Source organism: Paenibacillus caseinilyticus, from assembly GCF_027533645.1.
GTDB lineage: Bacteria > Bacillota > Bacilli > Paenibacillales > NBRC-103111 > Paenibacillus_G > Paenibacillus_G caseinilyticus.
The window spans coordinates 1-167,685 of record NZ_JAQAGY010000017.1; the positions used below are offsets into that span (position 1 = coordinate 1).

The 167,685-nt window shown below is 58.3% G+C and carries 139 protein-coding genes, 10 tRNA genes, 1 rRNA gene, 1 other RNA gene and 1 pseudogene; 110 read left to right on the top strand and 42 right to left on the bottom strand.

The annotated features are described in order from the left end of the window. The 10 genes from O9H32_RS22110 to O9H32_RS22155 form a co-directional block, all read left to right on the top strand. Positions 1 to 223 (top strand): 23S ribosomal RNA (locus tag O9H32_RS22110); the annotation flags it as partial. Between the two features lie 108 nt (positions 224 to 331). After that, positions 332 to 419: transfer RNA gene (locus tag O9H32_RS22115), tRNA-Ser, on the top strand. Between the two features lie 28 nt (positions 420 to 447). Then, a tRNA-Met gene (locus O9H32_RS22120) sits at positions 448 to 524 on the top strand. Positions 525 to 572: 48 nt separating this feature from the next. Beyond that, positions 573 to 648, top strand: a tRNA-Val gene (locus O9H32_RS22125). A gap of 14 nt (positions 649 to 662) precedes the next feature. Then, a tRNA-Met gene (locus tag O9H32_RS22130) sits at positions 663 to 739 on the top strand. Between the two features lie 13 nt (positions 740 to 752). Then, positions 753 to 829, top strand: a tRNA-Asp gene (locus O9H32_RS22135). 50 nt (positions 830 to 879) lie between these two features. Then, positions 880 to 955: transfer RNA gene (locus tag O9H32_RS22140), tRNA-Phe, on the top strand. A 4-nt stretch (positions 956 to 959) separates the two neighbouring features. Next, a tRNA-Thr gene (locus tag O9H32_RS22145) sits at positions 960 to 1,035 on the top strand. A gap of 12 nt (positions 1,036 to 1,047) precedes the next feature. Next, positions 1,048 to 1,132 (top strand) — tRNA-Tyr (locus tag O9H32_RS22150). Positions 1,133 to 1,146: 14 nt separating this feature from the next. After that, positions 1,147 to 1,222 (top strand) — tRNA-Lys (locus O9H32_RS22155). Between the two features lie 149 nt (positions 1,223 to 1,371). On the opposite strand, the gene larA is transcribed toward O9H32_RS22155, so the two are convergent. After that, complete coding sequence (gene larA, locus O9H32_RS22160) at positions 1,372 to 2,676, bottom strand: nickel-dependent lactate racemase (protein WP_269868304.1); 1,305 nt, start codon at positions 2,674 to 2,676, stop codon at positions 1,372 to 1,374. A 203-nt stretch (positions 2,677 to 2,879) separates the two neighbouring features. On the opposite strand from larA, the gene O9H32_RS22165 reads away from it, so the two are divergent. The 24 genes from O9H32_RS22165 (at position 2,880) to O9H32_RS22280 (ending at position 32,313) form a co-directional block, all read left to right on the top strand. Beyond that, on the top strand, positions 2,880 to 3,983 hold the full coding sequence (locus tag O9H32_RS22165) for a PucR family transcriptional regulator (protein ID WP_269868305.1): 1,104 nt from the start codon (positions 2,880 to 2,882) through the stop codon (positions 3,981 to 3,983). A gap of 90 nt (positions 3,984 to 4,073) precedes the next feature. After that, entirely contained in the window at positions 4,074 to 5,198 is a 1,125-nt protein-coding gene (locus O9H32_RS22170; RefSeq protein WP_269868306.1) for an ABC transporter ATP-binding protein, read from the top strand. A gap of 125 nt (positions 5,199 to 5,323) precedes the next feature. Continuing rightward, entirely contained in the window at positions 5,324 to 6,265 is a 942-nt protein-coding gene (gene hprK, locus O9H32_RS22175) for an HPr(Ser) kinase/phosphatase (protein WP_269868307.1), read from the top strand. An 83-nt stretch (positions 6,266 to 6,348) separates the two neighbouring features. Beyond that, positions 6,349 to 7,368, top strand: coding sequence for a prolipoprotein diacylglyceryl transferase (gene lgt, locus O9H32_RS22180; protein ID WP_269868308.1), 1,020 nt, complete (start codon positions 6,349 to 6,351; stop codon positions 7,366 to 7,368). Beyond that, positions 7,346 to 7,999 (top strand): pyrophosphatase PpaX, encoded by a 654-nt coding sequence (ppaX, locus tag O9H32_RS22185; protein WP_269868309.1) that lies wholly within the window; start codon positions 7,346 to 7,348, stop codon positions 7,997 to 7,999. Before lgt ends, ppaX begins: the two co-directional genes overlap by 23 nt. Next, positions 7,996 to 8,493 (top strand): acyltransferase, encoded by a 498-nt coding sequence (locus tag O9H32_RS22190; RefSeq protein ID WP_269868310.1) that lies wholly within the window; start codon positions 7,996 to 7,998, stop codon positions 8,491 to 8,493. The genes ppaX and O9H32_RS22190 overlap by 4 nt, the downstream gene beginning before the upstream one ends. 288 nt (positions 8,494 to 8,781) lie before the next feature. Beyond that, positions 8,782 to 9,960 (top strand): ATP phosphoribosyltransferase regulatory subunit, encoded by a 1,179-nt coding sequence (locus tag O9H32_RS22195; protein ID WP_269868311.1) that lies wholly within the window; start codon positions 8,782 to 8,784, stop codon positions 9,958 to 9,960. 15 nt (positions 9,961 to 9,975) lie between these two features. After that, positions 9,976 to 10,623, top strand: coding sequence for an ATP phosphoribosyltransferase (gene hisG, locus O9H32_RS22200; RefSeq protein ID WP_269868312.1), 648 nt, complete (start codon positions 9,976 to 9,978; stop codon positions 10,621 to 10,623). Between the two features lie 97 nt (positions 10,624 to 10,720). Beyond that, positions 10,721 to 12,013 carry a histidinol dehydrogenase gene (gene hisD, locus O9H32_RS22205; protein WP_269868313.1) on the top strand — a complete coding sequence of 431 codons (1,293 nt, stop codon included), beginning with the start codon at positions 10,721 to 10,723 and terminating at the stop codon, positions 12,011 to 12,013. Continuing rightward, positions 12,003 to 12,614, top strand: a complete 612-nt coding sequence (hisB, locus tag O9H32_RS22210) for an imidazoleglycerol-phosphate dehydratase HisB (RefSeq protein WP_269868314.1) — start codon at positions 12,003 to 12,005, stop codon at positions 12,612 to 12,614. The genes hisD and hisB overlap by 11 nt, the downstream gene beginning before the upstream one ends. Positions 12,615 to 12,617: 3 nt before the next feature. Further along, positions 12,618 to 13,235 carry an imidazole glycerol phosphate synthase subunit HisH gene (hisH, locus tag O9H32_RS22215; RefSeq protein WP_269868315.1) on the top strand — a complete coding sequence of 206 codons (618 nt, stop codon included), beginning with the start codon at positions 12,618 to 12,620 and terminating at the stop codon, positions 13,233 to 13,235. 175 nt (positions 13,236 to 13,410) lie between these two features. Then, on the top strand, positions 13,411 to 14,169 hold the full coding sequence (hisF, locus tag O9H32_RS22220) for an imidazole glycerol phosphate synthase subunit HisF (protein ID WP_269868437.1): 759 nt from the start codon (positions 13,411 to 13,413) through the stop codon (positions 14,167 to 14,169). Further along, positions 14,166 to 14,888 carry a bifunctional phosphoribosyl-AMP cyclohydrolase/phosphoribosyl-ATP diphosphatase HisIE gene (hisIE, locus tag O9H32_RS22225; RefSeq protein WP_269868316.1) on the top strand — a complete coding sequence of 241 codons (723 nt, stop codon included), beginning with the start codon at positions 14,166 to 14,168 and terminating at the stop codon, positions 14,886 to 14,888. Before hisF ends, hisIE begins: the two co-directional genes overlap by 4 nt. Positions 14,889 to 14,900: 12 nt before the next feature. Then, entirely contained in the window at positions 14,901 to 15,716 is an 816-nt protein-coding gene (hisJ, locus tag O9H32_RS22230; RefSeq protein ID WP_269868317.1) for a histidinol-phosphatase HisJ, read from the top strand. Positions 15,717 to 15,836: 120 nt separating this feature from the next. Next, a complete protein-coding gene (locus tag O9H32_RS22235; RefSeq protein ID WP_269868318.1) occupies positions 15,837 to 16,787 on the top strand; it encodes a ribose-phosphate diphosphokinase in 951 nt (316 codons plus the stop codon). A 172-nt stretch (positions 16,788 to 16,959) separates the two neighbouring features. Further along, the gene (locus O9H32_RS22240) at positions 16,960 to 18,714 is read left to right on the top strand and encodes a tetratricopeptide repeat protein (protein WP_269868319.1); all 1,755 of its coding nucleotides are present in this window, start codon (positions 16,960 to 16,962) and stop codon (positions 18,712 to 18,714) included. A 77-nt stretch (positions 18,715 to 18,791) separates the two neighbouring features. Beyond that, entirely contained in the window at positions 18,792 to 19,745 is a 954-nt protein-coding gene (trxB, locus tag O9H32_RS22245; RefSeq protein ID WP_269868320.1) for a thioredoxin-disulfide reductase, read from the top strand. 238 nt (positions 19,746 to 19,983) lie between these two features. Next, positions 19,984 to 25,182: an S-layer homology domain-containing protein gene (locus tag O9H32_RS22250; RefSeq protein WP_269868321.1), complete on the top strand. Its 5,199-nt coding sequence runs from the start codon at positions 19,984 to 19,986 to the stop codon at positions 25,180 to 25,182. A 398-nt stretch (positions 25,183 to 25,580) separates the two neighbouring features. Further along, positions 25,581 to 26,534, top strand: coding sequence for an ROK family glucokinase (locus O9H32_RS22255; protein ID WP_269868322.1), 954 nt, complete (start codon positions 25,581 to 25,583; stop codon positions 26,532 to 26,534). A gap of 250 nt (positions 26,535 to 26,784) precedes the next feature. After that, positions 26,785 to 27,684, top strand: a complete 900-nt coding sequence (gene rapZ / locus O9H32_RS22260) for an RNase adapter RapZ (RefSeq protein ID WP_269868323.1) — start codon at positions 26,785 to 26,787, stop codon at positions 27,682 to 27,684. Then, positions 27,681 to 28,670: a gluconeogenesis factor YvcK family protein gene (locus tag O9H32_RS22265; protein WP_269868324.1), complete on the top strand. Its 990-nt coding sequence runs from the start codon at positions 27,681 to 27,683 to the stop codon at positions 28,668 to 28,670. The genes rapZ and O9H32_RS22265 overlap by 4 nt, the downstream gene beginning before the upstream one ends. 6 nt (positions 28,671 to 28,676) lie before the next feature. Beyond that, on the top strand, positions 28,677 to 29,615 hold the full coding sequence (gene whiA, locus O9H32_RS22270) for a DNA-binding protein WhiA (RefSeq protein ID WP_269868325.1): 939 nt from the start codon (positions 28,677 to 28,679) through the stop codon (positions 29,613 to 29,615). Positions 29,616 to 30,045: 430 nt separating this feature from the next. Next, the gene (locus O9H32_RS22275; protein ID WP_010500412.1) at positions 30,046 to 30,315 is read left to right on the top strand and encodes an HPr family phosphocarrier protein; all 270 of its coding nucleotides are present in this window, start codon (positions 30,046 to 30,048) and stop codon (positions 30,313 to 30,315) included. A 207-nt stretch (positions 30,316 to 30,522) separates the two neighbouring features. Further along, a complete protein-coding gene (locus tag O9H32_RS22280) occupies positions 30,523 to 32,313 on the top strand; it encodes a stalk domain-containing protein (protein WP_269868326.1) in 1,791 nt (596 codons plus the stop codon). 483 nt (positions 32,314 to 32,796) lie between these two features. On the opposite strand, the gene clpP is transcribed toward O9H32_RS22280, so the two are convergent. Continuing rightward, positions 32,797 to 33,378, bottom strand: coding sequence for an ATP-dependent Clp endopeptidase proteolytic subunit ClpP (gene clpP, locus O9H32_RS22285; protein ID WP_269868327.1), 582 nt, complete (start codon positions 33,376 to 33,378; stop codon positions 32,797 to 32,799). A 126-nt stretch (positions 33,379 to 33,504) separates the two neighbouring features. Beyond that, positions 33,505 to 33,579, bottom strand: a tRNA-Arg gene (locus O9H32_RS22290). Between the two features lie 262 nt (positions 33,580 to 33,841). Between O9H32_RS22290 and O9H32_RS22295 the strand changes: the two genes are divergently transcribed. From O9H32_RS22295 to O9H32_RS22380, 18 genes are all read left to right on the top strand, one after another. Continuing rightward, on the top strand, positions 33,842 to 34,873 hold the full coding sequence (locus O9H32_RS22295) for a sugar-binding transcriptional regulator (RefSeq protein WP_269868328.1): 1,032 nt from the start codon (positions 33,842 to 33,844) through the stop codon (positions 34,871 to 34,873). 85 nt (positions 34,874 to 34,958) lie between these two features. Continuing rightward, positions 34,959 to 35,963, top strand: a complete 1,005-nt coding sequence (gene gap, locus O9H32_RS22300) for a type I glyceraldehyde-3-phosphate dehydrogenase (protein WP_269868329.1) — start codon at positions 34,959 to 34,961, stop codon at positions 35,961 to 35,963. Positions 35,964 to 36,356: 393 nt separating this feature from the next. Next, the gene (locus tag O9H32_RS22305) at positions 36,357 to 37,538 is read left to right on the top strand and encodes a phosphoglycerate kinase (RefSeq protein ID WP_269868330.1); all 1,182 of its coding nucleotides are present in this window, start codon (positions 36,357 to 36,359) and stop codon (positions 37,536 to 37,538) included. A 13-nt stretch (positions 37,539 to 37,551) separates the two neighbouring features. Then, positions 37,552 to 38,304, top strand: coding sequence for a triose-phosphate isomerase (gene tpiA, locus O9H32_RS22310; RefSeq protein WP_269868331.1), 753 nt, complete (start codon positions 37,552 to 37,554; stop codon positions 38,302 to 38,304). A gap of 1 nt (position 38,305) precedes the next feature. After that, entirely contained in the window at positions 38,306 to 39,850 is a 1,545-nt protein-coding gene (gene gpmI / locus O9H32_RS22315) for a 2,3-bisphosphoglycerate-independent phosphoglycerate mutase (RefSeq protein ID WP_269868332.1), read from the top strand. 52 nt (positions 39,851 to 39,902) lie between these two features. Then, positions 39,903 to 41,195, top strand: coding sequence for a phosphopyruvate hydratase (gene eno / locus O9H32_RS22320; protein WP_269868333.1), 1,293 nt, complete (start codon positions 39,903 to 39,905; stop codon positions 41,193 to 41,195). 270 nt (positions 41,196 to 41,465) lie between these two features. Continuing rightward, positions 41,466 to 42,176: a M50 family metallopeptidase gene (locus O9H32_RS22325; protein ID WP_269868334.1), complete on the top strand. Its 711-nt coding sequence runs from the start codon at positions 41,466 to 41,468 to the stop codon at positions 42,174 to 42,176. Between the two features lie 170 nt (positions 42,177 to 42,346). Next, entirely contained in the window at positions 42,347 to 42,586 is a 240-nt protein-coding gene (secG, locus tag O9H32_RS22330) for a preprotein translocase subunit SecG (RefSeq protein ID WP_269868335.1), read from the top strand. A 96-nt stretch (positions 42,587 to 42,682) separates the two neighbouring features. Next, entirely contained in the window at positions 42,683 to 43,489 is an 807-nt protein-coding gene (locus tag O9H32_RS22335; protein ID WP_269868336.1) for an alpha/beta hydrolase, read from the top strand. Between the two features lie 29 nt (positions 43,490 to 43,518). Further along, positions 43,519 to 46,152, top strand: a complete 2,634-nt coding sequence (gene rnr / locus O9H32_RS22340; RefSeq protein WP_269868337.1) for a ribonuclease R — start codon at positions 43,519 to 43,521, stop codon at positions 46,150 to 46,152. A gap of 148 nt (positions 46,153 to 46,300) precedes the next feature. Then, positions 46,301 to 46,786 (top strand): SsrA-binding protein SmpB, encoded by a 486-nt coding sequence (gene smpB / locus O9H32_RS22345; protein WP_269868338.1) that lies wholly within the window; start codon positions 46,301 to 46,303, stop codon positions 46,784 to 46,786. A 183-nt stretch (positions 46,787 to 46,969) separates the two neighbouring features. Beyond that, positions 46,970 to 47,333: a transfer-messenger RNA gene (gene ssrA / locus O9H32_RS22350) on the top strand. A 118-nt stretch (positions 47,334 to 47,451) separates the two neighbouring features. Then, positions 47,452 to 48,246 (top strand): hypothetical protein, encoded by a 795-nt coding sequence (locus O9H32_RS22355; protein ID WP_269868339.1) that lies wholly within the window; start codon positions 47,452 to 47,454, stop codon positions 48,244 to 48,246. Next, complete coding sequence (locus O9H32_RS22360) at positions 48,222 to 49,697, top strand: hypothetical protein (protein WP_269868340.1); 1,476 nt, start codon at positions 48,222 to 48,224, stop codon at positions 49,695 to 49,697. Before O9H32_RS22355 ends, O9H32_RS22360 begins: the two co-directional genes overlap by 25 nt. Positions 49,698 to 50,032: 335 nt before the next feature. After that, positions 50,033 to 51,907 (top strand): PAS domain-containing hybrid sensor histidine kinase/response regulator, encoded by a 1,875-nt coding sequence (locus O9H32_RS22365; protein ID WP_269868438.1) that lies wholly within the window; start codon positions 50,033 to 50,035, stop codon positions 51,905 to 51,907. A 350-nt stretch (positions 51,908 to 52,257) separates the two neighbouring features. Beyond that, entirely contained in the window at positions 52,258 to 52,887 is a 630-nt protein-coding gene (locus tag O9H32_RS22370; RefSeq protein ID WP_269868341.1) for a hypothetical protein, read from the top strand. Beyond that, positions 52,884 to 54,587 carry a GMC family oxidoreductase N-terminal domain-containing protein gene (locus O9H32_RS22375; protein ID WP_269868342.1) on the top strand — a complete coding sequence of 568 codons (1,704 nt, stop codon included), beginning with the start codon at positions 52,884 to 52,886 and terminating at the stop codon, positions 54,585 to 54,587. The genes O9H32_RS22370 and O9H32_RS22375 overlap by 4 nt, the downstream gene beginning before the upstream one ends. Before the next feature lie 70 nt (positions 54,588 to 54,657). Continuing rightward, positions 54,658 to 55,194: a DUF3231 family protein gene (locus O9H32_RS22380; RefSeq protein ID WP_269868343.1), complete on the top strand. Its 537-nt coding sequence runs from the start codon at positions 54,658 to 54,660 to the stop codon at positions 55,192 to 55,194. 235 nt (positions 55,195 to 55,429) lie between these two features. Here the strand turns inward: O9H32_RS22380 and O9H32_RS22385 are convergent, their stop codons facing one another. Continuing rightward, entirely contained in the window at positions 55,430 to 56,233 is an 804-nt protein-coding gene (locus tag O9H32_RS22385; protein ID WP_269868344.1) for a helix-turn-helix domain-containing protein, read from the bottom strand. 127 nt (positions 56,234 to 56,360) lie between these two features. On the opposite strand from O9H32_RS22385, the gene O9H32_RS22390 reads away from it, so the two are divergent. The 3 genes from O9H32_RS22390 (at position 56,361) to O9H32_RS22400 (ending at position 58,584) form a co-directional block, all read left to right on the top strand. Next, entirely contained in the window at positions 56,361 to 56,819 is a 459-nt protein-coding gene (locus tag O9H32_RS22390; RefSeq protein WP_269868345.1) for an SRPBCC domain-containing protein, read from the top strand. Positions 56,820 to 57,041: 222 nt separating this feature from the next. Next, complete coding sequence (locus O9H32_RS22395) at positions 57,042 to 57,239, top strand: hypothetical protein (RefSeq protein ID WP_269868346.1); 198 nt, start codon at positions 57,042 to 57,044, stop codon at positions 57,237 to 57,239. Between the two features lie 256 nt (positions 57,240 to 57,495). Beyond that, positions 57,496 to 58,584 (top strand): inorganic phosphate transporter, encoded by a 1,089-nt coding sequence (locus tag O9H32_RS22400; RefSeq protein WP_269868347.1) that lies wholly within the window; start codon positions 57,496 to 57,498, stop codon positions 58,582 to 58,584. 84 nt (positions 58,585 to 58,668) lie between these two features. On the opposite strand, the gene O9H32_RS22405 is transcribed toward O9H32_RS22400, so the two are convergent. Further along, the gene (locus O9H32_RS22405) at positions 58,669 to 59,961 is read right to left on the bottom strand and encodes an amino acid permease (protein ID WP_269868348.1); all 1,293 of its coding nucleotides are present in this window, start codon (positions 59,959 to 59,961) and stop codon (positions 58,669 to 58,671) included. Between the two features lie 118 nt (positions 59,962 to 60,079). Between O9H32_RS22405 and O9H32_RS22410 the strand changes: the two genes are divergently transcribed. The 4 genes from O9H32_RS22410 to O9H32_RS22425 all read left to right on the top strand — a co-directional run bounded on the left by O9H32_RS22410 (position 60,080) and on the right by O9H32_RS22425 (position 65,143). Next, positions 60,080 to 60,985, top strand: coding sequence for a LysR family transcriptional regulator (locus O9H32_RS22410; RefSeq protein WP_269868349.1), 906 nt, complete (start codon positions 60,080 to 60,082; stop codon positions 60,983 to 60,985). Positions 60,986 to 61,172: 187 nt separating this feature from the next. After that, on the top strand, positions 61,173 to 62,051 hold the full coding sequence (gene efeO / locus O9H32_RS22415) for an iron uptake system protein EfeO (RefSeq protein WP_269868439.1): 879 nt from the start codon (positions 61,173 to 61,175) through the stop codon (positions 62,049 to 62,051). Between the two features lies 1 nt (position 62,052). Next, positions 62,053 to 63,330, top strand: coding sequence for an iron uptake transporter deferrochelatase/peroxidase subunit (gene efeB / locus O9H32_RS22420; RefSeq protein ID WP_269868350.1), 1,278 nt, complete (start codon positions 62,053 to 62,055; stop codon positions 63,328 to 63,330). A 19-nt stretch (positions 63,331 to 63,349) separates the two neighbouring features. Beyond that, a complete protein-coding gene (locus O9H32_RS22425) occupies positions 63,350 to 65,143 on the top strand; it encodes an FTR1 family iron permease (protein ID WP_269868351.1) in 1,794 nt (597 codons plus the stop codon). 375 nt (positions 65,144 to 65,518) lie between these two features. On the opposite strand, the gene O9H32_RS22430 is transcribed toward O9H32_RS22425, so the two are convergent. Then, positions 65,519 to 68,770 carry a S8 family serine peptidase gene (locus tag O9H32_RS22430; RefSeq protein WP_269868352.1) on the bottom strand — a complete coding sequence of 1,084 codons (3,252 nt, stop codon included), beginning with the start codon at positions 68,768 to 68,770 and terminating at the stop codon, positions 65,519 to 65,521. A gap of 904 nt (positions 68,771 to 69,674) precedes the next feature. Between O9H32_RS22430 and O9H32_RS22435 the strand changes: the two genes are divergently transcribed. The 6 genes from O9H32_RS22435 (at position 69,675) to ptsP (ending at position 78,046) form a co-directional block, all read left to right on the top strand. Next, positions 69,675 to 71,429, top strand: a complete 1,755-nt coding sequence (locus O9H32_RS22435) for a fibronectin type III domain-containing protein (protein WP_269868353.1) — start codon at positions 69,675 to 69,677, stop codon at positions 71,427 to 71,429. 248 nt (positions 71,430 to 71,677) lie between these two features. Continuing rightward, positions 71,678 to 72,283 carry a pentapeptide repeat-containing protein gene (locus O9H32_RS22440; protein ID WP_269868354.1) on the top strand — a complete coding sequence of 202 codons (606 nt, stop codon included), beginning with the start codon at positions 71,678 to 71,680 and terminating at the stop codon, positions 72,281 to 72,283. A 363-nt stretch (positions 72,284 to 72,646) separates the two neighbouring features. Next, positions 72,647 to 73,492, top strand: coding sequence for a glucose PTS transporter transcription antiterminator GlcT (gene glcT / locus O9H32_RS22445; protein ID WP_269868355.1), 846 nt, complete (start codon positions 72,647 to 72,649; stop codon positions 73,490 to 73,492). Between the two features lie 298 nt (positions 73,493 to 73,790). Beyond that, positions 73,791 to 75,848, top strand: a complete 2,058-nt coding sequence (ptsG, locus tag O9H32_RS22450; RefSeq protein ID WP_269868356.1) for a glucose-specific PTS transporter subunit IIBC — start codon at positions 73,791 to 73,793, stop codon at positions 75,846 to 75,848. Between the two features lie 205 nt (positions 75,849 to 76,053). Beyond that, on the top strand, positions 76,054 to 76,326 hold the full coding sequence (locus O9H32_RS22455; protein ID WP_269868357.1) for an HPr family phosphocarrier protein: 273 nt from the start codon (positions 76,054 to 76,056) through the stop codon (positions 76,324 to 76,326). Then, positions 76,319 to 78,046 carry a phosphoenolpyruvate--protein phosphotransferase gene (gene ptsP / locus O9H32_RS22460; RefSeq protein ID WP_269868358.1) on the top strand — a complete coding sequence of 576 codons (1,728 nt, stop codon included), beginning with the start codon at positions 76,319 to 76,321 and terminating at the stop codon, positions 78,044 to 78,046. The genes O9H32_RS22455 and ptsP overlap by 8 nt, the downstream gene beginning before the upstream one ends. A gap of 484 nt (positions 78,047 to 78,530) precedes the next feature. On the opposite strand, the gene O9H32_RS22465 is transcribed toward ptsP, so the two are convergent. Next, a complete protein-coding gene (locus tag O9H32_RS22465) occupies positions 78,531 to 79,031 on the bottom strand; it encodes a WGxxGxxG family protein (protein ID WP_269868359.1) in 501 nt (166 codons plus the stop codon). An 85-nt stretch (positions 79,032 to 79,116) separates the two neighbouring features. Next, positions 79,117 to 79,308: pseudogene (locus O9H32_RS22470) on the bottom strand (KGG domain-containing protein); the annotation flags it as partial. 443 nt (positions 79,309 to 79,751) lie between these two features. Here O9H32_RS22470 and thrC point away from each other — a divergent pair. Continuing rightward, positions 79,752 to 81,146 carry a threonine synthase gene (gene thrC / locus O9H32_RS22475; RefSeq protein ID WP_269868360.1) on the top strand — a complete coding sequence of 465 codons (1,395 nt, stop codon included), beginning with the start codon at positions 79,752 to 79,754 and terminating at the stop codon, positions 81,144 to 81,146. A 176-nt stretch (positions 81,147 to 81,322) separates the two neighbouring features. Here thrC and O9H32_RS22480 read toward each other — a convergent pair whose 3' ends face one another. Continuing rightward, positions 81,323 to 81,649: a hypothetical protein gene (locus O9H32_RS22480; RefSeq protein WP_269868361.1), complete on the bottom strand. Its 327-nt coding sequence runs from the start codon at positions 81,647 to 81,649 to the stop codon at positions 81,323 to 81,325. A gap of 223 nt (positions 81,650 to 81,872) precedes the next feature. Here O9H32_RS22480 and O9H32_RS22485 point away from each other — a divergent pair, with 223 nt between their 5' ends. Beyond that, positions 81,873 to 82,295, top strand: coding sequence for an ANTAR domain-containing protein (locus tag O9H32_RS22485; protein ID WP_269868362.1), 423 nt, complete (start codon positions 81,873 to 81,875; stop codon positions 82,293 to 82,295). 42 nt (positions 82,296 to 82,337) lie between these two features. Further along, complete coding sequence (locus O9H32_RS22490; RefSeq protein ID WP_269868363.1) at positions 82,338 to 83,372, top strand: GGDEF domain-containing protein; 1,035 nt, start codon at positions 82,338 to 82,340, stop codon at positions 83,370 to 83,372. A gap of 151 nt (positions 83,373 to 83,523) precedes the next feature. On the opposite strand, the gene O9H32_RS22495 is transcribed toward O9H32_RS22490, so the two are convergent. Further along, positions 83,524 to 83,838 (bottom strand): SPW repeat protein, encoded by a 315-nt coding sequence (locus O9H32_RS22495; RefSeq protein WP_269868364.1) that lies wholly within the window; start codon positions 83,836 to 83,838, stop codon positions 83,524 to 83,526. A 228-nt stretch (positions 83,839 to 84,066) separates the two neighbouring features. Between O9H32_RS22495 and hprK (O9H32_RS22500) the strand changes: the two genes are divergently transcribed. The 3 genes from hprK (O9H32_RS22500) to O9H32_RS22510 all read left to right on the top strand — a co-directional run bounded on the left by hprK (O9H32_RS22500) (position 84,067) and on the right by O9H32_RS22510 (position 86,639). Next, positions 84,067 to 84,978, top strand: coding sequence for an HPr(Ser) kinase/phosphatase (gene hprK / locus O9H32_RS22500; RefSeq protein ID WP_269868365.1), 912 nt, complete (start codon positions 84,067 to 84,069; stop codon positions 84,976 to 84,978). Between the two features lie 208 nt (positions 84,979 to 85,186). Next, on the top strand, positions 85,187 to 85,996 hold the full coding sequence (locus O9H32_RS22505) for an NAD-dependent epimerase/dehydratase family protein (protein WP_269868366.1): 810 nt from the start codon (positions 85,187 to 85,189) through the stop codon (positions 85,994 to 85,996). 277 nt (positions 85,997 to 86,273) lie between these two features. Further along, on the top strand, positions 86,274 to 86,639 hold the full coding sequence (locus O9H32_RS22510) for a DUF2512 family protein (protein WP_269868367.1): 366 nt from the start codon (positions 86,274 to 86,276) through the stop codon (positions 86,637 to 86,639). Between the two features lie 199 nt (positions 86,640 to 86,838). Here the strand turns inward: O9H32_RS22510 and O9H32_RS22515 are convergent, their stop codons facing one another. Continuing rightward, on the bottom strand, positions 86,839 to 88,128 hold the full coding sequence (locus O9H32_RS22515; RefSeq protein ID WP_269868368.1) for a glycoside hydrolase family 18 protein: 1,290 nt from the start codon (positions 88,126 to 88,128) through the stop codon (positions 86,839 to 86,841). 284 nt (positions 88,129 to 88,412) lie between these two features. After that, positions 88,413 to 89,102, bottom strand: coding sequence for a DUF2306 domain-containing protein (locus O9H32_RS22520; RefSeq protein ID WP_269868369.1), 690 nt, complete (start codon positions 89,100 to 89,102; stop codon positions 88,413 to 88,415). Positions 89,103 to 89,427: 325 nt separating this feature from the next. On the opposite strand from O9H32_RS22520, the gene O9H32_RS22525 reads away from it, so the two are divergent. Further along, positions 89,428 to 89,922 (top strand): DinB family protein, encoded by a 495-nt coding sequence (locus O9H32_RS22525; RefSeq protein WP_269868370.1) that lies wholly within the window; start codon positions 89,428 to 89,430, stop codon positions 89,920 to 89,922. A 140-nt stretch (positions 89,923 to 90,062) separates the two neighbouring features. After that, a complete protein-coding gene (gene infC / locus O9H32_RS22530; protein ID WP_269868371.1) occupies positions 90,063 to 90,557 on the top strand; it encodes a translation initiation factor IF-3 in 495 nt (164 codons plus the stop codon). A gap of 307 nt (positions 90,558 to 90,864) precedes the next feature. On the opposite strand, the gene O9H32_RS22535 is transcribed toward infC, so the two are convergent. Both O9H32_RS22535 and O9H32_RS22540 read right to left on the bottom strand, forming a co-directional pair. Next, positions 90,865 to 91,374, bottom strand: coding sequence for a hypothetical protein (locus O9H32_RS22535; protein ID WP_269868372.1), 510 nt, complete (start codon positions 91,372 to 91,374; stop codon positions 90,865 to 90,867). Between the two features lie 354 nt (positions 91,375 to 91,728). Further along, complete coding sequence (locus O9H32_RS22540; protein ID WP_269868373.1) at positions 91,729 to 92,136, bottom strand: MarR family winged helix-turn-helix transcriptional regulator; 408 nt, start codon at positions 92,134 to 92,136, stop codon at positions 91,729 to 91,731. A gap of 148 nt (positions 92,137 to 92,284) precedes the next feature. Between O9H32_RS22540 and O9H32_RS22545 the strand changes: the two genes are divergently transcribed. From O9H32_RS22545 to O9H32_RS22555, 3 genes are all read left to right on the top strand, one after another. Further along, positions 92,285 to 92,488 carry a hypothetical protein gene (locus O9H32_RS22545; protein ID WP_269868374.1) on the top strand — a complete coding sequence of 68 codons (204 nt, stop codon included), beginning with the start codon at positions 92,285 to 92,287 and terminating at the stop codon, positions 92,486 to 92,488. Positions 92,489 to 92,624: 136 nt separating this feature from the next. Next, on the top strand, positions 92,625 to 93,302 hold the full coding sequence (locus O9H32_RS22550; RefSeq protein WP_269868375.1) for a transposase: 678 nt from the start codon (positions 92,625 to 92,627) through the stop codon (positions 93,300 to 93,302). A gap of 27 nt (positions 93,303 to 93,329) precedes the next feature. Further along, the gene (locus tag O9H32_RS22555; RefSeq protein WP_269868376.1) at positions 93,330 to 94,181 is read left to right on the top strand and encodes an IS3 family transposase; all 852 of its coding nucleotides are present in this window, start codon (positions 93,330 to 93,332) and stop codon (positions 94,179 to 94,181) included. A 99-nt stretch (positions 94,182 to 94,280) separates the two neighbouring features. On the opposite strand, the gene O9H32_RS22560 is transcribed toward O9H32_RS22555, so the two are convergent. From O9H32_RS22560 to O9H32_RS22570, 3 genes are all read right to left on the bottom strand, one after another. Further along, positions 94,281 to 94,565 (bottom strand): hypothetical protein, encoded by a 285-nt coding sequence (locus O9H32_RS22560; RefSeq protein WP_269868377.1) that lies wholly within the window; start codon positions 94,563 to 94,565, stop codon positions 94,281 to 94,283. An 18-nt stretch (positions 94,566 to 94,583) separates the two neighbouring features. After that, the gene (locus tag O9H32_RS22565; RefSeq protein ID WP_269868378.1) at positions 94,584 to 94,976 is read right to left on the bottom strand and encodes a DUF5071 domain-containing protein; all 393 of its coding nucleotides are present in this window, start codon (positions 94,974 to 94,976) and stop codon (positions 94,584 to 94,586) included. A 465-nt stretch (positions 94,977 to 95,441) separates the two neighbouring features. Next, positions 95,442 to 96,158: a TetR/AcrR family transcriptional regulator gene (locus tag O9H32_RS22570; RefSeq protein ID WP_269868379.1), complete on the bottom strand. Its 717-nt coding sequence runs from the start codon at positions 96,156 to 96,158 to the stop codon at positions 95,442 to 95,444. A 128-nt stretch (positions 96,159 to 96,286) separates the two neighbouring features. Between O9H32_RS22570 and O9H32_RS22575 the strand changes: the two genes are divergently transcribed. Continuing rightward, the gene (locus O9H32_RS22575) at positions 96,287 to 97,783 is read left to right on the top strand and encodes a serine hydrolase domain-containing protein (RefSeq protein WP_269868380.1); all 1,497 of its coding nucleotides are present in this window, start codon (positions 96,287 to 96,289) and stop codon (positions 97,781 to 97,783) included. Positions 97,784 to 98,082: 299 nt separating this feature from the next. On the opposite strand, the gene O9H32_RS22580 is transcribed toward O9H32_RS22575, so the two are convergent. Together O9H32_RS22580 and O9H32_RS22585 are read right to left on the bottom strand one after the other, a co-directional pair. Further along, positions 98,083 to 98,436: a cyclase family protein gene (locus tag O9H32_RS22580; protein WP_269868381.1), complete on the bottom strand. Its 354-nt coding sequence runs from the start codon at positions 98,434 to 98,436 to the stop codon at positions 98,083 to 98,085. 130 nt (positions 98,437 to 98,566) lie between these two features. Further along, the gene (locus O9H32_RS22585; protein WP_269868382.1) at positions 98,567 to 98,995 is read right to left on the bottom strand and encodes a VOC family protein; all 429 of its coding nucleotides are present in this window, start codon (positions 98,993 to 98,995) and stop codon (positions 98,567 to 98,569) included. A 269-nt stretch (positions 98,996 to 99,264) separates the two neighbouring features. On the opposite strand from O9H32_RS22585, the gene O9H32_RS22590 reads away from it, so the two are divergent. Together O9H32_RS22590 and O9H32_RS22595 are read left to right on the top strand one after the other, a co-directional pair. Next, positions 99,265 to 100,386: a GIY-YIG nuclease family protein gene (locus O9H32_RS22590; RefSeq protein ID WP_269868383.1), complete on the top strand. Its 1,122-nt coding sequence runs from the start codon at positions 99,265 to 99,267 to the stop codon at positions 100,384 to 100,386. Positions 100,387 to 100,662: 276 nt separating this feature from the next. Continuing rightward, positions 100,663 to 101,271 carry a fumarylacetoacetate hydrolase family protein gene (locus O9H32_RS22595; protein WP_269868384.1) on the top strand — a complete coding sequence of 203 codons (609 nt, stop codon included), beginning with the start codon at positions 100,663 to 100,665 and terminating at the stop codon, positions 101,269 to 101,271. Positions 101,272 to 101,327: 56 nt separating this feature from the next. Here O9H32_RS22595 and uvsE read toward each other — a convergent pair whose 3' ends face one another. Continuing rightward, a complete protein-coding gene (gene uvsE / locus O9H32_RS22600) occupies positions 101,328 to 102,275 on the bottom strand; it encodes a UV DNA damage repair endonuclease UvsE (RefSeq protein WP_269868385.1) in 948 nt (315 codons plus the stop codon). A 380-nt stretch (positions 102,276 to 102,655) separates the two neighbouring features. On the opposite strand from uvsE, the gene O9H32_RS22605 reads away from it, so the two are divergent. Further along, on the top strand, positions 102,656 to 103,093 hold the full coding sequence (locus tag O9H32_RS22605; protein ID WP_269868386.1) for a YkvA family protein: 438 nt from the start codon (positions 102,656 to 102,658) through the stop codon (positions 103,091 to 103,093). A 286-nt stretch (positions 103,094 to 103,379) separates the two neighbouring features. Here the strand turns inward: O9H32_RS22605 and O9H32_RS22610 are convergent, their stop codons facing one another. Together O9H32_RS22610 and O9H32_RS22615 are read right to left on the bottom strand one after the other, a co-directional pair. Beyond that, positions 103,380 to 103,586: a cold-shock protein gene (locus O9H32_RS22610; RefSeq protein ID WP_269868387.1), complete on the bottom strand. Its 207-nt coding sequence runs from the start codon at positions 103,584 to 103,586 to the stop codon at positions 103,380 to 103,382. An 89-nt stretch (positions 103,587 to 103,675) separates the two neighbouring features. Further along, entirely contained in the window at positions 103,676 to 103,876 is a 201-nt protein-coding gene (locus tag O9H32_RS22615; protein WP_269868388.1) for a cold-shock protein, read from the bottom strand. Between the two features lie 237 nt (positions 103,877 to 104,113). On the opposite strand from O9H32_RS22615, the gene O9H32_RS22620 reads away from it, so the two are divergent. The 13 genes from O9H32_RS22620 to O9H32_RS22680 all read left to right on the top strand — a co-directional run bounded on the left by O9H32_RS22620 (position 104,114) and on the right by O9H32_RS22680 (position 123,264). Next, a complete protein-coding gene (locus tag O9H32_RS22620; protein ID WP_269868389.1) occupies positions 104,114 to 105,025 on the top strand; it encodes an acyl-ACP desaturase in 912 nt (303 codons plus the stop codon). A 117-nt stretch (positions 105,026 to 105,142) separates the two neighbouring features. After that, on the top strand, positions 105,143 to 105,910 hold the full coding sequence (locus O9H32_RS22625; protein WP_269868390.1) for a GNAT family N-acetyltransferase: 768 nt from the start codon (positions 105,143 to 105,145) through the stop codon (positions 105,908 to 105,910). Positions 105,911 to 106,078: 168 nt separating this feature from the next. Then, positions 106,079 to 106,606, top strand: a complete 528-nt coding sequence (locus tag O9H32_RS22630; RefSeq protein WP_269868391.1) for a hypothetical protein — start codon at positions 106,079 to 106,081, stop codon at positions 106,604 to 106,606. A gap of 6 nt (positions 106,607 to 106,612) precedes the next feature. Further along, on the top strand, positions 106,613 to 106,846 hold the full coding sequence (locus O9H32_RS22635; protein ID WP_269868392.1) for an ATP-binding protein: 234 nt from the start codon (positions 106,613 to 106,615) through the stop codon (positions 106,844 to 106,846). Positions 106,847 to 106,862: 16 nt separating this feature from the next. Then, positions 106,863 to 107,381, top strand: coding sequence for a hypothetical protein (locus O9H32_RS22640; protein ID WP_269868393.1), 519 nt, complete (start codon positions 106,863 to 106,865; stop codon positions 107,379 to 107,381). 40 nt (positions 107,382 to 107,421) lie between these two features. After that, complete coding sequence (locus tag O9H32_RS22645; RefSeq protein ID WP_269868394.1) at positions 107,422 to 107,595, top strand: hypothetical protein; 174 nt, start codon at positions 107,422 to 107,424, stop codon at positions 107,593 to 107,595. Between the two features lie 238 nt (positions 107,596 to 107,833). Continuing rightward, a complete protein-coding gene (locus tag O9H32_RS22650) occupies positions 107,834 to 109,606 on the top strand; it encodes a cache domain-containing sensor histidine kinase (RefSeq protein ID WP_269868395.1) in 1,773 nt (590 codons plus the stop codon). Positions 109,607 to 109,653: 47 nt separating this feature from the next. Beyond that, positions 109,654 to 111,189 carry a response regulator transcription factor gene (locus tag O9H32_RS22655; protein ID WP_269868396.1) on the top strand — a complete coding sequence of 512 codons (1,536 nt, stop codon included), beginning with the start codon at positions 109,654 to 109,656 and terminating at the stop codon, positions 111,187 to 111,189. A gap of 334 nt (positions 111,190 to 111,523) precedes the next feature. Beyond that, positions 111,524 to 115,075, top strand: a complete 3,552-nt coding sequence (locus O9H32_RS22660) for a sugar-binding protein (RefSeq protein WP_269868397.1) — start codon at positions 111,524 to 111,526, stop codon at positions 115,073 to 115,075. 264 nt (positions 115,076 to 115,339) lie between these two features. Then, on the top strand, positions 115,340 to 116,311 hold the full coding sequence (locus O9H32_RS22665; RefSeq protein ID WP_269868398.1) for an ABC transporter permease: 972 nt from the start codon (positions 115,340 to 115,342) through the stop codon (positions 116,309 to 116,311). A 16-nt stretch (positions 116,312 to 116,327) separates the two neighbouring features. Then, entirely contained in the window at positions 116,328 to 117,203 is an 876-nt protein-coding gene (locus O9H32_RS22670; RefSeq protein WP_269868399.1) for a carbohydrate ABC transporter permease, read from the top strand. Between the two features lie 39 nt (positions 117,204 to 117,242). Further along, complete coding sequence (locus O9H32_RS22675; protein ID WP_269868400.1) at positions 117,243 to 118,892, top strand: extracellular solute-binding protein; 1,650 nt, start codon at positions 117,243 to 117,245, stop codon at positions 118,890 to 118,892. 262 nt (positions 118,893 to 119,154) lie between these two features. After that, a complete protein-coding gene (locus O9H32_RS22680; protein ID WP_406627366.1) occupies positions 119,155 to 123,264 on the top strand; it encodes a CBM96 family carbohydrate-binding protein in 4,110 nt (1,369 codons plus the stop codon). Between the two features lie 328 nt (positions 123,265 to 123,592). Here the strand turns inward: O9H32_RS22680 and O9H32_RS22685 are convergent, their stop codons facing one another. From O9H32_RS22685 to O9H32_RS22710, 6 genes are all read right to left on the bottom strand, one after another. Continuing rightward, the gene (locus O9H32_RS22685) at positions 123,593 to 124,525 is read right to left on the bottom strand and encodes an ArsR/SmtB family transcription factor (protein ID WP_269868401.1); all 933 of its coding nucleotides are present in this window, start codon (positions 124,523 to 124,525) and stop codon (positions 123,593 to 123,595) included. A gap of 146 nt (positions 124,526 to 124,671) precedes the next feature. Further along, positions 124,672 to 125,679: an ABC transporter ATP-binding protein gene (locus O9H32_RS22690; RefSeq protein WP_269868402.1), complete on the bottom strand. Its 1,008-nt coding sequence runs from the start codon at positions 125,677 to 125,679 to the stop codon at positions 124,672 to 124,674. Further along, positions 125,676 to 126,707, bottom strand: a complete 1,032-nt coding sequence (locus O9H32_RS22695) for an ABC transporter ATP-binding protein (RefSeq protein WP_269868403.1) — start codon at positions 126,705 to 126,707, stop codon at positions 125,676 to 125,678. Before O9H32_RS22695 ends, O9H32_RS22690 begins: the two co-directional genes overlap by 4 nt. An 8-nt stretch (positions 126,708 to 126,715) precedes the next feature. After that, positions 126,716 to 127,660, bottom strand: coding sequence for an oligopeptide ABC transporter permease (gene opp4C / locus O9H32_RS22700; protein ID WP_269868404.1), 945 nt, complete (start codon positions 127,658 to 127,660; stop codon positions 126,716 to 126,718). An 18-nt stretch (positions 127,661 to 127,678) separates the two neighbouring features. Continuing rightward, positions 127,679 to 128,635, bottom strand: coding sequence for an ABC transporter permease (locus O9H32_RS22705; RefSeq protein ID WP_269868405.1), 957 nt, complete (start codon positions 128,633 to 128,635; stop codon positions 127,679 to 127,681). 27 nt (positions 128,636 to 128,662) lie between these two features. Then, entirely contained in the window at positions 128,663 to 130,408 is a 1,746-nt protein-coding gene (locus O9H32_RS22710; protein ID WP_455072799.1) for an ABC transporter substrate-binding protein, read from the bottom strand. A gap of 243 nt (positions 130,409 to 130,651) precedes the next feature. On the opposite strand from O9H32_RS22710, the gene O9H32_RS22715 reads away from it, so the two are divergent. The 4 genes from O9H32_RS22715 to O9H32_RS22730 all read left to right on the top strand — a co-directional run bounded on the left by O9H32_RS22715 (position 130,652) and on the right by O9H32_RS22730 (position 136,873). Further along, entirely contained in the window at positions 130,652 to 131,620 is a 969-nt protein-coding gene (locus tag O9H32_RS22715; protein WP_269868406.1) for a TRM11 family SAM-dependent methyltransferase, read from the top strand. A gap of 83 nt (positions 131,621 to 131,703) precedes the next feature. Continuing rightward, entirely contained in the window at positions 131,704 to 132,162 is a 459-nt protein-coding gene (locus O9H32_RS22720) for a DUF2243 domain-containing protein (RefSeq protein ID WP_269868407.1), read from the top strand. Between the two features lie 498 nt (positions 132,163 to 132,660). After that, positions 132,661 to 135,765: a PAS domain S-box protein gene (locus tag O9H32_RS22725; protein WP_269868408.1), complete on the top strand. Its 3,105-nt coding sequence runs from the start codon at positions 132,661 to 132,663 to the stop codon at positions 135,763 to 135,765. Positions 135,766 to 136,012: 247 nt separating this feature from the next. After that, positions 136,013 to 136,873: a serine/threonine protein kinase gene (locus O9H32_RS22730; RefSeq protein WP_269868409.1), complete on the top strand. Its 861-nt coding sequence runs from the start codon at positions 136,013 to 136,015 to the stop codon at positions 136,871 to 136,873. Positions 136,874 to 136,896: 23 nt separating this feature from the next. Here O9H32_RS22730 and O9H32_RS22735 read toward each other — a convergent pair whose 3' ends face one another. From O9H32_RS22735 to O9H32_RS22760, 6 genes are all read right to left on the bottom strand, one after another. After that, positions 136,897 to 137,082, bottom strand: coding sequence for a hypothetical protein (locus O9H32_RS22735; RefSeq protein ID WP_269868410.1), 186 nt, complete (start codon positions 137,080 to 137,082; stop codon positions 136,897 to 136,899). A 113-nt stretch (positions 137,083 to 137,195) separates the two neighbouring features. Further along, the gene (locus O9H32_RS22740) at positions 137,196 to 137,381 is read right to left on the bottom strand and encodes a DUF4177 domain-containing protein (RefSeq protein ID WP_269868411.1); all 186 of its coding nucleotides are present in this window, start codon (positions 137,379 to 137,381) and stop codon (positions 137,196 to 137,198) included. Positions 137,382 to 137,521: 140 nt separating this feature from the next. Continuing rightward, the gene (locus tag O9H32_RS22745) at positions 137,522 to 139,951 is read right to left on the bottom strand and encodes an S-layer homology domain-containing protein (RefSeq protein ID WP_269868412.1); all 2,430 of its coding nucleotides are present in this window, start codon (positions 139,949 to 139,951) and stop codon (positions 137,522 to 137,524) included. Positions 139,952 to 140,207: 256 nt separating this feature from the next. After that, positions 140,208 to 140,828 carry an SdpI family protein gene (locus tag O9H32_RS22750; RefSeq protein ID WP_269868413.1) on the bottom strand — a complete coding sequence of 207 codons (621 nt, stop codon included), beginning with the start codon at positions 140,826 to 140,828 and terminating at the stop codon, positions 140,208 to 140,210. Between the two features lie 6 nt (positions 140,829 to 140,834). Further along, positions 140,835 to 141,137, bottom strand: a complete 303-nt coding sequence (locus tag O9H32_RS22755; protein WP_269868414.1) for an autorepressor SdpR family transcription factor — start codon at positions 141,135 to 141,137, stop codon at positions 140,835 to 140,837. Positions 141,138 to 141,381: 244 nt separating this feature from the next. Continuing rightward, on the bottom strand, positions 141,382 to 142,227 hold the full coding sequence (locus O9H32_RS22760; protein ID WP_269868415.1) for an AraC family transcriptional regulator: 846 nt from the start codon (positions 142,225 to 142,227) through the stop codon (positions 141,382 to 141,384). Positions 142,228 to 142,442: 215 nt separating this feature from the next. Here O9H32_RS22760 and mgrA point away from each other — a divergent pair, with 215 nt between their 5' ends. From mgrA to O9H32_RS22775, 3 genes are all read left to right on the top strand, one after another. Continuing rightward, on the top strand, positions 142,443 to 143,435 hold the full coding sequence (mgrA, locus tag O9H32_RS22765; protein WP_269868416.1) for an L-glyceraldehyde 3-phosphate reductase: 993 nt from the start codon (positions 142,443 to 142,445) through the stop codon (positions 143,433 to 143,435). Between the two features lie 218 nt (positions 143,436 to 143,653). Further along, positions 143,654 to 144,355 (top strand): MBL fold metallo-hydrolase, encoded by a 702-nt coding sequence (locus O9H32_RS22770; protein WP_269868417.1) that lies wholly within the window; start codon positions 143,654 to 143,656, stop codon positions 144,353 to 144,355. Between the two features lie 5 nt (positions 144,356 to 144,360). Next, the gene (locus O9H32_RS22775) at positions 144,361 to 144,936 is read left to right on the top strand and encodes a TetR/AcrR family transcriptional regulator (protein ID WP_269868418.1); all 576 of its coding nucleotides are present in this window, start codon (positions 144,361 to 144,363) and stop codon (positions 144,934 to 144,936) included. A gap of 224 nt (positions 144,937 to 145,160) precedes the next feature. Here O9H32_RS22775 and O9H32_RS22780 read toward each other — a convergent pair whose 3' ends face one another. Next, positions 145,161 to 145,487, bottom strand: coding sequence for a hypothetical protein (locus tag O9H32_RS22780; RefSeq protein ID WP_269868419.1), 327 nt, complete (start codon positions 145,485 to 145,487; stop codon positions 145,161 to 145,163). Between O9H32_RS22780 and O9H32_RS22785 the strand changes: the two genes are divergently transcribed. The 7 genes from O9H32_RS22785 to O9H32_RS22815 all read left to right on the top strand — a co-directional run bounded on the left by O9H32_RS22785 (position 145,477) and on the right by O9H32_RS22815 (position 155,549). Next, positions 145,477 to 147,309: an LTA synthase family protein gene (locus tag O9H32_RS22785; RefSeq protein WP_269868420.1), complete on the top strand. Its 1,833-nt coding sequence runs from the start codon at positions 145,477 to 145,479 to the stop codon at positions 147,307 to 147,309. The genes O9H32_RS22780 and O9H32_RS22785 overlap by 11 nt on opposite strands. A gap of 280 nt (positions 147,310 to 147,589) precedes the next feature. After that, positions 147,590 to 149,041: a PTS mannitol transporter subunit IICB gene (locus O9H32_RS22790; protein ID WP_269868421.1), complete on the top strand. Its 1,452-nt coding sequence runs from the start codon at positions 147,590 to 147,592 to the stop codon at positions 149,039 to 149,041. A gap of 84 nt (positions 149,042 to 149,125) precedes the next feature. Further along, positions 149,126 to 151,189: a BglG family transcription antiterminator gene (locus tag O9H32_RS22795; RefSeq protein ID WP_269868422.1), complete on the top strand. Its 2,064-nt coding sequence runs from the start codon at positions 149,126 to 149,128 to the stop codon at positions 151,187 to 151,189. Further along, positions 151,186 to 151,623: a PTS sugar transporter subunit IIA gene (locus O9H32_RS22800; protein ID WP_269868423.1), complete on the top strand. Its 438-nt coding sequence runs from the start codon at positions 151,186 to 151,188 to the stop codon at positions 151,621 to 151,623. Before O9H32_RS22795 ends, O9H32_RS22800 begins: the two co-directional genes overlap by 4 nt. Further along, a complete protein-coding gene (locus O9H32_RS22805) occupies positions 151,620 to 152,774 on the top strand; it encodes a mannitol-1-phosphate 5-dehydrogenase (protein ID WP_269868424.1) in 1,155 nt (384 codons plus the stop codon). Before O9H32_RS22800 ends, O9H32_RS22805 begins: the two co-directional genes overlap by 4 nt. 389 nt (positions 152,775 to 153,163) lie before the next feature. Beyond that, on the top strand, positions 153,164 to 154,480 hold the full coding sequence (locus O9H32_RS22810) for a deoxyguanosinetriphosphate triphosphohydrolase family protein (protein WP_269868425.1): 1,317 nt from the start codon (positions 153,164 to 153,166) through the stop codon (positions 154,478 to 154,480). Between the two features lie 235 nt (positions 154,481 to 154,715). Next, positions 154,716 to 155,549 carry a protein-glutamine gamma-glutamyltransferase gene (locus tag O9H32_RS22815; protein WP_269868426.1) on the top strand — a complete coding sequence of 278 codons (834 nt, stop codon included), beginning with the start codon at positions 154,716 to 154,718 and terminating at the stop codon, positions 155,547 to 155,549. 175 nt (positions 155,550 to 155,724) lie between these two features. Here O9H32_RS22815 and O9H32_RS22820 read toward each other — a convergent pair whose 3' ends face one another. The 3 genes from O9H32_RS22820 to O9H32_RS22830 form a co-directional block, all read right to left on the bottom strand. Then, a complete protein-coding gene (locus tag O9H32_RS22820) occupies positions 155,725 to 156,471 on the bottom strand; it encodes a metallophosphoesterase (protein ID WP_269868427.1) in 747 nt (248 codons plus the stop codon). Positions 156,472 to 156,568: 97 nt separating this feature from the next. Beyond that, a complete protein-coding gene (locus tag O9H32_RS22825; RefSeq protein WP_269868428.1) occupies positions 156,569 to 157,057 on the bottom strand; it encodes a hypothetical protein in 489 nt (162 codons plus the stop codon). A 210-nt stretch (positions 157,058 to 157,267) separates the two neighbouring features. Then, entirely contained in the window at positions 157,268 to 157,756 is a 489-nt protein-coding gene (locus O9H32_RS22830; protein ID WP_269868429.1) for a GyrI-like domain-containing protein, read from the bottom strand. A gap of 822 nt (positions 157,757 to 158,578) precedes the next feature. Between O9H32_RS22830 and O9H32_RS22835 the strand changes: the two genes are divergently transcribed. Continuing rightward, a complete protein-coding gene (locus O9H32_RS22835) occupies positions 158,579 to 158,704 on the top strand; it encodes a hypothetical protein (RefSeq protein ID WP_269868430.1) in 126 nt (41 codons plus the stop codon). Positions 158,705 to 158,806: 102 nt separating this feature from the next. On the opposite strand, the gene O9H32_RS22840 is transcribed toward O9H32_RS22835, so the two are convergent. After that, entirely contained in the window at positions 158,807 to 159,391 is a 585-nt protein-coding gene (locus tag O9H32_RS22840) for a histidine phosphatase family protein (RefSeq protein ID WP_269868431.1), read from the bottom strand. 159 nt (positions 159,392 to 159,550) lie between these two features. Beyond that, a complete protein-coding gene (locus tag O9H32_RS22845; protein ID WP_269868432.1) occupies positions 159,551 to 160,453 on the bottom strand; it encodes an alpha/beta fold hydrolase in 903 nt (300 codons plus the stop codon). A gap of 219 nt (positions 160,454 to 160,672) precedes the next feature. On the opposite strand from O9H32_RS22845, the gene nagZ reads away from it, so the two are divergent. Further along, positions 160,673 to 161,959: a beta-N-acetylhexosaminidase gene (gene nagZ / locus O9H32_RS22850; protein ID WP_269868433.1), complete on the top strand. Its 1,287-nt coding sequence runs from the start codon at positions 160,673 to 160,675 to the stop codon at positions 161,957 to 161,959. 129 nt (positions 161,960 to 162,088) lie between these two features. Here nagZ and O9H32_RS22855 read toward each other — a convergent pair whose 3' ends face one another. Then, the gene (locus tag O9H32_RS22855; protein ID WP_269868434.1) at positions 162,089 to 165,622 is read right to left on the bottom strand and encodes a PAS domain S-box protein; all 3,534 of its coding nucleotides are present in this window, start codon (positions 165,620 to 165,622) and stop codon (positions 162,089 to 162,091) included. 377 nt (positions 165,623 to 165,999) lie between these two features. On the opposite strand from O9H32_RS22855, the gene O9H32_RS22860 reads away from it, so the two are divergent. Next, positions 166,000 to 167,205 carry an MGDG synthase family glycosyltransferase gene (locus O9H32_RS22860; protein WP_269868435.1) on the top strand — a complete coding sequence of 402 codons (1,206 nt, stop codon included), beginning with the start codon at positions 166,000 to 166,002 and terminating at the stop codon, positions 167,203 to 167,205. A gap of 220 nt (positions 167,206 to 167,425) precedes the next feature. On the opposite strand, the gene yhfH is transcribed toward O9H32_RS22860, so the two are convergent. Further along, the gene (yhfH, locus tag O9H32_RS22865) at positions 167,426 to 167,611 is read right to left on the bottom strand and encodes a protein YhfH (protein ID WP_269868436.1); all 186 of its coding nucleotides are present in this window, start codon (positions 167,609 to 167,611) and stop codon (positions 167,426 to 167,428) included. Positions 167,612 to 167,685: the final 74 nt, after the last annotated feature.

Here is a 167,685-nt window from a genome sequence, read left to right on the forward strand (position 1 = left end):
GATGGACGTACCGCTGGTGTACCAGTTGTCTCGCCAGAGGCACGGCTGGATAGCTAAGTACGGAAGGGATAAGCGCTGAAAGCATCTAAGCGTGAAGCCCCCCTCAAGATGAGATTTCCCAGTTTAGTAAGACCCCTTGTAGACGACGAGGTAGATAGGTTCGGGGTGGAAGCGCGGCAACGTGTGGAGCTGACGAATACTAATCGGTCGAGGGCTTATCCAAGCAAGCTTTCCGCAAGGGAGCAGCAGCAGCTATATAGAGTTAGAGCTTCAGCGAGCTCATTTCGCATCCAGTTTTCAAGGCGCAAGCCTTGATTATGGAATGATGCATGGAGAGATACCCAAGTGGCTCAAGGGGACCCTCTGCTAAGGGGTTAGACTGCGTAAGTGGTGCGAGGGTTCGAATCCCTCTCTCTCCGTAGATTTTAATTGCATCGATTCACCTATGGCGGCATAGCTCAGCTGGCTAGAGCGTACGGTTCATACCCGTAAGGTCGGGGGTTCGATCCCCTCTGCCGCTACCACTTCTACTTCACTAGTACATCATTATTTAACTAGTACTTAGAATCCCAGGAGGCTTAGCTCAGCTGGGAGAGCATCTGCCTTACAAGCAGAGGGTCGGCGGTTCGATCCCGTCAGCCTCCACCATAATATTTTACTGACGCGGGGTGGAGCAGCCCGGTAGCTCGTCGGGCTCATAACCCGAAGGCCGCAGGTTCAAATCCTGCCCCCGCAACCAATTTTCTTAGTGTGGAGCCGTGGTGTAGAGGCCTAACATGCCTGCCTGTCACGCAGGAGACCGCGGGTTCGAATCCCGTCGGCTCCGCCATTTTATCCTTATAATTTAAGGATAATGCAATAATTAAATACATATACTAAGGCTCGGTAGCTCAGTCGGTAGAGCAGAGGACTGAAAATCCTCGTGTCGGCGGTTCGATTCCGTCCCGAGCCACCATTTTGCCGCTGTAGCTCAATTGGTAGAGCAACTGACTTGTAATCAGTAGGTTGGGGGTTCAAGTCCTCTCGGCGGCACCATGTTTTTTATGTGGAGGCTTAGTGAAGTGGCTAAACACGGCAGACTGTAAATCTGCTCTCATCGAGTTCGGTGGTTCGAATCCATCAGCCTCCACCACTTCATTTCATTCCGAGCCATTAGCTCAGTTGGTAGAGCACCTGACTTTTAATCAGGGTGTCGTAGGTTCGAGTCCTACATGGCTCACCACTTTTTAAGTGTGAATTCACCTCATCTGAGGTTTTTTTATTTTATTGCCATATGATCCATTGCTATATTACCATCATGGCCGCCCGGTACTTGGGCGGCTTTTTATATTCCTTTCTATGCTGTGAGTTTCTTGAGCTAGAGGGAGTCATTCACTTAGGTTTACCTTGTTCAGGCATTGGGAAAGTTAGAGCACCGTAAGGCATGATAGCAATGCGAGTTGTTTTTGTTTGCGTAAGGCTGGCAATCTGCTCGTTAAGACGGTCTACCAAAGTAAACCCCAACATGTCTGCCCAGTGAGACGGCAGGGAGGAATACAAGTAGACCTGAACCCGATTCACAATCTCTTCGATATGTAGAAGTTTATGAGCACCAAGCACGAAATGTTCCTTCAATGCGGACGTACTACGCTCCAGATCGGTCATCGTCTCAAGCCATGACTGAAGAGCACCGCTGCCAAGCATTTCACGGCATTCCGCAAGAAGCAGTACTTGGCCTCCCGGCCGGGTGAAGGCAGCTGCATTGCGAAGGGACTTCAAGGCCTGATATAGCTGCAAATCCTTAGGATCTCCTCCCGGGGATACGATCAAGAGATCGTAAAGGTCTCGCACGGGAAGTAAAAAATGCTCTGCGGCCCTCTCTGACCCGAGCCGATGAGTCTCGGATAAGTCTCCCGCAAAAGCGTCCAGTACTTCATTATTATGATTGAGTACTACATTGAGCAGGAAGTGAAGAGGGACAAAAGCCTGGGCCTCTACCATATCTGCATAAATAGGGTTATCCGTTTCTCCGGCCTGGGTTTGGTACTTTAGCGACAGCCCATGATTGTATTCTATGGTTCGGCGGGATGCGGCACCGGGGACCAGTGCCTTGACTCCGCCTGACATGCCTGCAAGTGCATGGGGCTGAATGCTGCCTGTAGCAATCCGGAATGTTGCATCGGCAACAAGCCGGTTGATCTCTACAGGTGTTCCGCGGGAGGTGGTGCCCATAAACCGGCAGTCTTCGGAATCAGACGAGTGGTTATGGACCTTGACCCGGGAAGCGACCGTTTCACCAACGAGTTGGAGCAGCTCCTTGGGCGTATGACGGCGGTGAGCACCCAGGGCAACGACGATGTCGATTTGTTCATCGGGCACACCCCCCGCATTTAATTCTTCCAATAGGAGGGGAAGCAGGAGAGGACTCGGACAAGCACGTGTTCCATCGCTGATTAGGATGACAACATGGTGATGACTTTGGACCTGCTCTCGAAGGGGGCGGGCGTGGGCCGGGTGCTGAAGGGCATGGCGCATGCGTTGTATGGATAGAGCGTGGCTTGTGCCAAGGTCCATGCCGGGATAGGACAGCAAGTCCCATGAGCAGGAATCCGGAAGTTCCACACTCACTATACCGCGGCCGTAGCGTAATTCAGGCAAAGTCGGATGTCTCCTTTCAAAGTGGAGTGCTTTTCCCATTATTGCCGGGGAATGCGTCCTGTATCCTCATACGCTGAGGCCTAGCCGGTCGGCATCGAAGCATCCATACTTGAACTACCCGTTGGAAGTGAGTTCCTCATATTGATCCGTTTAGTTGCAAGGCGGACAGAGGGTTATGATACAATATGGAGAGCAGGAACCTAGATGATACTACACCTTATAGATAAAGGTTGGGAGCCGGGATGGACTGGGACTCAGTAAGGGAGCAGCTGGAGAGCATTTGGAGTATCAATGTGGACATGGTACGGTGGCCGCTGAAGGACTGGGAAAGTGGGCCTGCAGAGGATCCGGTCGGACAGGACGGCAGCCGGATAAAAAATGGCCGTTTGTATTGGCTTGTACATAGGGAAGAAGCAGAGGTGCTGTTGTTTGCTGTGGATGAACAAGCCGTGACGATCTCGGAGCGCCGATTGGTTGATATGATGTTGGCCGCAAAGAAGGAGCCCGTAGGGAAACCGACGGGCACGCTGACCGAAGAGGAACGAAAAGCAGGGTTGGTACGGGAATGGCTTCAACAGCAGCATGAGCGCGGCTTTACCCATGCGGAGATGCCGGATGCCATCGTCTCCCAGCTATCCTTATACTCCACCAAAGTACCCATTCTGCTGTACGGGGATTATACAACTTCCAGGCGGGTCTACTACCCCGAATTGAAGAAGCTGTTGGATTCTTTTTTTGATGCGGAGATTACATTGATTCCTCTGACGGAAAAAGAGTGGCTCATCCTCGGCTCGGAGAAAATCCTGTCGATGGATGGTCCAGATGACCGCTCTTCCGATGATGAAACGCAGGAGGACAAGCTCGCCGCGATCGGATACGGTCTTCACGAAATGCTAGAGAACGAGTGGGTAGGGGATGCGCATCTGGCCATCCACTATCCGATGACGCCCGCTAAATCGCTATATAACGCAGTGCTTCAATTGAGAGAGACCATCATGCTCGGGCGTACTTACCACGTTGGCAGCAGCATGCATCTGCCGTGGGAGCTGCAGCTGGAGAAGCTCGTCCACCTTGTGCCGGAAGCCGAAAAGGCGAGTTTCCTGGAACGGGTATTGAAGCGTCTGGATATCGCTTTTGATCCGGAGACGATGACGACGCTTGAACAATTCTTCCTCCTGGATTGTAACGTGAGCGAGACGGCGAAGAAATTGTATATTCACCGCAATACGCTGCTGTACCGTCTGGACAAGTTCAAACAAGAGACAGGACTCGACGTGAGGACATTCAATAACGCGGTTCTTGTGAAGATTGCTATGCTATTGTACAAAGTAACGAAAAGAAAGTGATTTTTTTGTAGGGATTGTGCATAGTCATGCAGGATTATGTAAGGTATGATTAACTCATATCAAGATACTATCTCGTAGGGGGAATTAATCATGGCAGGCGTTCGTTTGAACCACATTGTGAAAAGATATCCTGGAGCGGCAGAAGCAACGGTAAAAGACTTCCATCTGGATATCAAAGATAAGGAGTTCCTCGTTCTTGTAGGCGCTTCCGGCTGTGGTAAATCCACGACGCTTCGTATGATCGCGGGTCTGGAGGAAATCACGGAAGGCGAACTGTACATCGGCGATCGCCTCGTGAACGATGTAGCTCCAAAAGACCGTGACATCGCGATGGTATTCCAATCCTACGCGCTGTATCCTCACATGAACGTGTACCAGAACATGGCGTTTGGTCTCAAACTCCGTAAGTTCAAGAAAGCCGACATCGACGCGCGTGTTCGCGAAGCTGCGAAAATTCTCGACATCGAGCACCTGCTGGACCGTAAGCCGAAAGCACTCTCCGGTGGTCAGCGCCAGCGTGTTGCCCTCGGCCGTGCGATTGTCCGTGAACCGCAAGTGTTCCTGATGGACGAACCGCTCTCCAACTTGGATGCGAAACTGCGTGTACAGATGCGTGCCGAAATCGGCAAGCTCCACAAGCGTCTGGAAACGACAATCATCTACGTAACGCATGACCAGACGGAAGCCATGACCATGGGCGACCGGATCGTCGTTATGGATAAAGGGATCATCCAGCAGGCTGCTACGCCGGAAGAGATCTACAACTTCCCAAGAAACATGTTCGTTGCGGGCTTCATCGGCTCCCCATCCATGAACTTTGTAAATGGTACGTTCGCAGAGCAAAACGGCGGTGTCTACTTCAAGGCACAAGGCCTGAACGTAGAAGTGCCTGAAGGCAAAGCGAAGGTGCTGCGCGAAAAAGGCTATATCGGCAAAGAAGTTGTGATGGGTATCCGTCCTGAAGATTTCCACGAAGAAGCGATCTTCATGGAGGCTTCCCCGAATACGATCGTGAACGTCAACATCGAGTTGTCCGAAAACCTCGGTCATGAAATGTACCTGTACCTGAACGGGATCGGTACGCAAACCATGATCGCCCGTGTGGACGGCCGCGCATCCTTCAAAGAAGGCGCAACGGTAAAACTCGCCCTGGATATGAACAAAGCGCACTTCTTCGATAAAGAAACTACGCAGTCTATCCTGGTGAACGCTTAATTTCATCGCAACGTTCCATTGAGGGTCAGCCCATCGGCTGGCCCTCTTTTGCCATAGGGTTGGTTGATTTATAAGAACGATTCCATTAGGATGAGAATATTGGAATACAAAGGAGACCGATCGCGATGGCCAAAAAAGTGAAAGTATCGGATTTGGTGAGAGAGTTCCATTTGGAGGTCATCTGCGGAGAAGAGGGACTGAAGCGTCCGATCGCCACCGCGGATTTGTACCGGCCGGGTCTGGAGCTCGCCGGTTATTACGAATTCCACCCGCATGACCGGGTGCAGATTCTGGGGAAGACGGAGCTGACGTTCTTCGACGGCCTGTCTTCGGAAGACCGGACGGACCGGATGGAGCGGCTCTGCTCGCCGCGGGACATTCCCTGCGTCATTCTGTCGCGCGGACTCGAAGCCCCGATCGAGCTGCTCGCTTCGGCTAACGAGCATAAGATTGCGGTGCTGCGTACCGGAATGGCGACGACCATTCTGGCGAGCCGGTTGACCAACTTCCTCGAGAACCGGCTCGCTCCGACAACGACCATCCATGGCGTTCTCGTGGATGTGTACGGAATCGGGATGCTGATCTCGGGCTCCAGCGGCATCGGGAAGAGCGAAACGGCATTGGAACTGGTAAAGCGCGGCCACCGGCTCATTGCCGACGATGCCGTTGAGATTCGTCAGACGGCAGACCATCAGCTCATCGGTAACGCACCGGAGCTGATCCGGCATTTGCTCGAAATCCGAGGAATCGGGATTATCAATGTCATGACCCTGTTCGGTGCGGGTGCCGTGCGGACAGAGAAGAAGATAGCCGTGGTCTGCAAGCTGGAGACATGGCAGCAGGACAAGCAATATGACCGCCTGGGACTGGACGAGGAGACTACACGGATTATCGATACAGATGTGCCGCTGGTTACAATCCCGGTGCGGCCGGGCCGGAACCTTGCCGTCATCATCGAAGTGGCTGCGATGAACTACCGTCTGAAGCGGATGGGCTACAACGCGGCGCTGCAGTTCACGAACAAGCTGACGGAATCGCTCGCGGAAGATATGGACGATCTCGAATAGAAGACCTTGCTGGCATCGCCAAGCTGGTTAGCCACCGTCATCCGAGGAATCGGGTACGGCTGCTCAAGGAAGGAGTTTCACTTATGGTACTCGCAATGAATACCGTAGCATTCTCGATCGGTCCGATCAGTGTGCACTGGTACGGTATTATACTGGGTTTGGCCGCTTTAACGGGGCTGATGCTGGCCGTCCAGGAAGGGAAGCGGTTCGGTATCCCTTCCGATTTTTTCATGGACATGCTCTTAGTCGGGGTCCCTTCCGCTATTATAGGGGCACGGATCTACTATGTAGCCTTCCAGTGGGACGATTACAAAGATAATCCGATCACAGCCCTCTACATATGGGAAGGCGGTATCGCCATCTATGGTGCGCTGATCGGTGCCATCATCGGAGCGGGCCTCTACTTCCGGCGCAAAGGATATTCGTTCTGGCGGATTGCCGATATTTGTGCGCCGGGTCTGATCATCGGGCAGGCAATCGGCCGCTGGGGCAACTTCATCAACAAAGAAGCGCACGGCGGGCCGGTGGACGAGGCTTTCTTGACTGGCAATCTCCATCTCCCCGGCTGGATTGTAAGTCAAATGCAGATCAACGGGACGTACTATCATCCGACGTTTCTATATGAGTCCTTATGGAACTTAGCCGGCTTGCTGCTGCTGTTCGTGCTTCGCAGGCAGTCGTTCCTGAGGGCAGGCGAGCTGTTCCTGAGCTACTTCGTGTGGTACGGCATCGGGCGGTTCTTCATTGAAGGCATTCGAACCGATAGTCTCGCATTCACGGGGCCGGAATGGCTGGCAGGTCTGATGCATGGGCTGTGGGCACCGATGACCCTGCTTGGCTTCACGGCCGGGGATATGAGTATGAATGGAGGCAATGTCCGGGTATCCCAAATGCTATCCATCCTGATCATTCTGGGTGCGATTCTCCTTATGATCGTCCGCAGGGCAGTAGGCGCTTCTTCAGAACGGTATTCGGATCCGATCCTGCCCCGCGGAGAAGCTCTGCCGGAGGGTGCAGCTTCAGAGCAGGGAGCGGGCAAGCAGGCTTATGACACAGAACGCACGACAAAGGAGCAGGACCATGATCCAAACCGTACTGTTTGACCTTGACGGAACGATCCTCGATACGAACGAACTTATCATTCAATCGTTCCTTCATACCTTCGAAGGCATCACAGCCGAGCCGCTGACACGTCATCACATCATCCCTAATATGGGCCGCCCCCTTGTGGAGCAGATGGTCTTCTTCTCGGGAAGAGAGCAGGTAGACGATCTGGTGGCGAAATACCGGCTCTATAACCTCAATCGGCATGATGAGTTGGTTCAGGAATTCCCGAAGGTTCGCGAGACGCTGGCCAAGCTGCACGCGGCCGGTATCCAAATGGGCGTCGTCACGAGCAAAATCCGCAAAACGACGGAGATGGGGCTCAAGCTGACGGGGATGTACGATTACTTCGGATCCATCGTAACCGTGGAGGATGTAGAGAAGGCGAAGCCGGATCCGGAAGGCATCCAAAGAGCGCTTCAGGAACTTGGTGCCGATCCGGCAACGGCTTTGATGGTAGGGGACAGCCACTACGATATCGAGGCGGCGCATAACGCAGGGCTGCCCTCGGTAGGTGTGGCGTGGTCGATGAAAGGCGTGGATTATTTGCTGCAGTATGCGCCTACGCATATCATCCATGACATCGAGGACTTGCTTGGGATTGTCGGTATGGAGGAGAAGAAAGCTTGAGACGGACGGACCGCTACCCGGTAGACGGGCCGAATTCGCTCTGGCAGGTGTATCGTACCATCCCCCGGTGGAAAGCGGTCCGCAATTTCATTTTTATCCAAATCTCGAGGTACGCTCCGTCCCTTCCCTTGAAGCTGTGGATCTACCGGAACGTGCTCGGCATGAAAGTAGGCCGGCATACGTCCTTCGCGCTGATGGTGATGGTCGATGTGTTCTTCCCGGAGCGCATCGAAGTGGGCGAGAATACGATCATCGGATACAACTCGACGATTCTGACACATGAATATCTCATCAAAGAATACAGGCTGGGGAACGTAAGCATCGGCTCGAATGTGATGATCGGGGCCAATACCACCGTCCTGCCGGGCGTGTCGATCGGCGACGGAGCTATCGTAGGCGCAGGCTCGGTGGTACACAAGGATGTGGCGCCGTACAGCTTCGTTGCCGGCAATCCGCTGCAGGTCATCCGGGCCGATGTGCGGGAAGCGGAATGAAAGCTTGCTGCCGATCAAGGCGAGACAGGCAGGGCAGAACGGAGAAGGGGGTTCGTGGGCATGGCTCGAGCAGAGAAGCAGGCATATACCAAGACAGATGAGGCAGGACCTACGGGCCCGTCTCTTTTTTGTATCGGCGTATGGCGGTTCCCTTCGATTGACGAAGCTGGGCTTCCGTGGTAAACTTACGAATACATTCTTCATCTTGGTAGCACGTTAACATATTAGCGAACTAAAGTGTTTGAGCTTGGTTCGAGGACTAAACGATATAGAGATAGGGTGAATCCAGTGTCCAAACCGAAGGTGTTCGAGAAGCCGACAGGCGTGAAGGACTATCTCCCCGAGGCGGCTGCGAAGCTGCGCAGCATCGAACTGAATGTAATGCAATGTATGGAGCGATGGGGGTACCGCGAGATCATCACACCCACGCTGGAATATTACGATACAGTAGGCGTAGCGAGTTCGACGGAGGATAAGAAGCTGTTCAAGCTGCTGGACCGCAACGGAACAACGCTGGTGCTGCGCTCAGACATGACGGCACCGATCGCACGGGTGGTCTCTTCCTTGCTGCAGAATGAGGAGTTTCCGATACGACTCTCTTATCAGGCGAATGTCTTCCGGGCGTTCGAAGCGGAAGCGGGCCGCGATGCGGAATTCTTTCAGACCGGCGTCGAGCTGGTGGGAGATGCCTCCTCCGAGTCGGATGCGGAGGTCATTGCGCTGGCGGTGGCCTGCCTGCAGGCTGCGGGCGTGAAGGAATTCAAGATCGCCGTGGGCCATGTCGGGTTCTTGAATGGGCTCCTTCAGGAAACATTGAAGGATCGTACGGAGGCCCAATTGCTGCTGAAAGGATGCCTCTTAAGCCGTGATTATGTAGGGTACCGTGAAGCCCTGCGGGAATTGGAACTGTCCGAGACGGTAAAGGGAGAGCTCGAGGGTATTCTTCGCTTGCGCGGCGGCCAGGAAATCTGCCGACAGGCCCGGGAGCTTACGGACGATCCGGTGGCCCAGCATGCGATCGCTCACTTATGTGAGGTGTGGGATGTGCTGCAGGCGTACGGGGTCAGCGAGCATGTGCTGATCGATTTGACGATGATCGGTGACTTCTCATATTATACCGGGATGACGTTCGAAGGCTATGCGGCGGACCTTGGGTTCCCCGTGTGCAGCGGAGGAAGATACGATAACCTGCTGACGCAGTTCGGCCGACCCGCGCCGGCAACCGGGTTCGCGCTGAAGACGAACCGGATTCTTGAAGTGGTCGGACGGGACACCGCTGCCCGGCCGCTGCGGAAAACGCTGGTGCTCTACACGGCGGGACGCCGGGCGGAGGCCCTGGCCCGTGCGGCGGAGCTGAGGGCGGAAGCAGGGCGGACGGTCGAGACGCGGCTGATGCTTGACGGTTTTTTTGTGGCGGTGCAGGGACTGCCGTATGACGATGTGCTTGAATTCGTAGGCGAAGGATAGGAGGGAATCCAAGCGATGCAGGAATTATTGAAGGTAGCGATGCCCAAAGGCAGAATCTATAAACAGGCTTCAAAGCTGTTCCGGGAGGCGGGACTTGCGATTCCGGACGATACGGACGATTCGCGGAAGCTGATCATCCAGGTGCCTGAAGCGGGAATGGAGTTCATCATGGCGAAGCCAGTGGATGTACCCACCTATGTGGAGTACGGCGTCGCGGATATTGGCGTCGTCGGCAAGGATGTTCTCATGGAAGAAAACCGTGACGTCTACGAACTCCTGGACCTCGGCATCGCCCGCTGCCGCATGTCGGTCATTGCGCTGCCGGACTGGCAGCCGGTGATCAACCCGCGGGTGGCTACAAAATATCCGAATGTCGCCTCGCAGTACTTCCGCGAGCAGGGGCAGCAGGTGGAGGTCATCAAGCTCAACGGTTCGATCGAACTGGCGCCGATGATCGGTCTCGCGGACCGGATCGTCGATATGGTGGAGACAGGGAGTACGATCCGCGAGAACGGATTGAAGGAATACGAGCAGATCTTCTCGATCACCTCCCGCCTGATCGCCAACCGGGTAAGCTACCGGATGAAGAACAACGCGATTCAGGCGCTGTGCGACCGGCTGCAGCCGATTATCTCGGCTGCGATGGCAGAGGCTGGGAAGTAGAAGCGTAGAGGCTCTCGGAGAAGACCGCTGGAGGCGGGGCCCATTCGGAGAAGCGAATGGCTTATATATAAAGGAATATGGGGGAGGAGGCTCTACCGTGAAAGTGATGCCGGCATCGGAGTTTAGTCTGAAGCGGGAGGTCGAATACGGATCTCCCGAGCAAAATGAAGCCGTACGGCGCATTATCGAAGAAGTGCGCCAAGACGGGGATACGGCGCTTCGAAAGTTCGCGGAGCAGTTCGATGGGGTGCGCGTAGATGAACTGCGTGTCAGCGCTGAGGAAATCCAGGAAGCGTATAACCACGTGGATGAAGGGTTCCTCGCCGCGATCCGCGAGGCGGCGGCGAACGTGCGCCGGTTCCACGAGAAGCAGATGCGCACGTCATGGATGGATCTGCAGGCCGACGGAAGCATCCTCGGCCAGGTGCTCCGTCCGTTGCGGCGGGTCGGTCTGTATGTACCGGGCGGCAAGGCGGCCTATCCGTCGTCCGTGCTCATGAACGCCATCCCGGCCCAAGTGGCTGGTGTGCCGGAGATCGTGATGGTGACCCCGCCGGCGACAGCGGGCGTGGCAGGGATCGATCCGCATATCCTGGTCGCGGCAGCGGAGGCCGGGGTGAAGGAAATTTACCGCGTCGGCGGCGCGCAGGCTGTAGCGGCACTCGCTTACGGCACGACATCGATTCCGCCGGCCGACAAGATCGTCGGGCCGGGCAATATCTATGTCGCGCTGGCCAAGCGCTATGTGTTCGGCGCGGTAGACATCGACTCCATCGCCGGTCCTAGCGAGATCGTCGTGCTGGCTGACGGCAGCGCGGACCCGGCTTATGTGGCAGCCGACCTGCTCTCTCAGGCGGAGCATGACGAGATGGCTTCGGCGATTCTCATCACGCCATCGGAAGAGCTGGCGAATGCGGTTCGTGCCGAAGTGGAGCTCCAGCTCCAGGCGCTTCCGCGTCGGGACATCGCCGCGCAGTCCATTCGCGACTACGGCGCGATTCTGACGGTCGACTCGCTTGAGGAGGGGGTGGATGCGGTGAACCGGCTCGCGCCGGAGCATCTCGAGATTCTGGTGGCCGATCCGTTCCAATACCTCAGCCGTATCGAGAATGCGGGGGCGGTCTTCCTCGGCCCGTACAGCTCGGAGCCGGTGGGCGATTATTTTGCGGGACCGAACCACGTGCTGCCGACTAACGGTACGGCGCGGTTCTCGTCGCCGCTGAATGTAGATGATTTTCTTAAAAAATCGAGCGTGATCTACTACAGCAAGGAAGCCCTGCTGCGCGACGGGGAGAAGATCATGACCCTGGCTCGCCACGAAGGGCTGGAAGCTCACGCGCGTGCGATTGAAATCCGGTTGGAGAAGGAAGGGAACCGTCATGGCAAGTGAAGAGAAGCTGCAGGCAGGACGCCGTTCGGAAGTGGAGCGGAAGACCAATGAGACGGATATTCGTCTCGCATTCGGAGTAGACGGAACCGGTGTGTCGGAGATCGAAACGGACGTGCCGTTCCTCAATCATATGCTCGACCTGTTCACCAAGCACGGGCAGTTCGACCTGCGTGTGGACGCCAAGGGCGATGTGGATATCGACGATCATCATACGGTCGAGGATATCGGTATCTGTCTCGGACAGACGCTCCGCGAAGCATTGGGCGACAAACGCGGTATCAAGCGCTATGCGAGCGTGTTCGTACCTATGGACGAAGCGCTGGCACAGGTCGTGATCGACGTGAGCAACCGGCCGCACTTCGAATACCGGGCGCAGTATCCGTCGCAGACGGTGGGCAGCTTCCAGGTCGAGCTCGTGCACGAATTCCTGTGGAAGCTGGCGCTGGAGGCACGCATCACGCTCCACGTGATCGTCCACTACGGCCAGAACACGCACCATATGATCGAAGCGGTGTTCAAGGCGCTCGGCCGGGCCTTGGACGAAGCGACCAGCATTGATCCCCGCGTCCAAGGCGTGCCGTCGACGAAAGGGGTTCTGTAAGCCATGATCGCGATCATCGACTACGGCGTAGGCAACCTGCACAGCGTCCGTTCGGCGGTGGAGCGTCTGGGTTATGAGGCGCTGGTTACTTCGGACGAAGCGGAGATCCTGGGGGCTGCCGGAGCGATTCTGCCCGGCGTAGGCGCCTTCGGGGACGCGATGGCGCATCTGCGCGAAGCGAAGCTGGCGGATACCGTGCGGAAGACTGCTGACAGCGGGAAGCCGCTGCTAGGCATCTGTCTCGGCATGCAGCTGTTGTTCTCGCGCAGCGAAGAGCACGGCGAGCATGAGGGCCTCGGTCTGCTGCCGGGCGAGGTGGTCCGCTTCCGCGGCGACTATAAGGTGCCGCATATGGGCTGGAACAAGCTCGACTATAAGCAGGAGAGCCCGCTGCTGCAGGGGCTGCCGGAGGGGCACGTTTACTTCGTGCACTCCTATCACGTGAAGCCGTCGGAGCCGTCGGATCTGCTGGCGACAACGGACTATTATCAGGATGTGACGGCCATCGTCGCCCGCGGCAATGTGTACGGCATGCAGTTTCATCCCGAGAAAAGCGGCAGCGTAGGCATGGGGCTGCTTGGTAACTTCCTTGCGCTGTGCGAAGGACGTAAGGGAGCCTAGCTGGCCTGGAGCGGGCTGCAGCAGCTGGCGAGGGCCCCCGTGTACGGCGGCACCGCTGAGGACTTCGATGCCGAATTCGCGCTTGGACGCGTTGTTCGCAGGGGTGCCGGAACAAGAGGCTTACTTCACGGTGGCTCAGCCCAAATCGGGCAGTAAACGGAAAGGGGCGCAGGGTATGCTGGCCAAACGGATTATTCCCTGCCTGGACGTGAAGGACGGGCGGGTCGTCAAGGGAGTCAACTTCGTCAATCTGCGGGATGCCGGGGATCCGGTGGAGCTCGCAGCGATCTACGATAAGGAAGGGGCCGACGAGCTCGTCTTCCTCGATATCTCGGCCTCGCACGAAGGACGCGCCACCATGGCCGAGGTCGTGCAGCAGACGGCGGAGCAGGTTACGATTCCCTTCACCGTAGGCGGCGGCATTGGCTCCGTCGACGACATGAAGCGAATGCTTCGTGCGGGTGCGGACAAGATCGGCATCAATACCGCGGCACTGCGGAATCCGCAGCTGATCTCCGACGGTGCGCGGCGGTTCGGATCACAGTGCATTGTCGTGGCTGTGGACGCCCGCTTCAACCCCGAGTGGGGCGAGTGGGAAGTGTTCACGCACGGCGGCCGTAATGCGACGGGCATCCGTGCGCTGGAATGGGTGAAACGGGCCGAGACGCTCGGCGCGGGCGAGCTTCTGCTGACGAGCATGGATGCGGACGGCACGAAGGACGGATTCGACATCAAGCTGACGCGTGCGGTGTCTGAGCTCGTCAGCATTCCCGTGATCGCCTCCGGCGGGGCAGGGCGCAAGGAGCATTTTGCCGACGTCTTCGAGCAGGGCAAAGCAGATGCGGGACTAGCCGCGACGATTTTTCACTATAAAGAAATGACGATCGAAGAGGTCAAAGACGACCTCCGCAGCAAAGGAGTCGAAGTCCGGTGAGTGAAGTGCAGAGTGCGGTAGAGAGCATGGAGGCGCTGCAGGCAGCGGTAAAGTGGGATGCGCACGGCCTGGTGCCGGCCATCGTGCAGGATGCGCTGAGCAAGGAAGTGCTGATGATGGCCTATATGAACGAGGAGTCACTGAAGCTGACTCTGGAATCGGGCGAAACCTGGTTCTGGAGCCGCTCGCGTCAGGAGCTGTGGCACAAGGGAGCAACATCGGGGCATACCCAGCAGGTAAAATCGCTGCGGTACGACTGCGACGGGGACACGCTGCTTGTGCTGGTGGAGCAGAAGGGTCCTGCCTGCCACACGGGCAAGTACAGCTGTTTCTTCCATGAAGTGAAGCTGGGGACGCTGGCGGGAACGGAATCTGACGCTTCGGCGGGGAGCGCTTCGGAAGGCGAAGACCGCTTCGCCATGCTTGCGAAAGTCGAGGCGGTCATTGCCCAGCGGGATGCGGAGCGTCCGGAAGGCGCATATACGACGTACTTGTTCGAGAAGGGGATCGATAAGATCCTGAAAAAGATCGGCGAGGAAGCCGGGGAAGTCATCATCGCGGCAAAGAACCAGGACAACGAGGAGCTCCGGTATGAAGCGACCGACCTGCTCTTCCACCTGATGGTGCTGCTGCGTGAACGCAAGCTGCCGCTCGACGACCTCATGTTCGAACTCGGTCGGCGGTACAATAAGCCAAAATCCGAATATACGCTGGAATAGGGGAGAAGCTAAATGCGCATTGATTACCACACGCACCATGTGCGCTGCGGGCATGCGTCGGGCGAACTCGAGGAATACGTAGTGAAGGGCATCGAGATCGGACTGACCCAGCTGGGCTTGTCCGATCACATGCCCTTGCTTCACGTAGATCCCAAGACCTATCTGCCCGGCATGGCCATGCCGATGGAGGAACTGCCGCAATACGTGGAGGAGGCGTTCCGTCTCCGGGAGAAGTACAAGGATCAGATCGATATCCGCGTCGGCCTGGAGGGCGATTACATAGAGGGCTGGGAGAAGCAGATTGAAGAGATCATCCGTGCCTATCCATGGGATTACGTCATCGGGTCAGTCCATTTTCTCGGGGAATGGGATATCACCGATCACCGCCAGACGGACGGGTGGCAGGACCGGGATGCATACGCTGTATACGAGCAGTACTACGATGCCGTCATCAAGGCCTGCCGGACAGGCTTGTACGACTACATAGGGCATATCGACGTCATCAAGCGATTCGGCTTCAAGCCGGACCGCAGTACCGAGCATCTGGAGCGCATGGCGCTGGACGCCGTGAAGGAAGCCGATATGGCGATCGAGCTTAATGCCTCGGGGCTGCGGATGCCGGCTCAAGAGATGTTCCCGAGTCGCCGTATGCTGGAATATGCTCTGCAGCTTGGTATTCCGGTCACACTAGGCTCCGATGCGCACCAGCCGGAGCGGCTTGGCCAGTATTTGGAAGAGGCTTCAGCCCTGTTGATTGACGTGGGTTTTACCGATTTAGCCACATTTAAAGTCAGGAACCGACAAAAGGTGCCTATTGGATTCGCGTGATTTCATGTATAATGAGGGAGCAACGAATTCCTTGATATGATTCTCAGGTCGACCGATACAGGCGCTAAGGCGCCGGAAGTCAGATGATCCACGGAACACAAGCAGAATGCGGAGGTAACCATGTACAGCGACAAAATGAAGATTTTCTCGGGTTCGTCCAACCCGAAATTGGCAGAGCAGATCTGTAAAGAGTTGGAAGTACCGCTCGGCCAGATCAAGCTTTCCCGTTTCAAAAGCGGGGAAATTTATTGTCTCTACGAAGAAAGCATCCGGAACTGCGACGTGTTCTTGGTGCAAACGTTCTCCCACTCCATCAACGAGAATTTCATGGAATTGCTCGTGATGATGGACGCCGCCAAACGGGCTTCGGCGAGAACGATCAACCTTGTCGTTCCATACTATGGTTATTCCCGCCAAGAGCGCAAAGCCGCGCCCCGGGAGCCGATCTCGGCAAAACTGGTGGCTGACCTGCTGACTACGGCAGGTGCGGACCGCGTCATTACGATCGATCTGCATGCACCGGCGATTCAAGGCTTTTTCGATATCCCTGTGGACCATCTGACCGCGCTGGATCTCATCAGCGATTATATGAAGAAACTCAATGTGCCTAATCCGATCATCGTCTCTCCGGATGCCGGACGGGCCACGACGGCCGAGAAGATGGCCAATATTCTCGATGCGCCTTTCGCTATGATGATCAAGAAGCGCCCTGCACATAACGAGGCCGTGATCACTCACGTCATCGGGGATGTGGCCGGCATGACGCCGATCATTATCGAAGACCTCATCGATACGGGAACGACGATCGTCAATGTAGTCGAGGGTCTCAAAGAGCGCGGTGCGCATGACGCTTATGTCTGTGCGACACACCCGGTCTTCTCCGGCCCGGCTCTGCAGCGTCTCGATCACCCGAACATCAAAGAGGTCGTCATTACGGACTCTATCGCGATTCCGGACGACCATTCGGCCCGGTTCCGGGTGCTCTCGGTTTCCCATCTGCTTGCCGATGCGATCAACATCATCATGTCCGGCGGCTCGCTCAGCTCCCTGTTCAAATACGGCGGAGTGTAGCCTTTCATAAGATTTCCACACGACTCCGGCCCTCAGAACCTTATGGTTTTGGGCCGGTTTGTGTTATGATGGGAGGAACTACGAATATCCGGACATGTAGAGACCACCCATCTGCCGCATCGCAGCCGATGATCTCTCGACCATACCGGACGGACACGGAGGTGCCTTACTTATGGAGAAGAAAAAACGTGCGATGCCCCAAACCCACACCAAGGTCGTACCGATGAAAATGGACGCCACGTTCTTTTTCGAAAAAGCCGTTCAGTCGATGGACCGTTATCATTATGATAAGGCATTGAAATACTTTCGTCGTGCCGCCGAGTACGAGCCCGAGAACGCGGTAAATCACTGCAATCTGGCAGGATTGCTCTCCGAAATGGGGAACTACGAGGAGTCGAACCGCATTCTGCAGCATGTGCTCGACCAGATCGACCCGGCTATGACGGAATGCTACTTCTACATGGCGAACAACTTTGCGAATATGGAGAACTACGAATCTGCAGAGAAGGCGATTGTCCACTATCTCGAGAATGATCCGACGGGACAGTTCCTGGAGGAATCGGAAGAGATGATGGAACTGCTCAATTTTGAACTGGAGCGGCCGGCGAAGCTGTCGACGATCAAGAGCCGCGAGGGCATGTTCGAGCATGACCGCGCCCGCGCGCTGCTCGAAGAAGGCAAATTCTCGGAAGCCGTGCGTATTCTGGAGAATATCGTCCAGAACCATTCGGACTTTATGGCGGCGCGCAACAACCTGGCGCTGGCTTACTATTATATGGGTCACTTCGACAAATCGGTCGATATGATCAAACAGGTGCTGGAGCTCGAGCCCGGCAATCTGCATGCCCTCTGCAATCTGGCGATTTTCTATCAGCACTTTGGCGACAAAGTATCGCTCGGCGAGCTGCTCGAGGTGCTGCGGAAGACGTACCCGTTCCATCAGGACCATGTGTTCAAGCTGGCGACGACCATGGGTATTCTGAGCGAGCACGACAAGGCTTACAAGCTGTTCAAGCGTCTGCTCAAAACCGGCGAGGCGGGACTAGATCCCTGCCTGTTCCATTATACGGCAGTGGCGGCGTACAACACGGGCCGCTACGAGGAAGCGGAGCGGCAGTGGCGCCAGGCCGAGAAATTCGATTCCTCCTCCGAGATCCCGAAGTTTTACCTGAATCTGCTCAAGCAGCATAAGCAGGAGAAGGTGAAGCCGAACGTCAGCTATCATTATCACCTGCCGTTCGAGGAGCAGTTCCGGGGCATTGAACGCGGAGAGAATGGCATGCCCGACCATCTCAAGCGCGACCCGCTCGTCCGTTCGTCCTTTTTCTGGGCGCTGCGGCACGGGGACGGCGATACCAAGCTGCAGGTTATTCAGGCCTTTGCCCTGATCGGCGACGATGAGGTGAGGGACGCGCTGACGCAGTTTATCTTGGAGCCGGGCGAAGACGACTACCTCAAGAAGGTTGCGATCTTCGTTCTGCGCAGCATGGGGGTAAGGGATCCGCTGAGCGCTGTACTGGAAGGCCGGGAGACGATCGTCGCCCCCTCTCCCTTTGCCCCGAATCTGCCGGTCTGGGAACACAAATGGCAGGGCATTATGGAGCTTGCGATGCGTCAGATGGCACGCCGGTATGATACAGTTCAGCAGTACGATTTGCAGACACTCTGGGTAGAATACTTAACAAGGGTATTCCCGCATGTGCCGAAGATGGCGAAGCCTGAGGGCTGGGCCGCGGCGCTTGAATATTTGACGGCCAAGATGCACCGCCGCCCCATCACCTATGGGGATGCCGCCGCCAGATACGGGGTATCCATTGCGACGGTCAGCAAGAATGCGAAGCTCATCGACGAGGCCTGCGGCCTTCGGGAGAAGATGGCCGCGATCTTCAGCAAGTTCGCCGAACTGGATTCCAGCCATGAATCATAGGTAGCAAGCTTCGTAGCAAGCTTCGAGCAAGCTCTAATGAAGGGAAGCCCAGTAAAGCAAAGACGGGAGGAACCTATATGTACAAATCCATCGTAATCGGAACCGGTCCTGCAGGCTTGACAGCGGCGATCTACCTCGCACGCGCCAACCTGAATCCGCTGGTCATCGAAGGCCCGGAACCGGGCGGCCAACTCACCACAACGACGGAAGTGGAGAATTTCCCCGGGTTCCCTGAAGGCATCATGGGCCCTGAACTGATGGCCAACATGCGCAAGCAGGCCGAGCGCTTCGGTGCCGAGTTCAAAACCGGCTGGGTCAACAACGTCGACATGTCGAAGCGTCCCTTCAAGCTCAACGTGGAAGGCCTCGGTGACATAGAGGCGGAATCCCTGATCATCTCGACCGGCGCTTCGGCGAAGCTCCTCGGTATCACCAACGAGAAGGAGAGCATCGGCCGCGGGGTATCCACCTGTGCGACATGCGACGGCTTCTTCTTCCGCGGGAAGAAGATTATCGTAGTCGGCGGCGGCGATTCCGCGATGGAGGAGGCGAACTTCCTGACCCGCTTCGCGACGGAAGTACGTCTGGTTCACCGGCGGGAGGAGCTTCGCGCCTCCAAGATCATGCAGGACCGCGCACGCGAGAACGGCAAGATCGCCTGGAGCCTGAACCGCACGCCGCTGGAAGTGGTCTCTGGCGACAAAGGCGTAACCGGCCTCAAGGTGAAGAACAATGAAACCGGTGAAGAGGAAATCATCGAGACCGATGGGATCTTCGTGGCCATCGGCCACAAGCCGAATACGGACTTCCTTAAGGGACAGATCGTCACGGATGAAGTCGGCTATATTCAAGTGAAGCCAGGCTCGTCCCTGACGAACATCGAAGGCGTATTCGCCTGCGGTGACGTACAGGACAGCAAGTACCGCCAGGCGATTACAGCGGCGGGCAGCGGCTGTATGGCAGCCCTGGATTGCGAGAAGTTCCTTGAAGGGCACATGGTGCACGACTGGAGCCAGACGCTGAACAAATAAGAATAGAACCTGAAAGCGAGAGCCACGCAGACGTGTGGTTTCTCGCTTTTTTGCGTTAAGGTTTGGCAGGATGACCCGTAGGTGAGAGAGACGAGAGCAAGGGGAGATGGGCGGAGAGACAAACTGTATTAATTTTCATTTAAATACGTTCCCAAAATGTAGAAGTTATGGTAGCATGATCGGAGTGATACATAATGTATCGAATTTTGTTAGTATAGGGAAGGAGAAGTCGGCCTCATTGAAAAAGCTGTCGAAACGAATCATCCCCGCTTTCCTGTCTACTGCTCTGCTGGTAGGGGGGAGTCTCCCGGCGGCAGCAGCCCCGGTAGAAATCCAAAATCAAAATCTGGCTATCGAGCCGTCGAACCTACTTCTCGCTCCGTCGCTCCAGCTCCAAGGGCTGTCGCTTTCTTCGGTACAGCTGCTGCAGCAGAAGGGATTCACGGTTACGGAAAACAAAGAGACGGGAGCTCCGCGGTTTCTGATGGGGTCCTTGTCGGCCCGCTTGAACTCGGATGACGCGGTTCTTCAATATGTAAGCTTGAACCAACAGGTCTTCGGTTTGAAGAACGCAGCGTCCGAACTGGGTCTGGTTAAGAAAAGCACGGATGGCATCGGCCAGACGCATTATCTGTATCAGCAGCAGTACCGCGGTGTTCCGGTCTACGGCAAGTACATCAATCTGCACTTGGACGAGTCCAAGAAAACGTATGCGATCCAAAACCAGCTTCAAGGGGCGGTAAGCGGGCTGTCGGTCGATGTGACTCCTTCGCTGAGCGGACAAGAAGCGATCGGGAAGCTCCAGACGGACCTGGAAGCCAAGATCGGACAGGCTATCACGCTGGGCGGGAAACTCGGCGAGGAAGTGGAAGTGCCGCTTCCGGCAGCGAAGCTCGTCGTGTATCCGTTCGGAGGGCAGACGCATTTGGCTTATGAAGTCAACTTCTCTTATATTCAGCCAGAATTCGGAAGCTGGGTCGGATTCGTAGATGCCCATACGGGAGCAATCTTACATACGTACAATAATTTGCACCGGGAAGATGGCCCAGTAACCTCGGATAATGTGGGCCACCGGGGCGACACGAAGAAGTTGAATGCGCTCCGGATCAGTGACCGCTATTATTTGGCCGATATCACCAAACGGATGGCGCAGGAACATCCCGGACACGATAACCCCGGATACTTGATGACGTATGACTATAGGGACCTTACTCCGCAAGGCACGCTGGAGTCTCCCATCTCCAGCGCCTCGCCGGTGTTTAACAGCAAGGCCGGGACCATGGAATCCCATGGGGTAGATGCGCATTATTACGCTGGCCAAGTGTATGATTTTTATCTCAACGAATTCGGCCGCAACAGCCTCGACGGCAAGGGAATGAACATTCTCTCGATTGTCCACGTACCCGGTTCTACGAATGAGAGCGAGGGCTTGGACAATGCCTTCTGGATGGGAGGCGGAATCAATGCGATCTACTACGGCGACGGCAAGGCGTTGGATTGTCTTGCATGCGCAGGGGACGTGGTGGCTCACGAGCTCACCCACGGGGTAACCGAATTCTCCGCAGGACTTGTGTATGAGAATCAATCCGGTGCCCTCAATGAGGCTTACTCGGATATTCTTGCTTCTGTATTCGACAGCAATGACTGGCTGCTCGGCGAAGATACGGGAGCAGTGGTCCGCAGCTTGGAGAACCCTTCGGACTACGGACAGCCGGAGCACATGGATCAATATCAGGAACTGTATGATGATGCGGTATGGGGAGATAACGGCGGCGTACATATCAACAGCGGGATCCCGAATCATGCGGCCTATCTCATAGCGAAGAAGATCGATGCCCTGAACATTGCCGGCTGGAGCGGACATAAGGTGCTCGGGCAGCTCGCCTACAACTCCCTGACGAAGTACTTAACCCCGGTGTCCGAATTCGTGGATGCGCGTGATGGTTTCGTCGCTTCGGTAACCGATTGGCAGAAGGCGAACGGGATCCCTTCGGAGCAGGCACAGAAGGTCAAGGAAGCGGTCATAGCGGCGTGGACGGAAGTTGGGATTGGGTATGAGAACGGCTCAGGAGCTAATCAGAACGGCAATATCACAGGCTTCCGTATTCCTTCTTTGAAGAATGAGGCCTCGCCCGAAGCACAGGCCGTAATTGACCTGGCGAATTCGCAAGTAGTCTATTATGTTCCTAAGGGCACGGATGTCAGCAATCTTACCCCGGAGATCCTGGTTTCTTCCGGCGCCACGGTGAGTCCTGCTTCCGGCACACCTCAGGATTTCAGCAAAGGCGGGGTAGCTTATACCGTTACTTCCCCGAATGGCGCAACAAAGGTATGGAATGTGTTCGTCGTTGCGAAAGAAGACAACACGGTGGGAACAGCCTACCAGAAGTCAGCGTTCAGCTTGGACAACAAGACCTTGACTGTTGAATTCAATGAACCGATGCTTGAATTCCGTTACTATACCGGGGCAGCGGAGAAGACGATCAAAGACAAAATTCAAGTGAATATCGGCGGAGTCTGGAGACCGCTGGATGCAGGGGATACGGCAAAGGTTCAAGACGGAAAGCTGATCATTACCTGGGAAAAACAGACCCTTCCTCAAGAGGTGAAAATCCTGGCGAAAGCATTGGTCGACTTGGCCGGGAATATTCAGGATAAAGATCTTTCTGTGTCCGTTGATCCATCTCCTTACCCGGCAGTGAGCGGAACATCGCTCATTGCAGCCGGTGCACCAGGTGCGTTAATCGAACTGTATGATGCGGCAAGCGGAAAGAAAGTATCGGAAGTTCAACTCGGTGCTGCCGAAAACAAAGCGTATTTCTTCTTCCTGCCGGAGGGCACATACCTGGTGCGCCAGATCTCTAAGGGGTCCGTCAGCCCAGCTTCGGCCCCGATCACCATCGCGAGACTCCAATCGCCAGCCAACCTGAGAGCTACGGAAGTGACTCCGCAAGCAGTTCGTTTGAACTGGGAGCCGGTAGTGACCGGTGGTCCAGTAAGCTATGCGGTATACGGCTACGGCGAGGGCGGGAAGGTAGTTGCCTCCGCGGTGGGTGTCACGGATACCGTCTATTCGATATCCGGGCTGGAGCCGGGCAGCTATACGTTCTCGGTTCAGGCGCTGGATGCGGCCGCGAACCGTATCTCGACGCCGGCTGTGACCTATGTGAATCACGCCGCTAGTGTGACGGCAGATACGTATGCGCCATTTTGGTCCACATACGCCGCATTGGGAGATTCGCTGGCGGCAGGTGTTACGCCAGAGGGCAAACTGGATCTTGGGTACACGGATTACATTGCGGCTGAACTGATAAAGCAGGGGCAGCCCGTGTATTTTGACAAGCGATATGCAGCGCCAGGGTATACGTCCGGTGACGTCCTCTCCGATCTCAAACGCAGCGTAACCCGCGCCGTCTATGGACTTCCTGGGCAAGGAAGCATAGCAGACACGGTTCGTACGGCGAATCTAATTACGCTGAATGCCGGGGCGAACGATCTCTTGTTTGCTGACCAGGTAACTGGAGGAAATCTTACCGAAGCGCAGCTCGGTCAGCTGCTGGCATCGATCGGCAGCAATATCGGCAGTACGCTGGATATCATCAAGGAATTGAACCCGGATGCTTCCGTATTCGTCATGGGTTACTACAATCCGTATCCGCATGCACCCGAGGCGCGGAAGCAGCAGGCGCAGTTCATGATTGGGGCTTTGAACAGAGTGCTGAAGGAAGTGGCCGAGAAGCGGGGGGCGAAGTTCGTCGATACGATGAGTACCATTGCTGCTGACGAATCCGGCAACCTTCCGAACCCACAGAACATTCACCCGAGCCTCAAAGGCTATGAAGCGATCGCGGCAGAATTCCTGAAGGTCATCCCGGCAGGAGCGGCGAAGAGCAAGCTGACGGCAAGCGGTCAGACCTCGACTGGGCTGAAGCTCACATGGGAGCCTGCCGTAGATCTGGCTGGCGTCACGCAATATCGGATCTACCGCGATGATACGGTGATCGGTACCGTATATGGAGAAGCTGTATCCTACGACGTAACAGGCCTAAAGTCGAACTCAACCTACAAGTTTAAGGTCGAGGCGGGCGATGCGGCAGGCAACTGGTCCAGCAGCGGTCCGAACGTCTCTGCATCGACGACAACGGATCCAGCGACTTCGGGCGGTTATATTGGTGGCGGAGGCGGAGGAGCTGCATTCGTTGATGCGTTCGCGGTTACGGGCAGCGGTGTGACACTGAAGGCCGGCTCTTATTCTTCCGTCCAAAAGACGGAGAACGGCCAATTCATCACCGAAATCACGCTGGATGGCGCAAAACTAGCCGAAGCATTCCAGAAGCTGAAGACGCTGGGCGGCGGCGCACACACCATCACGCTGGAAGTAGACACGAAGCAGGGCGTAACCGTCATCGCTCCGGGCGGGGCGCTGCTCGAGGGACTGAAGGCTGTACCGGATGCCGCGCTGTGGATTAAAACAGGAACGGCGGGGTATAACGTGCCGCTGAACGTGGTGCCGGCCGATATCGCCGAGCAGCTTAAGAGCATGGCCGGGGAAGTGCTGGTCCGCTTCGGCATCCGGGTAACCCCGGGTTCGTCCGTCAGCGCGATCAAGCTCCAAGGCGACCTCTACGGGTTCGATGTCACCGCTGCAGGGAAGGGCGGGACATCGAGAAAGCTTACGATCCCGGCTAACCGTCCAGGCACGATTACCCTTACGCTGGAAGGGGATATTAACGAGGCTCAGACCTCCCTGGTAGGTTCCGATGGTTCGCAGGGCCCGTTCCGGCCTGCTCCTGCTCTCTTCAAGGAGGAGGGGGGCAAGACCGTCGTGACGGTGGCCCGGAATGTCTCGCCGGCTTACGGCGCCGTCGTTACCGTCCCCTCATTCAGTGACCTGGTCGGGCACTGGTCGAAGGAGGATGTGGAGCGGCTGGCAGGCAAGCGTGTCATTGAAGGGACTACCGATATGACGTTCGAGCCGGAGAGTCCAATGACCCGCGCCCAGTTCGCCACGCTGCTTGTACGTGCGATCGGCGTGGAGCCTGGCGCAGAGACCGGAGGCAAGTTTACGGATGTAACGAAGGGCGCTTGGTATAGTGCGAGCGTGTCCTCGGCGGTCTACGCCGGACTGATCGAAGGCTTCGAAGACGGCACATTCCAACCCGATGCTTCGATCACAAGAGCCCAAATGGCCACGATGCTGTCGAGAGCGTTGAAGTTCACGGACAAGAAGCCGGCCGCTTCGAAGTCGCTCCTGGATTCCTTTGCCGACAAAGGAGATATTGGCGAGTGGGCGGAGGAAGCCGTAGCGGAAGCGGTGCAAGCCGGTATTATTCAAGGCATGACCGAGACGACGTTCGCTCCTACAGATAAGGCAACCCGGGCCCAGGCCGCGGTGATGCTGAAACGGATGCTGACTTATATTCAGTATCTGAATTAAGCGCAGTTCAACTCAGAGGGAAGCACCTTGATCCTTAAGGAACAGGTGCTTTCCTTTTGTCCATGCAAACCCCCTGCGCTACTGCAGGGGGGCCGTGTGGAACACCCGGAAAAGTGGACTTGCAGCGAATCATATTCAAGCGGCGCTCAATGAGGTATAATAGGAGAGTATCGGGAATCCGGAGGAGGATTCCCAGGTGGGAAGCTGTCCGCTTGTATGCCGTACGGGTGGCAGTACGTTCGTTGGCAGCGCTCCAAAACGGTCTTGGCAAGGTGCCGCTGGAGCCCTGTTTTGGCGGGGAAGCGGCATCCTGGTTATTCTTGACCTGCAAGTAGGGTTGCCTTATAGTTGGAACAGGAGTTACCACGTAATCATGTCGTATGAGGTGAATAGCAGGTATGGGAGATCAAGTGTTTGTAGGAGTCGATTTGGGAGGAACCGCGATTAAAGTGGGATTGTGCGACGTGCAGGGCAAGCTGCTGCAGACGTACGAAGGCCCGACCGGTACCGAATACGGCGCGGATGTCGTGCTGGAGAATATCGCACAATATGTGCGCAAGCTGGTAGCGGAGTCTCCATACGAGTGGGAGCAGGTTGCCGGAGTCGGTGCGGGGATCGCCGGGTTTATGGATATTCCGGAAGGCTTCATGAAGCTGTCTCCCAACCTGGGCTGGCGCAATGTTCCGGTGAAGAAGATCCTGGAAGAGAAGCTCGGGGTTTCCGTTAAGATCGACAATGACGCCAACGTAGCGGCACTCGGTGAAGCCTGGAGCGGAGCGGGTGCAGGGATTCCGAATGTCGTCTGCTATACGCTGGGAACCGGCGTGGGCGGAGGCATTATCATTCACAGCCGGATTTATCAGGGATTCAACGGGATGGCCGGCGAGCTCGGCCATATGGCTGTCGTACCGGATCTGGAAGCCATAGAGTGCGGCTGCGGCAAGAAGGGCTGCCTGGAAACCGTCTCTTCGGCAACGGGCATTATTCGCATGGCCAAAGAAGCCGTAGCGCGCGGGGAACATACATCCTTGGCTCTGGTGGAGAACATCATGGCAAAGGATATATTCGATGCGGCCCGGACAGGCGACGAAACGGCACTGCGTATCATTAACAGGGCAGCGCTGTACCTCGGTAAATCGATGGCTGCCGTATCCGTGGTCCTGAATCCGAAGCGCTTCATCGTAGGCGGAGGCGTATCCAAGGCCGGCGATATTCTATTCGACGCCATCCGCAAGTACTATCACGAGTTCGCTCAGGAGACGGCTCAAGAGGGCGTAGATATTGTGCCCGCCGTTCTCGGCAACGATGCAGGCATCGTCGGCGCCGCGGGCTTGAACCTTCATAGTCTCTAAGACCGGAGTACCGGCGGTCGGCTGTGGCCGCGAGCTTGTACTTCAACGTAACAACAGCGGCACCCTGGCCCCGTAGGATGGATCAAGGGGCTTGATGGCAAGGGAAGTCCGGCAAAGGATACTTGGCAGTATGATTCGCTCCATTGCTAGAAGGGGCGGGCGGCCGGTGCTCTCACTGCGAGACTTTACTGCACGTAAGTCCCGCTCCCTCCTGGGGCAGGGTTATGTCCGCGCGAAAGGAGTTGGACCCATGGAAGAACATCATTCCCTCGGAAAGCTGGTCATCATTACAGGCATGTCCGGTGCCGGCAAGACAATCGCGGTGCAGAGCCTAGAAGACTTGGGCTTCTTCTGCGTGGATAACCTTCCCCCGGTTCTGATTCCGAAGTTCGCGGAGCTCATCGAGCAGTCGAAGGGCCGCATCGGCAAAGTAGCGCTGGTGATCGACCTTCGCGGACGCGAGTTCTTCACGTCCCTGTCTGAGTCGCTCCGTTATCTTAACGAAAATTACACGCTGACCTACGAGATCCTGTTCCTGGATGCTACGGATTCCGTACTGGTCCAGAGATACAAGGAAAGCCGGCGCAAACACCCGCTCGCGCCGACCGGGGCCCCTCTCGAAGGAATTCAGGCGGAGCGGAAGCTGCTGGAGGAACTCAAGGGTCTGGCTACTCAGGTGATCGATACGACCAGCCTGAAGCCAGCGGCGCTCAAGGAAAAGATTGCCTCCCGGTTCACCAATGCGGAGGAGAGCAGCATTTCGGTCAACGTCATCTCCTTCGGGTTCAAGTATGGTGTTCCGATTGATGCCGATTTGATCTTTGACGTACGCTTCCTTCCTAATCCGCATTATATCGATAATCTGCGTCCGAATACGGGGCAGGATCCGGATGTCTATGATTACGTCATGAAGTGGAACGAGACGCAGGAATTCCTCGCGAAGCTGCTCGACATGCTGCAGTTCCTTGTGCCGCAGTATAAGAAGGAAGGCAAGAGCCAAGTCGTGGTCGGAATCGGATGTACGGGCGGGAAGCACCGTTCGGTCGCGATCGCCGAATATCTCGGCAAAATGATGGGCACCAGCGAAACGGAAACCGTGAGAGTCAGCCACCGCGATTCGGAGCGGGACCGGGTTGAGGTGAAGAAATGACCGATGTCCTCGAGAGGGAGACTTATATCCCCCGTATCGTCGTAATCGGCGGAGGCACGGGGCTGTCGGTCATGCTCCGCGGCTTGAAACACAAGCCGGTGGACATTACCGCGGTCGTCACGGTTGCCGACGACGGGGGCAGCTCGGGCATACTGCGTTCCGAGCTCGAGATCATCCCACCGGGCGATATCCGCAATGTCCTCACCGCTCTGGCGGATGTGGAGCCTCTGCTGGGCAAACTGCTCGAGTACCGTTTTGACAAAGGGAACGGATTGGCCGGACACAGTCTGGGCAACCTAATGCTCGCGGCGATGCGCGATATTACCGGCGACTTCGTTACTGGTGTTCGCGAGCTCAGCCGTGTTCTCGCCGTAAGAGGACGCGTCCTCCCCGCCTCGCACCAGGCGATTGTGCTGCGTGCGGAGATGACTGACGGAACGATCGTCGAAGGAGAGTCGAAGATCCCGAAGGCTGGCGGCGTCATCAGGCGCGTAATGATTGAGCCCCATGATGTGAAGGCGCTGCCGGATGCCGTGGAAGCACTCAAGAATGCCGATGCCATCCTGGTCGGTCCGGGGAGCCTGTATACCAGCATTATGCCGAACCTGCTCGTTCCCGAAATTGCGCAGACCATTCTAGAATCCAAAGCGCTCAAGATGTTCATCTGCAATGTGATGACACAGCCGGGCGAGACGGATGATTACAAGGTCAGCGACCATCTGAAAGCCATCCGCGACCACGTGGGTCATGCGCTGTTCGATTACGTGATCGTCAATAACGGAGCCATCCCGGATCCTGTCAAACGCAAATATGCCGACAAGGGAGCCGAAGTCGTGCCCCTGGATCTGGAAACCGTCACGCAGGAAGGCTATAAGGTGATCGCAGACAAGCTGATCCTGTTCCGCACCTACCTGCGCCATGACGCAGTCAAATTAAGTCAACACATCTATCAACTGGTGGAGAGCTGGATGTTCAAGAAGAGGTGATGTACCATGTCCTTCGCCGCCCAAACGAAGAAAGAGCTAACCCTGATGGAGTCGGACACGTGCTGCGAGAGAGCGGAGCTGTCTGCCCTGATCCGGATGAATGGAGCGGTGTCGCTGACGAGCCAGAAGATTACGCTGGACATCTCGACGGAGAACGCCGCGATTGCCAGGCGCATTTATTCCCTGCTCAAGAAATCGTATAAGGTGCATATCGAGCTGCTGGTTCGGAAGAAGATGCGGCTCAAGAAAAATAATGTATATATCGTGCGGGTTCCTTCGCAGGTTCAGAGCATTCTGTCCGATCTGCAAATTGTTTCCGAGGGGTTTTTGTTCGCTTCGGAGATTGAACCTTCACTAATCAAAAAAACCTGCTGCAAACGGGCTTATCTCCGGGGTGCTTTCCTCGCGGGCGGGTCCGTGAATAACCCGGAAGGGACTTCTTATCATCTCGAGATCTATTCGATGTACGAGGAGCACTGCCAGTCCCTGTGCAAGCTGGCCTGCGAGTTCGGATTGAACGCCAGATGCATTGAGCGGAAGAAGGGCTTTGTCCTATACATCAAAGAGGGCGAGAAGATTATTGATTTCCTTTCCCTGATCGGTGCCCATCAAGCGCTGCTGCGGTTCGAGGATGTCCGGATCATGAAGGATATGCGCAATTCCGTCAACCGGCTCGTGAACTGTGAGACGGCCAATCTCAACAAGACCATCGGTGCGGCTGTAAGACAGATCGACAACATCAGGCTCCTCCAGAAGGAACTGGGGCTGGATAATCTGCCGGAGAAGCTTCGGGAGGTAGCGGAGATCCGTCTGCAGCACCCCGATATGAACCTGAAGGAAGTCGGCGATCTCCTGAAGGGGAAAGTCAGCAAATCCGGTGTGAACCACCGGCTTCGCAAGATTGATGAGCTTGCGGAGAAGGTCCGCAAATCGCAAGCGCTCTAAAGCAAAAATAGAACTTTTGTGTAATTTTGCAAAATTTCTAGTGCAAACTGCCGAAAAATGATATAATAGCTGAAAAATTGCTTTTTTACTAAGGACGCAAGGGAAGATATCATCCAGGGTTGAAATCATTGCTTCCGTCTTGCTCCTAGAAGTACGCCTGATGCCAAGACCAGGATAGCGCAAAGCGGCTGGTTGTCGTAGGATGGTTTTATGATTTTCGCTGATTGGAACCATTGAGTCCAATCGATTGATCTATACGCCAGTATTCGGGATACCGGGTATTGGGCAGCGGTACGGTGTGCCGCTGGTATGGATTCAGGGCAAGGATGTGCAGGACGAAGGCATCCGTTGCAGCTTCAGGCCATGAAGATGGAAGAAGGCGCACGCCTTCATTATTCGGAATTTACAGATTGTAGGGGGTATTGGTTGCATGTCGAGACGCCCAGTAGTCGTCAAGTTGAAAACAGGCCTTCATGCCAGACCGGCGGCACTTTTCGTTCAAGAAGCGAATAAGTTTTCTTCGGAAATTTTTGTAGAGAAGGACGAGAAGAAGGTTAATGCCAAGAGCATTATGGGGATCATGAGCCTTGCGATCAGCACAGGTACGGAAGTTCACATAAGTGCTGAAGGTTCGGATGCCGAGCAGGCTGTAAACGCTTTAGTCACACTGGTCAGCAAAGAGGAATTGGAGAACCAATAACGACCGCCACGGGCTTCCGATAAGGAAGCTTTTTTTCTGTGGATTTGGAGGTCAGGGATTTTCTCATGCATAGTGCCAATTGGAAAAGCGCAACCTTTTTTCGTGCCTTGCGTCTATATTGACGTGTCTGACGGCCGGAGAAGGTTTTTTGGATTGGGCTGCAGGGTGCAGAGAAGAGCTGCAGGAAGAGGAGTAGGAGAAGAGAATATGAAATGGATGAAGAAAGAACTGGCCCTCTTGTTGGTAGTCAGCCTGCTGATGTCATTCGGATGGGTAGCGCCGGCTGCGGCGGACAAACAAGAGAAGAACCCGCTGGCATCCGCCAGTACGACGTATGTGCTGCTCTATATCGATAAAGCGGAAGCTTTCCTGAATGGCACCCAGGTGACCCTGGATGCACCGGCTACGATCATTAAGGATAAAATGTTTGTGCCGGCAAAGTTCTTGGGGGATGCCCTTGGCATGAAGGTGGAGTGGAACGATGCCACCCGTATGATTGAAATGGAGACCCCAGGCTACGAAATCATGCTCGATATTGATAACAAGTCGGTATGGATTAACGGTTATTGGATGGCATTCGATGAGGTAGCCGCGATCGTCAACGGACGTCTGATGATCAAGCTAACCTGGCTGGCCGATTACATGGGAGCCAAATATACGTATAACAATGAACTGCGCCGGGTGGAAGTGCTTCACGTGAATGCACCGCAGGGTCTGTTCGATCCGAACACGAGTAACTCCAAACCGGTAGCCAAGTTCACCTTCACCAAGTCCAGCTACAAGATCGGCGAGCCGGTGAAGTATGTGGACCTGAGCTATGACCCGGATGCAGAAGGAATTCCTAAATTCGAGTGGACCGGGAAAGAAGATGCTTATTTCAAAGCGGGCACTTATCCGATCACGCTGACTGTCTGGGACAGTAACGGCAACAAGAGCGAGCCGTACACGCGCAACCTGGTTATCGAGAAGGAAACCTTCCTCGATGCCATAGAGTATCCGATCTACATGAAGCCGGTCGGTTCGTTCATCAAGACGAACTGGAGCACGCTGTGGAGCCATTTCTGGGAACTGCCGGAGCTGCCGAAGACGGCGACCGACGTTCCTGGGCGCACCCTCCTGGTCAGTGACAGTCCGGAAGAATTCTACGAACAGGGCATTCTGTACCAGGATGAAGTGGAAGGCAAGGCCAGACTGTATGCAGACCACATCAACGGCACGAAAGAAAAGGTAAGCTTCGCTATTCTGGCGAAGAACCTGACCGATAAGCCGGTGACCATCAAAACGACGAACAAAGGGGAAGTGTGGCCTTCGGTCTACGCTAACCTGATCGGCAGCGAAGCCACGGTCGATTTCTTGCTCGGGGATCCTCTGAACGAAAGCATGACGATTCCTGCCGGCCAGACGTTCACGTATAAGCAGATGCCAGACTTCTACCCGGCACAGGGCGTGAACCTGTTCTATGACCTGGAGACCACGGGGAAGGTACAGTTCTCCTTCATCGCGGCTAAAGATGTGTCCCAGAAGGCGCTGTCGCTGCCTAAGCTCGACTTCAGCGGCCATGTCCGGGGCACCTTCCCGATCTCCGAAGTGAAGTGGAATATCGATGCTTCTTCCTTCACATCGCCATCCCGGATCATCCTGGGCGACGGCAAGGCCGACCCGTTCCAGCCGGGATACGATCCTCAGCGCAAGGCGGAAGTGAAGAACGACGGCAACTACGGTGTTATTTACAAAATTCATGCCGACAAACCGCGCAAGATGGCTATCATGATCTTGGCCAAGGGTGGCGTCTTCAAGGGACCGATCAAGATCAACGGCGATATCCGCCTCATTCCGGAATCCGGGGTCATCACGGCCTTTGACGGGATGCAGATCCTCGCGAAGGCAACAGGCAAGGAGCAATCGCTCGATATCGAATTCAGCCCGCCGGCCGGCTCGGCCTTTCCGGTGGATCTGATCTTCTACCCGCTGGATGACCGGGTGGAGCAGCAGCCATAATCACCATGAGAGAACCCTTTCCTTGATCCGAAGGAGAGGGTTCTTTCTTTTGGCCAGAGTCTCGTCTCCTTGGCCAGGGGATCATTGGACGGTCAGGCAGGCGTCACAATCCGGGAAGTAACCTTGAGCCGATCTCTCACGTCATACTTACTTGAGGAGCAGGCAACCAACGGGAAGGAGAGGAACTCAATAGGAGCTTAGTGGACGGAGCCGAGCCGGATATGGCGGTGGCTGGGATGGAGCAGCATGGTGATCAGAAGTTTGGATTATCCTGTTTTCCCTTGGTACTACGGATTCGAGCAAGGCCGCAGGGGGCGGATCGAAGTAGAGGCCGGCCGGAGGACGCATGTAATTTCTTTTACTAGTGCCTCCCCATAGGGGGGCGCGAGGCTTCGGGGCTTTGATTCTTCGGGAATGAACAGACAAAAGCCCGCCATGTCCGGGTTAACCGGCATAGCGGGCTTAGGAGCTTGCTGTGGGGGATTACACTTTTTCGATAACCTTATCGATCAATCCGTATGCGCTGGCTTCTGCCGCCGACATGAAGTTGTCGCGGTCGGTGTCCTTCTCGATCCGCTCGAAGGATTGTCCGGTACGTTCGGCGAGAATTGTGTTCAGCTTGTCACGCATCTTCAGGATACGCTTCGCGCGGATCTCGATGTCGCTGGCTTGCCCTTCGGCGCCGCCAAGCGGCTGATGGATCATGACTTCGCTGTTCGGCAGCGCAAAACGCTTGCCAGGCGCACCTGCAGCGAGCAGGAAGGCGCCCATCGAAGCGGCCATGCCGACGCAGATCGTCGAGACATCCGGCTTGATGAACTGCATCGTGTCGTAGATCGCCATGCCCGATGTGATCGAGCCTCCCGGGGAGTTAATATAGAGGTGAATGTCTTTGTCCGGGTCATTGGCGGCCAAGAACAGCAGCTGTGCGATGATCGAGTTGGCTACAACGTCGTTGATGCCACTTCCAAGAAAGATGATGCGGTCCTTGAGCAAACGCGAGTAAATATCATAGGCGCGCTCCCCTCTTGCATCCGGTTCGACTACCATTGGGATAAAACTCATGTGCTGCAGCCTCCTTTATAGTTAAACTATAACCATCATAGCCCAAAAACAAACTAAGATCAAGAAAGGTCAAATTAACCGACAAAAAAAGACCAGCTTGTCAGCTGATCTCGTTGTTTGTGTAAGTGGCGCGCCCGTAAGGAATCGAACCTTAATCTCAGGCTCCGGAGGCCTACGTCATATCCATTGGACCACGGGCGCGTATGAAGTGTGTACTGCTTGTTTCTGTCGTTGGTGTGACAGCAAAATTTATTATATATCATGTGTCCGGGGAAAGCAAGCCCTTTTGAAAAATGATTTGCGTTACAAGATTTTTACAAAGCGTACCTTGAAAATGGAATGAAAATCCGGTATATTAGAAATAACTAAGTGAGAGCTTAGTTCTTCTTTTGGAGAATGTGGGACTAAAAATGTATCACCGGGACGAAAAGTGTCCAGTTAGCAGGCAAGCGGGAGTGAAGCCATGAGAGAGATCCTTGATATCCAAAAACAGCTGCTTCCCGACTTGATGGACACCATGAAGAAGCGCTATACCATTCTTCATCATATCCTGGTTTCCGGCATGATCGGCCGGCGCACTTTGGCAGGACTGCTGAATACGACGGAGCGGGTGCTCCGGGCGGAAGTGGACTTTCTGAAGGAGCAGGGGCTGGTCGACGTGGATGCTTCCGGCATACGCATCAGCCTCGCAGGAAGGGAACTACTCGAGCGGATCGAACCGCTGGTGAAGGACCTTTTCGGGCTGACGGAACTGGAAGAGCGCCTGCGCGCACATTTTGGTCTGAAGCACGTGGTGATTGTGCCCGGCGATTCCGACGCTTCACCTCAGGTGAAGAAGGAGCTTGGCCGAGCCGGTGCATCCGTCCTGCGCAAGCTGGTCAGAGAGAACGACGTCGTTGCCGTTACCGGCGGATCGACGATGGCCGAAGTGGCGTACCACCTCACGGCCGCCCCGGCAATGAAAGGCATCTGGTTCGTACCGGCCCGCGGAGGGCTCGGCGAGAGCTTGGAGATGCAGGCCAATACGATCGCCTCTACCATGGCCAAGAAGACGGGAGCGCGTTACCGGCTGCTTCATGTACCCGATCATCTCGGCGAAGAAGCATACCAATCGCTGATCCAGGACACCAACATCTCCGAGATCATCCAGTTCATCCGTCAGGCACGGATGGTCATTCATGGGATGGGGGATGCTATGGTAATGGCCAGAAGGCGCAAGGTGGACCGGGGAACGACCGAGAGCTTGGAGAGGGAAGGGGCGCTTGCGGAAGCGTTCGGCTATTATTTTGACCGCAGCGGGAATATTCTTCACCGTATGCCGACCATCGGCTTGCGCCTGGAGGATATCCAGGGCATGGACACCGTTATCGGTGTTGCCGGCGGGCGCAGCAAAGGCGAAGCCATCGCATCGGTACTGAAATACGGCCATCAGGACGTGCTAGTCACCGACGAGGGCGCAGCGCAAGAGATCATTCGTACGATAAGTTCATCATGACAGGCCCTGCCTGTCTTGAACGTTGCACTGACTCCGGTTACCGGAACGGCGGTGTGACAATATATATTTTGGGAGGCTATCAATCATGGTAAAAGTGGGTATTAACGGATTTGGTCGTATCGGTCGTAACGTATTTCGTGCAGCACTGGGCAACCCTGAAGTAGAAATCGTTGCAATCAACGACCTGACAGACGTAAACACGCTGGCTCACCTGCTCAAATACGACACTACGCACGGCAAGCTGAACGCAACGGTTGAAGCAACGGAAGGCGCGCTGATCGTCAACGGCAAAACCGTAAAAGTATTTGCGGAGCGCAATCCGGAAAACCTGCCTTGGGGCGCAAACGGCGTAGAAATCGTCGTTGAATCCACAGGGATCTTTACTGCGAAAGACAAAGCCGAGCTTCACCTGAAAGGCGGCGCGAAGAAAGTTATCATCTCCGCACCGGCTACTAACGAAGACATCACCGTGGTTATGGGCGTGAACGAAGATAAGTACGATCCGTCCCAGCACACGATCATCTCCAACGCTTCTTGCACAACGAACTGTCTTGCTCCTTTCGCTAAGGTCATCAACGACAAGTTCGGTATCGTAAAAGGCATGATGACGACGGTTCACTCCTACACGAATGACCAGTCCGTACTCGACCTGCCGCACAAAGATCTGCGTCGTGCCCGTGCAGCTGCCGAGAACATCATCCCTTCGACTACAGGCGCTGCCAAAGCGGTATCCCTCGTTCTGCCTGAGCTGAAAGGCAAACTGAACGGTATGGCTATGCGCGTACCTACACCTAACGTATCCGTAACGGACCTGGTTGTGGAACTGAGCCAGAACGTAACGGTAGACGACATCAACAACGCCCTGAAAGAAGCGGCTAACGGCCCTCTGAAAGGCATCCTGAACTATTCCGAAGAGCCGCTTGTATCTTCCGACTACAACGGCGACCCGGCTTCCTCCACGATCGACGCCCTCTCCACGATGGTTGTCGGCGACAACATGGTGAAAGTCGTTTCCTGGTACGACAACGAGTGGGGCTACTCCAACCGTGTCGTTGACCTGGCTAACTTCATCGCCAAAAAAGGTCTGTAAGAACAAAACTGTGGTAATGGTCCGCTAGTACATCAATCTGTACTGCGCTGACGCAAAGGGTATCTATCTACGGGAGCTGTTGAACTTTCATTTCTTTTAACAATTGAGAAAGGTGGAAATGAAAGTTCAAAGGTCCCGCGCTAACGCTCTATGATAGATACCCTTTGCTGACGCGTGCAGGTTGATGGAGAAAGCAAGGCCCATTCCCACATTTTTTGTGTGCGGGTAAGGGTAGGGTAGAGAGAGAACATACAGAGATAACGAAGAGAGAAACCGGTACATACCCTCTGTTATGACATGTTCCGGATTATATATAGAGCACTAAAACAGAAGCTGGGCCAGATAAAGAGCAAGAGCAGCAAGACACATGAACCCACCGGGAGGGCGACAAAGATGAACAAGAAGAGCGTTCGTGACGTGGAAGTAGGCGGCAAACGCGTATTTGTGCGCGTAGATTTCAACGTACCGCTGGAGAACGGCAAGATTACGGATGACACACGGATCCGTGAGACCGTACAGACGATCAAGTACCTGACAGAGCGCGGAGCGAAAGTCATCCTCGCGAGCCACCTGGGCCGTCCGAACGGTGAAGTGGTGGAAGAGCTTCGCTTGACGCCGGTAGCGGCACGCCTCTCCGAGCTGCTGGGCCAGCCGGTAGTGAAGGCTGACGAGGCGGTAGGCGCAGCGGTTCAAGCGAAGGTAGCCGAGCTGAAAGACGGCGACGTGCTTCTGCTTGAGAACGTGCGGTTCTACGCTGGCGAAGAGAAGAATGACGCGGAACTCGCGAAGCAGTTCGCTGAGCTTGCCGACCTGTACGTCAACGACGCGTTCGGTGCTGCACACCGTGCACACGCTTCGACTGAAGGCATCGCGCATCACCTTCCGGCTGTAGGCGGTCTGCTGATGGAGAAGGAACTCGACGTGCTCGGCCGTGCGCTGAACAACCCGGAGCGTCCTTTCACAGCGATCGTGGGCGGAGCGAAGGTAAAGGACAAAATCGCGGTCATCGAGAAGCTGATCGAGATCGCCGACAACATCATCATCGGCGGCGGCCTGTCCTACACCTTCTTCAAATCCAAAGGGCTTGAAATCGGCAAATCCCTCGTGGACAACGACCGTCTCGAGCTCGTAAAGGAATTTGAACGCAAAGCTAAAGAGAAAGGCATCAACTTCCTGCTGCCGGTTGACGTTGTCGTAGGCGACAAGTTCGGCGCAGACGCGAACACGAAAATCGTGAACATCGATGAGATCCCGGCTGAATGGGAAGCGTTCGATATCGGACCGAAGACGCGCGAAATCTACGCGAAGACGATTGCCGAATCGAAGCTGGTCGTATGGAACGGGCCTATGGGCGTATTCGAGCTCGAGCCGTTCAAGAACGGCACCCAGGCGGTAGCGGAAGCTTGCGCAGCAACCGCAGGTTACACGGTCATCGGCGGCGGCGACTCTGCAGCAGCTGTTGAGAAATTCCACCTTGGCGACAAGATGGACCACATCTCTACAGGCGGCGGCGCGTCCCTCGAATTCATGGAAGGCAAGGCGCTTCCTGGCGTTGTTGCGCTTCAAGATAAATAAGGAGGCACATCCCATGCGCAAACCGATTATTGCAGGCAACTGGAAAATGTTCAAAACCATACAGGAGTCCGTTTCCTTCGTAAACGAAGTGAAGGGCAAGGCAGAAGTGGACGGCGTGGAGAGCGTGATCTGCTCCCCGTTCACGAACCTTCCTGCATTGGTTGAAGCGGTGAAAGGCACGTCGATCAAAATCGGTGCCCAGAACCTCCACTTCGAAGACAACGGCGCTTATACGGGCGAGATCAGCGGCGTAATGCTGAAGGATCTCGGCGTAGAGTACGTCATCATCGGTCACTCCGAGCGCCGGGCTTACTTCGGCGAGACGGACGAGATCGTGAACAAGAAAGTCCACGCGGCATTCAAGCATGGCCTGACGCCGATCGTCTGCGTAGGCGAGAAGCTCGAAGAGCGTGAAGCGAACCAGACGAAGGACGTATGCAAAGTGCAGACGGAAGGCGCATTCGCCGGCCTTAGCGCGGAGCAGGCGGCACAGACGGTTATCGCTTACGAGCCGATCTGGGCTATCGGAACAGGCAAGTCTTCGACGGCTGCAGACGCTCAAGACGTTATCGGCTATATCCGTGAAGTCGTAAGCGGCCTGTATGGCGCCGAGACGGCAGCAGCGGTACGCATCCAGTACGGCGGCAGCGTGAAGCCGAACAACATTGCGGAATACATGCAGCAGCCGGATATCGACGGTGCGCTGGTAGGCGGGGCTTCCTTGGAGCCGGCTTCCTACATCGCCCTGATCGAGGGGGCCAAGTAAGATGGCCAGACCGAAACCGGTAGCAGTCATTATCCTGGACGGCTTTGGCCTGCGCGGAGACGTGCAGGGCAATGCCGTAGCCCAGGCGAAGAAACCGAATTACGACCGTTATTGGAACCAGTTCCCTCACACTACGCTGACCGCCTGCGGCGAAGCCGTAGGTCTGCCGGAAGGCCAGATGGGCAACTCCGAAGTAGGGCACCTGAACATCGGCGCAGGCCGTATCGTGTATCAGGACCTGACCCGGATCTCCAAGTCGATCCGCGACGGAGAGTTCTACGAGAACGAAACGATTCTCGGGGCGATCCGCCATGCGAAGGATAATGGCAAGAAGCTTCACCTGTATGGACTCTTGTCCGACGGCGGCGTTCACAGCCATATCGAGCACCTGTTCGCGCTGCTAGACGTGTGCAAGAAGGAGAACTTCGAGGAAGTATACATCCATGCCTTCCTCGACGGCCGTGATGTGGCTCCGGACAGTGCGGCGGGCTACATGGAGCGTCTGCTCAAGAAGATTGCCGATGTTGGCGTTGGCCGCATTGCAACCGTACAGGGACGCTACTATGCGATGGACCGCGATAAGCGCTGGGAGCGCACGGAGAAGTCGTACCGTGCCATGGTATACGGCGACGGCCCGACCTTCGAAGATCCGATGAACGCGATCCAAGAGTCCTATATCCGCTCGGTGTATGACGAATTCGTCATGCCGACGGTCATCGTGAAGCCGGACCATACGCCGGTAGGTCTTGTGGAGAGCGGCGACTCCGTCGTCTTCTTCAACTTCCGTCCCGACCGTGCGATCCAGCTCTCCCAGGTGTTCACGAACAGCGACTTCCGCGGCTTCGACCGGGGAGACAAGGCGCCGACGGATCTGTACTATGTCTGCCTTACGCTCTTCAGCGAAACGGTCGGAGGTTATGTGGCCTACAAGCCGAAGAACCTCGACAACACCCTCGGTGAAGTGCTCGTTCAGAACAACCTGAAGCAGCTGCGCATTGCTGAGACAGAGAAGTACCCGCACGTCACGTTCTTCTTCAGCGGCGGACGCGATACCGAACTGCCCGGCGAGACGCGGATCCTGATCCCTTCGCCGAAGGTGGCTACGTATGATCTGCAGCCGGAGATGAGTGCTTATGAGGTGGCGGCGGCAGCCGTGGCCGAGATCGAAGCGGAACGCCAGGATGTTATCATCCTGAACTTCGCGAACCCGGACATGGTCGGTCACTCGGGACTGCTCGAGCCGACGATCAAGGCGGTAGAAGCGACCGACGAGTGTCTCGGCAAGGTCGTGGACGCCATCCTCGCGAAGGGCGGCGTTGCCCTGATCACGGCGGACCACGGGAATGCCGATCTCGTCACGAACGCGGACGGTACCCGGAATACGGCCCATACGACCAACCCGGTGCCTTTCATTCTGACGGACGGTCGTGTTACACTAAGGAACGATGGCATTCTGGCAGATATTGCCCCGACGGTATTGGATCTGCTCGGCGTATCCAAACCGGTGGAAATGACCGGCACCACGCTTGCTGCCTCCCGCAGCTAGCATTTTCTGGCAGGACCCAATTTAATCCATAATTGAAGGAGTGTATCTAGTAATGACTGTAATCTCGAATGTGTACGCTCGCGAAGTACTTGACTCCCGCGGTAATCCAACAGTAGAAGTAGAAGTTCACCTGGAATCCGGCGCACGCGGCCGCGCTATCGTTCCATCCGGCGCATCCACAGGCGCATACGAAGCGGTGGAGCTTCGTGACGGCGACAAATCCCGCTACCTCGGCAAAGGCGTTCTGAAGGCTGTTGAGAACGTGAACGATTCAATCGCTCCCGAAATCATCGGCATGAATGCTCTGGACCAAGTGGGCATCGACAAGCGCATGATCGAGCTCGACGGCACGCCGAACAAAGGCAAGCTGGGCGCGAACGCGATCCTCGCGGTATCGATGGCAGTTGCCCGTGCTGCTGCTGAAGCACTTGACCTCCCGCTGTACCTGTACCTCGGCGGTTTCAACGCGAAGCAGCTGCCTGTACCGATGATGAACATCATCAACGGCGGCGCGCACGCGGACAACAACGTGGACGTACAAGAGTTCATGGTTCTGCCGGTTGGCGCTCCTTCGTTCAAAGAAGCGCTCCGCACAGGCGCTGAAATCTTCCACAGCCTGAGAACGGTTCTGAAGGAAAAAGGCCTGAACACAGCTGTTGGCGACGAAGGCGGCTTCGCACCGAACCTCGGTTCCAACGAAGAAGCGATCCAAACGATCATCACGGCGATCGAGCGCGCTGGCTACAAGCCGGGCGTAGACGTATTCCTGGGTATGGATGTGGCTTCCACCGAGTTCTTCAAAGACGGCAAATACCACCTCGAAGGCGAAGGCAAGTCCTACACGTCCGCTGAGTGGGTTGACTTCCTGGCTGCTTGGGTGGACAAGTACCCGATCATCACCATCGAAGACGGCTGCTCCGAAGACGACTGGGAAGGCTGGAAGCTGCTGACTGAAAAGCTCGGCGGCAAAGTACAGCTCGTAGGCGACGACCTGTTCGTAACGAACACCGAGCGTCTGTCCCGCGGTATCGACGAGAACATCGGTAACTCGATCCTCGTGAAGGTAAACCAAATCGGTTCCCTGACCGAGACATTCGATGCGATCGAAATGGCGAAGCGTGCGGGCTACACGGCAGTCATCTCCCACCGTTCCGGCGAGAGCGAAGACAGCACGATTGCCGACATCGCCGTAGCAACGAACGCCGGCCAGATCAAAACCGGTGCTCCTTCCCGTACGGACCGCGTAGCGAAGTATAACCAGCTGCTCCGCATCGAAGACCAGCTGACTGGCGTGGCTCAATACGCAGGCAAGAGCGCATTCTACAACCTCAAAAACTTCAAGTAAGTTTCGCATGAAGTGTACGATATGACCCGCACAGGCTCCGGCCTTTGCGGGTTTTTTCATTTGGATTTCACCAAGACGGGGTATAAAGGAGATGAGCACCCCAGCCCATGGAAGACGCTTGATTGAAGCGGCAGGGCACCGGGTAAAATGGGAACAAGGGCCATGGAAGCACCCGTGCGCCTGTTACCTCGTAAAATGAAGATAGAAACGCTTGCATATACTGGCATAAGGATGCCATATCATGAAGCATACGGAGAGGAGGGAACATCCATGAACCGTTGGTTGAAGACGATCGGGTTTCTCGTGCTGTCGGTCTTTTTGTCCCATTTTATCCCGTTCAATGAATTCTTCCGCAACCTGGATACGATGATCCACGAGTTCGGGCACGCGGTAGTGACCCTGCTGCTGCAGGGCAGCGTAATGTATATCGAGCTGTTCGCGAATCACAGCGGGGTGACGTATTCCCAGATTTCGAAGCCGTGGAGCCTGATTCCGATTGCGATGGCAGGTTATATGACCGCTTCGCTGTTCGCCTTGTTCCTGTTTCGGGTCAGAGCGCATGACAAGGAGCGTCTCGGTCTGCAGGTCATTACCCTGATTGCGGTCGCAGCCTTGGTGCTCTTCGTAAGAGGAGAGTTTGGCGTTATGTGGCTCATTGGATTCATTCTGCTCAACATCGTTATGCTCGCTTTCATGCCTGCCTGGGTCCGGGACCTCTATTATCTGCTCGTCGCCTTCTTGACCTTGGAGGAATCGGTCATGGGCCCCTTCTCTCTGGTACTGTATGCGCTGCGGGATCCTGCCAAAGCGGGGGATGCAACGAACCTGGCGCTGGTGACTCCCATTCCGGCTATAGGCTGGGGGGTATTGTTCACTCTATTCGCCCTATGGTGTGCGGTCCGGGCTATCACGCTGTTCCTGAGAGGCAGAAGATCGGAACACCGGCGTTCACCGGCCCTGTATACGAGGTATGAGGAATAGATCGCGGCGATTGTGGGCAGAATAGCTTAGTATGGCAGATCCCTCCCCGGCAAGATTTGTCAAATAGACAAGGGTGTGCTATACTATGCATGCTGTCTGTTTTCTGGGTTTTGTTAGATAAACCTAAGGACGTCGACAAGTTCTCTCGTACACTAGCAGGAGGTAGGATTATGGAAGTTGCACTGAAGATTATACTGGTTATCGCTTCGCTCGGTCTGATCGCGGTAGTATTGCTGCAGCCAGGTAAGAGCGCGGGGTTATCCGGGGCCATCTCCGGCGGTGCAGAGCACTTGTTCGGAAAGCAGAAGGCGCGCGGGCTCGAGTTGTTCCTCAATCGTTTGACGATGGGCCTGGCGGTAGTGTTCTTTGTTCTGTCTTTGATCGTGGCTTACTTTGTAAAGGGCGCGTAAACATAAAACCGTGACAGCAGGGGCAAGATACTCCTGCTGTTTTTTTATTAGGCTAAAACAAGAACGGTGTGCGGAGGGAATGGGGGGCGCAGGCTGTTGACGCGGAGTTATCGAACAACAGAGCCCTTTTATCTGGAAGGAACCGGAGAACGGGCTTCAACCGAACTTCTGCTCATCCACGGGTTCACCGGATCTCCCGCCGAATTCCGCCGGATGGGCTATTACATGAATGATCTGGGCTACTCGGTCCGGGGGATTCTGCTGCCCGGTCACGGGACGACCCCGGAGGACATGATCCGTACCGGGCGGGACGATTGGTCGAGGCATGTGGTGGAGAGCTACGATGCCATCCGGGCCGAGGGGAACGGCCCGGAGAAGCGAATCGTGGCGATAGGCCATTCGATGGGCGGGCTGCTCGCCTTGAAGCTGGCCATGGAGCGTCCGCTGGCGGGGGTGGTCTCCTTGGCCGCGCCGATCTTCCTGGCCTCGCGCAAGACCATCCTCGCCGTACTGCTGCAGTACTTTGTGAAATATGTGGAGCGGCGTCCAACCGTACCTGCGCATATAATCGAGGAAGCTTGCTCTTACAGCCGTACGCCGATTCCCTGTGTAGTCGACCTTCGCAAACTGCTTAAGCACGTCAAATCAAGTTTAAATGAAGTTAAAGCCCCGCTATTCATCGGACAAGGGGGCAAGGACAAGCTGGTAGTGCCGCATAGTGCGGACTATATTTACCGGCATGTCTCCTCGGCCTTCCGGCAAATCTCCTATTATCCCCTAACATCGCATGCCATCTTGCTGGACGAGGACCGGGAGCGGGTATACGCGGATATTCACCGATTTTTGGTGACGCTTGATCATATAGGGACAGGGGAACAAACGGCGGCGGGTTATTCGCCATAAAGTATAGAAAGAAGAAGGCAGGTGACGTCATGATTACTAGAGAAAACTTACTTGATTTTATGCAGGAAGAGGCTTATAAGCCCCTGACCTACCAGGAGCTCGAGCAGCATTTTCAACTCGACAGCGCCCAGGCGTTCAAGGAATTCCTGAAGCTCTTGAATGAGCTGGAAAGCGAAGGGCTGGTCGTGCGCACACGCAACGACCGGTACGGCGTGCCGGAGCGGATGAATCTGCTGCGGGGCCGTCTGCAGGCGCATGCCAAAGGCTTCGGATTCCTGATTCCGGAGGATAAGGAGCATCCGGATGTGTATATCCATGCGAACGATATGAGTACGGCGATGAACGGAGACACGATTCTCGTCCGTATTACTTCGCGCAGTCCGTCCGGCGGCCGGATGGAAGGAGAGGTCGTACGGGTCGTTACGCGCGCGAACACGCGTATCGTCGGCTTGTTCCAACCGCATGAGGAATACGCGTTCGTGATACCGGACGACAAGCGGGTCGTCCGTGATATCTTCATCCCCAAGGATTCCTTCGGCGGGGCGATGGACGGGCACAAAGTCGTCGTCAATATCGTCTCTTATCCGGAAGGACGGGCGGCGGCTCAGGGCGAAGTCATCGAGATTCTGGGGCATAAGAATGACCCCGGCGTCGACATCCTCTCCATCATCCGCAAGCACGGTCTGCCGGAGGCCTTCCCTGATGAGGTAATGGAAGAGGCCTCCGCTGCTCCGGATGTCATCACGGAAGAAGAGATCGTCTCGCAGGGGCGGCGTGATCTGCGCGGCAAGCGGATCGTAACCATTGACGGCGAAGACGCCAAGGATCTGGACGATGCCGTCAATGTCGAGCTCCTCGAGAACGGCAACTACCTGCTCGGCGTGCACATCGCCGATGTAAGCTACTATGTGCGCGAAGACTCGGCGCTGGATCAGGAAGCGTATAACCGCGGCTGTTCCGTCTATCTGGTGGACCGCGTCATTCCGATGCTGCCGCACCGGCTGTCGAACGGGATCTGTTCCCTGAACCCGCAGGTAGACCGCCTTACGATGTCCTGCGAGATGGAATTCGACTCCCAGGCGAACGTAGTCAGACACGATGTCTTCACGAGCGTGATCCGGACCAGCGAGCGGATGACTTATAAGAACGTGCGCAACCTGCTGAAGGGCGAAGCTGAGCCGGAAGTACAGGAGAAGTACGCCTATCTCATGGACGATTTCCGCCGGATGGAAGAGCTCGCGTCCCGGCTGCGCAGCAAGCGGATGCGCCGCGGCGCCATCGATTTTGACTTCCAGGAATCCAAAATTCTCGTCGATGAGAACGGCAAGCCTACAGCTATCGTCAAGCGTGAACGTTCGATCGCGGAGATGATTATCGAGGAATTCATGCTCGCGGCCAATGAAACGGTAGCAGAGCATTTTCACTGGCTGAAGGTGCCGTTCCTGTACCGGATCCATGAAGACCCGGATGCGGAGAAACTGCAGCACTTCATGGAGTTCATCACGAACTTCGGCTATGTCGTGCGCGGCAAGGGCAACACCATTCATCCGAAGGCGCTGCAGAGTCTCCTGGAGGAGATTAAAGGAACGAAGGAAGAGACCGTCATCTCGACGGTAATGCTGCGTTCGATGAAACAGGCGAAGTACGATGCGAACTCCATGGGACACTATGGCCTGGCGGCCGAGTACTACTCCCACTTCACATCGCCGATCCGGCGTTATCCCGATCTCATCATCCACCGGGTGATGCGGGAGGTGCTCGAAAGCGGCGGGACGGGTCTGACTGACAAGAGGCATGAATACCTGACCTCCCGCATGGACGATATTGCGAAGCAGTCGTCGGACCGCGAGCGGGTGGCCGTAGATGCGGAGCGCGAGACCGAAGCGCTGAAGAAGGCCGAGTTCATGCTCGACAAGGTCGGCGAGGAATTCGCAGGCATCATCTCCAGCGTCACGAGCTTCGGGATGTTCATCGAGCTCGACAACACGGTGGAAGGCCTCATCCGTCTGTCGGATCTTACGGACGACTACTATCACTACCACGACACCCAGCATGCCCTCATCGGCGAACGGACGTCGAAGATCTTCCGTCTCGGCGACGAGGTCAAGGTACGTGTGTCGCGGGTGAACATGGATGAGAAGACGATCGACTTCGAGATGGTTGACATGAAGCCGAGGCAGCAAAAAATGAGCCTGGTCGACGCGCTCAACGGCGTGCGCCGGGGCGGTGAAGGCAAGCGAGGCGGCGGAGCACGTGGCGGGCGCGGTGGCGGCGAAGGCCGGCCGGCGGCATCCGGCGGCGGTGGCGGACGCGGCGGCCGGGGCAAGCGCGGTGCGGCAGCCGCAGGCGGCGGGCCGGGTGCGCGCGGCAGCTTCGGCGGCAGCGGACGCGGCAAAGCGGGCAGCCGCGGAGCCAGCGCAGCAGCGGGCACAGGCGGACGCGGCGGAGCGGGTGCCGCGGCAGGCACGGCCGGAGGCGGGCGCAGCGGAGCGAGTGCAGCGGCAGGCACGGCCGGAGGCGGACGCGGCGGAGCGGGTGCCATGGGCGCCGGCAAGGGCCCAGGTGCCGCGAAAGCGCGGGCGCTGGACGCGGTCGGGCGCAGCAGCGAGAGCGGCGGTACCGGCTTCGTGCGCAAGAAGCGCAAGAAGACCGTGAAGCGGTAGGCTGCGCACGGGTGCAGGGGCGCTGTCCGGATTGGCGGCGCCTCTGCCCGGCGAAGCGGGTCTCTTGATTTCGGGGGATAGGGTCTGGTACAATGGACTCTATCCCTGTTGTTTGGGGAATTGTGGTGAAGCAGGAGGTCATGCGAAGATGGCACAGAAGAATCCGAATGAAGGCAAGCTGCTGGCTCAGAATAAGAAGGCATCCCACGATTATTTTATCGAGGATACCTACGAATGCGGGCTGGTGCTGACAGGGACGGAGATTAAGTCGCTTCGGCTCGGCAAAGCCAACATCGGGGACGCGTTCGCAACCATCCGTAACGGCGAAGCTTTCATTCACAACATGCATATCTCTCCCTTCGCTCAGGGAAACCGGTTCAACCCGGAAGATCCGACTAGAGCGCGTAAGCTGCTTCTGCGCAAAGAGCAGATCAGCAAGCTGCTCGGCCAAGCGAAGCAGGAAGGGTATACGATTGTGCCGCTGAAGGTCTATGTGCGCAACGGATACGCCAAGCTCTTGATCGGCCTCGGACGAGGAAAGAAGCAGTTCGACAAACGCGAATCCGCAGCGAAGAAAGATGCCCAGCGTGAGATTGCACGGGCACTGCGCGAGAAGCAGAAGGTAGCCAGATAAGCCGCTTCAGCGAACTGGGTGATCTTCCAGATAGTCGGGTGTTCCTTTTGCCCGCGAGTATGCTATAATAAACAAGCAGCCGGGGATAAGCGGTAACGAGCTTCCTGAAGCGGCTGAGATTCACGGTAAGAGATTAGCGCAAGACCAGCATCAATTTCAGTAGACCGCACAGTCTACCAATCCGGGGACGTTCTTGGATTCGACGGGGGTAGTACGAGCGCGGGTTGCGGGTAGTGGGGACGCGTCCACTTCATCAACGCTAAAGCCTATTAAATGGCAACCAAAAACAAACCTACGCTTTCGCAGCTTAATAACCTGTGAGCGTGCCTCTACTCTGTATCGCCCATGTACCGGGATAGGGGCTCAACCTTAGTGGGATACACTGTCTCATCTCCGCCTGCGGTGAGCTGAAGAAGACAATCAGGCTGACCCAACGCTGAGCCGGTTACGGGGCGCTGCTCGGGTGACATCAAAACTGTGACTACACCCGTAGATGCCTGTGTGGCGTTGCCTTCGGACAGGGGTTCGACTCCCCTCGTCTCCATAGCTAAAAACAGGGAGCTACCTTAAAAGGTAGTTCCCTGTTTCTTATTCTTGAAGTAAATATCAGTTTTTAATAATATATTATCATACTGTTTGATTGCTAAGATGGGGGAACATTTAAAATGAGTGTAGCTCTGCATCCATTAGGATACTTATTATGCGGTAAACAAGAAGATTCTAATATTGAGATCAATAATGTATTAAGCCGGCTAAATATAACGATCAGCAAGTTTATCAGAAAATTACTTAGTGTAGACCTGTTAAATGAAGATGAAAGGGAATTAGCTCCATTCTATGCAAGGACCATATTTGAGGCGGCGGGGACCGCTTTACTCGCTAGATTAGATCCTTTTCGTGTCTTAATAGTTTATAAAGTACAATCATCAACAAATTATGATGTTACAAAAAGGTCTAATGTAGCATTACAATGGACGGGAGATATTATTGCTTCCGCCAAACCTAAAGGTGATATCTGGAATCCGGAACAAAAAGCAAACGATTACGATAGAGCATTGCTTAGTAATTATTTTGGGGAGTTATTTTGGAAGCCTGGGTTTCTGAATCTCATAGATTTTTTACCTTCTTATAATTTTACTAAATCTAGTGATTGGAAGGATAAGTTGGAGCAAAGAGAGGAAACCCAATTTTTTGAAATGTCCAAAACCGAGGCAAGTAATCTATTTTCTGCTTTTTCAAAAGGTGTGCACTATGAATTTTTAGTGAATACTGAGAGTGTATACGATGCTACGACTGTTCAAGATTTTATTCTAAGAATGATCCAAATAACTTCTGATTTGGGGGTAGTCAGTCACTTTGGCGGACTAATGGCTTTCTCTTTATCCAAGCAAGAAGCGGTGGATTATTATTTGGAAGTTGAGGAGATGGCACGATTATGGCGCAAGAGAATGGACTCGTAAATTTGATATTAGCTTCCGAAGACTTTTCTGCAGAAGAGTTTATTAAGTATCATCATTTTATGAGTTATGAGGAGAATATAATTAAGAAACTTATGGCACATGGGCCAGTCTTGCTTAAAGGTGGAAGAGGAGCTGGTAAGAGTGCTCTATTACGTGAAGCGGATAGAAGGTTAAATGAGAATAGTGCTGGCTCTAATGCTATTGGCATTTATTTAAGTCTTCGACATTTACCCTTATTAAGAACCAGAGGAAAACAGTATGAAGTAGAATTATTGCGGATATTAATTGATAAAATTAGTAAAGAGTCCTTCGGGAAATATGGATTTGTGTTTTCGTCTGAACCAGAAGTGTATGAAGTACACAAAGAGTTAGTAAGGCTTTCAGAATATGTTGGCAAGAGAGTTGTCTTGTTTTTTGATGACGCTGCCCATATTGGTAGGGAGGCCGCGCTAGAAGAATTCTTTGATGTTTTTAGGACACTTTCTAGTAGTAATGTTTCTTGTAAAGCGGCCATTTATCCAGGCGTTACTCGATTTGGAAACCGATTTGACATATACAACGATGCGACGGTGGTCGAAATTTCCAGAAGGGAAGACCAGGAAGACTTTGATGAGTTCTTTTATATGGTCATGCAGTCTCGTTTTTCAGAAGAGCTTCCAAATAGGAACTTTTCAATTAATATTAAAGAAGCAGCATCCTTCTTAGGACAAGCAGTAGTTGGAAATGTACGTTCATACGTTAAAGCATGCTCGATTCTTCTAAATACGGAGAAAACTATTGGGTTCCCCATTCTATCTGAGGTTATGTTGGAATTGAGTCGAGATTATTATTGGCCAATGATTGATGAAATACGATTAAAAATTGGTATATATGAAGCATTAATCGAACCTTCTGAAAACTTAGCGGAAACATTATATCAGCAATGTGGTGCGAAAAACGTAACATCATGTATCATCCACAGAAATATTGTAAATAAGTTAGATAAAGCATTGGAAATTTTGGAATATACCGGATTTATCGCTAGAAGAGAGGTTTCTCGTGGGATGAAGTCAGGTGGGAGAGGAACAAGATTTGTATTAAATTTATGTAATTTACTTGAGGTAATACCAGGAACTAGATTAACCAAAGAGTTATTTGACCAGTGGAGGAAACGCGAAGGCGAAGACATACAGTTCTCACAGAATAGCTCTTTAATTAATATAGAGTGGCCAGAAATACCTGAGGATAAAAACCTATCAATTCTGGAGCTTCCAATAGAGAAATTAAAAAAGTCAGATATGTTTCCTTATGGCATCACTGATAACAAGTTAGAAATTTTAAAAGAGAAGGGATATGACACTGTAGGAAAACTAGCGGAAGCATCTGATGAAGAGATTTTAAGAATTGACGGAATAGGTGAGAAATCATTGGATCGGTTTAAGAGTGTCTTAGGTCAAGCGATCTGGATGTAGACACGCAACGCAGAAGTCAGGGTTCGTCTCCATATCATGACTAGAAAAAGAACTTCATCTGGCACATAGCCAGCCGAAGTTCTTTTTTTTCTTCACCCCCGCGTCACCTCCAGAGTGAGGATAACGACGCGATAATCGAGCTCTTCCGGGTTATCGCGGCTGATGAAATAGATGATTCCTCTTTCATTGGCTGCTTGTTTACGTATATACTATAGATTGGAAAAAGTTGTGGGGTCAGCTGTAGGCGTGCAAAATGGAATCCGGTAAGATGAGGGGCGGGGTGCTCCGTCTTCAGACGATTGGACTAAGAAAAGGTGAGCCGAGTGAGCGACAATATGAACTTTTTGGGTGATATTACCATATTTATCTCACCTGATTACATGATCCGAAATGTTAATAAATCGATTTTTAATTTTTTGCAATATACAGAAGAGCAGCTGATCGGCAAGCCCATAGGGCAGATTCTCCCGGTCTATGATTTGGCGTGGGTGAAGACTCGGGATTACCAGCCGTTCAGGGATACGGAAATCGTCAATCAGAACGGGGATACCCTTCCCGTGGCGGTCTCCGCCAGCACGATTCGCGATAAACACAACAATCTCCTGGGGATTTGGTTGCTTCTAGGGGATGTAGAGGGCGAGAATCATAACCGGATTCCGCTAAGGGACTTGGAACAGCGATACCGGGCCATGACAGATCATGCGCTGGATGCCGTCATTGTCATGAATGCCGAAGGCCGGATTATCGAATGGAACGGACGGGCGGAAGTGGAGTTCGGCTGGGGGGAGCACGAGGCGGTCGGAAGGGATCTGGCTGAGCTGATCATTCCCCTGCCTTATCGGCAAAGGCACAAACAGGGCTTGGCCCGTTTTATAGAGAACGGCGAAAAAAGGATCCTCAACAAACGCCTCGAATTAACGGCGCTTCACCGGGATGGTCATGAATTTCCGATTGAGCTGACTGTAACGCCCATTGAGTGGGGGAAGAGCTATCTTTTTAGTGCCTTTGTAAGGAACATCACCGAGCGGAAGACCGCAGAAAAGGAGCTCATCCTGGCTAAGGAGAGAGCGGAAGCCGGGGCAAGGGCCAAAAGCGAATTCCTTGCCACCATCAGCCATGAGATCCGGACACCGCTGAACGGGATCGTGGGGATGACTACCTTATTAAAAGACACGGTACTCTCGCCGGATCAGGAAGAGTATATCGATTATCTGGTCAAAAGCGAGAATGCCTTACTCTCTGTCATTAATGATGTGCTGGATTATTCCAAAATCGAATCCGGAAATATACAACTCCACACGGAGCCTTTGGAGCTGAGTACGTGCATCCTCGAGATCATCGATCTGCTGTCCGTATCGATACGGGGAAAACCACTGGAGATCAGTTACAGCGTGGATACGCGGATTCCGGCCACTCTTGTCGGTGATCTGGGGCGGCTCAGACAGGTGTTGATCAATCTGGTGGGGAACGCCATCAAATTCACCGATCAGGGACGGATTCATATCGAGGCGGTATTGCTCGGCGAGACGCGGGGTGAGATCAAGTTGCAAATCTCGGTGCAAGATACGGGCATCGGGGTTCCGAAGGAATTGGAGGAGAGGCTGTTCGAGCCGTTCTATCAGCGGGATTCGTCCAATACGAGAAAATATGGTGGAACGGGGCTGGGGCTGGCCATCTCCAAAAAGTTGGTCAGGCTCATGGGCGGGGAGATCTGGCTGGAACCAACGGACGGGGAAGGGGCAGCCTTTTCATTCACCGTTGTGATGGAGCGGAGCGGGCTTCCAACGGATAAACAACCCGAACCAAGCGTAGCGGAAGAACATGTACCGGCGCCTAATCCGGTGCTGAAGCTATTGATCGCAGAAGATCATCGGGTGAATCAAAGGGTACTTCTGAAGATACTCGAAAAATTAGGGTACCAAGCGGATGTCGCAACAACGGGGGGCGAGGTTCTGAAGTACCTGCAGCAGAGAAAGTATGATCTTATCTTTATGGATATTCAGATGCCTGAGATGGATGGCATAGAAGCGACGAAGAAGATTCGCGGGGAGATTCCGCAGGATAGGCAGCCGAAGATTATTGCGATCACCGCGAGTGCCTTTGAAAGTGACAAAGAGGCTTGTTTGGCCGCAGGGGTGGACGGTTATCTCAGCAAACCCATCCGATTGGAACAAATCAGGGAGTCCCTGCGCCTGATAGATAAGGGATAATCGGCAAAGGGAAAGGAGCCCTGCCGTTGCAATGCGGCAGATGGCCTCTATAATTATGTCTAAGTATGGCCACCAGCCAGGGAGGCGCAGCAAGTGGGTCAACAAAGGAGTTCCTTCAGGGGCAATGTCATTTAGATAAGCTCAGCGCTTTAACTTAATGACATTGCCCCCGGGGGGCTCCTTTGTTTTGTATTCGGTCTCGTTCCGCGTGATCCTGCCATCAGCAGCAAAGGTCTTTTTGTCCCATCGGACATACCTGAGGCCATCTGCAAATATATGTATTGTATACAGGATCCCGGTTAGACGAAACGGACGGTGAATGCATGTCGCGACCGAAGGAAAGCGTGGGAATGGATTACGGCACGCGAAGAACTTTTCAAGCACTGGTGGATGCCATCCTGCCGCCTGTATGCGGCTGCGCGGCAGGAGCCGTACCTACAGCCGGGGCGGTCCAGCTTGGCGTGGATCTCTTCGTGATGGAAGAACTGGACCGTTCGCAATTTGTTCCGGCGGACGAGAAGCTGCCCCCCGCTCCTCTCACCGAGTCAACGGCCCGGCTGCTGGATATCGGGGCCGGGGAGTGGATCCGGCGGATGGGGATGCCCCATCCCATAAGTGGCTGGATGTTCCCCGCCGGCGGGATCTATGCCGCTCTACCCCGTGCAGACCGGCTGCAGACACTCGCCCTGCTGGACCGGGTCCAAGTCCCGCTTCACCTGCTGCCCCCTCCTTATCATAACAACCCCGGGATGGTGCAAACGATGGTCGACTCGCTGCACCAACTCACGATGTTCGGTTATTATTCGGAATGGGTCGGGTATGGAACAACCCGGCTGCGGCCTCCGGGCAGCCGCCGTTTGGAGTTCGAGCCGCCGGGCTGGCGTCTGGCCGGCTATCCGGGTCCCTCCTACGGATACCGGGCTCTTCGCGGATGGGCGGGCCCGAGCTCTTGCCGGGGATCGGAGGGAAGTACCGTATGACGGAACCCGATGTGATCGTGATCGGCTCCGGCGGCGGCGGGGCCGTGATGGCTAAGGAGCTCGGGGAGAAGGGGCTGAATGTTCTGGTGTTGGAAGCAGGCCCCTGGTACGGGAATTCGCAGTGGCCCGAACCGAATAAGGCGCCGGGGGCGCTAAGCGGTACGGATCCCGGCGATTTGGATATCGCCCTCCTCAGGGAGCAGTACAACAAGCGGGAAGAGGACATGAATGACCTCATTACAGGCAAGCTTCGCTGGGGTCCCGCCGACCGGAGCCGCGCCCCCTGGTTTCGCAATGTGACGGAACGGGGATTCGTATGGCAAAGTTCCGGTGTCGGGGGGACGACGCAGATCTATCTCGCCAATTCGCCCCGTGCCTTCCCGGCAGCGGTTGACGGGATATGGCCCCTCTCCTACCGCGAGCTCATTCCTTATTACGAGAAGGTGGAGGCGACGCTGCCGGTAGCCTTCGCGCCGATGAGCCCCAAGGAGGAGTTATTCTTCTATGGTGCGAAGCAGGCGGGGTGGAAGCCCATTCCTACCTTAGATGTACGAACACCCGGCTATCGTCCACAGCCGAACGCGATTCTGCCTCCGAATGGGCAGCTGATGAATCCGGATTATTCGACCGAAGCGTTATCTCGGATGGAAGGCTGCACCCTGGCAGGCCATTGTATCAACGGCTGTCCGCATGGGCCTTCGGTGGATCGAGTGGCCAAGCGTTCGGCCAATGTCAGCTATATCCCGCTTGCGCTGCGCACGGGCCGGGTAACGATCAGGCCCAATGCGTTCGTCACCCGAATTGTGACCGAGAAGCACCCGGCGGAGGGGCTTCGTGCCGTCGGCGTACAGATACGGGACACGTGGACAGGGGAAATGGACGAGGTCAGAGCGGCCGTCGTCGTGATGGCAGCCGGAGCGATCGAAAGCCCACGGCTGTGGCTGAACTCAGGTCTCCCTTCCAATCCGTGGGTAGGCAGGGGGCTCGTCAATCACTATATCGATTGGGTCACCGGTATGTTCGATGAATGCGATCTGGTGCCCCTATTGGGAAGTCCTGAGATTAACCCCTTCATGGGTCATACCTCGGGCGCCAGGCTCGATTATCCCGGACTAGGCTCTATTCTGGTGACCGGAATGAGTCCGGGTCTCACCGCCTCGATGAGCTTTGGGGTAAGCCAATCCGGATACAGCCCGGTGCATCCGCCCCATCCCGGCCATGGAGGATACGCACGGGGGCGGGTCGTAGGTCCCCGGATGCAGCACTGGATGGAGAATTACCGGAGAACCTTAAGCCTCGCCATCACCGCGGATGACGGGGTGAATCCCCGCAACGGGGTGACGCTGGATCCGCTTCAAAAGGACGAACATGGCCCGGTGCCAAAGATCAGTTATGTGCCGGGTGTCCAGGGGGTGAGAAACCGTAATGGGCTGATGCAAATTGCCGTTGACATTCTACGGAAAGCAGGGGCCAGGAAAGTGCTCCGGACGGATTGGCCGGCATCCCTGATGATCCATATGGAGAGTACGATGAGGATGGGGGGCGTCGTCGACGGGAATGGCGAGTCCTATCAAGTCAAACGATTATACATAGCCGATAACAGCGTGCACTTTAACGGACTCGGCGGAGCGAATCCTACGCTTACAACCCAAGCTCTTGCGACTCGAACCTCCGAGAAATTGGCGGAGCTCTATTTTTAGAGATGATCGTTCATGCAATAAAATCCAAGCGTGTGGGCAAGCTAAGGAATAAAAAACTGGAGCTGTCCGCATGAATATATTCGAAATATTTAAAGATGCCGTCAAACCCTTCCTTGATGGCGAGAAGCCGCCCCTGAATGTGGGTGAAGTTATGAACCTCTGGTTCTATCTGACGGCTACGGAACAAACCCTGCGCGGTGAACAGGTGTCCTATAATATTGTCGAGGATCAGGAACTGAAGGAAAAGGTGAAGGATGTCATCACCGATGTGCACCGTCCCATTTTGGCCGAGATCATGGAGTTCCTCCAAGCCGAAGGCGTACCGGTGCCGGTTATCCCGCCAGACAAACCGGTCGGTGACTTCCGCCATATCCCGGAGGGCTCCAAAATGTCGGATGAGGAAGTGGCGAACCTGCTCAGTTTCAATGTCGTGCTCGGGATCAATTATGCCTGCCGGGGCATGACCGAGGCGGTCCGCCCGGATGTGGCGGCGATGTTCGTGAAGTTCCAGATGAAAAAGATGACCTATGCCATTACGCTGAGAGAGTTGTTATTGAGAAAAGGATGGATGAAGGCCCCGCCCTATTATCATCCGGCCTCAAGCTAGAGGAGGCGGGGGCCTCTTGGCAGGATAGAAAAGGGATGGACCCGGCCCACGGAAAGGAAGCCTTGCCGCTCTGCTGCGGCAAGGCTTCTTGATCTGTCTGCGGAATACGGGTCAACTTGGATGCGGGCTGCCTTGAGAGGTAGGAGCAGATTGGAGTCTGTTTATCCCCGACTGGGTGTCCCGTGGTTGGGAGAGCCCGGTGATTGCTTGTCGATGAACGGCAGGCCCTGGCTGCTCATCCTGTTTCCTTCGCGTACTGATCCGGCGTCCGTCCGACGACCGACTTGAAGGCTTTGATAAAATGCGCCTGATCGTGATAACCAAGCTCCACCGAGAGCTTCAGCGCATCGCCATGGCGGCCTTGTTCTATAGCTTCCGCCGCATTCTGGAGCCGGTACAGCTGGATGACCCACTTGGGTGTGAGGCCGACATATTGGTGGAAGAGGCGCTGGAGCCTCCGGACGCTGAGTCCGAACGCCCCCGCAATGTGGTCCACACGGGTCATCTCCCGGTCCTGCATGATGCGCTCCACGATGGTCTGAAGGAGGGCGACCTTCCCGTCCTGCGGAGGAAGGTACGGCCGGATGAGCGCTTCCGCGAGTTCGATCATCCGGCGCTCCTCGGACTGCAAGAGAATCGATTCCTCAAGGGCCCTAGGATCGCCACCGAACACGGAGCTGACTTCCAGAGGGCGGCCCGTCCATGAGGAGGCGGGCTGCCGGAAGAACGGATAGAAGCCGCCCGGTTTGAACTTCACGCCGAACACGCAGCCCCGGCCCTGAAGGAGATGGGTGAACTTGTGCCTCGAAGGGCCGAAGATGGCGGACTTGTTTCTCTCCACAACGAGATTGACACAGGGATTCGGAATTACCTCTTGGAGGTGGGTTTCCCCCTCCTCCAGCTCCCAGCGGACGATCCAATAATGCTTTACGAAGAAACTGAGTTCCCCGGAGGGTGTGTGCCTTGTCAGCCGGAATTTGGGGCTGTCCTCCTGCAGGTTCAGTACGCCCATGCCGGGGCGGGGACTATTCGAGTTCATACCGTTCACTCCCGCTTATGAGATGGGAAGGCTTGTCGCGTTTTTACAATACTTGGGGGGTCTGAATCGCTATACTCATAGTACCACACCTCAAGCAGTATAAAATCAGAAGGAGTGAAGGAACGCAATGGAACAGAAAGCACTAAAGTACGAGTTCTATATCGGCGCAGGGGTCGAAGATGTATGGAACGCCTTCATCTCGCCGGAAGGGACACGTCAAACGTTCTACGGTTGTGTACTCCACTCCACCTTCGAGCAGGGGGCGAGGTTCGAGTATATCGGCCCGGGCAAGGAAGGGGAAGAGACCGTTCATGTATACGGCACGATCCTCACGTATGAGCCCTACAAAGAGATCAGCTATCTGGAGCATCCGGGTCCCTCGTATTACGAGCAGCACGCCGAACTCGAATCGCGGGTCACATTCACGCTGGAGACCGTGGGAGCCACCACCAAATTGACGCTCGTCAACGACGGCTGGAGTCCGGAGCATCCCGCCTTTAAGAATACGGAGAATCACTGGTGGATGATCCTCAGCAACATCAAGACCGTAGCCGAGACGGGCAAGGCCCTGGACTTCGGTTGGTAAAAGGCGCCCTTCGGGGCGTTTTTGCTTTCAGAAAAGGGGGACCGGCTGCCAAATGTGCCGGATAAAGAACGATTCGGGAGGATCCTGCCGGATGTTTGGGAATAGGCGAGGTGAGGGCGCCTTAGCCATCCTTAGGGGACTTTACCCGGCCTCAGCCGCGGTCAGCCCGTTTTTCATGAAAATCCGTCTTTGTTATACTAAAGGGGACCGGATTCAACCATCATGAAAAGCAGGGAGCTGGACGAATTGACTTATACGGAATTGCTCGGACGACGGAGTGAAATCTTGAAGCGCCATATTGGCAGCCTGATCAACAAGGATAATCAATACGGGCTGAGCGAACAGGAGAATCACAGGTTCAAGGATATGGTCAAAGAACTGCATCGCAACCGGTACGAATTGAATGCAAGCAGGAAGTAGCGTGTTCCGGGAGGGACACTGCACGGGCTTCCCTTGTCCCCATAAGCCAGGCGGAAGAGCATCCCATTGCGGGATGCTTTTTTGTTGTCGGCACGGGGAAGGAGCAGGGCTCCGGATGCTTTTTTTCATAATGGGGCGCAAGGGGTAATTCCTGTATTGACGGACTACCGCAGGTGGGCTACAATAACCGATAAAACGACTCGACATACTTAGAGTTTGGTGAAAAGATATCCGGCGAAAGAGAGGGGAAGCCTGCATGTGGGTAACGTGGATCGCGATCGGCATTGCCTTGTTCTTCGCGATGAATATCGGTGCGAGCGGGGCGGCCGCGTCGATGGGCGTGGCTTACGGAAGCGGAGCGATTCAGCGGAAAATAACGGCGCTCTGCCTGGTAGCCGTGGGGGTCTTCCTCGGAGCTTATCTGGGCGGCGGCGAAGTGGTGAAGACGCTGGGCTCGGGGATCATTCCCTCCGGGCTGCTGACCGTACCGCTGGTGATCATCATCTTGCTGTCGGCAACGGTAACCTTGTTCGGCGCCAATATGCTCGGGATCCCGCTGTCGACCAGCGAGGTGACCGTAGGTGCCGTGGTAGGGGTAGGCATCGCTTACGAGTCGGTGTATGCGCACAGTCTGCTGCTGATCGTCTCCTTTTGGATTGCGCTGCCTGTGGTTGCGTTCGCGCTCGCTTGGGGCATGGGCCACGGCATCCGGAAGCTGGAGCGGCGCGACGCCAGATGGAAGGGCGAGGGAGACGGCTGGTGGACGAAGGGCCTCATGGGCCTCGTCATCGTTGCCGGATTCACGGAAGCCTTCTCGGCCGGGATGAATAATGTAGCCAATGCGGTCGGCCCCCTCGTAGGGGCGGGGGTAATGGGTACGGACCAAGGGATCCTCTGGGGCGGCTTGTTCGTGGCGGCGGGGGCTCTGCTGCTGGGCGGCCGGGTACTGGAGACCAACGGCAAGAAGATCACCCGGATGTCCTTGCTGCAGGGGACGGCAATATCGGGCACGGGCGGCGTGCTCGTCATCCTCTCTTCGCTGTTCGGCATCCCGGTACCGCTCACGCAGATCACTACGACGGCCATACTCGGGATGGGCTCAGCCGATCACGGATTCCAGCTGTGGCAGAAAGGCATCGTGCTCAAAATCCTGAAGGTCTGGTTGGTCTCCCCGCTGCTGTCCATGGCGGTCTCGTTCACGCTGGTGAAGCTGTTCATCGAGCCTGCCCCTTACCTGATCGTGGTCCTGATCGCGATTATGGTCTCGCTGGTCGGCTTGAAGAGTCTGTATGACACAGAACAGGCGGAGCGGCGTGCGATGAATGAAGAAGGCGCGGGCATTTAGATGTGGTGTCAACCGGCGGCAAAGAGCCCGCTTCCATATTAGGGAGGGGCTCTTTGTCATGCGTCCTTGCGGTGAGAGCGTAGGCTAAGGCAGCGTCTTGGCACCGGCGGCCGGGTGGGCGGCTCTGGCGGAGCGGATCCGCACGACGATCCAGAACACCGTGGTGATCCCGAGGGGGTACAGCATCGCCCAGCCCACGAAGGGGAAGACGGCGAGTGTGCAGAGGAATGACAGCGTGCTGACCCGCACGCCCCACCGGCTGCCCTTCAGCAGCTTCATTCCCGCCGCGCAGCCGCCGAGATACGTCAAGATGAACGTGGCGTTGGGGATCTGGATGAGCCCCGCGAGCGAGACGGATCCGCTGCCATACAAGAGGAGCACGGCGGCTGAGGACAAGGTGAGAAAAGCAAGCCCTCCCGCCGGCGTACCGAACTTGGCGGAGATGCGGCCCATCCACCGCGGAGCCTCGCCTTGGCGGGAGAGCGCACAGGCGAGCCGGGAAGCGGCTCCCGCATAAGCGATGATGCCCGCCGTACAGATGAACACGCCGGTGATGCCGGAGACCCAGGCCCCTGCCGGACCGAGCAGTTTCAGGATGACCCACACCAGGGAGGCATCGGAAGCGGCCCCCCGGTAGCTGCCCGTACCGACGACGGCAAAGGCGGTCAGAAAGTAGAGAATGCCGACGATGAAGGCGGCGAGGGTCACTCCTTGGATGGCGGCCTTCTTCGGTTCGCGGAATTCTTCGGACAGATGGGATACGGCCTCCCATCCGATGAAGCACCAGAACAGGATCGCCGTGGCCTGCCCGACACTGGCCCATCCATGGGGCATGAACGGAGTGAGGTGCACCGGGTCGATATACGGCTGGGCTCCGGCAATGGCAAGAATCAGTACGGCGATAATGGCCAGGACAACGATCAGCTGCAGCTGGCCGGCGACCTTCATCCCGATATAGTTCACGAGCAGCGCCAGAACGAGCATGCCTGCGGCAATCGCCAGCTTGGCGGGGTTCCCCCAGCCCATGGCGGCGGTCATATAGCCTGCACCCGTCAGGGCCGCTACCGGGGCCCCGATCGGCACCGACAGGAGGAAGAACCAGCCGACGAGCGAGCCGGCCCGGCTCCCGTACGCCAAGGTCACGAAGTGGGATACCCCGCCGGCATTCGGATACCGGGCTGACAGCAGGCCCATGGACCAGGCGAGCGGGAAGGTCAGCAGGGCCATCAGTCCCCAGGCGAGCAGGGACGCCGGGCCGGCGATTTCGGCAGCCAGGCCCGGGACGATGAGCACCCCGGAGCCGAGCACGGCCCCGATATAGAGAGCGACGGCCTGCGGCAGGCCTATGGTTCGCTGGAATCCGCCGGATGAATGCATTCGGATCGCTTCCTTTCGTTATTGCGGTTTATTTCATGGTAACCGATAATGAGATCATCGGTAAAACGGAATATGATGATATCATCCATCGGAAATTCCGATGAGAAGGGAGCGAAAGATGGAATCGCGATACCTGTTTACGTTCCTGGTAGTTGTCGAGGCGGGCTCCTTCACCCGGGCTGCAGCCCAGCTGGGTTACGCGCAGTCGAGCGTGACGGCCCAGATCCAGGCGCTGGAGGCCGAACTGGCGGCGCCGCTCTTCGACCGGATCGGCAAGCGCATTCTCATAACGGAGGCGGGGCGGCGTCTGCTGCCCTACGCGCAGGAGATTGCACGGCTGCATACCCTGGCGAAGGACGCGCTCCGTTCGGATGCTGAGCTTGCGGGCACGCTGGCTATAGGGGCGCCAGAATCCCTGGCAGCCTTCCGGCTGCCGGAGATTCTGCGGGAATACCGCGATGCGTATCCCAAAGTAAAAATTACGCTGAAGCCCGGCGGATGCTGGGTGCTGAGGGATCTGACGCGTTCGGGGGAGCTGGACCTCACGTTCCTGCTGCAGCCCGAGACCGACGACAGGGATCTGTTCATCCGCACGCTTGTAGAAGAGAAGATGGCGCTGGTCGCACCGCCCTCGCACCCGCTTGCCGCCTGCGATAAGGTGGAGCCCCGGCAGCTGGCCGGCGAAACGATTCTGCATACGGAGCCGGGCTGCACGTACCGTGCGATGTTCGAGCAGCACCTGCATCATCACGGCGTCTTTCCGGATCCGGATCTCGAGTTCTACAGCATTGAGACGATCAAGAACTGCGTAATGTCGGGGCTCGGATTGTCTTTCCTGCCATGGATTACAGTACAAAACGAAATCCGGGAGGGGAAGCTGGTGAGGCTGGCGTGGGATGACCGTCTGCAGCGGCCGGCCACCCAGGTGGCCCATCATACGAAAAAGTGGCGCTCGCCTGCGCTGCAGGAGTTCATGTCCTTGGTCGAACGGCATGCGGAGCAGTGGCGGATAGAGGAAGCGTAGGAGGAAGAGGAACCGGAGAAGCCGAAGGGCGACTTTTGAAATATTCACGAATAAATCTCTTGTAAAAACGACAACCCCGTCTTACAATGATATCTGTTATCAATTGCGTCAGATAATGATAATCATTATCATATTAGCTAATTAATATAGTAACTATATAATGTTAAGGGGTTGTCTTTTCGTGATTATGCATTCGCGTTCTTCTCTGGTCTCCATTCTTCTGGGCTCTTCCCTCCTTCTCTCGGCTTGCGGCCAATCGGCGGCACCTGCGGCTACGAATACCGGCCAGACCGCTAAAGAAACCGCTGCTTCCAAACCTGCCGAGGCAGCTGCCGGGGCTGATGTGCAAAAAGAAGCCATCGAAAAGTACCGCCAGTACGTGATCGGCCAAAGCGACGAGTTCGTGAAAGCGGCGGAGGCATTCACGAAAGCGGTGAAGGCGGGCGATATGGAAGCGGCCAAGAGCCTCTATGCCCCAAGCCGTATGCATTTCGAGCGCATCGAGCCGATCGCCGAATCGCTCGGTGATTTTGACCCTTGGATTGACGCGCGGGAAGGCGATGTGCCTGATAACGAGTGGAGAGGCTACCACCGCCTGGAGAAGGCGCTGTGGGAGACGAAGTCGGTAGCGGGCCAGGAACAGGTCGCCGACCAGCTCCTCCAGGACGTAAAGCAGCTGCGGGTGAAGGTGGAGAGCGTCGAGATCGATACGCAGATGCTGGTGACCGGTGCGGTGGAGCTTCTGAACGAAGTTTCCTCGAGCAAGGTTACCGGCGAAGAAGAGCGCTACTCCCATACGGATCTGTATGACTTCGCTGCGAACGTGGAAGGCGCCAGCGAGATCTACAACGTGCTGAAGGCGGCCGTAGAGAAGAAGGATGCAGCGCTGGCCGGCGAGATCAAGACCCGCTTCGCGGAACTGGATCAAGCCCTGCAGCCTTACCGCAAGGATAAAGGATTCGTCTCCTATACCGAATTGACGCCGGAACAAACCAAGAAATTGAGCCAGGCGGTCGATGCCTTGGCCGAGCCGTTATCGAAAATGGGTACTGTGATCGGGGGATAGTATGAGCGACTCATCGAAAAAGAACTTGTTTCAAAAGCCGTTCTCCCGCCGGGATGCGCTGAAGCTGGCCGGTGCCGGGGGGATCGGCCTGCTGCTTGGGGCCGGCGGCCTTAAGGCCGGCGCCTTTGGCGAAGGAGTGCTTGGCACGGCTCCCGCTCCTTCGGCGGGACGCGGGACGGTCATTCCTTTTTATGGGGACCATCAGGCGGGGATTGTCACCCCCATGCAGGATTTTATTTGTATGGGTGCGTTTGATTTGAGGGCGAAGGATCTTGGCGAGGTGCGCGAGCTGTTCAAGCGCTGGACAGAGGCAGCCGCCCGGATGTCGCAGGGGCTGAATGTGGGGGAAGAGAACAGCAACCCGCTCGTGCCGCCGGACGACACCGGCGAAGCGGCCGGGCTGCAAGCTTCGCGGACGACGATCACCTTCGGCCTCGGCGCCTCTTTCTTCGATGAGCGCTACGGCCTGTCGGGCCAGCGGCCTCCGGGGCTCGTCGATATGCCGCGCTTCAAGGGCGATGCCCTGCAGAGCGAGTGGTCGGGCGGTGATGTCGCTGTTCAAGTATGCGCCGACGATCCGCAGGTGGCGTTCCATGCGATCCGCAACCTGATCCGCATCGGGCGGGGCAAAGCGGTGCTTCGCTGGCTGCAGGAAGGCTTCCAGCGCACGGGCGCAGCCGATCCGCAGGGAGCGACGCCCCGCAACCTCATGGGCTTCAAGGACGGTACGAACAATCCGGCCGTGCATGATGCGGCAGCAGCGGATGAGATCGTCTGGGCCCGGGGGGGCGACACGCCGGCCTGGATGGCCGGAGGGAGCTATCTCGTCATGCGCCGCATCCGGATGCGCATTGAGGTGTGGGACCGGACGACGCTTGGGGAGCAGGAGGCCACGTTCGGCCGTCACCGCGATACGGGCGCCCCGCTCGGAGGGAAGGACGAATTCGAGAAGCTGGATCTGGCGAAGAAGGACGAAGCCGGGAAGCCTCTGCTTCCGGCCGACTCTCATGTCGCGCTGGCGAACATGGAGGGCAAGGTCAAGATCCACCGCCGGGGATTCTCTTATTCGAACGGAATTGACCTGAAGACCGGACAGCTTGATGCGGGACTGCTGTTCCTGTGCTATAACCGGGATCCGCGGGAGCAATTTATCCCGATGCAGCAGAAGCTGGCGGCAGCGGATAAACTTAACGAATACATCGTGCATGTGGGCAGCGGCTTGTATGCAGCTTTGCCTGGCGTGAAGCAGGGCGGATATATTGGCGATACTTTATTCTAGAAGGCTTGGGGTGTGTCTCATGAAACGTTGTCTGCTGTGGTTGTTCATGGCGGCGATGCTGTTGATGCCCGTCTCGCCGCTGTTCGCAGCAGAGACGGGTGGGTCGGCTGCAGGCCGCAGCCAGCTGATTGCCCTGGCCAGCGACGCGCTGATCGGTGCGGGAGACCGGGATTGGGCCGCGGTCTCCGCCGTTGTGGCGAAGCTGAAGGCACAGTGGGCCGCATCGTCGCCTGCCGCATCCTCCCCGGAAGCAAAGGCTGTGAACGAAGCTTTCGCGAAGGCCGATGAGGAACTGGCGAAGCCGCAGAAGGACGATAAGGCTGCGTACAGCGCGGTCTCTGCGCTTGTCAAAGCGGTGGATGCTTACGCCACCGCAGGCGACAGCGGCGCAGCTGCGGAGAAAGCGCATAAGCAGGTGCGGACGGCACTGATCCCGCTGCTGCAGAAGAGTCTGGAGGCGGCGCAGGCCGGAGATGGGGTACAGGCCAAGGCAGCCTACGCCTCTTTCGTGAGCGGCTGGGGGAAAGCCGAGAGTCTGATCCGCCAGGATAATGCGAAGATCTACGGCAGCATGGAAGTGAAGATCAGCGGGGCACGCATTGCGCTGAACACCGAGCCGATGGACACGGCCAAGGCGGCGGGCAAGCTGCAGGAGCTGATCGGGAGCCTGGAGGCTTATGCTTCCGGCAAGGAGGATGCGTCTTCGGATGCCGCCGGCTCAGACGGCGGTATCGATTCGATCAGCGGGCTGATCGGTCTGCTTGACGCGGCGGCTTCCGACGTAGAGAAGCAGCGGGGTACGGAAGCGGCGGCCAGCATGGACCGCTTCATCTCGGCATGGCCGGCGCTAGAGGGAGCGGTGAGTACGCGCTCCCCGGATGCATACGGCCGCATCGAGATCAAGATGGTCGAGGTGCCGAGCCTGCTGCTGTCCAGCCCGCCCCAGTGGGACCGGGCTGCTCTCGCGATCGGGGAGCTGCGCCGTGAACTGGAGCCTTATGCGGAAGCATCCTCTTATACGGCGTGGGATGCGGGAGTCATTATTTTCCGGGAAGGCCTGGAGGCCATTCTCATCATCTCCGCGCTGGTCGCGTTCCTGAACCGGTCAGGCAACCGTGACAAGCGGGGATGGATCTGGTCGGGTGCCGCCGCAGGGCTGGTATTCTCGGTAGGCATGGCGCTCGTATTGACGCTGATGCTCTCCAAGCTGACGGCAGGCGGTTCACGGGAACTCATCGAAGGCATCACAGGTCTGATCGCCGTCGTGTTCATGGTATCGATCGGAGCATGGCTGCACAGCAAGTCGAACCTGAAGTCATGGAACCGGTTCGTGGAGAACTCGATCGGTTCCTCCCTGGCGAAGGGAACCTTGTGGTCCTTGTTCCTGACCTCCTTCCTCTCCGTTATGCGGGAGGGGGCGGAGACGCTCATCTTCTACATGGGTATGGCACCGAGTATCTCGATGGGGGATATGGCGCTTGGAGTCGGAACGGCGCTCGCGCTGCTGGCCGTGATCGGCTTCGTCATTGTCAAGATGAGTGACCGGGTGCCGGTGCGTCCATTCTTCCTGGCGGCGAGCGTGGTGCTCTATTATCTCGCCTTTAAGTTCGTAGGCGTGTCGCTGCACGCCCTGCAGGTGACCGGCCATGTATCCGCCCATTCGTCGGACTCGCTGGTATATCTGCCTTCACTTGGGCTGTATAACTCCTGGGAGACGACGCTTCCCCAGTTGGCCATGCTGGTGGTTATCGTATGGAATGCGGTTCGCACCGAACGCAAGACGGCCGGGAAGCCGGTCCGCCGAGCGGCGTGAACACCTGCTGCAGAGTAGAAGTAGAAGTAGAAGTAGAAGTAGAAGTAGAAGTAGAAGTAGAAGTCCCTATCGGTATGTACCGGTGTGGGGCTTCTTTTTGCTGTCCGGGGGAGTGGGCAGTGCGGAACAGGGCAGTCCCCTCCGATTCCGGGGATAACATCAGATCAGATTGCGCTGATAGCTCCCGTTGGCGCGACACAAAGAGCTTCATCCTTGGCAGGATGAAGCTCTTTGTAGGCTATTGCCGAAAGTGTCACGGGCAGAGACTGTTCTTGGTGTACTGCACCTTATCTGCGGTCAGGACCGGCAGACTCCGCAGGACGGAATTGGCTTCCGGATACGGGGAGGCATAGACTCCAGCCAGGCCTTCGCATTTTATTGGGCCAATCCGGCGCCAGAGGTTTGTTTCTGCGGCACACTGACCTTGCTGAGAACGACAGGAACCTTCACTGTCGTCTTGATCGAAGGATCTTTGGCGGAAGAGATCGTCACGGTCAGTTCCACATTCACAATGCCGCTGCTCGGCACCAGCTTCAGTACACCGCTGTTGTCGATATAAGCCTTGTTGTTGCTGTTGGTGACTTTATACGTGATGCCCTCTGTTACGGGCAGCTGGAGGACGGGCTGGCCGGCAAGACGGGTATTGACGACCTTGGCTTTGAACGCGTCCTTGGCGCGGGCTACCTGGTCGCTCTCCGAATCGGCAAGTCGCAGGGAGCTGTAAGCCGTATAGACATTGCCGCCGAGCGGATTGCCGAGGGCGTCAACCAGCTGGGCACGCAGCATGAGCTTGTAGGTGCCTGCTTCCAGATGCTTCACGACCAGTTTCCCGTCCGTATCGAGCTCGCCATCCACATACGAGCCGTTAATCCCTTCGAAGCTGTAGACACCCGGCGAGAGCAGACGAGGCTGACCTGCGGTGTTCAGGTTCGAACGGCTGTCGATGATGCCGATCGGTACATCGTCGAGTCCCACGGCCCATAGATCGACTACATTGGTGTCCTTAGCCGTCAGGCGGAAGGACAGATCCGTGGACTGCGGCAGGTCTTGCTCGTTGTTCGGATAGATTACGCTCTCGGTCTGTTCGATCTCCTGGATCCCGAAGTTCGTATTCGGCTTCTCGGAGCCGACGTGAACCACGAACGGCAGATGCAGCGTCGGCAGACCGGCGCTCTCCAATACGACCTCTCCCTCATATACGCCTTGAGCGGCGCCGGACTTCGGCGTGACGGACAGGAAGAAGCGTTTGGCCGTGCCGGGGGCCGGTGAGAGCTTGCCGCTCTGCGGGATGCCCAGCAGCTGGACATTCAGGTTATTGATGTCCGGTGTCGCTGCCGGAGCGGTCGGATCGGAAGTAACCGACGGATGCAGGACCACCTTGGCCGAGTACGTCAACGGCAGTTTCGAAGTATTCTTGATTTCAAGTTCCTTCTGTACCGTGCTGCCCGGCTTCACCACACCGAAGCTGACCGACGACCCGTAGTTCGTTACGGCTTTGGGGTTCCAATATTTATCGAGAATCGTAATCGGTTCGATCGTCTTCATGAGCGCCGGCGTCTGGATGGCATGGGCCACATTCGCGCGTCCTGCGCCCTGCGAGTACACATCGTACAGGGTGCCATTCTCGTCATGGATGCTGTCCGCCGTATTGGCCAGCGCCGCCCGGATATCGGAGGTGGACCATGTCGGATGCTCCTGCTTGAGCAGCAGGGCCAGTCCCGCTACGTGAGGCGTCGCCATGCTGGTGCCGTTGATCCGGTTGTAAGCGCGCTGGTAGGAAGCGCCAGGATCGAACTTGCCGTAAGCCGGCCATGTCGAGAGTACGCTGACGCCGGGAGCGACGACATCGGGCTTGATACTGAGATCCGCGTCCACGTTCGGACCGCGGGAGCTGAAGGAAGCCATCGTGTCGCCTGCCGAAGCGGTCTTCGGATAGTCGGCGCCGAAGGTAAGCTTCAGCGTTCCGCCCGGTGCGGCCAGCGCTTTGCGGGCCAGGGCGCGTCCTTCCGTACCTGCCATATCGAAGGTAGGGATGAAGTCGAAGCCGTCGCCGAGGAAGGCGGCAGAGCCGATATGGCCGTCGCGTCCCTGCACCGATTCGGAGAGGTCGGCTTTGGTGGAATCGCCCGCTGCGGCGTTGCCGTTGAAGATAATCACCGCTTTGGCGCCCCGGGCCTTGGCATTGCTGATCTTGTCGACGAAGGCCAGCGAACCCCGCGAGAGGAGAACGACTTTGCCGTTCACATCTTTGCCCTCATAATCGCCTTCCGCCCCGAGTCCGGCATACACAACGTCCGTCGGCTGCGTACCGAGGATCGCGGCAAAGTCTTCCCGGCCGGTCTCCCAAGCCATCACGTTCAGGTCATGCGTGGCATAAGCGGAGCCGGTTACGGTAGATGCCGCCGCATAAGCGGCCTCGGAGACTGTAGCCGTATAATGGCTCGTCGGGCTGGTCACCGCGCCGACCGAGATCGCGAGCTGGGAGGTGGCAGGCGAGCCCAGCGAGTAATAGTAAGGCCCGTCATCGGCCGCATTGCCGTTGGCGATGACCGCAATGACGCCGCCAAGGACCGCGTTGTTGATGGCGACGACGTCCGGCGAGTTCACGTCCTTCTCGGCATCCGAACCGAGCGACAGGTTGATGACGTTCATGCCGTCTTTCACGGCGCGTTCGATCCCGTCGATAACCTGTGCAGAGGAGCCCGAAGCGCGGCCGGTTTCGGCGTTGCGTCCGAGTACTTTGTATACATACAGATCGGCTTCGTACGCGACGCCCTTCTGCACAACGTCGGAGTTCGGGTTGACGGCGCGGCCCGCGATCGTACCGGAGACGTGGGTGCCGTGCGAGGTGCCTTCGAACCCCGTGCCGTACGGATCTTCGGCCGGGGACAGCGGAGGCTCTTCATACGGGTCGGCGTCCTGTTCGAACGAGTCGTAGCCGCCCTTGTAAGCTCCCTTGAGATCGGGGTGCAGGTAGTCGACGCCCGTATCGATGACGCCGACCTTCAGCCCTTTGCCTGTGAATCCTTTGGCCCATGCGGCGTCCGCACCGATTTGTTTCAGCGGAGCAATATCGTAGTTCGGGTTATCCGCATCAAGCGGGACGGGCTTCGATACCGGAATCGGGTAATAGGTAGCGCTCTCGTGAATGGATTTCACGCCGGGCAGCTTGGCGAGCTCGGGGATTTTATTGGCAGGCACCGAGATCTCGAGTCCGTTCAGTACCGTGTTGTACCGATAGTTGACCTTGAGGTCGATCCCCTTGTTCTTGGCTCCCGCGACGAAGGTATTCTGTTCCTGGGAGATGGTCGATTCGGTCGATTCGGCGGCGAAGGAGGAGATGCCGAGCTGGGCGGCGTACTTGCCGACGGCTACCGGTTGATTGTTGAGCTGCACGATGACGCGCACCGTATTCGTAGAGTTCGTTTGGAGCTTGGGAGAGACATAGGCGGCACTGCCGTTCGGAAGGGCCTGAGGCGTGCCTTGAGGTGAGCCGTTCGCCCCGAGCCGCGGAAGGACGGTCTTGCCCGGTTCGGCAGCGAAAGCTTGGGAGAACGCCGTGGTGCTGAGGACAGCGAAGGCTATTGAAGCGACGGATAATTTCTGGAAAAAGTTGTGATTGTTCAATTCGTATCCTCTTTTCCTATGGGTTTTAAACGCCAACGAAACAGGGTGTTGAACCGAAATCAGTCCCTCCTTGCCTGGGGATTGTCCTTCTGTTATGTAATTGAGTTGATGATGAGGCATATATTACCATAGGAGTGAGGTGAATTCTATCATTTTTTTAGAATATTCCAACGACATAGATTGGTAGTTTCGAAGAGACGGAGAAGGAGGAGAAGAAGGCTCGGCGGCGGTGCGGGCTGACTGGACGTGGGTCAATTCAAAAGCGGCAGGAACCGAGGGAGGCATCATTAGGAGCGTCATCAATTTGAAGGGGAGATCCTGCACAGGGCCTGGGATAATCGAAGGGTGACAAAAAGCTGACACAAAAGATATCCACAGACTTATCCACAAATCGCACAGCCCAAAATAGGCTAATGTGTACAAGTTTTTGAAACGGTATCAACATATCCACAGATACGATATCCACATGTGGGTTCGAATTTGTTCCTGGAAGAGGGCATGCAAAAGGTGATCTGACAGTCCCGGGGGAGTGGACTCGCCTCTTTTTATGGAAGAAACGCTGACATGCCTGCGGCAAGGGAGCAGGAGCCTAAGACTATACTAAAGGTAAGCTTTCATTCCAGGCTGGAGGAGGGATCCGGCGGTGAGTCTTGAACGGATTGTGCTTCTGGTCTGCGGCTGCCGCCGCGGGGTGTTCTTTGCTTTTATCTGGAGGGGAGAGGGCGGGCTTCATGCTAAGATCTTATCCCCCGATGATAACAATTTAGCCCTATAAGTTCCAAAACTTCCATGCTTAAATGAGAGGAGAGCTGGAACCTGATCGGGAGGTGATGCGGTCAGCAGCAGTGAAACGCAGCTCTACGATTTCATTAGATTTCATTTTATTTTGGGAGGGATATCATTAATGTACCAAGCCACACTTGGACGCAGATCCACAGGCCTGAGAATGATCGCATTGCTGCTTATCACCGCTTTGCTCCTCAGCCTGGCCCCTTTGACGGGCTTCGCGGCAGACCGCGGGGCATGGGCACCGGGCGTCTCTTATCAGACGAATGACACGGCTACTTACAGCGGCAAGACGTATGCTGCGATTCAGCCCCATACCTCGCTTAACGGATGGGAACCGCCTAACGTACCGGCCCTGTGGAAGGAAACGGCTGGCGGCGGTGGCGGCAGCGATACCCAGGCACCGGGCGCACCTTCCGGCCTGAAAGTCACCGCAACGACAACCTCAAGCGTAAGCTTGTCCTGGACGGCTGCCACGGACAATGTAGCTGTAACCGGGTATGACGTATACCGCGGTACGACACTGGCCGGCAGCGTATCCGGCAGCACGCTGAGCTTTACGAACACAGGCCTTGCTGCAGGAACGTACAGCTTCACGGTCAAAGCGAAGGACGCGGCCGGCAATGTCTCAGCTGCGAGCGGCGCTGTAAGCGCTACCGTAACTACCGGAGGCGGCAGCGACACCCAGGCACCAAGCGTACCTGCAGGTCTGCAGGTAACGGGAACGACTTCGTCGAGCGTAAGCCTGTCCTGGGCAGCATCCACGGACAACACCGGCGTAACCGGTTATGACGTATACCGCGGCACGACGCTGGCAGCTTCGGTTGCCGGCACGACAGCGACGGTATCCGGCCTCAGCGCAAGCACGGCGTACACGTTCACCGTCAAGGCGAAGGATGCGGCGGGCAACGTATCGGCGGCTTCCGCCGGTGTCAACGCTACCACGCTGCCGAGCGGCGGCAACAACGGCGGTGCGCTGCCGAAGCGCCTGTTGACCGGCTACTGGCAGAACTTCGTCAACGGTGCCGGTAATCTGAAGCTGAGCCAAGTTCCCGCTGCTTACGACATTATTGCGGTAAGCTTCGGCGAGATGGACATGGCGAATCCGGGCGGCGTGACATTCACGGTCGATCCGGCGCTTGCCAAGGCGCTCGGCGGTTACACGGATGAGGATCTCATCAACGATATCAAAGCCAAACAAGCACAGGGCAAAAAGGTGATTCTCTCCCTGGGCGGCGAGAAAGGCAACATCAATCTGGGCAGTGCTTCCCCGAATGTAAACAACTTCGTGAGTTCCGTATCCGGTCTCATCACGAAGTTCGGCTTTGACGGTATCGACATCGACTTGGAGCATGGCTTCAACGTGGCGAACTTGACGAGCGGCGTGCGTCAAATCCAGCAGAAGGTCGGCTCGGGCTTCGTCCTGACGATGGCTCCGCAGACGATCGACATGCAGAACAACAGCACGAGCTACCTGCAGTTCTATGCGAACGTGAAGGACATCACGACGGTGATCAACACCCAGTACTACAACTCCGGTTGCATGCTCGGCCGTGACGGCAAATGCTACTCCCAAGGTACGGTAGACTTCCTTGTTGCCCTCTCCGATGTTGCCCTGCAGTGGGTGTCCGACTCGCAGCTCGGTCTGGGCGTACCAGCCGTACCAGCGGCGGCAGGCGGCGGCTATGTGGCTCCTTCGGTAGTCAACAATGCCCTGAGCTGTCTCGCTGCCGGAACGGGCTGCGGCAGCTACAAGCCTGCCCAGAAGTATCCGAACATCCGCGGCGCGATGACCTGGTCCATCAACTGGGATGCCACGAACGGATACAACTTCGCGAATACCGTGAAGCCTTTCCTGAACAGCATGCCGTAAGGGCAGGCAGCACCAGGCCACACCGCCCCGCGGACTTCAGAAGATTGGTGCTGAAGCCCCGCGGGGTGTTTTTCTTTTGGATGTTTGGGGGAACTTCTCCCCGCAGTAACGGTCCATGATCCGGGTAACGGTGCCCTTATGCGTACCGTATAGCACTGGCGCCCCCATTCGTTTTATAATCAAGAGGAGCAGACGTTCGCTATCGGCGGGGCAGGCTGCATACTGTGAGAGCAAAGCGAGGGGCACATATGTTTCAATATATAGACCAGGAATACACCGAGGTCGATTTCAGCCGCAAGGATCTGCGCGAGGGGGAGCTGAGGGGCTGCACGTTCCACCGCTGCCGGTTCCGGGGGGCCCAGCTCGATGAGATCGATACGACAGGCTGCCAATTTATCGAATGCGATTTTACCGGCGCCACCTTCAATGCGTCCCGGCATGACCGGTCCGCCTTCACCAACTGCAAATTCGGGGAAGCGAACCTGTTCGTCAGCCGGTTCCACGAGTGCAAAATGGTCGGTTCGGACTTCGCCAAGGCACAGCTCGACGGCATTACGATCGAGCAGGGGGACTGGTCGTATACGAACCTGAGGCAGGCGAACCTCGGCAAGCAGGATCTACGGGGACTGCGCCTGATCGAAGCGGACCTGTCGGGGTGCAACCTGGAGAAGGCGAACCTGCGGGAAGCCGATATGACCCGTGCGCAGCTTGGGCAGGCACGGCTGTCGGGTGCGGATCTGCGCGGGGCGAAGATGGATGGGGTGGACTTCCGGAGCCTGGATGTCAAGGGGGCCCGGATGGACCTTACGCAAGCGGTGGCTCTGGCACGTTCTTATGGAGCGAAGATCGATTAAACGTTCCGGCGCATCCGTCCCTCAGGGCTGGGTGCGCTTTTGCTGCAGGATTAGGGCTATGGCGAAGAGGACGAACAGGAGCCACCGGGCTTTCTCGAGGTATGCCATAAGGACGCCTCCTTTCTATGGGGAACTTTTTGATTATCCTAGCATGAGTTTGTGAACAGAAAATGAATTGGAGGGGCCAGGGCGTGGTGAAGAGGGCGGCGTGAGGTAGAGGAAGCTGGAGAGGGATCCGCTGCTTGTCCTGCGGAGGCCTTCGGGCCGCCTGTCGACTAGCCTTTGGGAGAGGGGAACCTTCTTGTACAACCCCCGCTTTTTTGGTATTCTTAGCGAATGAGCAGGAGTTTGAGGGGTGCTGGCGTGGAAAGCCTTCAGGTACGCAAAGTATTGAACAACAACGTCATCATCGCGCTCCATCCGGAGTACGGGGAGACGGTGGTGATTGGTAAAGGCATCGGATTCAGCCGGAAGCAGGGAGATTCCATCGCCCTGGACAGCATCGAGAAGATGTTCATCCTCACCAACGAGAAAGCCAAAGAACAGTATAAGCTGCTCATGCATCAGGTGGATGAGAAGCTGATTGAGGTAATGAATGACGTCATCTTTTACATATCGCAGCATGCCGGAGCCCCATTGAATGAGCAGATCCATATCGCGCTCACCGACCATATCGCCTTCGCGATCAAGCGGTACCGCCAGCATATTCCGATTCATAATCCATTCCAGTACGAAACCAGGGAGCTGTATCCACGCGAGTATCTGCTGGCGGAGCACTCCATCGACGAGATCAACCGGCGGCTCGGGGTGCAGCTGCCTGAGGACGAGGTGGGCTTTGTAGCGCTTCATATTTACAGCGCTATCACGAACCGCCATGTCTTGGAGGTCAAGGAACATTCGCGGCTGGTGAGCGATCTCGTCGATCTCATCGAGCGCCGGCTGGAGATCAAGATTAAGAAGGACAGCCTGGACTATGCCCGTCTGCTGCGGCATCTGATGGTGGCGCTGGAGCGGATCCGGCGCGGCGAGAAGGTGGAGGAGCCGGCGAAGATTGCGGAGATTATCAAGAACGAATACCCGGAGATGTATTCGTTTGCATGGACGCTGATGAAGGTCATCCAACAGCGGATGCAGAAGCCCGTGTATGACGCGGAGGCGGTCTACCTCACGATTCACCTGGAGCGGATGCTCCCGAGCGGGAATGAATAGGCATGAATCACAGCATGAAGCACAGCGTGGAGTACAATCGCGTCGATTTTGTGAAGGGGATTGTGCTCCGTGTGCACCCGTGCTATAATCTGCGTGTAAAGAGCCTTTTGGTTCATCAAACAACGGAATAGTTTCGTGTTACTGATTCGATCAGGCATGAGTGAGCAAGGACTTGTAATGAAATGGCCTATTTGGGTTATCCTACCCTTAGGTTGTTCATTACACCTTGTTTGCGCATGCCTTTTTTCGTTTGCTGAATCCAAGGGTAAATGAAACATAAAAAAGGAGAGAAAGGCTCATGTTCAAGCAATTGTTCGGCGTGCTTCAAAAGGTCGGCAAAGCGCTTATGCTTCCGGTTGCGATCCTGCCGGCTGCGGGGATTCTGCTGGCGCTCGGGAACGTGCTGCACAACGCGTCGCTGCTCGAGCTGGCCCCGGCACTGAATGCAGGCTGGGTGCAGCTCATTGCGACGGTGATGGAGCAGGCGGGGAACATCGTGTTCTCGAACCTGGCGCTCTTGTTCGCCGTAGGCGTAGCCGTCGGTCTCGCCGGCGGGGATGGAGTCGCAGGGATCGCGGCGATCATCGGCTTCTTGATTATGAATGTGACGATGGGGGTCTTCAAAGGCGTGACCCCCGAGATGGTCAAAACCGATATGTCGTACGCGAACGTACTCGGGATCAACACCCTGCAGACCGGGGTTTTCGGCGGGGTCATTATCGGGATCCTGGCTGCGTCGATGTACAACCGGTTCTTCAAAATTCAGCTGCCTTCGTACCTGGGTTTCTTCGCGGGCAAGCGTTTCGTACCGATCATCACGGCGGTGTCGTCGCTGGTCCTCGGGATCGTGATGATCTTCATCTGGCCTCCGATCCAGAGCGGACTGAATCACTTCTCGCATAACATGCTGGATGCGAATCCGACGCTCGCGGCCTTCTTCTTCGGCCTGATCGAACGCTCATTGATTCCATTTGGTCTGCATCACATTTTCTACTCGCCGTTCTGGTTCGAATTCGGACAGTATGTGGATAAGGCGGGCGAGATTGTACGGGGCGACCAGAAGATCTTCTTCGCCCAGCTCAAAGACGGCGTAACGCTCACGGCCGGCACGTTCATGGTCGGTAAATTCCCGTTCATGATGTTCGGCCTTCCGGCGGCGGCCCTCGCGATCTACCACGAGGCCAGACCGGAACAGAAAAAGTATGTGGCCGGTATCATGGGCTCCGCGGCACTGACCTCGTTCCTGACGGGTATTACGGAACCGCTCGAGTTCTCCTTCCTGTTCGTGGCTCCGTTCCTGTTCGCCATCCACGCGGTCTTCGCGGGTCTGTCGTTCATGGTCATGCAGCTGCTGAACGTCAAGATCGGCATGACCTTCTCCGGAGGCGTGATCGACTTCCTGCTCTTCGGTGTCATCCAGAACCGCACGGCTTGGTGGCTTGTGATTCCGGTGGGTCTCGTGCTCGCAGTGATCTACTACTTCGGATTCCGGTTCGCGATCCGCAAGTTCAACCTGAAGACACCGGGCCGCGAAGATGCGGACAGCTCCAGTGCCGGGAAGCAAGCCGGTGCGGCGGAGGAACTGCCGTCGAACGTGCTGGCCGCCCTCGGCGGGCAGAGCAACATCGAGAACCTCGATGCCTGCATTACGCGTCTGCGTGTCCAGGTCAAAGAGTCCAGCCAGGTAGACAAGGACCGCCTGAAGCAGCTTGGCGCGGCGGGCGTCCTCGAAGTGGGGAACAACATCCAAGCGATCTTCGGTACGCACTCGGATATCCTGAAGAGCCAGATTCACGACATCATGCAGGGACGTGCGGTTACCGCGGCACCTGCTCCAGCGGCTCCGGTAGTACCGGCAGCAGTTGAGGGTGCAGCGGCAGGCGGGAACGCCTTGGCCGAGGAGCCGATCGTCTCCCCGCTGGACGGGGAACTGGTCGATATCTCCGAGGTGCCGGACGAAGTGTTCTCGCAGCGGATGACGGGCGACGGCTTCGCCATCCTGCCGAAGAACGGCATCGTGGCTTCGCCGGTCAACGGAACGATCTACAACGTATTCCCGAGTAAGCATGCGATCGGCATCCAGTCCGAAGGCGGCAAAGAACTGCTGGTCCACTTCGGCGTCAATACCGTGAAGCTGAAGGGCAAGGGCTTCACCGCTCTGGTTGCTCAGGGCGACACGGTGAAGGCGGGCCAACCGATCCTCGAAGTCGACATTGACTTCGTGAAAGAGAACGCGCCATCGATTGCGACGCCGGTTATCTTCACGAATCTGCCGGAAGGCGCGTCGGTGAAGCTAAACAAGACGGGGCCGGTTACGCTGGGCGAGAAGGATATTATTACGATCATGCTGCCGTAACCGTTTCAAGGCTTGGCCGGAGGGCCAATAGGGTAGAAGGAGATTGTACAGCCGCGCGATCTTTACAGATCGTGCGGCCTTCTCCCGCTACTACGGCTTAAGTGCTTGCGCAGAAATGTTTGAGATTTTGGTTTTGTCCTTTTACCTGATATCATTGAAGTTAAACCCAATATACCCAAATTCAACCTATATGGAGGTCTCTATCATGCAAAAAACATTCAAAATTACAAGCGAAGACGGTATCCACGCACGCCCTGCGACAGCTCTGGTCAACACGGCTAACAAGTTCAAATCCGAAGTGTTCGCAGAAGCGGCTGGCCGCAAAGTAACGATGAAATCGATCCTCGGCGTGCTCTCGTTCGGTCTGGAACCGGGCGACATCATCACCTTCCTGGCAAGCGGTGAAGACGAAGCCGAAGTGATCGCTGCACTGGAAGAGATCATGGTTAAAGAAGGGCTGGGGGACCTGCATGAATAACATTCAGGGCATCGCAGCCGCTTCCGGAATTGCCATCGCGAAGGCATTCCGTCTGGAAGCGGCGCACCTCGATATCCGGAAGCGGGAAGCACAGGATGCGGAGGCCGAAATCCTGAAGTTCGAGGGCGCCCTGGAGAAGTCCAGAGGCGACCTGGAAGCCCTGAAGGAACGCACCCGCGTACAGCTCGGGGACGAGAAGGCGGAGATCTTCGAATCGCACCTGCTCGTACTGGGCGATCCGGAGCTGATCGATCCCGTGAAGGACAAAATCCGCAGCGAAGGCATCAATGCGGAGTGGGCGCTGCAGGAAGTGGCGGCTGGCTTCATCGCCATGTTCGAGAACATGAAGAGTGCTTATCTGCGCGAACGCGCCGCGGATATGCGGGATGTCACGAAGCGGGTGCAGTCCTACATGCTCGGCGTTAAGTTCGTGAATCTCGCTGGCATCGATGAGGAAGTCGTCCTGATCGCAGAGGACCTTACGCCATCCGATACGGCGCAGCTTAACCGTCAATTCGTCAAAGGCTTCGCGACGAACATCGGCGGCCGGACGTCGCACTCCGCGATCATGGCCCGTTCGCTCGAGATTCCGGCGGTGGTCGGGACGAAGAGCGTGCTGGAAGTCGTGCAGGACGGAGACCTGGTCATTCTCGACGGTCTGTCCGGGACGGTCATCGTCAATCCGGAAGCGGCTGTAGTCGAGGAATACCGCACGAAGCAGGCGCAGTACGAGGCCCAGCGGGCCGAGTGGGCGAAGCTGCGCAGCGAGCCTTCCGTGACGTCCGACGGCCACCAGGTAGAGCTTGCCGCCAACATCGGCACGCCGAACGACGTCGCCGGCGTACTCGAGAACGGCGGCGAAGCGGTAGGTCTTTACCGCACGGAATTCCTCTACATGGGCCGCGATAAGCTGCCTACGGAGAAGGAGCAGTTCAACGCCTACAAGGCGGTGCTCGAGAAGATGGAAGGCAAGCCGGTCGTTGTCCGGACGCTGGACATCGGCGGCGACAAGGAACTGCCGTACCTTGATCTGCCGAAAGAAATGAATCCGTTCCTCGGCTTCCGGGCGGTGCGCCTGTGCCTCGAACAACAGGATTTGTTCCGTACCCAGCTTCGCGCCCTGCTGCGTGCGAGCGTCTACGGCAACCTGCGGATCATGTTCCCGATGATCGCTACCCTCGACGAGTTCCGAGAAGCGAAAGCCGTGCTGCTCGAAGAGAAGGCGAAGCTGGCGGAGGAGCAGATTCCGGTATCGGAGAACATCCAGATCGGGATCATGGTGGAGATTCCATCGACGGCCGTACTCGCGGACCAATTCGCGAAGGAAGTCGACTTCTTCTCGATCGGCACGAACGACCTCATCCAGTACACGATGGCGGCCGACCGGATGAACGAGCGGGTGTCGTACTTGTACCAGCCGTACAACCCGGCGATTCTGCGCTTGATCCAGATGGTCATCGACGCGGCGCACAAGGAAGGCAAGTGGACCGGCATGTGCGGCGAGATGGCCGGTGACGCTACCGCCATTCCTCTGCTGCTGGGTCTGGGTCTGGACGAGTTCAGCATGAGCGCGTCTTCGATCTTGCCGGCGCGTTCGCAGATCGCCAAGCTGTCCTTGGCGGATATGAAGAAGCTGGCGGCTGAAGCGCTGCAGCAGCGTACGGCGGCCGACGTAGTCGAGCTCGTGAAACGCGCTACGGCTGCTGCGGCAAGCGTATAGTCATTTGGCGGCTCGATAGAGTCGCAGCGAGGCACCTCTACTAACCGGAGGTGCCTTTTTGGTATTGTAAAGGGTCCCCAACGGCTCTTCTTGGCGTGCGTTTGTCCGCTCCCGCGGCGGAAGAGGGGAGTGTGCTGGAATGCCTGACGCCGCTGGCCTCGTCGGGCCCGCCCATCCAGCTTCACTGCAGTGCGCGCTATCTAATGGAAGCGCTCCGCTCCATGCATGCCGCTGCAGTCCACATAGGCTTTGCATCGCCTCGTACCCCGCTGCTCCTTCGGCCGGGAGACGGTACCCCGCATCTTTGTTTGGTGACACCGGTTCTATTCCGATGAGGCCGCCCGAACCTTAAGTCTCAAGAAAAATTCCCCTCTCCGGCAGAGAGGCTGGTCCATCTCTTGGAGACGGAGCAGCCAATCTGCAGACAAGGGAATGGGTATGATGTCGCTTAGAGGCAGGGAGCTTAGCGAAAGGTTCCTGCCGATTAGCGCGCTTTTTCTCTGCTGGTTACGGAGCCGTTGGTTGTTGTCGTCGTGGTGTAAGTGTCGTGGTCGCGGTCTCTCTCTCGGCCGCGCAGACCCATCAGTCCGGCAAGACCCAGGAGGCCGAGCCAGCCCCAATCCATGCCATCGTCATCGGCTGCGGAAGTCTGGGAGTAGCCATTCGAGCCTGTCCCGCTTGTGCCGCTCAAGTTGTTCGTACCGCCGCTCGCCGTACCGTCACTGGTCCCGTCGATGCCGCTGTTCGTCGAACCTGTCCCGCTGGTGGTGCTGTCCGAACCGCTCATGCTGTTCGTTCCAGACATGCTGCCGGTTCCGGCGCTATCGGTCGTGCTCGTGCTGTTCAGGGTGCCGGTGCTAGTACTGGTGCTTCCCGTACCGGTGGAGCCTGTCGTCCCCGTTGTTCCATCAGACGCCATTGCCGCCGTTCCGAGAGTTGTGGCCAGTGCTACTGTCAGACAGGTTACGCGTAATGTTTTCAACATGTTCGATCATCTCCTTGGGATGGGAATCGTTCTGCAGTGTATTTCTGTTCAAGAAGCGGTACGGGTTCTAGTTGTTCTGACGCTCGCGGGCGCGGGCTTCTCCGCCTTTTTCCCCGATTTCCTGATAGAATTCTTTGTCGTGGGATTCCGCCGTAGCTTCGCCGCCCTTGCGGCCGATCTCTTGGTAGAACTCTTTGTCATGGTTTTTTGCTGTAGCTTCGCCGCCTTTACGTCCTGCTTCTTCACGGCTCATTTTGTCTTCGTTGTTGTTTGCCATTTGGAATCACTCCTTAACGTTTGTTGTTGGCCTCGCCTGACTCTCCTTACCCCTGCCCATTTTGGATAAAACATCCAAGCGTTTATTGCCTTGAAGGCAAAAGGGCTGCGAGCCCGCATCCCGCAAGAGGTTCTCCCGGCTTCGCTCCCCTGCTGAAAAAGTCATAAATCGTCTCTATCTTCGGAACGGGAAGTATCAAAAAAATGCCTTGGGAAAGCGCGTCTTGGATCGGATGGGGCTCATAGCGAGGCCCGGCGAGTACAAGTTCAAGGCCATCAAGTCTTAAGAGACGAGGCGTCCTGACCGGTCCTCCAGCCATTTCCTGCCTGCATTCTGTCCCGATGTTCCCGATCCATGGAGAATTTTCAAAGTTTTCACGGAAAGAGAGCCAAACGCCTCATCTTTTGGTATAGTAAGGGCAATAAGCGCATGAGGGGATGACTATGAACTTTATCAGTACTAGAGGCAACGTGGCAAGCATCGGGTTTATCGATACGGTGTTGATGGGGCTGGCCGATGACGGCGGGCTGCTCATTCCGGCCCAGATTCCGCAATTGTCCGCAGCGAAGCTGAAGGACATGGGGAACCTTTCCTACCAGGATCTGGCGTTCGAGATTTTCTCGCTCTATACCAATAACGAGATTCCGGCAGAAGACCTGAAGGAGCTCATCGCGCGCAGCTATGCGACGTTCCGTGACCCGGAAGTGACGCCTGTGCGGAAAATAACGGACAACATGTACGTCCAGGAGCTGTTCCACGGGCCTACCTTCGCGTTCAAGGACGTGGCGCTGCAGTTCCTCGGCAATCTCTACGCCTATGTCTCGAAGAAGCAGAACGAGATCATCCATATTCTCGGGGCTACCTCGGGCGATACGGGGGCCTCGGCGATCGAGGGCGTGCGGGGCAAAGAAGGCATCCGGATCTGTATCCTTCATCCGCACCAGCGGGTGAGCAAGGTGCAGGAGCTGCAGATGACGACGGTCGACGACGAGAACGTGCTCAACCTCTCTGTTAACGGGACGTTCGACGATTGCCAGCGCATCATCAAGGATCTGTTCGCGGATGTGCCGTTCAAGAACAAGTACCACCTGCGGGCGATCAACTCGATCAACTTCGTGCGCATCCTGGCGCAGACGGTGTATTACTTCTATGCCTACTTCAAGGTGCAGAAGGAAGCGGCGGGCGCGAAGGTCAACTTCAGCGTGCCGACGGGCAACTTCGGTGATATCTTCGCGGGTTACCTCGCGAAGCGGATGGGTCTGCCGGTGAACAAGCTGATCCTGGCGACCAACGAGAACAATATTCTCGAGCGCTTCGTGCGCGAGGGTGTATACAAGCCGGGCGAGTTCAAGAGCACGCACAGCCCGTCCATGGACATCCAGGTGGCGAGCAACTTCGAGCGGTACCTGTACTACCTGCTCGGCGAGAACCCGCAGGCGGTCACGGAGCGCATGAACGGCTTCAAGGCGGACGGCGAAGTCCGCGTAGACGCCGAGCTGCTGAGCCGCGTGCAGACGGACTTTGCCGCCCACGGCGTGGACGGCGAAGAGTGCCTGCGGACGATCGGCAAGTACCATGCGGAGAACGGGTACCTGCTCGATCCGCATACCGCCTGCGGCGTAGCGGCCTACGAGCGCTGCAGCGGCGCGGATGAGATCTGCGTGACGCTGGCGACGGCGCACCCGGCGAAGTTCAACGAGTCAATCGAGCGGTGCGGGATCGAGCAGACGTATCCGGAGCCGATCCGGGCGCTGTTCGAGAAACCGCAGCATCAGGAAGTGGTCGACTCCTCCGTGGAGGACATCGTACAGCGCTTGGAGCAGTTCTACACGAAGTAGACCGGCTTCACAGCCAGGCTGGATTGCACGTGCTTATCCGGGGCAGCTCGCATGGATCCGGATGCGTTTATAGGTACAGGGTAAACCGAAACCTTGCGCAGCCTATATTGAAAAAGGGGCAGGCCCTGTCATCTCGGTGACGGGGCTGCCCCTTATTTGCGTCTTCTTCGGCTCTCTTAGACAAACTCGTCGTTCTCGGGGTCGTAATAGTCGATCTGGTCCGGGAACGAGGCCCGGCCTGCGAGGGCGGCATTCTGCATGATTTGGAACCAATGGCTGGTCCCCTCGCCGGCTTCATCGGACTCCCCGCCTTCGTTCTGCTGGGCGCCGGCAAAGGCCTCCATCATCCCGCTCTGGCTTTCTTGCCCCGAGCTCTGATCCCCTGGTGCTTCGCTGTTCGCATAGCTTTCATCCGCTGAACCTTGGGCGGCATATCCCGCCTCCGGGTTCATCCCGAATAAGGCGGCGGCCTGCGCTTCCTTCGATTGATTGTCTTCTGTCATCTTGTCCGACTCCTTCCATCCATGGGGCTTTATCCTTACGGTTTCCTATCGACCCAAGAAATATGAATGAGGGAGTCCCGGCGGCGTAACACTATTCTCAAACTCCCCTAATAAGCGTCTAACAACTTCTTGGTAAGATGATCAGGTGATGGAGTACAGGGAATTCGAAGCGACAATGAAGTGACAATGAAGCGACAATGAAGCGATAACCAGGGGGGACTTTATGATACATGCAAGGAAGCCGGTTCAAACGCTGCTGCTGGTGACGGAGGACAGGGCGCTGGCGGCTTATATCGACGGCATCCTGGAGCGGGCACTGGGTATGCGGACGAAGCCGGCAGGCTCCTTCGCGGAAGCGGCGGCCCTGCTGGCGGAAGGAGGCTTCGCGGCGGTGCTGGCGGATGTGCCGCGGGGGACTTCTCCGAAGATGCGGGATTTCACTGCAGCCGCGGCCGTGCCTGTGCTCATCGTGGCGGATGAAGAGGATCGTGCCGCTGCCCGCCGTGCCGTAGAGGACGGAGCGGTGCTGTATATGATCCGCGAGGGCTTGACCCCGGATACGCTGGTAGGGGCGGTGCTGGAGGTGCTGGAGCGATCCGGGCCGCCGCAGGGCCCGATGGGAGGATCCGGCTCTGTCCCGGGGTGACCGGCATCCGGGTACGGGAGGAGACCAGAAGGGGGTGGCGCGTTGGAGAAGTCAGAGCGAGAGAAGGAAACCTTGGTGCGGTGGAACCGCAAACTGCTGAGCACCTACTGGATGTTCGTCATCTCCATGACGGCCGGGGAGACCGCCAACCTCTTTCTGGCGGAGGATCCGGCGCGGGAGTTTATCATAGAGTCCATCCTGCGGCCAACCGCCATCTTTCTGCTCATTATGGGGCTCAGCGAATGGGTGTGCCGGAGGATCGATGCCGTAAGCCCTCTTCCGCTGATCCTCTCGGGTTGTCTGCTGGCCACCGCAGCGGTCTGGGTGCATTCGGGGGTGGACAGCATTCTGCTGATTTACATGCTGCCCCTGCTTGTATCCGTCTTCTATTTTCAGAAAAAATACGTTTATTTGACGAGTGCGCTCAATTTGATTTCGTTTCTGCTGCTGTACATGCTGGACCCGGTGCTGGATGAACGGACGTCAGCCGTCGAAGTGATGACTACGGTCCTGATCCTGGGCTTCGGCGGCCCGTATACGGCGGCTCAGATTATGGACCGGGGTGTGGATCTCGTGCGGAATCTCAAGATCGACGCCCTCACAGGACTGTACAACCACATTTCGTTCCATGATTTTCTGGACCGGGCTATGGAGCGCTTCGGGAGTCAAGGAAGCGGGAGCATGCTCGCGGTAGTGGATATTGATATGTTCAAAAGCGTCAATGATTCGTTCGGGCACCAGGCGGGAGACCTGGTGCTTCGGCGTGTGGCGGCCGTCATCCGCGAGCATACCGGTCCGGGGGATATCGCCGCCCGCTATGGGGGCGAGGAATTCGCGCTGCTGATGCCCGGACGGTCACAGGCCGAAGCCTACGCCCTCTGCGAAAGCATCCGTGAGGCGCTGGCCGCTGCCGTGCATCCGGAGCTGGACGGCAGACGGGTGACCATATCGGTCGGCCTCTGCGGCCTGCAGCCGGGAATGGACAAGGAGGCCTGGTTCCAACGCGCCGACGAGCTGCTCTACCGGGCCAAGCGGGAGGGCCGGAACCGGACGGAGGCAGTGGACTCCGCCCAGTAGGGCTTGTCCTACTAGGCCCGGTAAGTACCAGCGCAGCCCGGAAGCGGGGCCGCCGACTGGAAGCGGTAACCGCAGCGGACAGGGGCAGACAGAAAAAAACACGCCCGGAAACGGTTCCGGGCGGTGTCGGGATACGAACAGGGGAAGCGGACTACCGGCCTTCCATGTTGTAGAAGGTCAAGAGAACGGCAGCGAGGCCGAGCAGGAGATAGAACGCGGCCTGCAGGACCGGGAACCCGAAGGCCATCGCGAAGATAATGAGCCAGACGCCCGAGAGCAGCGACAGCCAGTTGAAGAGCGAGTCCCAGCCGGATTTGCCGAAGCCGAGCACGCTGGACAGGAGCAGGACGCCGCCTCCGATGATCGAAGACCATAGGGCGCTGCTCTCGCCGGCAAAGCCCATAATCCAGGGAGCCAGTACGAACCAGAGGCCGATGAGTGCCGTAAGCGAGCTGCGTTGTGTCATGGATCTGCACCTCCTTGAGGTAGAAGGACGTCAGAGGTCCTCCTGTGATATAGTATATGTAAGCGTTATCAGGAAAGTGACACAGGCTGCGTAAAATAGGGTAATGTCTCTTTTTATGGGGGAAAGGGGCAGCTGCCGCCAGCTGAAAGGAAGGGAAACCTCCTCCGGCGTAGAATAGTGTTTCATAGGAAGATGATGTCTGCCGTAACCCCAAGGAGGAAAGGCCAAGTGAATACCGTAACTGTTCAACAACTCGTAGACCGTTTCTCGCTCGAGGTGCTCGCGGGCAAGGACCAGCTCCACCGCACGATTGACAAAACGAGGGTATACCGGCCCGGGCTGGAGTTTGCCGGCTATTACGATTTTTTCTCCCATGCGCATGTCCAGATTCTGGGCCGTAAGGAGATCAACTATCTGCACAAGCTGACAGAAGAGGAGCGCAACCTGCGGATCGGCAATGTCGTCAAATACCATCCGCCCTGCTTTGTCGTGACCCGGGGCCAGGAAGGGCTGAAGTACCTCAATAAGTACTGCGAGGAAGAAGGGATCCCGCTCCTGCGTACGGATATGGCCACGAGCAAGGTGATGCCGCTGATGGACATCTATCTTGCCAAGGAACTGGCTGAAGAAGTGGCGGTCCACGGCGTGTGTGTCAATGTATCGGGCATCGGCATCCTGCTGCGCGGCAAATCCGGCGTAGGCAAGAGCGAAACTGCCCACACGCTGATCCGCAGAGGACACCGGCTCGTAGCCGACGATATCGTCGTGCTCAAGAAAATCTCGCCGGAGACGATCCTCGGCACCCACAACGGCAAGACGAAGGAGTTCCTCGCCCTGAGGAGCATCGGACTCATCAACGTGTCGCGGTTGTACGGGCGCAAGGCGTTCCAGGATGAGACGCGGATTGTGCTCGACATCGAGCTGACGAAATGGCAGGACCATGCGCTGAATAACGATCTGGAGCTCGAACAGAAATATACGGAATACATGGATGTAAAAATTCCGCATATCGAGATCCAGCTGCAGCCGGGCCGGGATGTGGCGGGACTGGTGGAGGCCGCCGCCAACAACTGGTACTTGCGGCAGCAGGGCTACAGCGCGGCAGAGGATTTCATGAAGCGCCTGCAGAGCGGGGAGTAATCAAGATGAGATAGAGGAAGAGTGCCGTTTAAGTGCGGCGCTCTTTTTGCTGTACCGTCGAGGCGTGAAGCGGGCGCCGGGTGCGCCGTCCCAGGAAGGGGAAGAGTAAAGAGCAGGTATAGAGATAGCCTCCAGGGGTAATAAGGGAAGAAGGCGTTTACAATAAGGAGAGGTTAGGTACTTAACCGAGCGAGAGGAGAGGGAGTCCATGACGGTCAAAAAACTGCTCGTCACCGGGGCCGGCGGCAGAATCGGCGGCTGCTTGGCGGAGGGCCTTAGGGCACATGGGGGATATGAGGTGGTAGCCGCCGACCTGAGGGCGGATGAAGGGGCAGGCATTGTGGAATTGGATGTGACCGACGGTGTGCGGCTGAAGGAGCTGGCGCAGGGCGTGGATACGATCCTGCACTTCGCTTGGGCGAAGGACGACGAAGACTTTCTCGGCAAGGTGCTTCCCGTGAATGTCACGGGCGCGTACCACGTGTACGAAGCGGCCCGGGCGAACGGGGTGAAGCGGGTCGTCTTCGCCTCCTCGAATCACGCGACAGGCTTCTACGATGTCGGGGAGGACGTGATGCCGGGCGAACCCTACCGGCCGGACAGCTTCTACGGGCTGAGCAAATGCTATATCGAGCTGCTCGGCCGCTATTATGCCGACAAGTATGGTGTATCCTCGGTCAATTTGCGCATCGGCAACTTCCCCGGCGACGACCGGCCCCATTCGGAGCGGGCGGCGCATATTTTCATTTCGGAGCGGGATATGGTGCAGCTGGCCGTATGCTGTATTGAGGCGGATCCGGAGATCGACTTCTTGAGCTTGTACGGCACCTCGGCGAACCAGGACAACTACTATGACATCGGCTACCTGGAGGAGCTCATCGGTTACCGCCCGCAGGATGACGGACGGGAGCTGCTGGAAGAGGCGCGCCGGCGGCACCAGCCGGTCAAGGAGGACGACGAGACCCGTTATCAGGGCGGCGGCGCCGTGAATAAGGAGCAGCCGCAGGACCGGCGATGAGGGCTGGCAGCGGGCCAGGGCGGCCGCAGGAATAGAGCGGAGGCATGCCGGCAGGCCAGGGACGGCTCGAGGCCAGGTGAGACCGCGCAAGAAGCTGCGTGGAAGCGAGCCGGCGGAACAGACGGCGGCTGGGAGCAGCCGCCCGTGCACGCCTCCGCCCCCGGCGGGCGGGGGAGCCTTCGTCCGGAGGAAGACAGGTTAACTCCTGCCGGATTGGGTTAATGGACTGTAAGCAAGACGCAACGTTCCCCATCCTTACTGAAGAGAGGTGAGACGCATGGATATGGACAAGCTGCTGATCAAGCTGGCAGGCAACGGCTTCATCGTCGTCCTGTTCCTGATGATGCTGGCGGAAGCCTCGTTCGCGGGAACGCTCGTGGCCGCCCTGCTGCTCTCCGTCGCGGCCTGGTTCCTCGGCGACCGCTTCGTGCTGCCGAAGACCAACAATGTGACGGCTACCGCAGTAGACGCTATTCTGGCCGCCATGGTCCTGTGGGCCGCAGCGAAGCTCGCTCCGTGGACACTGAACGTGGCTGAACTCATCGGTCTGGTCGTCATTCTGGGGGCCTTCGAGTTCCTGTTCCACTTCTTCCTGCAGAGGGATCCTTATTACCGCGGCGAAGCCGGAAGAGCGCAGGCGTAAGAAGGAGCGATTCATGGCAAACGGAAGAACCGCCGGGCGTAAGCGCCTAGGCGGTTCTTTGCACGTGCAGGGACTCGCAATGACTGGACCGTCCGGCGACCGCTTCCTCCATCTGCCCATGCCGCAGATCTTGAACGGATGGCGCAGCAGGTACGCTTCCTTAGGCCACGACCCTTACCACAAGGGAATTACCCTTCGCCTATCCCCGTTTCACGACGGTGAAGTTGTCGTCGATAAGCAGCCAGTTCTGCGGGAAGGGCAGACCGAGCTTCCAATAGCTGACCCCGCGCAGCCCCAGCTCCTTGACCAGGTTGAACTTCGCCTGGATGGAGCGGGCGTCTTCGAACCAGACGACATGCTCCTTGCGGTTGTTGTCCCAGTAGTTGAAGTGGGGGGCCTGCGCGGCATAATCATATTGGATGGCGACCTGCTCCTTATGGGCAAGCTCGATCGCCGCCTGGGGGCTGAGCGCCTTGGCGTATGCGCCGCCCTGGACGAAGGGAAGCGTCCAGTCGTAGCCGTACAAGTTCTGGCCCATCATAATCTTGGAGCCTGGCATTTCCGTCAACGCATACTCAAGCACCCGGCGTACCTCGCGGATCGGGGATACGGGCATGGCCGGACCTCCGCTGTAGCCCCATTCGTACGTCATGATGACGACGAAGTCGGCGATCTCTCCATGCGCTTTGTAATCGTGGGCGGTATACCACTCGCCGGTCTGGGCGGCGCTGGTCTTGGGGGCGAGCGCGGTAGACATGAGATAGCCCTGGGCGTGGATCCGGGCTGCCGCTTTCCGCAGGAAGCGGTTGTACGCTTCCCGGTCCTCGGGACGCAGGTGCTCGATATCGAAGTGGATGTCCCGGAACCCTAGCTCCCGCGCCGTCCGCAGGATGTTATTGAGCAGGTTGTTCTGCACGGCCTCATTGGTTAAGATCACTCTGCCGAGCTCGGCACTGAACTGGTCGTTCTCCAGATTGGTCACGACCATCATCAGCGTCACCCTTTGGGCGCGGGTGATCCCCCTCAGGTTATCGAGCGGAGGGGCGGTCAGCGTCCCGTTCCGGTTGATCCGGAAGGAGAACGGGGCCAGGTAGGTCAGATGCGGCGCCGCTTCCCGGGCCGCCTCGATCAGCCGGGGAGCGACCGTTTCTCCGCGCGGCTCGAGGTAGGCGTTGAATTCGGCCCTCCGTTTTGGAGCGGGCGGAATGTAGAGGCGGATGCCGACGCGCAGTGGCTGCCCCGCATTCAGTCCATTGATCTGGGCCAGCCGGGCCGGCGTCGTACCGAACCGGGCGGCGATGGAATACAGCGTATCCCCGGCCCTCACCCAGTAGTAGCGGCCGGTAATGGGAATCACTAGTGCCTGTCCTACGACCAGCGTCCGGTTCATCGGGATTTCATTGGCTTCGGCGATCGTCTGTACCGGCACATCATACGCCTGTGACAACCGGTACAGCGTCTGTCCGGATTGCACCACGTGAATCTGCATATTGTCCCCTCCTTCGTTGGCCATGACCGGAACGAGCCGCCGTACCCGGTTGCCATGTTCGCTTACCCTATTGATATTCGGGAAGGGGGCGGGGAATGTCAGGCAAAGGGAAGGAAGGAGGAGGAATTTGCGGGAATACAGCAAGCCGGGACCTTACAGGTCAGGGAGCGTGCGGGTGCGGCAGGCCCGGCAGCCCAGGGAGCGAGCGGGATCCGGGCGCGGATGGCAGTGCTCGGGGGCGGAGGGGGGCCGGCTGACGGGAACCGGCTCCGGAGGTGGGATGGTTAGGCGGCGGCATTGAACTTTTTACGGTAATACCGGGAGAATCCGATGGTAAGCGGCACCATGACGATCGTAGGCATGAACCATAGGAGGATGGAGACCGAGTCGACCCCGAGCAGCCGCGGGGCGCCGAATACCGTGAAGGCGGTGACTGTGGCGATGCAGCAGCCGATCATGGCGCCGATATGCTCGATGATCCAGTGCTTGCGCGTCTTCGGCACGTTCAGCCAGTAGTAGAGCTGCTGGCTGCCGAGCAGGATGCCGACGAACGGAAAATACTGCAGCAGAGGGAATTCAATCCGGAAGCCGTAGAGGCTGACCGCGATGCCGGAGAGCAGCAGGAGCAGGGAGAAGCCCAGGTCGAAGAGGCCCCGGTGAGCGCTTTTGCGCCCTTTGACCCGCAGCACCCGGAGTCCGTACCAGGCGGATGCCGAGCTGAGGACGGAGATGAAGATGAGGAACCAGGAGAACGCGATGCGGCCCGCGTCGCTGCCGGGGTCGAGGAAGATTCGGTAGACCCCCATGTAGAGGGCCGAGACGGCGACCGTGCCCATACACCAGACATAGAACCAGCCGCTGCGGTTATGGGCTTTGCCGCCTTTGACGGTAACCATAGGAATCCAGAACGTGAACAAGGCGAGGAAGCCAGCCGCAATGTGAAGCCAGCGGAACAGATCGAATAACATAACCATGCGTATCATCCTCCGTGTGCGGATGGGAGCCACCTTGGCGGGGACTCTCCGCGGGTTTTGTGGATCGTGGAACGGGCGGCTGCAGCAGCGTAAGTACAAACGGTCTCAGGCTGTATTCCCGCTGGACCCTGCGGGTCTGCAGCGGGCTGCACTTTATGAACTTTATGATACTGCGGCCCCGATTTATTCTGTAGTGAAGGAGGTCACGACCGCCCCTGACTTTCGTCACCCGGGAGAGGCAGGCCTCTGGCTATCGTGCGGGACTTTGCGGTATGATGGGAACATATAGTCCGGCTCTGGCCGGAGCGACGGGAGTGAGGCAGTGATGGAGAACAACCGGCAGATCCGCTCGAACCTGTGGGCGGCGCTAGAAGAGCTCAGTGACGAACAACTCAATACCCGCGTGGAAGAGGGCCGCTGGACGATCGCCCAGGTGCTCGAGCATCTCTATCTCATTGAGAAATCGCTGACGCGGGCCATGGCCAAAACCCTTCGGGAAGGGGAGGTGCGCCCGGTGGAGACGAAGCCGTTCTTCCAGACCCTCGACCGCAGCCGCTTGTTTCCGGCACCACCGTATCTGGTCCCGGCAGAGGGATACTACACGAAGGAAGAGCTCCGCGGCAAGCTGGATGCGTCAAGGCAGGATCTGGAGCAGCTTCTTGCGGGGATTTCCGATGAGGTGCTCGCGCAGAAGTCATTTCCCCATCCGGTCTTCGGTCTCATGGATCTCAGGCAGTGGCTGACGTTCATCGGCGTGCACGAACAGCGGCACTGGGGACAGATCGAGGAGCTGAAGCAGGGGCTGCCGGCCGGGGCCTAAGCAGACGCTGCAAGCCCAGCCGGAGGCATCTCCGGCGAACCTTATTACAAACAACAACCGGACCGGGTCTCTCCCCCGGCCTCCGATCTGGAGGCGGCGGAGCGGCTGTGGGCCTGGAGCGAAAAGGCAGTGGGACTATCATGATCATCATGAACGAGAAAATCAAAGCGGCTGAGGTGGAGCTGACCGGGCTGGAGGGCGAAGCGCTGGGGGTGGTCTCTAGGGACGAAGCGCTGGCTATGGCGAAGAAGCTGAAGGTGGATCTCGTCTGCACCTCGCTGATGAGCTCGCCTCCCCCGTGCCGGCTGACCCGCCGGGGGGCGGCCAAGGAAGCGCAGCAGAAGGACAAGCGGGCCGCCGGTGCCTCGGGCGGAACTCCGGCCAAGGTCAAGGAGCTGCGGCTGACCCCGCACATCGAGGAGCACGACTACGACACGAAGCAGCGGCAGGCCGAGAAGCTCTTGGCCTCGGGCAGCGCCGTGCAATTCGTCGTCAAGACGGCGTCCGCCAAGGAAGGACCCGCAGCCAAAGCGCTGCTGGAGCGGATGCTGAAGGATCTGGCGGCAGCGGGCCGCAAGGAGTCCGGCATCCAGGTCAGCGGCAAGGGCGCGCAGGTGAAAGTGAACCCGCTGTAGGCGGGAGGCATCTGCATCTGTGCGCAGGCTTATGTGCCGGCGGCAGGACATCCGGGCCGGAGGCAGGTGCTTAAGAGTAGGAATAACGCCGCTCCGGCAAGGAAGCGGTACGCCTCATAACAACACACCCCTTGGCAGCGGAATCGCCGTCAAGGGGTGTTTGATGTTAGCTTATTGTTTTGAGGAAGCCTACATCCGCTTTATAATACGGGAGCGCTTCGCCTTGCCGCTTGCTGAGCTGAGCTTGGTATAAGCGGTAAGAAAAATAAAAGAGCCGCTAGGAAGACACGGCTCCGTAATTTTACTTTTATCTTCCGCCTGTATGGGAAGCCCAGACAGGGTACCAGCTGCCACTTGTTGTGTTATAAAGAACCAGATTCCCATCATCTTGCATGATCAGCTTATCTCCATAGAGATTTGCCGGCAATGGCTGGTTAGTCCCTTGGTACCACATTTTGCTAAAAGCTAAGTTGTCTGAACGCCAAACCGGGTTTTGAACGATTTTGATTACAAGACTACCGCCCTCGAGTACCAGCTTATCGGCAGTTCTTACACGAGTACAACCACAAAACGGATCATAGATTCTAATCGTTGCCTTATTCGTGCTTGTAGACCAGTAAGATTGACCGGAGCTCGTATAAAGTACTAAATTTCCATCTGTCTGCATTTTTAAGAAAAATCTTCCATCGTTTGATGTTAACTGTTGACCTGCAGCAAGTGTTTCTCCATTGGCCAGGCTATCCTTTGCAGAAGCTGCTGAAACAAGGGAGAATTGAAGCATGAATACCGCGAGCAATAAGAATGTAAGCTTTTTCATGAATGGCCTCTTTCCTGGGTTATTTAGTAAACCCTGATTATAATTTTAAAACGAACCTCTCTAACAGTGCACTTTTCTCTTTTATACTCAGGTCATCTATTCTCCCCTTTCCCTGAAAGCGATGTTTTACTTGAACAGGCGCTTACAGTTTCTGATGATAATGGATTACTTCGGTAAAGTCTTGCCAATTCGTGTTCTTCTTTTAACAATTTGTGCGATATTTAGGCATAACGGAACAATACAGTGATTATGGGCAATGCGAATGAATCATTGAAAGAGACCCAGTAACGTAAAGAAGCTGCCGATCGTGTGCCGGCAGCTTCTTCTGGTTTGTTATTCTTTCAGCAAGTTCGATCAATGAGTATCTTTGAACGAAGTTAAATCAAATTGGAGATTTTGAAGTTGCATTAGATGCACGGCCGATAAAAGCCCCAAGAGCTCGATGCCTTTATCCGTTAATGCAATATGAACGCTTCGTGCATCGTCCGGATTAGGACGTCGCTTGACCAGATCGGATTTTTCACAGCGGGTTACTAAACCAACACAAGCATGGTGAGTGATCTGCAGCTTTTCGGCCACCTCGGAGATGGTTGCGTAATCACGTCCCGGATATCCTTGAATGGCAAGGATTAATTGGTGTTGTTGTGGGGTTAGACCTACATCCCTGGCTGCATTTTCACTGAAGTGAATAAATATGCGCAGCTTATATCTAAAATCAGCCAACTGCTCATACAAGGATTTCGATAAGCTTTTATTTGGCATTTATACATACTCCTTTTCATATTTATATCGTATTGCGATATAAACTAAAGGCTTGCAATCCCTTATTACAGTTGACATGTAAGCACATTATGCCATTAGATATGGCGGCTTGTCTTCAAAATCCTATTTAGATTTGGAGTTGGGATTTATGAAAGTAAGTGATATTGTGAAATACATTTCCTTCGGATTATTATTTTCTATTTTTGCGATCGGCCTCTTACCATTTTTAGCAGTGTACAGCTTGGCTGAGATATACGGCCCAGTTGAATTTTACGAATGGGGAGGGGTAGCGACTCTCTTCGTATTTCCCAGATTGAGAAAGAAAGATAAAAAAAGCAAGCAGACGCTTTAATTTTCAAATTACAACTCCTCTTCAACTATCTGGCCCGGTAGCTTAACGACAAAGGGAGCAGCTGCCATGTGATATGCTCCCCTTACGGTAGACAGGTAAAATAATAAAATCCTGCTACGGTAAGGGGAGCTTTTTCATGTCTATAGAAAAATACGGTGCTTCAGAGAAACTCGCTATCCTTGAAGAAGTTTCGAGTGGAAATATCGGCTTTAAGGCCGCGGTGAGAAAATACGGTATGAACAAAACGACTTTGATGAAATGGCAGCGTCGTTACAAGATCTATGGATATGAAGGGCTGGAGAGAAGCGCTCATAATCGAAGTTATAGCGCTGAGCTGAAGCTTCAGGCGGTGATGGATTATCACGAAGGGGGATTGTCCAAATACCAGATTATCGATAAATACAAGATCGCAAGTATAACACAGTTTTCCAACTGGATTAAGAAGTATAATGATCATAGCAGCTTAAAAGCCTACAAAGGGGAAGCAAAAGCTATGACAAAGAGTCGTTCAACAACGTGGGAAGAACGGATCGATATCGTTCACTATTGCCTTGCGCATCAACATAATTACCAACAGACGGCGGAACACTTTCAGGTTTCTTATCAGCAAGTGTATCAATGGGTGAAGAAATTCGAGGCCGGCGGTGAGGATTCGTTAAAGGATGGCCGTGGACGAAAGAAAGCGTCGGAAGAGTTAACGGAGGCAGATCGCCAGAAGCTCGAGATGAAGAAGATGGAATACGAAATGGAACGGCTTCGTGCGGAGAATGCATTTCTAAAAAAGTTACGGGAATTCCAAAGGAGGCGAAGCTAAGCCAATATCGCCAAGAGAACGTCTACCTTGCCATTCAAGCGCTTCAGGAAGAGGCGTCGATCCAGCATTCAGCTTCTGTGTGAAGTTGCAGGAATGCCACGTTCAAGCTATTACAAATGGCTAAATCGCAAGCCCAGTTCCCGTGAGCGAGAGAATGAGCGGCTGACAGAGGTTATGATGTCCATCTATGAGAAAGTGGAATGCACCTTTGGATACCGCCAATTAACCCTGCACATGTGCAGGAAAACCAAACAGGCGATTAACCATAAGCGCGTGTACCGGCTGATGAAGGTCAAGGGAATTCAGTCGGTCATCCGCAGGAAGAGAAAGAAATATGCGCATTCCACTCCGCAGCAGGTGGCCAAGAACTTGTTAAATCGTAACTTCCAAGCAGCGGAGCCAAATGAGAAATGGGTAACGGATGTAACAGAATTCAAATACGGAAGCGGTCAGAAGGCGTATTTAAGCGGAATTCTGGATCTTCATGATAAATCGGTCGTCTCCTATGTGTTGGGGCATTCCAATAACAATCCACTTGTATTCGAGACGTTGAAGCTAGCCTTGCAAGCCGCTCCAGGAAGCAAGCCGATGCTTCATAGCGACAGGGGATTTCAGTACACGTCACTCGACTTCAAAAAGCTCTTGGCCGAAAATAAACTGACTCAGAGTATGTCCCGGGTTGGGCGGTGCATCGATAATGGCCCCATGGAATCTTTCTGGGGAACTCTAAAATGCGAGAAGTATTATTTACATACTTACCAAACCTTTGAGGAGCTCGAGAAGGACATTGAGGCCTACATCCACTTTTACAATAACAAACGATTGCAAGCAAAACTAAACGGCCTCAGTCCGATGGAATACAGGACCAAGGCCGCTTAATTGATTTTTATTTTTTGTACTGTCTACTTGACGGGGTGCAGTTCAGGTGACCATATGCTCCCTGGTTATTGCACTAACGTACCCGTTAATGACAAATGCTTATCTTTGTACTCTGACCCACTCACTATATTGATTGTCTCTCCATGCAATCCAGCCAAGCGGAAGATCGGAGAGTTGAGTCAGACTCGGGTCAATGTTGACCATTTCTTTTAACGATAATAGATGCGCCTCTTCTTCCTTTACTTCGCTACCATCGAGAAATTGCCACATACCATCGTCATCGTCATGTGTTACATATAAAATTGGGCTTTCTCGCTTCATAATTCTATCTATGGTAATGACAGCTACATTTTCCGGGTCTTCAAATGGCCATTTTTGTAACAACTTCAACCCACCTATTTTCTATCTCTGTTGTATGATTTTAATCGTGTTCATCGCTAGTATATCAAGTTCTTCAAGTACTTCTCCTTTTGTTGGATGATATGCGATTCTTTGAATCGTCTCCAATAAAAGATTGCACGTTTCTTTAGGTAGCTCCCTAATCAAAAATTGTAATAAACTGTACTGCCATTGGGTATCCCCACTCTTTAACGCAGCCTCAATATGTGGCACAAGATGGTTTCCATATCGAGGGAGGACCTTTGATAGTTCTTGAGCGACAGGCCAATTAATATCTTGCAACCATTCGAATAAAATAGGAAAGATCTCCTCAATATCCTCTGCTGAATGTTGCGTTAACCTTCTTACTGAATCCAAATCATGCTTATCTTTAGGAATAAGGTTCCTATTACTCATATCATTATTACCTCTCTTTATTTTCTACACCAATTCTAACATTAAATTTTAATCAATGTCCGAATGATCCTAATCCACGCTAAATTGCCCGTTACTTCAACGGAAATATGGAGCAGCTGCCGCGGCAAACTGCTCCTCTATCTAACTTTCAATTGGAATAAGCAGCTCTACGGGTTCTTCCGCTACCTGGAAGTTTGAAGATTGTCAAAGCTGTAAAGCGCGGTACGGCCAAGGCGCATTCCAAGCGCACAGGGGCGTAGCGTTATCGGGTTATACTCCGTCCGGCAGCCGGCTTCGACTCGGACTGGGGAACCCGCAGCATGTTCTTCCCAAAGGGTTTAAACGGGTGCTGCTTTGCTCACCCTCGGGGATATCATTGGATAAAGCTCCACAATCCGGGGGGGCAAAAACGAAAGCTGCCGGTGGTATGCCGGCAGCTTTCGTCCTGATTGTTATTCAGCTATCCTACTGATTATTTGATCGTATGGAGGCCGCCATTGCCTCCAGTCCAGCCAGTAGGAGGTCTGCACCGAACTTAAAGTGACGATCCTTATCGACGCAAGCAGCAATATTCGGGGCTGCTTCTACGAGCCAAGGATACTCTTGCTTCGGAAGGCCGCCATAGAATTCCAGCAATTTAGCCCCCCACAATTGGCGTTCTTCTTCCGACCCTTGTATGTAACCATCTCCCGTAACAACCAACGAGACGACTTGATTCAGCAGATGTTCAAAAATGAGGAACGCTTCTTGAGGCCCGAAGCCAGCGTTGCGAAGGATGCTAAGTGAGGTCTCGAAAATTCTGAGCCTGTTTGTCGAAGGCAGGGACCGTCTGGACAGCAAGTATCTACCTGAGGGATGGATGAGTAACACCTGACGTAAAGCATAAAGTAACCCTCTAACCTGTTCCCGCCAATCCGTTTCCTTTACTGCCGAGGTATCGAAATGAGCCAGCATCTGTTCGGTCATGGCATCTAAAAGATCATCCTTGTTGTGTACGTGCCGATAGATGGCCATGGGTGTTACGCCCAAATCGTGGGATAATCGCCGAAAACTCACCGCATCGATTCCTTCCGTATCTGCAACATATAAGGCTAATCCCACGATTGCCTCTCGATTGAGGCGAACAGGTTTCTTCCGGTTACGGCTATCTTCAGATGTTTGATCATTCTTATTATTGACCACAATTCGACGCTCCCGAATTTTTAAAAATTACATACATAGTATACCACATTAAGGTTGACGGGTATACGCCGTATACATATAATGTGATGTGTACAGTGTATACAAGGCTCGTGAGGAGGGCATATGCATTGAGTAAATTCCGCACCATTCATCCATCGTCAAACCGTTTTAGAAGTAAAATCAACCGCAGATTTACTTTGCTTGTGATCGCAGCCTTGTTGGCACTATCCGCTTGCTCAGGGTTTATCCTTTATCAGCCATTAATGGTTGCTTCGGGATATACCAGTAAGGAAATCTGTTCCGGGACATTTGTCTCCAACCTTGATCCCGATCAGGTTTACGCCGACATGGTCAAGCCTGAAGGGGCTATTGGAACCATTAGCCGTTTGATTCACTTCAACGTTGACCGTAACAAGAGCGAAGTCGCAACGACAATCGCGGGACTGTACAAAACTCAGGCGGTGTACAGCGAGGGTATCGGTTGCATGCTGGTGCATAGACCTGAAGATGCCGCTCTGAGTACATCCGCTGGTTATAATTCACCAGTTGTCTCAACGAATTCACAGGCTCCCGAGATTGCGGGACCTGCTGTGGTTGAGCCTCGGAACGAACAACTTATCGCCGCACTCGACCGAGCTTTTGCAGAACGTGAGCAACCACCCTATATACGTACTCAAGCGGTCGTCGTAGTCAAAGACGGAAAGATCGTAGCCGAGCGTTATGCTTCTGGCATAGAAGTGGATACCCCGTTATTGGGATTTTCCGCGACAAAATCGGTCACCAATGCACTGATCGGCATTCTGGTCCGGCAGGGAAAACTGAAAGTTGACCAATCCGCGCCGATTGCAACTTGGAGTAATGAGAAGGATCCGCGCCATAGGATTACAATCGAAGAATTGTTGCGGCAAACAAGCGGCCTCGCTCTTAAACAAACCAGTTCAGGATTCGATCCTGCATCCAGAATGATCTTTCTCGAACGTGATATGGCGGGTTTTGCAGAGGAAGCAAAGTTAGTTGCGACGCCTGGAAGCCAGTGGGCTTACACCGACGGCAACTACATACTTCTCTCGCGCATCATCCGCGACGCGGTTGGTGCTCGGACCTCGGATGTAAGGCAGTTTTCGCAGCGTGAACTTTTCGGCCCGATCGGCATGAAACACGTAACACTGGAGTTTGATGCGACCGGCACACCAAACGGTGCGATGTCTATGTTGGCATCCGCACGTGATTGGGCTCGTTTTGGGCTCTTGTACTTGAACGACGGCATGGCAGGTACAGACCGCATCCTACCGGAAGGGTGGGTTCAATTCTCGTCCTCACAGACGCTCGACACAGGTTATGGAGCCGGCTTTTGGATTAATCTTGCTACGAGTGGCAATGCGCCATATGGACTTCCATGGGGGATGCCCCATGTGCCGCGTGATGCATTTTTCGCCATGGGCAATATGGGGCAGCATGTGGTAATCGTACCATCACAGCGCCTAGTCGTAGTACGATTGGGCATGTCACATCACCCAGATGGTCTTATCGCCGGAGCCGACCGACTGGTATCCGATGTGATTGCCGCGTTTAAACACGAAAATGCCCATGTTTATGGTCAATTCGATCCATCGGGCTCTGAATGAATAGCTAATGAACCGGATGAATCCGGATTCGAGTTCCTTCCATGAGCATCAAAGCGGAGACATCCTTGCAGCAGTTCCACACGATCGTTCTCCGCTAGGACATTTTATACGTTCATTCCAAGCCCCGCCTCAGCCTCCACCACCGCAACGGCCCGAACTGGGGACCCGTCGCCACAAACGATGCGCAGAGGAAATCCGTAAAACATAAAGTCAGTTCCGCTGGGAAGGCGATCCAGACCCTGCAGCCCCGTATACGTCACAATTCCGATACCCAGCAACGCCCGCTCCAGCTCTTCAGATCATTCGCCGCCGACGAACGGTGGTCGCAGAGCAGCGAGTCGGTCAAAACATTCCAGACCGACGGATTCGGCGAAAAACAGACCCCGGCCTTCCATCCAAGTCTGGTCTTCGATCCGTGCTACGCGCGATGCCCCGAAAAATCGCTCCAATGGCAGCTCATCCAATGTCGCGGCACCGGGGTGCATGTGCGAAGGCGCGTCCACGTGTGTTCCGGTATGGCTGCCCATCGAAAGCTGCCGCAACTCCCAGTTGTGACACTCGTAAGTGTGCGCTACCTTGACTATTACCTCCGGATCGCCGGGATACACCGGCATGCCGTCCGCAATCGGCATCGACAAATCGATTACTCTCACTCAGGCGCCTCCTTTCCTGCAAGCTATTATCCAAATTTCACTTCTGTTTGACCACCCGAGAATTTTGGGGCCGGAGCCCAGCCGGGTACGTCACTTAACGTATGGCGCTTGGGCCCCGCACAAGAAGCGCTCAGACTGGCGGCTCCCCCCGCCCGCATCTCGCCTGCGGCGACTGGGGATCGAGCTGCATGAATTCGATCCGGTTGCCGTCGGGGTCGCGGACCCAACACTGCCAATTGAGGTCCTTGCCCTTCTGGGGTTCGACATCCAGGGGTACGCCGCTGCTGCGCAGATGGGAGGCGGTTTCTTCGATGCTGTCGACCTCCAGGCAGAGGTGGGAGAAGCCGATGGGGCGACTGACACGCTCCGGGCGGTTCTTCCCGCCGTAGAATAGCTCAATGAATTGCAGTCCAGCTACCTGAAGATAGACGATCCACGGCTCGTCTAGATCGTTATGAATCTCGAAGGATTGGGTGAAGCCGAGAATATCGCAGTAGAAGTGCAGGGATTGCTCCATGTTGGAGACATCGAAGGCAAGATGGCCGATTCCTTTGATCACCGGGGCACGCTCCTTAAGGGATGGGATAAATGCTGCTGGCTGCTTTACTTATGTAAGCCCTTTCCTGGTTTTGAATTCAGCTTACCTCATCGTGGAGCCCCCTGCAATAACGGAGGGCTGGATCCCCGCAATCGTGACGGATCGATGAAGCCTCTGGAATAAATTCGGAGACCGTTGTACAATAAGGGGGCGCGAACCTGCGTTCGCCGCCAGTCGCCGTCCATCATCCCAAAGCTATGTCCACACCCGAGAAGGAACAGGGGGATCCTATGATGCCGTTCGTCTTCCAGGCCGCTGTCTATCCCGAACGTCCCGGCTGTTATCTCATGAAGAATGAAGCGGGCCGTATCCTGTATGTCGGCAAGTCCAAAAATTTGCGGAGCCGCCTGCGCTCCTATTTTCAGACCAAACATAAGCGCAAGCGCCTGCGCCAGCTCGTCGAGGAGATCGCTTCGATCGAAGTCATGCTCGTCAACAACGAGGCGGAGAGCCTGCTGCTCGAGAATAATCTCATCAAGATCCACAAGCCGCCGTTCAACCGCGCACTGAAGAAGGACAACTCAGGCTACGCCTATCTGCACCTAACGTCGGAGCGGCTGCCGCGGCTGGCGGTCTACTACCGCGACCGCCGTCCCGCCGCCATCCGGGCTGCATCGGCTGGGGCCGCAGAGAAGAAGGAGGCGGCGCCGGACAAGGAACAACGGTTCGGCCGGTACCGCAGCTCCCGGTTCCGCAATGCGGTCATGGAATTCGTGACCGACCATTACCGGCTGCGCACCTGTACGACGATGCCGAAGCGCGTCTGCCTGCTCTATCATATCGGCCGCTGCAGCGGCGTCTGCGAAGGGAAGATCTCCGAGGAGGCGTACCGGGAGACGGCCCGTCAGGCCGCCGAGCTGCTCCTGCGCCACGGGGACGATCTGCTCGCCGCGATGTACGGCAAGATGGAGTATTACGCGGAGCGCCTGCAGTTCGAGGAAGCCGCTTCCATGCTGCGGCATATCCGGGTGTTGGAGCAGATGCCCGCGAAGCAGATCGTCGACCGGGAGGCCCTGGTCGACCAGGACGTGCTCTACTTCGGCGAAGAGCGGGTGCTCGTCGCCAAGGTGCAGGAGGGCATGCTGCGGGACTTCGATCTGCTCACCCTGGATACCGGAGCAGGGGATACGGCTTGCGACCGGTTCCTCGTCTCCCGTTATACCGCGGAACGCCCGCACGAGCTGATCGTCAACCGGGTGGCCGATCCCCGTATGGTGCGGTCTCTGCTTCACCGAGGAGGAGGCCCCCCCGTCAAGATTACGCAGCCGAAGCGGGGGCTGAAGTACGAGCTGCTCCAGCTGTGCCGGGAGAATTACGAATACCGCTTGCAGCGGGAGCTGCAGGGGTGTTAGCCGGCTTGGCACCAGGGCGAAATGTTCACAGGTTTGCCATAAGGTTACAGCTATCATATCGCGTATCTCGGCCTTCGGGCCGTTTTTTTAGGGGCATAAGCTGGCCCCGGGGAAGCCGAATATGTCTGCAGCGCTAGGGCATAGGCTGCTTTCTGCCTGCTTGTCCTCCAGGCTCCCCGGCCTATACAATAGAGGGGCAGCCATCAGGTGCCTGAGCATAGACCGGTTTTTGCTTAAGCAGGCAGCCATTCTACCTTGAAAGAGAGGTCTTCCATCGTGATCTACGGACGTGACGTAACGAGAAAAGTAATCTGCATCGGCCCGAATTTCCGGTCGTTCCGGCAAGAAAAAGGGATCGTCAGCGATGAGGAGCTGTCCCTGTCGCTGAAATCCCCCGAGAGCTTAACGTTCAGTGATACGGTCCACGTGTCCCGGGAGATGGGGACGTTCGTTTGTGAGGTGGAGATGGCCGTGATCATCGGGCAGGATGCCAAACAGATCAGCGAGGCGGAGGCCGCGTCGGTCATCGCCGGCTATGCCATCGCCAATGACATGACGGCGGTCGACCACTTCGGGGACGGGCGGTTCAAGATGTACGACGAGATGACCCCGATCGGGACGCTGGTACAGCTCACGGACCCGTCCGACGTTCATCTTGAACTGTGGGTGAACGAGGAGCGGATCCAGCAGGGGCATACGTCGGAGATGCTGTTTGCACCTCTGTGGCAGGTGGCCCACCTGTCGCGGATTATGACGCTGCGCCGGGGGGATGTCATCTTGTCCGGCACGCCGGCCAACCCGAGCGTCTGTCAGGCGGGAGACCGGGTCGAGCTGCGGAGTCCCGAGCTCGGCATCCTCCGTCATACGATTGCCTTGAAGCCTTGAGCATTCAAGGCTTTTTTCTTTAATAATGAATTGACCGATGTATAAAAAAAGTCATCCTACCACTTCAGCATGCCGCCGTCTGTCCGTTTCACACCGCGGATCTTACCGAGATCCTCCGTCAGCCGGAGGGCGGCCAGATCCTTCATCTTGGCTTCGACCATGACGTCGATCCGCTCCATCCCCGCTTCGCGGCAGCCCCGCAGGAAGGCCGCCAGCGGCTCCGGCTCGATGTAATCGGCATGGGAGCGGAAGTCTTTCTCGTCCTTCGGGGAAGAGACATGAATCTTCATCGGCCGATCCCCCCACGTGGCACGGATTCTCGGAAGCACGTCCAGCGGCTCCGTGCCGGAAGGGTTGCACCAGTCATGGTGGAGATCGAGCATCATCGGCCGGCCCAGCCGCTCGCAGACGTCGAGCGTCTCGAGCAGGGTATACGTTTTGTCGTCGTTCTCGAAGGTCATTCGCGCGGCTATAGGGGCCGGGACTTCGGGGAATTTGTCGTACAGCCGCTGGGTAGCGGAAGCCTTGTCCCCGTATACGCCGCCGACATGGATATTGATGACCGCCGCATCGTCCAGGCCCATGCCGTCCAGAATCGCCGCGTGATATTCGAGGTCGCGGATGGCCGCCTCCACGACGGAGTCCCTGCCGTTGAGCAGGGTGAACTGGTTCGGGTGCATGGAGAGGCGGATGTCATGACGGCGGGCGAATTCGCCGAGCTCTGCGAGCTGCCGCTTGTACACCTGTGCCACGTCGATCAGGACATCCGGGTGGGTGGCCAGCGGAATCAGGGACGAGGAGAGACGGAAGAGGCGGATGCCGTGCGCCGCATTGTAGTAGAGAATGCGCCGAGCCGCTTCGAGATTCTTGCGGCCGACCTCGATCGCCCTCCGCATCGCCTCTTCGCGGGGACGCTGGGAGAACAATTTGTAGGTGAAGGTGGAACTGGGCGTATTGTTGAAGAGGGCCAGCGCCATCGAGACGTAGCCGATCCGGATCTCCATGAGGGTGCTCCTTCCGCTCGGGTATGCGTTCGTTCTCTAGTCAATTAACCCCAATGTAATTTAACCCAAAACGACTTGGTTCACCCGCGCCGGCCCTTGTGATTAAGTGAAGCATGACGGAGGTCGCGCGCACAGCGAACCTCACGCTGAATGGGGTGCGCGTGCGCCTGCGGCGGACGGACCGCCGCTGGGACGAGGCGCCGCTCCACGCGGTCCGGCGCAGCCTGTCCGCCCACGTCTGCCGCAGGGATGGAAGGCCCGCTGGACGCATCCGCGGGGGTGAACGTCCGCAGGCGGTTCTGTTCCTGGCTCCAAGCAGGTTCGATCGTCCGGCGCGCGTGTAATAAAGATTACGGAATTCATGAGAGGGAGGGACAGGCATGGAATCTACGACAAAGATAGGGTTAAGCGAGGAACAGCAGAAAGCGATCGGGGAGAACATGACGAAGTACGAGAAGCACTACTCGGAGGAGGGCTTCTGGGCCAAAATCGCTAAATACGCGAAGCTCGCCGGTGAGGCCGTCGTGCATGCCGGACTGCTGCTGTTCTATGCCCTGAAGAGCCCGAAGACGCCGACCCGGGCGAAGATGCAGATCTATGGGGCGCTCGGTTATCTGATTCTGCCGGTCGACCTTATTCCGGACTTTATTCTCGGCATGGGGTTCCTGGATGACTGGGGCGCGCTTGCGCTGGCCGTCAAATCGGTAAGCTCGGCGATCGATGACGAGGTGAAGCGCCAAGCGAAGGAGAAGGTCGAGGAACTGTTCGGCGGCGATACCGAGGAAGGGGCGGGGCAGCCCAAGAGCACCCTTTCCTAAAGCTGAGCCTGCGTAGACGCAGCTAGCGCATCTCCCGCGCGGGGACTTTCCTGCCCGGGTGTGGATGGGGATCGAGCCTTGGCGAGATAATAAATTCTTATCTATCAAAAAAGAGCACGCAGCCCTCGGGCCGGTGCTCTTTTATATATAGGGAGTGGATGGAGGCTGCTCGTTTCCGGTTATTCCACCGGACGCTCACCGGCATCTCCCTTTATGGCCTGACAGGGATACGGGTTCCGGCGCTGCGAGGGCGGGCGGGAGCCCGTCCGGCAGGGGGGCCGACCCGTTATTTCTTCGAATTCGTAAAATGATTGACCAGGATGGGAAGCATCTTCGTATTCTGGACCATGGCTGAACTGCATATCGGACAATAGGGCTGTTCTTCGAATGCGAAGTTATCCCGCATCCAGCTGTTGCATCCTTCTTTGCTGCAGGTCCAGACAGGCGTCTCTTCTTGTGGGGCCGGTTCCATGGTTCGCTTGGAAAAATACATGTAATGTCCCTCCGTGGTATCGTGTATTCGAATCGAATGTCAATCGAAAAGAACTGTCCGGACGGACAGTTCTTTTATAGAAGCGGCGATTACAGCTTAACGACGTTCTCGGCTTGCGGTCCGCGGTTGCCTTGAACCACATCGAACTGTACGCGCTGGCCTTCATCAAGGGACTTGAAGCCATCGCCTTGAATGGCGCTGAAGTGGACGAATACGTCTTTGCCGCCTTCCACTTCGATGAAACCAAAGCCTTTTTCTGCATTAAACCATTTCACTGTTCCTGTTTCCATAAACGTTACAACCTCCACCGTTTTCCTTAATGTACGTATACAGCTCGAAGCCAAAAAAATCCACATCGCATAACGGGCAGCATGTATGTGATGTCATTACCCATTACTCTATGTAGATTCTCCGCTTCTTATACACGATACTTTATTATACCAGATCCTTAATCTGGAAACAATAAGTGTAAAGATTGACTCGACTACATATTCCCTGTAAAGTTTGAAGGATGAGGAGGTTTCGAAATGCCAGCGCTAAACTATCAATTGAAAGAAATCGATCTCCGGTTGGAGCCGTATCTGACCGAATTATATAGACAGCACCGTACCCGCGCCGCAGCGATCGATTGGAGTTACCACGAATTCATCCCTTGGGAACTCGGACGAAGCTTCAAGGAACACCCGTGGTCCCCCGACCAGCGGACTTTGCCCGATCCGATTTATTTGGCGGTCGAAACGTCGCTGCTTACCGAAGTCAATCTGCCCTTCTTCTACCACCATTTGGCGGTTACTTTTAGAGGTTCGCTGCAAGTGCTTCAAGACTTCGTCCATACGTGGGTATCCGAGGAAGACCAGCACTCGTCCCTGCTCGAGACGTATCTGATCATCACCCGCAACGCGGACCCCGCTGCGCTGCACCAGCTGCGCAAGACGGTGGTCGAAGGCGGCTTCGTACCGGACTTCGACACCGCCATGGAGACGATGGTCTACACCGCCGTGCAGGAGCTGGCGACCATGGTGTTCTATAACAACGTGGCCAAATCCGCTGGTCCGTACGACAAGAACTTGGCTTCGCTGCTCCGGCGCTTGGCGAAGGACGAGTCCCTCCATTTTGCATTCTACCGCGATGTGGTCAAGGGCTATCTCGGTCAGGACCACAACTTCGTCTATTATATACACAAGGCAATGACGAGCTTCGCCATGCCGGGCAGGGACATGCCTATGTTCAAAGAGCGCATGGACGTCATCGCCCAAGAGGGCGGCTACGGGCCGGTGTCTTACTTCAACCAGGTATTCGACCATCTTATTCAGGTGTGGGGCATCGCGGATGTGAAGCCGAGCCGGACCGAAGCGGAGAAGGCCCGCCTCGATCTGCTCGAATATCACGGCAAGCTGAAGCGGATCAGTGCCCGACTTGCCGCTAGAGGCGTCAAGTAGCTGGGCCCCATCCAAGGCACCGACAACTATCACCGGCAACCCTTGTACCCGTTCAAGCGGCGGGAGCAGGGGTTGTTCGCGTACCAAGACAACGAGGGGAAATGGAGAGGAGCAGGAATGAACGACATCCGGCATTATGAAGAATGGGCGATGAACGCCTGGCCCTGCCTGCAGACCCGGGCGGAAGACGGCTGGCTGCTGCGGTGGGCGCAGGGATATACGAAGCGGTCCAATTCGGTCCAGCCGTTATACCCGGCCTATCGGCCGCTGGAGGACAAAATCCGGGACGCAGAGCTCTTCTACGGCAGGCAGGGGCTGCCCGTCGTCTTCAAGATGACGGAGGCCTCGGAACCGGCGGGACTTGATGCCGAGCTGGAGCAGCGGGGCTATGCGCTTGTGGAGCCGGTCAGCATCCGGACCCTTCGCTTCGCGGAGGGACTCCTGCCGCAGCCCGCCTACCCGGAGGCGGAACTCTCGCCCGTCTTGACCGAGGCGTGGCTCTCGGCGTTCCTGGCGTTCAATCCGGCCCATGAGGCGTACCGGGAGACGATCCTCCGGCTGTTCTCGGAGCATCCGGCCCAATGCTGCTTCGCCGTATTGAAGGCGGATGGAGAGACGGTCGCCTGCGGGCTCTCCGTGCTGCACGGCGGGGAGAGCGGACTGTTCGATATCGTGACGGGTCCGGCCTTCCGCCGTCAAGGCTATGGCGAGTCGCTGATCCTGCATCTGCTGCACTGGAGCAGGGAGCAGGGCAGCGAGGGGGCCTTCCTGCAGGTGCTTGCGGACAACGAGCCGGCCGTACGGCTCTACGACAAGCTCGGGTTCACCGAGCGGTTCCGCCAGTGGTACAGGGTGAAGAAGCAGGGAGTAGAGGGCCGCGCCTAGCGGCCCTTGCAGGGCCAAGCGCCGGACGCTTGGCCCTATTGGCTGTGTTCCGCGAGAAGCGGACACCCGCTGGGACTGAACCCGGATGAATGGAACGCTGCGGGCCCTGCCATACTATGGAAGTATGCGCGTAGACCATATCCAATTCTCAAGTAGAGGAAGATGACCGTGAAGGCCGCCCGTGGCCCCCGCAGGCCTCTCGCCCTGCTCAGTACCTTCGGCGTAACCAGCTTGCAGCGTCAGAATCCTTATCTGGTGCTCTGGTGGTCTGCGGCCTTTCCTGGTTTTGGCCACCTGCTGCTGCAGCAGTATATCCGTGGCGTCCTATTAACGTTGTCGGAAGTGATCATCAATACACTTGCCCACATCAACGAGGCGATGGTGTATACCTTCAGCTGCCGCTATACGCTCGCCCGGGACGTGCTCGAACCGGTCTGGCTGTACGGCTACTGTATCATTTATCTCTTTGCGATGTGGGACAGTTACCGTTCGACCCTGGAGGCCAACCGGCACTGCCAGCTGGCCGAGATCGAGAATGCCCGGCTGCAGGCGTTCATCTTGCGGCCCCAGGGCATTCAGTACCTTGAACGGAAGAGCCCGCTGGCGGCCGCTGCCGCGTCCCTTCTCTTTCCAGGGCTCGGACAGCTCTACAATCACAGGATCGGGCTCGCGTTCTATGCCATCTTTTGGTGGTAGACGTATTTGTCGCTGTCGCATCTGCACGAAGCGCTTCTTGCGCTGCTGCTGGGGAATCCGGCCGAATCGACCATGATGCTCAGACCCCATTGGCTGCTCTTCATGCCTTCGGTCACCGGAGGGTCCATCTACCATGCCTATGTGACAGCTACCGAACACAACCGTCTCTTCCGGATCGAACAGCGCCAATACCTGAGGGAACGGTATCCGGGAAGCGGCATCAACCTATTATCACGATAAAAAAGGGGGGAGCAGCGTGCTGGTCATCGGCACATTCGAACACCGGGTGGAACTGGAGCAGGCGCTCTCCCTCCTCGAATATGCGGGCATCCCCAGAGAATCGATTCTGGCGGTGCCCATGGCGGTCTCCCCCGGGGAGACGTTCCAGTACGCAGGGGAGACCTCGGATTTGGCCGCCAAAGCATTCGAGATCGGTATGGCCTGTGCCACGGGAGCGAGTGTCGTCGGCATCAGCGCCGGTTTTGTATTGGACGGAGGACCCATCATCTGGGGAGTGCTGAGCGCGGCAGCGGGCTTCGCCGCCGGCCAGGCCGTCTACCGCCGGAGGAGCGCAGTCGCCGGCAAGCGGTCCCCCTCCCGGCCCGGCACGCTGCCCGAGGTGACTGTCGTCGTGCGCTGCAGCCGGGAGGAGTGCCGGAGGGTTGCCGAGCTGATGTGGAAGCATCATGCGCTTACCGTAGGAGAGACGGACGATACGGCGGGAGCGGGGACAGGGGACATGAGCGGGCATAAACCGGCCTCATCCGGTACATAGTAGAAGGGTTGCAAAATAGTGGAACAAGGAGGGAGACCCCATGGCAAGCAGCAGAAACCATCAAGGTGCCCACGGCATCGGCCAGACGGAAGACCAATTGAACAACCAGGCGCAGGCCGCCGCCGAGATTCAAGGCGCAAGCGAAGTCGATCAAGAGGTGCTCGCGGCAGCGAACCGCGAAGACTCGGAGCTCGACGAGATCATCGAGTCGTAGAATGACAGACAGACAATAGAGGAATCCAGCGGATTCCAGGACGGGAAGCTTTCAAACCATCTGAGCCACGGACAGCGGTCCGTGGCTTTTTTTGCCCAAAAACAGGAAAGAACCGGAAGGATTTATTGCTTATTTCTGGAATAAGATGAAGTAGAGAGAATCGGGGACGGGTACGGACGCAGTGCCTGAACCCCATTCGGTGGACCGGGATGTTCGCGTAAAACAAGGGGGGCGCCGCATGAAGCTCAGTTTCCAGTTGAAGTTGATTGCAGGCCTCTCGGTCATTATTTTTTTATCGTGCGGACTGTCGGGTTATTTGTCTTATACGTCCCAGCTGCGGCTGTTCGAGGAGGAGGTCGGCAAGCAGTACGAAAAAACGGTCGAGGGAGCGCTGTCCCATCTCGAGCTGCGGATCGGGGAGATGTACCGCATCTCCAATTATATCGTGTTCAACAACTTGATTGAGAAAGCGGTTACGGAACTGATGCAGAACCGGGATGGGGCGGATATCAGGGCATACGAAGCCCACAACCGGCTGGAGGATCTGCTGCGGCAGGTGAAGCTCGATGCCCCTTTTATCGATTCCTTGTACCTCTATGATCTGGAAGGGCACAACTATTACTTCGGCCACATGAAGGAGACGCTCGGGAATCTCGATCCGGAGGTGTTCCAGCAGATCAAGTCGCGTGCGGAAGCATCCAGCGGAGAGCTCGTATGGACCCGGGTGCGCGTCCCGAGCTATGTGGAGCGGGCCGGCTATTCGGATGCGGTGATTGCGGCGCGCTGGCTCCGCAACAAGGCTCTCGGCACCTACGGCCTGCTCGTCATGGTGCTCGACGAATCGCTGCTCGGCAGCCCGCTGCAGGAGCTCTCCCGGGGCGACCGGGGAGGCATCTATCTCTACGATGCGCAGGACCGTCTGCTCTACCTCCAAGTGACCTCAGGTGCCGAGCCTCCCCTCTCCGAGCTGCAGGGAGGGCAGCGAATCCGCAAAGAGGGAGGCGAGAGGTATCTCTATGCGGTGCATTCTTCGGCTACGTACGACTGGACGCTGGTCAGCCGGGTCTCTCTCGCTTCCCTGCAGGACAAGAGCCGCGTAACGCTGAACATGTCGCTGGTGTCGGCCCTGGTCTCCATCGTGCTCGGCGGTCTGCTCATCGTACTGCTCAGCGGGCGGCTGACCCGGCCGCTCAAGGAGCTCGTGAAGGCGATGCGGGTGATGCGGGAGGGGAACTTCGATGTGCGGATCCGGCCCCGCAGCCATGACGAGCTCGCCTTCATCGGGGAGAGCTTCAACACGATGGCGGCGAATGTGCGGTCGCTGATCGACGAAGTATACGTGCGGCAGCTGAGCGAGCGGGAGGCGGAGCTGAAGGCAATCCAGGCGCAGCTCAACCCGCATTTTTTGTACAATACCTTGAACGGCCTGTATTGGAAGCTCTACGTGAAGGACGATCGGGAATCCGCGGAGCTCGTCTCCGCCCTGTCAGGGCTGCTGCGCTATTCGCTGGAGCGGGCGGACACCGATACGGTGCTCCGGGAGGAACTGCGGCAGATCGGGAATTACCTCGATATCCAGAAGGCATTCGTCGAGAACCGGTTCGAAGCGGCGGTCGAAGCCGAGGAAGCGGTGCAGGCGTGTGCGGTGCCCCGTCTGCTGCTGCAGCCGCTGGTCGAGAACGTGTTCGTGCACGCCTTCCGCAGCGGGCCGGAAGACAAACGGCTGTCCATCCGTGCGTATGCCGAGGAGGGGATGCTCCTCGTGGATATTACCGACAACGGATCGGGGATGGAAGAGACGGAGCTGGCCCGCCTTCTCCGTCCGGTATCGGTGGAAGAGGGCGTGCGTCCGTCGATCGGCATCCGTAATGTGCTGCGGCGCATCGACCTGGTGTACGGGGAGCCGTACGGCCTCGGCATCGAGAGCACGCCCGGGCACGGGACACGCGTCAGGGTGCGTCTGCCCATGAAGGTGCAGGCAGACGCGGGCGTCCGGCCGGATGCCGGCTGAGCCGGCAGGGGTGCCGGGAGGAAGGGCAAGAGCTGGGAGGAATGCGTATGATCGGAAAGCTGCTTATTGTTGACGACCAAGCGATCTTCCGCCAGGGCATCGCCAAGATGATCGGGGAGCACCCGCTCGGATGGCGGGTGGCCGGCGAAGCCGAGGACGGACGGGAAGCGGTCCGGCGTATCGCCGAACTGCAGCCGCACCTGATACTGACGGACATCCGGATGCCGCATATGGATGGGCTCGAACTGGCGGAATATGTGCATACGCACCATCCGGAGACGGCGCTCATTGTCCTGACCGGCTATGAGGATTTCAAGTATGCGCAGGCGGCGCTGAAGTTCGGAGCGATCGACTTTCTGCTCAAGCCATGCAATGAGCAGACCTTGATCGAAGTGCTGCGCCGGGCCTACAGCCACTTCCGGGACAACCGCCTTCGTGCGGACCGGCAGGCGGCGGACCGCCGCGCCCTGGAAGAGCATGTGCTGCGCTCGCTTCTGCTGGGGCTGCCCTGCGACGACCGGCTCGTCCTGCGGATCCGGGACGCTTACGGGGTCCAAGAGCTTTGGCTTCTGCGGGTGGAGACCTACTCGCCGCCGGGCAAGTCTTACCGGCCCGAGGATCTCGGTCTGCTGCAGTTCGCCCTGTTCAATATCGTTGCGGAGCTTGCGGAGTGTGCGCCGTACCAGGGCAGGCTCGTGTCGGTCCGGCACGACAGCTTGGCTCTCTTCACAGCGGCAGTGGCGGAAGAAGCCGCCCTGCGTCTGCAGGAGCAGATCCGGGAAGCGGCCGCCGCGTACCTGGGCCTGCCGGTCACGGTGTGCCGCTGCGGCCCCGCCGGTCCGCCCGAAGGCTGGAGCGGCCAATACCGGCGGCTCGAGGAGATGCGCCCGCGTACGGCCGCCGAACCGGCCGCTCCCCGGCTGCCTGCCGCGAATGTGACGCGCATCCGGGAGATGCAGACGGAGCTCGAGACCCGGATCGTGCTGGGGCAGATGGGGCAGGTGAAGGAAGAAATCGAGACGATGCTCGGCCGGCTGCCTTCCATGCTGCCGGAGGATGCCCGGATCGAGACGCTGTCGTTCGTCATGGCCCTGGGGCGGACGGTGTCCCGCCTCTTCGGGGGCGAGGGGGCGCGCTTCGATGCGGCGGCCGGCGTCGAGTCGCTGCCGGCGCTGGCGGATACGGAAGGCATCGTAGGCTTCGCGCGAAGCCAGGCCGAACGGTTCCTGGGCCAGTTCTCCGCATGGCAGGCGGACAAGAACAAGAACATGGTGACGAAGATGATGGCTTATGTCGACGAGAACTACATGGAGCCGTGCTCGCTCGCGGAGATCGCCGAGAAGTTCCACCTGAGCGGAACCTACTTCTCCAAGCTGTTCAAGCGGGAGACCGGGGACACGTTCACGAACTACGTCACGCGGGTGCGGATGGAGAAAGCGAAGCTTCTCCTCAGCAACACCGAGATGAAGATCTTCGAAGTGGCTGCCGCCATAGGCTACGACGATCCGAATTACTTTACGAACGTATTTCGTACGACCCAGAAAATCTCCCCGACAGAATTCCGTAAGCAGCAGCGTGGATAAGGGGAGGAGGCACGGACGGACGGCGGCGCGATCAGAAGGAGCGGAGAAGCCCGCCGTGTGCCGGGGAGACTCGAGGAAAGCATAAGTATGGACCTCTAACGAAGCCGCAGGGTTTGCAGGCTTCTTTTTGCTATAGACGGAATCCCGCGCATCGCAAACGCGGCAAATTACAGAATTATGGCTAGATATTCAAGGAACCGGGGGGCGGGAGGCTCTACACTAGGAGATGCCGAAGCCGGTGCGCGGCAAGAAACGATCCGGCTTAATCCGCAGGGCGGGAAAGGAGCGGGGCATGCGAAGGGAAGCGATAAGCCAGCCATAAGGAGGGGTATCGGTGAACGTTCGTAGATGGCTCAGTGGAGGATGTGTGGGAGCGCTTCTGTTCACGGCAGCAGGGACAGCGGCAGGAGCGGGGGCTGCAGCGGGACAAAGCGCTATCGGGACCGAACAATTGGAAGCGGTTACAAATGGGGTTGGTTCAGGATTTGCCACCGCCGTGCAGGTGGACCGCTTCGGGCAGTGGGTCTCCGCGAGCTTCCCCGAGAAGGTGACGGATGAGGGACAGCTGCAGGCTGATATGGAGGCCGATGCGGCATATTACGGAAGCCTGCAGGCACCGGACTGGGACTCGTACGGCGGGCTGAAGGGAAGCCGGGAACAGTACGGCCTCGTGGCCAAGGGTTTCTACAGCATCCAGGAGGCGGCCGGCCGCAAGGTGATGGCGACCCCGGAGGGCAATGTGTTCTTCAGCCTGGGGGTGAACGGGATTGCCCCGACAGATACGTATACGGTGGTGACGGGACGCGAAGGGATCTACGAATGGATTCCGCCTTACGAGAGCCAGTACAAGTCTGCCTTCCTGACCTCCAAAGACAACTTCTCCTACTACCTCGCCAACCGGATCCGCAAGACCGGCCAGCCTTATACCTCCCGGAGCCTGTACACGGAAGGTATGGAGCGGGTGCGCAAATGGGGCTTCAATACCGCAGCGGGCTGGACGCCGGTCAATCTGTCGCAGGAAGCCGGCGTGCCGCATGTGCCTTTCCTGCCGCTCGGCGAGATGGCGTGGGCCAAGGTGAACGGCCTGAAGTTCTTCGATATCTTCGTCGAGGGGGCGGAAGCGAAGCTTGAAGCGGCGTTCGAACCTCTTCTGACGAAGAACAAGGACAACCCGTACATCATCGGTTACTTTCTCGGCAACGAGAGCTACTACCACAAGCTGGCTTCCGATCTGCCGAAGCTGAAGGGCAGCGAGGTCGCTTCCAAACGCAGGCTGGTGGGGATGCTCAGGGACAAGTACGGCGATATCGCTTCGTTCAACACCGCCTGGAACGGGTCCTACGGAAGCTTCGAGGAACTGAACGACGCTCCGCTGTACATCGATTCGCAGCAGGCGCAGTACGATGTCGACGACTTCGTGAAGCTGTATCTCGATACCTTCTACGGCACGGTGGCCCGCGTATTCCATAAGTACGACACGAACCACCTGCTGCTGGGGGACCGGTGGCTGACGCTGCCCACGAACAACGCCAAGGTGCGCGGCTTCATGGCGGAAGCGGCCGGCCGGTATATGGATGTCATCTCGATCAACCACTATGCCAAAAATCTCGACAAGGTGATGCTGGCCCACGTCTACCAGGCTTCCGGCGGCCGGCCGATCATGCTCACCGAGAACGGGTACGGCACGAACGAGCAGGGGCTCGGCGCACCGCTGCTGGTCGCCGACCAGAACGAGCGGCAGCTTCGCTACCGCACGTACGTGGAAGGGGCCGCCTCGCTCGGTTATATCGTCGGCGCCCACTGGTTCGCCTACCTCGACCAGGCGGCTACCGGCCGCTGGGCGGAGGGCACGACCGGAGAGCGCTACAACTTCGGGCTGCTGAACGTGGCTGACCGTCCCTACAAGCGCTTCCTTGAAGGGGTGATGGCGACGAACAAGGACATCTACCCGGTGGTGCTCGGGGGAAGGGAACCGTTCAAGCACGAGTTCGGCGATGCGCCGAGGCAGCCGGGCAGCAGCAGGCTGGAGATCCCCTACACCGAAGCGCCCATCCCGATCGACGGGCAGCTGAACGGATTCCCAGCCGAGACGGCGAAGGTCACGCTCGGGCCGGCCCAGCTCGTGAATGGCACCGGGGGCGAAGGGATGCGGGGAGAGTACTACTGGGCCTGGGATGAAGGGCACCTGTATGTAACGGCCGTGATCCAAGACCCGACGCCGATGAAGAACAACAATCCGAACATCAACGTATGGAAAGGCGACGGGGTGGAGCTGTTCGTCGGCCCGCAGGACTTGACGACGCCGGGCGATCCCCTGTTCCTCGACCGGCAGCTCATCGCCAGCGCCGGGCTGAACAACGGACAGCCGTTCGGGTATTGGTTCAATACGAACCGGCAGAGGCCCGTGGAGATGGCCGTACAGCTCCTGCCGGAGGGCGGCGGGTATGTGCTCGAAGCGGCGCTGGCCTGGGACAGCATTAATCTGCAGGGGCAGAACGGCGAGCGGTTCCTCTTTGACTTCGGCTTCGACGACAGCGAAGACGGGAACAGCCGCAAGCGCCAGTGGGCCTGGAACGGCACCTCCGCGAACAGCACGAACCGCGGGCACTGGGGACAGGCGACGCTGGTGAAGCGGACGGCGCCGGTCATCGCGGTCTCCGGCGTGGAGGAAGGCGGCGATTATACCGACGAGGCGCTGCCGGAGGTCCGGGTGGACGACGCGTCCGGGGTGAAGAGCCGGACGGTGACGCTGGACGGCGCCCCATGGACGGACGGTACGCCGGTGATAACTCCAGGCCGCCACGAGCTGACCGTGGAGGCGGAGAACACGGCGGGCGTGAAGGCGGCGAAGACGGTATCGTTCGCCGTGTACGGCTCGACGACGCTGGAGCTGTCCCCGGTCTCCGGGCAGTACAGCGACGAAGCGCGGCTGGAGGCGAAGCTGATGGATCGTTCCGGCCAGCCGGTCGGAGAAGCCGAGGTCCGCTTCGAGGTCGGCGGGGAACCCGCCGGCACGGCTGCGACCGATGCGCAGGGCCGGTCAGCGCTCTCTTACCGCATCGGCTCCGGGGTACCGGCGTCCGGCGGTCCGCTGCCGGTGAAGGCGGTCTATACCCCGGCCGAGGGCAGGTATCTCCGCCCGTCGGCGGGAGAAGGCGGGCTTGCCGTCCAGCCGGAGGCGGCCGCCGTGCAGTATACGGGCGACACTTACGTGAAGGGGGCCGGTCCCGTCAGGCTGTCGGCCCAGGTGAAGCAGCAGGACGACGGCAGCCCCGGGCCGCTGGAGGGCCTGCCTGTACGCTTCACCGTATACGAAGTCCGGCCGGACGGCACGCTGCAGGAGCTGTCCGGCGTCACGGACAGCGTATACGCCACCGGCCCGGACGGCCGGGCTGCGGCGGAAGCGGCGCTGCCGCCGGGGCTGTACGAGGTGCGGGCGGAGCTGTCCGCGGGCCCCTTCTATGCTGCGCCGGAGCCCGCCCGCAGCACCGTGGCCGTCGCAGCGCCTGTGAAGGGCCACAGCGCAGCGGTGAACGGCACGCTGCCCGGAGGCACGTTCCTGGGCCGGCCTGCGGGTCTGCTGCTCGTGACCGGGCTCGCCGCCTATGACGCCAAGGGCGGCGTCGCCGGGGCGCTGCGTGTCGCCGGAGAGCCCGGTGGGGCGGAGCTGTCCGTGACGGCGTTCGACTGGCTCGTGACCGCGGGTGACCGGGCTTACCTCCAGGGCACGGCGGTGCGGGGCGGGCAGACGTACACGGTCCGGCTGCTCCTCCAGGAGAGGAACCGGGTATCGCTCTATGTGTGGAAGGGCAGGGACACGTCCGCCGAGCCGCTGTACCGGCAGCTGAATGTTCAGCTGCGGGGCTCCGTGCTGACGCTGCCCTAGCTGCCGACGGCCCTGGCGGGCGGGACCCCTATCCGCCTGCCAGGGCCATACCCGCTGGTCTGCTCCCGGAGTGCAGGCCTGAAGGGATAGCGGGGCTTGTACCCGCATCCTTCTCTCCGCTCACTTCGCCTTGCTCCAAATAGTCAAGAATTATGGCTAGAAATTCAAGGAAGCGCTTACGGATAACAGGTATGATAAGAGTGTAGGAAACGACTGGGAGCCTCTTCACCGTTAGCGAGATGGCCGCCCGGAAGGAGGGATGGTATGAAAACCGCACCAACATCCAGACTCGGCAGCCTGAGCGCCGAAGAACGGCCGGGCCTCTCCGGCGAGCGCCTGCGCCGGCGCAGACAGTGGAGGCAGAACGGCCCGCTGCTGCTCATGTTCGTGCCCGGAATCCTGTTCTATCTGATCTTCAAATACGTCCCGATGGGCGGCCTTGTCATCGCGTTCAAGGATTACAACTTCGCGGACGGTGTGTTCGGCAGCCCCTGGGTGGGCTGGGCGAACTTCGAGATGCTGTTCAACCAGGCGCAGACCTTGAACATCATCCGTAATACGCTGCTGCTGAGCTTATTGTCTCTGGCGGTGGGCTTTCCCGTGCCGATCGTACTGGCGATCCTGCTGAACGAGGCGCGGCGCATGTGGTTCAAGCGGATCGTGCAGACCTTGGTGTATCTGCCGCATTTTCTGTCCTGGGTCATCGTCGGGGGCATCGTGCTCTCCCTCTTCTCGCTGGAGTCCGGCTCGATCAACCGCTGGATCGCGAATCTGTCGGGAGAACCGTATCCGTTCCTGTATGAACCCGCATCCTGGATCGCGGTCTTCATCGGCTCGGGCATCTGGAAGGAGATGGGCTTCTCGGCCATCATCTACCTGGCGGCGCTGACGACGATCGATCCGCACCTGTATGAATCCGCGGCGATGGACGGGGCCGGCAAGGTGCGCCAGATCTGGCACATCACGCTGCCGGGCATCTCGTCTACCGTGATTCTCCTGCTGATCCTCGGGGTCGGCAAGATTATGGAAGTCGGCTTCGACCAGATCTGGGTGCTCCAGAATGAAGCCGTGTCGAGCGTCTCGGGGGTTATCTCCACGTATATTTACACCTTCGGTATCCAGCGCGGGCAGTTCAGCCTGACGACCGCGATGGGACTGTTCGACAGCCTGGTCGGCTTCATCCTGGTCGTGAGCGCCAACGCGATTGCACGGCGGTTCAACCAAGGGCTTTGGTAGAAAGGGGGCAGAGCCGATGAAATCCACCTTGTCCGAAAAAGTATTCTACACCGTCAATTATCTTCTTCTCTTCGCCGTCGCGCTGACATGCCTGCTGCCGATCGTGCACCTCGCGGCCTTGTCGCTCAGCGATTCGCATGCGGTCATGTCGGGATACGTGTCCTTATGGCCTGTCGGCTGGACGCTGGAATCGTACGTCACGCTGTGGGAGGGTACCCGGATCGTGGAGGCCTTCGGCAACTCGCTGATCATTACGTTCGTCGGCGTGGTCCTGTCCATGATCTGCACGATTCTTACGGCGTATCCGCTGTCGAGGCGCTATTTCTTCGGCCGGCGGTGGTTTCTGCTCGCGGCGGTGTTCACGATGCTGTTCGCCGGCGGCACGATTCCGACGTATCTCGTGATCAAAGAACTGGGGCTGATCAACAACTACGGCGCCCTGTGGCTGCCTGCCCTGGTGAATACGTACAATATGCTTGTGCTGCGCACCTTCTTCGAGAACATACCGGATGAACTCGAGGATGCCGCACGGATCGACGGCTGCGGCGAATGGCGCCTGCTGATCGGGATCATGCTGCCGCTGTCCATGCCCGCCCTCGCTACCTTGACGCTGTTTTACGGCGTAGGGTTCTGGAATTCCTTTCTAAGCGTGCTCATTTACATTAACGAAACCGACAAGTATAATCTGACCGTACTCGTGCAGCAGATGATCCGCAAGCAGTCGCTGCTGCAGGAACTCGTGTCCGTCCAGCCGGAGGATGCCGGCAGCCTGACGCCGGAGGGAATCAAGGCGGCGGGTGTGATGGTCTTGATTATCCCGATGATGATCGTGTATCCCTTCCTGCAGAAATACTTCGTCAAAGGCGTCATGCTGGGGTCGATCAAGGGGTAAACCGGGCCTTTCGAATCGAAGAGAGAGGGTGCTGTGCAAGTGAAACGTATCGGTAAATGGGTTGTAAGCTCCTTGATCGCCTCCTTGTCCATGGGTCTGCTAATGGCGGCCTGCTCGGATAGCAGCCAGCCTACGGAGCCGGCGGCTGATGATCCCACGAAGCCGCCGGTGAAGCAGGATATCTCCGTAACCATCTACGACAAAGGCGCCGTGCCGAAGGCGGAGGGGACCGTGGAGAGCAACCGCTGGACGAAGTGGATCAACGAGAAGGGGCCGGCGAACGTGAAGTTCGTGGCGGTGCCGAGATGGGAGTCGCAGGAGAAGCTCAACGTGCTCTTCTCCTCGGCGAGCGCGCCGGATCTTATCTTCGAATATGCGCCCCATATCAAGAATCCGATCTACGACCAGAAGCAAATGCTGCCGATCGATGACCTAATCGAGAAGCACAGCATAGAATACAAGAAGCTGCTCGCGGACAATCCGTCGCTGCGCAAGGTCGGGACGAAGTCCGACGGCAAGCTCTACGAGTTCGGCCGTCTCTCCGAGGTAGTGCCGATTCATGCGCTTCTCATCCGCGAAGATTGGCTGCAGAAGCTGAATCTGCAGGCGCCGAAGACCACCGAGGACCTGTACCGGGTGGCTAAGGCGTTCGCGGAGAACGACCCCGACGGCAACGGCAAGAAGGACACGTACGGCATGGCGATCTCCTTCCAGTCGGGTTATGTCGTCGACCAGATCTTTCAGGCGACGCGCTGGGTCGTGAAGGACGGCAAGGTCGTCCGCAACTGGGAGAACTTCCGCCAGATGGCCGAGTTCAAGAAGCGCCTGTTCGAAGAGGGGATCGTCGACCGCGACTATCTCAATGACAAGAACGGGGCCAAGGCGAAGCAGGACTTCATCAACGGGAAGATCGGGATCTACCCGCTTCAGATCAACTGGCCGAGCTTCACGAACAGCGAGCTGGCGGGCCTGAAGAAGAATGTCCCGGACGCCAAGCTGGCTCCGATCGCCTATCCGAAGAGCCCGGCGGGCGAATTCAACCCGGCGTTCACGAATCCCGTGCAGGCGACGGCCTTCGTCAACCGGGCGGCCAAACACCCGGAGGCGGTGATGAAGTACGTCGATTTCCTCGTGAAGCCGGAGACGGCGAAGACCCTCAAATACGGCATCGAGAACGAGCACTGGAAGCTCGGCCCGACGGGCTGCCCGGTGACGGTCGATCCGGAGAAATCGAAGAATGAAGTGAACTGGACGGCGGATTACCAGATGCTCTCCTCGGGTATTCTCGATGAGAAGTGCGGCAAAACCGCGTCCTCCTTCAACACGGAGCTTCCCCTGCAGAAGGAAGGCTTCGAGCTCTACCAGAAGGCGCTGGCGGTCTATCTGGATCCCGCCAAGCCCTATGTGGAGCTGACGCACCCCGAGCATATGCCGCAGCTGCCGAAGGACGTGGAAGCGGTCTCCGCCAACCTGGTGAAGCCGATCGACGATATCTGGGTGAAAGCGGTGCTCGGCGGCAAAGAGTATACCCCTGAGCAGGCCATGAAGGATGCGCAGGATACCTGGAACAAAGGGAACGGCAAGAAAGTCGAGGACTGGTTCCTGAACTGGTATGAGACAGACCGCGATAAAGCCTTTTTGGCCAAAGACATCTATGACATCATGAAAAAGCAGCATAACCTCAAATAAGAAGCCGAGCCTCAGCGCCCCCGCCGACAGCGGGGGCTTGGTTCACCTCCACCCCAACCCCGCCGCCTAGTTCTACTACGAACCTCCTAATCCTATCCACTACCGATGTCATCTATTACTGGCGTAGAGACGCGTATACAAACGGGGCAGTCCGTCCGGCCGTGTGCCGGGCGGAGGCTTCCATACCAGCTGCGGAGCAACAGACAGACAAACAGCACTCGATTCTGGCGGTTTCCACTTCACATGATATGGAGGGAACGCGATGAATCTTCGAAGAGGTTTGTTGATGTTGTGCCTGTGGTCACTGTTATTGTCCACCTTCGGTTGGACCCCGCTGCCGGGGGTACGGGCTGCGGACCCTGCCGATTCCGTCTTAAACGACGAATTCCAGAATTGGAATTTGACGCATGAGCATTCACCTTCGCTGATGCTGGAGAACGCCGCCACCGGGGGATTCGACCCGACCCGGGTGAAGCGCAGCGCGGCTTACAAGGAGTTCATCACTTACAAGACGGCGGAGCCTCTGCGTTCCTTTGCGGTCTACGGATATTATCATCCGCAGGGGCAGCCTTACGACCATCCGCTGTTCTATGTGTCCCCGAATGGGACTGACTTTACCAAGGTGGCGCCGAAGCAGATTGAGCTCGGCGGGTACCAGCCGCTGATCATCTACGAACTGGAAGGACTGCCGGCGGGAAGCGTTTATTTCAAGATCGAATACACCGGGGGACTCATCGTCCGCTCGCCCTTGATCGGCAGAGTGGTGTTGAACGGTCCGTCCGTCGTCGTGCCGGGAATTCCTGCGGGCCAAGTACCGGCGGGAACCAAGCTGACGCTCTTGGCTTCGCCGGGCGCGGCGGTATATTACACGACGGACGGCAGCGATCCGAGGACATCGCCTGCCAAGAAGCTGTATACAGAACCGGTCGGGCTGAACGGAATCGTATGGTTGAAAGCATACTCGCAGTTCGGCGCTAATCCGGCTTCGGCCAGTGCGGTGAATACGCTGCGCTATATCGTCAAAGGGGCACAGGACCGCATCGTTCCGGTAACCGAGGACGTATATGTGGATGCCGCCTCCCCGGCGGTGAACCGCGGAGCCGAGCCAGAGCTGTTCATGAAAGCGCTGAAGAACCGTGAAGCGTACCTGAAGTTCAACCTGGCGCAGGTGAACGGGGAGACGCAGAAGGTATACCTGAATCTGTACGGACAGACGTATGATTCCTCCCAGGCGCCAGCCCGGCTGAAGCTGTACGGCGTCGATAACGGCTGGGCGGAAGGCACGATGACCTTCGGCACGAAGCCGCTGCCTACGCCCGCCCCGGCAGGAGCCGAGATCGGGGGAGCGGTGTGGCCGTACGAACCGCCCGGTTGGATGTCGATCGATGTGACGGGGTATCTCAAGGGACAGAAGGCCCAGGGGAAGACTACGGCGAGCATCGGCATCGTGAATACCACGGATGGAGCCGCCTACGTGCATTCGAAGGAGGCGGGCCTGAACGCGCCGTATCTGCTGCTCGTGCAGGGTACTGCGGGCCCGGGGCCCGGGGAGGAGCCGCCTGTAGAGGGGGGGCTCGTGGATCCGCTCGACACGTTCGCGAATGTCTCGGCCCGGACGAATATGCGGACCGAGGGGGCGGATGCCCAGTATCTCGGCGGCGATCCGAAGCGGGCGACACGCTCGACGACGGCTGTCGGGTCGCTCACTTATAAGACGGCGTACGATATCCGGTCGTTTGCGGTCCACAGTTACTTTTTTATGGGCGTGGCGGTCGATCCGCTGAAGATCTATGCTTCGCCGAACGGAACCTCGTTCACGGAAGTAGCGGTGCAGCCGTACAAGAGCGGGGCGGCAGTCTCGAATTGGCAGATGTTCGTCTATGAGGGACGCGGGCTGCCTGCCGGGACCCGATATCTCAAGATTGAGGTAAAGGGGGATGTCAAGTCCTGGACGCCCCAGGTGGGCAAGATCATTCTGAACAAGAATGTGATGTCGGTCTTGGCCGTGCCCGATCACGGAACGGTTGTCGGCCAGCCGCTCTCCGTTGCTCTGTCGACCCCGACCGCCGGAGCTCAGATCTTCTACAAGCTGAACGCGGAGACGGAAGCGCGGCCCTATACGGGAGCGATCAGCATCCAGGATTCGACGACGCTCCACACGTTCGCAATAAAGGAAGGGCTGGAAGCGAGCGCATCGCGTTCCTACGTGTACCGGTCCAAGGCCGATTGGATGGTCGATAAGTACGGCCAGATGACTGCGGTGGATTTTCCCGGCAAAGTGAAGACGGATAACGAGCTTGCCGGCGATGTGGCGGCCGATAACTCTTACTACGGCGGAATCCAGGCCCCGAACTGGGATGCGTACGGCGGTCTCGTCGGCAGCAAGGAAGCGTACGGCCTGCAGGCCAAAGGATTCTACAATGTGCAGACGGCTGCGGACGGCCGCCAAATTCTCGTCACGCCGCTTGGCACCGCCTTCTTCAGCGTAGGCATCAACGGCATCTCTCCGAATGACACGTACACGGATGTGACCGGCCGCGAGGAAATATTCGAGTGGCTGCCGGACTACGCCGGTGAGGAGTACAAGTCGGCCTTTATGGGTACCAAAGACTACTTCTCTTACTATCTTGCGAACTATATCAAGAAGCACGGCACGCCTTACACTTCGGAAGCATTCTATGAGAAGAGCTGGAACCGGATGAAGAAGTGGGGCTTCAATAGTGCGGGAGGCTGGTCCCCGACACCGCTCTCGGAGCAGTTCCAGGTGCCTTACTTCCCGTTCCTGCCGCTCGGGAACCTGGAGTGGGCGAAGATCGAAGGGGTGAAGATCTTCGATATCTTCGCGGACGGGGCGGAAGCGAAGCTCGAGGCGGCCTTGGGCCCGATGCTTACGCCCAATAAGAACAACCCGCTGATCGTCGGTTATTTCCTAGGCAATGAGAACCACTACCAGAAGATCGCTCCGGAAGTTCCGAAGCTGAAGGGCAGTACGGTGGCAGCCAAGCGGAGGCTCGTGCAGATGCTGCAGGAGAAATACGGGACCATCGAGGCCTTTAATACCGCCTGGAATGCCTCGTACACCGGCTTCGCCGAATTGAACGATGCCGTGCTCTATATCGATTCACAGCAGGCACAGTATGATATCGATGACTTCGTGAAGCTGTATCTCGATACGTACTATGGCACGGTTGCCAAAGTATTCCGCAAGTATGATGCGAACCATCTGCTGCTCGGGGACCGCTGGCTGACCATCCCGATGAACAATACGAAGCTGCGCGGCTTCATGGCGGAAGCGGCGGGGCGTCACATGGACGTCATCTCGATGAACCACTATGCGAAGAATCTTAACGTGACCATGCTGAGTGAAGTGCATGCCAAGGCCGGAGGCAAACCGCTTCTTCTGACGGAGAACGGCTTCGGTACGATGGAGCAGGGACTCGGCTCCCCGCTTCTCGTGGCCGACCAGAACGAGCGGCAGCTGCGCTACCGTGCCTATGTGGAAGGCGCCGCTTCGCTCGGGTATGTCGTCGGGGCGCACTGGTTCACCTATCTCGACCAGGCGGCTGCGGGCCGGTGGGCCGAGGGGGCGGACGGCGAGCATTACAACTTCGGGCTTGTGAACGTGGCGGATCGGCCCTACAAGACGTTCCTGCAGGGCGTTATGGCCACGAACCATGATATCTACAGCGTCGTGCTCGGCCAAAAGGAGCCGTTCCGGTACGACTTCGGCGACGCTCCGCGGCAGCCGGGGAACAACACCATGAGCATTCCGTATACGACCGCACCCGTACCGATCGACGGTGAAGTGAACGGCTTCCCGGCCGGTACGACGAAGTACGTCCTCGGCGAAGCGCAGCGTGTCGGCGGCGATAACGGGGCCGGCATGTCGGGCGAATACTATCTTGCATGGGATAACGCGAACCTGTACGTGAGCGCATCGATCACCGACCCGACGCCGATGCGCAACAACTTCACCGACATGAACGTGTGGCGGGGTGACGGGGTGGAGATGTTCTTCGGCCCCGGCGATCTCACGACACCTGGCGATCCGCTCTTCAACGACCGGCAGCTCATCATGAGCGCCCAGCCGGCCGCGGACGGGCAGCCGTTCTGGTACTGGTTCAACACGAACCGGCAGAAGGCGGTCACCATGGCCGTCAAAGCAAGGAGCGGCGGCTATGTCATAGAAGCGGCGATCCCTTGGGAAACCGTCAATATGCAGCCCGCGGACGGTCTGGAGTTCCGGTTCGACTTCGGCTTCGACGACAGCGAAGACGGGGAGAAGCGCTTGCGCCAGTGGATGTGGAACGGCACCAACACGAACTCCACCGAGCGCAGCAACTGGGGCCGGGCGACGCTGGTGAAGCCGTAGGCTTGGGATCGGGCGGCGGGCAGCGCGTCAGCAACGATGGGACCTGCCCGCTCGCCAATAAGTTTGCTGATGGAGGACTGGCAAGGCAGCAAGAGGAAGGATCGCCAAAACGGACAGCTTCGCCTTGGGCGGGCTGTCCGTTTTGGTTGTGAATAGAGGGGATTCGCGTCTGGATCAAGCGATACGGGGCGCTGTCCGCCGGCGGCATCAAGCCAGGCTTGGCCGGCTGCCGAATCGCCAATCGTATCCGGCTTCGCGGGCGGGAAGCTCAAGCAGAAGCGTACCGGTATTCTGCACAAGCCCCGGCCTGCGGCTCCGCACCTGCCAGCTAGCCCCTCCGTTGTTCGGGCGGGTCCACATAGGCCAGCAGCTGCTCCTGCAGCCGGCCGACGGCGGAGGCACGCAGGCTGAATACCGTTACGGTCTCGCCGACCACGTGGGCCCGCAGCAGACCGGCACAGCGCAGGTTGGAGATGTGCTCGTGCGTGATCCCCTTGGACAGGCCGAGGTGGCGCAGAATGTCCGTGAAGCTGCGCGGCCCGCCGCTGACGTAGCGGAGGATGCGCAGGCGGCTCTTCTCGCTGAGGCTGCGCAGCGTGCGGTGCAGCGGAGGGGAAGGGCCGTCTTCCGCTTCTATCCCGTGGAGATCGGCCGGATACTGGCAGAGCAGGAGGCCGCTGCCGTATTGGTAGAACACGTTGCCAGGCTGGAAGTGGTACTGCGGAGTGAGCACGAGCTTGCGCGGCCCGTCGGTCACCTCGAAGCGAAGGCCGTCCGTCCACTCCTCGGCGAGCTCCTCGGGCGGCTTCGTGCCGATGAGGCGCAGATGCCTGTCCGCTGTCTGCTGCAGTCCCGTTACGATGCGAGGGTCGAGCGAGGAGAAGTACTGCTCGTTCCAGGGCCGCAGCAGCCCAAGCAGCCACTCGCGCAGTTCCGCCAGGTCGCCGGGAACGGCGGGGAGGCAGGGGGCGAGCAGCTCGTACATGCCCCCCGGCGAGAGCCCCTCCAGCCAGTCCAGGAAGGCCTCGGGTTCGCCCGGATGGGGACAGAGGTGGACGAAGAGATAGGCGAACCGCCACTCGGGACGAATGTCCGAGGCATCGAGGACGGAACGCAGGCCAGGCGTGAGCCGATCCCGGACGCCGGCGGCCCAGTCGGAGCCGAGGTCGATCCGCTTGTGCCATATCCGGCACAGATAGGTGTGCAGGCTGTTGATCAGCTCATAGGCGGGGGCGAACGTGACATGGATCGAAGAGCTCATGAGCGCTGTCCTTTCTGCGGGGCCCATGGGCCGGGCCGGGTTCTTAGGTCAAGTCTAGCAGGAAAGGGCCTGCCCTTCAATTGGCGGCCCCAAGGAACTGTGGGCCCCCTGCGAGGGTCGGTCATGCCCCGATGTCCCCCTGCACTTCAGGCATAATGGCAGGCGACGAACCGTTCGTCTCCCACTTGGCGGTAAGCCGGCACTTCCTCCCTGCACCGGGGCATGACGTAAGGGCAGCGGGTGTGGAACTTGCAGCCGGAGGGCGGGTCGGCGGGACTCGGAATGTCGCCGCTGAGCACGATGCGCTCCCTGCGCACCGCAGGGTCCGGCACCGGCACCGCGGAGAGCAGCGCGCGGGTATAAGGATGCAGCGGCCGGGAGAACAGTTCATCCCGGGGCGCCAGCTCGACGAGAGAGCCGAGATACATGACGCCGACCCGGTCGCACAGATGCTCCACGACGCTGAGGTCGTGCGAGATGAACAGGTATGTGAGGTTCCGGCTCTCCCTCAGGTCGCTGAACAAGTTGATGATCTGCGCCTGGATGGAGACATCGAGCGCGGAGACGGGCTCGTCGGCCACGAGGAACTGGGGCTGGAGGGCTACGGCCCGGGCAATGCCGATCCGCTGCCGCTGCCCCCCGGAGAATTCGTGCGGATACCGGTCCATCTGGCCGGCGGACAAGCCGCAGAGCTCCATGACCTCGGCGACCTGGCCGCGTACATCGTGCCGGGTCGCCCGGCCGTGTTGGAGCAGCGCCTCCCCGATCGCCTCGCCGACCCGCAGCCGGGGGCTGAGGGAGCTGTAGGGATCCTGGAAGATCATCTGCATCTCCGTACGCAGACGGCGCAGCTCCTCCTTCGGCAGGGCGTAGAGGTCTCTTCCCTGGAACAGGACGTCGCCTGCCGTCTTCTCCGTCAGGCGGAGGATCGTGCGGCCCGCCGTGCTCTTGCCGCTGCCCGATTCGCCGACGAGCCCGAAGGCCTCTCCCCGGCGCAGGGTGAACGAGAGGCCGTCCACCGCCTTGACGTGCCCCACGGTCCGGCCGAGCAAGCCGCCGGTTACCGGAAAGTAGGTCTTGAGATCCCGGACTTCAAGCAGGCTGCCGGAAGGGGCAAGGCTGGAGGGATGATGTGCGGGCAGGGAAGTGGTCACCTGGCATCCACCTCCTGATCGTACAGCCAGCAGGCCGTCTCATGGCCGTCCGCGCGCCTCCGCAGCTGGGGCTGGAGGCTGCGGCATACCTCCATCGCCTGCGGGCAGCGGTCGCTGAAATAGCAGAAGTCCCCGAGCCCGGCGAGGCTGGGCACCTGCCCGGGTATCGTATAGAGCCGCTCGGTGCGCTGATGCAGCACGGGCTTGGCCTGGAGCAGGCCGCGGGTGTATGGATGCTGCGGATGCCGGAACAGCTCGAGCACCGGCGCCTGCTCTACGACTTTGCCGCCGTACATGACGACGACGCGGTCGGCCATTTCGGCGACGACGCCGAGGTCATGGGTGATGAGCAGGATGGAGGTGCCCCGCTCTTCCTTGATGCGCCGCAGCAGATCCAGAATCTGCGCCTGGATGGTGACGTCGAGCGCGGTCGTCGGCTCGTCGGCGATGAGCAGGCGCGGATGGCAGGAGAGCGCCATCGCGATCATGATCCGCTGCAGCATGCCTCCGCTGAGCTCGTGCGGGTAGCTGGCGTAGACCGCTTCCGGGCGGGAGATGCCGACCAGCCGGATGAGATCCAGCGCCTCGAGCCGGGCCGCCTTGCGGGAGAGCGGACGGTGCACCAGGATCGGCTCGGTGAGCTGCTCGCCGATGGTCAGGACCGGATGGAGCGAGGTCATCGGCTCCTGGAAGATCATCGCGATCTCATTGCCGCGGATCCGCCGGATGTCCTTCGGCCCGGCTTGCAGCAGGTCCGCTCCGCCGTACCGGATCTCGCCGCCGACGATGCGGCCGTAGGGCTCCGGCACCAGCTGAAGAATGGAGAGGGCGGTCACGCTCTTCCCGCAGCCGGATTCCCCGACGATGCACACCGTCTCGCCTTCGCGGATCGTGAGGCTCACGTCGTTCACGGCCTTCACGACGCCTTCTTCCGTCCGGAAGTGCGTCTGCAGGTGACGGATGTCGAGCAGCGGGGACGGGGTCTCCGCCGCCGGAGACTGCGTAAGTGCCTGCTTTGTTGTTGTCATAATCCGGTTCACCTTCTTTTTCGTTTGGGATCCATCGCATCCCGGAGGCCGTCGCCGAGCAGATTGATGGAGATGACGGTTGCGAAGATCGCAAGCCCCGGCGGAACCCAGAGCCAGGGGCGGCGCTGGAAGTCGATCAGCGAGTTGGCCGCATCGATCATGTTGCCCCATGAGGGCGTGGGCGGCACGACGCCGAGGCCGAAGTAGCTCAGCGTCGATTCGCCGATGATGGCGCCGCCGACGCGCAGCGTAGCCGCGACGAGAAGCAGCGGCATGATGTTAGGCAGCAGGTGCTTCACGAGCTTGCGGCGGTCGCGCAGGCCCAGCGCCTCGGCGGCCTGCATGAACGGCCGTTCGCGGAGGCTGAGTATCTCGCTGCGCACCATGCGGGCAAGTCCCGGCCAGCCCACGAGGCTGAGCAGCATCATCACGATGTAGAGCCGGTAGTCGGCAGGCACCTTCAGCTCCGAGAGCACGGCGGCCATGATGAAGAGCAGAGGCAGCTCGGGGATGGTCATGAGTACGTCGGCCGTGCGCATCACGAGCTGGTCCACCCAACCCCGGTAGTAGCCTGCAGCGATGCCGAGCGCGGCCCCGATGACGACGGACAGGGCCATGGAAGCGAGCCCCACGGTGATCGAGATGCGGCCCGCCTGCATGAGGCGGGTCAGGATATCGCGGCCGAGCTGGTCGGTCCCCAGCCAGTGCCGTGCGCCCGGCGGGGCCTTGATCAGCCCCGTGTTGACGAGCCCGGAGCTGTATGGCGAGAAGAGCGGGCCGAGGAGGCAGAAGAGCATGATGAAGACCAGGAAGCCGAGGCCGAGCATCGCCATGCGGTTGCTCCGCAGCTGGCGCAGCGATTGTCTCCACAAGGAAGCGGCCGGGGCGGCGGGCTGGATCTCCGCTGTGCCGAGGTCCGATGGTTTCTTGGCGGTATGCGAGAGCAGTGCCATGGGTGTTCCTCCTCCTTCCTACTTGAGCCGGATGCGCGGGTCGGCCAGACGGTACAGCAGATCCGCGATCAGATTGCTGAGCACGGTAAGCGCGGCGATGAACATCGTGAAGCCCATGAGGACGGGATAGTCCCTCACCGCAAAGGCCTGCATATACACCGACCCGATCCCGGGCCAATTGAATACTTTCTCCGTGATGATGGCGCCCCCGAAGAGGGCGGGAATCTCGAAGCCCATCAAGGTGATCGCGGGCAGGAGTGCGGCGCGCAGCGCATGCTTGCACAGGACGGTGCGCTCCTTCAGCCCCTTGGCCCGGGCGGTCCGCACGAAGTCCTGGCGGATCACCTCAAGCAGATTCGTACGGAAGTAGCGCGTGAGCGAGCCGATACTGAGCAGGGCGAGGACGACGACGGGGAGGAACATATGGTCCGCCACCTCCAGCGCATAGGCCAGCCCCTCGCTGCGGCTTCCGGTGGTGATCATGCCGCCGGGCGGAAGCCAGCCGAGGTCCACGGCGAAGATCTTGATCGCGAGCAGGCCGACGAAGAAAGCCGGCAGCGACATGGCCCCGAAGACGGACAGCGTAATGAGCGCATCGAACCAGGAATGCTGCCGGACCGCCGAGAACAGGCCCACCGCGATGGCCGCTGCCCAGGTCAGCGCGAGGGAAGCGAAGGCGATCAGGAACGAATTGCCGATGAAGTGGAAGATCAGCGACGTGACCGGCTTCTGGTGCTGCAGCGAGAAGCCGAGATCGCCCTTCAGCGCCTGGCCCAGCCAGGCGGCGTAACGTTCGGCGACCGGCTTGTCGAGGCCGTACAAGGCCTTCAGCTCGAGCTTGCGCGCCTCGGTCAGCTTCGGATTGGAATCGACGAAGTCGCCTGGCGTCATGGCATACAAGGCGAAGATCAGCAGCGATGCGCCGAGCAGCGTAAGCACGATATAGAACAACCGGTTGAGCACGTAGGATTTCATGCGGTGTCTCGGGCTCCCTTCCGGCCGTTATTTGATCTCCAGCTTCGGCAGGGACGAGGAGAGACCGGTGTACCCGTTCGGCTGGAAGCCTTCGATCCGGGCATTATGGGCCGACAAGATCTTGCGGTAGGCCAGGAAAATGAACGGCGGGTCCTCGGACAGCTCCTTATACAACTCGGCGTAAGCCGCTTTGCGCGATCCGAGGTCGAGCGTCGCCGTCCCTTTCTCGATGAGTTCATCCACCTTCGGGTTGGAATAACCGCCCGTACCGGTGAAGCCGCCGCCCGCCTTCGTAGAGAACGAACTCACGCCGTCCGACGGATCGGGCAGCAGGGTGGTCGAGAAGGAAGCCAGATCGTGATCCCCTTTGGTTGTGCGGGCCAGCAGGGCGTTATAGTCCATGAGCTCGGATTCGAGCTGGATCCCAAGCGCCTTGTAGTTCTCCTTGGCGATCGGAATGAGAATATCGCTGACGGCGCCTTTGCTCGTGAAGTAACGGACGACGAGCTTCTGGCCGTCCTTCTCCCGGATCCCGTCCGCGCCCGGCTTCCAGCCTGCTTCGTCCAGCAGCTTCTTCGCCTTCTCGGGGGCATAAGGATAGGGATTGACGCCTTCTTCCGTATATGCCCAGGAGACCGGGGAGACAGGTACGTTCGCGAGCTGGGCATACCCTTGGTAAGCCGCCTGCACGATTTTGGCCCGGTCGAGGCCGTAGATGAACGCCTGCCGCACCTTTTTGTCCTTGAAGGGGGCTTTGCTGTGATTGAATTTGATATAGCTGTAAGCGGTGGAGGTATAAATATTGATATTGGCGTAGCCGAGCTGCTTCAGGAGGTCGAGATTGTCCGGGTTCGCGGTGAAAGAGCTGTAATCCGTCTCGCCGGTCTGGAAGAACTGCGTTGCATCGCCCTCCGTCGTTTTATAGATAAAATGCTCGACCTTAGGCTTGCCGCCGTAGTAATGCTCGTTGGCGGTGAATCGCACCTCCTGGCCGGGGATGTACTTATCGTATTTGTAGGGGCCGGTGGAGAGAGGCTTCGAGTGCAGCGTCTTGATGTAATCGAGCTGGCCGGGCGTATAGTTCTTGCCGTAGTACGCCTTCGAGAGCGGCTGGCCGCCGAGCAGCAGCAGCGAGCGGGCATTGACCTTCTCGGTCGTAATCCGGATCGTCAGCGGATCGATGACCTGAATGCCCTCGATGGAAGCCGTTTTGCCCTCCTTGTAGGCGGCGCCTCCTTTGATATGGGTCTCGGTGAGATCGGTCTCGCCGTCATAGGCCTTGTCATGCAGCAATGTCAGGGTGAAGGCTACATCTTCGGCGGTGAGGGGGGAGCCGTCGCTGAACTTGAGGTTAGGGCGGAGATAGTATGTATAGATCAGCCCGTCTTGGCTGACATCCCACTTCTCGGCAAGATCGGGGATTGGTTTGCCGTTCTCATCGATATTGACCAGTGGTGAAAACATCACCGAAGTGACATTGCCGTCGTACCCGTTCTGGTAAAAATAGGGGTTGAAAACGCCGCCGGGTTCCGTGAGCGAGACGACCACCGTGTCCGTCCGGGCGGCAGCGGCGGCCGGCGATTTGGATTTGTCCGCCGCCCGGATGACAGCGTCTTTAACTACCTCCGTCTGGGGGCTGCCGTCGGGCGTCTGTGCCTGTTGTACGGCGGGGGTGCTCGAGGTGCCGTCCGCTTCGGGGGCGGTGCAGCCCGTTAGAAGGGCGGTCACCGTCACGGCGGCCCAGGCCGTCTTCATCCATGGTTGTCTGTTCACTGGAATCTCTCCTGTTCCTGAATAGGGAATAATGAATCAAACTAAATAATTCTGATGGAATAACTATGAATTAATGATTATACTGGTAGTATATGGGATGGCGTTTAGTTTTGTAAAGACAGAACTCAAAATAATTTCTTTTGTTACCAAACTATGTCGGCGCCGGCTGTTCAAGTACGGCTTCGGCGGTTTTCCATCGCCCCGGGTGTGATATAATGGCGGCTAGAGAAGGGGAGAATGCCTGTGAAGAAGAGTAAGGAATGGGGAACCGGTACGGGAGAGAACGCCGCGCCGGCCTGTCTATATACGTATGCCTGCCACGAAGATGAGCGGGAGCTGTGCCTGCTGGAGCTGCGGACTCTGCTGGGCTGCGAGCCGGAGGACGGCTGGCTGCGCTCGGGGCGGGTCGTCGATCCGGGACGCAGCCCGTTCGTGAAACAGCGGCTCGACGTACTCTTCGAGGAGGCGAGCCTGCCCGCGCTGCTTGAACGTCTCCCGGAGCTGGACCTCGCCGGGGAGACGTTCAAGGCCGTCTACGTCGAGGCGGGGCTCCGCGCCGACTACGACGGGCAGCGTGCGCTGGAGCGCCAAGCCGGCGCACGCATCCGCGGCCGCGCGGAGATGCGCACGCCGCAGCGGGTGCTCGGCCTCGCCTGCGCGGACGGCCGCTGGCTGCTCGGCGACCTGCGCCGCGGCGAAGCCCACTGGCTGCGGCATGTGCAGAAGCCGCAGAATTACTCCACCGCCCTCAGCACCCGGGTCGCCCGGGCGGTGGTGAACCTCGCCGTGCCGGAGGGGGCCGGCCGGCGGCTGATCGACCCGTGCTGCGGCATGGGCACGGTGCTGGTCGAAGCGCTGTCGATGGGGATCGACAGCGAGGGCTGCGACATCAACCCGCTGGCGGTGCGCGGCGCGCGGGTGAACCTGCGCCACTTCGGCTGGCCGGAGTCGGCGGTACGGCTGGCAGACATGACGGAACTGCCCGGGGCGTATGACGCCGCGGTGCTCGACCTGCCGTACAACCTGTGCTCGAAGCTGTCGGCCGAGGAGCAGGCGGGGCTGCTGGCCGGTGCCCGGAGGCTGGCTGAGCGGGCCGTCATCGTGGCTACGGAGGAGATCGCAGGGGAGATCGCCGCCGCCGGATTCCGTATCGCCGGGCATGCCGTACTCCGTAAGGGGGCATTCCGCAGACAAATCTATCTTTGTGTGTAGGATAGGGGTGCACTTCGTATGATCCGGGGTAAAAACGGATATAACTTCCAAGTATTCGTCACGGATGAAGGAGGAGTACCCTCATGAACGGATTCTGGCATGATCTTCGGCATCACCCGACGCTGCTCGGCTCGTTCCTGCTCGGTATCGGAGCGGTCGGCATGCTCGACGGGATCGTCTTCCACCAGCTGCTGCAGTGGCACAGCGTCTATATGCATACGGACCGGGAGCACCAGATTATCAGCGACGGGCTGTTCCACTTGGCGGTGACGGCGGTCATCATCTGGGGAGCCGTCGTTCTGTGGAACAGCGACCCCACGGAGGAGCCCGGCCGCAAGCGGTTATTCGCCTCGGGGCTGTTCAGCGGGGCCGGGCTGTTCAACTTCGTGGAGGGCATCGTCAACCACCATCTGCTGCAGATTCACCATGTCCGGCCGGGGGCCTTGCAGACAGTCTACGATCTCGGCTACGATGCCTCCGGGATCGCCATGCTGTTCATCGGTCTGGCGCTGTACCGCAGCTCGCGGCAGCAGGCCAGATAGGAACGAGAGCGCTGTCCGGCTCGTCCCCATGCACCACCCTGCTCCTTCAGAAGAAGAGGCAGGGTGGATTTTTGTGCATAGATAAGAATGTATTTCCCGCCAGGGCCGAGCGCATGGTCAGCTGCAAGTCAGCCGGCCTCCCCCCAGGGGGGAGGGGGGGGACGCTGCTGCCTGCCTGCGCCCACCAGCAGATTCCGCTCCGCTGTTCACCTCGCTTCCCCCAGCCAGCCTTTCCCGGCCCCCCCCCTCCCCGAGCACGCCACCCCGGCCTCCCCCCACTTCGCCTTAGTCAACCTCCCCGCTCTTACGGGTCCACATTCCAGGCCTTTGCCTCTACTCCTAATGCCTTCCTAAGCCCCACGTTTCCCGCTCTATGGCTAATCATCCTACATTTATGGGAATATTCGTTAGGAAACCAGGGAGGAATTTGACGAAAGCTGTCGAAATAAAACACATTACGTCTGATCCTTCGGAGGGACCTCCTTGATTCTCCAAGTCATGATTGAAGATCTTGTGCTGATTATCGGCCTGTTACTTATAACCATGTTCCTGTTCCGCCGACCGCCCTTCAAGATGACGGTGCGCCAGCGCGTCTGCGTGGGGCTGCTTCAAGGCGCCTTCGGCATTCTATTCATCTACTTCGGTTACCCGGTCACCGAGCACGCCGTGCTGGACTTCCGGCAGCTGACTGTCATGATAGCCGCCCACTTCGGAGGCTTTACCGGAGCGGCCGCTGCGGGTCTCCTGCTGGGGGGCTTCCGCCTGCTGCACGCCGGCCCCAATCCGGTATCGCTTCTGGATTCCTTATGGACGGTGCTGGCTGCAGCCGGAGCGGGGGGCCTGGCCTATTACATACAAGGTTGCCTGCGGCGGTGGGCCGGTATGACCCTGTTCTATTTGGCAGCGACGACAGGCACACTGCTCTGCGTGCTGCCGCCTGAGCAATACGTCATCCTTCCTTACTATCATGCGCTGCTGTTGGCTGGTTCCTTCCTCTGCGCATGGGTCTACGCGGTGATTCAGCGCAGTGTTCTGCGAATGAATGTCAACCGGACGATCGCCGCACTGATGGAGGAGTTCGAGAGCTTCGACAACCACAGCATCTATGAAAGGACGCTTCACGAGGTCATCGATCTGCTGCAGTGCGACAGCGGCAGCCTGATTACAGTCGACGGGGGCAGTTACAAAGTCATCACCCTGCGCGAGGATGGCCGGCTGTCCGAGACGGTTTACAGCGTCACGGAGATCGACGCCCAGTCGGTGGAGATCGTGCGGTGCGGGGAGCCGCTGCTCTTCCCGGATTGGAATGTGCGCCGGCCGGCTGGCCGGCTGGATCAGCAGATTTACGAGAAGGGCGTCCGCTCCTCCCTGCATGTGCCCGTATTCTATCAGGGTCAGGTGATTGCGGTGCTGAATGCCGGCTCGAAGCGGGCGGGGTATTTCTCCAAGAAGCATCTTCGGCAGATCGTACAGACGACGCCGATCCTCTCGTTCGGGCTGTCGCACGTCAACGCGGAGAATATGTACCGGGCGGTGTCCGAATCCGCCCCGGACGGCATTATTCTGGCGGACGGGCAGAAGAAAATTCTCGCCTGGAATCAGGGGGCCGAGCGCATCTTCGGCTATACGGCGGAGGAGGCGCTCGGACAGCCGATCGAGCGGATCATCCCGGCGGGATATCGGGAAGAACTCGCAGGAGATGCATCGGCGCCCGGTGCGCCCGGTCTGGGGGATCTCTTCGGAAGCTATACGCTGGAAGTGGAGGGGCTGCACAAAGAAGGGCATCCGGTTCCTGTGGAAGTGTCCTTCAACCGCTGGCAGACGGGGGCCTTGTCCTTCTACAGCAGCATTGTCCGTGACATTACCCGGCGTAAGAAGGACGAGGCGGACATGCTTGCTTCGGAGACCCGCTTTCGGGCACTGTTCGAGAATGCGAGCGACATGATCTTCCTGGGGGAGTTTCAGGAGTCCGTCGGACTTATTCTCGAGGCCAACGATGTGGCGTGCCGCAAGCTGGGTTATACCAAGGAAGAATTCCGCGGGATGACCGGTGCGGAGCTCGGGGCCGGCGACGAACTGTTCCGGACGGAATACGGCAGGATCATCCAGCTGCTGAAAGAAGAAGGAGCGGCCACGTTCGACTGGCGGCTGAAGACGAAGACCGGGGAGTATCTGCTGTGCGAGTGCAGCACAAAGATCATTGAACTTGGCGGCCGGCGGGCCTCTCTCAATATGCTGCGGGATATCTCCGAGCGCAAGCGGGCCGAGGAGGAGCTCCGCAGCAGCGAATCCCGGTACCGCCGTCTGGTAGAGCTTTCCCCCGAGCTCATCGCGGTTCATACGGAGGGCAAAGTGGTATTCATCAACCAATCCGGAGCCCGGATGTTGGGAGCAGCTTCGCCTGACGAGCTTATCGGCAGAGAGATCATGGACTTTGTTCATCCCGATTATCACGAGCTCGTAAGGAATCGGGCACGCCAGATGTATGTTCACGGCCAGCCGGTGGATGTGGTGGAGGAGAAGCTGATCGGTATCGACGGCCGGGTGATCGACGTCCTCATGCGAGGGACGGATATCCGCTATAAGGGCAAGCCTTCGGCTATGGCGATGGCGCTCGATCTGACGGAGCGGCGGCGGGCGGAGCTGTCGCTGAGGGAGACGGAGGACCGGTTCCGCAAGCTGGTCCAGCTCTCGCCGGACGCCGTCTGCGTATACCAGGAAGGGCGGATTGTATTCGCCAATGACCGGGCGGTCGCGATCTTCGGTCTGAGCGACCCGGAAGAGGTGATCGGGAGCCCGACGGAGCGCTTTCTTCATCCGAAGCATTATGACAACGAATTGATCTTGGCTAAGACGCTGTACAACAGTGACGACACGAACCGAACCCTGCCTAATCTGGAGCTGGTCTATATTACGGCCCAAGGCACCGAAGTGCTCGTGGAGGTGTCCCTCACTTCCATCCGGGATGGCGGCAAGCCGGCCATATTCACCTCGTTCCGGGATATCTCCGAACGCAAGGCAGCCGAGCAGAAGCTCCAGGAGACGAACCGCAAGCTTCAGGAGGCGAACCGGAAGCTGCAGCATCTGTCCACCCGCGACGGACTAACGGGTATCGCGAACCGCCGGAGCTTCGATGAGGCGTACGAGCAGGCGTGGCTGCAGGGGATCCGGGAGTCTGCGCCGCTGTCGGTGATCCTCTGCGACATCGATTTCTTCAAATCGTACAACGACACCTACGGGCATCAGGGCGGCGACGCTTGTCTGAGGGCGGCGGCGGGTATCTTCGAATTCGTGCTGGAGGGCAGCGGGCATACCGCAGCCCGTTACGGAGGGGAAGAGTTCGTCATTCTCCTGCCGGGGACCGGAGCGGAAGGGGCGCGGAGTATCGCGGAGGCCGTACGAGCTGCGGTAGAGCAGGCAGGCATCCCGCACCGGGCGTCCAAGGCCGGAGACTGCGTCACGCTCAGCGCGGGGGTTGCGACGGTGATTCCCCATCCGCTGATGGCGCCGGGAGAGCTCATCGGCCAGGCGGACAAGGCGCTGTACAGGGCGAAGCTTGCGGGACGCAACCGTGTCGCAGCTTACGCGGATACAGCGGAGTAGTTGAGGTGGTCGGCGCGGTGAATCCGGCAGCCACCGGAGTGCGGGCCCGCTCGCAGCAGCAGGTGAAGGAGCAGTACGACAGCCACAGGAGGGCACCGGCCATGAGCCGGTGTCCTTCTACGCGTGAGAAGGGCGTCGGGTTGACCGCTCGTGCCCGAGCTTCGCCGCAGCGTGCCCTTTTATGAATCGGGCTTCGTCTGTTACGATAGGAGCATGGACAGCAAACAGGAACGGACCATTGTTGTGGATGGCAGAGGATGAGCGCAGGCGTGGCAGGAAGAAGGGGGCGATGGCGGTGCTGCAGTACTTCAGGAACGTATATGCATCATGGATCGATTATCCGCTGCGCGAGGGCCGGCGGCTTGGTGGGCGCTACGATATCGAGCGTTTTCTCGGTATGGGGAGCTACGGGCTGACGTACTTGTGCCGGGATACGGAGGCATCCGGTGCGGAAGTCGTCGTGAAGCAGGCGAAGCCCAGCAAGCGGGAGCTCGGCCGGCGGCTGCTGCGGCGCGAGTACGAGATGCTGGAGCGGCTGCGCCACCCCCGGATTCCGGCGGCCTACGGCTTGTTCGAGGACAGAAGGTGTCTCTGTCTCGTGACGGAATATATCGCCGGGGAGACGGTGGAGGATCTGATCTTCCGGGAGGAGCGCAGGTTCACGGAGGAGGTGTCCCTGCGGTTCGTGCGGGAACTTCTCGAGATTGTGGCGTTCGTCCACAGCCAGGAGTATGTGCATCTGGATGTCCGTATACCGAATGTCATGATGCGCGGCGGCGAGCTCCATCTCATTGACTTCGGCCTTGCCCGCCGCATCGGCGATACGGAAGGGCTGGAACCGTTCGCGGACGAGGAGACGCGGCGGCGGCGCACCCCGGCAGCTAAGAGCGACTTGTACGCGGCAGGCCACTTCTTGCTCTTCCTGCTCTACTCCGCTTACCGGGGGGACGAGAACAGCCCGGAAGCCGGCTGGGAGGAGGAGCTGACGCTGTCGGAAGGCACGCGGACGCTGATAAGGCGGCTCCTGCAGGAGGAGCCGCCTTATCAAGATGCCGCAAGCTGTATGGCTGACTTGGACCGGGTGCTGTTGATGTTGAAGTCCGGATAGCGGGGCATCCCGCCTAGGGACGGTCAGCTGGAATAGCTGCTGCCGTGTCTGTTCTTATAGTAGCGCTGGCCGTGCCCAGAGCGATAATGGTCGGATGACGAACCGCGGCGCATCGGACGCTGGTAGCGGTGGGAACTGCTGTAGCGGCGGTGGCTGTGTTTGGAACCGGTGACGGAGTGCAGGATTTTACGAAGCAGATGTTTCAGCATAATCTTTGAATCCCTCCCCAATTGGTTTTGTGAGATACTTTACGCGGGAAGGGGACGCAGGTTTCGGATGGGGCGGGAGTATCCGCTGGGAAATGGAGGCGACAGACCTGCGCTCACGAGGTGATGGGTCGCTCGAGAATCAGCTCATGCTTGGTGGGCTTGCCATGCCCGTTATAACTACTTTGAAAGATTTGAACGAGACGCCAGCCGTCACGGGCATAGGCTTCGAGTGTCTCCCGGTAAGTGGCTTCGGAGAAAAAGCCGCCGATGGTCACCTCGACAAACTTATATTCGTACAAACGTATGCCTCCTTAGGTTCGATTAGGCAGAGTCTTCTATTTATCTTACTCCGCGTCTCTTGTGATAGAACAAAGCCGTGATGCAGCAAAGCCCCGACGTCCTCATGGATGCCGGGGCTTTGCTGTAAAGCGCGGCTCGCTTACCAGCCCGGGTTCACGGGCGAATCCTGCAGCTGGGAACGCACCTGCAGGTATTTGTAGAAGGCGGTGGCTGCCTGGGCGCGGGTCATCTCGGACTTCGGCTGGAACTTGCCGTTCTCAAGCGTCATGATGCCGAGGCCGTTCACCAGCGCGACGGCGCCGGGCTGGGCCGCGGCTCCGCCTTCCAGGTCGGTGGCCTGAAGGACGAACAGTCCTTCGATCTGGGACAGCTTGCGGTAGCCCATGGCACGGACGAGCAGCTCGGCGAGATCGGCGCGGGTCAAGGCCGCTTCCGGCTTGAAGGCGCCGGCGGTCCGGTCGATCAGGCCGCGGTCTGCCGCATTCTCGACATAGGCGAAGTACTGGGAATCCTTCGCCACGTCGGAGAAGGAGGCGGAGCGCTCGGCGTAGGCGCCTGCGGACATCGGCCTATAGCCGCCGTTTACCGCGGCAAGCAGCATCTTCACCATTTCGCCCCGGGTGATGAGTCCGTCCGGAAGCACTTGGCCGTCCTTCACCTCGAGTGCCCCGTAGTCGATCATGAGGTTCAGCGCCTCTTCAGCCCAGTGGCCGGAGATGTCTGCGGGGGGAGCAGCGAGCGGATTGACGATCCGGCCGTTCTCGCGGCTGCGCCACTGCCCGGTTTCTCCGTCGAGGAAGAGCTGCTGGTCTCTGGACTTGAACTTGGAGGCGACGCTGTACACGAGCCGGGTCTGGAGCTGTTCGCCCTTCTCCAGCTTGATCTCGCCGGAGGCAAGCATCGCGTTGTATTTCTCGAGCGGTATGCCGGACCCGGCATACCCGTTCGGGGAAGGCTTGCCCTTATAGTCAATGACGTACTGCAGCTTGATGTCGTACTGGCCGAGGAGAAGCTCCCTCGCTTGGTCCCCCGAGATGACTTTCGGCGCCTGGGCAGGATAGTCGATCGACGAGAGGTTGGAGTGGAACTCCTTCAGTTCGCCGCTCTTGCGGTCGAATCCGAGACTTACCGACTCGTATTCGGTCGGGATCCCGCCGACGATCCGCCGGAAGTTGAACGGGTAGTACGGCATGGAAGCGAGCTTCGCTTTCCATTCCGGGGACGCTTCTTCTTGTCCGTCCAGATACAGCTCATGGGCGTAGGCGGGCAGCAGCTTGCGCAGCTGCTCCTCGGCCTTGCTCTTCAGCTCGCTGTAGGCAAGACCGGTGTCCTTGCCGGAGTCTGCGGCGGCTATCGGGCGGAAGTCGCTTGTCGAATAGCTCAGGATCAGGCCGGTGGCGCTGTCGACCGAAGCATAGATGCCTGTGCCGCCCTGCTCCGGAGAGCCGCCGACCGACCAGCGCAGATCCCAAGCCGAGGTCGTCCGGTTCGTGCGGGGGTCGGTGTTCTCCCGGTAGGAGGCATCTTCAAGCTTCGCTTCCTTCGGAAGGGCGAACGCTTCGGTGATCTTCCCTGCCGCCTGCTCCTTCGTCAGCTTAAGCGGGGCGGAGGGAAGGCTCGCCAGCGGCTTGTCGCTGAGCGGCACCGGCTTCGCCGCAGCGGATGGTTTGCCGCCGGAGAGGGTAAGCGCCTCGCCTGACGAGGCATCGACCATCAGCGGCTCCAGCCCGTAAGAAGTGTAGAGCTGCTTGCCATCCCCCTCCGCTTGGTAAGGCGTAAGATAGCGCAGCTGCAGGTCGGCCTGTTTCTTGAGGGTCTCCGCCGCCTGCCCCTCAGGGATGAGGGTGCCGGCCGGCGCGAAGGTCAGCGCATCGTCCCACTGCTTCGAGTACGAGAGAATGCGTCCGTCGCCGTCCACCGTAATGCGCACTTCGTTCTGCAAGAAAGGAATACCGTTTATGCTGCGGACCCAGCGCAGTGGATACTCGGTCGCACCGCTGAGCGGCTTGCGCCAGTTTTTCTCGTCTTCCGCCGCATACGCCAGCTGTCCCTGTTCCTTGGGGTTCATCTTGGCAAGATAAGCTTCGGCGATCCCTTTGGCTTTCTCCAGGGAGACGGCAGGAGGGAAAGAGGGCTTGCGCTCGGGGTCGTTATCGTAAATCTGGTAAGAGAGCAGCTGTCCGTTATCGGCATCGACAGCTACGGTAACTCCGCCGTAGTAGGTTTTGGCGTCCTGCCTTACGAAGGTCAGGCTCCAGGAACCGCGGGTGCTGCCGCTCGAAAGAGGCGCAATCTGGTAGTTCACGCCCTGCAGCTTGTGGTCCGCGGGAATGGTGACATAGCTCTGCGCAAGCTCGATCGCGCGCTCCCGGGATACAGCGGTACCGGCTGGAGCTTCGGCCAAGGCGCCGTCCCCCGCTGCTTTGGACGCCGCGCCAGCAGGGAAGGCGGCTGCGGGTCCCGTCTCCGCCGCGACAACCGGTGTCATAGCCGAAACCGGTACAGCGGAAGACAGCAGAATGGCTGTGGTAATGCCGGCGATACCCCATTGTTTCAGTGGCTTTTGCATAAGTGGATCCTCTCCGTATCGGGTAGATTAGGTTGCATATGCACTAAACGCGGCCGCCCGTTGGAAAGTTGCAGGAGATGCAGCAAAAAATCAAGAATCTGTAGACCCAAAATTAGGGAATTGCCGGCGAACAAGGTGTAGGAAGAAATAGGTCGGCAGACATATGGAAAATCATGGTTTATTGGTTCGCTGTTGCCAATAGTGCAGCTTCCAGCGTGAAGCCTTCTCAGCTGCAGGCAGCCCCTGCGTTCTTAGTTCATGTGCGTGCCCGGGCGTAATAGTAGGAGATGCCGATGGTAAGAATCAGAACCAAGGCGAGGATAGCCAGAAAGACGCCGGCGAACAACCCTGCAGGGAGGAACGGGCAGGCGAGCATGAGCAGGCCGCCGATGAACCATACCTTCGCAGCAGTACGGTGGGTCCGGCGCCAATTCTCTTCGCTGGAGAGAGTCCAGGGGGTCCGGATTCCGACATGCCGGTTCGGCTGGAAGCGGGGCATATAATTGCCGACAACGAGGAATAAGGTCCCCATCAAGATCGCGATGTACTTGCCGATATTGAACTCATAGCCCAGTCCGTACAGGAGGATAGCCATATGGACGCCGAACAAGAGGGCAGCAGACGATCCGAGGATGAGAGTCCGGGCCGACAAGGTGCGTGCATCGGACGGGGAGAAGGGGATAAACAAGGCGGCTCCCATCAGAAGGAGCATGAAAAAGGGCGCCGTGGCAAGAGCCCAGGCCTTGCCCGTATACCGGTCCGGTGTTCCGTCCAAGCTGAAGTGTACGGCCATCTGTTCGGGCATGTAAGGGTAGGCAAGTAAGCTGAGGACAACGGCCATTGTGAGCAGGATGAGGCTGGGGAGGTAACGTTTCATGAGTGATCAATCCTTTCTTTTGGGGCTGGGGGATGTGCTGCCTTCCGCAGGCAGCGGGAAGGCCAGCAGCCACTTCATGAGCTCTTGGAACACGGTCAGGTTGAGCGAGTAGACGATGTGCTGTCCCTGGCGTTCGTCCCAGACCAACTCCGCTTGCTTTAGCAGATTGAGGTGGTGGGAGATGCTAGGCTTCGACATGTCGAATTTCTCGGCAATTTCGCCGGCGGTCATGTCGCGTTCCTTGAGCAGGTCCAGGATCTTCCTCCGGGTAGGATCCGAGAGGGCTTTGAACGTATGGTTGAGCGGCATGGCGGTTCACCTCTTAGCAGAGCTTATTATTAAATATTTAGGTAATCATCTAAATATTAATTTGAGTAAACCACAAACCGCCGCCGCCGTCAAGGGAAGGGAGGCGGCGGCGGAATCCGGATCCGTCAGAGACGGCCGTCATGCCGGAAACAGGTAAAGGGCAAACAACAAGTATCCCCGCGGTGAACGGCTGGGGGTTCTCTTCATTCGGGCCGCCATACCGGACGGAGGGCCCGACACTTCCTCACGCCTGGCGGAAGCGCTGGGGCGAGAGGCCCTTCACCTTCTTGAACATCCGCGAGAAGAGCAGCGGGTCGCGGTAGCCGACCGAGTGCGCCACTTCCGCAACCGACAGGCCTTCGCGGGAGAGCAGCAGGGCGGCCTGCTCCATGCGGTACTGGAGCAGGAACTGGCGCGGCGGCACGCCAAGGGCTTCCTTGAACAGCTTGGCCGCGTACTTGCGGTGGAGGCCGAGTTCGGCGGCCAGCTCCTCTACGGTCATGCTGCGGGAGTAATTCGTCTCGATATAAGCGACCGCCCGGGCGACATAGCCTTCCACGGCGGTACTTCCGCCGGCCGGATCGGCGGAGGCAGGCTGCTGCGAACGGTCGACCAGAGCGCCGAGCATGGCGTACAGCGAAGACATGAGCCGCAGGTCGCGGCTGGCAGGACGGCTGCCTGCCGCGAGCATCTCCTCGAAGCAGGCCCACAAGAGAGCAGCTTCCTCTTCGGTGCATCCAAAGACGGGGGCCTGGTCCCCAAGCCCGGCCCGATTCAGGAAAGCTTCGGCCTGCAGGCCGTTGAAGGCAGCCCAGGCATAGCTCCATGGTTCACGGACATCGGCTTCGTAATAAGCCACCTCCTGGGGGCGGATCAGGAAGCCTTGGCCAGCAGACACGGTGTGCGTCCGGCCCTGGCTGCGGAAGATCCCGCGCCCGCTGCGGACGAAATGAATTTTATAATGATCCTTGAGCCCCGGCCCCCAGCTGTGTCCCGGGGTGCAATCCTCCGCACCGCAGTAATACAGCTTGAGCTCCATCCCGGGATGGGCGGCCGGCGCGGGGGTATACGTTCGTTTGGCAGATGACATGTCGACCCTCATCTTTCCTTAGACATGGTGACATTATACTATATTTGTCTGACGTGCTGACATATGCTTGCGGGCGGAAGAAAGGTAGAATGGGGAAGAATCGATCAGGGGCAGACAGGGGATAGCCCGACCCACAGCCAGGAATCAACGCCAGGAATCAATGTCAGGATTCAAAGTCAGGAAACATCCAATACGCGCGCAAAGGAAGGGATATCATGACCTACGTAGCCGAATCGAACCGTTATGAAACGATGAAATATAACCGCTCGGGCCGCAGCGGCCTGCGACTGCCGGCGATCTCGCTTGGCCTCTGGCACAACTTCGGGGGGATCGACACGTACGAGAATGGCCGTGCGATGGTGCGCCGGGCGTTCGACCTTGGGATCACGCACTTTGACCTCGCCAACAATTACGGGCCGCCTCCCGGCTCGGCCGAAGAGAACTTCGGACGGATCCTGGCGCAGGATCTTGGGGCTTACCGCGACGAACTGATCGTCTCGACCAAGGCAGGCTACTACATGTGGCCGGGACCGTACGGGGAGTGGGGCTCCAAGAAGTATCTCGTATCGAGTCTCGATCAGAGCCTGCAGCGGATGGGGCTTGGCTACGTCGATATTTTCTACCACCACCGTCCGGACCCGAACACGCCGCTCGAAGAGACGATGTCGGCGCTCGATCTGGTCGTGCGTCAGGGCAAGGCGCTCTATGTCGGGCTCTCGAACTACCGTCCCGAAGAGGCGAAGGAAGCGATCGGCATCCTGCGCCGTCTCGGTACGCCGTGCCTGATCCACCAGCCGAGCTACTCCATGCTGAACCGCTGGGTGGAAGACGGCCTGCTCGATGTGCTCGAGGAAGAGGGCGTTGGCAGTATCGCTTTCTCGCCGCTGTACAAGGGAATCCTGACAGACCGCTACCTGAACGGCATTCCAAGCGACTCCCGGGCTGCGGGTCCAAGCGTCTTCCTACGCCCGGAGGAGCTGACCTATACGGTGCTCGGCAAGGTCAGAGAGCTGAACGCGATTGCCCAGGAGCGCGGGCAGAAGCTGTCCCAGATGGCGCTGGCTTGGGTGCTGCGCGGCGGCCGGGTCACTTCCGCGCTGATCGGCGCGAGCAAGGTCAGCCAGATCGAGGATGCGGTAGGAGCAGTCTCGAATCTGGACTTCAGCGCCGAGGAGCTGCAGCGGATCGAACGGATTCTGCAGGGATAAGAGCAGAGCAAGAATCAGAGCAAGAATCAAAAGGCCAAGAGACCGCGGATTCCCGTGGTTTTTTGGCCCTTCTGGCGTTCCGCGGGAAAAGCGGGCTGACAATCCCCAGCGATGGGCCTCAGGCTCCATGTAAAATAACCGAGTGCCTATTGCGAAAACTAATAACATTAGTTATGATACTAATATCATTAGTTTTTAATAAACGGAGGCGATGGCCCATGCGTACGGAGCGAATTGAATGGCTGCACGCGCTTACCTTTTTTCCTGTTGTGTTCCCTGTCAACTGTTATCTGGTAGAGGAAGAGCAAGAGCTGACCCTGATCGACGCGGCGCTGCCAGTGAGCGCCAAGGGCATTCTCGCTGCGGCGGAGCGGATCGGCAAGCCGATCACGCGCATCGCGCTTACCCACGCGCACGATGATCATGTCGGCGCGCTGGACGCCCTGCGGACAGCACTGCCCGATGCGCAGGTGCTGATCTCCGCCCGCGATGCCCGGCTGCTTGCGGGGGACCGGTCGCTGGAGGCCGGCGAACCCCAGACGCCAATCCGCGGCGGTGTGCCTAAGGGGCTGAAGACCCGCCCCGATGGGGAGCTGGCGGACGGAGACCGCATCGGTTCGCTGCAGGCGATCGCCGCGCCCGGCCATACGCCGGGCTCGATGGCCTTCCTCGACACGCGGACCGGCGCGCTTATCGCGGGCGATTCCTTCCAGACCCGCGCAGGCGTAGCCGTCTCCGGCAAGACGGTGCCTTTGTTCCCTTTTCCGGCGTTCGCCACCTGGCATAAGGGGGAGGCCGTCCAGAGTGCGCGCCGGCTGCGGGACCTGCAGCCTTCGCTGCTCGCCGTAGGCCACGGCCGGATGCTCAGCAGTCCGGTGGCCGCTATGGACCGGGCGATCGCAGCGGCAGAGAGGAGCTGAGGCCGATGGGGAGAATGGGACTGGACCGGGACAGCGTGCTGCAGGCCGCGGCGGATCTGGCGGACCGGCACGGCTGTGAGGCGGTGACCCTGGCTGCGCTGGCCGCGGAGCTTAAGGTGAAGACCCCCTCGCTGTATAACCATATCCCGGGGCTGCCGGGGCTGCGCCAGGCCTTAGCCGTATACGGGATCGTCCAGCTTCGGGAGAGGGTCGCGGGGGCGGCGGCGGGCAAGTCCGGGAGAAGGGCTGTGCATGCCGTGGGGCTCGCTTACGTCGACTTCGTCCGCCGGCATCCCGGGCTGTATGAGAGCATTATGCGGGCGCCGGATGTGATGGATGCGGAGGTGGAGGCGGCCTCGGAGTCCCTGCTCGGGCTGCTGCTGCAGGTACTGGACGCTTACGGGCTGGAGCGGGAGGATGCCCTCCATACGGTACGGGGACTGCGCAGCCTGCTGCATGGGTTCGCCTCGCTGGAGCTCCGCGGCGGATTCGGGATGGCGCTGGACCCGGACGAGAGCTTGAACCGGCTGTTGTCGACGTATTTGACCGGACTGGAGCAGCGAACCGGGGGAGCCGGGTGAAGGTTCCGGCTCCCCCGGCATAGGGAGACATGGGAAGGAACGATAGAGCGGCGGGAGGATCGGGTCCCGCCGCTTTTTGTTATTCCTTCGTGGATTCCGAGGCCTCTCACTTTGTTGTCACACAATCGTCACAGTTATAAAGTTTTAAGTTTGTGTAAATATGGGTAAAAGGGGATTATGGAAATTTTCCTGCCTGCTCTTAAAGCGGGTGCAAGATTTGTCGATTATGATGTTCTAAAGCCTGCCGATAGACCCATTTTCCTCCAATCCTCGGTTTTTTTCATGTTTTTTTCATATTTCTCCTTTACAATAACTTCATCGAATGCAATATCCGCATAGAGAGATAGCAGCCGGGGTGCGAGGGGCACCGGAACCGGCTGTGCCAGACACGCGGGAAGATAAGGAGTGTGAGAAACGATGCGTCGTTCTTTGGCCACCAAAGGACAGCCAAAGTCATCACGATCGAAGCTTGCCCGCGCGGGAAGAAATGGTGTCATTCTGACGGCACTGTTGATCGTACCGGTTCTCTTGGTCTTTGGTATGGAATTCATTCAACGCGGTACCTGGGAGAGCACCTGGGACTGGATCTCCGGCAACCGTGCCGTGTTTCTGCTCAACAGCGTCTTGACGTTCCTGGTCTTCAGTCTGCTGTACAGTCTCATCGGAAGCCTGCTGCCGGCGGTCGGGGTCAGCACCCTGCTGCTCATGCTCGTATCGATGATCTCTTACTTCAAGCAGAAGCTGATCGGCGAGCCCTTTTTTCCATGGGATATTTTCCTGAACAAAGAGAGTATGAACATTCTGCCGCTCGTCACCAACCGGGAGGCGCTTAGCCGTCTTGGCGCCGTCTTCGGAATCGTGCTGCTGATCTTCGTGCTCGCGCGGTGGGCGCCGCGGCTGCGTCCGCGTCCGGTGACCCGCTTGGTATTGTCGTTAGTAAGCTTATTCCTGCTGCATTCCTTCGGGGTCCAGTCGCCTTGGACGCTCAAGGTGCTGAATGCGGCGGGAGCGAATGAAATCGTGTGGAATCAGGGGGAGAATTACGGGACGAACGGATTATCACTGGCTTTTACGATGAATGTCAAAAATACAATTGTACCGAAGCCGCCCGGCTACAGCGAAGTGTCCATCGCCGCCATGTCGGAAAATCTCCATGAACTGGCAGGCGCTTCCAAAGCCAATGCGGCGTCCGGCGTGAAGCCGAATGTGGTCTTCATCATGAACGAGGCCTTCTGGGACCCGACGCTGCTGCCGGGCGTGACCTTCAGCGAAGACCCGCTTCCGACGGTTCACCGGCTTCAGCGGGAGTCGACGTCAGGCTATCTTCTCTCGCCGCAGTTCGGCGGGGGCACGAGCAACGTGGAGTTCGAGGTGCTTACCGGCCAGTCGATGAGCTTCCTGCCGGCGGGCTCGGTTCCGTACCAGCAGTACATCTCGAAGCCGATTGCGAGCATGGCCAGCTATTTTAAGGAACAGGGCTACCGCAGTGCAGCGATTCACTCCTACGAAGGCTGGTTCTGGAACCGGGAGCAGGTGTACAAGCACATGGGCTTCGACAGCTTCCTGAGCAAGGAAGGCATGGTTAACCCCGAATACAAAGGGGCGTTCATCTCGGATGATGAAGTCTCCCGCAGCATCATTAAGGAAGTGGAAGCGAACGAGGAGCCGACCTTCATCTACGCGGTAACGATGCAGAATCACGGTCCGTATGACGACAACCGGTACGGGGACGCGGGAATCTCGATCGAAGGGAGCCTAAGCGGGGACGCGCGTAATGTGCTTCAGACGTATGCGCACGGGGTTCGCGATGCGGACCGCAGCCTGCAGCTGCTGATCGATTCGTTCCGCAAGTCGAAGGAGCCGACGGTCATCGTCTTCTACGGCGACCATCTGCCAATGATGGGATATGACTATGATGTATACGTCCAGTCGGACTTCATCCACACCGGCAGAGCCGACCAGTGGTCTCTCGAGGAGCAGAAGCGGATGCACAGCGTGCCGTTCGTCGTCTGGTCCAACACCGACCTGCCGAAGGAGGAGGTGCCGGTGCTCAGCAACTCGTTCCTCAGCGCCTATATGCTGGAGCGGCTGGGGCTGCCGATGCCGGCCGCCTGGGCTTTCAATGCGGAGCTATCCAAGAAAACGCCGGGGCTGCTGCGGTCGCTCGTGGTCGATTCGAGCCAGGGGCTGCATACGAGGGTACCTCCTTCGGCCGCGGAAGATGTGGAGAAATACCGGGAGCTCCAATATGACGAGATGTTCGGCAAGCAGTATCTTGCCAAATATATGGCATCCCACGGACTGACCCGAAACGACGGGCCGGCTCCGGCAGAGGATTCAGCGTATGCCGCCAGCCGGCGGACAGCCCCTTAGGGGCTGTCCGCTTTTTTTGTTTTCATGCTTCAAGAGCGGTTGGAACCCCGTACCCATCCTCTCACCGTGCACCAACGTATGGACTGGCACGCAGAGATCTTACAGGACGCCGACAGGCGTTTTTCTTAAGTTACGCGCCTTCACAACAAAAAAGGTGTCAACAATGATGATGACGAAAACGGATTTTCCTTTCATTGATGTTGAAAGCGCTTTTGCTTTACTATAACTCTACAGCAAGAGCTGAACATAAGATCAAGACTCGCAACCAGGAGGGATTCTAATGAATTCAACGGCAGCACAACCGGCTTCATCCGCCGGTGGCATGAGAGTGAAGGTACAGCGGTTCGGCCGCTTTTTGAGCGGCATGGTGATGCCGAACATCGGCGCATTCATCGCCTGGGGTCTTATCACGGCAATATTCATCCCGACCGGCTGGTTCCCAAATGAACATCTGGCAAAGCTGGTGGGCCCGATGATCACCTACCTCCTGCCGATCTTGATCGGCTACACGGGCGGTACGATGATTCACGGGGCGCGGGGCGGCGTCATCGGCGCAGTGACTACGATGGGCGTGATCATCGGGACCGATATTCCGATGTTCCTCGGCGCGATGATCGTCGGACCCTTCGCGGCTTGGGTGCTGAAGCAATTCGACCGGGCAGTGGAAGGCAAGATCCGCTCCGGTTTCGAGATGCTCGTCAATAATTTCTCCGCCGGCATCATCGGCGCCTTGTTGGCCGTTATCGCTTACACGTTCGTCGGCCCGCTCGTGCAGGTGTTCAGCAAGGCACTGGCATCGGGCGTGCAGGCTTTGATCAACGCGGGTCTGCTGCCGCTGGCCAACGTTCTGATCGAGCCGGCCAAAATACTCTTCCTGAACAACGCGATCAACCACGGCGTACTGAGCCCGATCGCGCTCGACCAGGCGGCCAAGACCGGCCAGTCGATGCTGTTCATGCTCGAATCGAATCCGGGCCCGGGGCTCGGCATCCTGCTCGCCTACTGGCTCGTCGGCCGTGGGAGCGTCAAGCAGTCCGCGCCGGGAGCTGTCATCATCCACTTCTTCGGCGGTATTCATGAGATCTACTTCCCGTACATCCTGATGAATCCCCGCCTGATCCTCGCCGTCATCGCGGGAGGCGTGACGGGCACGTTCACCTTCGGCTTGTTCCATGCCGGGCTGGTCGCTCCCCCTTCGCCGGGCAGTATCTTCGCCTTCATGGCCATGGCGCCCAAAGGGGGCATGCTTCCGGTGTTCACCGGCGTCATTACCGGTGCGGCAGCTTCCTTCGCTGTTGCGGCCCTGCTGCTCAAGGCCGCGAAGAAAGACGAGCAGGAAGAGAGCCTGGAGCAGGCTTCGGCCCGCATGAAGGAAATGAAGGGCGCAGGAGGGCCGGCTGCGGCCGTACCCGAGGCTGCGGCGGCAGCCGAAACGGCGACGGCCCGCAAAGCCAAGGAAGACGTCCGCAAGATCGTATTCTCCTGCGATGCCGGGATGGGGTCTAGTGCGATGGGGGCCTCGATCTTGAGGAAGAAGCTGAAGGACGCGGGGGCCGGGGTAACAGTCATTAACACGGCGATCAGCGAAATTCCAGGAGACGCGGATATCGTGATTACGCACCGCTCGCTGACGGAGAGGGCCAGGGTCCAAGCGCCGAAGGCAGAGCATATTTCCATCGATAATTTCATGAAGAGCCCGGAGTACGACGAGCTGACGAAGCGGCTGGCCTAGCTTGCAGGGCTTCGGGCCGGAGGCTGGCTGCCGGGGGATTCTCTCCGCGAACCAGCCCATCTTAGCCTGAGGAAGGGTGACGCCATGCGTGTCTCTACCAGACAACGACAGATCATACAACTGCTGCTGCTCCGAAGCGACGGCATTACCGCCGGCGAGATCGCGGAGGAAATCAAAGTAAGCACGAGAACGGTCCACCGGGAGCTGGAGGAGCTGGAGGCCGTCCTGGCGGAATACGGGGTGGAGCTGCAGAAGAAATCGGGGAAGGGCATGCTGCTGCAGGCCGGGGAAGAGGAGCTGGGTGCCCTTCACCGGCGGCTGTTCGAAGCGGTCCCCGAGGATTATACCGCCGAGGACCGGAAGGCGCTCATCTTATGCATGCTGCTGCAGGCCGAGGAGCCGGTGAAGCTGTTCGCGCTGGCTCACAGCCTCAAGGTGACGGTGCCCACCGTGACGCATGATCTGGATGAGCTCGGGAGCTGGCTGCAGCGCAGCGGGCTGGTTCTGGTGCGGCGAAGAGGATACGGCGTCGAGGTGACGGGGGAGGAAGGCCGTCTGCGGAGCACGCTCTCGCTGCTCGCGATACAGCATCTCGATGAATCGGACCTGTTCGGCCGGCCGGAGGATCTCGCCCGGGAACCGGTCAAGCGCAGGCTGATGGAGCTCATTGGGCGGAAGCACCTGAAGCTGGCTGAGGATGCCCTATGGGCCTCGGACCGCTTGTGGCTGAACCGGCTGGCGGAGCATGAATATGCGCGGCTGCTCATCCGCATGTCCGTCATGCTGGGGAGAATCCGGGATGGGAAGCGGGTGCGGGAAGCGCCGCCGGGGCAAGAGGTCCCGGAGCGGCTGTGGAAGCTGGCGGAGGAGATGTCTCCGGCATTGGGGGGGCTGCCTGTCGGGGAAATCAGCTATCTGGCCGGCATGCTGAAGCTTGCGGACACTCCGGATCCGCACGGATTGCTGCCCGAAGCCGACCCCGGCTGTATGGATCTGGCGAGGCGGCTGATCGCAGCCCTTGAAGCGGACCTGGAGGCGGGCTTCGGCGAGGACCGTCAGCTGCTCGAAGGGCTGACGGGCCACTTGGAATCCGCCGTACCGCGAATCCGCGAGGGCTTTCAGATCCGCAATCCGCTCTTGTCGCAGATCCGGCGGGATTATGACCGTCTGTTCGTCCGGATCCGGGAGGCAGCGGACGCTATACTGCCGGGGCTGCCGATGCCCGATGAGGAGATCGGTTTTCTCGTCATGCATTTTGGCGCCTCGCTGGAGCGGCTGAAGTCGCTGCGCCACAATGTGAGGGCGGTGATCGTCTGCACGAACGGGATCGGTTCCTCCAAGATGCTGGCGATCCGCTTGAGCAAAGAACTGCCGCAGGTGGAGATCGTAGGCCATGCTTCGTGGTACGAAGCGGTACGGATCCCGGGGGATGCGTATGACCTGATCATTTCGACGGTAGACCTTCCGCTGGAGCCGCAGCGATATATCAGGCTCAGTCCGCTGCTGACGGCAGAAGAGGCGGAGCGGCTGCGCCGCTTCATCCGGGAAGTCACGCTGAAGCAGGGGGCAACCCGAAGCGGGGAAGAGGGGGGCGTCCCTTCCGAATCGCTGGAGCGGCTGCACCGCCTGCAGGCCTATCTCAATGAAATCGTGTCAATCGTCGACCAATTCGGGGTCTACGCCTCCCTGGAGGAGACTGCGGGACTCCGCGGCCTGCTGCAGTCGGCCTGCAGGTACGTGGAGAGCAGCGCGGGCATAGGGAACCTGCCCGCGGTCGTGGAGCTTCTGCTGGAGAGACAGAAGCAGAGCTCCCAGGTCATTCCGGATACGGGCATCGCCTTGTTCCATACGAGAAGCGAACATATCGCGAGGCCCTCCTTCACGCTGTTCCGCCTGCAGGGGGACCTCCCGCTGGCGCATGACGAAGGGGCGGGCGTGAGGCATCTGCTGCTGATGCTCGGTCCCCGGGAGCTTTCGAGAGAGAGTCTCGAAGTGCTTAGCGAGATCAGCTCCTTCCTGCTGGATGCGGATCTGGTGGAGCACTTGAAGCAGGGGAGCGAAGAGGAGATCCGCCTGGAGCTGTCACGGAAGCTGACGGCGTTTTTTGAGAGTATCTACAAAACGGATAAGAGGAGAATCGTGCGATGAGTATTCTGTCACCGAATAAAGTGCTGCTGGATGCCAAGGCCAAGGACAAAACGGAAGCGATCCGCTTAGCGGGGCAGCTGCTGGTCGATGCCGGTCATGCCGCTCCCGGCTATATAGAGAAAATGCTGGAGAGAGAAGAGGCGCTGTCCACCTACATGGGCGGAGGGCTGGCTATTCCCCACGGCACCAAGGACTCCAAAGAGATGATCGCTTCGGCGGGATTATCGATTCTGCTCTTCCCGGAGGGCGTGGATTTCGGCGGGGACGAACCGGCCCGCCTCGTCATCGGGATTGCGGCTGCAGGCAGCGACCACCTCGGCATTCTGACCAACGTGGCGATGATCTGCTCGGAGGAGGAGAACATGGAGCGGATTCTGAATGCCTCCACCAAGGAGGAGCTCATCGGGATCTTTGAGGAAGGGATGGGCGAATGAAGGCGGTCCATTTTGGGGCGGGCAACATCGGCCGGGGCTTCATCGGGCTGCTGCTGTTCCAGTCCGGCTATGAGGTGTGTTTCGTAGACGTGAATGAAACGCTCGTGTCCGAGCTGCAGCGCAGAGGGGCGTACACGGTTGCCCTGGCAAGCGACGCGCAGGAGTCGTATCAGGTCCGGGGCGTGACCGCTCTGCCGGGGGGAGACTTAGACCGGGTAGCGGAAGCGGTAGCCGGCGCGGATCTGGTCACCACGGCCGTCGGCGTCAACATTCTGAAGAGTATTGCCGTAGGCATCGCGAAGGGCGTGAAGCTCCGCCTGCAGGCAGGGGGCGGCCCCCAGCACCTGATCGCATGCGAGAATGCGATCGGCGGCAGCGCGCAGCTCAAGGAGCATGTGTATAGCTATCTGAGCGAAGAGGAGCGGCGGCAGGCTGAGGGCCGGCTGGCCTTCCCGAACGCGGCGGTCGACCGGATCGTGCCGGTTCAGCGTCACGAAGACCCGCTGCATGTGACCGTGGAGCCGTTCTACGAGTGGGTCGTGGATGGTTCGCAGATGCTGCCGGGCCTCCCGCAGATCCAAGGGGTGCATTATGCGGGCAGCCTCGGGCCGTACATCGAGCGGAAGCTGTTCACGGTCAACGCCGGGCACTGCTGCGCCGCCTATATGGGCTTCCTGTACGGCAAAGCGACGATTCAGGAGAGCATGGCGGATGAACGTATCGCTGGCGAAGTGCGCGGGCTGCTGGGCGAAACGGGGCGGCTGCTCACGGCGAAGTACGGCTTCGATGCGGAGGAGCATCAGGCCTATATCGGCAAAACGATGGAACGCTTCCGCAATCCGCACCTGACCGATGAGGTCGCCCGCGTAGGCCGCTCCCCGGTCCGCAAGCTCTCGCCGAACGACCGTCTGGTGCGTCCGGCGCTGGGGCTTCAGGCCATGGGCGTCCGCCCGGTCCATCTCGCCCGAGCCATGGCCGCCGCGCTGAGGTTCCGGGCGGAGGACGACCCGGACGTGCGGCTCATTGAAGCGGAGATCGGGGAACATGGGCTTTCCGCGGCGATTCGCAGGTTCACCTCCCTTGAGGAGGATCATCCGGTTCATGCGCTGATCCTGGAACAATACGAGGAGCTCGGCGGGCAATTGGCTTAATGCAGGAGAAATTTATGTGCAGGCTGTGAGTCTCAGCTGAAATCCGATCCATGCATCCAACAGGTAAGCAGGGTCATCATTCATTCTTCTTTCATACAGGGACAGCCAGGGCCAGCCGCTTGCGGTTGGCCTTTATCAATTTCCTGCTCCCAGATGCTGCAGGTAACTTAAGGGAATAACGCTGTCAGGTTATTGGCAATGTTATAGCGGAACGGACCTGCTGTGGGGGCAGTCCGCTGTGGGGCTTCTGCGTGAGCCGGCCGCTTTTTTTGTGCGGGTGATCCTCACTTTCCATCCCGTCCGGGAGTATGATACAATGTCCAGAACATAATGTGATTGCTGTGTGAATAATAATGACATCCTATGCTCGGCTGCAAGGGGGAAGAGAGATGGACTTACGGAAACTGCGGCTTGATGAACCGTCGGCAGGTACGTTCAGTGAGGAACGGGAAGAATACGAGCGCGATTATGCAAGGCTGATCCAGTCCCCGGCCTTCCGGAGGCTGCAGGGCAAGTCCCAGGTGTTCGGCGCCGGTACGGGCGACTACTATCGCACCCGGCTGACGCACTCGCTGGAGGTATCCCAGATTGCCCGCGAGACGGCCCGCCGGATGGGCAACCTGTATCCGTTCCTGAGCCGGAGAGAACACCCGGGCCTCGTGCTGGATCCCGCTGTAGTGGAATGCGCCTCGCTGGCGCATGACCTCGGGCACCCGCCGTTCGGGCACAAGGGGGAAGAAGTGCTGGACCGGCTGCTGGAGAAGGAGCACGGCATGAAGTACGAGGGCAATGCGCAGAACTTCCGGATTCTGATGTTCCTCGAGAAGCGGGCGGGCAGCGACAGCGGCCTGGACCTGACGGCTGCGGTGCTGCTCGCTGTCAACAAGTACCCGTACTGTCTCGATGACCCTGGCAAGCTCAAGGGCTGCTACGCTATGGAGTGGGAGGGCATCACGGAGCTGCGGCACCAATGGAACATGCCGTCCGGCTGCTCGACCCTCGAAGCGCAGCTGATGGATTTGTGCGATGACATCGCCTATTCCACGCATGATATCGAAGACGGCATCCGCGCCGGCAAGATCGCGATGAACCGCACCTTCTTCGAAGAGGACCGCCTGGTGGAGCATCTCGTGCAGGAGATTGTCGACGACCAGGGGAATCTCGAAGTCGGCTGGGAGTCGGTGGATATCGAATCTATGGTCAAGCGGGTGCTGCAGGATTACCTCGAGCAGTGGGAGGAGATCTATGAGCAGTGCGGCCGGGAGTCGTCGCGCACCCGCCGGGAGATGAAGGCCCGCTGGGTCAGCACCTTCGCCGGCCGGGTCGGGATCATCGACGACACGGCGAGGGGCTGGAAGAAGGTCACCTTCGTCCGCGACGGCCAGCAGGACCTCGAGCTCCTGCGTACGATGGAGATTCTGAAGAAGCTGGCGTGGGTTACGCTCATCAAGGACTTCCGGGTCCAGCGGCTGCAGAAGCGCAGCGAGATCATGATCAAGCGGCTGTGGGACAGCTTCAAGGTGCCCGAGCAGGGAAGGATGATTATCCCGCCGGACTGGATCGACAACTATAAGCAGCACGGGAACAAATGGACTTGGCCGAGGTTCGTCGCGGATTACATCTCCGGCATGACGGACGCCTACGCCGAGAAGGTCTATGCGGAGCTGTTCGCCAGCAAATCCGGATCCATCTATGAGATGGACTAGGGAACCGTGATCCGAAACAGGGTCTGAGCGGTGAGGGCCCGGCATACAATGAAAGAGCGGAGTACGGCATAGGGCCGGACCGCTCTTTTTTGTCATGGCATGAGAAGCGGCCGGGGGATACCGATCTCGGCAGGGCATCCGCTGGGGAACCCTGCCGAGATGTCTGCTCTCGGCGCGGCGGACGGCCGAGGGGAGCCGCTTGAGCGCTGTCTCGCCGGTCAGAGGAGGGAAGGGCATGATTGTGCTGCCGGAGAGCAGCCTTAGCGTAAGCGCAGCGGTACAGGTATTGGCACCGCTGGAGCGGGAGATTTATGAGCAGAAGCAGCGCAGTCCCGTCGTGTTCGAATATCCGTCACTTGCGGCGCTCCAATTCGAGCTGCGGTTGAGGTCGGCCATCGTGGAGGCGGCGGTCGGCCTGCAGGAGAGCGATGCCGAGTTCGAATCGTTCAAGGAGTCGCGCTGCAACGAGGCGTATTGGACTCGTACGGCAGGCGGAGGATTCCGGCAGAGACCGGAGGTGCGCACCTCCGAGGCCATCCGGGATATATACAAGAACGGCAAGGCGTACGCCTTCGAGTGCGCTACGGCCGTCATCATTGTGTTATACAAAGCGGTGCTGGAGACGATCGGGGAGGCGGGCTTCGACCGGCTGTTCCGGCATCTGTTCCTGATGTCCTGGCATCACGATTCCCTGCTGCATCTTATCACGGTATACGGCAAGGGGGAGGTGTATCCCGGGGACACTCAGTATGTGAAGAACCCGGAGGTGAATCCCAAAGTCATCGAGTGGCAGGGGGAGAATGTCATCAAGCTGCGGGGGGACGCTTACTTCGGCCATGGAGTTGGGATCGGCAGGATCGACCTGTTCGTGAACAAGCTGAACCGGCACCGTCTTCCCGGCAGTAAGGTGTCCGCTTACCTGCTCGACGAGGCTACGTATCCGAACTTCTTCGCGCTGCTGGAAGCAGCGGGGGCGGGGCAGCTGCCGTCGTATCTTCCGCTCCTGCCGGTGCGCTCCCGCGGACGCATCGTGTCCCGCATCGGCACGCGTACAGCCATCTATCTGTAATAGCATCAGGCATGGGCCGGGCGGCCAGGGCGCTGGAGGCAGCGGGCTGGCGCTGCCGGTGAGCGCGGGTGCTCCTGTGATGCCGGCCGGTCAAGGCAGACGGCGGGCAAGATTCCTGGCGCCGGAAGGCTTGCCCGAGCATATGGCGGCAGGCAGAGCCGGGAGGGAACTGGCGTCAATCCGCCTGCAGCACCCAGCGGGTAGCCGAAGGGACATGGTGGGCGGCGTAATCGCCATTCTCCGTGATCTCCAGCCCATTCAGCCGGAAGCCGAACGGGCATCCGCCGTCGATGCCGATCTTGTCTCCTGCGAACCAAATGTCCGGGGTGCCGTGGATGTCGACGGTCTTCGTGTGGCCGAAGACTACGGTCCGGCCGGCGGTCACCGGGTGGGGCAGGAACGCCTCGCGGATCAGCAGAAACTCGCGGAGCGGCTGCTCGTGCCAGGGCGTGTATTCCGGATGCAGCCCGGCGTGCACATAAATATGGCGGTCGTCCTCCGCGTAGTAGGGCAGGCTGTCGAGGAAGGCGAGGTGCCCCTCCCAGGCCGAGCGGATCCGGGAGGCAGCGCGCCCCAGCTTATCGGCGAGCGAAGGGTCTGCAGGTCCGGCTGGCAGGTCGTCGGCCCCGTAGCTCTGCAGCGTCTGCAGGCCGCCGTGCTTCACGAACTTCTCCATATTCTCGGGACGGCCGAGCATCAGGTCGACGAAGCGCTGGTCATGGTTGCCGCGCAGCGCTTCCGCACCGCCGCGGACCAGGCGCATCACTTCTTCGACCACGCCCCGGCTGTCCGGCCCGCGGTCCACAAAGTCGCCGAGCAGAAGCAGGCGGTCGGCATCCGGGCGGTACGCCATCTGCCGCAGCAGGGCATGGAGCTCTGCAATACATCCATGGATATCACTGATGACAAGAGTTCGGGTCATGTTCATTCCTCCTGGGGGTGGCAGAACGGAGTCTGCGTGAGTTGGGGGATCCGGGGAGCGGTTGCTGGCTGCCGCTGCTGCGGGTCTTGCTTCTGGCTTATCCGCGGAGCTCCTGGATATACCGGAGGAGTCCGGCTGCGATCAGCAGAAGGCCGGACACCCCCCAGATCAGCAGCCCTGCGGCAAGGCGCAGGAAGGGCCCGAACAAGACGGGGACCGTCATCACGAAGCCGACCGTCAGCAGGGCCAAGACGATCTCGGTCCCGGCCAGAATGAAGCCGAGTCCGAGCAGTCCGTGCGCTCCGGGTCTGCGCTGCCTGTACCTGAGCACGAATAACGTCAGCAGCGCCCAGACGAGCCCTCCGAGCAGGAACGACGGGAGGTGGAACTCGTAAGTAACTATATCCCCTTCACCGAGCAGGCCCTTCACCAGGAACTGGGGTCCGGTGAGCAGGTTCGCAGCCACGGGATACAGGTCCCCTTGGTTGGCCTGATCGGCCCGACCCGCGAGCAGGGAGGCGCAGCAGGTCAACAGGCTGTAGAGCAGCAGGGAGAGAACCATCCCTGTGATTCGTCTTCGGGTCATCGTGCAGTCCTCGCTTCCAGGTATTCCTTGTGACTTATCTATCTACTATACCATGCCGGCAGCAAGAACGGACCCCTCCATATGGGAAGCGTCCGTTCTTGCTGCCGGCATTAACATTCGACGTAGAAGGGCTCGGGGCTGCACAGGAGCAGCAGCCCGCCCGATTCATTCCGCACAAGGGCAGCAGTCGGGAGATAGGTTCTGGCGGCATTACCACCCCTTCTCATCTCCGGGCGTGGCCAGCGGTACGTAGACGTCCACTTCCCCAGGCCAGACCGGACGGTCGAAGCTGTAGAACTCCAGCGCGAGCGCGCGAGTGTCCTTGTGCAGGCCCTGGGCGAGCAGGCTGTTCTCGATCTCGAGATAAGGGTCCCCCTCCGAGCGGACGGCCGCATAACGGTGCGGAGGGATCGTGAAGCCGACCATCCCGCCGGGGACCGTATCCAACGAGCCCACTTCCATGCAATAGAAATAAGTGAAGAGCGCCTCACTGGAAAAATGGGGGCATACATAGCGCCCGGGGGATAAGGGGTTCGGAATTTCATGCCGCCGCCGCAGGAATTCCTCCCGGACGCGGTGGACGGAACGCGGGCCGTCCCTGCCGGGCTCGAAGGGCACGGTTATGGGCAGGCCGATGAACCGTTTCATTTCCAGGGCAATGAGGTGGACTCCCGGTGTCGACAGAACAGGGTAGGACATGGCGAAGTCTCCTTAATAAGCAAAGTAGGTGTAATGGCACGGATGTACCGGTGGGGAACGGAAGCAGACGTAATTATGTAAGCGCAACCAAAACAAGGGGTGTTCTCATGATCGAACGGGACGGAAGCCTCGATGGACTCCGGGGAAGCTGTACCGGAATCGCTGGTATCATCGCATGGAGAAGACGTGGTCCGGCAGGAACGGACGGATGAACGGAATAAGGAAATGAATGTTGTGAAATGGTTAATATATCCAATATTTCTATCATAACATACCTGGGGCTGAACGACAAAAGCCCTTTTGTGAAAGAATCGTGACCGATTCTGACCAAAGGATGCTTCTGGCAGACCGCCGGGGAGGGCCGCCGCAGCGAGAAGAGGCTCCCATGCAGACTCACCCCGTCCTGCCGGCACCGTGGGTACGGCAGCCAAAAGCCTCCGTCCGGCTGGGCCGGAGGAGGCTTGGAAGATTGTACCGAAAGATTGGGAAGCCAGCAGCAGGGAGCTGGCGATGAGGAGGTTTTTGCGGTGGGAGCGGTTGGATGTCAGGCGTACTTGTCATCTCCTAGTGTTCATGAATTGGGGTGAGGATAGGTAGAAGGGAGGGTGATGCGCGGGAGACACGTGGGGTACCGCCCTGGGGGGGCTGTTGTATCGGTCGTTCGTTGATTCCGTTGTTGTGCCGCAGCTGCCGGACGGGCCGGCTCGCTCGTTGCAGCGCTTATACCTATCGTAGCCCGGGAGGAAGTCATATGACCACTGACTCCTGTCACAGGTTTAGTCATGGAAATATTTGTGGGGGGCGGCCGAGGGGAGAGGGCGAATGGGAAAAAGGGTACACAAAAAGACGTTTCTCTTGGCGGAGAAACGTCTTGGAGTGCTGGAAGAGCAGCCCGGAAGACTGCTCTATGCTGCAGGTAAGGAGGGAGGTGCCGGTCTGCTGCCTTAGGAAAGCAGGGTGTGCGGTGCGGGAATCCTCGGCCCGGTCTTCGCAGCCTCGACCCCGGCGGGGATGCCGGCAGCCTCTTGCAGCGGCGCAGCGGCCCGGCGGCTACGCCTCCGTCCACAAGCGGGTGACCGCATGCAGACGCAGCCCCTCCCATTCGGTCTTATAGATGTCGGGCATAGAGGTGTTCTGCCAGAAAGCGAAGTCGAAAGCGGGGCTCCACGCCCCGAGGATCAGCGTCATGATATCGCCGTGCGTACCGATGGCGAGCCTGCGCCCCGGGTACGCCAGAAGCAGCCGCTTCAGAACGGCCGCCCCCCGGCGCTGGGCTGCGTCGCTGGATTCCCCGCCGGGGTAACGGTGCTGCGGATCGGCGAACAAGGTGCGCTTGGCCTCATGGAAGGCCTCGGGCGAAGAGAACAGGGGCTCCGCGGACAGCGTACGCTCGCGCAGGTCTTCTTCGATCCGGATCTCTTGGCGCAGGAGCTCGGCCAGGGGCTGCAGCGTTAAGACGGCCCGGCGGTACGGGCTGGAGACCAGCAGCTCGATTCCTTCGCCTGCCAGCCGCCCGGCTGCTCTCCGGGCGGCTTCTTCCCCGCGGGGGGACAAGCCGCGTTCCCGCTCCCGCTCCGGGGTATAGGGAGATTTCGCGTGCCGTACCCAATAAACGGTAGTGGTGACTGCAGTCATTCTCATTCTCCTTCCATGCCGCATGTCGTTCTGATCAAGCTCCAAGTTCCGATCAAGCACAAAGCCCCAATCAAGCACAAAGCCCCGATCAAGCTCCGGCACCCTTGCCCTTCCCTGCGGGCGTGGGCACGTCCGCCGAGAAGTTCAAGTCGGCATGCCTTAGCGGGTCCGGCTGAACAGGGCGATCACCGAGCTGACGACGAGGCCGGGATTCTCGGTATGCAGGTAGTGGCCGCTGCCCGGGTCGGTGATATGAACCGAGTCGTTCGACAGGGAAGCGAGGCTCCGCTGCAGCTGAGCCCAGCGGGCTTCTCCGTCCGTGAAGACATCGGGGTACCCGTGATTGCCGCCGGACAGTACGGTAATCGGGAGGCCGCGCAGGAAGTCGGCTTGTCTGCCCTGGTCGATCTGACGGTACGTATTGTCCACGTCCGGATAATAATGCCCTTCCAAGCCGCCGGACGTCACAAGGTCATCTTCGACGATCTCCACCCGGGTCTGCGCGTCATACTCGGCGAACAGCACGTCCTCCATGTGCTCATGGGAAGCATCGACGAAGACCAAACCCTTCACCGAACCCGGGTACAGCCGGGCATATTGCCGGATATACAAGCCGCCCATGGAATGGCCGACGAGCACCAAGGGGCCGCTTACGCCGGCACGCTCCAGCAGCGTGTGGAGCCGGTTAGCCGCATCCATGGCAGAGTAAGAGGCTTCCGGCGGCGCATCGCTGGCCCCGATGTGGGCCCGGTCGTAGGTGACGACCCGGGTGACCTTGGACAGCTCCGACGCTGCGGCATCCCAGATACCGGAAGCATCGCCGTAACCGTTCTCAAAGACCACGGTAGGCAGATTGGCCCGGCGCGCGCCCCTTACCGAGATATACAATCCGTAGCCGCCGATGTCGACCTTGCCTTGGAAGGTCGGACTGTTCTTGGCATCGGTGGCGGGTTCGTCCCCTCCGGATGAAGGGAGGCTCTCCGCCGCCAGTGCGGGGAGGGAGAACAGTTGGGCCGCCAAGATCAGGGATAAGGCCGCTGGAACAAGGGAGCGTTTCATCATAAGGAGCCTCTTTTCATTGGAAAATGTTGATACATGTCGTATCGAGCCGACGGCATGAATTGTACCTGATCCCGTGGATGAAGTAAAGTTAACTGGAGCGGGGAACGGCATGTTTTGGCCGGCTCCGGCTGGGCAAGGATAGGAAAGCAGGAGAAATCTGCGGAGAACCTCGGATTCACAACTTTAGAATAGGCGTAAGGGAAAGGAGTGTGCCGACCGGTGAGGAGAGCACAATGGTTCTTCTGTCTGCTCGGGTTGCTCGCCGCCGCAGGTATGGAAGGCTGCGGAGCCCGGGCACTCGCCCCCCCGGGCGGGGAAGCGGCGCAGGTGCGGCCAGGGCAGCCGCAGTCCGCTCCGGAAGAGGCTGCTGAGCCTGCAGTGAAGGCGAAGGATGAGATTCTGGAGCAGGTGCAGGCCATGTCGCTGGACGAGAAGGTGGGCCAGCTGCTGCTCGTCGGGCTGGATGGTACGGCCGCGGACGAACATGCACGGACTTGGATCGGGACGTATCATGCGGGTGGATTCATCTTGTTCCGCGACAATATACAGAACGCGGCCCAGCTGCTGAAGCTTGCCGGCGACCTCAAGGAAGCGAACCGGCAGCAGGAGGGGGTGCCCTTATGGATGAGCTTGGACGAGGAGGGCGGCCGGGTCAGCCGGATGCCGGAGGAGCTGGCCAAACCGCCGTCTGCGGCAGCCGTAGGGCGGGCGGACAAGCCCGCCGCCTCCCTGGCGGTCGGCCAAGCCGTGGGGCGGGAGCTCGCCGCCTTCGGGATGAATATGAACTTCGCCCCCGTCCTCGATGTGTTCAGCAATCCGGCCAATACCGTCATCGGGGACCGGGCGTATGGCCGGGACCCGGCGCTGGTCGGGCGTGTCGGCATCCAGACGATGAAGGGGCTGCAGTCGCAGCAGGTGACGGCGGTGGTCAAGCATTTTCCCGGGCACGGGGATACGCTTGCCGATTCGCACTACGGGCTGCCCGTGGTGAACCATGATCTGGAGCGGCTGCGCTCGCTGGAGCTGAAGCCGTTCGCCGAGGCGATCCGCAGCGGTGCCGATGCCGTGATGGTCGCCCATATCCTGCTCCCGAAGCTGGATGCGGAAGCTCCCGCGTCCCTGTCGCGCCGGGTTATCACCGGCCTCCTGCGGGAGGAGATGAGCTTCGGCGGGGTCGTCGTCACCGACGATCTCGTCATGAGCGCCATCACCAAGCGCTACAGCTTAGGAGAGGCCGGAGTGAAGGCCGTGGAGGCAGGCGCCGATGTGCTGCTCGTCGGGCACGGCTATGAAGCCGGCACGGAGGTGTTCTCGGCGGTGAAGCGCGCCCTGACGGAAGGCGTGATTACCGGGGCCAGGCTGGACGAGAGCGTCGCCCGCATTCTGCGGCTGAAAGCGAAGTACCGTCTGCGCGACGAGCGCCCCGGCGCGGTGGATACCGCCGCGCTGAACGAGCAGCTGCGCAGTGCAGTGAAGCAGCTCGAGGCAGGCAAGGCCGGCCGGTAACCGGACTCGTCCGCTCCTGCTCTCTTATAAAGGAGGGGGGCAGGTGCAAATCCGCCATACACGAATCCATCGATACTTATAACGATTCGGGGGCACAAGAAGGAGCCGGGACGGCAGCGTTCCCGGCTCTTAGCCCTGTTCCTCTTCCCTGTCCGGCCTGAGCCGAACCTGCACCCTGCGCAGGAGCGTCCGCAGCTCCCCCGTATCGAGCGGCTTCGCGGCCACGTACGGTATACCAGCCTGGGTATACCGCTCCAGTTCCTCCTCGGGCGCCCCGGGAGCCACCCCGACGATGACGGGCCGCCGGCTCGGAGGCAGCAGGGAGTGCATGCGGGAAGCGGCGGTGACCCCGTCCATAACCGGCAGCATCGTACTCATCAGCACGAGATCGTACTGCTGCCGCTGCACGGCCTTGACCGCGGCCAATCCGTTCGGCACGGCATCCGCCTTGTGCCCGAGGCGCTCGATCAGCCGGCTCAGCCGGATGCGGGCCGCCGCGGTTTCTTCGGCGACGAGAATGCGCAGTGTGCCGTCCGTCTCCTCTGTTCCGCGGGTTCCGCTTCCTCCGGCCTCCCTCTCAGCCGCGCCGGGGAGGGCGGACGCTTCCTCAACCGGCAGACCGCCGGCATCCTCCTCGGGGAAGAGCAGGCTGACGGTGAAGACGGAGCCAGCCCCTTCCGTGCTTTCGACCGCGATGGAACCGCCCATCAGCTCCACGAGTCTTTTGCAGATCGCAAGGCCGAGCCCCGTCCCGCCGTATTTGCGGTTGATGCCGGGGTGCACCTGGGAGAACGACTGGAACAGGTGATGCCGCTTCTCCGCCGGGATGCCGATGCCGGTATCCTCTACGGCGAAGTCCAGCATCCGCGCCCCGGGGAGAGGCAGAGGACGGCTGCGGACCGTCAGGGTAACCGTGCCGGACTCCGTGAACTTCAGCGCATTGCCGACCAGATTGATCAGAATCTGCTTCAGCCGGATGGAATCGCCGAGCAGCGGCGGCACATCCTGATCGATCTCCCCCCGCAGCAGCAGCCCTTTCTCCGCCGCTTTCGGCCCGAAGAGATCCAGCACTTCGCTCGCAGCGGTCTGTACCTTGAATCCGTGATGCTCGAGCGCCATCTTGCCGGCCTCGATCCGGCTGAAGTCCAGAATATCCCCAAGAATATGCAGGAGGGAGCTGCCGCTCTGGCGGATGATCTCCGCGTACTCCCGCTGTTCTTCCGTGAGCTCCGTGTCGAGCAGAATCTCGGTCATCCCGATAATCCCGTTCATGGGCGTCCGGATCTCATGGCTCATGACCGCGAGGAATTCCGACTTCGCCTCGGCTGCCCGTTCGGCCGATTCCTTGGCCTGGATGATCTCCCTCTCGTTGGTCGTATCCGTGAACACGACCACCGCGCCCACGAGCTGTCCTTGATCATAGATCGGGTGCGTCCGGTACTCCGCGAGGAAGGAAGAGCCGTCCTGGCGCCAGAACACTTCGTCGGTCACATAACGGGAGAGGCCGTCCCGCGCCGTCAGGTAGATCGGGCATTCCCTGCGCGGATAGGGGCTGCCGTCGGGCTTGGAATGGTGGACGGAGGCATGGATCCGCAGTCCCGTGAATTCCTCCGGCGTATAGCCGAGCATATCGGAGGCGGCCGGATTGAGGAACACGCCGCGCCCGTTCAAGTCCACCCCGTAGATCCCTTCGGCGACCGAATTCAAGATGAGCGTATACTGGTTGCTCAGCTTCTGAATCTGCTCTACATACCGTTTGCGCTCCGTAATATCGCTCGCAATGCCGTATACTCCTACGACTTCCCCATTCACTACAATCGGCACATCCTGAATATGGACGTCGATCTCTTCCCCCCGTTTGCTCTGGATCCGAAGCTCGTAATTCTGCGGCACCCCTTGGCGCGCGCGGGCAAAATGCTCCCTCGTCTTATCCAGATCCCTAGGGTCCACGAGCAGGGAGGAGGTTCTCCCCAGCAGTTCTTCCTGTCCGTAACCGCTCAAGTTCTCCAGCGATCCGTTAATGCTCGTATACCGGCCCTCGAGATCGAGCGAATAGATCGCGGAAGGGTTATAGTCGAAGAGCGACTTGAACCGCTGTTCGCTTACCTGGATACGCTGCTCCGCGAGCTTGCGGTCCGTGATGTCGCGGGAGACGGTGATGATCTCCTGCGGCTCGCCGCTGTCCCTGCCGAGTACATAACGGACGGTCGTCTCGAACCAGATATAGATGCCGTCCTGGCGGCGGATCCGGAATGTGAGCAGGCGGGGTTCGTCCCCGTACGCTTGCCGCTTCTGAAACGAAAGCAGGTGGTGGGCATCGTCAGCGTGGATGAAATCGTAGGGACTGCATCCGACGAGCTCCGACGGATCGTAGCCCAGCAGCCGCCGGCTGGCCGGGGAGACATAGAGGTAGCGGGCTTCCCCGTGTGCGGACATCCGTGCGATCATATCCAGCGAATGCTCCGAGAGCAGCCGGTGCGTCCGCTCGCTCTCCCGCAGCCGGAGCTCCATGCCTTTGCGTTCCGTAATGTCCTGCGTCGTCCCCATCATGCGGCAGGCGCTGCCGTCCTCCTGCCGGTAGAGGTCCCCTTGAGCATGAATATGCCGAATCTCCCCGCAGGGGCGGACAATCCGGTAATCACAATTGTACGGAACGCCTTGGAGTCCGAGCTGCAGGGCGTCTTGTACCGTATCCCGGTCTTCGGGGTGCAGGCAGGAGAGGAATACTTCGAATGAAGTCACCTCCCGCCCAAATATACGGTGAAGCTCCGCAGATCCCTCCAAGCGGTTCGTGCCCACATCCCACTCCCATGAGCCGATGCGGGCGATCCGCTGCGCCTGGGCCAGGTTCTCCTCACTCTTCAGCAGATGCTCCTCCATCTTCCGCCGGTGGGTTACGTCGCGTCCGATCCCGAGGTAATACTCGATCTCTCCGCCGCTGCCGCGGATGGCTTTGTAGGCCGTCTCGATCCAGATGTACAGCCCGGAGGCATGACGGATCCGGAAAGTAACGATGTCCTCATCCCTATGGGAGTGCTCCTGCATCGCAGCGGCATCGTCCGGATGGTACAGGGTGTCGATCCGGGTGCCTTCGAGTTCCTCCGGCTCGTAGCCGAGCAGCCGGCGCACCGAGGGGGAGATATAGCGGCAGATGCCCTCCGGCGTCGAATACGAGATGATATCCTGCGCGTGGGTGGAGATGAGCTGGTACCTCTCTTCGCATTCGGTCAGCCTCCGCCGGCTTTCCTTCTCCTCGGTGACATCCCGAGCGATCCCATACACCCCTACGACGGCACCGTCCCGGCAAATAGGAACATAGGTGATCTCCAGCTCCGCCGCACCTCCGTCTTTGCGGTCCATACGCAGCAGGAAGGGAGAGGAAGCGCGGCCAAGGAGCGCTGCGGAGAACCGCTCCTTCTGCTCCGCACGAGGGGACGGGTCGCGGAGAAGCTGCCCGGCAACCGCTCTGCAAGCTTCGTCCGGGGCATATCCCGTGACTCTTTCAGCGGCCGGATTCGCATACAGATACCGTCCCTCCCGGTCCATCAGGAAGATGGCGTCCGGGTGATGCTCGAAGAGGGACGTGTCGATGTGTGGGACAGGTAGCGATGCCAAGGGTTGGGTGAGGTCGTCAGGCAAGCCGATCAATTCCTTTCCTTCCATGCGCGCTTGCTGCACCGGGGACTGGGAAGACGGTTCTCTGCAAGTGCGGTGCGCGCGGGTTCTCTTATAATTTAATAAAGACTTTGGGGAGGATTGAAACACAAGGAGGGTACGGAAGGGAGGAAACCGGTAGGGAAAAGCTTCCAATCGCATGCATCGGGGGGCGCTTTGTGGTACGATGGGGGAAACGGCAGGAGGCTGGGCTTGGAAGGTCCTTGTTGATCCCGCAGGAACACCCGGCGTCCCATTAAGAAAAAATTAAGATTTGCGAGAGGGAATTGTTCAGAAGTTACGTTTAATATAATAGATACGGAAACGGAAATCGCCCGGAAGAGAGAGAGAAGGGCGGTACCTGAAAGAGTGCAGGGGGTACGTTCATGGAATGGAGTAAGGGGACGGCGCAGCGGCTCCGGGTACTGGTGCTCTCCGGCAATCTGGGGGACGGCCACCGGCAGGCGGCCAAAGCTTTGGCGGAAGCGTCCCGGCTGGGAGCAGGCGGAGCGGTGGATACGGAAGTCGTCGACTTCATGCAGCGCGTGTATCCCCAGCTGCAGCACGTCGTGAAATACGGGTTTCTTAAGATGGTGGAAAAAACGCCGTCGCTTTACGGATATCTCTATCATAAAACGAAATATGACGAGGGGCTGTCCCCCTTGTTTTCGCTGTTTCTGCGGCTCGGGCGCCGCGAGCTGCTCCGGCTGGCGGCCGAATACCGTCCGGATGCGATCATCTGTACCTTTCCGCTGGCCGCGGCGGCAGTATCGCTCCTGAAGGCGGAGGGAAGGCTCTCCGTGCCGCTGGTGACGGCTATCACGGACCATACGGATCATGCGTTGTGGCTCAATCCGTGCACGGACCTGTATCTGGCCGGCTCCCAGCAGGTGGCGGCCGCGCTGCGGGCCCGGGGGATTCCATCCGCCCGGATCACCGTCAGCGGCATTCCGGTCGCTCCCCGGTTCTACACCAAAGAGGACCGGTGCCGCACCCGCACGGAGCTCGGTCTGCGTCCGGACCTGCCCGTCGTGCTCGTCATGGGCGGAGGCGGGGGGCTGCTCAGCGACGGCATCCGCTCGCTGCTGCGGTCGGAGGAAGTGTGCTGCAGCGTACAGCTGGTCGTTGTCTGCGGCAGCAACCAGGCGGTGAAGCGGGAGCTGGAAGCAGAGCGGCTCCGCCGGCCGGAAGGCCAGGTCCGGCTGCTGGGCTTCGCGGAGGATATCCACCGGTGGATGGCGGCGGCGGACCTGCTGCTGACGAAGCCCGGCGGCCTCACCACGTCGGAGGCCGTAGCCAAAGCGCTGCCGATGCTGCTCTACAAGCCCATCCCCGGCCAGGAAGAGGACAATGCCGCCGTGCTGGAGCGGGCCGGCGTTGCCGTGCTGGCCTCCGGCGGTGGCTCCTTGACGGACCAGCTGCTGAAGCTGGTCCGCGATCCTGCCCGCCTGGCGCAGATGCGGGCCCGGGCGGAGGCCTTCCGCATCGCGCGGCCCGCCGAGCGGGCATGGGAGGCGGTGCTGGCGCTGCATCCGCAGGGACAGACGGGCCTTGCGCCCCGGACCGAGCTCAGCATGCGCAAGGCCTGGTAGGCAGGGGCCGATGCTGCGGCCCTTCGCTTGAGGGGCAGCCTGCTGCGCTGGGGATCGTGTACGCTTGCGATGATGTGGATACATAAGCAAGGGGCCTCATCAGAATAAGGCTTCATCGGAATAAGACCACATAAGAATGGTCACATACCAAAAACACCCCTTCGAAAGCGAAAGGGGCGCTTTGGATATGGGACCTTCAAGGACGGGGAACAGGTAGGAGTTATTCGCCCCCGTGGGGCGTATCGGCTGGGGAACGGGTAACGGGACTGAGCGGGTAGAAGGTGACGCCGCGGCAGGAGGGACAGGTACAGCTGTAACAGTCCGCCATCTCCTCCATCGATTCGCCGCACGTATCGCAGCATTTGAGAGGCAGGTTCTCGTAGAACTCGCTTGATCGCATTTGCATGTTGCCATCACTCCCTTTTGTCCAGGATACCTTCACTATACAAGATATCATTTGGGAATGTAAGCGATTTCTTG

Bases quoted from the DNA above. Each gene is read 5' to 3' on its own strand.
- O9H32_RS22435 (WP_269868353.1), top strand. From the start codon at position 69,675: ATGTACCAAGCCACACTTGGACGCAGATCCACAGGCCTGAGAATGATC.
- O9H32_RS22825 (WP_269868428.1), bottom strand. From the start codon at position 157,057: ATGACCCGAAGACGAATCACAGGGATGGTTCTCTCCCTGCTGCTCTAC.
- O9H32_RS22730 (WP_269868409.1), top strand. From the start codon at position 136,013: ATGGCAGAGGATGAGCGCAGGCGTGGCAGGAAGAAGGGGGCGATGGCG.
- O9H32_RS22620 (WP_269868389.1), top strand. From the start codon at position 104,114: ATGCCAGCGCTAAACTATCAATTGAAAGAAATCGATCTCCGGTTGGAG.
- opp4C (WP_269868404.1), bottom strand. From the start codon at position 127,660: ATGGCACTGCTCTCGCATACCGCCAAGAAACCATCGGACCTCGGCACA.
- yhfH (WP_269868436.1), bottom strand. From the start codon at position 167,611: ATGCAAATGCGATCAAGCGAGTTCTACGAGAACCTGCCTCTCAAATGC.
- O9H32_RS22515 (WP_269868368.1), bottom strand. From the start codon at position 88,128: ATGCAGATTCACGTGGTGCAATCCGGACAGACGCTGTACCGGTTGTCA.
- clpP (WP_269868327.1), bottom strand. From the start codon at position 33,378: ATGAGTTTTATCCCAATGGTAGTCGAACCGGATGCAAGAGGGGAGCGC.
- O9H32_RS22665 (WP_269868398.1), top strand. From the start codon at position 115,340: ATGAAAACCGCACCAACATCCAGACTCGGCAGCCTGAGCGCCGAAGAA.
- O9H32_RS22670 (WP_269868399.1), top strand. From the start codon at position 116,328: ATGAAATCCACCTTGTCCGAAAAAGTATTCTACACCGTCAATTATCTT.
- O9H32_RS22775 (WP_269868418.1), top strand. From the start codon at position 144,361: ATGGGGAGAATGGGACTGGACCGGGACAGCGTGCTGCAGGCCGCGGCG.
- O9H32_RS22760 (WP_269868415.1), bottom strand. From the start codon at position 142,227: ATGTCATCTGCCAAACGAACGTATACCCCCGCGCCGGCCGCCCATCCC.
- O9H32_RS22255 (WP_269868322.1), top strand. From the start codon at position 25,581: ATGGGAGATCAAGTGTTTGTAGGAGTCGATTTGGGAGGAACCGCGATT.
- O9H32_RS22385 (WP_269868344.1), bottom strand. From the start codon at position 56,233: ATGAACTCGAATAGTCCCCGCCCCGGCATGGGCGTACTGAACCTGCAG.
- O9H32_RS22845 (WP_269868432.1), bottom strand. From the start codon at position 160,453: ATGATGAAACGCTCCCTTGTTCCAGCGGCCTTATCCCTGATCTTGGCG.
- O9H32_RS22770 (WP_269868417.1), top strand. From the start codon at position 143,654: ATGCGTACGGAGCGAATTGAATGGCTGCACGCGCTTACCTTTTTTCCT.
- mgrA (WP_269868416.1), top strand. From the start codon at position 142,443: ATGACCTACGTAGCCGAATCGAACCGTTATGAAACGATGAAATATAAC.
- O9H32_RS22410 (WP_269868349.1), top strand. From the start codon at position 60,080: ATGGAATCGCGATACCTGTTTACGTTCCTGGTAGTTGTCGAGGCGGGC.
- O9H32_RS22815 (WP_269868426.1), top strand. From the start codon at position 154,716: ATGATTGTGCTGCCGGAGAGCAGCCTTAGCGTAAGCGCAGCGGTACAG.
- O9H32_RS22805 (WP_269868424.1), top strand. From the start codon at position 151,620: ATGAAGGCGGTCCATTTTGGGGCGGGCAACATCGGCCGGGGCTTCATC.
- O9H32_RS22165 (WP_269868305.1), top strand. From the start codon at position 2,880: ATGGACTGGGACTCAGTAAGGGAGCAGCTGGAGAGCATTTGGAGTATC.
- larA (WP_269868304.1), bottom strand. From the start codon at position 2,676: ATGGGAAAAGCACTCCACTTTGAAAGGAGACATCCGACTTTGCCTGAA.
- O9H32_RS22495 (WP_269868364.1), bottom strand. From the start codon at position 83,838: ATGACACAACGCAGCTCGCTTACGGCACTCATCGGCCTCTGGTTCGTA.
- lgt (WP_269868308.1), top strand. From the start codon at position 6,349: ATGGTACTCGCAATGAATACCGTAGCATTCTCGATCGGTCCGATCAGT.
- O9H32_RS22305 (WP_269868330.1), top strand. From the start codon at position 36,357: ATGAACAAGAAGAGCGTTCGTGACGTGGAAGTAGGCGGCAAACGCGTA.
- O9H32_RS22830 (WP_269868429.1), bottom strand. From the start codon at position 157,756: ATGTCCTACCCTGTTCTGTCGACACCGGGAGTCCACCTCATTGCCCTG.
- rnr (WP_269868337.1), top strand. From the start codon at position 43,519: ATGATTACTAGAGAAAACTTACTTGATTTTATGCAGGAAGAGGCTTAT.
- gpmI (WP_269868332.1), top strand. From the start codon at position 38,306: ATGGCCAGACCGAAACCGGTAGCAGTCATTATCCTGGACGGCTTTGGC.
- O9H32_RS22755 (WP_269868414.1), bottom strand. From the start codon at position 141,137: ATGCCGCTCAACCATACGTTCAAAGCCCTCTCGGATCCTACCCGGAGG.
- O9H32_RS22360 (WP_269868340.1), top strand. From the start codon at position 48,222: ATGGCGCAAGAGAATGGACTCGTAAATTTGATATTAGCTTCCGAAGAC.
- O9H32_RS22520 (WP_269868369.1), bottom strand. From the start codon at position 89,102: ATGGTTATGTTATTCGATCTGTTCCGCTGGCTTCACATTGCGGCTGGC.
- O9H32_RS22835 (WP_269868430.1), top strand. From the start codon at position 158,579: ATGGGAAAAAGGGTACACAAAAAGACGTTTCTCTTGGCGGAGAAACGT.
- ppaX (WP_269868309.1), top strand. From the start codon at position 7,346: ATGATCCAAACCGTACTGTTTGACCTTGACGGAACGATCCTCGATACG.
- O9H32_RS22405 (WP_269868348.1), bottom strand. From the start codon at position 59,961: ATGCATTCATCCGGCGGATTCCAGCGAACCATAGGCCTGCCGCAGGCC.
- O9H32_RS22610 (WP_269868387.1), bottom strand. From the start codon at position 103,586: ATGTATTTTTCCAAGCGAACCATGGAACCGGCCCCACAAGAAGAGACG.
- O9H32_RS22235 (WP_269868318.1), top strand. From the start codon at position 15,837: ATGTACAGCGACAAAATGAAGATTTTCTCGGGTTCGTCCAACCCGAAA.
- O9H32_RS22325 (WP_269868334.1), top strand. From the start codon at position 41,466: ATGAACCGTTGGTTGAAGACGATCGGGTTTCTCGTGCTGTCGGTCTTT.
- hisF (WP_269868437.1), top strand. From the start codon at position 13,411: ATGCTGGCCAAACGGATTATTCCCTGCCTGGACGTGAAGGACGGGCGG.
- O9H32_RS22735 (WP_269868410.1), bottom strand. From the start codon at position 137,082: ATGCTGAAACATCTGCTTCGTAAAATCCTGCACTCCGTCACCGGTTCC.
- O9H32_RS22615 (WP_269868388.1), bottom strand. From the start codon at position 103,876: ATGGAAACAGGAACAGTGAAATGGTTTAATGCAGAAAAAGGCTTTGGT.
- O9H32_RS22365 (WP_269868438.1), top strand. From the start codon at position 50,033: ATGAACTTTTTGGGTGATATTACCATATTTATCTCACCTGATTACATG.
- hprK (WP_269868307.1), top strand. From the start codon at position 5,324: ATGGCCAAAAAAGTGAAAGTATCGGATTTGGTGAGAGAGTTCCATTTG.
- O9H32_RS22265 (WP_269868324.1), top strand. From the start codon at position 27,681: ATGACCGATGTCCTCGAGAGGGAGACTTATATCCCCCGTATCGTCGTA.
- O9H32_RS22480 (WP_269868361.1), bottom strand. From the start codon at position 81,649: ATGACAGAAGACAATCAATCGAAGGAAGCGCAGGCCGCCGCCTTATTC.
- O9H32_RS22485 (WP_269868362.1), top strand. From the start codon at position 81,873: ATGATACATGCAAGGAAGCCGGTTCAAACGCTGCTGCTGGTGACGGAG.
- O9H32_RS22745 (WP_269868412.1), bottom strand. From the start codon at position 139,951: ATGCAAAAGCCACTGAAACAATGGGGTATCGCCGGCATTACCACAGCC.
- hisH (WP_269868315.1), top strand. From the start codon at position 12,618: ATGATCGCGATCATCGACTACGGCGTAGGCAACCTGCACAGCGTCCGT.
- O9H32_RS22455 (WP_269868357.1), top strand. From the start codon at position 76,054: ATGCAAAAAACATTCAAAATTACAAGCGAAGACGGTATCCACGCACGC.
- O9H32_RS22170 (WP_269868306.1), top strand. From the start codon at position 4,074: ATGGCAGGCGTTCGTTTGAACCACATTGTGAAAAGATATCCTGGAGCG.
- hisB (WP_269868314.1), top strand. From the start codon at position 12,003: ATGGCAAGTGAAGAGAAGCTGCAGGCAGGACGCCGTTCGGAAGTGGAG.
- O9H32_RS22465 (WP_269868359.1), bottom strand. From the start codon at position 79,031: ATGTTGAAAACATTACGCGTAACCTGTCTGACAGTAGCACTGGCCACA.
- O9H32_RS22525 (WP_269868370.1), top strand. From the start codon at position 89,428: ATGGAGAACAACCGGCAGATCCGCTCGAACCTGTGGGCGGCGCTAGAA.
- eno (WP_269868333.1), top strand. From the start codon at position 39,903: ATGACTGTAATCTCGAATGTGTACGCTCGCGAAGTACTTGACTCCCGC.
- uvsE (WP_269868385.1), bottom strand. From the start codon at position 102,275: ATGGAGATCCGGATCGGCTACGTCTCGATGGCGCTGGCCCTCTTCAAC.
- O9H32_RS22590 (WP_269868383.1), top strand. From the start codon at position 99,265: ATGATGCCGTTCGTCTTCCAGGCCGCTGTCTATCCCGAACGTCCCGGC.
- ptsG (WP_269868356.1), top strand. From the start codon at position 73,791: ATGTTCAAGCAATTGTTCGGCGTGCTTCAAAAGGTCGGCAAAGCGCTT.
- O9H32_RS22240 (WP_269868319.1), top strand. From the start codon at position 16,960: ATGGAGAAGAAAAAACGTGCGATGCCCCAAACCCACACCAAGGTCGTA.
- O9H32_RS22750 (WP_269868413.1), bottom strand. From the start codon at position 140,828: ATGAAACGTTACCTCCCCAGCCTCATCCTGCTCACAATGGCCGTTGTC.
- thrC (WP_269868360.1), top strand. From the start codon at position 79,752: ATGAACTTTATCAGTACTAGAGGCAACGTGGCAAGCATCGGGTTTATC.
- O9H32_RS22725 (WP_269868408.1), top strand. From the start codon at position 132,661: ATGATTGAAGATCTTGTGCTGATTATCGGCCTGTTACTTATAACCATG.
- O9H32_RS22535 (WP_269868372.1), bottom strand. From the start codon at position 91,374: ATGAAAAAGCTTACATTCTTATTGCTCGCGGTATTCATGCTTCAATTC.
- O9H32_RS22840 (WP_269868431.1), bottom strand. From the start codon at position 159,391: ATGACTGCAGTCACCACTACCGTTTATTGGGTACGGCACGCGAAATCT.
- O9H32_RS22550 (WP_269868375.1), top strand. From the start codon at position 92,625: ATGTCTATAGAAAAATACGGTGCTTCAGAGAAACTCGCTATCCTTGAA.
- O9H32_RS22390 (WP_269868345.1), top strand. From the start codon at position 56,361: ATGGAACAGAAAGCACTAAAGTACGAGTTCTATATCGGCGCAGGGGTC.
- O9H32_RS22280 (WP_269868326.1), top strand. From the start codon at position 30,523: ATGAAATGGATGAAGAAAGAACTGGCCCTCTTGTTGGTAGTCAGCCTG.
- O9H32_RS22790 (WP_269868421.1), top strand. From the start codon at position 147,590: ATGAATTCAACGGCAGCACAACCGGCTTCATCCGCCGGTGGCATGAGA.
- O9H32_RS22375 (WP_269868342.1), top strand. From the start codon at position 52,884: ATGACGGAACCCGATGTGATCGTGATCGGCTCCGGCGGCGGCGGGGCC.
- O9H32_RS22505 (WP_269868366.1), top strand. From the start codon at position 85,187: ATGACGGTCAAAAAACTGCTCGTCACCGGGGCCGGCGGCAGAATCGGC.
- gap (WP_269868329.1), top strand. From the start codon at position 34,959: ATGGTAAAAGTGGGTATTAACGGATTTGGTCGTATCGGTCGTAACGTA.
- O9H32_RS22605 (WP_269868386.1), top strand. From the start codon at position 102,656: ATGGAATCTACGACAAAGATAGGGTTAAGCGAGGAACAGCAGAAAGCG.
- O9H32_RS22625 (WP_269868390.1), top strand. From the start codon at position 105,143: ATGAACGACATCCGGCATTATGAAGAATGGGCGATGAACGCCTGGCCC.
- O9H32_RS22650 (WP_269868395.1), top strand. From the start codon at position 107,834: ATGAAGCTCAGTTTCCAGTTGAAGTTGATTGCAGGCCTCTCGGTCATT.
- O9H32_RS22510 (WP_269868367.1), top strand. From the start codon at position 86,274: ATGGATATGGACAAGCTGCTGATCAAGCTGGCAGGCAACGGCTTCATC.
- O9H32_RS22400 (WP_269868347.1), top strand. From the start codon at position 57,496: ATGTGGGTAACGTGGATCGCGATCGGCATTGCCTTGTTCTTCGCGATG.
- O9H32_RS22785 (WP_269868420.1), top strand. From the start codon at position 145,477: ATGGAATTCATTCAACGCGGTACCTGGGAGAGCACCTGGGACTGGATC.
- O9H32_RS22540 (WP_269868373.1), bottom strand. From the start codon at position 92,136: ATGCCAAATAAAAGCTTATCGAAATCCTTGTATGAGCAGTTGGCTGAT.
- O9H32_RS22780 (WP_269868419.1), bottom strand. From the start codon at position 145,487: ATGAATTCCATACCAAAGACCAAGAGAACCGGTACGATCAACAGTGCC.
- O9H32_RS22440 (WP_269868354.1), top strand. From the start codon at position 71,678: ATGTTTCAATATATAGACCAGGAATACACCGAGGTCGATTTCAGCCGC.
- O9H32_RS22855 (WP_269868434.1), bottom strand. From the start codon at position 165,622: ATGGAAGGAAAGGAATTGATCGGCTTGCCTGACGACCTCACCCAACCC.
- O9H32_RS22545 (WP_269868374.1), top strand. From the start codon at position 92,285: ATGAAAGTAAGTGATATTGTGAAATACATTTCCTTCGGATTATTATTT.
- efeO (WP_269868439.1), top strand. From the start codon at position 61,173: ATGCATTCGCGTTCTTCTCTGGTCTCCATTCTTCTGGGCTCTTCCCTC.
- O9H32_RS22795 (WP_269868422.1), top strand. From the start codon at position 149,126: ATGCGTGTCTCTACCAGACAACGACAGATCATACAACTGCTGCTGCTC.
- efeB (WP_269868350.1), top strand. From the start codon at position 62,053: ATGAGCGACTCATCGAAAAAGAACTTGTTTCAAAAGCCGTTCTCCCGC.
- O9H32_RS22355 (WP_269868339.1), top strand. From the start codon at position 47,452: ATGAGTGTAGCTCTGCATCCATTAGGATACTTATTATGCGGTAAACAA.
- hisJ (WP_269868317.1), top strand. From the start codon at position 14,901: ATGCGCATTGATTACCACACGCACCATGTGCGCTGCGGGCATGCGTCG.
- O9H32_RS22370 (WP_269868341.1), top strand. From the start codon at position 52,258: ATGGATTACGGCACGCGAAGAACTTTTCAAGCACTGGTGGATGCCATC.
- O9H32_RS22565 (WP_269868378.1), bottom strand. From the start codon at position 94,976: ATGAGTAATAGGAACCTTATTCCTAAAGATAAGCATGATTTGGATTCA.
- O9H32_RS22680 (WP_406627366.1), top strand. From the start codon at position 119,155: ATGAATCTTCGAAGAGGTTTGTTGATGTTGTGCCTGTGGTCACTGTTA.
- rapZ (WP_269868323.1), top strand. From the start codon at position 26,785: ATGGAAGAACATCATTCCCTCGGAAAGCTGGTCATCATTACAGGCATG.
- O9H32_RS22810 (WP_269868425.1), top strand. From the start codon at position 153,164: ATGGACTTACGGAAACTGCGGCTTGATGAACCGTCGGCAGGTACGTTC.
- ptsP (WP_269868358.1), top strand. From the start codon at position 76,319: ATGAATAACATTCAGGGCATCGCAGCCGCTTCCGGAATTGCCATCGCG.
- tpiA (WP_269868331.1), top strand. From the start codon at position 37,552: ATGCGCAAACCGATTATTGCAGGCAACTGGAAAATGTTCAAAACCATA.
- trxB (WP_269868320.1), top strand. From the start codon at position 18,792: ATGTACAAATCCATCGTAATCGGAACCGGTCCTGCAGGCTTGACAGCG.
- O9H32_RS22820 (WP_269868427.1), bottom strand. From the start codon at position 156,471: ATGACCCGAACTCTTGTCATCAGTGATATCCATGGATGTATTGCAGAG.
- O9H32_RS22685 (WP_269868401.1), bottom strand. From the start codon at position 124,525: ATGAGCTCTTCGATCCATGTCACGTTCGCCCCCGCCTATGAGCTGATC.
- hisG (WP_269868312.1), top strand. From the start codon at position 9,976: ATGCAGGAATTATTGAAGGTAGCGATGCCCAAAGGCAGAATCTATAAA.
- O9H32_RS22295 (WP_269868328.1), top strand. From the start codon at position 33,842: ATGAGAGAGATCCTTGATATCCAAAAACAGCTGCTTCCCGACTTGATG.
- O9H32_RS22380 (WP_269868343.1), top strand. From the start codon at position 54,658: ATGAATATATTCGAAATATTTAAAGATGCCGTCAAACCCTTCCTTGAT.
- O9H32_RS22860 (WP_269868435.1), top strand. From the start codon at position 166,000: ATGGAATGGAGTAAGGGGACGGCGCAGCGGCTCCGGGTACTGGTGCTC.
- O9H32_RS22425 (WP_269868351.1), top strand. From the start codon at position 63,350: ATGAAACGTTGTCTGCTGTGGTTGTTCATGGCGGCGATGCTGTTGATG.
- secG (WP_269868335.1), top strand. From the start codon at position 42,347: ATGGAAGTTGCACTGAAGATTATACTGGTTATCGCTTCGCTCGGTCTG.
- O9H32_RS22695 (WP_269868403.1), bottom strand. From the start codon at position 126,707: ATGACAACAACAAAGCAGGCACTTACGCAGTCTCCGGCGGCGGAGACC.
- whiA (WP_269868325.1), top strand. From the start codon at position 28,677: ATGTCCTTCGCCGCCCAAACGAAGAAAGAGCTAACCCTGATGGAGTCG.
- O9H32_RS22275 (WP_010500412.1), top strand. From the start codon at position 30,046: ATGTCGAGACGCCCAGTAGTCGTCAAGTTGAAAACAGGCCTTCATGCC.
- O9H32_RS22705 (WP_269868405.1), bottom strand. From the start codon at position 128,635: ATGAAATCCTACGTGCTCAACCGGTTGTTCTATATCGTGCTTACGCTG.
- O9H32_RS22645 (WP_269868394.1), top strand. From the start codon at position 107,422: ATGGCAAGCAGCAGAAACCATCAAGGTGCCCACGGCATCGGCCAGACG.
- smpB (WP_269868338.1), top strand. From the start codon at position 46,301: ATGGCACAGAAGAATCCGAATGAAGGCAAGCTGCTGGCTCAGAATAAG.
- O9H32_RS22395 (WP_269868346.1), top strand. From the start codon at position 57,042: ATGAAAAGCAGGGAGCTGGACGAATTGACTTATACGGAATTGCTCGGA.
- infC (WP_269868371.1), top strand. From the start codon at position 90,063: ATGATCATCATGAACGAGAAAATCAAAGCGGCTGAGGTGGAGCTGACC.
- O9H32_RS22655 (WP_269868396.1), top strand. From the start codon at position 109,654: ATGATCGGAAAGCTGCTTATTGTTGACGACCAAGCGATCTTCCGCCAG.
- O9H32_RS22800 (WP_269868423.1), top strand. From the start codon at position 151,186: ATGAGTATTCTGTCACCGAATAAAGTGCTGCTGGATGCCAAGGCCAAG.
- O9H32_RS22720 (WP_269868407.1), top strand. From the start codon at position 131,704: ATGAACGGATTCTGGCATGATCTTCGGCATCACCCGACGCTGCTCGGC.